General features: G+C 65.3%; 197 protein-coding genes, 9 tRNA genes and 1 pseudogene (1 of these 207 cut by a window edge). 61 read left to right on the top strand and 146 right to left on the bottom strand.

All coding sequences use genetic code 11. The features are described 5' to 3' along the window. The 3 genes from LJF27_RS10940 to LJF27_RS10930 form a co-directional block, all read right to left on the bottom strand. Positions 1–246 carry the 5' end (the start) of a lipoprotein-releasing ABC transporter permease subunit gene (locus LJF27_RS10940; protein ID WP_003113987.1) on the bottom strand. The gene continues 999 nt to the left of window position 1, outside the view, so only the first 246 of its 1245 coding nucleotides appear in the window; its start codon is at positions 244–246; its stop codon lies off the left edge, out of view. Positions 247–315: 69 nt separating this feature from the next. After that, positions 316–999: a lipoprotein-releasing ABC transporter ATP-binding protein LolD gene (gene lolD, locus LJF27_RS10935; RefSeq protein WP_003091168.1), complete on the bottom strand. Its 684-nt coding sequence runs from the start codon at positions 997–999 to the stop codon at positions 316–318. Then, the gene (locus LJF27_RS10930) at positions 992–2242 is read right to left on the bottom strand and encodes a lipoprotein-releasing ABC transporter permease subunit (protein WP_003091170.1); all 1251 of its coding nucleotides are present in this window, start codon (positions 2240–2242) and stop codon (positions 992–994) included. Before LJF27_RS10930 ends, lolD begins: the two co-directional genes overlap by 8 nt. A gap of 102 nt (positions 2243–2344) precedes the next feature. Here LJF27_RS10930 and LJF27_RS10925 point away from each other — a divergent pair, with 102 nt between their 5' ends. From LJF27_RS10925 to LJF27_RS10915, 3 genes are read left to right on the top strand one after another with little or no spacing between them, the layout of a single operon-like run. After that, positions 2345–2944 carry a PilZ domain-containing protein gene (locus LJF27_RS10925; protein WP_003118087.1) on the top strand — a complete coding sequence of 200 codons (600 nt, stop codon included), beginning with the start codon at positions 2345–2347 and terminating at the stop codon, positions 2942–2944. A 26-nt stretch (positions 2945–2970) separates the two neighbouring features. Continuing rightward, entirely contained in the window at positions 2971–3279 is a 309-nt protein-coding gene (locus LJF27_RS10920; RefSeq protein WP_003105194.1) for a hypothetical protein, read from the top strand. Next, positions 3276–3998 carry a glycerophosphodiester phosphodiesterase gene (locus LJF27_RS10915; protein ID WP_003105190.1) on the top strand — a complete coding sequence of 241 codons (723 nt, stop codon included), beginning with the start codon at positions 3276–3278 and terminating at the stop codon, positions 3996–3998. Before LJF27_RS10920 ends, LJF27_RS10915 begins: the two co-directional genes overlap by 4 nt. A gap of 42 nt (positions 3999–4040) precedes the next feature. On the opposite strand, the gene sthA is transcribed toward LJF27_RS10915, so the two are convergent. From sthA to LJF27_RS10860, 11 genes are all read right to left on the bottom strand, one after another. Continuing rightward, positions 4041–5435 carry a Si-specific NAD(P)(+) transhydrogenase gene (sthA, locus tag LJF27_RS10910; protein ID WP_003091177.1) on the bottom strand — a complete coding sequence of 465 codons (1395 nt, stop codon included), beginning with the start codon at positions 5433–5435 and terminating at the stop codon, positions 4041–4043. Positions 5436–5613: 178 nt separating this feature from the next. Next, complete coding sequence (gene nqrM / locus LJF27_RS10905; protein ID WP_003091178.1) at positions 5614–5841, bottom strand: (Na+)-NQR maturation NqrM; 228 nt, start codon at positions 5839–5841, stop codon at positions 5614–5616. Further along, the gene (locus tag LJF27_RS10900; RefSeq protein ID WP_003162488.1) at positions 5838–6866 is read right to left on the bottom strand and encodes an FAD:protein FMN transferase; all 1029 of its coding nucleotides are present in this window, start codon (positions 6864–6866) and stop codon (positions 5838–5840) included. Before LJF27_RS10900 ends, nqrM begins: the two co-directional genes overlap by 4 nt. Beyond that, positions 6859–8082, bottom strand: coding sequence for an NADH:ubiquinone reductase (Na(+)-transporting) subunit F (gene nqrF, locus LJF27_RS10895; RefSeq protein WP_003113984.1), 1224 nt, complete (start codon positions 8080–8082; stop codon positions 6859–6861). The genes LJF27_RS10900 and nqrF overlap by 8 nt, the downstream gene beginning before the upstream one ends. 10 nt (positions 8083–8092) lie before the next feature. After that, positions 8093–8701: an NADH:ubiquinone reductase (Na(+)-transporting) subunit E gene (gene nqrE / locus LJF27_RS10890; RefSeq protein ID WP_003091182.1), complete on the bottom strand. Its 609-nt coding sequence runs from the start codon at positions 8699–8701 to the stop codon at positions 8093–8095. Further along, positions 8701–9375, bottom strand: coding sequence for an NADH:ubiquinone reductase (Na(+)-transporting) subunit D (gene nqrD, locus LJF27_RS10885; protein WP_003119802.1), 675 nt, complete (start codon positions 9373–9375; stop codon positions 8701–8703). The genes nqrE and nqrD overlap by 1 nt, the downstream gene beginning before the upstream one ends. After that, a complete protein-coding gene (locus tag LJF27_RS10880; RefSeq protein ID WP_023116999.1) occupies positions 9372–10157 on the bottom strand; it encodes a Na(+)-translocating NADH-quinone reductase subunit C in 786 nt (261 codons plus the stop codon). The genes nqrD and LJF27_RS10880 overlap by 4 nt, the downstream gene beginning before the upstream one ends. Further along, positions 10150–11361, bottom strand: coding sequence for an NADH:ubiquinone reductase (Na(+)-transporting) subunit B (locus tag LJF27_RS10875; protein ID WP_003109478.1), 1212 nt, complete (start codon positions 11359–11361; stop codon positions 10150–10152). The genes LJF27_RS10880 and LJF27_RS10875 overlap by 8 nt, the downstream gene beginning before the upstream one ends. A gap of 3 nt (positions 11362–11364) precedes the next feature. Next, the gene (locus LJF27_RS10870) at positions 11365–12702 is read right to left on the bottom strand and encodes a Na(+)-translocating NADH-quinone reductase subunit A (RefSeq protein WP_003113983.1); all 1338 of its coding nucleotides are present in this window, start codon (positions 12700–12702) and stop codon (positions 11365–11367) included. A gap of 258 nt (positions 12703–12960) precedes the next feature. Then, entirely contained in the window at positions 12961–14370 is a 1410-nt protein-coding gene (locus LJF27_RS10865; protein ID WP_003113982.1) for an amino acid permease, read from the bottom strand. Between the two features lie 101 nt (positions 14371–14471). After that, positions 14472–15938: a glyceraldehyde-3-phosphate dehydrogenase gene (locus LJF27_RS10860; RefSeq protein ID WP_010793199.1), complete on the bottom strand. Its 1467-nt coding sequence runs from the start codon at positions 15936–15938 to the stop codon at positions 14472–14474. 139 nt (positions 15939–16077) lie between these two features. On the opposite strand from LJF27_RS10860, the gene mfd reads away from it, so the two are divergent. Both mfd and LJF27_RS10850 read left to right on the top strand, forming a co-directional pair. After that, complete coding sequence (mfd, locus tag LJF27_RS10855; protein ID WP_003119797.1) at positions 16078–19524, top strand: transcription-repair coupling factor; 3447 nt, start codon at positions 16078–16080, stop codon at positions 19522–19524. Positions 19525–19534: 10 nt separating this feature from the next. Continuing rightward, positions 19535–20164, top strand: a complete 630-nt coding sequence (locus tag LJF27_RS10850) for a CsiV family protein (RefSeq protein ID WP_003091190.1) — start codon at positions 19535–19537, stop codon at positions 20162–20164. A 45-nt stretch (positions 20165–20209) separates the two neighbouring features. Here LJF27_RS10850 and LJF27_RS10845 read toward each other — a convergent pair whose 3' ends face one another. From LJF27_RS10845 to psrA, 3 genes are all read right to left on the bottom strand, one after another. Then, a complete protein-coding gene (locus LJF27_RS10845) occupies positions 20210–20947 on the bottom strand; it encodes an S-methyl-5'-thioinosine phosphorylase (protein ID WP_023117000.1) in 738 nt (245 codons plus the stop codon). An 11-nt stretch (positions 20948–20958) separates the two neighbouring features. Then, on the bottom strand, positions 20959–21957 hold the full coding sequence (gene nagZ / locus LJF27_RS10840) for a beta-N-acetylhexosaminidase (protein WP_003118092.1): 999 nt from the start codon (positions 21955–21957) through the stop codon (positions 20959–20961). Positions 21958–22158: 201 nt separating this feature from the next. After that, the gene (gene psrA / locus LJF27_RS10835; RefSeq protein ID WP_003118093.1) at positions 22159–22860 is read right to left on the bottom strand and encodes a transcriptional regulator PsrA; all 702 of its coding nucleotides are present in this window, start codon (positions 22858–22860) and stop codon (positions 22159–22161) included. Positions 22861–23091: 231 nt separating this feature from the next. Here psrA and lexA point away from each other — a divergent pair, with 231 nt between their 5' ends. Together lexA and sulA are read left to right on the top strand one after the other, a co-directional pair. Continuing rightward, positions 23092–23706: a transcriptional repressor LexA gene (gene lexA, locus LJF27_RS10830; protein ID WP_003091196.1), complete on the top strand. Its 615-nt coding sequence runs from the start codon at positions 23092–23094 to the stop codon at positions 23704–23706. 11 nt (positions 23707–23717) lie between these two features. Continuing rightward, on the top strand, positions 23718–24203 hold the full coding sequence (gene sulA, locus LJF27_RS10825) for an SOS-induced cell division inhibitor SulA (RefSeq protein WP_003091197.1): 486 nt from the start codon (positions 23718–23720) through the stop codon (positions 24201–24203). Between the two features lie 21 nt (positions 24204–24224). Here sulA and LJF27_RS10820 read toward each other — a convergent pair whose 3' ends face one another. From LJF27_RS10820 to fadB, 6 genes are all read right to left on the bottom strand, one after another. Next, on the bottom strand, positions 24225–24458 hold the full coding sequence (locus LJF27_RS10820; RefSeq protein ID WP_003109483.1) for a hypothetical protein: 234 nt from the start codon (positions 24456–24458) through the stop codon (positions 24225–24227). A 205-nt stretch (positions 24459–24663) separates the two neighbouring features. Continuing rightward, entirely contained in the window at positions 24664–25182 is a 519-nt protein-coding gene (locus LJF27_RS10815; RefSeq protein WP_003113979.1) for a DUF6586 family protein, read from the bottom strand. Positions 25183–25288: 106 nt separating this feature from the next. After that, on the bottom strand, positions 25289–27895 hold the full coding sequence (gene topA, locus LJF27_RS10810; RefSeq protein ID WP_003091201.1) for a type I DNA topoisomerase: 2607 nt from the start codon (positions 27893–27895) through the stop codon (positions 25289–25291). A gap of 90 nt (positions 27896–27985) precedes the next feature. After that, positions 27986–28249 carry a DUF1653 domain-containing protein gene (locus tag LJF27_RS10805; RefSeq protein WP_003109484.1) on the bottom strand — a complete coding sequence of 88 codons (264 nt, stop codon included), beginning with the start codon at positions 28247–28249 and terminating at the stop codon, positions 27986–27988. A gap of 193 nt (positions 28250–28442) precedes the next feature. Further along, positions 28443–29618, bottom strand: a complete 1176-nt coding sequence (gene fadA / locus LJF27_RS10800; protein WP_003091203.1) for an acetyl-CoA C-acyltransferase FadA — start codon at positions 29616–29618, stop codon at positions 28443–28445. Between the two features lie 30 nt (positions 29619–29648). Further along, positions 29649–31796 carry a fatty acid oxidation complex subunit alpha FadB gene (gene fadB, locus LJF27_RS10795; protein WP_003091204.1) on the bottom strand — a complete coding sequence of 716 codons (2148 nt, stop codon included), beginning with the start codon at positions 31794–31796 and terminating at the stop codon, positions 29649–29651. 427 nt (positions 31797–32223) lie between these two features. On the opposite strand from fadB, the gene LJF27_RS10790 reads away from it, so the two are divergent. Continuing rightward, the gene (locus tag LJF27_RS10790) at positions 32224–33042 is read left to right on the top strand and encodes a hypothetical protein (protein ID WP_003119795.1); all 819 of its coding nucleotides are present in this window, start codon (positions 32224–32226) and stop codon (positions 33040–33042) included. A 16-nt stretch (positions 33043–33058) separates the two neighbouring features. On the opposite strand, the gene LJF27_RS10785 is transcribed toward LJF27_RS10790, so the two are convergent. Next, positions 33059–33493, bottom strand: a complete 435-nt coding sequence (locus tag LJF27_RS10785; protein ID WP_003109487.1) for a hypothetical protein — start codon at positions 33491–33493, stop codon at positions 33059–33061. A gap of 207 nt (positions 33494–33700) precedes the next feature. On the opposite strand from LJF27_RS10785, the gene LJF27_RS10780 reads away from it, so the two are divergent. Beyond that, positions 33701–34138, top strand: coding sequence for a universal stress protein (locus LJF27_RS10780; protein WP_003091210.1), 438 nt, complete (start codon positions 33701–33703; stop codon positions 34136–34138). 29 nt (positions 34139–34167) lie between these two features. On the opposite strand, the gene LJF27_RS10775 is transcribed toward LJF27_RS10780, so the two are convergent. Together LJF27_RS10775 and LJF27_RS10770 are read right to left on the bottom strand one after the other, a co-directional pair. Continuing rightward, a complete protein-coding gene (locus tag LJF27_RS10775; RefSeq protein ID WP_003118097.1) occupies positions 34168–34854 on the bottom strand; it encodes a DUF6901 family protein in 687 nt (228 codons plus the stop codon). 149 nt (positions 34855–35003) lie between these two features. Continuing rightward, positions 35004–36926: an ATP-binding cassette domain-containing protein gene (locus LJF27_RS10770; RefSeq protein WP_003091215.1), complete on the bottom strand. Its 1923-nt coding sequence runs from the start codon at positions 36924–36926 to the stop codon at positions 35004–35006. A 225-nt stretch (positions 36927–37151) separates the two neighbouring features. Here LJF27_RS10770 and slt point away from each other — a divergent pair, with 225 nt between their 5' ends. After that, on the top strand, positions 37152–39080 hold the full coding sequence (gene slt, locus LJF27_RS10765) for a lytic transglycosylase Slt (RefSeq protein WP_023087166.1): 1929 nt from the start codon (positions 37152–37154) through the stop codon (positions 39078–39080). 56 nt (positions 39081–39136) lie between these two features. Beyond that, positions 39137–39523, top strand: a complete 387-nt coding sequence (locus LJF27_RS10760) for a lysozyme inhibitor LprI family protein (protein WP_023117001.1) — start codon at positions 39137–39139, stop codon at positions 39521–39523. A 43-nt stretch (positions 39524–39566) separates the two neighbouring features. Here the strand turns inward: LJF27_RS10760 and LJF27_RS10755 are convergent, their stop codons facing one another. From LJF27_RS10755 to LJF27_RS10735, 5 genes are all read right to left on the bottom strand, one after another. Then, complete coding sequence (locus LJF27_RS10755; RefSeq protein WP_023117002.1) at positions 39567–40373, bottom strand: MOSC domain-containing protein; 807 nt, start codon at positions 40371–40373, stop codon at positions 39567–39569. Between the two features lie 102 nt (positions 40374–40475). Continuing rightward, on the bottom strand, positions 40476–41384 hold the full coding sequence (gene yegS / locus LJF27_RS10750) for a lipid kinase YegS (protein ID WP_003091230.1): 909 nt from the start codon (positions 41382–41384) through the stop codon (positions 40476–40478). Positions 41385–41458: 74 nt separating this feature from the next. Next, entirely contained in the window at positions 41459–43018 is a 1560-nt protein-coding gene (locus LJF27_RS10745; protein ID WP_023117003.1) for an FGGY-family carbohydrate kinase, read from the bottom strand. Between the two features lie 20 nt (positions 43019–43038). Then, a complete protein-coding gene (locus LJF27_RS10740; RefSeq protein ID WP_023117004.1) occupies positions 43039–44619 on the bottom strand; it encodes a glycerol-3-phosphate dehydrogenase/oxidase in 1581 nt (526 codons plus the stop codon). Positions 44620–44624: 5 nt separating this feature from the next. Further along, the gene (locus LJF27_RS10735; RefSeq protein ID WP_003143646.1) at positions 44625–46220 is read right to left on the bottom strand and encodes an FAD-binding oxidoreductase; all 1596 of its coding nucleotides are present in this window, start codon (positions 46218–46220) and stop codon (positions 44625–44627) included. 176 nt (positions 46221–46396) lie between these two features. Between LJF27_RS10735 and LJF27_RS10730 the strand changes: the two genes are divergently transcribed. Beyond that, on the top strand, positions 46397–47428 hold the full coding sequence (locus LJF27_RS10730) for an AraC family transcriptional regulator (protein WP_023117005.1): 1032 nt from the start codon (positions 46397–46399) through the stop codon (positions 47426–47428). A gap of 28 nt (positions 47429–47456) precedes the next feature. Here LJF27_RS10730 and glp read toward each other — a convergent pair whose 3' ends face one another. Continuing rightward, a complete protein-coding gene (glp, locus tag LJF27_RS10725; protein ID WP_003122464.1) occupies positions 47457–48674 on the bottom strand; it encodes a gephyrin-like molybdotransferase Glp in 1218 nt (405 codons plus the stop codon). After that, positions 48671–49210 carry a molybdenum cofactor biosynthesis protein B gene (gene moaB, locus LJF27_RS10720; protein ID WP_003091240.1) on the bottom strand — a complete coding sequence of 180 codons (540 nt, stop codon included), beginning with the start codon at positions 49208–49210 and terminating at the stop codon, positions 48671–48673. The genes glp and moaB overlap by 4 nt, the downstream gene beginning before the upstream one ends. A 66-nt stretch (positions 49211–49276) precedes the next feature. Here moaB and mobA point away from each other — a divergent pair, with 66 nt between their 5' ends. The 3 genes from mobA to LJF27_RS10705 all read left to right on the top strand — a co-directional run bounded on the left by mobA (position 49277) and on the right by LJF27_RS10705 (position 50456). After that, on the top strand, positions 49277–49873 hold the full coding sequence (gene mobA / locus LJF27_RS10715; RefSeq protein WP_003113968.1) for a molybdenum cofactor guanylyltransferase MobA: 597 nt from the start codon (positions 49277–49279) through the stop codon (positions 49871–49873). A 131-nt stretch (positions 49874–50004) separates the two neighbouring features. After that, the gene (locus tag LJF27_RS10710; RefSeq protein ID WP_003091247.1) at positions 50005–50226 is read left to right on the top strand and encodes a YgdI/YgdR family lipoprotein; all 222 of its coding nucleotides are present in this window, start codon (positions 50005–50007) and stop codon (positions 50224–50226) included. Positions 50227–50379: 153 nt separating this feature from the next. Further along, positions 50380–50456, top strand: a tRNA-Pro gene (locus LJF27_RS10705). Between the two features lie 57 nt (positions 50457–50513). Here the strand turns inward: LJF27_RS10705 and LJF27_RS10700 are convergent. The 3 genes from LJF27_RS10700 to LJF27_RS10690 form a co-directional block, all read right to left on the bottom strand. Beyond that, complete coding sequence (locus LJF27_RS10700) at positions 50514–51917, bottom strand: cytochrome C Snr1 (RefSeq protein ID WP_003103259.1); 1404 nt, start codon at positions 51915–51917, stop codon at positions 50514–50516. A 367-nt stretch (positions 51918–52284) separates the two neighbouring features. Beyond that, positions 52285–52524: a glutaredoxin family protein gene (locus LJF27_RS10695; protein WP_003113967.1), complete on the bottom strand. Its 240-nt coding sequence runs from the start codon at positions 52522–52524 to the stop codon at positions 52285–52287. 45 nt (positions 52525–52569) lie between these two features. After that, positions 52570–53127 (bottom strand): TetR/AcrR family transcriptional regulator, encoded by a 558-nt coding sequence (locus tag LJF27_RS10690; protein ID WP_003109619.1) that lies wholly within the window; start codon positions 53125–53127, stop codon positions 52570–52572. Between the two features lie 165 nt (positions 53128–53292). Between LJF27_RS10690 and LJF27_RS10685 the strand changes: the two genes are divergently transcribed. From LJF27_RS10685 to opdQ, 4 genes are all read left to right on the top strand, one after another. Beyond that, positions 53293–53889 carry a glutathione S-transferase family protein gene (locus LJF27_RS10685; RefSeq protein WP_023117006.1) on the top strand — a complete coding sequence of 199 codons (597 nt, stop codon included), beginning with the start codon at positions 53293–53295 and terminating at the stop codon, positions 53887–53889. A 16-nt stretch (positions 53890–53905) separates the two neighbouring features. After that, positions 53906–54838: a pyridoxamine 5'-phosphate oxidase family protein gene (locus LJF27_RS10680; protein WP_003119784.1), complete on the top strand. Its 933-nt coding sequence runs from the start codon at positions 53906–53908 to the stop codon at positions 54836–54838. Beyond that, on the top strand, positions 54838–55704 hold the full coding sequence (locus LJF27_RS10675; RefSeq protein ID WP_003116469.1) for an MBL fold metallo-hydrolase: 867 nt from the start codon (positions 54838–54840) through the stop codon (positions 55702–55704). Before LJF27_RS10680 ends, LJF27_RS10675 begins: the two co-directional genes overlap by 1 nt. 168 nt (positions 55705–55872) lie before the next feature. After that, positions 55873–57138: a porin OpdQ gene (opdQ, locus tag LJF27_RS10670; RefSeq protein WP_003091257.1), complete on the top strand. Its 1266-nt coding sequence runs from the start codon at positions 55873–55875 to the stop codon at positions 57136–57138. 184 nt (positions 57139–57322) lie between these two features. On the opposite strand, the gene LJF27_RS10665 is transcribed toward opdQ, so the two are convergent. Further along, positions 57323–58531: an ammonium transporter gene (locus LJF27_RS10665; RefSeq protein ID WP_023117007.1), complete on the bottom strand. Its 1209-nt coding sequence runs from the start codon at positions 58529–58531 to the stop codon at positions 57323–57325. 468 nt (positions 58532–58999) lie between these two features. Here LJF27_RS10665 and LJF27_RS10660 point away from each other — a divergent pair, with 468 nt between their 5' ends. The 4 genes from LJF27_RS10660 (at position 59000) to LJF27_RS10645 (ending at position 61498) form a co-directional block, all read left to right on the top strand. Then, entirely contained in the window at positions 59000–59329 is a 330-nt protein-coding gene (locus LJF27_RS10660) for a DUF883 family protein (RefSeq protein WP_003091262.1), read from the top strand. 3 nt (positions 59330–59332) lie between these two features. Beyond that, positions 59333–59713, top strand: coding sequence for a phage holin family protein (locus LJF27_RS10655; protein ID WP_003091263.1), 381 nt, complete (start codon positions 59333–59335; stop codon positions 59711–59713). A 13-nt stretch (positions 59714–59726) separates the two neighbouring features. Then, positions 59727–60050, top strand: a complete 324-nt coding sequence (locus tag LJF27_RS10650) for a hypothetical protein (RefSeq protein WP_003103249.1) — start codon at positions 59727–59729, stop codon at positions 60048–60050. A gap of 116 nt (positions 60051–60166) precedes the next feature. After that, a complete protein-coding gene (locus LJF27_RS10645; protein WP_003091265.1) occupies positions 60167–61498 on the top strand; it encodes a deoxyguanosinetriphosphate triphosphohydrolase in 1332 nt (443 codons plus the stop codon). Positions 61499–61508: 10 nt separating this feature from the next. Here LJF27_RS10645 and LJF27_RS10640 read toward each other — a convergent pair whose 3' ends face one another. The 3 genes from LJF27_RS10640 to LJF27_RS10630 all read right to left on the bottom strand — a co-directional run bounded on the left by LJF27_RS10640 (position 61509) and on the right by LJF27_RS10630 (position 65141). Further along, positions 61509–63734, bottom strand: a complete 2226-nt coding sequence (locus LJF27_RS10640) for an ATP-binding protein (protein ID WP_023117008.1) — start codon at positions 63732–63734, stop codon at positions 61509–61511. A 13-nt stretch (positions 63735–63747) separates the two neighbouring features. Beyond that, a complete protein-coding gene (locus tag LJF27_RS10635) occupies positions 63748–64371 on the bottom strand; it encodes a response regulator transcription factor (RefSeq protein WP_003091268.1) in 624 nt (207 codons plus the stop codon). Between the two features lie 425 nt (positions 64372–64796). Then, positions 64797–65141, bottom strand: a complete 345-nt coding sequence (locus LJF27_RS10630) for a YggL family protein (RefSeq protein ID WP_003091271.1) — start codon at positions 65139–65141, stop codon at positions 64797–64799. 308 nt (positions 65142–65449) lie between these two features. Here LJF27_RS10630 and dacB point away from each other — a divergent pair, with 308 nt between their 5' ends. Further along, positions 65450–66880 carry a D-alanyl-D-alanine carboxypeptidase/D-alanyl-D-alanine endopeptidase gene (gene dacB, locus LJF27_RS10625; protein ID WP_003160657.1) on the top strand — a complete coding sequence of 477 codons (1431 nt, stop codon included), beginning with the start codon at positions 65450–65452 and terminating at the stop codon, positions 66878–66880. Positions 66881–66949: 69 nt separating this feature from the next. Here dacB and rlmKL read toward each other — a convergent pair whose 3' ends face one another. Then, positions 66950–69127: a bifunctional 23S rRNA (guanine(2069)-N(7))-methyltransferase RlmK/23S rRNA (guanine(2445)-N(2))-methyltransferase RlmL gene (rlmKL, locus tag LJF27_RS10620; RefSeq protein WP_003103239.1), complete on the bottom strand. Its 2178-nt coding sequence runs from the start codon at positions 69125–69127 to the stop codon at positions 66950–66952. Between the two features lie 460 nt (positions 69128–69587). On the opposite strand from rlmKL, the gene rmf reads away from it, so the two are divergent. Continuing rightward, positions 69588–69800 (top strand): ribosome modulation factor, encoded by a 213-nt coding sequence (rmf, locus tag LJF27_RS10615; protein ID WP_003103238.1) that lies wholly within the window; start codon positions 69588–69590, stop codon positions 69798–69800. Between the two features lie 87 nt (positions 69801–69887). Here rmf and LJF27_RS10610 read toward each other — a convergent pair whose 3' ends face one another. Both LJF27_RS10610 and LJF27_RS10605 read right to left on the bottom strand, forming a co-directional pair. After that, entirely contained in the window at positions 69888–70916 is a 1029-nt protein-coding gene (locus LJF27_RS10610; RefSeq protein WP_003103236.1) for a quinone-dependent dihydroorotate dehydrogenase, read from the bottom strand. Between the two features lie 56 nt (positions 70917–70972). Next, positions 70973–71194, bottom strand: coding sequence for a DUF2835 domain-containing protein (locus tag LJF27_RS10605; protein ID WP_003103227.1), 222 nt, complete (start codon positions 71192–71194; stop codon positions 70973–70975). A gap of 152 nt (positions 71195–71346) precedes the next feature. Between LJF27_RS10605 and LJF27_RS10600 the strand changes: the two genes are divergently transcribed. The 3 genes from LJF27_RS10600 (at position 71347) to LJF27_RS10590 (ending at position 75373) form a co-directional block, all read left to right on the top strand. Further along, the gene (locus LJF27_RS10600) at positions 71347–72228 is read left to right on the top strand and encodes a DUF6685 family protein (RefSeq protein WP_003113960.1); all 882 of its coding nucleotides are present in this window, start codon (positions 71347–71349) and stop codon (positions 72226–72228) included. Positions 72229–72299: 71 nt separating this feature from the next. After that, positions 72300–73301 (top strand): alpha/beta fold hydrolase, encoded by a 1002-nt coding sequence (locus LJF27_RS10595; RefSeq protein WP_015649155.1) that lies wholly within the window; start codon positions 72300–72302, stop codon positions 73299–73301. Positions 73302–73468: 167 nt separating this feature from the next. Next, positions 73469–75373: a M14 family metallopeptidase gene (locus LJF27_RS10590; RefSeq protein ID WP_003103223.1), complete on the top strand. Its 1905-nt coding sequence runs from the start codon at positions 73469–73471 to the stop codon at positions 75371–75373. Between the two features lie 116 nt (positions 75374–75489). Here the strand turns inward: LJF27_RS10590 and LJF27_RS10585 are convergent, their stop codons facing one another. Both LJF27_RS10585 and LJF27_RS10580 read right to left on the bottom strand, forming a co-directional pair. Beyond that, positions 75490–75966: a helix-turn-helix domain-containing protein gene (locus tag LJF27_RS10585; RefSeq protein WP_014602705.1), complete on the bottom strand. Its 477-nt coding sequence runs from the start codon at positions 75964–75966 to the stop codon at positions 75490–75492. Positions 75967–76003: 37 nt separating this feature from the next. Continuing rightward, positions 76004–76480 carry a helix-turn-helix domain-containing protein gene (locus LJF27_RS10580; RefSeq protein ID WP_003143634.1) on the bottom strand — a complete coding sequence of 159 codons (477 nt, stop codon included), beginning with the start codon at positions 76478–76480 and terminating at the stop codon, positions 76004–76006. 125 nt (positions 76481–76605) lie between these two features. Here LJF27_RS10580 and LJF27_RS10575 point away from each other — a divergent pair, with 125 nt between their 5' ends. Further along, the gene (locus LJF27_RS10575) at positions 76606–76836 is read left to right on the top strand and encodes a hypothetical protein (protein ID WP_003091282.1); all 231 of its coding nucleotides are present in this window, start codon (positions 76606–76608) and stop codon (positions 76834–76836) included. A gap of 40 nt (positions 76837–76876) precedes the next feature. Here the strand turns inward: LJF27_RS10575 and pelG are convergent, their stop codons facing one another. From pelG to LJF27_RS10515, 12 genes are all read right to left on the bottom strand, one after another. Next, positions 76877–78247 (bottom strand): exopolysaccharide Pel transporter PelG, encoded by a 1371-nt coding sequence (pelG, locus tag LJF27_RS10570; protein ID WP_003091283.1) that lies wholly within the window; start codon positions 78245–78247, stop codon positions 76877–76879. 1 nt (position 78248) lies between these two features. Continuing rightward, positions 78249–79772, bottom strand: coding sequence for a GT4 family glycosyltransferase PelF (gene pelF, locus LJF27_RS10565; RefSeq protein ID WP_023117009.1), 1524 nt, complete (start codon positions 79770–79772; stop codon positions 78249–78251). Next, positions 79769–80758, bottom strand: coding sequence for a tetratricopeptide repeat protein (locus LJF27_RS10560; RefSeq protein ID WP_003103474.1), 990 nt, complete (start codon positions 80756–80758; stop codon positions 79769–79771). The genes pelF and LJF27_RS10560 overlap by 4 nt, the downstream gene beginning before the upstream one ends. After that, positions 80736–82103, bottom strand: coding sequence for a PelD GGDEF domain-containing protein (locus LJF27_RS10555; RefSeq protein ID WP_023117010.1), 1368 nt, complete (start codon positions 82101–82103; stop codon positions 80736–80738). Before LJF27_RS10555 ends, LJF27_RS10560 begins: the two co-directional genes overlap by 23 nt. Positions 82104–82108: 5 nt before the next feature. Continuing rightward, entirely contained in the window at positions 82109–82627 is a 519-nt protein-coding gene (locus LJF27_RS10550) for a pellicle/biofilm biosynthesis outer membrane protein PelC (RefSeq protein ID WP_003091288.1), read from the bottom strand. 39 nt (positions 82628–82666) lie between these two features. Then, positions 82667–86248 carry a tetratricopeptide repeat protein gene (locus LJF27_RS10545; protein ID WP_023117011.1) on the bottom strand — a complete coding sequence of 1194 codons (3582 nt, stop codon included), beginning with the start codon at positions 86246–86248 and terminating at the stop codon, positions 82667–82669. Next, entirely contained in the window at positions 86226–89072 is a 2847-nt protein-coding gene (locus LJF27_RS10540) for a bifunctional glycoside hydrolase 114/ polysaccharide deacetylase family protein (RefSeq protein ID WP_023117012.1), read from the bottom strand. Before LJF27_RS10540 ends, LJF27_RS10545 begins: the two co-directional genes overlap by 23 nt. Positions 89073–89553: 481 nt before the next feature. Next, on the bottom strand, positions 89554–90540 hold the full coding sequence (locus LJF27_RS10535; protein WP_003119773.1) for an FUSC family protein: 987 nt from the start codon (positions 90538–90540) through the stop codon (positions 89554–89556). A gap of 12 nt (positions 90541–90552) precedes the next feature. After that, positions 90553–91125, bottom strand: coding sequence for an isochorismatase family cysteine hydrolase (locus tag LJF27_RS10530; protein ID WP_003103486.1), 573 nt, complete (start codon positions 91123–91125; stop codon positions 90553–90555). Positions 91126–91167: 42 nt separating this feature from the next. Beyond that, positions 91168–91611 (bottom strand): MarR family winged helix-turn-helix transcriptional regulator, encoded by a 444-nt coding sequence (locus LJF27_RS10525; RefSeq protein ID WP_003109601.1) that lies wholly within the window; start codon positions 91609–91611, stop codon positions 91168–91170. A gap of 147 nt (positions 91612–91758) precedes the next feature. Beyond that, positions 91759–96621: an NAD-glutamate dehydrogenase GdhB gene (gene gdhB / locus LJF27_RS10520; protein ID WP_003103491.1), complete on the bottom strand. Its 4863-nt coding sequence runs from the start codon at positions 96619–96621 to the stop codon at positions 91759–91761. Between the two features lie 273 nt (positions 96622–96894). Continuing rightward, on the bottom strand, positions 96895–97665 hold the full coding sequence (locus tag LJF27_RS10515; protein WP_003091293.1) for a hypothetical protein: 771 nt from the start codon (positions 97663–97665) through the stop codon (positions 96895–96897). A gap of 339 nt (positions 97666–98004) precedes the next feature. Here LJF27_RS10515 and LJF27_RS10510 point away from each other — a divergent pair, with 339 nt between their 5' ends. From LJF27_RS10510 to cprS, 9 genes are all read left to right on the top strand, one after another. Next, positions 98005–98985 carry an AAA family ATPase gene (locus tag LJF27_RS10510; protein WP_003091294.1) on the top strand — a complete coding sequence of 327 codons (981 nt, stop codon included), beginning with the start codon at positions 98005–98007 and terminating at the stop codon, positions 98983–98985. A gap of 10 nt (positions 98986–98995) precedes the next feature. After that, positions 98996–99934: a DUF58 domain-containing protein gene (locus LJF27_RS10505; protein WP_003091295.1), complete on the top strand. Its 939-nt coding sequence runs from the start codon at positions 98996–98998 to the stop codon at positions 99932–99934. Then, the gene (locus LJF27_RS10500; RefSeq protein WP_003107434.1) at positions 99931–100425 is read left to right on the top strand and encodes a DUF4381 domain-containing protein; all 495 of its coding nucleotides are present in this window, start codon (positions 99931–99933) and stop codon (positions 100423–100425) included. The genes LJF27_RS10505 and LJF27_RS10500 overlap by 4 nt, the downstream gene beginning before the upstream one ends. Further along, positions 100418–101440, top strand: a complete 1023-nt coding sequence (locus LJF27_RS10495; protein WP_004350938.1) for a vWA domain-containing protein — start codon at positions 100418–100420, stop codon at positions 101438–101440. The genes LJF27_RS10500 and LJF27_RS10495 overlap by 8 nt, the downstream gene beginning before the upstream one ends. After that, positions 101437–103197 (top strand): VWA domain-containing protein, encoded by a 1761-nt coding sequence (locus tag LJF27_RS10490; RefSeq protein ID WP_023117013.1) that lies wholly within the window; start codon positions 101437–101439, stop codon positions 103195–103197. The genes LJF27_RS10495 and LJF27_RS10490 overlap by 4 nt, the downstream gene beginning before the upstream one ends. After that, positions 103194–104825 (top strand): BatD family protein, encoded by a 1632-nt coding sequence (locus LJF27_RS10485; RefSeq protein WP_003113945.1) that lies wholly within the window; start codon positions 103194–103196, stop codon positions 104823–104825. The genes LJF27_RS10490 and LJF27_RS10485 overlap by 4 nt, the downstream gene beginning before the upstream one ends. A gap of 53 nt (positions 104826–104878) precedes the next feature. Continuing rightward, positions 104879–105958 (top strand): chlorophyllase/cutinase-like alpha/beta fold protein, encoded by a 1080-nt coding sequence (locus LJF27_RS10480; RefSeq protein ID WP_003105002.1) that lies wholly within the window; start codon positions 104879–104881, stop codon positions 105956–105958. 61 nt (positions 105959–106019) lie between these two features. After that, positions 106020–106691, top strand: coding sequence for a cationic peptide response regulator transcription factor CprR (gene cprR / locus LJF27_RS10475; protein ID WP_003091311.1), 672 nt, complete (start codon positions 106020–106022; stop codon positions 106689–106691). Beyond that, positions 106688–107983, top strand: coding sequence for a cationic peptide sensor histidine kinase CprS (gene cprS / locus LJF27_RS10470; RefSeq protein ID WP_003105000.1), 1296 nt, complete (start codon positions 106688–106690; stop codon positions 107981–107983). Before cprR ends, cprS begins: the two co-directional genes overlap by 4 nt. Before the next feature lie 70 nt (positions 107984–108053). Here the strand turns inward: cprS and LJF27_RS10465 are convergent, their stop codons facing one another. The 10 genes from LJF27_RS10465 to LJF27_RS10420 form a co-directional block, all read right to left on the bottom strand. Next, complete coding sequence (locus tag LJF27_RS10465) at positions 108054–110435, bottom strand: efflux RND transporter permease subunit (RefSeq protein WP_003104998.1); 2382 nt, start codon at positions 110433–110435, stop codon at positions 108054–108056. A gap of 12 nt (positions 110436–110447) precedes the next feature. After that, positions 110448–111545 carry a WD40/YVTN/BNR-like repeat-containing protein gene (locus LJF27_RS10460; protein ID WP_016253179.1) on the bottom strand — a complete coding sequence of 366 codons (1098 nt, stop codon included), beginning with the start codon at positions 111543–111545 and terminating at the stop codon, positions 110448–110450. Positions 111546–111724: 179 nt separating this feature from the next. Then, positions 111725–113092 (bottom strand): DUF1329 domain-containing protein, encoded by a 1368-nt coding sequence (locus LJF27_RS10455; protein WP_017001933.1) that lies wholly within the window; start codon positions 113090–113092, stop codon positions 111725–111727. A gap of 58 nt (positions 113093–113150) precedes the next feature. Next, positions 113151–115115 (bottom strand): DUF1302 domain-containing protein, encoded by a 1965-nt coding sequence (locus LJF27_RS10450; protein WP_003104994.1) that lies wholly within the window; start codon positions 115113–115115, stop codon positions 113151–113153. Positions 115116–115561: 446 nt separating this feature from the next. Next, positions 115562–118219 carry an aminopeptidase N gene (pepN, locus tag LJF27_RS10445; protein ID WP_003116455.1) on the bottom strand — a complete coding sequence of 886 codons (2658 nt, stop codon included), beginning with the start codon at positions 118217–118219 and terminating at the stop codon, positions 115562–115564. A gap of 18 nt (positions 118220–118237) precedes the next feature. Continuing rightward, positions 118238–119071, bottom strand: coding sequence for a DUF2797 domain-containing protein (locus tag LJF27_RS10440; protein WP_003091329.1), 834 nt, complete (start codon positions 119069–119071; stop codon positions 118238–118240). After that, positions 119071–119334, bottom strand: a complete 264-nt coding sequence (locus LJF27_RS10435) for a YeaC family protein (protein ID WP_003104989.1) — start codon at positions 119332–119334, stop codon at positions 119071–119073. Before LJF27_RS10435 ends, LJF27_RS10440 begins: the two co-directional genes overlap by 1 nt. Before the next feature lie 83 nt (positions 119335–119417). Further along, positions 119418–120278 carry a rhomboid family intramembrane serine protease gene (locus tag LJF27_RS10430; RefSeq protein ID WP_003104987.1) on the bottom strand — a complete coding sequence of 287 codons (861 nt, stop codon included), beginning with the start codon at positions 120276–120278 and terminating at the stop codon, positions 119418–119420. Beyond that, entirely contained in the window at positions 120275–121255 is a 981-nt protein-coding gene (locus tag LJF27_RS10425) for a metallophosphoesterase (RefSeq protein ID WP_003091336.1), read from the bottom strand. The genes LJF27_RS10430 and LJF27_RS10425 overlap by 4 nt, the downstream gene beginning before the upstream one ends. Beyond that, the gene (locus LJF27_RS10420) at positions 121255–122142 is read right to left on the bottom strand and encodes an NAD(+) kinase (protein ID WP_003091343.1); all 888 of its coding nucleotides are present in this window, start codon (positions 122140–122142) and stop codon (positions 121255–121257) included. Before LJF27_RS10420 ends, LJF27_RS10425 begins: the two co-directional genes overlap by 1 nt. Before the next feature lie 124 nt (positions 122143–122266). Between LJF27_RS10420 and LJF27_RS10415 the strand changes: the two genes are divergently transcribed. Next, positions 122267–123232, top strand: coding sequence for a DUF1853 family protein (locus tag LJF27_RS10415; RefSeq protein ID WP_003113939.1), 966 nt, complete (start codon positions 122267–122269; stop codon positions 123230–123232). Here LJF27_RS10415 and LJF27_RS10410 read toward each other — a convergent pair whose 3' ends face one another. From LJF27_RS10410 to LJF27_RS10400, 3 genes are all read right to left on the bottom strand, one after another. Then, a complete protein-coding gene (locus LJF27_RS10410; protein WP_023117015.1) occupies positions 123233–124132 on the bottom strand; it encodes a 1-aminocyclopropane-1-carboxylate deaminase/D-cysteine desulfhydrase in 900 nt (299 codons plus the stop codon). A gap of 37 nt (positions 124133–124169) precedes the next feature. Further along, on the bottom strand, positions 124170–125609 hold the full coding sequence (locus LJF27_RS10405; RefSeq protein ID WP_003119759.1) for a hypothetical protein: 1440 nt from the start codon (positions 125607–125609) through the stop codon (positions 124170–124172). Between the two features lie 336 nt (positions 125610–125945). Beyond that, positions 125946–127985, bottom strand: coding sequence for an NADPH-dependent 2,4-dienoyl-CoA reductase (locus LJF27_RS10400; protein ID WP_023117016.1), 2040 nt, complete (start codon positions 127983–127985; stop codon positions 125946–125948). 214 nt (positions 127986–128199) lie between these two features. Between LJF27_RS10400 and LJF27_RS10395 the strand changes: the two genes are divergently transcribed. Both LJF27_RS10395 and LJF27_RS10390 read left to right on the top strand, forming a co-directional pair. Next, complete coding sequence (locus LJF27_RS10395) at positions 128200–129318, top strand: carbon-nitrogen hydrolase family protein (protein ID WP_023117017.1); 1119 nt, start codon at positions 128200–128202, stop codon at positions 129316–129318. Further along, positions 129315–130352 (top strand): AraC family transcriptional regulator, encoded by a 1038-nt coding sequence (locus tag LJF27_RS10390; RefSeq protein ID WP_003103517.1) that lies wholly within the window; start codon positions 129315–129317, stop codon positions 130350–130352. The genes LJF27_RS10395 and LJF27_RS10390 overlap by 4 nt, the downstream gene beginning before the upstream one ends. Before the next feature lie 287 nt (positions 130353–130639). Here LJF27_RS10390 and LJF27_RS10385 read toward each other — a convergent pair. The 12 genes from LJF27_RS10385 to xcpR form a co-directional block, all read right to left on the bottom strand. After that, positions 130640–130716: transfer RNA gene (locus tag LJF27_RS10385), tRNA-Asp, on the bottom strand. A gap of 114 nt (positions 130717–130830) precedes the next feature. Further along, positions 130831–130907 (bottom strand) — tRNA-Asp (locus tag LJF27_RS10380). A gap of 16 nt (positions 130908–130923) precedes the next feature. Beyond that, positions 130924–130999, bottom strand: a tRNA-Val gene (locus tag LJF27_RS10375). 138 nt (positions 131000–131137) lie between these two features. After that, a complete protein-coding gene (gene xcpZ, locus LJF27_RS10370) occupies positions 131138–131662 on the bottom strand; it encodes a GspM family type II secretion system protein XcpZ (RefSeq protein ID WP_003091369.1) in 525 nt (174 codons plus the stop codon). A gap of 1 nt (position 131663) precedes the next feature. Further along, a complete protein-coding gene (gene xcpY / locus LJF27_RS10365) occupies positions 131664–132812 on the bottom strand; it encodes a GspL family type II secretion system protein XcpY (protein ID WP_003103522.1) in 1149 nt (382 codons plus the stop codon). After that, a complete protein-coding gene (gene xcpX / locus LJF27_RS10360) occupies positions 132809–133810 on the bottom strand; it encodes a GspK family T2SS minor pseudopilin variant XcpX (RefSeq protein ID WP_003103524.1) in 1002 nt (333 codons plus the stop codon). The genes xcpY and xcpX overlap by 4 nt, the downstream gene beginning before the upstream one ends. Further along, positions 133807–134520: a GspJ family T2SS minor pseudopilin variant XcpW gene (gene xcpW / locus LJF27_RS10355; protein ID WP_003103526.1), complete on the bottom strand. Its 714-nt coding sequence runs from the start codon at positions 134518–134520 to the stop codon at positions 133807–133809. Before xcpW ends, xcpX begins: the two co-directional genes overlap by 4 nt. After that, positions 134517–134906 (bottom strand): GspI family T2SS minor pseudopilin variant XcpV, encoded by a 390-nt coding sequence (gene xcpV / locus LJF27_RS10350; protein ID WP_023117018.1) that lies wholly within the window; start codon positions 134904–134906, stop codon positions 134517–134519. The genes xcpW and xcpV overlap by 4 nt, the downstream gene beginning before the upstream one ends. Next, on the bottom strand, positions 134903–135421 hold the full coding sequence (gene xcpU / locus LJF27_RS10345) for a GspH family T2SS minor pseudopilin variant XcpU (protein ID WP_003103530.1): 519 nt from the start codon (positions 135419–135421) through the stop codon (positions 134903–134905). Before xcpU ends, xcpV begins: the two co-directional genes overlap by 4 nt. Positions 135422–135427: 6 nt before the next feature. Next, positions 135428–135874, bottom strand: coding sequence for a GspG family T2SS major pseudopilin variant XcpT (gene xcpT / locus LJF27_RS10340; RefSeq protein WP_003119751.1), 447 nt, complete (start codon positions 135872–135874; stop codon positions 135428–135430). Between the two features lie 4 nt (positions 135875–135878). After that, a complete protein-coding gene (gene xcpS, locus LJF27_RS10335; RefSeq protein ID WP_003091376.1) occupies positions 135879–137096 on the bottom strand; it encodes a GspF family T2SS innner membrane protein variant XcpS in 1218 nt (405 codons plus the stop codon). Further along, a complete protein-coding gene (gene xcpR, locus LJF27_RS10330) occupies positions 137096–138604 on the bottom strand; it encodes a GspE family T2SS ATPase variant XcpR (RefSeq protein ID WP_003091377.1) in 1509 nt (502 codons plus the stop codon). The genes xcpS and xcpR overlap by 1 nt, the downstream gene beginning before the upstream one ends. 219 nt (positions 138605–138823) lie before the next feature. On the opposite strand from xcpR, the gene xcpP reads away from it, so the two are divergent. Beyond that, positions 138824–139531: a type II secretion system protein N gene (gene xcpP, locus LJF27_RS10325; protein ID WP_003119750.1), complete on the top strand. Its 708-nt coding sequence runs from the start codon at positions 138824–138826 to the stop codon at positions 139529–139531. A 4-nt stretch (positions 139532–139535) separates the two neighbouring features. After that, entirely contained in the window at positions 139536–141512 is a 1977-nt protein-coding gene (gene xcpQ, locus LJF27_RS10320; RefSeq protein ID WP_003103536.1) for a GspD family T2SS secretin variant XcpQ, read from the top strand. 85 nt (positions 141513–141597) lie between these two features. Here xcpQ and LJF27_RS10315 read toward each other — a convergent pair whose 3' ends face one another. The 16 genes from LJF27_RS10315 to leuC form a co-directional block, all read right to left on the bottom strand. Continuing rightward, the gene (locus LJF27_RS10315) at positions 141598–142365 is read right to left on the bottom strand and encodes an SDR family oxidoreductase (protein WP_003103539.1); all 768 of its coding nucleotides are present in this window, start codon (positions 142363–142365) and stop codon (positions 141598–141600) included. Continuing rightward, on the bottom strand, positions 142362–143573 hold the full coding sequence (locus tag LJF27_RS10310) for an O-succinylhomoserine sulfhydrylase (protein ID WP_003113933.1): 1212 nt from the start codon (positions 143571–143573) through the stop codon (positions 142362–142364). The genes LJF27_RS10315 and LJF27_RS10310 overlap by 4 nt, the downstream gene beginning before the upstream one ends. A gap of 16 nt (positions 143574–143589) precedes the next feature. Further along, positions 143590–145095, bottom strand: coding sequence for an amidophosphoribosyltransferase (gene purF / locus LJF27_RS10305; RefSeq protein WP_003091383.1), 1506 nt, complete (start codon positions 145093–145095; stop codon positions 143590–143592). Positions 145096–145316: 221 nt separating this feature from the next. Beyond that, a complete protein-coding gene (locus LJF27_RS10300) occupies positions 145317–145859 on the bottom strand; it encodes a CvpA family protein (protein WP_003113932.1) in 543 nt (180 codons plus the stop codon). 73 nt (positions 145860–145932) lie between these two features. Further along, entirely contained in the window at positions 145933–146592 is a 660-nt protein-coding gene (locus LJF27_RS10295; protein WP_003147893.1) for an SPOR domain-containing protein, read from the bottom strand. A 3-nt stretch (positions 146593–146595) separates the two neighbouring features. Continuing rightward, entirely contained in the window at positions 146596–147885 is a 1290-nt protein-coding gene (gene folC / locus LJF27_RS10290; RefSeq protein ID WP_003104198.1) for a bifunctional tetrahydrofolate synthase/dihydrofolate synthase, read from the bottom strand. Next, on the bottom strand, positions 147882–148754 hold the full coding sequence (accD, locus tag LJF27_RS10285; protein ID WP_003104199.1) for an acetyl-CoA carboxylase, carboxyltransferase subunit beta: 873 nt from the start codon (positions 148752–148754) through the stop codon (positions 147882–147884). Before accD ends, folC begins: the two co-directional genes overlap by 4 nt. Positions 148755–149022: 268 nt before the next feature. Beyond that, positions 149023–149658: a phosphoribosylanthranilate isomerase gene (locus LJF27_RS10280; RefSeq protein WP_003091389.1), complete on the bottom strand. Its 636-nt coding sequence runs from the start codon at positions 149656–149658 to the stop codon at positions 149023–149025. A gap of 89 nt (positions 149659–149747) precedes the next feature. Further along, on the bottom strand, positions 149748–150605 hold the full coding sequence (gene truA / locus LJF27_RS10275; RefSeq protein ID WP_023117019.1) for a tRNA pseudouridine(38-40) synthase TruA: 858 nt from the start codon (positions 150603–150605) through the stop codon (positions 149748–149750). A gap of 21 nt (positions 150606–150626) precedes the next feature. Further along, positions 150627–153386 carry a motility hub landmark protein FimV gene (gene fimV / locus LJF27_RS10270; protein ID WP_023117020.1) on the bottom strand — a complete coding sequence of 920 codons (2760 nt, stop codon included), beginning with the start codon at positions 153384–153386 and terminating at the stop codon, positions 150627–150629. Between the two features lie 168 nt (positions 153387–153554). Further along, positions 153555–154565 (bottom strand): aspartate-semialdehyde dehydrogenase, encoded by a 1011-nt coding sequence (locus LJF27_RS10265; protein ID WP_003115016.1) that lies wholly within the window; start codon positions 154563–154565, stop codon positions 153555–153557. A 101-nt stretch (positions 154566–154666) separates the two neighbouring features. Then, complete coding sequence (gene asd / locus LJF27_RS10260; RefSeq protein ID WP_003111187.1) at positions 154667–155779, bottom strand: aspartate-semialdehyde dehydrogenase; 1113 nt, start codon at positions 155777–155779, stop codon at positions 154667–154669. Positions 155780–155848: 69 nt separating this feature from the next. Continuing rightward, complete coding sequence (leuB, locus tag LJF27_RS10255; RefSeq protein WP_003091395.1) at positions 155849–156931, bottom strand: 3-isopropylmalate dehydrogenase; 1083 nt, start codon at positions 156929–156931, stop codon at positions 155849–155851. Between the two features lie 58 nt (positions 156932–156989). Then, positions 156990–157751, bottom strand: a complete 762-nt coding sequence (locus tag LJF27_RS10250; protein ID WP_003115017.1) for a class I SAM-dependent methyltransferase — start codon at positions 157749–157751, stop codon at positions 156990–156992. Between the two features lie 71 nt (positions 157752–157822). Continuing rightward, positions 157823–158461 carry a 3-isopropylmalate dehydratase small subunit gene (gene leuD, locus LJF27_RS10245; RefSeq protein ID WP_003091398.1) on the bottom strand — a complete coding sequence of 213 codons (639 nt, stop codon included), beginning with the start codon at positions 158459–158461 and terminating at the stop codon, positions 157823–157825. A gap of 11 nt (positions 158462–158472) precedes the next feature. Beyond that, complete coding sequence (gene leuC / locus LJF27_RS10240; RefSeq protein ID WP_003091399.1) at positions 158473–159897, bottom strand: 3-isopropylmalate dehydratase large subunit; 1425 nt, start codon at positions 159895–159897, stop codon at positions 158473–158475. Between the two features lie 162 nt (positions 159898–160059). Here leuC and LJF27_RS10235 point away from each other — a divergent pair, with 162 nt between their 5' ends. After that, positions 160060–160953: a LysR family transcriptional regulator gene (locus LJF27_RS10235; protein ID WP_003091401.1), complete on the top strand. Its 894-nt coding sequence runs from the start codon at positions 160060–160062 to the stop codon at positions 160951–160953. Between the two features lie 92 nt (positions 160954–161045). On the opposite strand, the gene LJF27_RS10230 is transcribed toward LJF27_RS10235, so the two are convergent. Both LJF27_RS10230 and LJF27_RS10225 read right to left on the bottom strand, forming a co-directional pair. Continuing rightward, the gene (locus LJF27_RS10230; RefSeq protein WP_003091402.1) at positions 161046–161423 is read right to left on the bottom strand and encodes a RidA family protein; all 378 of its coding nucleotides are present in this window, start codon (positions 161421–161423) and stop codon (positions 161046–161048) included. A 79-nt stretch (positions 161424–161502) separates the two neighbouring features. Then, on the bottom strand, positions 161503–162414 hold the full coding sequence (locus LJF27_RS10225; protein ID WP_010793228.1) for a LysR family transcriptional regulator: 912 nt from the start codon (positions 162412–162414) through the stop codon (positions 161503–161505). A 111-nt stretch (positions 162415–162525) separates the two neighbouring features. Between LJF27_RS10225 and LJF27_RS10220 the strand changes: the two genes are divergently transcribed. Continuing rightward, the gene (locus LJF27_RS10220; RefSeq protein ID WP_023117021.1) at positions 162526–163854 is read left to right on the top strand and encodes an SGNH/GDSL hydrolase family protein; all 1329 of its coding nucleotides are present in this window, start codon (positions 162526–162528) and stop codon (positions 163852–163854) included. 43 nt (positions 163855–163897) lie between these two features. Here the strand turns inward: LJF27_RS10220 and LJF27_RS10215 are convergent, their stop codons facing one another. Continuing rightward, positions 163898–164347, bottom strand: coding sequence for an Hsp20 family protein (locus tag LJF27_RS10215; protein WP_003091405.1), 450 nt, complete (start codon positions 164345–164347; stop codon positions 163898–163900). 157 nt (positions 164348–164504) lie between these two features. On the opposite strand from LJF27_RS10215, the gene LJF27_RS10210 reads away from it, so the two are divergent. Together LJF27_RS10210 and LJF27_RS10205 are read left to right on the top strand one after the other, a co-directional pair. Continuing rightward, positions 164505–165308 (top strand): glyoxalase/bleomycin resistance/extradiol dioxygenase family protein, encoded by an 804-nt coding sequence (locus LJF27_RS10210; RefSeq protein WP_003091406.1) that lies wholly within the window; start codon positions 164505–164507, stop codon positions 165306–165308. 16 nt (positions 165309–165324) lie between these two features. After that, entirely contained in the window at positions 165325–166071 is a 747-nt protein-coding gene (locus LJF27_RS10205) for an SDR family oxidoreductase (protein WP_003104218.1), read from the top strand. A gap of 14 nt (positions 166072–166085) precedes the next feature. On the opposite strand, the gene LJF27_RS10200 is transcribed toward LJF27_RS10205, so the two are convergent. From LJF27_RS10200 to LJF27_RS10150, 11 genes are all read right to left on the bottom strand, one after another. After that, complete coding sequence (locus tag LJF27_RS10200) at positions 166086–167045, bottom strand: tRNA dihydrouridine synthase (RefSeq protein WP_003452687.1); 960 nt, start codon at positions 167043–167045, stop codon at positions 166086–166088. Between the two features lie 92 nt (positions 167046–167137). Further along, positions 167138–167575 (bottom strand): acyl-CoA thioesterase, encoded by a 438-nt coding sequence (locus LJF27_RS10195; RefSeq protein ID WP_003107647.1) that lies wholly within the window; start codon positions 167573–167575, stop codon positions 167138–167140. Then, a complete protein-coding gene (locus tag LJF27_RS10190) occupies positions 167575–168222 on the bottom strand; it encodes a bifunctional 4-hydroxy-2-oxoglutarate aldolase/2-dehydro-3-deoxy-phosphogluconate aldolase (RefSeq protein WP_003115023.1) in 648 nt (215 codons plus the stop codon). The genes LJF27_RS10195 and LJF27_RS10190 overlap by 1 nt, the downstream gene beginning before the upstream one ends. Positions 168223–168334: 112 nt before the next feature. Then, positions 168335–169192 carry an alpha/beta fold hydrolase gene (locus LJF27_RS10185; protein WP_003107646.1) on the bottom strand — a complete coding sequence of 286 codons (858 nt, stop codon included), beginning with the start codon at positions 169190–169192 and terminating at the stop codon, positions 168335–168337. A gap of 11 nt (positions 169193–169203) precedes the next feature. Beyond that, positions 169204–169746, bottom strand: coding sequence for a TetR/AcrR family transcriptional regulator (locus LJF27_RS10180; protein ID WP_003091415.1), 543 nt, complete (start codon positions 169744–169746; stop codon positions 169204–169206). Positions 169747–169904: 158 nt separating this feature from the next. Then, positions 169905–169980: transfer RNA gene (locus LJF27_RS10175), tRNA-Glu, on the bottom strand. Between the two features lie 46 nt (positions 169981–170026). After that, a tRNA-Ala gene (locus LJF27_RS10170) sits at positions 170027–170102 on the bottom strand. A gap of 93 nt (positions 170103–170195) precedes the next feature. Continuing rightward, positions 170196–170271: transfer RNA gene (locus LJF27_RS10165), tRNA-Glu, on the bottom strand. A gap of 48 nt (positions 170272–170319) precedes the next feature. Then, positions 170320–170395 (bottom strand) — tRNA-Ala (locus tag LJF27_RS10160). A 201-nt stretch (positions 170396–170596) separates the two neighbouring features. After that, on the bottom strand, positions 170597–172081 hold the full coding sequence (gltX, locus tag LJF27_RS10155; RefSeq protein WP_003130541.1) for a glutamate--tRNA ligase: 1485 nt from the start codon (positions 172079–172081) through the stop codon (positions 170597–170599). A 37-nt stretch (positions 172082–172118) separates the two neighbouring features. Further along, positions 172119–173039, bottom strand: a complete 921-nt coding sequence (locus LJF27_RS10150) for a LysR family transcriptional regulator (protein WP_003091419.1) — start codon at positions 173037–173039, stop codon at positions 172119–172121. Positions 173040–173141: 102 nt separating this feature from the next. Between LJF27_RS10150 and LJF27_RS10145 the strand changes: the two genes are divergently transcribed. Beyond that, positions 173142–174176, top strand: coding sequence for an HlyD family secretion protein (locus LJF27_RS10145; protein WP_003104593.1), 1035 nt, complete (start codon positions 173142–173144; stop codon positions 174174–174176). A 49-nt stretch (positions 174177–174225) separates the two neighbouring features. Beyond that, the gene (locus tag LJF27_RS10140; RefSeq protein WP_078465418.1) at positions 174226–175725 is read left to right on the top strand and encodes an MDR family MFS transporter; all 1500 of its coding nucleotides are present in this window, start codon (positions 174226–174228) and stop codon (positions 175723–175725) included. Between the two features lie 3 nt (positions 175726–175728). Here the strand turns inward: LJF27_RS10140 and uvrB are convergent, their stop codons facing one another. Beyond that, entirely contained in the window at positions 175729–177741 is a 2013-nt protein-coding gene (uvrB, locus tag LJF27_RS10135) for an excinuclease ABC subunit UvrB (protein WP_003104590.1), read from the bottom strand. A 187-nt stretch (positions 177742–177928) separates the two neighbouring features. On the opposite strand from uvrB, the gene LJF27_RS10130 reads away from it, so the two are divergent. Continuing rightward, on the top strand, positions 177929–179125 hold the full coding sequence (locus LJF27_RS10130) for an amino acid aminotransferase (protein ID WP_003104588.1): 1197 nt from the start codon (positions 177929–177931) through the stop codon (positions 179123–179125). A 68-nt stretch (positions 179126–179193) separates the two neighbouring features. Beyond that, positions 179194–179269 (top strand) — tRNA-Asn (locus LJF27_RS10125). Positions 179270–179341: 72 nt separating this feature from the next. Here LJF27_RS10125 and LJF27_RS10120 read toward each other — a convergent pair. From LJF27_RS10120 to mtnA, 26 genes are all read right to left on the bottom strand, one after another. After that, entirely contained in the window at positions 179342–179671 is a 330-nt protein-coding gene (locus LJF27_RS10120; RefSeq protein WP_003104586.1) for a ComEA family DNA-binding protein, read from the bottom strand. A gap of 190 nt (positions 179672–179861) precedes the next feature. Continuing rightward, the gene (locus LJF27_RS10115; protein WP_003143571.1) at positions 179862–181859 is read right to left on the bottom strand and encodes a polysaccharide biosynthesis protein; all 1998 of its coding nucleotides are present in this window, start codon (positions 181857–181859) and stop codon (positions 179862–179864) included. Positions 181860–181953: 94 nt separating this feature from the next. Continuing rightward, positions 181954–182982, bottom strand: coding sequence for an MraY family glycosyltransferase (locus tag LJF27_RS10110; RefSeq protein ID WP_003116434.1), 1029 nt, complete (start codon positions 182980–182982; stop codon positions 181954–181956). 192 nt (positions 182983–183174) lie between these two features. Further along, entirely contained in the window at positions 183175–184380 is a 1206-nt protein-coding gene (locus tag LJF27_RS10105; RefSeq protein WP_023102972.1) for a DegT/DnrJ/EryC1/StrS family aminotransferase, read from the bottom strand. Positions 184381–184421: 41 nt separating this feature from the next. Then, complete coding sequence (locus LJF27_RS10100; protein ID WP_003116432.1) at positions 184422–185057, bottom strand: acetyltransferase; 636 nt, start codon at positions 185055–185057, stop codon at positions 184422–184424. Beyond that, entirely contained in the window at positions 185054–185653 is a 600-nt protein-coding gene (locus LJF27_RS10095) for a sugar transferase (protein WP_003116431.1), read from the bottom strand. The genes LJF27_RS10100 and LJF27_RS10095 overlap by 4 nt, the downstream gene beginning before the upstream one ends. After that, a complete protein-coding gene (locus LJF27_RS10090; RefSeq protein ID WP_003116430.1) occupies positions 185650–186867 on the bottom strand; it encodes a glycosyltransferase family 4 protein in 1218 nt (405 codons plus the stop codon). The genes LJF27_RS10095 and LJF27_RS10090 overlap by 4 nt, the downstream gene beginning before the upstream one ends. Further along, entirely contained in the window at positions 186864–188696 is a 1833-nt protein-coding gene (locus LJF27_RS10085; protein WP_023102970.1) for a heparinase II/III family protein, read from the bottom strand. Before LJF27_RS10085 ends, LJF27_RS10090 begins: the two co-directional genes overlap by 4 nt. A gap of 8 nt (positions 188697–188704) precedes the next feature. After that, a complete protein-coding gene (locus LJF27_RS10080) occupies positions 188705–190846 on the bottom strand; it encodes a bi-domain-containing oxidoreductase (protein ID WP_003116428.1) in 2142 nt (713 codons plus the stop codon). Beyond that, a complete protein-coding gene (locus LJF27_RS10075; RefSeq protein WP_023102969.1) occupies positions 190843–191856 on the bottom strand; it encodes a glycosyltransferase in 1014 nt (337 codons plus the stop codon). The genes LJF27_RS10080 and LJF27_RS10075 overlap by 4 nt, the downstream gene beginning before the upstream one ends. Continuing rightward, positions 191849–192913: a glycosyltransferase gene (locus tag LJF27_RS10070; RefSeq protein WP_023102968.1), complete on the bottom strand. Its 1065-nt coding sequence runs from the start codon at positions 192911–192913 to the stop codon at positions 191849–191851. The genes LJF27_RS10075 and LJF27_RS10070 overlap by 8 nt, the downstream gene beginning before the upstream one ends. After that, the gene (locus LJF27_RS10065) at positions 192900–194150 is read right to left on the bottom strand and encodes a hypothetical protein (protein WP_023102967.1); all 1251 of its coding nucleotides are present in this window, start codon (positions 194148–194150) and stop codon (positions 192900–192902) included. Before LJF27_RS10065 ends, LJF27_RS10070 begins: the two co-directional genes overlap by 14 nt. 6 nt (positions 194151–194156) lie before the next feature. After that, the gene (locus LJF27_RS10060; protein WP_071534942.1) at positions 194157–195392 is read right to left on the bottom strand and encodes a flippase; all 1236 of its coding nucleotides are present in this window, start codon (positions 195390–195392) and stop codon (positions 194157–194159) included. A 134-nt stretch (positions 195393–195526) separates the two neighbouring features. Then, positions 195527–196789, bottom strand: coding sequence for a UDP-N-acetyl-D-mannosamine dehydrogenase (gene wecC, locus LJF27_RS10055; protein ID WP_023102965.1), 1263 nt, complete (start codon positions 196787–196789; stop codon positions 195527–195529). A gap of 31 nt (positions 196790–196820) precedes the next feature. After that, on the bottom strand, positions 196821–197942 hold the full coding sequence (wecB, locus tag LJF27_RS10050; protein WP_071534941.1) for a non-hydrolyzing UDP-N-acetylglucosamine 2-epimerase: 1122 nt from the start codon (positions 197940–197942) through the stop codon (positions 196821–196823). A 195-nt stretch (positions 197943–198137) separates the two neighbouring features. After that, positions 198138–199166 carry an LPS O-antigen chain length determinant protein WzzB gene (locus LJF27_RS10045; RefSeq protein ID WP_003116422.1) on the bottom strand — a complete coding sequence of 343 codons (1029 nt, stop codon included), beginning with the start codon at positions 199164–199166 and terminating at the stop codon, positions 198138–198140. Between the two features lie 284 nt (positions 199167–199450). Beyond that, complete coding sequence (locus LJF27_RS10040) at positions 199451–199753, bottom strand: lipopolysaccharide assembly protein LapA domain-containing protein (RefSeq protein WP_003116421.1); 303 nt, start codon at positions 199751–199753, stop codon at positions 199451–199453. Positions 199754–199786: 33 nt separating this feature from the next. Further along, positions 199787–200071: an integration host factor subunit beta gene (gene ihfB, locus LJF27_RS10035; protein WP_003091441.1), complete on the bottom strand. Its 285-nt coding sequence runs from the start codon at positions 200069–200071 to the stop codon at positions 199787–199789. 136 nt (positions 200072–200207) lie between these two features. Beyond that, on the bottom strand, positions 200208–201887 hold the full coding sequence (gene rpsA / locus LJF27_RS10030) for a 30S ribosomal protein S1 (RefSeq protein ID WP_003091442.1): 1680 nt from the start codon (positions 201885–201887) through the stop codon (positions 200208–200210). Between the two features lie 267 nt (positions 201888–202154). Next, a complete protein-coding gene (gene cmk, locus LJF27_RS10025; protein WP_003106707.1) occupies positions 202155–202844 on the bottom strand; it encodes a (d)CMP kinase in 690 nt (229 codons plus the stop codon). Next, positions 202844–205084, bottom strand: coding sequence for a bifunctional prephenate dehydrogenase/3-phosphoshikimate 1-carboxyvinyltransferase (locus tag LJF27_RS10020; protein WP_023117023.1), 2241 nt, complete (start codon positions 205082–205084; stop codon positions 202844–202846). Before LJF27_RS10020 ends, cmk begins: the two co-directional genes overlap by 1 nt. Then, positions 205077–206186 carry a histidinol-phosphate transaminase gene (gene hisC, locus LJF27_RS10015; protein WP_023117024.1) on the bottom strand — a complete coding sequence of 370 codons (1110 nt, stop codon included), beginning with the start codon at positions 206184–206186 and terminating at the stop codon, positions 205077–205079. Before hisC ends, LJF27_RS10020 begins: the two co-directional genes overlap by 8 nt. Before the next feature lie 68 nt (positions 206187–206254). Next, on the bottom strand, positions 206255–207352 hold the full coding sequence (gene pheA / locus LJF27_RS10010; RefSeq protein WP_003091446.1) for a prephenate dehydratase: 1098 nt from the start codon (positions 207350–207352) through the stop codon (positions 206255–206257). Next, on the bottom strand, positions 207352–208437 hold the full coding sequence (gene serC, locus LJF27_RS10005) for a 3-phosphoserine/phosphohydroxythreonine transaminase (protein WP_003111764.1): 1086 nt from the start codon (positions 208435–208437) through the stop codon (positions 207352–207354). The genes pheA and serC overlap by 1 nt, the downstream gene beginning before the upstream one ends. 87 nt (positions 208438–208524) lie before the next feature. Further along, on the bottom strand, positions 208525–211296 hold the full coding sequence (gyrA, locus tag LJF27_RS10000) for a DNA gyrase subunit A (RefSeq protein WP_003091448.1): 2772 nt from the start codon (positions 211294–211296) through the stop codon (positions 208525–208527). A 236-nt stretch (positions 211297–211532) separates the two neighbouring features. Then, entirely contained in the window at positions 211533–212609 is a 1077-nt protein-coding gene (gene mtnA, locus LJF27_RS09995) for an S-methyl-5-thioribose-1-phosphate isomerase (protein ID WP_023117025.1), read from the bottom strand. Between the two features lie 109 nt (positions 212610–212718). Here mtnA and LJF27_RS09990 point away from each other — a divergent pair, with 109 nt between their 5' ends. From LJF27_RS09990 to LJF27_RS09955, 8 genes are all read left to right on the top strand, one after another. Continuing rightward, the gene (locus LJF27_RS09990; RefSeq protein ID WP_016253162.1) at positions 212719–214053 is read left to right on the top strand and encodes a TRZ/ATZ family hydrolase; all 1335 of its coding nucleotides are present in this window, start codon (positions 212719–212721) and stop codon (positions 214051–214053) included. Between the two features lie 150 nt (positions 214054–214203). Further along, the gene (gene ubiG, locus LJF27_RS09985; RefSeq protein WP_003122245.1) at positions 214204–214902 is read left to right on the top strand and encodes a bifunctional 2-polyprenyl-6-hydroxyphenol methylase/3-demethylubiquinol 3-O-methyltransferase UbiG; all 699 of its coding nucleotides are present in this window, start codon (positions 214204–214206) and stop codon (positions 214900–214902) included. After that, positions 214899–215579 (top strand): N-acetylmuramic acid 6-phosphate phosphatase MupP, encoded by a 681-nt coding sequence (gene mupP, locus LJF27_RS09980; RefSeq protein ID WP_003119716.1) that lies wholly within the window; start codon positions 214899–214901, stop codon positions 215577–215579. The genes ubiG and mupP overlap by 4 nt, the downstream gene beginning before the upstream one ends. Positions 215580–215643: 64 nt before the next feature. Beyond that, on the top strand, positions 215644–216384 hold the full coding sequence (locus LJF27_RS09975; protein ID WP_003091453.1) for a YciK family oxidoreductase: 741 nt from the start codon (positions 215644–215646) through the stop codon (positions 216382–216384). 158 nt (positions 216385–216542) lie between these two features. Then, entirely contained in the window at positions 216543–217271 is a 729-nt protein-coding gene (locus LJF27_RS09970) for an IclR family transcriptional regulator (protein WP_023117026.1), read from the top strand. A gap of 15 nt (positions 217272–217286) precedes the next feature. After that, positions 217287–218222, top strand: a complete 936-nt coding sequence (gene hutG, locus LJF27_RS09965) for a formimidoylglutamase (RefSeq protein ID WP_023117027.1) — start codon at positions 217287–217289, stop codon at positions 218220–218222. A gap of 38 nt (positions 218223–218260) precedes the next feature. After that, positions 218261–219475 carry a sodium/glutamate symporter gene (gltS, locus tag LJF27_RS09960; protein WP_023109808.1) on the top strand — a complete coding sequence of 405 codons (1215 nt, stop codon included), beginning with the start codon at positions 218261–218263 and terminating at the stop codon, positions 219473–219475. A 228-nt stretch (positions 219476–219703) separates the two neighbouring features. Then, positions 219704–220627 carry a GGDEF domain-containing protein gene (locus LJF27_RS09955; RefSeq protein WP_003105929.1) on the top strand — a complete coding sequence of 308 codons (924 nt, stop codon included), beginning with the start codon at positions 219704–219706 and terminating at the stop codon, positions 220625–220627. Between the two features lie 106 nt (positions 220628–220733). On the opposite strand, the gene LJF27_RS09950 is transcribed toward LJF27_RS09955, so the two are convergent. Then, the gene (locus tag LJF27_RS09950; RefSeq protein ID WP_003116415.1) at positions 220734–221111 is read right to left on the bottom strand and encodes a hypothetical protein; all 378 of its coding nucleotides are present in this window, start codon (positions 221109–221111) and stop codon (positions 220734–220736) included. A 92-nt stretch (positions 221112–221203) separates the two neighbouring features. Further along, on the bottom strand, positions 221204–222364 hold the full coding sequence (rluB, locus tag LJF27_RS09945; RefSeq protein ID WP_003113439.1) for a 23S rRNA pseudouridine(2605) synthase RluB: 1161 nt from the start codon (positions 222362–222364) through the stop codon (positions 221204–221206). Between the two features lie 147 nt (positions 222365–222511). Here rluB and LJF27_RS09940 point away from each other — a divergent pair, with 147 nt between their 5' ends. Further along, entirely contained in the window at positions 222512–222949 is a 438-nt protein-coding gene (locus LJF27_RS09940; protein ID WP_003107683.1) for an NUDIX hydrolase, read from the top strand. A gap of 89 nt (positions 222950–223038) precedes the next feature. Here the strand turns inward: LJF27_RS09940 and LJF27_RS09935 are convergent, their stop codons facing one another. The 3 genes from LJF27_RS09935 to zwf are packed head-to-tail and all read right to left on the bottom strand — an operon-like array spanning position 223039 to position 225891. Next, positions 223039–223701 (bottom strand): bifunctional 4-hydroxy-2-oxoglutarate aldolase/2-dehydro-3-deoxy-phosphogluconate aldolase, encoded by a 663-nt coding sequence (locus LJF27_RS09935; protein WP_003113440.1) that lies wholly within the window; start codon positions 223699–223701, stop codon positions 223039–223041. 17 nt (positions 223702–223718) lie between these two features. Continuing rightward, the gene (pgl, locus tag LJF27_RS09930) at positions 223719–224435 is read right to left on the bottom strand and encodes a 6-phosphogluconolactonase (protein ID WP_023117028.1); all 717 of its coding nucleotides are present in this window, start codon (positions 224433–224435) and stop codon (positions 223719–223721) included. Next, the gene (gene zwf / locus LJF27_RS09925; protein WP_003091465.1) at positions 224422–225891 is read right to left on the bottom strand and encodes a glucose-6-phosphate dehydrogenase; all 1470 of its coding nucleotides are present in this window, start codon (positions 225889–225891) and stop codon (positions 224422–224424) included. The genes pgl and zwf overlap by 14 nt, the downstream gene beginning before the upstream one ends. A 186-nt stretch (positions 225892–226077) precedes the next feature. On the opposite strand from zwf, the gene LJF27_RS09920 reads away from it, so the two are divergent. Next, on the top strand, positions 226078–226935 hold the full coding sequence (locus tag LJF27_RS09920; protein WP_003091466.1) for a MurR/RpiR family transcriptional regulator: 858 nt from the start codon (positions 226078–226080) through the stop codon (positions 226933–226935). An 8-nt stretch (positions 226936–226943) separates the two neighbouring features. On the opposite strand, the gene LJF27_RS09915 is transcribed toward LJF27_RS09920, so the two are convergent. Next, positions 226944–227795, bottom strand: a complete 852-nt coding sequence (locus tag LJF27_RS09915) for a D-hexose-6-phosphate mutarotase (protein WP_003112064.1) — start codon at positions 227793–227795, stop codon at positions 226944–226946. Between the two features lie 214 nt (positions 227796–228009). Continuing rightward, a pseudogene (oprB, locus tag LJF27_RS09910) lies at positions 228010–228448 on the bottom strand (carbohydrate porin OprB); the annotation flags it as partial.

Below are 228448 nucleotides of genomic sequence, written 5' to 3'. Positions count from 1 at the left end.
GTTGGCGACGGTCTGCCAGTCGTCCAGCGGCTGCGCCGCGCTGATGGTGGCATGCGGCACCATGCCGAGGATTCGCGTGCGCATTTCCTTCTGGAAGCCGTTCATCACCGAGAGCACGATGATCATCGCCAGCACGCCCAGCGCCAGGCCGATCATCGAGGTCAGCGAGATGAACGAGATGTAGTGGTTGCGGCGTTTGGCGCGGGTGTAGCGCAGGCCTATGAAGAACGGTAACGGTCTGAACATGTCGCGGATGCACCGAGTCGATGGGGGATTCGCCGGACGGGAGCGGACGGCGGGCACGCCGTCGCCCCGCTACGCGGCGATCAGTCGGCCTTCTTCCAGGCGCAGGATGCGATCCATGTGCCCGGCCAGCTGGAGATCGTGGGTTACCACCAGGAACGAGGTCTGCAACGAACGGCTCAGTTCCAGCATCAGCTCCTGGATACCCTGGGCGGTATGCTGGTCGAGGTTGCCGGTGGGCTCGTCGAGCAGTACCAGCTGCGGACGGTTGACCAGCGCGCGGGCGATCGCCACCCGCTGGCGCTCGCCGCCGGACAGCTCGGCCGGCTTGTGCGACAGGCGATGCCCCAGCCCGACCCGCTCCAGCAGCTCGGCCGCCCGCTGGCGGGCTTCCGCGATCGGCGTGCGGCCGATCAACAGCGGCATGCAGACGTTCTCCAGGGCGGTGAACTCCGGCAACAGGTGGTGGAACTGGTAGACGAAGCCCAGCGCGCGGTTGCGCAGCAGCCCGCGGGCCGTCTCGTTCAGCGCCGAGAGTTCCTCGCCGGCGAGCCAGACGCTGCCGGCGGAGGGCGTGTCCAGGCCGCCGAGCATGTTCAGCAAGGTGCTCTTGCCCGAACCGGAGCTGCCGACGATAGCCACCCGCTCCCCAGGCAGCAGGTTCAACTCGACGCCGGACAGCACCTGCACCGATTGCGGCCCCTCGTCGTAGCTCTTGCTCAGGTTGCGGCAACTCAGCACCGACTTGTCATTCATAACGCAAAGCCTCCGCAGGCTGGGTGCGCGCCGCACGCCAGGCTGGATACAAAGTGGCGAAGAAGCTGAGGACCAGGGCCGCGCCGCAGACCAGCACGACATCGTCGAGCATCAGTTGCGACGGCAGGTAATCGATGAAGTACACGTCGGACGCGAGGAACTGGTGGCCCAGCAGCTTTTCCAGGGCGGAAATCCAGGCGCTGACGTTGAGTGCCGCGACCACCCCGAGGACCCCGCCGACCAGCGTGCCGATCACCCCGATCACCGTACCCTGGACCATGAAGGTAGCCATGATCTGCCCCGGCGTGGCGCCGAGGGTACGAAGGATGGCGATGTCCGACTTCTTGTCGGTGACCACCATCACCAGGGTGGAAATGATGTTGAACGCGGCGACCGCGACGATCAGCAGCAGCAACAGGCCGATCATGGTCTTTTCCATGCGGATGGCCTGGTACAGGTTGCCGTGGCTGCGCGTCCAGTCGCGGGCGTAGAAGTCATTGTCGGTCAGGGTCCGGGCGATCTCCCAGGCCACCCGCGGCGCCTGGAACAGGTCGTCGAGCTTCAGGCGCAGCCCCTGTACCTGGTTGGTCTTCCAGCGCTGCAGGCGCGCGGCGTCTTCCAGGTGGATCAGCGACAGGCCGCCATCCAGTTCGCCGGCGCCGACGCGGAAGGTGCCGACCACGGTGAAACGCTTCATCCGCGGGAACACCCCGGCCGGGGTGACCGCCACCTCGGGGAGGATCAGGGTGACCTTGTCGCCGATGCCGACGCCGAGCTTCTGCGCCGCCAGTTGGCCGATGACGATGCCGAAGCCGCCGGCCTTGAGTTCCGCCAGCGAGCCCTGCTTGAAGAAATCGGGAATGATCGAGACCTTGGCCTCTTCCAGCGGATCGACCGCATCGACCATCACCGTCTGCACCGCGCCATTGGCGCTGAGCATGCCCTGCATCTGGGTGAACGGCGCTACCGCGGTGACATGCTCGTGGGCCTTGACCTTCTCGGCCAGGGCGCGCCAGTCATCGATGGGCTGGTACGACTCGACGGTGGCCTGCGGCACCATGCCGAGGATGCGGGTACGCATTTCGCGATCGAAGCCGTTCATCACCGAGAGCACCACGATCATCACCAGCACGCCCAGTGCCAGGCCGATCATCGAGGTCAGCGAAATGAAGGAGACGAAATGGCTGCGACGTTTGGCCCGCGTATAGCGCGTGCCGATGAAAACGGACAGGGGTCTGAACATGTCGCCCTTAGCTGGCAGAAAATGGATGCGTCGGGATGGCGAAGTGGCGAGGCATCGCCGGCGGCCTTACACTCTGACCATCACTGCCGCCGTGGGTTCGCCATGTCCACTCGTGACGCGGATGACCGCCGCGAATACTACCGTATCGAAGATACCCTCGCACTGGAATTTCGCCCTGCCGGGGCCGTCGAAGACGGCCTGGAGAGCGGGCCGGGGGCCACCCTGTTCAGCCTGCTCAGCGACCTCCACCTGATGGATTACGAGTCGCAGCACCTTCTGCGCCACATCAGCGAACGCGACCGCACGCTGGCCAACTACCTGAAGGTGATGAACAAGCGCATCGACCTGCTTGGCCAGGTCATGGTGCAGAGCCTGCTCAAGGAGATCGGCGAACCGCGCAAGGTCAGCCTGTCCGAGGGGGGAGTCAGCTTCCGCCACGACCGCGCATTGCCGGTCGGCCAGTTGCTCGTCCTGCGCATGGTCCTGTTGCCGCAGGGGTTCGGCCTCGAACTGCGGGCCCGGGTAATCCACGCCCAGCCACACGACGACGAATTCGAGATCGGCACCGAGTTCGAAGCGTTGAGCGACGCACAGCGCCAGTTGCTGGCCCGGCATATCCTCCAGAAGCAGGCCCAGCAGCGCCGCCTGGCACGGGCCGGACAGGGCCCGCTCGGCGAGCCGGGCCAACCTTCTTCGACCTGAAACCTTCTTCGACCTGAGATGTGCCGATGCTCCGTTCGCTACTGCTGTGCTCCCTCCTCCTCGCCCCGCCGCTGTTCGCCGACACCCTGAGCATTCCGCTGGGCGCCCAGGGCGATACCCGGGTCGCCCTGCCCGCGCACGGCGAAAGCCGCGAAGCCGTGCTGCAACGCTTCGGCCTGGCCGACGAGGAACATCCCGCGGTCGGCCAGCCGCCCATCGTGCGCTGGGATTACCGCGACTTCTCGGTATATTTCGAAAGCGGCCGGGTGCTCGACAGCGTTCGCCATCATCGGCCGCGGAATCCCGCGCAACCCTCGAACAAGGAGCCACAGTGACTCTCATCTATGGACATCGCGGCGCCAAGGGCGAAGCGCCGGAAAACACCCTGGCCAGCTTCCAGCGCTGCCTGGAGCATGGCGTCAACCGTTGCGAACTGGACCTGCACCTGTCCCGCGACGGCGAACTGATGGTGATCCACGACCCGACCCTGAAGCGCACCACCGGCCGCCGCGGCAAGGTCGCCGAACACGACGCGGCCACCCTGGTCACCTACGACGCGCGCAAGGGCGGCCCCGGCTGGGTACGGCCGACGCCGATCCCGCGGCTGGAGGAGTTGTTCGAGAAGTGCCCGTTCGAGCACTGGCAACTGGAAGTGAAGAGCGCCTCGCGCGAACGCGCGGCGCGGACGGTAACGCGGATCAGGGAGCTGACCGAGCGCTTCGGCAACCGCGACAAGGTCACCGTCACCAGCGGTTCGCGGACCGTGCTCAAGGCCCTCAACGAACTGACCCCAGAGCTGTCGCGCGGGCTGGTCGCCGAATACGCCTGGCTCGACCCGCTGAAGGTCGCCCAGCACTATGGCTGTGCCCTGCTCGCCCTGAACTGGACCCTATGCACCCCGGAACGCCTGCTCAAGGCCCAGCGCCAGGGGCTTCACGTCTCGGTGTGGACGGTCAACGAACCGGCGCTGATGCGCCGGCTCGCCGACTTCGGCGTGGACAGCCTGATCACAGACTTTCCCGGTTTGGCCAGCGCCACCCTCGGGAATCGCTGAGCACATCCCCTCCGGCCGGCTCAGGCCGCCGGCCGGAGTCCTTCAAAAAAGCCGGTTGAGGCCGTCGAACGCCGCTACCCGATAGGCTTCCGCCATGGTCGGGTAGTTGAAGGTGGTGTTGACGAAGTACTTCAGGGTATTCAGCTCGCCCGGCTGGTTCATGATCGCCTGACCGATGTGGACGATTTCCGAAGCCTGGTCGCCGAAGCAGTGCACGCCGAGAATCTCCAGGGTCTCGCGATGGAACAGGATCTTCAGCATGCCCACCGGCTCGTTGGAAATCTGCGCCCGGGCCATGCCCTTGAAGAACGCCTTGCCCACTTCGTAGGGAATCTTCGCCGCGGTCAGTTCGCTTTCGTTCTTGCCGATCGAGCTGATCTCCGGAATGGTGTAGATGCCGGTCGGCACATCGTTGACGAAGCGCCAGCTGTCGCTCTCGACGATGTTGCCGGCGGCCGAGCGGCCCTGGTCGTAGGCAGCGCTGGCCAGGCTCGGCCAGCCGATCACGTCGCCGGCGGCGAAGATGTTGCTCACCGAAGTGCGGTAGTTCTCGTCCACCTCGATCTGGCCACGGCTGTTGACCTTGATGCCGACGTTCTCCAGGCCGAGCTTGTCGGTGTTGCCGGTCCGGCCGTTGCACCAGAGCAGCGCGTCCGCCTTGATCTTCTTGCCCGACTTCAGGTGCAGGATGACACCGTTGTCCAGCCCCTCGACGCGCTCGTACTCCTCGTTGTGGCGGATCAGCACGTTGTTGTTGCGCAGGTGGTAGCTCAGCGCATCGGAAATCTCGTCATCGAGGAAGCTGAGCAACTGGTCGCGCGTATCGATCAGGTCCACCAGCACGCCCAGGCCGCTGAAGATCGACGCGTATTCGCAGCCGATCACCCCGGCTCCGTAGATGATCAGCCGGCGCGGGGTGTGGCTCAGGGACAGGATGGTGTCGCTGTCGTAGACCCGCGGGTGGTTGAAATTGATGTCCGAAGGACGATACGGGCGCGAGCCGGTGGCGATCACGAACTGGTCGGCGACCAGGCGCTCCACCGCGCCGCTCGGCGTCACCACTTCGACGGTGCGTTCGTCGACGAAGCTGGCGGTGCCGGTGAACATGTCGATGCGATTGCGCGCGTAGTAGCCGGTACGCGAAGCGACCTGCTTGGAGATCACCCGGTCGGCGCTCTTCAGCACGTCGGGGAAGGAGAACCAGCGCGGCTCGCCGATCTGGCGGAACATCGGGTTGGTGTTGAACTCGATGATCTGCTTCACCGAGTGGCGCAGGGCCTTGGAAGGAATGGTGCCGAGGTGCGTGCAGTTGCCTCCGACCACGCGACGGCTGTCGACTACCGCCAGCTTGCGTCCGTACTTGGAGGCGTTCATCGCCGCCCCTTCGCCCGCCGGACCCGTGCCCAAAATCACCACGTCGTAGTTGTAGACAGCCATGCGTACTCCTCAGAACAGGCCGAGGCGCCCACTGGCGCCTCCGGCAAAGCCGCTGCACAACATGTGCGCGGCGGATCGATTCGATCATCGGGTCGGTGCGAACGACGGCATTCGCCGGGCAAGGCTCGGTCCGACCTCGAGGCGGGCATATGTTACGCCCTGTGCGAAATGTCGCACATTAGCGTTTGGTCGCGTCGTAGGCGAGTTTTCCGGGCACTACAGATTCGTCGCGGTTGGCTTCCTCGCATTTCTGCCGGTCGCCGCCGCAGATCGAGCATTCCTTCTCGATCCCCAGGTTGGCGATGCCGCCGCAGGAACCGGCGATCGGCTTGCGGCCCATGATGACGCCGATGGACATGCCGAAGACCACCAGCAGCATGATGACGAAGACCAGTAGCCAGGTCATGGACGTTCTCCTTGGTTGCCGAACAGTTGCTCGTAGCGTGGCGTGGTGCGGCTGTCGAAACCGTTGCCCTGGCGACTGACGAACAGCGCCGCCAGTCGGTGCTTCTCGGCGAAACGGTAGCCCTCCTCCGGACCGAGCGCCATCAGCAGGGTCGACAGGCCGTCGGCGTTGCGCGTCGACGGATCGATCACCGTGACCGAAGCCAGGTGATGGTCGATCGGCGCGCCGGTGCGCGGGTCGAAGGTGTGCGAATAGCGCTGGCCGTTCTCTTCGAAATAGTTGCGGTAATCGCCCGAGGTCGAGACGCCGTAGCCGTCCAGCGCCAGCACCTGCTGGGCGACCCGCTGGCCCTCGCGCGGCGCTTCGATAGCGATGCGCCAGGGCGTGCCGTCCGGCTTGCGCCCTTCGGCTTTCAACTCGCCGGTGATTTCCGCCAGGTAGCTGCGCACGCCGAGCTCCTTCAGGCGTTCGCCTACCGCGTCCACCGTATAGCCAGCGGCGATGCTGTCGAAGTCCAGCTGCACGGCGGCGTCCTTGCACAGGCGCTGGCCGTCGATGCGCAGGTGTCGATGGCCGACGTCACGGCGCACCGCGGCGATCTGCTCGGCGCTGGGAACCTTCTCCACCCGCGCCTGCGGACCGAAGCCCCAGAGGTTCATCAGCGGCTCGACGGTCATGTCGAAGGCGCCCTGGCTCTGCTCCGACAACTCGCCGCCGTAGCGCAGCAACTCCAGCATCGGTGGCGGCAGCTCCATGCAGGACTGCGCCGGCAGCGCATTGAAACGCGAGACCAGGGAGTCGTCGCGGTAGGTGGACATCTGCCGGTCGACCTCGGCGAGGATCGCCTCCACCGCGGCTTTCGCCGTCTGGACGTCGGGCGCCGAGGCGCCGCGCACGTACTTGATCGAATAGGTGCTGCCCATGGTCGGGCCGCCGAAGCTTTCCAGGGTGTCGCCGCAACCGGCCAGGACCAGCGCCAGCGCTGCCAGTCCGGCCATGGCAAGCGGACGGAAACGCTCAGCCACCGAAATCGTCCAGCAGGATATTCTCGCGCTCCACGCCCAGGTCGGTGAGCATCTTGATCACCGCGGCATTCATCATCGGCGGGCCGCACATGTAGAACTCGCAGTCCTCGGGCGCCGGGTGGTCCTTCAGGTAGTTCTCGAACAGCACGTTGTGGATGAAACCGGTCAGGCCGGTCCAGTTGTCCTCCGGCTGCGGGTCGGACAGCGCCAGGTGCCACTGGAAGTTGGGATTCTCCGCCTGCAGCTGGTCGTACTCCTCGGTATAGAAGGCCTCGCGCAGCGAGCGCGCGCCGTACCAGAAGCTGATCTTGCGGTTCGACTTGAGCCGGCGCAACTGGTCGAAGATGTGCGAACGCATTGGCGCCATGCCGGCGCCGCCGCCGATGAAGACCATCTCGGCCTCGGTGTCCTTGGCGAAGAACTCGCCGAACGGCCCGTACACGGTGACCTTGTCGCCCGGCTTGAGGTTGAACACCCAGGACGACATCTGCCCCGGCGGCAGGTCGCTGCCCGGCGGCGGCGAGGCGATGCGGATGTTGAACTTGACCACGCCCTTCTCTTCCGGGTAGTTGGCCATCGAGTAGGCGCGGATCACCGTCTCGTCGACCTTCGACACGTAGCGCCACATGTTGAACTTGTCCCAGTCGCCGCGATATTCCGGCTGGATATCGAAGTCCTTGTACTCGACCACGTGCGGCGGGCATTCCAGCTGCACGTAGCCGCCGGCACGAAAGTCCACGCTCTCGCCGTCCGGCAGGCGCAGGGTGAGTTCCTTGATGAAGGTGGCGACGTTGGGGTTGGACTCCACCGTGCACTCCCATTTCTTCACCCCGAAGACCTCTTCAGGCACGCGGATCTGCATATCCTGCTTGACCGGCGTCTGGCACGACAGGCGCCAGCCTTCCTTCGCCTGGCGCCGGGTGAAGTGCGACTCCTCGGTCGGCAGCATCTCGCCGCCGCCCTCGACCACCACGCATTTGCACTGCGCGCAGGTGCCGCCGCCGCCGCAGGCGGAAGACAGGAACACGTTGTTCGCCGCCAGGGTTTGCAGCAGCTTGCCGCCGGCCGGCACGGTCAGGCTGTGCTCGCCGTTGATCTGGATGGTCACGTCTCCACTCGACACCAGCTTGGCACGGGCGACCAGGATGATCGCCACCAGGCCCAGGACGATGGCGGTGAACATGCCGATGGCCAGGAAAATCTCGAATCCGATCACGGGCCTCTCCTTACAACTGCACGCCGGAGAACGACATGAAGCCCAACGACATCAGGCCGATGGTGATGAAGGTGATCCCCAGGCCCTGCAGGCCCTCGGGGACGTCGCTGTACTTGAGCTTCTCGCGGATACCCGCCAGCGCGGCGATCGCCAGCGCCCAGGAAAAGCCCGAGCCGACGCCGTACACCGTGCTCTCGGCAAGGTTGTAGTCGCGCTCGACCATGAACAGCGAGCCGGCCATGATCGCGCAGTTCACCGTGATCAGCGGCAGGAACACGCCCAGCGCGTTGTAGAGGCTGGGTACGTACTTGTCGAGGAGCATCTCGAGGATCTGCACGATGGCGGCGATCACCCCGATGTAGCTGAGCAGGCCGAGGAAACTCAGGTCCACCTCGGGCAGCCCGGCCCAGGCCAGCGCGCCGTCCTTGAGCAGGTAGGTGTAGATCAGGTTGTTGGCCGGCACGGTGATGGTCTGCACCACGATCACCGCGATACCCAGGCCGATGGCGGTCTCCACCTTCTTCGAGATGGCGATGAAGGTACACATGCCGAGGAAGAACGCCAGCGCCATGTTCTCGACGAACACGGCCTTCACGAACAGGCTGATGTAGTGCTCCATCAGTAAGCCTCCTTGCTGGATACCTGCGGGGCCATCTTGTAGGTCGGGGCCTCGACCTGGTCTTTCTTCCAGGTCCGCAGGGCCCAGATGATCAGGCCGATCAGGAAGAACGCCGAAGGCGGCAGCAGGAGCAGGCCGTTCGGCTGGTACCAGCCGCCATCGTTGACCGTCGGCAACACGCTGATGCCGTAGAGCTTGCCGGCGCCGAACAGCTCGCGGACGAAGCCCAGCACCAGCAGCATGGCGCTGTAGCCGAGACCGTTGCCGATGCCGTCGAAGAACGACACGAGCGGCGGGTTGGCCATGGCGAAGGCTTCGGCGCGACCCATCACGATGCAGTTGGTGATGATCAGCCCGACGAACACCGAGAGCTGCTTGCTCAGGCTATAGGCATAGGCCTTGAGCACCTGGTCGACGACGATCACCAGCGAGGCGATGATCACCATCTGCACGATCATCCGGATCGAGCTGGGAATCTGCCGGCGGATCATCGAGATGAACAGGTTGGAGAAGCCGGTCACCAGGGTCAGGGCAATGGCCATGACGGTGGCGGTCTTCAGGTTCGAGGTTACCGCCAGCGCCGAGCAGATCCCGAGGATCTGCAGGCCGATCGGATTGTTCTGGAAGACCGGATTGAACAGGACTTCGCGGATCGTGGGTTGAGCAGCCATCACGCCTCCCCTTTGCGCAGATTGGCGAGGAAGGCGTCGAAACCGTCCTTGCCGAGCCAGAAATGCAGCAGGTTGTCGACACCCTTGCTGGTCAGGGTGGCGCCGGCCAGGCCGTCGACCTGGTGGTTCGCCTTCGCCGATTGCGGGTCCACCGAGCCCTTGATGATCTGTACGGCAAGATCGCCCTGGGCGTCGTAGAGGGTCTTGCCGACCCACAGCGCCTTCCATTTCGGATTGTCGACCTCGCCGCCGAGACCGGGGGTCTCGCCATGCTGGTAGAAACCGAAGCCGGCGACCGTGTTGAGGTCGCCCTTGAGCGCCAGGAAGCCGTAGAGGGTCGACCACAGACCGTAGCCGCGCACCGGCAGGATCAGGGTGTCGAGCTTGCCGTCGGTCTCCACCAGGTAGACCGTGGTATAGCGCTCGCGGCGCTTGATCGAGGCGATGTCCTCGGCGGCGGGCAGCGCATCCGACAGCGCCGGGTCCTTGGCCGCTTTCAGCGGGTCGTAGCCGAGCGGGTCCTGGGCATCGCTGAAGGTGCCGCTCTGGAGGTCGACCACCTTGGCGGTGATGCGACTGTCGAACAGCGCCTTGACCTCTTTGCCGGACATGCCCGGCTCGCCGAGACCAGCGATGGCGAGGATGCTGCGCTGCTTGTCGAGCAGGCGGTTTTCCGCCTGGGTCGGCTTCAGCGCCACCGCCGCGCCAGCGACGAACACCGAGCTGACCAAGCACACCACCAGGGCTACCAGCAGTGTGCGGGTGGTGGATTCTTGATTAGCCATTGCGCGCCAGCCTCCGCTTGATGTTGGCCTGAACGACGAAATGGTCGATCAGCGGTGCGAACAGGTTGGCGAACAGGATCGCCAGCATCATGCCTTCCGGGAACGCCGGGTTGACCACCCGGATCAGCATGACCATCACTCCGATCAGAGCGCCGAACAGCCACTTGCCGGTATCGGTCATGGACGCCGAGACCGGGTCGGTGGCCATGAAGATCATGCCGAAGGCGAAGCCGCCGGTGACCAGGTGCCAATACCAGGGCATGGCGAACATCGGGTTGCTGGCCGAGCCGATGGCGTTGAACAGGTAGCTCATGGCGACCATCCCCAGCATCACCCCGGCGACGATGCGCCAGGAGGCGATGCGGGTCAGCAGCAGCACGGCGCCGCCGATGAAGATCGCCAGGGTGCTGGTCTCGCCCATCGAACCCTGCATGTGGCCGAGGAAGGCATCCATCCAGGTCAAGCCGTGGCCGAGGATGTTGTCCACGCCGCCGGCGGCGGCCAGGCTCAGCGAGGTGGCGCCGGCGAAGCCGTCCACCGAGGTCCATACCGCGTCGCCGGACATCTGCGCCGGGTAGGCGAAGAACAGGAAGGCCCGGCCGACCAGTGCCGGATTGAGGAAGTTCTTCCCGGTGCCGCCGAACACTTCCTTGCCCAGCACCACGCCGAAGCTGATCCCCAGGGCTACCTGCCACAACGGGACGGACGGCGGCAGGGTCAGGGCGAACAGCACCGAGGTGACGAAGAAGCCTTCGTTGACCTCGTGGCGGCGGATGCTGGCGAACAGCACCTCCCAGAAACCGCCGACGATGAAGGTGGTCAGGTACACCGGCAGGAAGTACGCGGCGCCCTGGACCAGGCAATCCCACAGGCTGTTCGGGTCGAACCCGGCCAGCGCGCCGATCAGGGCGAAGCGCCAGCCATCCTGGGCGCTCAACAGGTCGGGGCTCTGGGCGAAGATCAGGTTGGCCTGGTGGCCGACGTTGTACATGCCGAAGAACATCGCCGGGAAGGTGCATAGCCAGACGATGATCATCATGCGCTTCAGGTCGATGCCGTCGCGCACGTGTGCAGTGGTGCGGGTGACGCTGCCCGGACGATAGAGGAAGGTGTCCACGGCTTCGTACAGCGGGTACCACTTCTCGTAGCGCCCGCCCTTCTCGAAATGATGCTCGACCTTGTCGAGCAGGTTACGCAAACCCATGGCTCAGCCCTCCTGCTCGATGCGTGCCAGATTGTCCCGCAGAATCGGGCCGTATTCGTACTTGCCGGCGCAGACGTAGCTGCACAGCGCCAGGTCCTCTTCGTCGAGTTCCAGGGCGCCGAGCTTCTGGGCCATTTCCGTGTCGCCGACGATCAGGTAGCGCAGCAATTGAGTCGGCAGGATATCCAGCGGCATCACCGCCTCGTAGTTACCTACCGGCACCATCGCCCGTGGGCTGCCGTTGGTGCTGGTGGTGAAGGCGAAGCGCTTGCCGCCGAGCAGCCTGGAGACGAACACGTTGAGCAGCGAATGCTTTTCCACCCCGGCGCGCAGGTAGTGGAGGAACTCGCGCTGGTCGCCCTCCTTGAGACAGGACAACTGCAGGTGGTAGCGCCCCAGGTAGGCGTAGGCGCCATGGGCGGTGCGACCGCCCAGCACGGAGCCGGAGATCAGCCGGTTGTTGCCCGGCTGCAACTGGCCGGCGGCCAGTTCGTCGAGGTTGGCGCCCAAGCGGGTGCGCACCAGACGTGGCTTTTCCACCACCGGACCGGCCAGGGCGATCACCCGCTCGGTCCACAATTGCCCGGTCGTGAACAGCTTGCCGATGGCGATCACGTCCTGGTAGTTCAGGTTCCACACGCTCTTGCCGGCACCCACCGGGTCAAGGAAGTGGATATGGGTGCCGGGCAGGCCCGCCGGATGCGGACCGGAGAATGCTTGCGCGGTCACGCCGGAGAGCGCCTCGCCGGGTAGCGAAACGCCTTCCGCCTTGCACAGGAACACCCGGGCCAGGCGCCCGAGCACCGTCAGCCCGGCCTGGAAGGCCTCGCCCTGCTCCGCGATAACCACCTGCGGATCGGCGGCCAGCGGCTGGGTATCGATGGCAGTGACGAAAATCGAACTGGGGCTGGACTCGGGATCGGGCACCTTGCTGAACGGCCGGGTCCGCAGCGCGGTCCACAGGCCCGACTGCAACAGGTTGTCGCGGACCTGCTCGGCGCTCAGCGTGGCGAGTTTGTCAGCGGGATAACGGGCGAACTCCAGTTGCTCGTCGCCGTCGAGATCGATGACCACCGATTGCAGGACGCGCTTCTCGCCACGATGGATGGCACTGACCACACCGGCGCCGGGTGCGGTATAGCTGACGGAGGGATTCTTCTTGTCGGTGAACAGCACCTGCCCCAGCTTCACCCGGTCGCCTACCTGCACCGCCATGGTCGGCTTCATGCCGTGGTAGTCGAAACCGATCAACGCCACGCTGCGTACCGGGCGTGCTGCCTCGATGCGCTGTTCGGGGGCGCCGCTGATGGGCAGGTCCAGGCCACGTTTTATCTTGATCATGTCTAGTGCCTAGTGGTCGTGGACAGAAAAGACGAGGCCCAAGTCAGAAAATGACCATCATCGCGCGCAACGTACTGAATTGGCACGATTGATGAATGGCCCCGCAAGGTAACCCCGGGATTATAAAGAGCCACCTCCCCGGGAGCCACCCAAGCCGCACACCGGGTCTTGAAACGCGTAACAGAAAACGACAGAAAAACATGCCCGTGCGAAATGAAAAACGGGAGCCGAAGCCCCCGTCCTGCGCCACCCGCAGGCTCAGGCCTGCTGGCCGAGCCCGCGCCTTTCCGCCAGCGACAGCTTGACCCGGTAGCACAACCACATCAGCAGCAGCCAGAATGGAATGGCGTACACCGAGATGTTGATCCCGGGGATCATCAGCATGATGCCAAGGATGAACAACACGAAGGCCAGGCACAGGTAGTTGCTGAACGGCGACCAGAGCGCCTTGAAGAAGGTGTCCACGCCCTGGCGCTTCATCGCCGCGCGGAACTTCAGGTGCGACAGGCTGATCATCGCCCAGTTGATCACCAGCGCCGCCACCACCAGCGACATCAGCAGCTCCAGCGCCTTGTGCGGCAATACGTAGTTGACGATCACGCAGAGGAAGGTGATCAGCGCCGAGACCAGGATCGACAGCACCGGCACGCCCCGGCGGTCCACCGACATCAGCACCTTCGGCGCGTCACCCTGGGCGGCCAGGCCGTAGAGCATCCGGCTGTTGCAGTAGACGCCGCTGTTGTAGACCGACAATGCCGCGGTGAGTACTACGAAGTTGAGGATGTTGGCCGCGGTGCCGCTGCCGATCAACGAGAAGATCTGCACGAACGGGCTGCCGCTGTAGTCGTCGCCGGAAGCGTTGATGGTCTCCACCAACTGGTCCCATGGATACAGCGAGAGCAGCACCGCCAGGGCGCCGATATAGAAGATCAGGATCCGGTAGATCACCTGGTTGATCGCCTTCGGGATCACCTTCCGCGGCTCGGACGCCTCGGCGGCGGTGATACCCACCAACTCCAGCCCCCCGAAGGAGAACATGATGATCGCCAGGGTCATCACCAGGCCGCTGAGACCGTTGGGGAAGAAGCCGCCGCGGTCCCACAGGTTGCTCACCGAGGCTTGCGGTCCGCCACCGCCGCCGACCAGCAGGTAGATACCGAGCAGGATCATGCCGACGATCGCCGCTACCTTGATGATCGCGAACCAGAACTCGGTCTCGCCGAAGGCTTTCACGTTGGCCAGGTTGATCGCGTTGATCAGCACGAAGAACGCCGCCGCCGTCGCCCAGGTCGGCACGTCCGGCCACCAATACTGGATGTACTTGCCCACCGCGGTCAGCTCCGACATGCCCACCAGGATGTACAGCACCCAGTAGTTCCAGCCGGAAAGGAAACCGGCGAATCCGCCCCAGTACTTGTGTGCGAAGTGACTGAAGGAGCCGGCCACCGGCTCCTCGACGATCATCTCGCCGAGCTGGCGCATGATCAGGAAGGCGATGAAGCCGCCAATGGCGTAACCGAGGATCATCGACGGGCCGGCCGTCTTGATGACGCCCGCCGAGCCGAGGAACAGCCCGGTGCCGATCGCCCCGCCCAGCGCGATCAACTGGATGTGGCGATTCTTCAGGCCACGCTTCAGCTCGCCCTGGTGCAGATGTTGACCATCCATTGAAAAACCCTAAATCGAAGTGAGTAGTTTCTTGTTCTGGTTATCCACAGAAATGAAAAACGGGAGCCCGAGAGCTCCCGTTTTCCTCTACGCCTTGCGCATCAACGCGGGAAGGCCGGCGGGTTGACCCCAGCCATGTCTTCCATCACGCGCACTACCTGGCAGCTGTAGCCGAACTCGTTGTCGTACCACACGTACAGGACGACACGGTTGTCGTTGCAGATGGTCGCCTCGGCGTCCACCACGCCGGCATGGCGCGAACCGACGAAGTCGGTGGAAACCACTTCCTGGGAGCTGACGAAGTCGATCTGCTTCTGCAGGTCCGAGTGCATGGCCATCTGGCGCAGGTACTCGTTGATCTCTTCGCGGGTGGTGGCCTTTTCCAGGTTCAGGTTGAGGATCGCCATGGACACGTTCGGCGTCGGCACACGGATCGCATTGCCGGTCAGCTTGCCTTTCAGTACCGGCAGGGCCTTGGCCGCGGCGGTGGCGGCACCGGTCTCGGTGATCACCATGTTCAGCGGCGCGCTGCGGCCACGACGACTGCCCTTGTGGAAGTTGTCGATCAGGTTCTGGTCGTTGGTGTACGAGTGAACGGTCTCGACGTGACCGTTGACGATGCCGTACTGGTCGTTGACGGCCTTCAGCACCGGCACGATGGCGTTGGTGGTGCAGGAGGCGGCCGAGATGATCTTGTCGTCGGCGCCGATGTCGGTGTGGTTGATACCGTGCACGATGTTCTTCAGCGCACCCTTGCCCGGAGCGGTAAGGACCACGCGATCGATCCCCGGGCACTTCAGGTGCTGGCCGAGGCCTTCGGCGTCGCGCCACTTGCCGGTGTTGTCGACCAGCAGGGCGTTCTTGATGCCGTACTGGGTGTAGTCGATCGACGCTGGATCGTTGGAGTAGATCACCTGGATCAGGTTGCCGTTGGCGGTCAGCGTGTTGTTTTCTTCGTCGATGGTGATGGTGCCGTCGAACGGACCGTGCACCGAGTCCCGACGCAGCAGGCTGGCCCGCTTGACCAGGTCGTTCTCGGCACCCTTGCGCACGACGATCGCGCGCAGGCGCAGGCCGTCGCCGCCGCCGGTCTTCTCGATCAGGATGCGCGCCAGCAGGCGGCCGATGCGGCCGAAGCCGTAGAGCACGACGTCGGTGCCTTCGCGGGCATCGCCGTTCTGCTTGCCGACCACCTCGGCCAGCTCGGCCTTGACGAAGTCCTCGATGCTGCGGCCGTTACCTTCTGCCTTGAACTTGGCGACCATCTTGCCCAGATCGACGGAAGCGGCGCCCAGCTTGAGCTCGCTCATCGCCTTGAGGATCGGGAACGTCTCGTGAACCGACAGCTCGGCGTCATCAGCCATGCGATGACGGGCGAAACGATGCGCCTTCATGATCGCGATCACCGAGCGGTTGATCAGACCACGGCCATGGATCGAGGTCACCACATTGTTATTGCGGTAGAGCTGGCCAATCAGCGGGATCATGGCTTCCGCGATGGCTTCACGATCGATCCATTCACCGAGACACTGGTCGGGCTTCTGAGTCACGGGCAATACCTTCCACATGTAGGGGATGAAAAAAGGGGCTACATTATGACCGCGCCGGCCAGGCTCGGCAATCTGCAGCAGTCGGAAGACTGACATCCAGCAGTCGGGAAAGTTACAATCCGGCGGGTCAAATTCCCGACCGGAGCCCAGCTTGCCCGTGTCCGTACTGCGTCTTCCCAGCCTGCCGGCCAGCGCCGGCAAGCAACACTGGGGCAACCTCCCCGGTGCCGCGCTGAGCCTGGCTGTCGCCGAGGCCGCCAGTTCCGCCAAGCGCTTCACCCTGCTGCTGACCGCCGACAGCCAGAATGCCGAACGCCTGGAACAGGAACTGCGGTTCTTCGCCCCCGACCTGCCGGTATTGCATTTCCCCGATTGGGAAACCCTGCCCTACGACGTCTTTTCGCCGCACCAGGACATCATTTCCCAGCGCATCGCCGCCCTCTACCAGTTGCCGCAGCTCAAGCACGGCGTGCTGGTGGTGCCGATCTCCACCGCCTTGCACCGCCTGGCGCCGACCCGCTTCCTGCTCGGCAGCAGCCTGGTCCTCGACGTCGGCCAGAAACTCGACGTCGAGCGGATGCGCCTGCGCCTGGAAGGCGCCGGCTACCGCTGCGTCGACACGGTCTACGAGCACGGCGAGTTCGCCGTCCGCGGCGCGCTGATCGACCTGTTCCCGATGGGCAGCGAGTTGCCCTTCCGTATCGACCTGTTCGACGACGAGATCGAGACCCTGCGCACCTTCGACCCGGAGACCCAGCGCTCCATCGACAAGGTCGAGTCGATCCGCCTGCTGCCGGCACGCGAATTCCCCCTGAACAAGGAAGCGGTCACCGGCTTCCGCGGCCGCTTCCGCGAGCGCTTCGACGTCGACTACCGGCGCTGCCCGATCTACCAGGACCTCGCCAGCGGTTTGACACCCTCGGGAATCGAGTACTACCTGCCGCTGTTCTTCGAGGAAACCGCGACCCTCTTCGACTACCTGCCGCAAGACACCCAGGTGTTCTCCCTGCCCGGCATCGAACAGGCCGCGGAGCAGTTCTGGAATGACGTACGCAGCCGCTACGAGGACCGCCGGGTCGATCCGGAACGGCCATTGCTGCCGCCGGCGGAAGTGTTCCTTCCGGTGGAAGACTGCTTCGCCCGGCTGAAGAACTGGCCACGGGTGGTCGCCAGCCAGGAGGACGTCGAGCCGGGCGTCGGGCGCGAGCGCTTCCCGGCCCTGCCGCTGCCGAACCTGGCGATCGAAGCCAAGACCGCCGAGCCGCTGGCCGCGCTGCGCCGGTTCATCGAGGAGTTCCCCGGCCGCGTACTGTTCTGCGCCGAATCGGCCGGACGCCGGGAAGTCCTGCTGGAGCTGCTGGCCCGACTGAAGCTGCGCCCCGAGGAAGTCGACGGCTGGCCGGCCTTCCTCGCCAGCCAGGCACGCCTGGCGATCAGCATCGCGCCGCTGGACGAGGGCCTGCTGCTGGACCATCCGGCCCTCGCCCTGGTCGCCGAAAGCCCGCTGTTCGGCCAGCGCGTCATGCAGCGCCGGCGCCGGGAAAAGACCCGCGACGGCGGCGACGCGGTGATCAAGAACCTCACCGAGCTGCGCGAAGGCGCGCCGGTGGTGCACATCGACCATGGCGTCGGCCGCTACCTGGGCCTGATCACCCTCGAGGTGGACAACCAGCAGGCGGAATTCCTCATGCTGCAATACGCCGAGGACGCCAAGCTCTACGTGCCGGTCGCCAACCTGCACCTGATCGCCCGCTACACCGGCGCCGACGACGCCCTGGCGCCGTTGCACCGGCTCGGCTCGGAAACCTGGCAGAAGGCCAAGCGCAAGGCCGCCGAGCAGGTCCGCGACGTCGCCGCCGAGCTGCTCGACATCTACGCCCGCCGCGCCGCCCGCGAAGGCTTCGCGTTCAAGGATCCGCAGGCCGACTACGCGACCTTCTCGGCCGGCTTCCCGTTCGAGGAGACGCCGGACCAGCAAAGCGCCATAGAGGCGGTGGTCGCCGATATGCTCGCGCCCAGGCCCATGGACCGCCTGGTCTGCGGCGACGTCGGCTTCGGCAAGACCGAAGTGGCGATGCGCGCGGCGTTCGTCGCCGTGCATAGCGGCAAGCAGGTGGCGGTGCTGGTGCCCACCACCCTGCTCGCCCAGCAGCACTACAACAGCTTCCGCGACCGCTTCGCCGACTGGCCGGTGAGCGTCGAGGTGATGAGCCGCTTCAAGAGCGCCAAGGAAGTCGAGAACGCTGCGCGGCTACTGGCCGAAGGCAAGATCGACATCCTCATCGGGACCCACAAGCTGCTCCAGGAAGACGTGAAGTTCGCCAACCTGGGGTTGGTCGTGATCGACGAGGAACACCGCTTCGGGGTGCGCCAGAAGGAGCAGCTCAAGGCCCTGCGCAGCGAAGTGGACATCCTCACCCTCACCGCCACGCCGATCCCGCGGACCCTGAACATGGCCGTCTCCGGCATGCGCGACCTGTCCATCATCGCCACGCCGCCGGCGCGCCGCCTGTCGGTGCGCACCTTCGTCATGGAGCAGCAGAACGCGGTGATCAAGGAAGCGCTGCTCCGCGAACTGCTGCGCGGCGGCCAGGTGTACTATCTGCACAACGAAGTGAAGACCATCGAGAAGTGCGCCCGCGACCTAGCCGAACTGGTCCCGGAGGCGCGCATCGGCATCGGCCACGGACAGATGCACGAGCGCGAGCTGGAACAGGTGATGAGCGACTTCTACCACAAGCGCTTCAACGTGCTGGTGGCCTCGACCATCATCGAGACCGGCATCGACGTGCCCAGCGCCAACACCATCCTCATCGAGCGCGCCGACAAGTTCGGCCTGGCCCAGTTGCACCAGTTGCGCGGCCGCGTCGGTCGCAGCCACCACCAGGCCTACGCCTACCTGCTGACACCGCCGCGCCGTCAGATGACCCCGGACGCCGAGAAACGCCTGGAAGCCATCGCCAACGCCCAGGACCTGGGCGCCGGCTTCGTCCTCGCCACCCACGACCTGGAGATCCGCGGCGCCGGCGAGTTGCTCGGCGACGGCCAGAGCGGGCAGATCCAGGCGGTCGGCTTCACCCTCTACATGGAAATGCTCGAACGGGCGGTGAAGGCCATCCGCAAGGGCGAGCAACCGAACCTCGAGCAGCCACTGGGCGGCGGGCCGGAGGTCAACCTGCGGGTGCCTGCGCTGATCCCCGAGGATTACCTGCCCGACGTGCATGCCCGGCTGATCCTCTACAAGCGCATCGCCAACGCCCCTGACGAGGAAGGTTTGCGCGAGTTGCAGGTGGAGATGATCGACCGCTTCGGGCTCCTGCCCGATCCGGCGAAGAACCTGATGCGCCTGACCCTTCTGAAACTGCAGGCGGAAAAACTTGGAATACTCAAGGTCGATGCCGGACCGCAGGGCGGTCGTATAGAATTCGCCGCCGATACCCAGGTCGACCCGCTGGTATTGATCAAGCTGATCCAGGGCCAACCGAACCGCTACAAGTTCGAAGGCGCAACCCTGTTCCGCTTCCAGGTGCCCATGGAACGACCGGAAGAACGCTTCAATACCCTGGAGGCGCTGTTCGAGCGCCTGACACCGCAAACCACCTAAGGATTAGCCTATGCGCTTGTTCCGTTGCCTTGCCCTGCTGCTCTCACTGGCCGCCCCCGCGGCATTCGCCGGCGGTCCCTACCAGGTGGAACTGGTGGTGTTCCGCCAGGCCGGCGATGCCGTGCCGTCCAGCCAGCCGGCCCCGGACGACTGGGCCACCGGCGCACAGCCGCTGGCCAGCGACGCCCTGCGCGCCACCGCGCTCGACAACCAGCTCGCCAAGCTCAGCCAGGACAACGGCTACACCGTGCTGCTGCACAAGGCCTGGCGCCAGGACATCGGCGAGACCCCGGTGAAGATCGCCCTCAGCGAAGGCCAGGAACAGGATCATCATTTCCCGGTGGAAGGTACGCTGACCCTCAGCCAGGTGCGCTTCGTCGACATGGAGGCCGATTTCTGGGTCAATCGCTTCGGCGACGACGGTTTCCTCGCCGGCAGCCAGCACATCAGGCAGGGCACGCGGCTGAAGAATGGCGAACTGACCTATCTCGACCATCCGAGCCTGGGCATCCTGATCAAGGTGGTGCCGGTCGGCGCCCGTCCCGCCGCCCCCAATCCCATGGAAATGGAAGAACAGCAGGCACCGGCGGACGCGCCCCCCGTCGAAGGCGGCTTCGACGCCGCACCTCCTGCGCAATAGCGAAAAAGGCCGCAATAGCGGCCTTTTTTTCGTTGCGATGGCCGCCTAGCCGGCCAGGACCCGCGCCAACACCTCGCGCACCTTGCCGATGCCATCGTGCAACGCCTGTTCGATTTCGGCCATGGTGATGATCCCCGCCGACTTGCCCGCCGCGGGATTGACCACCAGCGCCAGGCAGGCGTAGGGCAGGTCCAGCTCGCGGGCCAGTGCCGCCTCGGGCATGCCGGTCATGCCGACGATATCGTTGCCGTCCCGCTCCAACCGGACGATTTCCGCCACCGTTTCCAGGCGCGGCCCTTGGGTGCAGGCGTAGACCCCATGGCTGCTGTGCGCCAGCCCCAACGCACGCAACGCCTCGATCAGGCGCTGGCGCAACGGCTCGTCATAGGGGTGGCTGAAGTCGATATGGGTGACATGCTCGATATCGCCGGCGAAATAGGTGTGCTCGCGTCCCGAGGTGTAGTCGATCAACTGGTGCGGCACGCACAGGTGCCCCGTTCCCATCGCCGCATGGATGCCACCCACCGCGTTGACCGCGATCACCGCCTCGGCACCCGCCTGCTTCAGCGCCCAGAGATTGGCGCGGTAGTTCACCTGGTGCGGCGGGAAGCGGTGCGGATGACCGTGACGTGCCAGGAACAGCACCTCGCGCCCGGCGTAGCGGCCACGCTGGAGCGGCGCGGACGGCGCGCCATACGGCGTTTCGATCGGCAGGGACTCGCTCAGCGTCAGCCCTTCCAGCTGGGTCAGGCCGGTTCCTCCGATAATCGCGTAGACACTCATCGACAGCTCCCTCAATCAATCAGTTGCGCGGCGCGCAACGCGGACAGTGCTTCCAGCCAGCGCGGCTGCTGGCGATAGTCGGTATTCGCGTAGCCCTTGCCACGCATGCGTTGCAGACGCGACGGCGGGGTCACCTTCAGGCGTTGCAGGGCAGCCAGGGCCAGCTCGGCGGAAGCCCGGTCGTTGCACACCAGGCCCATGTCGCAGCCCGCGGCCAGGGCGGCCTCGATGCGGCTGGCGGCGTCGCCGACCACATGGGCGCCGGCCATCGACAGGTCGTCGCTGAATATCACCCCGTCGAACTTCAGCTCGCCGCGCAGGATCTCCTGCAACCAGCGCCGGGAAAAGCCGGCGGGCTGCGGGTCGACCTGCGGATAGATGACATGGGCCGGCATCAGCGCGTCGAGCTGTCCGGCCAGGCGGGCGAACGGAACCAGGTCGCTGCGCCGGATTTCCTCGAGACTGCGCGCGTCTTCGGGAATCGCCACATGGGAATCGGCCTCGGCCCAGCCGTGACCGGGAAAATGCTTGCCGGTGGCGGCCATCCCGGCGGCATGCATGCCGCGAATGAAAGCACCGGCAAGCAGCGCGGCACGCTCCGGGTCGCCCTCGAAGGCGCGGCTACCGACCACGGCGCTGCGCTGGTGATCGAGATCCAGCACCGGCGCGAAACTCAGGTCGAGGCCTACCGCCTGCACCTCGGTCGCCATCAACCAGCCACAGTGCTCGGCCAGCTCTTCGGCATTGGGGTTGTCGGCGATCGCGCGCATCGCCGGCAGGCGCACGAAGCCCTGGCGCAGGCGCTGCACGCGCCCTCCTTCCTGGTCGACGGCCAGCAACAGGTCGGGACGGATGGCGCGAATGGCCGCACACAGTTCGCGAACCTGGGCAGGATGCTCGATGTTGCGAGCGAAGATGATCAGCCCGCCCACCTCGGGGTGGCGCAGGATTTGGCGGTCCTCGGCGGTCAGCCAGGTGCCGCCGATGTCGAGCATCAGAGAGCCTTGCATGAAGAGTCCTATGGCCTGGAAATCAGCGAAGCCCGCCGTCACGGGCCTCAGACAGCGCACACTGTACTGCACCCGGCAGAAAGACTTAAGCCCCGAGGCAGTACCGCGCGCCTGCCAATGGAGCCGGCCCGGCGCATGGAGTTCCGCCCGGAGCACAGAGAAAGGAGAAAGGAAAACGGCACCCTCGGGCGCCGTCTGCGATCAGGCCTTGGCGGGCGTCTTGTTCCGCGGGCGCAGTTGCGCCCCGGCCAGCAGCGGATCGTCGATGCCGCTCTCGGCGCGCATGCCGGCGGCGAAGAACGGCACCATCAGGTGCATCACCTGCTCGGTGGAAGTGTTCACGCCGAAATCGGTTTCCGCCATCGCCCGCAGGGCCTTGATCCCCGACATGCTGAAGGCGGCCGCGCCGAGCATGAAGTGCACGCGCCAGAACAGCTCGATGGGCGGCAGCTTCGGCGCCGCCTCGTTGACCAGCAGCATGTAGCGCCGGAAGACCTTGCCGTAGACCTCTTCCAGGTACTTGCGCAGGTGCCCCTGGCTCTGGCTGAAGGCCAGGCCGAGCAAGCGCATGAAGATCGACAGGTCGTTGCCGCTGCGCGGCTTCACCGCCATCGCCTGGGACACCAGCAGGTGCAGGAGGTCCTCCAGGGTGGCGTGCTGGGCCTCGGGCTTGGCCAGGCGACGATCCAGCTCCTTTTCCAGGCTGGCGCAGAATGGCCCGAGGAAGCGCGAGAACACCGCCTGGATCAGCGCCTTCTTCGAACCGAAGTGATAATTCACCGCCGCCAGGTTGACCCCGGCCTTGCTGGTGATCAGACGCAACGAGGTTTCGGCGAAGCCTTTTTCCGCGAACAGCTGTTCCGCCGCATCGAGAATGCGTTCGACGGTTTCCGACTGGGCCATGGTTTCTCCGCCTGACAAACACTTGTTTGAAACATACGTTTCAGCCACATCCCTTGTCAAGCGGCAGATGACGCACCAGTCAGGAAAATTACAGAGAAGTCCCGAAAAACGGAAGCAAGACACTGGCCAACTTCATCGTGACGCAGGACGAAATGTCATGCGGAAAATCATTGCCACGCCCCGCTCACTGTATATAATCCCAGTCACTGGATAAAAACACAGAGCGACGACATGCAGAAGCTGACGCCCCGCCAAGCCGAGATCCTCTCCTTCATCAAGCGCTGCCTGGAAGACCACGGCTTTCCGCCGACCCGGGCGGAAATCGCCCAGGAACTCGGCTTCAAGTCGCCGAACGCCGCCGAGGAGCACCTCAAGGCGCTGGCACGCAAGGGCGCCATCGAAATGACTCCGGGCGCCTCTCGCGGCATCCGCATTCCCGGCTTCGAACCGCATGCCGCCAACGACGATGAGGGCCTGCCGGTGATCGGACGGGTCGCCGCCGGCGCACCGATCCTCGCCGAACAGAACATCGAGGAATCCTGCCGTATCAATCCCGCCTTCTTCAATCCTCGCGCCGACTACCTGTTGCGCGTGCGCGGCATGAGCATGAAGGACATCGGCATCCTCGACGGCGACCTGCTGGCCGTCCACGTCACCCGCGAAGCGCGCAACGGCCAGGTGGTGGTCGCGCGGATCGGCGAGGAGGTCACGGTGAAACGCTTCAAGCGCGAAGGCAGCAAGGTCTGGCTGCTGGCGGAAAACCCTGAGTTCGCTCCGATCGAAGTCGATCTGAAGGAGCAGGAACTGATCATCGAAGGCTTGAGCGTCGGCGTGATCCGGCGCTGACAGGAGATACCATGCAGACCTCCCACTCGCTGCCCAGCGCCCAGTTGCCACTGTTCCAGGAAGCGTTCTGGGCCAGCAACGGCGCACCCTTGCTCGACGATGTCATCGACAGCCCTTCCAGTGCCTCCATCGAGGAACCCGCTGCCTTTAGCGAACTTTCGCTCAGCGGCCTGCCGGGGCACTGCCTGACCCTGCTCGCACCGATTCTCCGCGAGCTCAGCGAGGAACAGGATGCCCGCTGGCTGACCCTGATCGCTCCGCCGGCGAGCCTGACCCATGAATGGCTGCGCCGCGCCGGCCTGAACCGCGAGCGCATCCTGCTACTGCAGGCGAAGGACAACGCCGCTGCCCTGGCGCTCAGTTGCGAGGCCTTGCGCCTGGGCCGCAGCCACACCGTGGTCAGTTGGCTGGAACCGCTGAGCCGGGCGGCGCGCAAGCAACTGTCCCGCGCCGCCCAACTGGGCCAAGCACAGAGCCTGAATATTCGTCTGGGTTGAAAAAACGGCGGGGGACAGCGTTCAGTGCAGGACGCGGGGGCCTTCGTCGTGTTCCATCTCGCCCTCGGCAAGACGACCGGCCATTTGCACGCCGACATTGAACATGGCCTTGGCCACTTCGACATGCTGGCCTTGCAGGAAATTCTTCGCGTCCCCGGAGAACTCCAGAGTCACCAACGCCTCCTCGTCATCGGCGCGACGCAGCACGATGCGCCCGTCGGGCATTTCTACGATTTCAAGGAAGGATGTTGGCATGACAGACGCTCTCTACGAAGACGCGACATTGTAACAGCCCATCCAGTGCATCCCTAGCCCGCATCCGCCTTCCGGTTCCCCTCTCGCGCCTGTAACGGCGGTTCCAGAGCGCCCGGACGGCATCCGCTAAATTTTTTTGCTGGCAAATCAACCGAGTGGAACGGTAGGAAAATGTCCTACCGCTGATCGGCGAATGACGACGGCGTTACAGCTCCGTCAGGCTCTCGCGAAAACGCAGGACCAATTGCTTCAGCGACTGCCGCCATTCCTCGAGGGTTTCGCGAGAAAGCAAGGGGGCTTCTTCGTCGATACTCACGGCAACGATCAACGGCGTGCTGGGGTCGATCTTCGCTGCCTTGGTCGGTCGCGGCGGCAGGAACAGCTCGGAGTAGGCGCCCAGCAACTGGCCCAGCCAGGTTTCCGGCTGCGACGCCAACTCCACCAGTTCAGCCAGCTCGGGGCTGGGCGCGGCCGCCAGCACTTCGGCATTCAGCAATGCATCCACGCGAGGAGCGGCAGCCTGCGGCAGACGGTAGTAACCGGCGATCTCATGGCATACACCGAGCACTGCGCCATAAAGGTGGAACAGCGCCGACTCGCGCTCCCCCTGGATGATCGCCTGGGCATTCATCGCCCGCTCGGCATCGGCTCGCTTCCAGGCCTCCAGAGCCAACCCGGCGAAATACAGCTTCTGGTTGGTGCGGGTATAAAGCTCTTGGGCCATGCCGGTACTCCCGATTAAAACTGGAAGGAATGCGGAGCGCAGGCCAGGTCAGCGCCCGGCCTTCGCGCAGTATAAGCGCGCCCCATGCAAGCGGGCGCGCCATCCATCAGCGCTTGTCTTCGACCTTCCACTTGCCGCCATCGTAGAAGGCGCGCCAGCCGGTGGGCTTGCCATCGACCTCGGACTGCACGTATTGCTCCTTGGTCTTGCGGCTGAAACGGATCACCGCGGGACGGCCGTCCGGGTCTTTCTGCGGAGCGTCGCAGAGGTAATGGTACTTGGGATCCAGCTCGGCCTTGTGCGGGATGATCTCGCTCACCAACGGCGCGCGGGTCTCGCGGTTCTTCGGGAACTGGCTGGCGGCCAGGAACATGCCCGAAGCGCCGTCGCGCAGCACGTAGATATCGTCCACCTTCTCGCACTTCAATTCAGGCATGCGGATGGCGTCCATCTTCGGCGGCGCCGCCTCGCCATTCTTCAGCAGCTTGCGGGTGTTCTTGCAGGTCGGATTGGTGCAACCGAAGAACTTGCCGAAACGGCCGGTTTTCAACTGCATCTCGCTGCCACACTTGTCGCATTCCAGGCTCGGCCCTTCGTAGCCCTTGATCCGGTACTGGCCTTCCTCGATCTCGTAGCCCGGACAGTCGGGGTTGTTGCCGCAGATATGCAGCTTGTGTTTCTCGTCCAGCAGGTAGGCGTCCATCGCGGTACTGCAGATCGGGCAGCGATGCTTGCCACGCAACACCCGCGACTCGGACTCGCCCTCGTCGTCCGCGGCGATCTCGTCGCCGGGAATCAGGTTGACGGTCGCCTTGCAACGCTCCTTCGGCGGCAGGCTGTAGCCCGAGCAGCCGAGGAACACGCCGGTGGAGGCGGTACGAATCATCATCGGCCGGCCGCACTCGCGGCAGGGAATGTTGGTCAGGGTCGGCTGGTTGGCGCGCATCCCCTTCTCGCTGACTTCGGCCACCTCGAGCTTCTTCTTGAAATCGCCGTAGAACTCGTCGAGCAGGTGCTTCCAGTCGCGCTCGCCCTGGGCCACGTCGTCGAGATGCTCCTCCATCCCGGCGGTGAAACCGTAGTCCATCAGGTTGGCGAAGCTCTCGTTGAGCCGATCGGTGACGATGTCGCCCATCTTCTCCGCATAGAAGCGGCGGTTGTGGGTGGTTACGTAGCCGCGCTCCTGGATGGTGGAGATGATCGCCGCGTAGGTCGAGGGGCGGCCGATACCGCGCTTCTCCAGTTCCTTGACCAGGCTCGCTTCGGAGTAGCGCGCCGGCGGCTTGGTGAAGTGCTGGCTCGGATCGAGCTTGATCAGCTTGAGGTTCTCGCCTTCCTTCATTTCCGGCAGGACGTCGTCCTCGCCCGGCTTGCTCTGCTGCGGCAGTACCCGGGTATAACCGTCGAACTTGAGGATGCGGCCCTTGGCGCGCAGCTCGAAATCGCCGGCGGTGACGCTCACGCTGGTCGAGAGGTATTCGGCCGGGGTCATCTGGCACGCCACGAACTGGCGCCAGATCAGGTCGTACAGGCGCTCGGCGTCACGCTCCATGCCGGACAGCTGGGTCGGCTTGAGGTTGACGTCGGAAGGACGGATCGCCTCGTGCGCTTCCTGGGCGCCCTCCTTGCTCGAGTAGACGTTGGCCTTGCCCGGCAGGTACTTCTGGCCGAACTCGTCCTCGATGAAACCGCGGACCATGCCAATGGCATCGGCCGACAGGTTGGTCGAGTCGGTACGCATGTAGGTGATGTAGCCGGCCTCGTAGAGACGCTGGGCCATCATCATGGTCTTCTTCACCCCGAAGCCCAGGCGGTTGCTCGCCGCCTGCTGCAGGGTGGAAGTGATGAACGGCGCCGAGGGTCGGCTGGAGGTCGGCCGGTCCTCGCGCTTGGCGACGCTATAGGCCGAGGCCTTGAGCTTTTCCAGGGCCGCCATGGCCTGGGCTTCGTTGAGCGGCTTGAAGGCCTCGCCCTTCTCACGGGTAACCTCGAAGCGCACGTTGGCGCCCTTGGCGGTACCGAGGTCGGCATGCACTTCCCAGTACTCTTCCGGGACGAAGGCGCGAATCTCGCGTTCGCGCTCCACCACCAGCTTCACCGCCACCGACTGCACGCGGCCGGCGGACAACCCACGGGCAATCTTCTGCCAGAGCAGCGGCGAGACCATGTAGCCGACCACGCGGTCGAGGAAACGCCGCGCCTGCTGGGCGTTCACCCGGTTGATATCGAGCTCGCCGGGCTGGGAGAAGGCCTCCTGGATGGCCTTCTTGGTGATTTCGTTGAATACCACGCGCTTGTAGCGGCTTTCGTCGCCGCCGATGGCTTCCCGCAGGTGCCAGGCGATGGCCTCCCCTTCGCGGTCCAAGTCGGTCGCGAGATAGACGGTGTCGGCGTCCTTGGCCAGGCGGCGCAGCTCGTCGATGACCTTTTCCTTGCCGGGCAGGATCTCGTACTTGGCCTTCCAGCCATGCTCGGGGTCGACCCCCATGCGCGAGACCAGTTGGCGCCTGGCCTTCTCCTTCGGTGACAGCGCCGGCGCCTCGGAGGCGCTCTTGCGGCCCTTGGCCGCCGGCTCCTTGGAACTCGACGAACCACTGGTGGGCAGGTCACGGATGTGGCCGATGCTCGACTTCACCACGTACTGGCTACCCAGGTACTTGTTGATGGTCTTGGCCTTGGCCGGGGATTCCACGATGACCAGCGATTTACCCATGGATCGGAAGGTTCCTGCGTCGAAAAGATGAATATAAAGAAGGGAGCGACTAGCGCGGCACCGCTATATATAGTGGCGAACGAGCCAAGGTCAAGCGCGGTCTTCCCCGCCGGGAGCTTTCTGCAAGCCCAGGGGATCGGCCTCGGGACTCACCAGGACGAAGCGCGGCACCCACTCGCCATCGACCTCCACGGCCTCGGTGAACATCTCCAGCGGACGCACCCAGAGACCGAATTCGCCGTACAGCGCCTGGTAGATCACCAGCGCCTCTTCCGTCTCCGAATGCCGCGCGACACCCAGGACCCGGTAGTTCTGTCCCTTGTAATGACGATAGAGCCCAGCCTGCAGGTCCATGTTCCTTACCTTGTCTCGAAAATCGGAAAACAACGGCACAATGCCGACATACAACAGCCCGGTATAGGCACGGATCGCACAATAGGCAAACCCGCGCTCCCGGGGCGTCATTCGCTCGATGCAGCCGGAAACGACTGACACTGAAAAACGAAAGCCGGGGCACGAGGCCCCGGCTTTCCCCTTCGACGAACGCTTAGACGCGCTCGAAGACGGTGGTGATACCCTGTCCCAGGCCCACGCACATGGTGGACACGCCAAGGGTACCGCCGTTCTGCTTCATCACGTTCAACAGGGTGCCGGAAATGCGCGCACCGGAGCAACCGAACGGGTGACCCAGGGCAATGGCGCCGCCGTGGAGGTTGACCTTCTCGTCCATCTTGTCGAGCAGCTTGAGGTCCTTCAGCACCGGCAGGGCCTGGGCGGCGAAGGCTTCGTTGAGTTCGACGAAATCGATGTCGGCGATGGTCAGGCCGGCACGCTTGAGCGCCTTGTTGGTCGACGGCACCGGGCCGTAGCCCATGATCGCCGGGTCGACACCCGCCACGGCCATGGAGCGGATCACCGCCATCGGCTGGATGCCCAGGTCCTGGGCGCGCTGGGCCGACATCACGATCATGCAGGAGGCACCGTCGGTGATCTGCGAGGAGGTCCCCGCGGTCACGGTGCCGCCTTTCGGATTGAACGCCGGCTTCAACTCGGCCAGGGTCTCGACGGTGGTTTCCGGACGAATGGTCTCGTCGAAGTCGAAGACTTTCAGGAAACCGTTCTCGTCATACCCTTCCATCGGGATGATCTCGTCCTTGAACTTGCCTTCCTGGGTGGCCTTCCAGGCCAGTTGGTGCGAACGCGCACCGAACTTGTCCTGCGCCTCACGGCTGATACCGTGCATCTTGCCGAGCATTTCCGCAGTCAGGCCCATCATGCCCGAGGCCTTGGCGGCGTACAGGGACAGGTGCGGGTTCGGGTCGACGCCATGCATCATGCCGACGTGGCCCATGTGCTCCACGCCGCCGATGACGAATACATCGCCATTGCCGGTCTGGATCGCCTGGGCGGCGGTGTGCAGCGCGCTCATCGACGAACCGCACAGGCGGCTGACGGTCTGCGCGGCGCTGGTGTGCGGGATCTGGGTCATCAGCGACGCCATGCGCGCGATGTTCCAGCCCTGCTCCAGGGTCTGGTTGACGCAGCCCCAGATCACGTCTTCCACTTCGGCCGGGTCGACCTTCGGGTTACGCTCCAGCAACTTGCTGATCAGGTGCGCCGACATGGTCTCGGCGCGGGTGTTGCGGTGCATGCCACCCTTGGAACGACCCATCGGGGTGCGGCCGAAGTCGACAATGACGACGTCTCTCGGATTCAGGCTCATAAATTCACTCTCGCTCTAGTCGTTCCGCGATTAACCGAAGAATTTCTGACCGTTCTTGGCCATTTCACGCAGCTTCGCGGTCGGGTGGTACAGCGCGCCCAGCTCGGCGTACTTGTCGGCCAGGGCCACGAACTCGGCGACACCGATCGAATCGATGTAGCGCAGAGCACCACCACGGAAGGGCGGGAAGCCGATGCCGTAGATCAGGCCCATATCGGCCTCGGCAGCGGTCTCGACGATGCCGTCTTCCAGGCAACGCACGGTTTCCAGGCACAGCGGGATCATCATGAAGTTGACGATGTCCTCGTCGGTCACTTCGCGCTGCTCGACCACGATCGGCTTGAGCACTTCGTAGGCCTGCGGATCGGTGACCTTCTTCGGCTTGCCGCGCTTGTCGGTCTCGTAGGCGTAGAAGCCCTTGCCGTTCTTCTGGCCCAGGCGGTTGGCCTCGTACATCACGTCGACGGCGGTCTTGCCCTCGACCGCCATGCGGTCCGGGAAGCCCTCGGCCATGACGTCGCGGCCATGGTGGCCGGTGTCGATGCCGACCACGTCGGACAGGTAGGCCGGGCCCATGGGCCAGCCGAACTTCTCCATCACCTTGTCGATGCGCACGAAGTCGACGCCGAAGCTCAGCAGCTTGGCGAAGCCGCCGAAGTACGGGAACAGCACGCGGTTGACCAGGAAGCCGGGGCAATCGTTGACCACGATCGGGCTCTTGCCCATCTTCTTGGCGTAGGCGACGGTGGTGGCGATGGCGGTTTCACCGGTCTTCTCGCCACGGATCACTTCCACCAGCGGCATCATGTGCACCGGGTTGAAGAAATGCATGCCGCAGAAGTTTTCCGGACGCTTCAGCGCCTGGGCCAGCAGGCTGATGGAGATGGTCGAGGTGTTGGAGGCGATGATCGCGTCTTCCTTCACCGCGCCTTCCACTTCGGCGAGCACGGCTTGCTTGACCTTGGGGTTCTCGACGACGGCTTCGACGACGATGTCGACGTTGCCGAAGTCGCCATAGGACATGGTCGGACGGATGCCATTGAGCGCCTCGGCCATCTTCGCCGGGGTCAGGCGACCCTTCTCGACGCGCTTGCCGAGCAGCTTGGCGGCCTCGTTCAGGCCCATCTGGATACCCTCTTCGCGGATATCCTTCATCAGGATCGGGGTGCCCTTGAGCGCCGACTGATAGGCGATGCCGCCGCCCATGATGCCGGCGCCGAGCACGGCGGCCAGTTTCACGTCTTTGGCGACTTCGTCGTATTTCTTGGCTTTCTTCTTCAGTTCCTGGTCATTCAGGAACAGGCCGATCAGGCTCTGCGCGACGGAGGTCTTGGCCAGCTTGACGAAGCCGGCGGCTTCGACTTCCAGCGCCTTGTCGCGGCCGAAGTTGGCGGCCTTCTGGATGCTCTTGATGGCTTCCACCGGCGCCGGGTAGTTCGGACCGGCCTGGCCGGCGACGAAGCCCTTGGCGGTTTCGAAGGCCATCATCTGCTCGATTGCATTCAGCTTCAGCTTTTCCAGCTTCGGCTGGCGCCGTGCCTTGTGGTCCAGCTCACCGGCGACGGCGCGCTTGGCCAGGTCGAGGGCAGCGGCCTGCAGTTGCTCGGGAGCGACCACGGCGTCGACGGCGCCGACCTTCAGGGCGTCCTCGGCCTTGTTTTCCTTGCCCGAGGCGATCCACTCGACGGCGTTATCGCAGCCGATCAGGCGCGGCAGGCGGACGGTGCCGCCGAAGCCCGGGTAGATGCCCAGCTTGACTTCCGGCAGGCCGACCTTGGCGGTCGCGCTCATCACGCGGAAGTCCGCGGCCAGGCACATCTCCAGGCCGCCGCCGAGGGCGATGCCGTTGATCGCGGCAACGGTGGGTACGTCCAGGTCTTCGAAGTCGCTGAAGATCTTGTTGGCTTCGAGGTTGCCCGCCATCAGTTCCTCGTCGGGCAGCTGGAAGTTGTCAACGAACTCGGTGATGTCGGCACCAACGATGAACACGTCCTTGCCGCTGGTCACGATCACGCCCTTGACCGATGCATCGGCCTTGATCGCATCGACTGCCGCACGCAACTCACTGAGGGTGAGACGGTTGAACTTGTTGACGGACTCGCCCTTGAGATCGAAATTCAACTCGACGATGCCGCCCTCAAGAGGCTTAACCGTGATGGCTTTACCTTGGTAAATCATCAACTGATCTCCACGCTATTATGGAAGCTTGAACTTACACATCGGACGCCGTGTCGGGACCCTTTCGGCAACCGCCGAGCATAGTCCCAAACCCTTCGGCACACCCGCCGACGCGATAACCGGGTCTCTATTGTCGAGGCCTGCGCGAGGCAAACGCTCGATTCATACGCCCGTTTGACTTGGGTGCGCACACATTCCGGCAAAAGCCGGGAATTGTCAATCAGCCATCCGGAAAACACCTGCCCTCCTCCAGGCCCTCTGCGCAGGGCCATTCAGCCAGCCTCTGTCGGACCATTCAGATGTTCGATGATCGGCGCCGTGGGCGCTTGTCCCGGTGCGGAAAGGCAGGCTAGAGTCGCCGCAGATCGCCATGCATGATCGGCCACGGGCCGTTACAAAAGAACAACAAGAAGGCCTCCAGGGCCACATGGAGATGGAACCCATGATCTGCCGTCCGTTCACTCTTTGTCTGGCCCTGCTCGGCCTGCTGAGCCTCCCCGTCTTCGCGGCAGGGACCGCCGATGACCTGCTCGCCCTGCACCAGATGCGGCTCGCCACGCAGAAATCCCTGAACGCCTTCTTCATGTACGTCGGCCAGGAAGGCGATCAACGCTACGCCAGCCTGATCGAAAGCTCGGCGCAGACGGCGGAAGCCCGCCTGCAGCGACTCGACGGCGTGAACGGCAGCGAATCCCGGCGCCTGCTGGGCCAGCTTCGCGAGCAATGGCGGGACTATGCGCAAGACCTCGACAAGCTGACCGGCGCGGTGCGCAACAAGGGCTACAGCGACCTGCAACCGGTCGCCGACCTGGCACGACGCAACCAGCAACTGATGGACCTCGGCGGCCAGTTGTATCGCAGCCTGCAACGGGAAAACGCCGCCACGGTGCCGACGCTCACCGAGCAGAGCCGCGAACAGAGCCTGCTGATGCAGGACATTGCTCTGGACTATGCCTCGCGCAACGCGTCGGTGGGCGCCAGCTTCTTCGGCGGCGGCGAGGAGCGTCCACTGGACGACCTGGCCAGCCGCTTTTCGGTCAACCTGTTGAAGCTGCAGCAGGCGCCGCAGAACGACGAGGAGATCGCCAGGGCGCTGCGCAGCGTGGCGATCAAGTGGCACTACATCGAGAAGTCCCTGCGCAACTACAACCAGAACAGCGTGCCGTTCCTGGTCAACAAGAATGCAGACCGGATCATCGATGGCCTGGAGAAGGTCGCCGCGCTGTATGCCGCGCGCAACCAATGAACCTCGGCGCGCCGCCTCAGGCGCGCTGGCGGAGAAACTCGGCGATGCGCCCGAGGTCGGCGCTATCGCCGCGCTCGCCCCAATACAGGGCAAGGAACTGGGCGGTCGCCTCCACCTTGTAGACATCCCCGGGGAGGCTGCGCAGGGCGTCCAGCAACTCATCGTCCGCGCACGGCTCGCGCCACTGGTTCAGCCACTGGCCCGGGGTATTCTGCCAATAGCACCAGGCCTCCCGGCCGCGTCGGCGCGGGCAGTGGAACTGCGCGCAGGACGTCGGCGGAGCGCTCTCCAGCCAATGCGGCCAATCCTGGCGCGCGAGCTGCATGGCCAGGCCGAGACGGCGCGCCTCGAGGCGCAGGGCCATCTTGCCGCGCTGCCTGTTGGACGGCATCAGCCAGGCCAGGGGACTGAGCATGACAGCCAGCAGCAGGATCACCAGCCAAGTGGTCATAAGGAACGGACACTCGAAAAACGGTTAAGGCATTTGCCTCGATCCGCGCGCGCAGGCAGGATCGGTCGCAGTCGCCAAGGGAGGCGCAGTTTACAGGCGAATGCGACCACGGCGGAGCAGCTTTTTGCCCAGCGCAACGGAACAGGTTCCACGCGCGGCGCGAAAGTCCATAATGAAAACACTATCCCCTTCTGGGAGGAGACGTTCATGCCCTATCAACACATTCTGGTCGCCGTCGACCTGACCGACGAATGCGACCCGGTGATGAAGCGTGCGGCGGCCCTGGCCACCAGCAACCAGGCCCGGCTCTCGGTGGTGCATGTGGTCGAGCCCATGGCCATGGCCTTCGGTGGGGACGTGCCGATGGACCTGTCGATGTTGCAGCAGCAGCAGTTCGACCAGGCCCGTGAACGCCTGGATGCCTTCGCCGTACGCTATCCGGACCTCGGCAGCGAGCAGCGCCACCTGGTCTACGGGCAACCGCGCCAGGAAATCCACCGCCTCGCCGCGGAACAGGCCTGCGACCTGATCGTGGTCGGCAGCCACGGTCGCCACGGCCTGGCGCTGCTGCTCGGTTCCACTGCCAACGACGTGCTGCACGGCGCGCCCTGCGACGTGCTCGCGGTGCACCTGAAGAAAGCCTGATCTCTCCCCGCTCGGCCGGGGCCTGCGCCTCAGCCGGGCGTTTCCTCGGCGCTCATCACCAGCGGGCGGATCTTCTGCAACTGGGTTTCCAGCGAATAGCTGATGCTCGACGACAGCGAGAAGAAGGTCAGGAACGCCTTCAGGTTGGAATCGCTGACACAGGTGTCGTGGATTCGCTGCCAGAACGCCTGGTTGACCAGTTGCAACTGCTGGAACAGCCGCACCAGCCCTTTCAGTTCCCAATCGGCATGCCGCCCCTCGCGGAAGTTGAAGTACTGGCGCATCAGGTACAGCGGCACCACCCGCAGCACGAACTCCTGGTTGCTGGCGAACGGCAGGTGCTGCATGGCCATCGGCCTCAGCGGCGCCAGCAGCGGACAGGCGCTGCTGGCCATGATCAAGCCGATCAGCGCGCGCAGTCCTTCCTCCAGGCCCGCCTGCTTGATGTACTCGCGCTCCGGCGTGCGCACGCAGATGCCGGCCTTGCGGAACGCCGGCAGGTTGCGGAAATCCTCGATCACCCCATGCAGGTCGACCGCCGCCGGACAATGGCTGTAGCGTTCGCGATCGAGCGGGCAGTTGCTGCAGCGATTGTGTTCCAGGCGCGTCCAGCGCGGCGCTGCGGCAGCCGCCTGCGGGTCGTAGTGCCGCTCCAGCTCGATGCGATAGTTGAGCTGATGCTGGTCGTCCAGCGTGATGCGGTACTCGATTGCCATGGACTGATCCTTTCTCGGGAGACGGCCGGCCCGTCAATGACGCCAGCCAGAGGGACCGACGGGGGACTGCACCCACCGCCGGCAAGGCCCGCAAGGATCATCGAGATGAGCCGCTATCACATTGATGCAGCTCACTTTTTCGAGATAGATCAGTCTTCCAGTTCGGCCCAGCGCTCGAGCAAGGCATCGAGTTCCTGCTGCAACGCGTCCAGCCGCGCCAGGGTTTCGCGCTGCTCGTCCTGCGGGCGCAGATAGAAATCCTGCTGCGCGATGGTTTCCTGGACACCCGCCAGCTCCGCCTCGACCGCGTCGATCTGCCCGGGCAAAGCCTCCAGCTCGCGCTGCAACTTGTAGCTGAGCTTTTTCTTCGCCGGCGCCTCGCTCGGCGCCGCAGCAGCCGGCGCGGGTTCGGCGGCGGGCGCCAGCGCGGTATTCAGCTCGGCCTTGCCGCTCTTCGACTCGCTCACGCCGAGCAGGCGCGGCGTGCCCCCTTGGCGCAGCCAGTCCTGGTAGCCACCGACGAATTCGCGAACCTTGCCCTCGCCCTCGAAGACCAGGGTGCTGGTCACCACGTTGTCGAGGAAGGCCCGATCGTGGCTGACCATCAGCACGGTGCCCTGGAAGCCGAGCAGGACTTCCTCCAGCAGTTCCAGGGTTTCCACGTCGAGGTCGTTGGTCGGTTCGTCGAGCACCAGCAGGTTGGCCGGCTTGCTGAACAGCTTGGCCAGCAACAGGCGCGCGCGCTCGCCGCCGGACAACGCCTTCACCGGGGTGCGGGCGCGCTGCGGACTGAACAGGAAGTCGCCGAGATAGCTGAGCACATGCCGGTTCTGGCCGTCGATGGTGATGAACTCGCGGCCTTCGGAGATATTGTCGATCACCGTCTGCTCGGGTTCGAGCTGATGGCGCAACTGGTCGAAGTAGGCCACTTCCAGCTTGGTGCCCACCTCGATCTTGCCCGAGGTCGGTTGCAGGTCGCCAAGCAGCAGCTTGAGCAAGGTGGTCTTGCCGGTACCGTTGGCGCCGAGCAGGCCGATACGGTCGCCGCGCTGCAGGACCATGGAGAAGTCGCGTACCAGCGGCTGGCCGCCGGGATGGGCGAAACTGACGTGCTCCACCACGATCACCTGCTTGCCGGACTTGTCCGCGCTTTCCAGCTGGAAGCTGGCCTTGCCCTGGCGCTCGCGGCGCTCGGCGCGTTCGCGACGCATTTCCTTCAGTGCCCGAACCCGCCCTTCGTTGCGCGTGCGGCGGGCCTTGATGCCCTGGCGGATCCACACTTCTTCCTGGGCCAGGCGCTTGTCGAACAATGCGTTGGCAGCTTCTTCGGCGGCCAGTTGCTGTTCCTTGTGCACCAGGAAACTGGCGTAGTCGCCGTTCCAGTCGATCAGGTGGCCACGATCCAGCTCGAGGATGCGGGTCGCCAGGGATTGCAGGAAGGCGCGGTCGTGGGTAATGAACAGCACCGCGCCGTTGAAGCCCAGCAGCGCTTCCTCGAGCCAGGCGATGGCGCCGATGTCCAGGTGGTTGGTCGGTTCGTCGAGCAGCAGCAGGTCCGGCTCGGCGACCAGCGCCTGGGCCAGCAGCACGCGCCGACGCCAGCCGCCGGAGAGTTCGGCGAGGGTCTTGTCGGCCGGCAACTGCAGGCGGCTGAGGGTGCTGTCCACCAGTTGCTGCAGGCGCCAGCCATCGCGCGCCTCGAGTTCCTGCTGGACCCGCGAGAGGCGCGCCAGGTCATCGTCGGTATGGATGTTCAGGCTCAGGTGGTGGTACTCGGCGAGCAGCTTGCCGACTTCCGCCAGACCCTCGGCCACCACGTCGAACACTGTCCGTTCGTCGGCACGCGGCAGTTCCTGGGGCAATTCGCCGATCTTCAGCGCCGGTGCGCGCCAGACTTCGCCGTCGTCGGCCTGCTGTTCGCCCTTGACCACCTTGAACAGGCTGGACTTGCCGGTACCGTTGCGCCCGATCACGCAGACCCGCTCGCCACGGCCGATCTGCCACGACACCTTGTCCAGCAAGGGAGTGGTGCCAAAGGCAAGGGATACATCGGTGAACTTGAGCAGGGTCATGGGCGCCTCCGGAAACAGGGCGCGCATTTTACGCCGGATAGGCATCGGATGGCACGGCGCTTTCACCGCCATGCCGCAACGGCTAAGCTTAGGCGAGCCATCCGCCCGGCTTCGGGCGCGCCCCGCGACAGCGGTCGCGCGCCAGTCCCGCGAGCGGTCGAAACGCCCGTAGGCAGCCGTTGCGGACCTGCCGACGTTACCCGACATCACCTGCCCGGATAAGTCATGCGCGGTCGCCTGTTCACTCTCGTTTCCTGCCTTTTGCTCAGTATTTCCTCCGTCGACGCGGTCCACGCCGCTTCCCTGACCGAACAACGCCGTCTCTACGACCAGGCCAAGGCCGCCCTGGCCAAGGGCAACAGCGCGCCCTACATGGCCTCGCGCAGCGCCCTGCGCGATTACCCGCTGGAACCCTACCTGGCCTACGACGAACTGACCCACCGGCTGAAGTCCGCCAGCAACGAGGAGGTCGAGCGCTTCCTCACCGAACACGGCGACCTGCCGCAGATCGGCTGGCTGAAACTGCGCTGGCTGCGCCTGCTGGCCGACCGCGACGACTGGAAGACCTTCGTCAACTACTACGATCCGAAGCTGAACTTCACCGAACTCGACTGCCTGTATGGCCAGTACCAGCTGGGCCACGGCCAGAAGGCCGAAGGCTACGCCACCAGCGAACGCCTGTGGCTGGTCGGCAAGTCGCAGCCGGCTGCCTGCGACACCCTGTTCGGCCTCTGGCAGGGCGAAGGCCAGCTCACCGAGGAAAAGGTCTGGAAACGCCTCAAGCTGGCCGCCGAAGCGCGCAACTACAGCCTCGCCTCGCACCTCGCGCAGCGCCTGCCGACCCTCGGCAACCAGGGCGCGCTGATGGTCAGCGTGGCGCAGAACCCCGCCCAGCTGAGCCAGACCGGCCGCTTCAGCCAGCGCGACCATGCCACCGCCGACGTGGTCGGTCTCGGCCTGCGCCGCCTGGCGCGGCAGGACCCGGAAAAGGCCCTTAGCCTGCTCGACTACTACAGCTCGGCGCTACCCTTCTCCAGCGACGAGAAGGTCGCCATCGCCCGCGAGATCGGTCTCAGCCTGGCCAAGCGCTTCGATCCGCGCGCACTGCCGCTGATGACCCAGTACGATCCCGGCCTGCGCGACAACACCGTCACCGAATGGCGCACCCGCCTGCTGCTGCGCCTGGGCCGCTGGGACGAAGCCTACGCGCTGACCCGCAAGCTGCCCCAGGATCTTGCCGCCACCAGCCGCTGGCGCTATTGGCAGGCACGCAGCCTGCAACTGGCGCAGCCGAACAGCAAGGAGCCGATCGCGCTGTACCAGAAGCTCGCCGGCGAGCGCGACTTCTACGGCTTCCTCGCCGCCGACCGCCTGAGCGTGCCGTACAAGCTCGGCAACCGTCCTGCGCACATCGACCCGCGCGTCCTGCAACGCGTACGCAACGCCGCCAGTACGCGCCGGGCCATGGAGTTCTTCAACCGTGGCGAAGTGATCAACGCCCGCCGCGAGTGGTACCACGCCGCGCGCCTGTTCGATCGCGACGAGCTGATCGCCCAGGCCAGGCTGGCCTACGACATGCAGTGGTATTTCCCGGCGATCCGCTCGATCAGCCAGGCGCAGTACTGGGACGACCTGGACATCCGCTTCCCGATGGCGCACCGCGCCACCCTGGTGCGCGAAGCGAAGAACCGCGGCCTGCACTCCAGTTGGATCTTCGCCATCACCCGGCAGGAAAGCGCGTTCATGTCCGATGCCCGTTCCGGAGTCGGCGCCACCGGGCTGATGCAGCTGATGCCCGGCACCGCCAAGGAGACCTCGCGCAAGTTCGGCATCCCGCTGGCCTCGACCCAGCAACTGATCGTGCCCGACGTCAACATCCGCCTCGGCGCCGCCTACCTGAGCCAGGTGCATAGCCAGTTCAACGGCAACCGGGTACTCGCCTCGGCCGCCTACAACGCCGGTCCGGGCCGCGTCCGCCAGTGGCTGAAAGATACCCGCCACCTGGCCTTCGACGTGTGGATCGAGACCATTCCGTTCGACGAGACTCGCCAGTACGTGCAGAACGTGCTGTCCTATGCGGTGATCTACGGGCAGAAGCTCAATGCGCCGCAGCCCATCGTCGACTGGCACGAACGCTACTTCGACGATTTCTGACCCCCAACCCGGCCCGGACGCCCGGGCCTTTCCAGTACCTTGAAAAGGACCTCAAGATGAACAAGCCCCTCGCCACCGCCCTGCTCGCCACCTCCAGCCTGCTGCTCGCCGACGGCGCCCTGGCCGCCGACGCCTGCGGTACGCCGCGCAACGCCTTCGACAGCGTGTACTGCCGCAGCGGCGAGTTTTCCCAGGCCGACCGCGAGCTGAACCAGCAGTTCGGCACCCTGCGCAAGCACCTGAACGACGGCCAGAAAACCCTGCTGAAGAAGAGCCAGATCGCCTGGATCAAGGAGCGCGACGCGGCCTGCAGCGAAAGCAAGGACAACGGTTATTTCGTCAACCTCGACTGCGCCACCGAGAAGACCCGCCAGCGCCTCGACTTCCTCCGCGAACGCGAGCGCGAGTGCCTGAGCACCAGTTGCGTCGACGCCAAGCTCTGATCGCCGGCAATGGCCGCCCGCCGCAACGGCGGGCGACCGTTCCTCAGTCGAGGATTTCCACCGGCATCCCCACCTCCAGGCTGCCCTGCCCCAGCGCAATCAGGTTCTGCCCGAACAGCACCGCGCCATCCTTTTCCCGGTAGGTCTTCAGGGTCGTCAGCGGCTCGCGGTCCTCGTTGCGCTCGCCGGTCGCCGGATCCAGGGTGGTGAGGATGCAGCGGGAACAGGGCTTGGCCACGACGAACTCGACCGAGCCGATGCGGATGCGTTTCCAGCCGTCCTCGGCGAACGCGGCGCTGCCTTCCACCACCAGGTTGGGACGGAAGCGCAGCATCTCCAACGGCCGGCCGACCCGCTGGCTGAGGTCGTCGAGCGAAGCCTGGCCGATCAGCAGCAGCGGGAAACCGTCGGCGAAATGCACCTTCTGCCCCGGTTCGGCGTAGCCGGTATCGACCTGCCGCGCGCGCGCCTCGGGAATGTGCACCAGGCGCGTCGGGCGGCCGAGGAAGCGCGTCAGCCAGTCCGCTGCGGCGTCGCCGGCATCCGGCGCCTGCAAGGTATCGCGCCAGACCGTGACGCCACGCAGGTTGGCGTCGGCTGCCGGTACTTCGAGGCTCAGCTCGGACATCCCCGGCGCATTCAGCCGCAGGACCTGCGGCGCCGCCCAGCGCGCCTGGATACGCCCCAGCTGCGGCAGCAGGCGCTGGGTGAAGAAACGTCCGGTTTCGGTGTCCACCGCCATCCAGCGTCGGTCGCCGACCACGCCCAGCGCATCGAGCGCGACGCGCTCCAGGGACTCGGCGGCGGAAGACTTGATCGGATAGCGGTACAGCGCGGAGAGACGGAACATGGAACCAGCATCCTTGGTGGAAAGATGCTGTTATACGGTGTCGCGGGAAAGGCCGACAAGACACAGACGCCACTCCAGGCAGCGGATCAGTCGGCCCCGCCCTCAGTCCTCGCGCGGCGGCTCGCGCAACAACGGCGAACCGGCCGGCAAGTGCACGCGCAGCGCGCCCGGGGAAACCGAGAAACGCAGCTTGCGTCCTTCCAGCGGCTCGCCGTCGAGATTGACGTCGAGACCTTCCGCCGCCTCCACTTCCAGCCATGGCACCCGCGCGCGGACGAACAGGCTTTCCACTCCGTTGCCACCGCCGAGCAGGGTGCCCAGGGTACCGACCATGTCCTGCGGCGTCGGCAGGATGCTCACGTCCAGCAGGCCGTCGTCCACTCGCGCTTGCGGACACAGTACGTGCCCGCCGCCGGCCTGGCGCCCGTTACCGATGCCCAGGGCGAGGAACTCGCCTTCCCACTGGAAGTCCGGGGCGCTGAAACGGCCCTGGGCGGCATGCACTTCGGAAAAACGGGTCAACCCGGTCAACAGGTAGGCGGCACCGCCGAGAACCTTCTTCAGGTCCTCCGAGGTATTCGCGGTGACCTTCGAACCGAAGCCGCCAGTGGCCATGTTGAGGAACAGCTTGCCGTTCACCTCGCCCAGGTCGATCGGCCGCGCCGTCTGGTCGAGCAGCGCCAGCGCCGCGGCCGGTTCCAGGGGAATCCCGGCGGCGCGGGCGAAATCGTTGGCGGTGCCCAGCGGCAGGATCGCCAGGCTCGCCTCGCCTCGCCCGCGCGCCAGCGCTTCGGCCACCTCGCGCAGCGTGCCGTCGCCACCGCCCGCGACCAGCGTCGCATAGCCGGCCGCCAGCGCCTCCTCGACGATGCGCCGGGCGTCGCCGTCCTCCCAGGTTACCCGCACCGCCAGCTCCCGCCCGGCCTCGCGCTGTGCCGCGACCGCGGCACGAACCTCTTCGTTGCCCGCCTGCTTGCCGTGCAGGACCAGCAGAACCTTGTCCTTGTCCATCGAACCGAACCCCTCGTCGTGGCCTTGTCTTTGCCTATTGACCGCGTATCCGGGACGGAAGTGCGGCGCCCGGTTCAGGCAGGGTAGCCGGTAATCTCGCGAATGCTGCGGTAGAGCGGGCGCAACTGGCGATACATGCGCAGGTAGACCTCGCCATAGAGCCGCTGGTAGATCTGCCGGGCTTCCGCCTGGGGCAGGAAAACCCGGCCGACGCGGGTCATCCCGGCCACCGCGCTGGCGACGTCCGGATAGAGGCCGAGCCCCACCGCGCAGTCGATCGCCGCACCCAGGCCGGACGCCTCGTAGACATGCGGGCGCTCGGCCGGCAGGCCGAAGATGTCGGCGGTGAGCTGCATCGCCGCGTCGCTCTGCGAGCCGCCGCCGGCCACGCGCAGGCGCACGATCGGCGTGCCCGAACGCTTCTCGATGCGCTCCTTGCCCTGGCGCAGGGCATAGGCCAGGCCCTCGAGGATGGCCCGGTAGATGTGCGCCCGGGTATGCACGTCGCCGAAACCGATCATCGCCCCCTTGGCCTCCAGTCCCGGTTCGCGGATTCCCGGCGACCAGTAGGGTTGCAGGGTCAGGCCCATCGAGCCGGGCGGCACGCCGTTGACCAGTTCGTCGAACAGTTGCTCCGGCTCGACCCCCTGCTCGCGCGCCTGCTGCATCTCGCGCAAGCCGAACTCGCGCTTGAACCAGCTGACCATCCAGTAGCCGCGATAGATCATCACCTCGGTATTGAAATGATCGGGAATCGCCGCCGGATAGGGTGGAATCAGCGGCACGGTTTCCAGGTAGCGGGCGCGAGTGGTGTTGATGGTCGCCGTGGTGCCGTAGGAGAGGCAGGCGATGGTGGGCTCCAGCGCACCTGCGCCGAGCACCTCGCAGGCCTTGTCGGCCCCCGCGGCGATCAACGGCAGGCCTTGCGGAATGCCGGTGTGCCGGCTGGCCTCGGCGCTGATCTCGCCGAGCCGCTCGCCCGGCTTGAACAGCTCCGGCAACTGCTCGCGGCGTACCGCCAGCGCCTGCCATTTCCAGTCGCGCGGCGCGGCCCAGCGCAGGCGCTTGTAGTCGAACGGCAGGTAGGCTACGCAGCCCCCCACCGAATCGACGAAACGGCCGGTCAGGCGGTGGCTGAGAAAGCCGGAAAGCAGCAACACCTTGTCGGTCTTCGCGGCGATCTCCGGCTGCTCCTGGGCCACCCAGTTGACCTCGGCCTGGGCGCGGAAATGCTCCACCGCGCCCTCGGCGCCGACCAGCTTGAACAGCCAGCCCCAAGGCCCCCTGATGCGCTCGCGGACCTCCGCCCGGCGCTGGTCGAGCCAGAGGATCGCCGGACGCAACGGCCTGCCCTCGGCATCGACGTGGATCACCGTGCCACGCTGGGTGGTCAGCGACACCCCGCGGATGAGCCCGCGATCGATGTCCACCTGGTCCCAGAGCCGCCGACAGGCCTCGCCGAGCATCGCCCAGTAGTACTCGGGGTCCTGTTCGGCCCAGCCCGGATGCTTCGAGTAGTAGGCCTCCAGCTCCACCTTGCCCTTGCCCAGCAGGTTGCCCTGCAGGTCGAACAGCAGGGCGCGCACGCTCTGGGTGCCATTGTCGATCGCCAGCAGATAGTTCTTGTCGTTCATCTCGTTCTCGTCTCGGCTGGTCAGACGGGCAGGCTGTAGTGCCGGCGCCAGAGGTCCAGATAGGCCTGTTGCTCACGTTCCCAGCGCGGGTCGTCCCAGCCCAGGCGCGCTTGGCAGAGCGCGCGGATACGCGGCAGGTATGCCGCGCCGCCTCCGGGCAACAGCAGGCCGAGGCGGGTGCGGCGCAACAGCAGGTCATCGAGATGCAGCACCATTTCCGCCTCGGCGGCGAACGCCAATTCGGCCCAGAGCGTTTCGCTGGCACCCACGCAGTCCGTTCCGAGGGTGTCCACCAGCCGCTTGAGGCGGACCAGGTCACGTCCGTAGCGACCGGCCAGGCGGCGTCGCTGGCCACTGCCGAGCCCGTCGATGAGCGGGCCTTCGCAGGCGCCGAACACCGCCGCGCTATCGTCCGTGACCGTGCGCCCGAGCAGCGGCGCGCAGGCTTGTAGCACCTCCACCGCCAGCGGCCGGAAGGTGGTCAGCTTGCCGCCGGCCAGGGTCACGCAGCCCGGCTCGCGCCAGAGCACATGCTCGCGTTTCTCGTCGGAAGGCTTGCCGCTGTCGTCGCCGCTGCTGACCACCGGTCGCACGCCGGCCCAGGTCGACAGCACGTCGCGCGCCTCGATGGCAGCGGCGGGAAACTGCTGGGCGCAGGCCGCCAGCAGGTAGGCGAGTTCGGCGCGGCTGATCCGCGCGTCCTCCCCAAGGCCGTCGCGATGGTCGAGATCGGTGGTGCCGACCACCGTCGCACCCTCCCAGGGGAACACGAACACCGGTCGCCGGTCCGTGGCGTGCATGAAGCTGAAGGCATGGGCCACCGGCAGGCGCCAGGCCGGCAGCAATAGATGGCTGCCGCGCAGCGGGCGGATGTGCTCGCTTCCGCCGGGCTGGCGCAACTCATCGGCCCAGGCCCCGGTGGCCACCGCCAGGGCGCGGCAGCGAAAGTCGAGAAGCTCGCCGCTCTCGCGGTCCTCGGCGCGCAGGCCGACCACCTGGCCGCCCTCGCGCAGCAATTCGCGCACACGCATGCCGTTGAATGCCTCGCCGCCGTCGTGACGCGCCTCGGCCAGCACCCGCAGCACCAGGCGCGCATCGTCGGTCACCGCATCGAAGAATCGCGTGCCGCCGAGCAGCCGTTGTTCCTTCAGGCCCGGCGCCAGGTAGCGCAACGCGGCGGCGTCGTAGAAACGGTGGTTGCGCCGCCCGGCAAGGGCGTCGTACACGCTCAGCAGGCCGCCGAATAGCCGCGGGCCGGGAAAGCCGCCGCGGTAGTGGGCCATCACGAAGCTCAACGGATCCACCAGCCCAGGCGCCTCGCCGAGCAGGCGCTGGCGCTCGCGCACCGAGTCGCGGGTCAGCCGCCACTGGCCCTTGGCGATGTAGCGCAGGCCGCCATGGACCATCTTCGACGAGCGGCTCGAGGTGCCCCAGGCGAAGTCCCGCTGCTCCAGCAGCAGGCAGCGCCAGCCGCGCCGCGCGGCTTCGCGGAGGATGCCGGCACCGCTGATGCCGCCGCCGACCACGATCAGGTCCCACTCCTGCCCCGCCAGCGCCGGCAGGCGGCGGCGACGCCACTCCTCGTTCCAGGCTGAAGTCATTCCGCTCAGTCCTGCAGCAGGGTGCCGCGGTTGAGCCGCCCGGCCGGGTCGAAGTGACCGGCCATGGCACGCAGCGCGGCGACGCCCAGTTCGCCCTTCTCGCGGGGCAGGTAGGGTGCGTGGTCCTTGCCGACGCCATGCTGGTGGCTGATGGTGCCGCGATTGTCGACGATCGCCTGGCTGGCCGCATGCTTGAGACGCTTCCAGCGCTCCAGCGTCGCCGCATAGCTCGCGGCCGGACGGAACACGTAGGTGGTATAGATGCTCGACCCCTCGCCATAGACATGCGAGAGGTGGGTGAACACATGGACTTTCTCGCCCTCGGCGGCCAGGCCGTCGCGCAGGCTGGCCTCGATCTTCTGCAGCAGGCCGTCGACGTTGCTCCAGTCGGTGGCGGTCTCCAGGGTGTCCACGGCGTAGCCCGCCTGCCACAGGGCCTCGCGCAGGTAGGGGAAGCGGAAGCGGTTCTGCGCCCACTTGCGCCCCAGCAGGGTTCCGGTGAAGACCCCGCCGAAGCGTTTCAGCAAGGCCTTCGCCTGGCTCAGCGACAATCCGTTCTGCCGGCGGTTGCCGGTCACGCCGAAGGTCAGCATGCACTTGCCCTCGCCCGCGCCGCGCAGCGCCAGGTATTTCTCCAGCCAGGCGATCTGTCCGGGATGGCCGGCCAGGGCCAGTTGGGTCATGGTTTCCACGGCGTTGGACAGGCGCAGCATCGACAGCGGCACGCGCGCCTGGGCCAGCTCGCGGGTGGCTTGCAGGGCCTGCTGCCAGTTCGGCAGGAAGACGCTGTAGAAGCGCTCGTCCTCGGCCAGCGGCGAGACCCGCACCTTCACCGAGGAAATGATCCCGAAGCGTCCCTCAGAGCCCAGCACCAGTTCGCGCAGGTCCGGTCCCGCCGCGGATGCCGGGAAGGTAGCGATTTCAAGCGGCCCGGCGAAGGTCTCCAGGGTCCCGCCGGCGAAAAGTTGTTCGATCCGCCCGTAGCGCAGCGACTGCTGGCCACTGGAGCGGCTGGCGACCCAGCCACCGAGGGTCGACAACTCCCAGGACTGCGGGAAATGCCCGAGCGTGTAGCCCAGCGCACGCAACTGGCTCTCCACCTGCGGGCCGGCGGCGCCGGGGCCGAAGGTCGCGACCAGGCTCTCGCGGTCCAGATCGAGCAGGCGGTTCATGCGCTCCAGCGAGACCGTCAGTACCGGCCGCCGCGAGGCTTGCGGATTGATATGGCCGGCCACGGAAGTACCGCCGCCATAGGGAATCAGTTGCAGGTCGCGGGAGTCGGCCAGGGCCAGCAACTCGCGGATCTGTTCGGCGGTTTCCGGATAGGCCACGGCGTCCGGGTAGACGCCGAAGTCGCCCTCGCGCATCGCCAGCCAGTCCGGCAGGCTCTGCCCGCGGGCATGCAGCAGACGCTCACGGGGGTCGATGCTGTAGCGCGGATCGGCCTCCAGGCGCGACGCCGGGACCTTCGCCAGCGCCGCCTCCAGGCTGGCGTCCGGCAAGCGTGCGCCCTGCCCGACCAGTTCCGCCAGGAACCCACGGGCGCTGTCCGGCAATTCGACCACGGTGCTTTCTTCGCCCCAGCCATTCCAACGACGCATGAACCTCTCCCCTCGCTTGTCGCGGCAACCTGTTTATCGGAACCTTTCTGGCTGCCTATACTAGCCAGCCGCCCTCGCCTGTCACTGTCGGATCGAGACACTCCCTGTGACCGATCAAGACAGCCGGCACGCACGCCGGACGGCCTGTTCCACCCGCCACGACAAGAACAACGACCATGCAGACCCTTGGCTCCACCTCGGTTCCGGCCCTGCTGAAGTACCTGCGCCACGCCGAACGGCTCGGCCTGGACATCGCCCCTGCCCTGGCCGCCGCCGGCCTCCAGGCCGACCAGCTCAACGACAATCGCCAGCGCCTGCCGGGCGAAGCCCACGAGCGCCTGCTCGGCTATTTCTGCGAGCATTCCGGCGATCCCCTGTTCGGCCTGCATTCGGCGCGCTTCGTCCAGCCCGGCTCCTGGAGCGTGCTCGGCTACATCGCGATGAACTGCGCCACCCTGGGCGAGGCCATGAGCCGCATCACGCCCTACGAGAAGCTGGTCGGCGACATGGGCACCAGCCGCATCGAAGCGGCCGGCGGGGAGGTCCGGCTGATCTGGAACTGCCGCCACCAGACACCCCTGGTACGGCGCCACATGGTCGAGCACGTCCTGGCTTCCTGGGTCCTCTACGCGCGCTGGATCGCCGACCTGGAAGGTTCGCCGGACGAGGTCTGGCTGGAACACGACCTGCCGGACGGAACCCGCGTGGAAGACTACGAGACCTTCTTCGGCTGTCCGGTGCGCTTCACCCAACCCTGTTCGGCGCTGCTGGTACCACTGGACTACCTGGCGCTGCCGCTGCGCCAGGCCGACGCGACGCTGCTGCGCACCCTGGAAGAACATGCCCTGGCGCTGATGGCCGAGCTGGACGATGACGAGCCGCTGCCGCTGCGGGTGAAGAACGCCCTGCGCCAGCTACTCAAGGACGGCCTGCCGCGCAAGGAACGGGTGGCGGAGAAGTTCGGCATGACCGTACGCACCCTGCAACGCCACCTGCAGCAAGCCGGCAGCAGCTACCAGCAGACCCTCGACGAACTGCGCCGCGAACTGGCCGAGCACTACCTGCTGCATAGCGAGCTGCCGATCCAGGACATCGCCCAGTACCTGGGCTTCACCGAGTCCCGCTCGTTCCATCGCAGTTTCAAGGGCTGGACCGGGCAGACGCCCGGCGAGTACCGGCAACGGCGGAAGGAGCCGGCGGCGCAATGAGAACGGCGGCCATCCGGCCACCGTCGGCTCAGTCGAGCAGTTCGCTCAGCGGAATGAACGCCACGCCCTCGCCTTCCACGAGGGTACGTCCCTCGCGGACCTCCACCAGCCCCTCGGCCCAGGAAGCGCTGCGCAGTACCCCGGAACTCTGGTTCGGATAGAGCACCGCGCGGCCCTGCTCCAGGCGACCACGCAGGTACTCGCGACGCTGCCCCGCCTTGGTCCAGGCGAAGCCGGCCGGTACCTCCACCCGCAGCGGCGCGACCTGCGCCACGCCGAGCCGGCGCAGCAGGTAGGGACGCGCCAGCAGGGCGAAGGTGACCAGGGTCGAAGCCGGATTGCCCGGCAGGCCGATCACCGGGATGCCCTGGAACTGGCCGACGGTCAGCGGCTTGCCGGGTTTTATCGCCAGCTTCCAGAGGGTCAGCTCGCCGGCTTCGCGCAGCGCCATGCCGAGGAAGTCGGCCTCGCCCACCGATACGCCGCCAGTGGACAGGATAAGGTCCACCCCGGCCAACCCGGCCAGGCGCTCGCGGGTACGTGCCAGGTCGTCGGGAAGGATGCCGGCGTCGAGCACGTCGCAGCCCAGGCGTTGCAGCCAATCCTTGAGCAACGGACGGTTGCTGTTGTAGATCTGCCCGGCCTGCAGCGGCTGGCCCGCCTCGACCAGCTCGTCGCCGGTGGACAGCAGCGCCACCCGCGGCTTGCGTCGCACCTCCAGGGCCGCGTAGCCGAGCGAAGCCGCCAACCCCAGTTCGATGGAGCGCAGGCGCGTGCCGGCCGGCAGGACCAGGTCGCCCTGGCGGATTTCCTGGCCACGCGGGCGCACATGCTGGCCCGCGCGCAACGGCTGGGTGAAGCGCACGCGGCCATCGTCGAGCGCTTCGGCGTTTTCCTGCATCTCTACCAGATCGGCGCCTTCGGGCAGCGGCGCACCGGTGAAGATCCGCGCACAGGTACCCGCTTGCAGCGGCTCCGGCGCCTGTCCGGCAAAGATCTTCTGGCTGACCGGCAGTGGCTCGCCGTTCCAGTCGGCGAGGCGCAAGGCATAGCCGTCCATGGCGCTGTTCGGCCACGGCGGCAGGTCCAGGCCGGCCAGCAGGTCGACCGCCAGCACGCGGCCGCCAGCCTGCTCCAGGGGCACCTGCTCACACGTATCGATAGGCGTTTGCGCGGCCAGTTCGAGGAGCCGTTCCAGCGCCGTCTCGACCGGCATCAGCCCCGGATGCTCGCAGCAGCCGCTCACCCGCGGCTCTCGCAGGGCGCCGCCTGTTTCAGGTGCGGGACGAAGTTGCACGGGCGATGACGGGCGTCCAGTTGCTCGACGAGGATGCCTTCCCAGGCAGTGCGGCAGGCGTTGGTGGAGCCCGGCAGGCAGCAGACCAGGGTGCCGTTGGAAAGCCCGGCCAGGGCCCGCGACTGGATGGTGGAGGTACCGATGTCGGCCAGCGAAATCTGCCGGAACAGCTCGCCGAAGCCGTCCACCTGCTTGTCCAGCAGGCAGGCCACCGCTTCCGGGGTGCTGTCGCGGCCGGTGAAACCGGTGCCGCCGGTGATCAGCACGACCTGCACGCTATCCTCGGCGATCCAGGTCGCGACCTGTGCGCGGATCCGGTATAGGTCATCCTTCAGCAGCACGCGAGCGGCCAGGTTGTGCCCGGCCTCGGTCAGGCGGTCGACGAACAACTGGCCTGAAGTATCGGTTTCCAGGGTACGGGTATCGCTGACGGTCAGGACGGCGATGTTCAACGGCACGAATGCCGTTTCGGCCTTGTGGCTCATGGGGTTGGCCCTTGCTTGTGGACGTGATCGCGGTGTTATATCACAGGCCCGACACGGAGACCCCAGATGCCCGATAGCGCCCTGCCCCCCTGCTCCATCCTTCTCCTGGCGGGAGGCCGCGGCCAGCGCATGGGCGGTCGCGACAAGGGCCTGATCGAGTGGCAGGGCCTGCCCCTGATCGCCCACCTGCATCGCCTGGTGCGCCCGCTCACCGATGACCTGATCGTCTCCTGCAACCGCAACCAGGAACGCTATGCGGCCTATGCCGACCGCGTGGTGAGCGACGACAGCCGAGACTTCCCCGGCCCGCTCGCCGGCATCCGCGCCGGCCTGGCGGTGGCCCGGCATCCCTGGCTGCTGGTGCTGCCCTGCGACGCGCCGCGCATCGACCGCGCCTTGCTGGAAACCCTGCTGCAGGCCGCCGGCCGCACACCGGCGCGCCCCTGGATGCTGCGCTGCGGCGGCCAGTGGGAACCGCTGTTCAGCCTGATCCCGACGCACCTGGCCGAAGAGATAGAACACGCCTGGCGCCAGGGCGACCGTAGCCCACGCCACGTCCTGTTGCCGCTTGGCGCGGAGGCCATCGAGCTGGCCGCGGGCGATCCGCGGCTGGCCAACCTGAACACCCCCGAGCTGTTGGCTAATCACCGCGAACTGAAGTAAAACGGAAGGGACGTCGAGTCGAATTTTCTCGAAGGTGGGGGGAACACTCGTTTTTAGGGGGGAACTCTTCCTAGAACTCGTCTGTCAGAAACTCGTAACTTCAAAGTCTGACCGCACAGGAGAACTGCGCAATGATCAAGCGGATGCTACCCGCCCTCCTCCTCGCCGTAGGCCTCGGCGCCCTCGCGGGTTGTTCCAGCCCTACCGTGATCACCCTCAACGACGGACGTGAAATCCAGGCCGTAGACACCCCTTCCTATGACGAGGATTCCGGCTTCTACGAGTTCGAACAGCTCGACGGCAAGCGCGCCCGCGTGAACAAGGACCAGGTCCGCACCGTCAAGGAACTCTGATACCGTCGCGTAACAGGTTTTCCTGGAGACCCCGTCGACTCGAACGAGCGACGGGGTCTTTGCTTTTTCGCCCGGGGAAACCGGGGCTCGAAAAAAAATTCATCTAACCCCTTGTGTACCAAAACTTTTTCTGTAGAATGCGCCCCAACAAAACGGAGCGTAGCGCAGCTTGGTAGCGCGTCTCGTTCGGGACGAGAAGGTCGCTGGTTCGAATCCAGTCGCTCCGACCATATCCCGAAAAACCCGCCTCAACGGCGGGTTTTTTATTGCCTGCGATTCGGCCTTTCTCACAGGGTACGCAGGTAGGCCACCAGGTCGCCCTTCTCTTCCGCGGACAGCTTGCGCTCCAGTACCAGGTTGAAGAACTCCACGGTGTCCTCCAGGGTCAGCAGGCGGTCGTCGTGCAGGTACGGCGGCGAATCCTTGATCCCGCGCAACGGGAAGGTCTTGATCGGCCCGTCGGCGGACGCCATCACGCCATTGACCAGTTTCGGATCGTAGAAGCGCTCCACCTTCAGGTTGTGCATCAGGTTGTCGGTGAAGTAAGGCGGCGCATGGCACCCGGCGCAGGCCGCCTTGCCGTAGAACAGCTTTTCGCCACGCAATTCCTGCTCGCTGGCCTTGCCCGGATCGAGCCGCCCCTCCACATCCAGCTTCGGTGCCGGGGGGAAGTCCAGCAGCGCCTGGAACTCACCCATGAAATGCACTTGACTGCCACGCTCGAGCACGTTCACCCCCTTCTTGGTGGCGATTACCGGATCACCGTCGAAGTAGGCGGCGCGCTGCTCGAACTCGGTGAAGTCCTCGACGGTCTTCAGCGCCCTCTGCGAGCCGAACAACCGCTGGATGTTCACCCCGCGCAGCGTCGGTGTGTCGATGCGGTGGCGGAACGGCTGCGGGCGCACATCGCCGGCCAGGTGGGTAGCGGCATTGGTGTGGCCGTTCGCATGGCAGTCGAAGCAGGCTACGCCGCGGCTCGGATGCTCGCTACGGCGATCGTCGGTGAGGTTGAACTGCTGCTGCGGAAAGGCCGTTAGCAGCAGGCGCAGCCCTTCCAGCTGCTTGGGATTGAGAATCCCGTTGAACAACTCGAAATAGTTGTCGATGGTCACCAGCTTGCCCTTGGACACATCGCCCAGGTCAGGCCGGGTGGTAAGGAACATCGGTGCCGGGAATTCCGGCAGGAAGTGGTCCGGCAGGTCGTAGTCGAGGTCGAAACGGGTCAGGTCGCGGCTTTCCTGGCGCTTGATCTCGTCGATGAGGAACTTGGGAAAGACCATCCCGCCTTCGGCATGGTTGGGGTGCGGCAGCGGCAGGAAGCCACCGGGGAACAGCCCCTGCTTGCGGATTTCCTCGGGGCTCAGCCTGGCCAGTTCCTCCCAGCTGGTGCCGGCCGGCAGCTTCACCCGGATCCCCTCCTGCAGCGGCTTGCCGCGCGTCATGCTGGCGCCCTTGGCCGGCCTGTCGCTGAGATCGTAACGCTGCTCGAGAAGCGTCTTGTGGGCCTGTTCGATCGACGGTTTGTTCGCCGTCATGCGCTTCATGATGGTGGCGAAGTCCTCATTGATCACCACCGGCGAATAGCTGGAAGTCTTGCTTGGCTGCTCATCCCCCGCGACCACGGCGGATTGCAGCCCCAGGGCGAGCGGCATGACCCAGAGGGCATGGCGCGTCCAGGCGGGCGTTTTCATCAGGCGTCCTCTTTCGTTATGAGGAAACGCCGAGCCTCGTCGTCCCGACCCCCACACCCCGGCGGTCCGCGACAGCGGACCGAACGACCTGCGACGCGTCCTGCGCCACGCGGGTTCCCGGCTGTTTCCAGTCAGTCCTGAAGGGAACTCAGGGTTTATCCATCGCCCTTAGGCCTAGCCGAACGCAGCCTGCCGAGCCAATAGACTCAGGCTATGAAAACCATTGAGAAACGCCTATGCATCGCTTCGCCAGCATCGCCGAAGCCAGGCACCGCGCGGCATGGGGGAAGGAAGCGGAACGCAGTCCGGTTTGCGCATAGAGCGCGGGGTTACCAGCGGTGCCGCGCTTAGCGCGAATGAATAGGCATCAGCAGCTGAGGAAGGCTGCGACCTGCTCGGCCTCGAACGGCCAGTTCAGCTCGGCGCCATTGTCGCAGCGGCGCAGCACCGGGATCCGCAGGCCATAGTGCTCGACCCAGGCTTCGTCGTCGGCGATGTCCACCAGTTCGACCAGCAGGCCATGTTCGACGAAGGGCATCAGCACCGCCTCCGCGACTTCGCAGAGGTGGCAACCGAGGGTTCCGAAGAGTTGGCATTCCGGGGGCATCGAAAGGACCTGTGCAGTGTTTCGCGGCGATGGTAGCACCCGCGCTCAGATGCCAGCGACCTGCAACAGACTTTCGGCCGCCTGCCGGGCCTCGCGAGCCTGATCCGCCGGCCCATGGATGTGCGCCATCACCAGGGCGCCCTCCATCAGGTATTGCAACTGCCGCGCAAGCAGTGCCGCCGAACGCACGCCCAGGCGCTCCAGCTGGCGCTGGAAATAGGCTTCGACGAAGGCCTTTTGCTCGGCCGCTTGGCGATGGATCGGATGCGAGCGCTCATGGAACTCGGCGGCGGCATGGATGAAGGCACAGCCACGGAACGCCTCGTCCTGGAGGAACTCCTGCAGACCATCGAACACCGCCAGGATCGCCGCACGCGGCTGCAACCGTGCCTCGGCTTCGAGCATGCGTTCGGCGGTGCGCTGCCGACGCACCTCCAGGGCGGCCATGATCAGTTCGTCCTTCGAGCGAAAGTGTTTGTACAGCGTCATCTTCGCCACGCCGGATTCGGCCAGGATGCGGTCGATGCCGGTGGCGTGGTAACCCTCGCGATAGAACAGGTCGACGGCGGTGCTGAGCAGTTGCTCGCGTTTGCGGGATGTCATGGAAAGCCTCCTGAGCGGCCCATTATGCGCGACCCTGCCGCCCCCTTGAACCGCTCTGCGTCGCTCCCCGGACGAATACCGACGGAAAAAGGCGAACGCGTGCCTTGAAATATACAGACCTGTCTGTCTAATATCCAGGCACCAATACCCACCTGGAACCCTCAGATGAAACTGCATGACCTGGCTCTCTCCGGCAACGCCTACAAGGTCCGCCTGTTCCTCTCCCTCATCGGCCGCGAGGCGACGCTGCGGCCGGTCGATTTCCTCAACCGCGAGCACAAGACCCAGGCCTTCCTCCGCATGAATCCCCGCGGACAGATCCCGGTGCTGGAAGACGGCGAGCTGCAACTGGGCGACTCCCACGCCATTCTCGTCTATCTGGCACGACGCCATGCCGGCCCCGAGTGGTATCCGCTCGACCCCGTCAGCCAGGGCCGCATCGCCTACTGGCTCAGCTATTCGGCCAACGAGGTGCAGAACGGCCCGGCCAGCGCCCGGCTGATCACTCGCTTCAACCTGCCGCTGGATCGCGAGCAAACCCACCAGCGAGGCCTGGAAGTGCTGCGCCTGGTCGACCGGCACCTGGCCGAGCATCGCTGGCTGGCCCAGGGCGAACAGCCGAGCATCGCCGACGTGGCCCTCTACCCCTACCTGGCCCTCGCCCCCGAAGGTGGCCTGGCGCTGGACCACTACCCGGCGCTGAACGCCTGGATCGCCCGCATCCGCGCGCTGCCCGGCTACATCCCGATGCCCGGCCTGTAGCTCGGCAGGAGGCAGCATGAGCCAGGAACAGAGTCCCTTCCACACCGGCGAACTGGCGATCCAGGAACGCGCCGGCGTTCGCGAACAGGTCGCCGGCTTCGGCAGCCGCGCGATCCGCACCTTCATGCCGGACCAGCACCGGGAGTTCTTCTCCCTGCTATCGCTGTTGCTGGTGGGCAGCCTCGACGCCGACGGCTACCCCAGCGCCTCGGTGCTCTGGGGCCCCCCCGGCTTCGCCCGTTCGCCGGAACCGACCCGCCTGCGCATCGACAACCTGCCGCAAGCGGACGATCCGCTGGCGGCCAATCTCGAGGCTGGCACCCGCCTCGGCATCCTCGGCCTGGAATGGCCGACCCGCCGCCGCAACCGCATGAATGGACGGGTCCTGGCGCGGGACGGAAAGGGTTTCACGGTCGGCGTCGAGCAATCCTTCGGAAACTGTCCCAAGTACATCCAGGCGCGCAGCCATCAGCCCGTCTCCAGGATCGCAAGTCCCGCGTTGCAGGGCGAAGGACTCGATCCACGCTGGCTGTCGCTGGTCTCGCGCAGCGATACGCTGTTCATCGCCAGCCAGCATGCCGACCCGCTCAGAGGCGGCGTCGACGTCTCCCATCGGGGCGGGCCGCCGGGCTTTCTCCGGCTCGGCGCGGATGGCCGCCTGTGGTTGCCCGACTATGCCGGCAACCGCCTGTTCAATACCCTCGGCAACCTGCTCCAGGATCCTCGCTGCGGCCTCCTGTTCATCGATTTCGACAATGGCGACCTGCTGCACCTGCACGCCGAGGCCGAGCTGTTCTGGCCGGGTTCGCAGCCATCCATCCCCTGGCCCGCCGGCGCCGAGCGCCTGCTGGCGTTGCGCCCCGCAGGCTGGCGCTGGCGGCGCGGCCGCCTGCCGCTGGCATTCGGCGAGCCCCAGCCATCCCCTTTTCTTCCTGCCGGTGAATCTTGATGCCTTTCCTGTATCGCCTTGCCTCGTTGTTGATCGCCCTCCTCGTCCTGCCGGTGCAGGCGGCGGAAATGCGAGTCGCCCTGTTGCGCACCTCGGGAGTGGAAACCCTCGATGCGCTCACCGTCGACGGCGGCTCCTGGGTGCGCCGGGTGCCGCTCAGCCATACCGCGGTGCTGATCGAGCACCACGCCGCCACCCTGCTCTTCGACACTGGCCTGGGGCGCGACATCGACGCCCAGTTCCGCGCCGACATGCCTTGGTGGGCAGCGCCGCTGTTCGCTTACCAGAAAGTCGTCCCGGCGCGCGACCAACTGGACGCAGCCGGTATCCGCGTCGATCGCATCCTGCTGTCCCACGCACACTGGGATCACGCCTCGGGCCTGGTCGACTTCCCCGAAGTACCGGTCTGGGCACCCTACGAGGAGATCGCCTTCAGCCGCATCGCCACCCCGCCGGCCGCCTTCCCCAGCCAATTCCGCCATGGCGTGCGCTGGCGACCTTACAGCTTCGATCCGCGGCCGTTCATGGGCTTCGACGAAAGCCTCGACCTGTTTGGCGACGGCCGCCTGGTGCTGGTCCCCCTGCCCGGCCATACGCCCGGCTCGGTCGGTCTGTTCGTCACCCTCGACAGCGGGCGCCGGCTGTTCTTCAGCGGCGACACCAGTTGGCGACTCGAAGGCGTCGAAGGCCCACGGCAGAAATTCTTCGCCGGCCGCGCCCTGGTCGATCGCGATCCCGCGCGCACCCTCGCGCAACTGGCGAAGATCCGCCTGCTGCTCCGCAGCGACCCGCGCCTGAGCGTGATTCCGGCGCACGATGCGCGGGTCCAGGCCGCCCTGGGCTACTTCCCGCACTGGCTGGAATAGCGGGAAAGCCCGTCCTAGACAGGGTTCGTGCCAATTCGCGGCCACCCTCGACTAATGTCTAACAGTGGCCGTCTTCCTGTAGTGCTTAAGTAACCGGGCTGTCACAGGCCGACGTGGCGTCACGCCGCCGCCATCGGCCTGCCCCAAGCGCTCGAGGAGACAATAACAATGAGCATGACCCCGATCGCCCGTGCCGTGGCTTTTGCCGCGCTGGGTTCCAGCATTACCGTCCCAACCCTGGCCCATGCCGAGTTCATCAAGGACAGCAAGGCCAGCATCGAACTCCGCAACTTCTACTTCAACCGTGATTTCCGCCAGGAAGGCGCCAGCCAGTCCAAGGCCGAGGAATGGGCCCAGGGCTTCCTCCTGCGCTACGAGTCCGGCTACACCGAGGGCACCATCGGTTTCGGCGTCGACGCCATCGGCCTGCTCGGGGTGAAGCTCGACTCCAGCCCCGACCGCAGCGGCACCGGCCTGCTCAAGCGCGACCGCGAGACCGGCCGCGCCCAGGACGACTATGGCGAGGCAGGGATCACCGCCAAGCTGCGGGCGTCGAAGAGCACCCTGAAGATCGGCACCCTGACCCCCAAGCTGCCGGTGATCATGCCCAACGACAGCCGCCTGCTGCCACAGACCTTCCAGGGCGGCGCGCTGAACTCCATGGAGATCGACGGCCTGACCCTCGACGCCGGGCGCCTGAAGAAGGTCAACCAGCGCGACTCCTCGGACAACGAGGACATGACCATCACCGGTGGCGGCAAGCGCAACATCGTGGTCCGTTCCGGGCTGACTTCGGACAAGTTCGACTTCGCCGGCGGCAGCTACAAGTGGACCGACAACCTCAGCACCAGCTACCACTACGGCAAGCTCGACAACTTCTACAAGCAGCATTACCTCGGCCTGGTGCACACCCTGCCGATCGCCGACAAGCAGTCGCTGAAATCCGACATCCGCTGGGCGCGCTCCACCGACGACGGTTCCAGCAACGTCGACAACAAGGCGCTCAACGCCATGTTCACCTACAGCCTCGGCTACCACGCCTTCGGCGTCGGCTACCAGAAGATGAGCGGCGACACCGGCTTCGCCTACATCAACGGCGCCGACCCCTACCTGGTGAACTTCATCCAGATCGGCGACTTCGCCAACAAGGACGAGAAATCCTGGCAAGCGCGCTACGACTACAACTTCGCCGGCGTCGGCATTCCCGGCCTGACCTTCATGACCCGCTACGTCAAGGGCGACAACATCGACCTGCTGACCACCTCGGGCGAAGGCAAGGAATGGGAACGCGACATGGACATCGCCTACGTGTTCCAGAGCGGCCCGTTGAAGAACCTCGGGGTGAAGTGGCGCAACGCGACCATGCGCACCAACTACACCAACGACTACGACGAAAATCGCCTGATCGTCAGCTACACGCTGCCGCTCTGGTAACGGCAGGCCCCGCGGATAGCCGCGCTACGGCCATCCGCCCCTCCCCAGAGCCCCGCGGCGGAACGAAGAGGCCACCCTTGGGTGGCCTCTTTCATGGCGGGATGCCTCGCTCGCAGCGTGCAGGACGGATAGCGCCTGGGGCGTTATCCGCCGATACCCCACCGGACCAAGGAAGTCCGCCCCCTCATTCGTGGCTGATCGCGCCGATCTTGTGGATCGACAGGTCCGCGCCGTAGTACTCCTCCTCCTGGCTCAAGCGGATGCCCAGCAGCGCCTTCATCAGCCCATAGACCAACAGGCCGCCGGCGAAAGCCACCGTCACCCCCAGCAGGCTGCCGAGCGCCTGGCTGGCCAGGCTCACCCCGCCGAGCCCACCCAATGCCTGCTGGCCAAAGATGCCGCAGGCAATCCCGCCCCAGACCCCGCAAAGACCGTGCAACGGCCAGACACCGAGGACGTCGTCGATCTTCCAGCGCACCTGGGTCGCGGTGAACGCCCAGACGAACAGGGCCCCCGCCACCAGGCCGGTAGCCAGCGCGCCGATCGGATGCATCAGGTCGGAACCGGCGCACACCGCCACCAACCCGGCCAGCGGACCGTTGTGCAGGAAACCCGGGTCGTTGCGGCCGATCAGCAGCGACGCCATGGTGCCGCCAACCATCGCCAGCAAGGAGTTGACCGCCACCAGCCCGCTGACCCCAGCGAGGGTCTGGGCGCTCATCACGTTGAAGCCGAACCAGCCGATGATCAGGATCCACGACCCCAGTGCCAGGAACGGGATGCTCGACGGCGCCATCGCCACCAGCTTGCCGTCGCGATAGCGGCCGTTGCGGCTGCCCAGCAATAGCACCGCCGCCAATGCCAGCCAGCCGCCCAGCGCATGCACCACCACGGAGCCGGCGAAATCGTGGAAGGGCGCGCCGAACTTCAGCTTCAGCCATTCCTGCAAGCCGAAATTGCCGTTCCACACCAAGCCTTCGAAAAACGGGTACACGAAGGCCACGATCAGCGCCGTGGCGCACAACTGCGGACCGAACCTGGCACGCTCGGCGATGCCGCCGGAGATGATCGCCGGGATTGCCGCGGCGAAGGTCAGCAGGAAGAAGAACTTCACCAGCGCATAGCCACTGTCCACGGTCAGCGCCGCCGCCGGATGGAAGAAAGTCACGCCGTAGGCAATCCAGTAGCCGACGAAGAAATAGGCCAGCGCCGAGATGGCGAAGTCGGACAGAATCTTCGACAGGGCGTTGACCTGGTTCTTCAGGCGCACGGTGCCCACCTCGAGGAAGGCGAAGCCGGCGTGCATCGCCAGCACCATCACCGCTCCGAGCAGGATGAACAGGGTATTGGAGCCGTGGATCAGGACTTGCACCGCACTATTCAGGTTATCCATGGATTGAGGCAGCCTTCGCGCGTAGAGAGAAAGCACCAGAAACGCCCACGCCCGCCCTTCAACGCACCATGACGAAGCAGTAGTCGTCGTGCGAACCGCCGCTTTTCTTCGGCAGACGTTTCGCAAGGTGCCTGAGGCAGCATGGAAAGCTCCCGGACTTTCCTTGATTTTCATTGGGTTGGACGTTCATCCCGAAGTACCCTCCGGGAGCGCCTGGCGCCCTCGCAAGGGGCATTCCGGCCGACGTGCGCACCAGGGAATTGCAAGCGCCATACCAGTTCGCGCCCCGTTGCGAGGCAGCCGGATGGGCGTCATCTCGCCGCAGCCGCGCCGACAGGCACGCTGTGGCAGTCTTTAATGAAAGGAACGCCGGGAGCGACCGGCAACGCGCGGAAATTACCCACCGGTTGAACCTTCCGCCCCGCGCTCGGCTCGAAAAAACACACCCCATGACCAGAGGAGCTCGTCATGCCCCGCAAGACCACTGCAAACGCTGCAAAGGATGAACTGTTGGCTGAATTCCAGGCACTGGTCGCCGATACCGAGAAACTCCTGCAAAGCACCGCCGACGTGGCGGGCGACCAGGCCGAAGAAATCCGCGGCAAGATCCACGACAGCCTCAAGCGCGCTCGCGATACCTTGCGCGACACCAAGGACTCGCTGAAGGACAACGTCCGCGAACGCAGCCAGGCCGCGGTGGACGCCACCGAGGTGTACGTCGGCGAACACCCCTGGCAGAGCATCGGCATCGCCGCCGGCGTCGGCTTCCTGCTTGGCCTGTTGGTCAGCCGGCGCTGAGCCATGAGCGAAGGAAAGGACCCGGCGGACGGCCGCCCCTCCCTGCGGCGCTTCGGCGCCGCCTTCCTCGGCCTGTTGCACGGTCACGTCGAGCTGTTCGGCATCGAGCTGCAGGAACAGAAGGCCAACACCCTGCGCCTGCTGCTGTTCGCCGGGCTGGCCCTGGTATTTGCCCTGCTCCTGCTGGTCGGCCTGTCGCTGCTGGTGCTGATCGTATTCTGGGACACCAACCGGCTCGCAGCGGCGCTCGGGTTGTGCCTGTTCTACGTGATCGGCTCGCTGTTCTGCGGCTGGCGCCTGTACCAGTCGATCAACGACGAAAGCTCGCCGTTCAGCGCCACCCTGGAAGAACTGGCCAACGACCGCGAGCGACTGCTGCCATGACAAGGAAACGCGCATGAGCCAACTACCGGTGAACGCGACCGGCCTGTCGCGTCGCGAATTGCGCAAGGCGGTGATCCGCCTGCGCCTGGAAATGCAGCGCCAGCAATTGCGCCGCGAAAGCCAACTGCTGGTGCAACCCTTCCGCCAGGCCCAGGGGCTGGGCCACAACCTCAGCCAGCAACTGTTCGGCGGTGGCAATGCGGCGCTCTGGGGCGCCGGCGGAGCCGCACTGCTGGGCGTACTGCTTGGCAAGGGCGGACGCTGGCAGCGTCTGCTGCGCCTGGGCGTCGCCCTGGCCCCGCTGTTGCTCGGCCTGCGCAAGCAGAAAGGCCGTTGAAGGATGCGCCGACCGGCAACGGTCGGCGCCCTCCGTTTCCCCAACGCGACGATTGAGCTTGCCAAGGCAAACCGTTAGCGTGTCCGCATCGCCTCAGCGCATCCCTGGAATTCCCGATGGACTGGCAGACCCTGCTCACCCGCGAACGGCTCGGAAAGCCGGTACACAGCAACGATGAACTGGGCCGCAGCGCCTTCCACAAGGACCATGACCGGATCATCTTCTCCGGCGCGTTTCGCCGCCTCGGACGCAAGACCCAGGTCCATCCGGTCTCCAGCAACGATCACATCCACACCCGTCTGACCCACTCCCTGGAAGTCGCCTGCGTCGGCCGCTCGCTGGGCATGCGGGTCGGCGAGATCCTCCGCGAGGAACTACCCGAGTGGTGCGACCCCAGCGACCTCGGGGTCATCGTCCAGTCGGCCTGCCTGGCCCACGACATCGGCAACCCACCATTCGGGCACTCCGGCGAAGACGCGATCCGCAACTGGTTCCAGCAAGCCGCCGGACGTGGCTGGCTGGACGAGATGAGCGACGCCGAGCGTTCCGACTTTCTCCACTTCGAAGGCAACGCCCAGGGCTTCCGGGTCCTCACCCAACTGGAATACCACCAGTTCGACGGCGGCACGCGGTTGACCTACGCAACCCTGGGTACCTACCTGAAGTACCCCTGGACCTCGCGCCACGCCGAAGCGCTGGGCTACAAGAAGCACAAGTTCGGCTGCTACCAGAGCGAACTGCCGCTGCTCGAGCAGATCACCCATAAGCTCGGCATGCCGCAACTCGACGACGAGCGCTGGGCTCGCCATCCGCTGGTCTACCTGATGGAAGCGGCGGACGACATCTGCTACGGCCTGATCGACCTCGAAGACGGCCTGGAAATGGAGCTGCTCGAATACAGCGAGGTCGAGGCGCTGCTGCTCGGCCTGGTCGGCGACGACCTGCCCGACACCTATCGCCAACTCGGCCCCAGGGACTCACGCCGGCGTAAACTGGCGATCCTCCGCGGCAAGGCCATCGAGCACCTGACCAATGCCGCCGCCCGTGCCTTCGTCGACCAGCAGCAGGCCCTGCTCGCCGGGCAGCTTGCCGGCGACCTGGTGGAACACATGCATGGCCCGGCCAAGCTCTGCGTGCAACGGGCCAAGGCCATCGCGCGGGAAAAGATCTTCCAGGACAAGCGCAAGACCCTCCACGAGATCGGCGCCTACACCACTCTGGAGATCCTCCTCAACGCCTTCTGTGGCGCCGCGCTGGAGCAATATGGCGGGCATACGCCGTCGTTCAAGAACCGGCGCATCCTCGACCTGCTCGGACGCAACGCGCCCGACCCGCAGTGGCCGCTGTACCGCGCCTTCCTCCAGGTGATCGATTTCATCGCCGGCATGACCGACAGCTACGCCACGGAAATGGCCCGGGAAATGACCGGACGCTCGAGCCCCTCCTGAAAGGAAGGGCTCATACCGCAGCGGCCGCCAACTGCTCCTGGAGTTCCTCCTGCAACGCCTCCAGGGCCAGCCGGAGTCTTTCGCCAGGCGCCTGCAGGCACTCCCCGTCGCCACTTCGCCGGCAGGCGTCCTCCAGGGCCTCGCAGGCCTCCAGCAGGGTACGCGCCCCGATCATCCGTGCGGCGCCCTTGATGCGGTGGGCATGCTCGGCGAGCCGGGTCCTGTCGCCCTCGCGCAGGAGGATGGCAAGGCGCTGGAGGTCCTGACGGTTGCTGCCTAGCAGGGTCTCCAGCAGTTCGCGCAGCCGTTCCGGGCGGTCGCCGCCGAGGCTGCTGAGAGCGGCTGCATCATAGAGCCCCCGGGGCTGCGCGGCGTCGCGTCCGAAAGAGGTCGCGAGGTAGTTGCGCAGGGTCTCCAGGCCGAGCGGCTTGAACAGGCAATCATCCATGCCCGCGTCGCGGCAGCGCTGTACCTCGTCCGGCTCGGCGTCGGCGGTATAGCCGAGGATCAGGATCGGCGCGCGTCGCTCGCACCGTTCCTGGATGCGTATCCTGCGTGCCAGCTGATAGCCGTTCAGGCGCGGCATGTTGCAGTCGCTGATCAGCACCTCGAAGCGCTCGTCGGCCCAGAGCTCCAGCGCCACCTGGCCATCCTCCGCTTCCGCCACCTGGTGGCCGAGAAACTCCAGTTGCTGGCGCAGCAGTACCCGGTTGGGCGGATAGTCGTCGGCGATGAGGATATGCAGGCGGCGAGACGGCTCCATGGATGCTGCCAGCGGGTCCTGGCCGGATTCAGGCATTTTCGGCCCGCACTGGCGCAAGAGCAGGTCGAGCGACACCCGGGTGCCTTTGCCCGGCTCGCTGTGCATCTCGACATCGCCGCCCATGAGGTCCACCAACTTCCGACAGATCGCCAGCCCAAGACCGGTCCCGCCCTGCACCGTGCGTCCCTTGGCCACCTGGATGAAAGGCTGGAACAGGCGCGCCTGGTCCGCCGGAGCGATACCGATACCGGAATCCTCCACGTCCACCCGGACGATCGCCCTCCCCTCGTCCAGGCTCCTTTCCTGGAGACGGATCGTCACCTGTCCCCGCTCGGTGAACTTGATCGCATTGCTCACCAGGTTGGAGAGCACCTGCTTGAAGCGCAGGGGATCGATCAGCACGTCCCGTCCCGGGGCATCGTCCAGCTCCACAACGAGCCTCAGGCCTTTCTGCCGGGCCAGGCCTTCGAACATGCGGCGCACCGACTCCACGACATGGCGCAGGCGAACCCGCTCGGGCGTGAGGGTCAGGTGACCGGACTCGATCTTGGCGACGTCGAGGATGTCGCCGATGAGCAGTTGCAGCGACCCCGCTGCCTCGTAGGCGACCTCCAGCGAGGCGCGTTCGCGCTGCTCCGGCGCCAGGCGCTGCAGGACCAGTTCGAGGATGCCGATGACCGCATTCATCGGCGTACGGATCTCGTGGCTCATGGTCGCCAGGAAGACGCTCTTCGCCCGATTCGCCTCGTCCGCCTGGCGCATCGCCTCGCGCAACTGGCGGGCCAGGCGCTCCCGTTCGGTGATGTCGATCCAGCCGTTCATCAGGCCGAGCACCCGGCCCTGGCGATCCCTGTAGGGCGTGACCCAATGGTGGATCTCCAGCAATTGCCCGCCGATGCGCACCGCCATGTCGGTGAAGCTCGCCGTTCCTCCCCGAGCCACCGCCAGGCACTGCTGGTGCATGAGCCGTGCCTTGCTGCCCTCGACCCAGTCGGAATCGGTCAACAGGGTGCCGCGGGCCTGCTCACGGGTCATCCGCAGGCTTTCCAGGTAATTGCGGTTGCAGGCCAGCAGGCGACCGTCGAGCGTGCGGATGCTCACCGGGTAGGGAATCCCGTCGACCAGCGCCTGCTTCAATGCCAGGCGGCCGCTCAGGTCGGCTTCGGTACGTTGCCAACGCCTGAGCCTGAGCTGCAGGACGGTATTCCAGCCCAGGCATCCGACGCAGACCAGGCAGGCCACCAGCAGGCCGAGCACCAGGCTGGAAGGGGATGGCGAGCGCAGCCCGTCGGCAGCCTGGCGTAGCGGCGCTTCGTCGACCACATCGGCGTCCCCCGGACGATCCGGAGCGGGAATCCGGAGCATGGAAGAATATTCGCCAGCCGTCGCCCTCGCCGGAACGGCATATCCCGCCATGCAGGCGAATATGAGAAGCAGGCCGAGCATGCACGCACTGCGTTTCTGGAACTTCATTCGGTTCCGGCCCTTAGATAAGCGTATTGCGTTTGGCGAACTCGATGAGATCCACCAGCGAGCCGGCGTTCAACTTCAACAACAAGCGCGCCTTGTAAGTGCTGACGGTCTTGTTGCTGATAAACATCTGCTCGGATATCTGCTTGTTCGAATAACCCTGGCTGAGGTATTGCAATACCGATACTTCGCGATCGGACAGGCGTCCGAGCAATTCCACATCGTCGGAATAGGCGCCCTGTTGCACAGGACGCATGGCCGAGCTGGGAAAGTAACTGTATCCCGAGGCGACCGCATTCACCGCCGTCACCAGTTCGGCCAGTCCGCCCTGCTTGCAGACGAACCCGGCTGCGCCCGCCTGCATGCTGCGCAGGGCGAAGAGCGAGGCGCTCTGGCCGGTCAGGACGAGGATCTTCAGGGGCAACGCCAGCACCATCAGGCGGCTGATGACCTCGAGGCCGTCCAGCCTGGGAATGCCGATATCGAGGATGACCAGGTCCGGCTTCAGCTCCCGCCCGAGGCTGATGGCATCCACGCCATTATCGGTATCGCCGACGATCTGGTGCCCTTCGGCTTCCAGCAACATCTTCATGGCCATGCGAATCACGGGATGATCGTCGACTATCAGGATACGGCTCATTGTCTGATTTCCTTGCCAATAAAAATTCAGAAAAAATTCTCCTGAGCAAGATATAGACGGGAGCCATATTGTCGAGATACTCGATGGCAACTCATATACTTTAAGGAATATTCTCACGGAAACTTAATTTATTTCTTACGGCGAATTCAAAACCTCGTATATTGCCAAGCAATTGGCCTGGTTATCTGCATGAAAAACACCCGCATATATACGCGCCTTCCCGGCTCGTTATCTGCCAGAGCGAGTTGAATAGTTCGTCAGGGGTTTCGGAGTATTGCTATCCGCATGTACGGCCACAAGCCGCCGACATGCCTTGGCAGGGCAAAGGGAAGCACGACGGGCGCCGGGCCAGATAGCGCCGGAGCAGGATCGAAAGGGAGGGAAGACGCGACCGCCATCCTCGGGCGGGATGGCGGCGCTATCGCTTAGAGCTTCGGCAGGACAGGCTGTTCCGGGTACCAGGCGTCGACCAACGCGCCGACCTCGACGCTGGCCAGTTCCGGTTGCTGCTTCAACCAGGCCTCGATCAGGGCCCGCTGCTCTTCATTGACCGAGCCACGGCGCGCCAGGCAGACGAAACCGAATTCGTCGCAGCCGCCATAGGTCAGTTCGTTGGCTTCGATCGCCTGATCGATGAAGCGCAACATGAAAGCGTTCACCGCATCGGCATCCACGCCTTCCTTGTAGTGGAAGTTCAATTCGAAACCCAGCTCCTGGAATTCATCGACGCACAATTTCTTGCGCAGGCGGCGGGAACGATTAGTAGCCATGGCGGCATCTCCTGGATTGACGCTCCATTGGCGGAGCCTCGCATTACAGACAGTAGCCGACGCCGCTGGAGCCGCGGGCGAACCCCGGCAAGCCGCGCGACGCGGCCGGATTGCCGGCGCACTCTACCAGTTCCGACCATTCGGCGATATGACGGCGAACTCCGCGAAACTCCAGCGCATCGTTATCCGCCTTGCGGCATAATGAGCAAGACGGCCTCTTCGCGTGATGTCCGTCTCTTTTTTCAGGTTCGCTTCGTTTTTCATCTTCATTTCATTTTCTACCCTCCGTCTTCAAGGGTTCTTCATTAATGTTCAAGTCGCTGCGTACTCTTGCCTTCGCCACGCTCCTGCCTTTCGCCCTTCCCACCCTCGCCCAGGTCAACGCCACCCTGCCGGCCAACGTGCAGAAAGCCCTGCAGACCAACAAGCTGACCGGCAACGATCTGTCGCTGGTGCTGATTCCGCTCGACGGCCCGGGCAACCCCACCTACTACAACGCCGACGTATCGGTGAACCCGGCCTCGACCATGAAGCTGTTCACCACCTATGCCGCCCTGGAAATGCTCGGCCCGACCTACCAGTGGAAGACCGAGTTCTACACCGACGGCCAGCTCAAGAACGGAGTGCTCAACGGCAACCTCTACCTCAAGGGCGGCGGCGATCCGAAACTGAACATGGAGAAGCTCTGGCTGCTGATGCGCGACCTGCGCGCCAATGGCGTGACCAAGGTCACAGGTGACCTGGTACTCGACCGCAGCTACTTCAACATCCCGCAGTTGCCGGTATTCAACGACGACGGCGGCGACGACACCAAGCCGTTCCTGGTCGGTCCGGACTCGCTGCTGGTCAACCTGAAGAGCGTGCGCATGGTGGTGCGCACCGACGGCAACAAGGTCAACGTGCAGATGGACCCGCCGCTGGCCAACGTACGCATCGACAACCAGGTGAAGATGACCGCGCCGGCCACCTGCCCGGCCTGGCCGAAGCTGCGCTTCAGCCCGGTGACCCAGTTCGACGGCACCACCCTGCTGGCCACCGGACAGATTCCCCAGGGCTGTAGCGCGCAGACCTACATGTCGCTGCTCGACCACCCCGGCTACACCGCCGGCGCGGTGCGCGGCATCTGGCAGGAACTGGGCGGCAGCATCCTCGGCAAGGACCGCCAGGGCAGCGTACCGCGCAACGCCACGCTGATCGCCAAGGCCTTCTCGCCAGACCTGGTCGAGATCATCCGCGACATCAACAAATACAGTAACAACACCATGGCCCGGCAGTTGTTCCTCTCCATCGGCGCGCAGTTCCGCAACAGCGCCGACGGCGACGACGCCCAGGCCGCGCAGCGGGTGGTGCGGCAGTGGCTGGCGCGCAAGGGCATCACCGCGCCGCGCCTGGTGATGGAGAACGGCTCGGGACTGTCGCGCCAGGAACGGGTCAGCGCCCGTGAGATGGCGGCGATGCTGCAAGCCGCCTGGCACAGCCCCTATGCACCGGAGTACATCTCCTCGCTGCCGCTGGCCGGCCTCGACGGCACCATGCGCAAACGCCTGCGGCGCACCGCACTGGTCGGCGAGGCGCACGTGAAGACCGGCACCCTCAACACCGTGCGCGCCCTCGCCGGCTTCAGCCGCGACGCCAGCGGCCACAACTGGGTGGTGGTGGCGATCCTCAACAGCCCGCGGCCGTGGGGCGCTTCGGCGATCCTCGACCAGGTACTGCTGAGCCTGCACGCGCGGAAATAAGGCGCAGTACGAAAAAAAAGGCCGCCAGCGGTTGCCCGCCGGCGGCCTTTTGCATGAATGCCGCTCGCCTCAGCGAACGGTGATTCTCCAGGCCCGATGGATCTTCGGATTACGCGCGAAATCCGGATCGAGGGTTTCGCCAGTGATCTCTTCGACCGCATAGCGGGCCTGCACGCTCTCGTCCAGTTCGAACTTGCGGAAGTTGTTGGAGAAATACAGCACCCCGCCCGGCGCCAGCCGCGCCATGGCCAGGTCGAGCAGTTCGACGTGGTCGCGCTGCACGTCGAACACGCCTTCCATGCGCTTGGAATTGGAGAAGGTCGGCGGGTCGATGAAGATCAGTTCGTACTGGCCATCGTCTTCCCGCAACCACTCCATCACGTCGCCGTGCACCAGGCGCTGCTTGTCGGAAAAGCCGTTGAGCGACAGGTTGCGGCGCGCCCAGTCCAGGTAGGTCTTCGACAGGTCGACGCTGGTGGTGCTGCGCGCGCCGCCCCTGGCCGCATGCACGGTGGCCGTGGCGGTATAGCAGAACAGGTTGAGGAAGCGCTTACCGGCCGCCTCCTTCTGGATGCGCAGGCGCATCGGCCGGTGATCGAGGAACAGCCCGGTATCCAGGTAATCGGTCAGGTTCACCAGCAGGCGCACATCGCCCTCACCCACCTCGAGGAACTTGCCCTCGCTGCTCTGCCGTTCGTACTGCTTCTTGCCGGCCTGGCGCTCGCGGCGCTTGACCACCACTCGCTCCTGGGCAACGCCCAGGGTCTGCGGAATCGCCGCCAGGGCGTCGAACAGGCGCGCCTGGGCTTTTGCCGGATCGATCGACTTGGGCGCGGCGTACTCCTGGACGTGAACCCAATCGCCGTAGATATCCACCGCCAGGGCATACTCCGGCATGTCGGCGTCATACAGGCGATAGCACTCGATCTTGTCGCGGCGCGCCCATTTGCCCAGTTGCCGGAGGTTCTTCTGCAGGCGATTGGCGAACATCTGCCCGCCCTCGCTCAGCCGTGCCGGCTCGCTCGGCGCCCGCGCCAGGCCTTCGTCGTTGCGTTCGCCACGCTCGCCGGTGACGAACTGGCGCGGCTCGACCTGGATCATCAGCAGCTTGCAGGCCAGCGCGCCGTTCCAGAACGCGTATTGCTTATGGCTGCGGATGCCCATGCGCTTGCCCAGTTCCGGCGCCCCGGTAAACACCCCGGCGCTCCAGCCGATGCAGCTCTGGCGCAGGCGCTCGCCGAGGTTCTGGTAGAGATACAGCAGGCTGGCTTCGTCGCCGAGACGCTCGCCATAGGGCGGGTTGCAGATCACCAGGCCGGTCTGGCCCTTGTCCGGGCGCGGCTCGAAAGTCGCCAGTTCGCCCTGGTAGATCTTCACCCAGTCGGCCACTCCGGCACGCTCGATATTGTTGCGCGCCGGCTGGATCAGGCGCGGGTCGGCCTCGTAGCCGCGAATCCACAACGGCGGCCTGGCCAGGCCGGTCGCCGCGCGCTGCTGGGCTTCCTCGTGGAGCTTGCGCCACAGCGCCGGCACGTGACCCAGCCAATTGCTGAAGCCCCAGCGCTCGCGCCTGAGGTTCGGCGCGATATCGGCAGCCATCAGCGCCGCCTCGACCAGGAAGGTGCCGACGCCGCACATCGGGTCGGCCAGGGCACCGCCCTCGGCGGCGATCTTCGGCCAGCCGGCACGGATCAACACCGCCGCCGCCAGGTTCTCCTTCAGCGGCGCGGCGCCCTGCTGCAGACGATAGCCGCGCTGGTGCAGGCTATGCCCGGAGAGGTCCAGGGAGAGGGTCGCCTGGCCGCGGTCGAGGTGCAGGTGGACGCGCACGTCCGGATTGACCTTGTCCACCGACGGGCGTCGGCCGGAGCGCTCGCGCAGGTTGTCGACGATCGCATCCTTGACCTTCAGCGCCCCGAAATGGGTGTTGTCGATGCCCGAGCCCTTGCCGCTGAACTCCACCGCCAGCGTGCCGCCGGCGTCCAGGTGGTCTTCCCAGTTCACCGCGTGGACCGCCATGTACATGGACTCGGCGTTCTCCACCGGGAATCGCGCCAGCACCAGCAAGACCCGGTTGGCCAGGCGCGACCACAGGCAGAGGCGATAGGCCACCTCCAGGCTGCCCTGTCCGCGCACCGCCGACACCTGGGCGCGCGCCTCGTCCAGGCCGAGCCCCTGCGCCTCTTCGAGGAGCAGGCTTTCCAGGCCTTTCGGGCAGGTCAGAAACAATTCGTAAACATCAGCCATATCGCCTTCCCGGGCCGTAGCCCTTGTCAGTGGAAGCACCCTCATGGGCACTTCTTTGGCACCAGGTGCCGTGGTTCGATTGCCGGAACGCTCCCGGCGTTGCTCGCTGCGACCCCGAGTCGCAGTCTGGGCGACCCTTCGTCGGAATGCGAGGAAATCTCAATTGGTGGGGGTGCAAAACGTTATAAGGCGCAACCCCGCGACCCTACGGCGTTAGCGCCGGAAACCAGGCGTCATGAGCCTGCAACATATGGCCCTATCGACGAAAGCGTTAAGTCTTTATGACAAATCGGTCATTCACACGCCTGAACGCTTTGGTTAGAACTCCAGTTAATCCGCCACCGCAACGGTGTCGGGCGAGGGTCGTCACGCCGGCAACGACCCCTTTCGGCGAAAGCTTCGCCAGGCCTCCCCTGGGGGCCAACGGGACATAACAGTCAACAAGTGAGGGCAACACCCTATGAGAAGACTTAAGCGTGATCCGTTGGAAAGAGCCTTCTTGCGTGGTTATCAGAACGGCATAACCGGTAAATCTCGTGATCTTTGTCCGTTCACCCATCCTACGACGCGGCAGTCCTGGCTCAACGGCTGGCGCGAGGGCCGTGGCGACAACTGGGACGGCCTCACTGGCACGGCCGGCTTACAACGTCTCAATCAACTCCAGCACGTGTAAGCGACAACACGGATAGCACCGATTTCCCCAAGGCACGCCCCATCCGGGCGGCGGGCGCAAGCCCAAGGGCTCCGCAAGGAGCCCTTTTCAATTCCGCCGCGGCAAAGCGGCGATGGCATCCACCGCTTCGCGGATCAACGCCGGTCCCTTGTAGATGAAACCCGAATAGATCTGCACCAGGCTCGCCCCGGCGGCGATCTTCTCCGCCGCGTGCGCGCCCTCGGTGATACCGCCGGCGGCGATGATCGGCAGCCGTCCGCCCAGCTCGCCGGCCAGCACCTTCACCGTGTGCGTGCTCTTCTCCCGCACCGGCGCGCCGGACAGGCCACCCGCCTCGTCGCCATGCGGCAGGCCTTCCACGCCTTCGCGGCCGAGAGTGGTATTGGTCGCGATCACCGCGTCCATCCCCGCCTCGACCAGCGCCGCGGCGACCAGCGCGGTCTCTTCGTCGGTCATGTCCGGGGCGATCTTGATCGCCAGCGGTACCCGCCGGCCATGCCGCAGCGCCAGCGCTTCCTGGCGCTGGCGCAGTGCCTCCAGCAGTTGCTTGAGCGAATCGCCGAACTGCAGGCTGCGCAGGCCGGGCGTGTTCGGCGAGCTGACGTTGACGGTGACGTAGCTGGCGTCGGCGTAGACCTTGTCCAGGCAGATCAGGTAGTCGTCGACCGCGCGCTCCACCGGGGTATCGAAGTTCTTGCCGATGTTGATCCCCAGTACGCCGCGATACTTCGCCGCGCGCACCCGTGCCAGCAGGTGGTCGACGCCGTGGTTGTTGAAACCCATGCGATTGATGATCGCGTTGGCTTGCGGCAGGCGGAACAGGCGCGGCCTGGGATTGCCCGGCTGCGGTCGCGGAGTGACGGTGCCGATCTCGATGAAGCCGAAACCGAGCTGGCCGAACCCGTCGATGGCGTCGCCGTTCTTGTCCAGGCCCGCGGCCAGCCCCACCGGGTTGGGAAACTCCAGGCCCAGCACAGAGACCGGCAGACTGGCCGGCTTGGGCGTCAGCAGGCGGTTCAGGCCCAGGCGGCCGCCGGCCCCGATCAGGTCGATGGACAGTTCGTGGGAGGTTTCCGGGGACAGTTTGAACAGCAGCTGGCGGGCCAGGGTGTACATGGTCGGGTATCGGTCGGCAGAATGAAGGGTGCCGATTATAGCCGTCGAGCGCCCGCTCAGGCGAGGCGTTGCAGCGCCAGCAGGCGGCCATCCTCGCTGAAATCGAGGCGGAACGTGCCATGCACGCCATCGTGGCCGATGAACGGACGCAGGTGATGGGCCGGCAGGTTCACCCGGCGACCGTCGCGGCTGCGCAGCAGGACCCGATTGGCCCTGCCGCCGTAGATGGCCTGCAGGCGTTCGCCGGACAGGGCGATATCCATGATGAGACTGGGCATGGAGCCCCCCGCTTGAATGAACCACGACAGCTTGCCACAAACCACGCGGTTGAATGTCACGCCCGAACCTGTGCTTCAATGGACGGACCGTCGCCGTCCCCTCCCACCCCTTTCCGCGTCGGTCGCCGAGCCCGAGGAGCCCTCCGTCGATCATGAGTTCCAACTCGCGTAGCAACAGCACCTTCACCGGTCGCCTTTCCGCACTCGCCAACCGCCTGCGCCTGGGTGCCGCGCGAAGCGATGGCCGGGAGCTGCGCGAACGGGCGGCCGCCCTCGAGCTGCCGTTCCAGCCATTGCGACGGCCGGAGCCGAGCGTCTGGTGGCAGGCCGGACCGCCCCTGCACACCCTGGTCGACCTGCCGCGCGGCGCGCTGTCCGGCCCGGTCCAGGAAGACAAGGCGGAAGCCCACGCGGTCCTCAAGCGCCTGGTGCGGGTCAGCCACTCCACCCTGGAGTCGGTCGACCTGAAGACCATCGAAGGCGTATGCAGCCGCGAGATCCTCGTCCAGGCACCTTGCCCACGCCTGGAAGACCTGGCCACGGCCGAGGTCTGCCGGGGCGTACGGATCATCAGCTACAAGGATTTCGTCAAGGCCCTGAGCCTGGCCCTGCCGCGTTTCACCAACGGCGACAGCATCCGCCTGCGCCAGGCCGCCTGGCACGGCGAGCGCCTGTTCTGGGCGGGCGAACGCCAGGCCTGCGCCTTCGCCGCGGCGATCGTCTACGCCCGCCGCCGCGAACTGGAACTGAAGCTGCCGGCACATCTGGAACGCTACGAACTGGAGCCCGGCGCGCTGGACGAACTGGAACAGCGCTACCACATGCTGCGGATTCCGACCGAGGCCTGGTCCGAGCCGACCTTCATGAGCCTGCTGCTGGATACCGGCCTGCCCTATGCGCGACTCGCCCTGTTCACTCCGGAAACCCCGGAGTGCCTGTTGCTGCCCCGCAACGACGAACGCGCCGATGCCCTCGGCGAAGGTCTGCGGGCGGCTGGCGCGGCAGACGTGGTGAAGTATCTGAAGCAACTGTAGGCAACCGGCCAGGACTGGCCAGCTCGCGCCCTGACGTGCATCCTCCAGCAGACCCACACAGGAGCGATCGCATGTCCCTACCCCGCCTCAGCCTCTGTCTCGCCCTCGCCTGCGGGCCGGCGCTGGCCAGCCAGGCGCCGGTCTACGGCGAACGCCTGGAAGGCTTCGACTACGCCTATCCGGTGCATTATCTGGACTTCACCTCCCAGGGCCAGCCGCTGAGCATGGCCTACCTCGACGTCGCGCCGAAGAAAGCCAACGGCCGCACCATCCTGCTCATGCACGGCAAGAATTTCTGCGCCGGGACCTGGGAGCGCACCATCGACGTGCTCGCCGACGCCGGCTACCGGGTGATCGCCGTCGACCAGGTCGGTTTCTGCAAGTCGAGCAAGCCGGCCCATTACCAGTACAGCTTCCAGCAACTGGCAGCCAACACCCACGCCCTGATGGAACAGCTCGGCGTCGCCCGGGCCAGCGTGATCGGCCACTCCATGGGCGGCATGCTCGCTACCCGCTACGCCCTGCTCTATCCGCGGCAGGTCGAACGACTGGTGCTGGTCAACCCCATCGGTCTGGAGGACTGGAAGGCCCTGGGCGTGCCCTGGCGCAGCGTCGACGACTGGTACAGGCGCGACTTGCAGACCAGCGCCGAAGGCATTCGCCAATACCAGCAAGCCACCTACTACGCCGGCGAATGGCGCCCCGAGTTCGATCGCTGGGTACAGATGCAGGCCGGCATGTATCGCGGCAAGGGGCGCGAGTCGGTGGCCTGGAACTCGGCGCTGACCTACGACATGATCTTCACCCAGCCGGTGGTCTACGAACTGGACCGGTTGCAGATGCCGACCCTGCTGCTGATCGGCGAGAAAGACAACACCGCCATCGGCAAGGACGCCGCGCCGGCAGAACTGAAAGCCAGGCTGGGCAACTACGCGCAACTGGGCAAGGACGCCGCCAGACGGATTCCCCAGGCGACCCTGGTGGAATTCCCCGACCTTGGCCATACCCCGCAGATACAGGCTCCGGAACGCTTCCACCAGGCACTGCTGGAGGGTCTGCAAACCCAGCCCTGAACCATCCACCGGCGGCGCTCTCGCCATCGGCTTCGCCGCGCCTTGCCCGGCGTCAACACCGATGCCTGCCGCCGGCGTTTCACTGCACTGGCTGCGCGACGACGCGTGGCTCGCGTCGCGCAGGCCCGCCCACGCCGCGGCCGTTCCCATCCACATGGAGGTTCATCGTGTTCCCTTGCCTACCCCGTTCGCTACTCGCCGGCGTCCTGCTGGCGAGCGCCCTGCCCGCTCACGCGGAGCTGCCCCACGCGCCCGCCTACATCGATGACAGCGCCTACCCGGCCGCGGCCCGCCAGCGCATCCTGCCACCGATGTTCGAGCAGAGGCTGGGCAGCCTGCGCTACCTCGCCAAGCCCGGCGACCCCTTGATCACCCAGGCCGAGAGCAGCGACTTCCAGCGCACCAGCGACTACCGCGAGACCCGCGCCTACCTGGAGAAACTGGTAGCCGCCTCCTCCGGCCGCATCGCCCTGCGCGAGTTGCCCGAGCGCAGCGCCGAGGGTCACCCGATGCTGCTGGTGACCGCCTCCACCGAGGCCGACAAGTCCGCCGCCGGCCTGAAGCGCTCCGCCAAGCCGACCTTGCTGGTGGAAGCCGAGATCCATCCCGGCGAGGCCAACGGCAAGGACGCCATGTTCATGCTGCTGCGCGACATGAGCGCTGCCGACCGCCCGCTCGCCGGGCTGCTGGAGAAGATCAACCTGCTGTTCATCCCGGTGGTCAACGTCGACGGCGACCTGCGCCGCAGCGCCTACGGGCGGATCAACCAGAACGGCCCGCAGGAGACCGGCTGGCGGGTGAACGGCCGCAATCTCAATCTCAACCGCGACTTCACCAAGCTCGACAGCGCGGAGATCCGCAACGTCGCCTGGGTGTTCAACCACTACGAGCTGAGCTTCTTCGCCGACACCCACTCCACCGACGGCGCCATGTATCCCTACGACAGCTCCTACTGCCACAACGGCAACGGCTGGTCACCGGCGAGCAGCGCCTGGATGGACCAGGTCATGCGCAAGCCGGTGTACCAGGCGCTGGAAAGCCTCGGGCACATGGTCCATGAATGCATCAGCCTGAACGACAACCAGGATCCGACCCAGGGCTACTACCCCTACCGCACCGACCTGGCGCGCTTCTCCAACCAGTACGGCGACATCCGCAACGTGCCGTCGATCCTCATCGAGCAACACGCCCTGCATCCGTACAAGACCCAGGTGCTGGGCAACTACGTGATGCTCAAGGCGATGTTCGAGGTGATCGGCGAGCAGGCCGCCAGCCTGCGCCAGGCCATCGCCAGCGACCGCGAGCGCCTGCTGCGGCAGAAGGAGGTGATCCTCACCTGGAAGCCAGGCGAGGCCGCCGAGACGCCGTTCGTGGTGGGCGACTACCGCTACGAGCAATCGCCGGTCACCGGGGCCCGCACCATCGTCTGGAGCAACCGGCCGAAGACGCTGAAGCTACCGGTGACCGACAACGGCGTACCCGACCTGGTGGTGCCGCGTCCCCAGCGTTTCATCGTCCCGGCGCAGTGGCACGAGGTGATCGCCCGGATCAAGGCCCATGGCATCCGCTATAGCACCCTGGAGCGTCCGACCGAAATCGCCGTGACCCTGTACCGCATGGACGACATCAAGCTCGCCGATGGCTTCGAACCGGATCGCGTGCAAGGCAACCGGATTCCGGGCTACGAAGGTCGCCTGCTGGTCAGCGGCACGCCGAAGCCGTTCCAGCGCCTGCAGACCTTCCCGGCCGGCTCGCTGTCGATCGACACCGCCCAGCCGCTGGGCGTCCTGGCCATCGACCTGCTGCAACCGCAGAGTCCGGATTCCTTCTGGTCCTGGGGCTTCTTCAATTCCACCCTGGTGGCCGCCGAGGAGCCGGAGGAATACGTGATGGAGCCGATGGCGCGCAAGATGCTGGCGGAAGACCCGGCGCTGAAGGCCGCCTTCGACAAACGCCTGCGCGAGGACAAGGCCTTCGCCGCCGATCCGCAGGCGCGCCTGCAATGGTTCTACCAGCGCACGCCGTTCTACGACGTGAACGCCTTCGTCTATCCGGTAGGAGTGGTGTTCTGAGGCCCACCTGGGGCTGACGGCGGATAACGCTGCGCGTTATCCGCCCTACCGCTGGGCTTCGGGAGCCCCGTTGCCTCTCCCGCTTGCGGGAGAGGGCTGGGGAGAGGGAGCCGGTCTCAGGTACCGTCGGTGGGTGTGGGCAGGTTGCTTCTCGGCTTGCGCTTGCGCCTGGGTTTCGGTGGTTTTTCGGGTGGCGGCGACAACTCCCGCTTGCGCACCTTCTTGAGGATCTCCCGATGCCTCTCGCGCCAGGCCGGCACGTCGAGACCGTGGAGTTCGAGCAGCTCGGGGTTGCGCTCCACCAGATAGACCGCCGCTTCCTGGGCGGCCTCGGCGATCTTCCAGGCGATCGACTGCGGTTCGATGCTGCCTTCATAGGCGATCCAGTCGCTGAACTCCGGGAAGGTCCCGCAGACCTTCTCGAAATCCTCGTCGTGCATGCGCTGCCGGCCACTCTCGATGTTCTCAAGGCGTTTGGGATCCATGCCGACCACCTCGGAAAACTGCGGTCGGTTCAACCCCGTCAGCCCGCGCAACCCGAACAGGCGCTCGCCGGCGCGAAACAGGCAGCGCTTCCTCACTACATAGACCATGTACAGATACTTCCCTTCGTTTCTGGCGCGATGCGCCTCAGTCGCCCTTGCCGCTCGCGGGCGTTTTCCTCTTCCGCTGGCGCCTGGGTTCCGGCGGCTCTTCCAGGGGCGCCGGCTCCGCCTCCGGCGCCTGTTCCGCCGCCAGCAGCGCCTCGCGTATCTCGCGGTGGCGTTCGCGCCAGGCCTGCATGTCGATGCCGTGCTGCTCAAGCAGCACCGGGTTGCGCTCCACCAGGTAGACCGCGGCCGCCTGCGCCGAGTCGGCGACCTTCCAGGCGATCGACTGCGGCTCGATGCTGCCTTCATAGGCGATCCAGTCGCTGAACTCCGGGAAGGTTCCGCAGACCTTCTCGAAGTCCTCGTCGTGCATGCGCTGCAGCTCGTTCTCGATGTTCTCCAGGCGCTTGGCCGTCATCCCCACCAACTCGGCGAACTGCGGACGGCTCAAGCCCATCAGCTCGCGCAGGGCGCGCAAGCGCTTGCCAGCAGTGAACAAACGTCGATTCTTTACCATGTGTAGTCCGCGTCTGATGGTTCCCTATGCATATTGATTCACTAACTGTTAGTAGATCAATATGAATCCAAGCCCTCTAGACCGAGGGTCCCCCTCCAACATCGGACCATGGTGCAGGACGCCTGATGAAAGTGGAAGAACTCCCCCAAGAGGGTTTCGCCGAGTGCCCCCGCTATATAACCCTGATGCGTTTCGCCTTCCTGACCGGCCTCAGCGACCGGCCGGACCTGCTCTACGCCTGGATAGAGAGCGGCGACCTGCCGATGCGAACCTTCGGTACGCAACGCCTGGTGGATATGCAGAAGCTGCAAAAACGCATCGAGGAAGCAAAAAAAGGGGCCGATTCAACCGGGTGAATCGGCCCTTTCTGAAAGACCCTGCCGCCGGCGAAACCCCTCAGCGATTGAGCATGAAGGTCTCGTACTCCAGGTCGTCCAGCGCGGTGGTCAGGCGGTACAGCCCGACCAGCACGCAGACCAGCAGCGACAGGGTGAAGCCGTAGCCGAAGAAGCTCGGCCCGAGCAGCAGGCTGACGAAGGTCAGGGCGCCGTTGACGATCACGAACAGCACGCAGAGTTCGAGGACGATGCGGCGCTTGTCCAGGTAGAAGAAGACGTTGAGCAAGGCCATGAACACTACCTGGATGCTCACCCCGATCAGGTCGATGTAGAACAGCGGCAGGTAATAGCGGGAAATTCCCAGCCAGCCGAGCAGTTGCGGCGCCAGCAGGAACAGCAGGACCACCGCCAGCCCCTGCACCTTGCAGATTTCCAGCAGGCCCTGGCGGATGGCGAGGATCATCTGCTCCTTGAGCAGGCCGATATGCTGCAGGGTCTCTCCGCCGCGGATCGCCTCGTAGACCCGCTCGTACCACTCGGCGAAGTCGGTCTCGATGCGCACCAGGAACACCGCCATGCCGGGAATGATCGACAGGTAGGCGAGGAAGATCGGCAGGTCGTAGAGGATCGAGGCGCGCAGCGGGCCGATCACCAGGTCCGAGGTGGAGGGGTTGAACCAGAAGATGAACTTGTCGATCCAGATCCCCAGGTTGTAGCAGAGGCCGGTCAGCAGCAGGCTGACGAAGACCTGCCGGCGGTCGAGGAAGTCGAAGGCCACCATGCGCCTGGCCGGGTACTCGCGGAGGATGTCGTAGAGGAAGACGAACAGCAGGCTGGCGTGGCCGATCAGCAATGCCAGCAGCAGGCCGTCCATCTGCATGAAACGCAGCAGGTAGGCACAGGCGACCATCAGCGCGTAGCCGATGAACATCACCAGCAGGATGCGTTTGTAGGCCTTCATTCCCGACAGGAAGATGATCACCAGCCACAGGTTGCAGAGCACCACGAAGTTGGCCATCACCAGCAGGCGGTAGGCGAACGGCTCATCGAACAGGGTCGCCAGCAATATCGCCGAGAGCAGGCCCGCCGCCAACGTCACCAGCAACAGCACGCCCACCAGGTTGGGCAGGATCGCCTCGTGCTTGCGCTCGAACAGGCGATCGGAAATGAAGCGGGTGAAGAACAGTTGCAGTCCCCCGGTGAAGATCAGCGACAGCGCCATCAGGTAGGTCACCGTGATCAGGAACTGCCGGACCAGCACGTCCGGCACCACCACGCCGAGGCTCAGCACGCCGATCAGCATCACGCTGACGATCGACAGCACCCAGGGACCGGAGCTGATCAGCCCGGCGTAGAGGTAGGCGCGCAGGGTCGCCGTATAGGAATCGCGGGAAAGGATCTTCCGCAGTTCGAAGCCGATGCCGGCCATGTCATGCAATCTCCGTGGCTTCGCGGTACAGCCCGCGGTAACGTCCGAGCATCAGCGCCTCGGTGTAGTAGCGTTCGACCCGTTGCAGGCCGACCGTCTGGGCCGCCTGCCAGCGCTGCGGATTGCGCAGCAGGGCGAGGATCGCCCGCGAAGTGGCCTGCGGGTCGGCGATCGCCACCACCTCCCCGGCGCGACCCAGGGCGCGATCTTCGGCGTCGGCGCCTTCGATCAGTTCGCGGCAGGAGCCGACGTCGCTGCTCACCACCGGGGCGCCGGCAGCCCAGGCTTCGAGGATCACCAGCGGCTGCGCTTCGCTGATCGAGGTGAGGACCATCAGGCCGAGTTGCGGCAGGACCTCGCCGATCCGACGGAAACCGAGGAACTTCACCTTGTCCTGCAGGCCGAGGCTGGCCACCAGGCTGCGGCATTCGCTGGCATAGTCCGGATCTTCCTCCTCCGGACCGACGATCCAGCCCTCCGCCTCCGGCATCGCGCTGACCACCCCGCGCATGGCGCGGATGAAGGTCTTCACGTCCTTGATCGGCACTACCCGGCCGACCAGCCCGACCACCGGCGGAATCCCCGGCGGCCGCCGTTCGAGGGCGCCGGCCCAGGCATCGAGGTCGATGCCGTTGGGGATCACCCGGGTGCGCCGTGGCTCGGCGCCATCGAGTACCTGGCGCTGGCGGTTGCCTTCGTAGAGGGCGACGATCGGATTGGCCGCGCGATAGGTGAGCAGGCCGACACGCTCGAAGAAGCGGATCCACAAGCGACGGATGTAGCTGACCTCGGCATCCAGTCCGGTACTCAGCTGCTCGTCGGGGTTCTCCGCGATCCAGTTGGCCTGGGCCAGGTCGATCTTACGCTCCTTGGTGTAGATGCCGTGCTCGCTGAGCAGGTAGCGGCAGCCCCAGCGACGTTGCAGGATGCAGCCCAGCAGGCCGGCGTAGCCGGTGGAGATCGAGTGCAGCATGCGCGCCCGCGGCATCCGCCGGGCCGCCTCGGCGAGCATGAACACCGGCGCCTGCATCGAGCGCAGGGTCCAGAAGTAATTGACGAAGGACGGATCGGTGCAATAGCGCTCGTAGCCTGCGGTGATCGCCTCCCAACTGGCCTTGCTGTGGAGAAAGTCCTCGCGGCCGATGCGGCCCTCGGCGAGCAGGTCGAGCAGCGCGTCGCCCTCCTCCACGTCCGGCGTCTCCGGGTAGTGGAAGAAACGGTGCAGATCGCGCAACGCCTTTTCGGTCTCGCTACTGCCCTGTCGCGTCTGCGGGTTCGGCGAACTCCAGGCGGTTTCCAGGAAGTGTTCCTCGATGTGCAGCACATTGTCCGGGATCGGGTAGTGGCGCTTGCCGTAGGCATCCTTCTGGCCGCCGATGAAGAACACCGAGAAGGTCAGGTCGGGGAGACCGAGGATCAACTGGTTGACCCAGCTGGAGACGCCGCCGCGGACATAGGGCCAGGTGCCCTCCAGCAGCAGGCAGACATCGGCGACGGGCGCCGTCGGAGCGGTGTGTTCGGTCATGTCCAGTATCTCGCCAGGGCCGCGAAGGGCGGCCGTTGCAGCATGTCGTCGGGCATTCCGGCGAGAAGCCGGGGGATGTCCCGGTAGCGCCGCTGGAAGAACGCCACCTCGGCGCGGAACGGCGCCAGCTGGGCGCTATCGATTCCCGCCTCCTCGGCGGCCTGGAGGGCGCGTCCGGCATCCTCCAGGCGGCCTTGTTCGAGGGCGATGCGCCCGGCCAGCAGATGCAGGTCGGCCGAGGGTGCGCCGCGCAGCGCCTGGTCGGTATGCTCGCGCGCCTGCTCGAGGATGTGCTCCAGCACGCTGCCCTGGGCCAACCCCAGGTAGGCCAGTTCCCAGTACCAGCGCGCCAGGGTTCCGTGCAGCGCGCCGCGTCGCGCCGGCGTGGCGCCGGCGAGGCGGCCGAGGGCGGCCTCGATGCGCTGGTTGATCCGGCTTTCCTTCTGGTCGAGCATCGAGTAGGCCAGCAGGCGGACGTCGTCGGCGGGGTCGCGCAGGGCCAGCTTGAGGATCGGGATCGCCTCCTTGCCGGGCATCCGCCGGGTGGCGAAGATCGCCGTGAGCCGCTGGTTCGGGTCCGGCGCATGGCGCAGGACGTCCTGCAGACCGCCGTCGCTGAACATCATGTCGAGGCGCTTTTCCTTCGGCCGGAACGGCAGCCCGGGGACGCCCATCGCCTGCCAGGCCTGCTCGCCACGCTGGCGCGGCAGGTACAGCGCCGGGAATACCGCCGCAGCGACGCCGACCGCTCCGATCAGCGGCACGAAGAAGGCCAGGCTGAAGAGGAACAGCGGGCTCCACGGCAGCGGGAACTTGTAGCGCCGCGGCAGCAGCAGCCATACGCCGACGCACAGCAGCGCGCTGCCCAGGCCGTGGGCGAACAGATAGAGCGCCAGCGCCTGGCCGAACGGCAGGTCGGCGAAGACGCTCGCCCAACTGCTCAGCTCGAACAGGAAGGCGCCGCTAAACAGCCACTTGCTGATCATTCAGGCCGCACTCGTTGAAAAGGAAATGTCCCAGCGCCTGCCGATCGTTGCCGGCGTCCAGTTCGTACTGGCGGATGCGCACGCCCAGCAACTCCAGCTCGCGGGCCTGGCCGAAGCGTTCGGCGAAGAGAATCCTCAGGCGCTGCAGATACCCCTGGGAGCCTTCGGCGGAAGTCAGCGGCAACAACACCAGCAGGACCCGCCGGCCCTCGTCGTTGCGCAGTCGCAACTGCACGTCGAGGCCACGCTGGCTGCCTTCAAGCAGACGCTGGACCTCTTCGCCGTAGCGCGCATCGGTCAACTCGAAGGCATACAGGCAGGCCGGCAATCCATGGTCGCGGGCGTCCAGCAGGGAGCGCTTGAGGTACTGGGAGAAGCGCTGGGCGTCGATGTCGGCCAGTTGCAGTGCGCGACGGTCGCTCTGCAGCAAGTCGGCGATGTGCCCGGCGAGGATCGCCAGTAGGCTGAAGGTACGTTCGTTGAAGACGAAGAACGGCATCTGCTCCACCGCCAGCAGGGCAAGGATCCGCCCATCGGTGTCGACCAGCGGCACGCACACCTGCAGCGCGCTGTGCGCACGCTGCTCGCCACGCTCCAGCAGTTCCTGGCGCACGCTGACCAGTTCGCCGCGCTCCAGGCAGGTGCGCACCAGCAGATCGTCGGCGTCCAGCGCCGGCATCTCGCCGAGCGTCGCCAAGGGTTGCGGCTCCGGGGTGCGGTCGTGGCGCACCCGGTAGAGTCCGGCGATGCGCAGCGAACCGTACTGGGCCAGCAGCGCCAGCACGGTTTCCGCCAGCGCATCGAGCGGTGCCTCATCGCCCGGCAGCTCGCGCAGCAGTTGTCGCAGACCGAGCAGCGAACTGCGCAGGCTCTGGTCGTTGCCGGCGACCCGCTGTTCCAGGCGATCGTGGGAGATGCGCAGGATGTGATGGGCGCGGGTGAATTCGTCGAGGCGCAACTGACGGTACTCGTTCGCCAGCTCCAGGCGCTCCAGGCGGCGTTCCCAGATGTCGCGGAATTCGCCCACCAACATGGCGCAGAGCAGCACGCCGACGATGAAGGCCGCCGGTACCTGGGCATAGGCCTCGACGCCCTGGACGCGAAACGCGAACAGCGCCGCCACCAGCAGCGCCGCGCTGGCCAACCCGCGGACGAAGCCGTAGCGCATGCCCAGCAACAGGGGCGCGAGGATCACCCAGGGAAAGGTGGCGTTGACCTGCAGCGGGTCGTCCGGGCTGAACCACCAGCCCAGGCCCAGCGCGAGCGCGCTGATGACCAGCGTCTCGACCCAGGAGACGCTGCCGCTGGCGCGCGGTGCGAGGGCGAAATCCTTGTGCGCGGACATCGCCGTCACTCGAGCCGCAGGTCGCCGACCAGCTCGCGCAGGACTTTCTGCGCGGCGCCCGCCAGGCTTTCCCGGGACCAGCCGGCGCGCGCCCCGCTGGTGCTCCAGAGCACCCGCCCGGAGGCCGGCTCCAGCACCTGCAGGCTGACGCCCACCGCCGGCTCGCCGTCGAGGCCGTTCTTGTACTGCCACTCCTCGACGCTGCCGGTGACCACGTAGGCCAGCTTCTGCTGGCGTGCCCAGTCCAGCGCGCGCTGCTGGCGCTCGCGGTCGTCGACCAGTTGCAGGTCGCCTTGCGGCTGCGCCGGGTACAGGCGCGGCCGCACGCCCTCCTCGGCCAGCACGCTGAGCAGGATCTGCTCGGCACGCTCGCCGGCCTGCGGCGCCTGGGAGTAATTGAGCAGCGGCACCAGGCCCCACTGCGCGCCGCGCGCCAGCGGCGTAGCGCTTTCGCTGGTGAAGCTGGAGCAGCCCGCCATGAACAGGGCGACGGCCGCGAGAGCCAGGCAGCGGATGGATTGCATGTTGTGTTCCTCCTGTTGAATTCCGTATCCGGGCCGCGTTCAGCGGCCGAAGCGCGTGCTGTAGGTCACCCCGAGCGTGCCGCCGGCATCGCCGCCGCCGCCCTGGGGAGCCGACTGGTAGCCGAAGGTGAACGCCAGTTCGTCGTCGCCCAGCAGCTCCATGCCGATGCCGAGATCGATGCCGTAGTTGAACTCCTTCTCTGTCCACTGCCAGCCGGCCAGGGTGTCGACGATCCAGGTGTATTGCGGACGGCTGCGGTTCAGCGCGCCAGGGAAGCCACGGCGCCAGGTGCTGCCGAGGTAGACCTGGCCATAGCGGTCCTGCAGCAGGTCCTGGCTGCGCGCGCCATCGAGCGCCAGCGCACCACCATGGGCCGCCAGCAGGTCGTCCGGCACGCGGTTCTCCAGGCGATTGCGCTGGTAGTCGATGCCGCCGCGCAGTTGCCAGGCCGGGCCGTCGAAGAACAGTGTGTGGGCCCATTCCAGGGACAGCGCCTCGCCGTTGCCGAGGTCGTCGCCCTGGCGGGTAGAGAAGCGGTTGTGCGCCAGCGACCAGCTCAACTGGTCGCGCCCGCTGAGGGTGTGGCGGCCGCCGAGCCGTAGGCTGTCGCGCATGCCGAGGGCTCGCATCAGGCCGGTCTCGTCGGTCTCGCGGTGCCAGTCGAGGCCCGCTTCCAGTTCGTCGCGCGAGCTCAGCCGCCAATTGCGCAGCACCCCCAGGCCGTGGCGGTCCTCGTCGTCGCGCCAGCTGCCATCGAGCGTCGCCGCGGCGAAGCCATCGGCCAGTTCGCGCCGCAACGTCAGCCTGGCGTTGCGTTCGCTACCGAGGAGCGAGCTATCCAGCGCATCGCCGTGATAGCGGCCACTGCCCAGTTCGAGATCGGCGTACCAGTCGTCGCCGAGGTGGCGCGCCGCGCGCAGCGTCGGCCCCTTGAAGTCGAGACCGCCGAAGTCGCGCTTGTTCCAACCCAGTTGCAGGCCCTGGGGAGTGCGTTCGAGGATTTCCGCCGCCTGCCGCCGCAGCTGCTCGCGGTTGTCGCGCGAGTGGCCGTCGCCCAGTGCGCCCAGGGCCTCGCCCAGCGCTTCGCCGCCATGGCCGAGACGCACCAGCGCCTCGACCCGCTGCGCCGGATCCAGCTCGCCGCGCTCCAGCAGGCGTTGCAGGGCGGCGCGATTCTGGCTGCGCAGGGCGGCCTGGATCTCTTCGTTGCGCCCGATCTTCAGGCCCCGGCCGCGCGCCCAGGCCAGCCAGTCATCCTTCAGCGGCTCCTGGTTGGTGGCGGCGAGCTGGTCGAGGAACTGCTCGAACCACAGCTGCAGCATCGCCGGCTCGCCATTCCAGGCCCGCCGCGCCTCGCCCGGGGCGAGCAGCGGCCCCTGGGCCACGGCGAGCAGGCGCAGGTAGGCGGCGAAGCTGTCCGGGGTGGCCCTGACCGCCTCGCGGTCGAGCCGCCGGAGCAGTAGTCGGCGCAGGCGCAGGGCCTTGTCCTGGTAGCCGCTGGCATCCAGTGCGTCGGCGTAGGCGGCCTGCACCAGCCAGTCGTTGGGATTGGACTTGAGGTACAGGCGGAACCAGGCCAGCGCCTGGTCGTTACGCTCGAGCAGCAGGCTGGCGCTGGCGAACGGCAGCCACAGCGTGCTGTCCCGCAGCGCCAGGCCATGCCACTGCGCCAACAGGGGCGCCAGGCTGTTGCGACGGCCACGGTCGATGTAGAACCAGAGCAGGCGTTCGCGCACCAGGTTCTCGCCGGGGAAACGCACCAGGGCTTCCCGGTACAGACGCTCGGCGACGTCGCCATGGCCTTCCTGTTCCGCCAGCCGCGCCCTGGCCACCCAGTAATAGGGGCTGCCCTGCGCTTCCGGCAGGCCTTCGGCCTCGGCCAGCAGGCTCTTCAGGGCCGGCCAGTCGTGGAGGTTCTCCGCCAGTTGCAGGGCGCTGGCCAGGCGCCGCGGATCGCGGCTGCGCTGCCAACTGCCGATAAGCACCTGCAAGGCCTGCTTCGGATTGCTGTCCCGGTACAGGGCGATCAACTGGTCCTCGTCGCTGCTGTTCAGGCGGATGTCCAGGGCCAGCATGCGCTCGTAGGCGGCGCGGGCATCGTCGTCCTGCTCCAGGGCCCAGGCCAGCGCCGCGCGCAGGCGCCAGAACTCCGGCTCGCGGATCGCGCGGGTATCCACGTCGGCGAGGACCTTCCAGGCCTGGCGCGGATCGAACAGGTTCCAGTGGGTTTCCGCCCACTGCATGCGTTCCTTGACACTCAGCGGGAAATGCCGGGCCATCCGCGCCCAGACCCCGGTCTCTTCCTGCAACTGCTGGGTGTGTTCGAGAATCTGTTGCAAGCGCTGCCAGGCCAGGCGCTGTTTCGGATAACGCTGCACGTAGCCGCGCAGCCATGCCTCGCCCTCTTCCGGCGTGCCGCGGGTTTCATGGCTGTAGACCAGCGCATCGAGTTCCTCGTCGGTCATCTGTCGCTGCGCACCGATGGGCGCCAGCAGCTCGATGGCGCTGTCGAAATCGAACATCTGCAGCGACAGGCGCCAGGCATGCTCGCGCAGGGCCGGGTCATCGGCGCCGGCCAGCAGTTGCTTCCACAGGCCCAGCGCCCGCGGGCCGTTGCCGGTCCATTCGCCAAGGCGCGCGAGATCGGCCAGCAGCGTCCTGTCCTCCGGGCGCAGGGCCAGCAGCTCCTGGCCGACCTCCCAGGCCCGCTCGATCCGCCCGGCGGCCATGTTCAGGCGCAGGTCGGCGGCCAGCGCCTCATGGTCCTCGGGGCGCAATTCGCGCCAGCGCCGGATGAAGCGTTCGGCCAGGTCGTAGCGCTGGCTGCCTTCGGCGGCGCGTACGCCCTCGGCGAGCCAGGCCAGGGTCGATTCATCCTCCGGCAAGGCGTCCAGCCGCTCGTCCAGCAACAACGCCGCCTGTTCGCCGCGCTCGCCAGCGAGCAGGCTGGCGAAGGCCTGGCGCAGATAGGCCAGGCGCTTCGCCGGCTCGGTTTGCGCTTCGGCCAGTTGCCGCTGGATGTCCGCCGCCGGCAGCGGCTCGCCGGAAGCCAGGTACCAGCGCGCCGCCTCGTCCAGCCAGCGCTGCCGGCCCTGCGGGTCGCGGCCGGCCAGTTCGGCAAAGGTCCGCGCCGCCAGGTCCGGCGCGTCCAGGGCCAGGGCATGACGGGCAAGTCGTTCGAGCATGGCGTCGTTCAACGAAACATGCTCGATCTTGCGCAGGCGCTCCAGCAATCGGCGCGTCTGCTCCTCATCCATGCCCTCGGGCCTGGCCAGGGCGCCAAGGATGTCCAGTTCCACCTCGTAGAACGGCGTTGCCAGGCGGTCCTTGCCGCGCAGACGGGCGAGGTGATGACGCGCCTGCTCGAAGTCGCCGAGCTTGACCAGCAGGTCGATCAGGGTCAGGCGCAGCGCGTCGTTCTCCGGGTGCGCCTGCAACAGCAGTTCGGCGTAGTTCACCGAGACCGCGTCGGGCTCGCCATCGCCGCTGGGCATGAATACCTCTTCGCTGTTGAAGGTCAGCCACAGCACCAGCGCCACCCCGAGAGCGACCGGCAGCAGGGCCCAGGGATTCAGCAGGCGCGCCTTGGGATGCTTGTCAGCGGCAGACGAGTTGGCCATCGCGCACCTGCTCCATCGGCAACTCGAACGTCCACAGGCCGTTGCCGGCCTTTCCCGGGAAGGCCTTGCCGGCCGCGCTCAGCCGGCAATCGCCCGCCGCGCGCACCACCAGGCGCAATGGCAGGTGCCCGGCGAAGGCGAACTCGACGCGGCCATCGTCGCGGTAGCGCCAGTGCTTCAGCGGCAGGTTGGCCTCCTCCAGCGCCGGCCGCGGATCGCGGCTGTCGCGCAGGACCAGGCGCGCATTCGCCGCACTCAGGTGTACATAGCGCCCCTGGGGCAGGTCGCGCACGCCCGCGACTCCCGTGGAGCGAGCGAGGTCCGGCCAACCCAGCGCCGGGTCCAGGCGCACCGTGCGCAAGGCGGCGAAGCCGCGCAACTGCCAGCTGCCATCGGCACGCTTGGCCAGGCTGGCGCGATGCAGGCCTTCCAGGCGCGGGATGTAGTCGCTCATCCACAGCGACAACGGATGCTCCGCCTGCATCGCCGCGTAGATCTGGTGCATGGTGCGGATCGAGGCCTGCTTGGTCCCCGAATAGAAGTGGTAGTACAGGTGCAGGCCGCGCAGGCGGCGCGGGCTGTCGGTCAGGGCGAAGGTATCGATGACGCCGCGGAAGCCGTAGTACGGCCCCTGCCAGAGATTGGTGTAGACGTTCTCGTTGATGATCGGCGCGTAGTACTGCACGCCGCCGCGGGTGGGCCGGATCAGCGGGTAGAGTCCGGTCAGCGAGGGAAAGGCCCGGGTCAGCGCGGTATTGCCGCCGTTGACGTTCATCAGCCCGGCGTCGTAGGCGAGCTTGATGGTGGCGGCGTCGGGCAGCGCGTCGCCGGACCAGAAGATCATCTTCACCGGCTTCCGCGGGGTGGTCAGGCGCTGCTCGATGTAGTCGCGGGCGCCGATCACCTCGCGTACGAAGTCGACCTTGTCGTAGCCCGGGATGGCCATCTTGTAGCCATACTGGGCCTCGAAGTTCTCGCCCTGCTCGGCCAGTTGCGGCTGCCAGAAGAACGGATGGCTGAAGGTATGGCTGGCGACCTCGACCTTGTCGTCGGCGAAGATGCGCCGGGCGATCGGCTCCAGCTCCCTGGCCAGGTGCGGGTACATGCCCTTCGGCCCGACCTCGCCTTCGATCACCGAGACCGAGGTGAGGAACGGATAGGGCTTGATGAAGTCCTCCAGCACCTGCTGGCCGGCATAGGGACTGCCGGGCACCTCGGCACGGGAGACGAAGCCGTCGCCATCGATGTGCACGGTGGCGATGCGCCGGCCATTCTCGGTGGTCGCGTCGGGACTCGGCAGCGGCACAAGACGCAAGGCCTTGCGCAGGAAGGCGAACGGATCGAGGATCCAGCGCCGGTGCTCGCTACCCTCCTCCAGCACATAGGGCGCCAGGGCGAAGCCCCCCCAGTCGGCGGTCGCCACCGGCACGTACTCCTTGCCGTCGCCCTTGAGCTTGAGCGCCGGGGTCACCCGCGCCGGATCGAGTACGGTGAGCGCCGGCAGGTCGCGGATCCGGATCACCAGCGGCGCTTCGAAGGAACCAAGCAGCGCCTGGTCGTGGGTCTCGGTGCTCGGCTTGACCTTGAGTTTCTGCGACAGTCGGCGAATACCCAGGCGCTGCAACAGGCCGTCGTTCTCGGTAGGCAGGCCGGCGAGGAACGCCACCGGCACCTTTTCGTCGAGACGTGCAGCGATCCAGTTGTCGAAGGCGTCGCTGGCCAGCGGCGGTCCACTGGTCATCCAGGTGACTACCCCGGCGTAGAGACCGCTCAGCGGACGTTCGGGCAGCGGCTGGTCGGTGGGCAGGTAGTCGACCCGATAACCGAGGTATTCGAGCAGGCCGCCGAGGTAGACGTGGCCGGGGCTCAGGGTCAGGTCGCCCTCGCGGGGATCGTAGAGCAGCGCGATGCGTCGCGGTTGCACCTCGACGTCGCTCACCCCCAGGTAGTCCAGCGCCGGGGTGCTGACGAACGGCACGTAGCCTTCGCTACGCAGGCGCGCAGCGAGCGTGCGCGCCTCGTCACGCCGCTCCGGCGGCAGGTAGTCGATGGCGACGATGGGCATGCCCTGGGCGCGCAGGGCATCCAGGTGGCCCTTCAGCCAATCGCGATCCTCCTGGGGCACCTCGCGGTATTGCCCGGCAGCGGCGTCCCAACCGGCATGGATCGACTCCACGGCCACCGCCGACGCGACGCCGGGCAACTCCGGCAGCACTTCGAAACCGCGATTGAAAAACAGCTTGAGGCCCGGCTCCTGGCGATGCAGCTGGGCGAGGAAACTGGCCAGCGCCCGGCGCTGGCCCTCGCGGCGCTCCTCGGCCTGTAGCTGGAAGCTGTCCAGGGTATCGAGGAACAGGCCGGCGTAGCCCTGTTTGCGCAGCTCCGCGGCGCGCTTGAGCAGGTGCGCCCGCCAGCTCGGCGCGGCGAGGTCCATTACCTGGCTGTTCCAGGCTTGGTTGCGGACCGCGCTCTTGCCCCGGGCCAGGCCGCTGTCGGCGATGGCGGCGGCGTCGCCGTCGAACTCGCCGACCGACAGATAGGCGAAGGGCGTGCTGCCCTGCTCTTTCAGATACCCGACATCGGCCGGCTTGAGGTGCGCCGCTTCGAGCACCACCCAGTCGAACTGGGAAAGCTCGGCCAGCGGCGGCCGCTCGGCGTACCAGAACGCCACGCTGGACGGCCCGCCGGCAGCCCCTGCGGCAGCGCCGGCACAAAGCGCCAGCGCCAGGCCGGCAAGCCAGGCGAGCGGGCACTCGATGGGTCGAAGGGTGTTACGGCGGGACGGCAGACGCAGCACGGCGATTCCTTTCTTGCTGAACCGCATGCCCAGCCTACGCGGCAGGGTCGATACCGACCGAAGCGGCAGGTCGGAAGCATGGATGCGGTTTCCGGTGGCAACGTCGAATCCCTGACAGTGCGGGCACAGCCAAAGCAGCCGCAGGCGATTAACGTCAATCTAATGACTAAATATGCTAATTGCTAAATTTTTAAGCGGAAACTGTCAATTTTTAGGCACACACATGACGCCATGGTGTCCTTTTGCCTGCCCGTGACGCTTTGCAGGTCAACTCCGCGCTTTCCGAGACACCGCTGTGGCAAAGTGGAAAGCCCAGGTTTCACGCACTTCATCAGGAAAGTCGACGGCCCTCCGGAAGCCCCCGGAAGTCACTTCGTCTAGACCCATCGGTTCGGTAGACGCCGTTCGCTAATAACTAAATATTTATTAAATCCGTGAAACAGGTTGTCTTTTCCGGCCAACGAAAGGCGCCGGGCATTTGGCGCACGCGCGTGCGGTCGCACCGCCTTCAGTTGCGTGCGAGGAACCGCACCAGCCACACCGAGGCGACGCCTATCGCCCCACCCGCCAGTACTTCGGCGACCCGCAGCGAGGCGACCAGGGGCGACTGCTGAATCGCCCAGGAGGCGCAGGCGATGCACGCGCAACGCGCGGCAAAACCTGTCGCGTAGTGACGGAATCCGACGAGGGTGAGGACCGAGGCAAGAGTCGCCAAGGTGTGGACCAATAGAACATGTGGTAGAGCGGCCCCTACCACGAGGCCGAGCGGTACGCCGAGCAGCGCGCCAAGCCCGCGATCGCGCAGCTTCAGGTGCGCGCTGGCGGCATTGCCGGTAACCACGCTGGCGGACGACCAGATCGCCCACTGGCCGTATTCGATGTGCCGCCACGCCACCAAGGTCGCGCTGCAGGCTACGGCGAGTGTGACCGCCAACACAGCCTGGAGCAGCTCGTCATGCGCGGCCGCGTGGCCCGTCAAGTGCGCCCCACGCCAGCGCAGCAGGGTGCCGTAACGGCGTGCGAGCGCTGCGTGGCGCAAGGTATCGACACCGGCGAGCGCCACCGATGGTAGCGTCGCGACGACGAGATACGGCACCAGGGACAGCGCAGCGCGGTGCGTCGCGGCAACCTCGCAGGCCAGATAGAGCACAGGAATAAAGACGAAATTGCCCAGCGTGCGCAAGCGCGTATCCAGACCGGATAGCGCGACAGCAGCAGCGGCGAGCGCTGCGCAAGCGATGGCAAACGCCGCTCCCCAGGCGAGCGCGAACGACAGGCCGAGAAAGCCGAGGATGATCGCCACCCCCTGGCCGAGCGCCGCGAGCGGTGCGCTACCGACCCGCTCGACGACGACCGCCACGGAGATCGTCGCGATATTCGCCAGCAGCCAGTTGGCATCGCCGCTGGCGCTGTAGAGCACGAACAGCGGCAGCGACACGGCGAGCGCGCGCCCCATGGCGCGGCCGTCGAACAGGCGTGTCAGCGAGGCGCACACACGACGCGCCGCCTAGAGCGCTGCCAACTGGTCGAGCGTGACGATCCGCGCGATGCCGCCCAGGACCTCGATGGAGCGCCGGTGCTCCTCGTCGCTGGCCGCCGCGCAGGCCTCCTCCAACACCAGCACTTGGTAGTCGCGATCGTGCGCATCGCGCGCGGCGGCCTGCACAGCCCAGGTCGTACTGACACCGGCGAGCACCAGGCGCTCGATCCGCCTCGCCCGCAACACGGCCTCCAGGCGCGTGGCATAGAAGGCGCTGATGCGCGGCTTGAGCACTTCCATCTGCACGGCATCCCGCTTCAGGTCAGGATGAAATGCGCAACCGCGCCCGCAGAGGTCGAGAGCGCCGAGTGCCTGCGCGGCAGCGAAGATCGGCGAATGTTCCGGCAGGTCCGGATAGCCGGGCTCGAAGCCCACCCTCACCGCGATCCGCAGCCAGCCACGCTGCTCGGCGACGGCGAGAGCGCGGTTGAAACGCGCGACCACGCCACGCAAGGCGGCCTGTTCTGCACAGCGGGCAATCCTACCGTCGGGATGCATGATATCGACGATGTAGTCGAGACCGATCAGTGCTGTGTTCATCGGGAACTCCTCTTCCATCTGCCGGAACCCAAAGCCCTGGATTCAGGGCTCCTCGAATTGCGCCAGGCGTGTCAGCAACGGACCGGCCGCCGCCAGCAGGGCGCGCTCGCTCTCGTCGAGACAGGCGTGCATGGCACGCACCAGCCATTCTTCGCGCTTGGCGCGGTTGCCGTAGAGATTTCGCCGGCCCTCCGAGCTCAGCGACACGCGGGTTCTGCGCCCATCTTGCGGATCGGCGTGACGGACGATCAGCCCTCCGCGTTCCAGTTCGCGCAGCAGCGCGGCCAGATTCGACGAGCGCATCCGCTCGGCGGCGGCCAGCTCGGAAGGTGTGACGTCGCCGCCAAGGCGGTCGATCGCGCCAAGCACGACCAGTTGCGAGAATTGCACCGGATCGGCCTGCGCCTCGCGACGCAGGCGGCGGGTCAGGGTGGTGACCTGGCTGCGCAGATGCGCTGCCAGTTGGAGATCCTGGTTGGTGGGCATATTTATCTACATAATCATAGCTATATTTTAATAGCAAAATAACACATCCAACGCCGCCCGCCATGGGACCCGACCGACGGCACGACAGCTGAAATGAAAGAGCCCCGCACTAGGGCGGGGCTCTTGCTTGCCGTCAGTCCGGTCGCATCAGGGGATGCAGACACCGTGCTGGCTGCTCTGCGCCAGGTCCATCAGCTCGCGGTTGGCCACGGCGTACATGGCGTAGTCGGTACCCGACGCGGCACGCAGTTCGACCAGCATCGCCCGCCAGCGCTCGACCAGCGGCAGGTGCTGTTCCAGCCACAGGCCGACGCGAGCCTCGACCTCCTTCGGTCCGTCCTGCATCTGCAACACCGAGACGGTGATCGCCCGCTGCTGCCAGTCGAGGTCGTCGCGGAACGCCTCGCGGGCCAGCGCCTGCCAGTTGTTCTCCACCGGCAGGTTGGTGATCTGTTGCAGGTACCAGGTCAGGTCCAGCGCGCTGCCCACGGCGAAATAGGCCTTGGCCACTTCCGCGGTGTCCTGGCCGGTCACGTCGGACGCCTCGATGATCGGCAGCAGCGTGTACAAGTGGCTGGTACCGGCCACCATGCGTGCCAGCAGTTCCGGCACGCCGGCGTCGACGTAGGTCTGGTAGCGCGCCTGCCACAGCTCGCGGGTCGGCCCTTCGAGCAGCTCGTTGAGCTTCAGGCCGAGGGCGGCGATGCGCGGGCCGAAGTGGGCCACGTCGCGCGCCGCGTCCAGCTCGTTGCGGCGGCTGCGGAGGAACCAGCGGGTGGCGCGGCGGCCGAGGCGCATCAGTTCGTCCATCAGGGTCAGCTGGATATCAGCGGGCACTTGGTAGTCGAGATTCTCGATCTGGCGGAACCAGTGCGGCAGGTGGAATACGTCGCGGACGATCACGTAGGCCCCGGCGACGTTGGCCGCGCTCATGCCGGTGGACTCCTTCAGGCGCTGCACGAAGGTGATGCCCATGTGGTTGACCAGGTCGTTGGCGATCTGCGTGCTGACGATCTCGCGCTTCAGGCGATGGCGGCGCATGGCGTCGCCGAACTTCTCCGCCAGCAATGCCGGGAAGGCGGTCTCCATGTCGCGGGTCAGGTAGTCATCGTCCGGCACCAGCGATTTCAGCAGCGATTCCTTGAGGTCGATCTTGCTGTAGGAGATCAGCACCGACAGCTCGGCGCGGGTCAGCCCCTGGCCGGCACTGATGCGTTCCGCCAGCTCCTCGTCGGAAGGCAGGAACTCCAGGGCGCGATCGAGCTTGCCACGCGCCTCGAGGTCGCCCATCAGCCGCTTGTACTCGGCGATCCGCTCGCGGGCGCGACGTTGCGCCAGGGACAGCGCCTGGGTCTGCTTGTAGTTGTTGCCCAGCACCAGGGCGCCGACCGCGTCGGTCATCTTCACCAGCAGCGCGTTGCGCTGCTTCTCGGTCATGTCGCCGGCCTGCACCACTTCGTTGAGCAGGATCTTGATGTTGACCTCATGGTCGGAGCAGTCCACGCCACCGGCGTTGTCGATGAAGTCGGTGTTGTTGGCACCGCCGTGCAGGCCGAACTCGACCCGCGCCAGTTGGGTCATGCCCAGGTTGCCGCCCTCGCCCACCACCTTCGCGCGCAGCTCGCGGCCGTCGACGCGCAGACCATCGTTGGCCTTGTCGCCGACATCGGCGTGGGTTTCCTTGCTCGACTTCACGTAGGTACCGATCCCGCCGTTCCAGAGCAGGTCGACCGGCGCCTTGAGCAGCGCATGGATCAGCTCGGTGGGCGCCAGCCTGTCGGCCTGGATGTCGAAGCGCGCCTTCATTTCCGGGGTGATGGCGATGCTCTTGGCGCTGCGCAGGAAGATCCCGCCGCCGGCGGAGATCAGCTTGGCGTCGTAGTCGGCCCAGCTCGAACGCGGCAGGTTGAACAGGCGCTGGCGCTCGACGAAGCTGCTGGCGGCGTCCGGGTTCGGGTCGATGAAGATATGCATGTGGTTGAAGGCGGCCACCAGTTGCAGCTTGTCCGACATCAGCAGGCCGTTGCCGAACACGTCGCCGGCCATGTCGCCGATGCCGATGACGCTGATGTTGTCCTTCTGCACGTCGATGCCGCGTTCGCGGAAGTGCCGTTGCACGCTGACCCAGGCGCCCTTGGCGGTAATCCCCATGCCCTTGTGGTCGTAGCCGGCGGAGCCGCCCGAGGCGAAGGCGTCGCCGAGCCAGAAGCCGTACTCGGCGGCGATGCCGTTGGCGATGTCGGAGAAGGTCGCCGTGCCCTTGTCCGCTGCGACCACCAGGTAGGGATCGTCCTCGTCGTGGCGGACCACGTTGGCCGGCGGCACCACTTCGCCTTCCTTGAGGTTGTCGGTGATATCGAGCAGGCCGGAAATGAAGATCCGGTAGCAGGCGATCGCCTCGGCCTGGATCTCGTCGCGGCTACCGCCAAGCGGCAGGCGGCGCGGGACGAAGCCGCCCTTGGCGCCGACCGGCACGATCACCGCGTTCTTCACCTGCTGGGCCTTGACCAGGCCGAGCACCTCGGTGCGGAAGTCTTCCTCGCGGTCCGACCAGCGCAAGCCGCCGCGAGCCACCTTGCCGCCGCGCAGGTGCACGCCCTCGACACGCGGCGAGTAGACGAAGATCTCGTACTTGGGCACCGGCCTGGGCAGCTCCGGGATGGCCTTCGGGTTGAACTTGAAGCTGAAGTAGCTCTTGTTCTGGCCGTTGCCGTCGGGCTGGTAGAAGTTGGTCCGCAGGGTCGCCTTGATCAGGTCGAGGTAGCGCCGCAGGATGCGGTCCTCGTTGAGCACCTGGACTTCGTCGAGGGCACCGAGGATCGCCTGCTCCAGCTTCTGTTGCTTGTCTTCCAGGTCTTCCGCGGTGAGTTTGCGCGCCAGGTAGAAGCGGGTCTTGAACAGCCGCACCAGCTCGCGGGCGATGTCGGTGTGGGCATTCAGCGCACTGGCGATGTAGCCGAGGTCGAAGCCCAGGCGGATCTGCTTCAGGTAACGCGCGTAGGCACGCAGCAGGGCGACGTCGCGCCACGGCAGGTTGGCGGTCAGCACCAGGCGGTTGAAGGCGTCGTTCTCGGCGTCGCCGCTGACGATGTGGACGAAGGCGTCCTGGAGGATCTCGTTGAGCTGCTGGATGTCCACGTCCAGCCCTTCGGCGTAGGTGAAGGCGAAGTCGTGGATCCAGTATTCGCGGCCGTTCTGGTGGCGCAGGCGATAGGGGAATTCGCCGAGCACGCGCAGGCCGAGGTTCTCCAGGATCGGCAGGACGTCGGACAGGGCCAGCGGGGTGTCGGCGTGGTACAGCTTGCAGTGCAGTTGCTGCTCGCCCTGCGCCAGCGGCTGGTAGAAGCTCATCACCAGCGGGCGCTGCTCGGAGAGGCTGAGCAGGTGCTGCAGGTCGACCACCGCGAAGTGCGGGGCGAAGCGCTCGCGGTAGCCGGCCGGGAAGCCTTTCGGGAAGTCGGCCAGGACGTTGGTGCCCTTGGCCTCGCCGAGGTTTTCCACCACCAGGCTGCTGTAGTCGTCCTGCCAGGAACGGCAGGCCTGGATCACTTCTTCCTCCAGGCGCGCCGGGTCGATGTCGATGCGCGACTTCGGGTCGACGCGGAGGATGAACTGCACGCGGGCCAGCACCGACTCGGAGAAGAAGGTCCAGAACTCGCAGTCGCTCGCCTGCAGGCGCTCCATCAGGACCTGCTGGATCTTCAGGCGCGTCTCGGTGGAATACACGTCGCGCGGCACGTAGGCCAGGCAGTAGCAGAAGCGACCGTAGGGGTCCTTGCGCAGGAACACGCGGATCTTGTTGCGCTCCTGGATGCGGACGATCGCCAGGGCGGTGCTGAACAGCTCGTCCACCGGGGTCTGGAACAGGTCGTCGCGCGGCAGTACTTCCAGCACCTGGGCCAGTTCCTTGCCGAGGTGGGCCTTGGTGTCGAAACCGGAGCGCCGCATCACTTCGGCGACCTTGCCGCGGATGAAGGGGATGTCGTTGACGCTCTCGTTGTACACCGAGGAGGTGAACAGGCCCATGAAGCGGCACTCGCGGATCACCCGGCCCTTGCCGTCCAGCTCGCGGATCGACACGTAGTCCGGGTAGGCCGGGCGGTGCACACGGCTCGGATGGGCAGCCTTGGCGAAGGACAGCAGGACCGGTTCGCGCAGGTAGGCGACGGCATAGTCCTCGATGTGCAGGTCATCCTTGCTCAGGCCGGCACGCAGCAGACGGGTCAGGCCGAGGAAGGATTTCTCGTCGTAGACCATGCGCCCGCCGTCGGCCTCGTCGGCGACGCTGAATTCCTCGTAGCCGAGGAAGGTGAAGTGGTTGTCCAGCAGCCATTCGAGATAGCTGCGTACTTCCTTCAGTTCCTCCGCCGGCACCTTCAGCTTGGCCTTGCCAAGCCAGGTCAGCAGTTCGCGGGCCTTGGCCTTCATCGGTTCGAAGTCGGCGACGGTCACGCGTACTTCACCGAGCACTTCCAGGATGGCCTTCTCCAGCGCCCGCAGTTCGCCGGCGTGGGCGCAACGGTCGATCTCCAGGTACATCAGCGATTCCTGGCTGACGTCCTTGCCCTGGCTACCCTTGGGCAGGATTTCCTTCAGCTCGCCCTTGGCCGAGCGGCGCACGCTGAGGACGTTGGTCTGCAGGGTATGGATGCTGTAGCCGCGGCGGTTCAGTTCCATGCGCACCGAGTCGACCAGGAACGGCAGGTCCGGGTGCAGCACTTCCACCGCGGTGTGGGTGGATTGCCAGCCGTGCTTCTCGTAGTCGGGGTTGTATACGCGGACTTCGGGCTGGTCGCGGTCGAAGCGCTCCAGCAGGCGCCAGGCGGAAAGGGTGCAACCGACCAGGTCGGAAAGCCGACGCTGGGTCAGTTCATCGAGGGAGATCAGGCTGAAGAACTGTTCGGCGAACAGCGTGACTTGTGGTAACGCCTTGTCGCCGAGGTGCTGCGCCAGTGCCGTCTGCAGTTGATGCTGGAAATCGGCTTTGCTGGCCGCGGTGAAGAACGCCATGGTTGTACTCCGCTTGGCTTGTTATTTCATGGAGGCGAGCGGTTCGCGGGAAAGGTCGCGAGCAACGCACCTTCGGACCGACCCTCGCTGCGTCCATGAAGTTCAGCAGAAGCTGAGCATTAATCCAGGCAGGCAGGCGCACAGCAAAGGCTGACCGGGAACCGCCCTTTTTCGGCGAGCGACCCGCCGGTCATATCCGACAGAGCTTAACGAGCCGGCAAGGCAAAACACTTACCGTGCTGCGACATATTCGTTCACCCCGGGAGCATCGGCTCACTGCACCGGCAGGAAATGCATGAACAGCAGTCCCTGGGCGTAGTTCACGCTGATCCGCCGGTAGCGTTCGCCGAGCACCTCGGCGAGCAGGTCCAGGCGCGCGACGATCTTGGCGAACTCGCGGGCGTAGCTGAGGTTGCTGGCGTCGTCGGTGAGGGCGTTGGAAAGCAGCAACGGGGCACCCTTGTCGTCCTTGCGGGTAGCCAGCATCCAGGTGGCGACCTCGACGTTGCGCGCGGCGTTGTAGACGTACTGCGCGTCGATCCCCTGGTAGACGTAGAACTCGGTGCGCCCGCCATGGGCGGTGATCAGCATGCTGGCCAGGGAGTATATGAAGGCACCGACGCGGTCGCCCTTGAACGCCGGATCGAGGGAGTAGGACAGTGCGGCGATGTCGCGGCGGCCGCCCAGGTCGCTGAGTTCGCGGTTCTGCTCGATGGCCCGGCGGATCGCCAGCTCGGCGTCGGCCTGGCTCGGCAGGCCGGTCTTCTTCCATTCGGCGGGATTGCGCTTGTACAGCTTCCAGAGCAACTGGTAGAGGCTTTGCAGGTTGTCGCGCATGGCCAGGGTGGCCATGCGATCGGCATCGGTCTGGAGGAATTCGCCAGCGCGCATCGAACCCTGGCTGGTGTCCTCGCCGGCGGCGTTGCGCGGCGCGTTCGAACATCCGCTGGCGAGCGCGCCGAGCAGCAACAGCAGCCCACCGACCCAGCGCCGCCACCCACGCCGGGCGCGGCCCTCCCCCTTGCGCCGGGCAAGCCCCGGCAATGTCGCTCCTGACAAACGCTCTGTCCATTCGCTGTTCGCATCGCGGAAACCGACCCGCCTGCGCCGGCGAAGTTCCCCGGGCGCGTCGATCCGCCGCGCTTCGCGAGGCAGGTCACGGCGAGAGGCGGAGGCTTTTCACCGGCATACCCGCGCGGGTTCACGAATAGGCGCGGCACGAGCGTCGGAGAGTACGCTAGGCAGTCGCCGTGCGCTAACATGTGCGGGATCGGGGGGCGTCATCCGCCGCAGAGCGGAGCCTTCTCCCCGCCCGCGCGCGCCGGCCTCGCCGTGCGCCACCGAGCGACACCCCAGCAGGCCTTGGAACCGGTAGTCCAGACAATGAGCAACGAGCCAGAAAGCACGCAGCACAAGAGCGCCCTGCAGGGACTGAAGGGCTACCTGTCGAGCCAGATCCTCGGCCAGGAAAAACTCGTCGACCGCCTGCTGATCGCGCTGCTAGCCGACGGCCACCTGCTGGTGGAAGGCGCGCCGGGACTGGCCAAGACCAAGGCCATCAAGGACCTCGCCGAAGGACTCGAAGCCGAGTTCCACCGTATCCAGTTCACTCCCGACCTGCTCCCCGCCGACATCACCGGCACCGAGATCTACCGTCCGGAGACCGGCACCTTCGTGTTCCAGCAAGGCCCGATCTTCCATCACCTGGTGCTGGCCGACGAGATCAACCGCGCCCCGGCCAAGGTGCAGTCGGCGCTGCTCGAAGCCATGGCCGAGCGCCAGGTTTCGGTCGGCCGCAGCACCTACGACCTGCCACAGCTGTTCCTGGTGATGGCGACACAGAACCCGATCGAGCAGGAAGGTACCTACCCGTTGCCGGAAGCCCAGCTCGACCGCTTCCTCATGCACGTCAAGATCGGCTACCCGGAGGCCTCGGTGGAACGCCGCATCCTCCAGCAGGCGCGTGGCGAGGCACTGAACGGCGAGGCCCGGCCGGAGCGCCGGGTGACCCAGGAAACCATCTTCGCCGCGCGCCAGGAAATCCTCGGCCTGTACATGGCCGACGCGGTGGAGGAATACCTGGTGCAACTGATCATGGCCACCCGCACCCCGGCCAAGCACGACGCGGAACTCGCCGAATGGATCTCCTACGGCGCCAGCCCGCGCGGCTCCATCGCCCTCGACCGCTGCGCGCGCGCCCACGCCTGGCTGGGCGGACGCGACTTCGTCAGCCCCGAGGACATCCAGGCGGTGCTGTTCGACGTGCTGCGCCATCGCCTGATCCTGACCTTCGAGGCGGAAGCCGCCGGCATCGACCAGGACCGGGTCGTGCAGCGCATCCTCGACGTGGTCGCCGTGGCCTGAGGCCGCCGCCATGCTGAGCGCCGCCCCGGGCGTCGAACTGGGCCTCGACGAGCTTCTGGAAATGCGCCACCGGCTCCACGAAGCGCGCCTGTTCTCCTCGCAGAACCGCCGCAGCCCACTGGTCGGCCTGCATCACTCGCGCCTGCGCGGACGCGGCGTGGACTTCGACCAGGTGCGCATCTACCAGCCCGGCGACGACGTACGGACCATCGACTGGCGCGTCACCGCGCGCACCCGCGAGCCGCACACCAAGCTGTTCCACGAGGAACGCGAGCGACCGGTGTTCGTCCTGGTCGAACAGAGCCAGCGCCTGTTCTTCGGCTCCGGCCTGTGCTTCAAGGCGGTGCTGGCGGCACGCGCGGCGGCCTTCATCGGCTGGTCGGCGCTGGCCCACAACGACCGTATCGGCGGCCTGGTATTCAGCGACCGCGACTGCCACGAAATCAAGCCGCGACGCAGCAAGCACAGCCTGCTGCAACTGTTCAACCAGCTATTGCGGGCCAATCGCGAGCTGCGCGAGACGCCGGCCGAGCGGCCTGGCGAACTGTTCGGCCTGGCCCTGCGCCGCGCCCGCGAAGTGCTGCGCCCGGGCAGCCTGATCCTGGTGCTGTGCGACGAGCGCACCCTCAATGACGTCGCCGAGCAGCAACTCAGCCTGATCGCACGCCATACCGACCTGGTGCTGCTGCCGCTGTCCGACCCGCTCGACCATGCCCTTCCCGCCGCCGGACTGCTGCGCTTCCGCGAAGGCGCCGCCGACCTCGAGCTGGACACCCACGCCGACGAGCTGCGCCAGGCCTATCGCGAACTGGCCGAGGCGCGCCGCGCGCGCTGGCAGCGGCTGGCCCAGCGACTGGGCGTGCCGCTGCTGCCGCTGTCGACCCAGGAAGACCTGGTGGAGCAGTTGCGGGACCTGCTGGAACAACACCAGCCGGGGTATCGCGCATGAACCCGCTCGACCGGCTGGAACCGCTGATCGCCCCCCCGCCCGTCGGCTGGTGGCCGCCGGCGCCCGGCTGGTGGTTGCTGGCCGCCCTGCTGCCGTTGCTCGGCTGGGGGCTCTGGCGACTGCGCCGGCACCTGCCGCGGCGCACCATCGCCACCCGCGGCGAAGCGCCGCTGGATCCGCTGCGCGAAGCGGCCCTGGCCGAACTGGCCGCGCTTGCCAAGCCCTACGGCAGGGCTTCCGCCGGACCCTGGCTGCAAGCCATCAACGGCCTGCTCAAGCGGGTCTGCAGGGCGCGCTGGCCAGATAGCGGCAGCCACGCCCTCAGCGGCCGCGCCTGGCTGGCGTTCCTCGACAACCGTTGCCCGGCCGCCGGCCTGACCCGCTGGATGATCCTGGTGGAAGGCGGCTACCGCGCCGACTGCACCCTCGACGACAAGGCCGTGGACGGCCTCGACGCCGCCGTCGCCACCTGGATTCGCAAGCATGTTTGAGTTCGCCTGGCCCTGGGTCTTCGCCCTCGCCCCGTTGCCCTGGCTGCTGCGCCTGGTGCTGCCGGCCGCCGACAGCGGCGAGGCGGCGCTCAAGGTGAGCTTCCTCGACGAACTCGAAAGCCTCGCCGGGCGTCGTGCCCGCGCACGCCTGCCGGCCTGGCGGCAGCAGGTGCGCTTCGCCCTGCTCTGGTTCCTCCTGCTGCTCGCCGCGGCCCGCCCGCAGTGGGTCGGCGACCCCCTGCCGCTACCCGCCAGCGGCCGCGACCTGCTGCTCGCGGTGGATGTCTCCGGTTCCATGGACTACCGCGACATGCGCTGGCAGGACGACGAGATCAGCCGCCTGGAACTGATCAAGAAACTCTTCGGCGACTTCATCGAAGACCGTCGTGGCGACCGCGTCGGCCTGATCCTGTTCGGCAGCCAGGCCTACCTGCAGGCGCCGCTGACCTTCGACCGGCACACCGTGCGGGTCTGGCTGGACGAGGCGCAGATCGGCATCGCCGGCAAGAACACGGCGATCGGCGACGCCATCGGCCTGGCGGTCAAGCGCCTGCGCCAGCGGCCTGCGGAAAGCCGGGTGCTGGTGCTGATCACCGACGGCGCCAACACCGGCGGACAGATAGCCCCGCAGATCGCCGCGCAACTGGCCGCCGAGCAACAGGTGAAGATCTACACCATCGGCATCGGCGCCGACCCGCAGCAAGGCGGCGTGCCCGGCCTGTTCGGCTTCAACCCGGGGCTCGATCTCGACGAGCCGACCCTGCGCGGTATCGCCGAGAGCACTGGCGGCGAATACTTCCGCGCGCGATCCAGCGCCGAGCTGGAAAGCATTTCCGCGACCCTCGACCGCCTCGAACCGGTCGCCCAGCAGACTACCCGGGCGCGCCCGGCCCTGGCGCTGTACAGTTGGCCGCTGGCCGCCGCCCTCGGCCTGAGTGTGCTGCTGGTGGCGCTGGAACTCTGGCCACGGGAAAACCGGACCTGGCCGCGCCGCCGTTCCGGGAGGCAACCATGAACCTGTTGCTGGATGCCTGGCCGCACTGGCTGCGCCCCTACTGGCTGCTGCTGGCGCCGCTGCTTGGCTGGTTGCTGTGGAAGCTGCTGCATCGCCAGCGTCGTGCCGGACGCTGGCAATTGCTGTTGCCGACGGCCTTCCAGCCCTGGCTGCTGGTCGGCGGCGCCGGGCGGCAGAACCGCATGCCCTGGATCTGCCTCGGCATCGCCTGGCTGCTGGCCCTGCTGGCCTTGCTCGGGCCCAGTTGGCAGCAACTGGAACAGCCCTCGATGAAGCGTAGCGACCCGCTGGTGGCGATCCTCCAGCTGACTCCCGGGATGCTTGCCGGCGACCTGTCGCCGACCCGCCTGGAGCAGGCCCGGCGCAAGCTGCTCGACCTGCTTCGCACGCGCAACGACGCGCAGACCGCGATCGTCGTCTACGCCGGCAGCGCGCATACCCTGGTGCCGCTGTCGGACGACCAGCTCACCGCGCGCAACCTGCTCGACGCCCTGAAACCTTCGATCATGCCCGAGCCCGGCCAGCGCGCCGACCTCGCCGTGCGCCAGGCCCTCGACCTGCTGGAACAGGGCGCCCAGGGCCGCGGCCGCCTGCTGCTGCTGACCAGCGAGCTGAGCGAACCCGAGCGCCAGGGCATCCGCAGCGCCCTCGAGCACCGGGCGGCGCGCCTCGCCGTGCTCGGCGTCGGCACGCCGAAGGGCGCTCCGGTGCAGCAGGAGGATGGCAGCTTCCTCAAGGACGACCAGGGCGGCATCCTCCTGCCCAGGCTCGACGAAAGCGGGCTGCGCCGCTTCGCCGCGGAGATCGGCGCCGGCTACCAGCGCCTGCGGCCGAACGATCGCGACCTCGACAGCCTCGGCCTGCTGGCCCGCGGCGGCACGCTGGAGGAAGATCGCGAGAACGCCCTGCTGCGCCTGCAGCGCTGGGCCGACCAGGGTTACTGGCTGCTCCTGCCGCTGCTCCTGCTGGCCGCCTGTGCCGGACGGCGCGGCTGGCTGTTCTGCCTGCCGCTGTTGATGCTGAGCCTGCCGCAACCGGCCATGGCCTTCCAGTTCGAAGACCTCTGGCTGCGTCCGGACCAGCAAGGCCAGCGCCTGTTGCAACGGGGCCAGGCGGACGAGGCGGCGAAGCGCTTCGAGGACTTCCGCTGGAAAGGCCTGTCGCTCTACCAGGCCCGCGACTACGCCGCCGCGGCCCAGGCCTTCGCCCAAGGCGACCAGGCCGACGATCACTACAACCGTGGCAACGCCCTGGCCCGCCAGGGCGAACTGGAAGCCGCCGTCGACGCCTACGAACAAGCCCTGGAGCGCCAGCCGCAACTGGTCGCCGCGCAACGCAACAAGGCCCTGGTCGAGGAACTGCTGCGCCAACGCCAGGAACAGGCGGCGCAGCAGCAGGCCGGCGAGAACAAGGAACAGCGCCAGGAAGCGAGCCAGCAGAGCCCGCCATCCGGAAGCAGCCAGCGGCCGCCGCGCGACGCGGCGACCGTCGATGCGCAGAAGGCCCAGGCCGCGGCGCCCTCGGCCAGCCTGCCGGAAGACGAAGGCGAGAAGACCGCCGGAGCACCCGGCCAAGCGCAGCCGCAGCCCGACGCCGAGGACGAGCGGACGGGCGACGAGGAAGCCGACGACGGACTCGACGACGAACGTCGCCAGGCCCTCGAGCAATGGCTGCGACAGATTCCCGACGATCCCGCCGAATTGCTGCGGCGCAAGTTCTGGTACCAACAGCAGCAACGCCAGGAAGCCACGCCATGATCCGCCTGTTCTGCAGCCTGCTTCTCGCGCTCCTCTGCGTTTCCGCCCATGCCAGCTTCAGCGCCAGCGTCGACCGCGCCCGCCTGACCGAAGGGGAAAGCGTCGAACTGACGCTGGAATCGGACGACCCGACCCTCTTCGGCAAACCCGACCTGAGCCCGCTGGACGCCCTCTTCGAGGTCCTCGGCACGCGCCAGGTCAACCGTCTCGCCACGCAGAACGGCCGGGCCCAGGCCACCACCCGCTGGATCGTCACCCTCCTGCCGAAGCAGAGCGGCTACGTGGCGATCCCGCCGATCAGCCTCGGCGCCAGCAGCACCCAGCCGATCAGGCTGCACGTACTGGAGGCGCGCGACCGCGCCAAGAGCAGCAAGCTGGCGCCGGTCTTCATCGATGCCAGCGTCGACCAGGAGACAGTCTACGTGCAGGCCCAGGCGATCCTCACCCTGCGCATCTACCACTCGGTGTCGCTATACGACGACAGCAGCCTGACCCCGCTGGCGATGAACGACGCGAAGGTCGAACAGCTCGGCGAGGCGCGCACCTACGAGAAGGAGATCAACGGCATCCGCCACGGCGTGATCGAGGTGCGCTACGCGATCTTCCCGCAGAAGAGCGGCACCCTGGAGATTCCTGCGCAAGCCTTCAGTGCGACCCTGGTCGACCGTGGCAGCGACGACTACAACCCCTTCGGCCCGCGCCCCGGCCGGCAGATGCGGGTGACTTCGCCGAGCATCCCGCTGCAGGTCCGGCCCAAGCCCGCCGACTATCCGGCCGACGCGCCCTGGATGCCGGCCCGCGCGCTGAGCATCAGCGAAAGCTGGAGCCCGCAGCCGGAGCAGGCACAGGTCGGCGAATCGCTGACGCGCAACGTGCTGCTGAAGGTCGAGGGGCTTTCCGGCACCCAGCTTCCGCCGTTGCCGCTGCCCGACGTGCAAGGCCTGCGGCGCTACCCGGACCAACCGCAGCTGGCCGACCAGAGCACCGACCAGGGCCTCATCGGCAGTCGCGAGGAGCGCGAGGCGCTGGTGCCCGAGCAGGCCGGGCGCATCGAGTTGCCGGCGCTCGAAGTGGTCTGGTGGAACACCCGCGAAGACCGCCTGGAGCGCACCAGCCTGCCACCGCGCACCCTGGAAGTGGCCGCCGCGCCGCAGGCCGAGGCGGAGCCGCCGGCGGCGGCGCTGCCGCTCGGCGAACGCCTGGAGCCGACGCTCTGGCCCTGGCAACTGGCTACCGCCGTGCTGGCCCTGACCACCCTGCTCGGCTTCGGCCTCTGGTGGCGCGCCCGCCAGTTGCCGGCGGTGATCCGCGCCGCGGCCAACGGCCCGAGCAGCCGCAGCCTGCTCGACGAGCTGCGCCGCGCCTGCCTGGCCAACGATCCCCAGGCGACCCGCCAGGCCCTGGACGCCTGGGCCCGTCAGCAACCCGATACCCTGGCCGACATGGCGGCCCGCTTCGTACCGCTGTCCGACGCCCTGGATGGCCTCAACGGCGCGCTGTACAGCGAGAGCGGCCATTCCTGGCAGGGCGAGGACCTGTGGCGGGCGATCCGCGCCCTGCCCACCACGGAACAAGCGCCGGCGGGAGCGGTCGACAATGGCGGCCTGCCACCGCTCTATCCGCGCTGAACGGCGCTATGGTTAGGACTGGCACGACATTCCGATTCCGCAAGAGGGCCCGCATGCGCTTCCGTACCCTGTACCTCGTCCTGTGCGGCCTGCTCCTGGGCCACGCCGCGACGGCCGCCGAACCGCCGACCGCGCCCACGCCGCCGACGCAGCCGGCCGAAGGGCCGGGCGGCGCGGACTATCGCCATGCCAGCGTGCATCAGTGGCACTTCGGCGAAGGCGCTCGCGAATACTGGGTGTTCACCCCCGAGCAACCGGTCCCCGGCAACGCTCCGCTGGTGATCTTCCTGCACGGCTGGAGCGTGATGCAGCCGGACCTCTACCGCGCCTGGATCGACCATATCGTCCGCCGCGGCATGGTGGTGGTCTACCCGCGCTACCAGCCGGACCTGAAGACGCCCAACGCAGACTTCCTCGACAATGCCGCCGGCGCCCTCGGCGACGCCCTCAGGCGCCTGCAGGCCGGCGAGCTGGGGGTGCGCCCGCGGCTGAACCAGGTCGCCTACCTCGGCCACTCCGCCGGCGGACTGCTCGCCGCCAACCTGGCGGCCGCCAGCGAACGCCTGAAGCTGCCGGCGGCGAAGGCGCTGATGGTGGTCGAGCCCGGCAAGAGCCAGGGCAAGCGCTGGGACGGCGTGGCCCAGGAACGCCTGTCGGGGCTGGCCAAGGGCACCCTGCTGCTGGCGGTCTGCGGCGACGAGGACAGCCACGTGGCCTGCACCGACGCCAAGCGCATCTACCGCCAGAGCCGGCACATTCCGCCCAGCGACAAGAACCTGCTGCTGCTGCGCAGCGATCGCCACGGCGCTCCGCCGCTGCTGGCCAACCACGCGGCACCCACCGCGCCGGTATTCGGCCCGCAGTATCCGAAGGAAGAAGACAGCGACTGGTTGCTCGACCGCGTCGAGAAGCGCCTCGAAGTCCAGCAGGCCGAAGGCCGCTATACCGGCCACGACCCGCTGGTGATCGACGCCCTCGACTGGTACGGCACCTGGAAGCTGTTCGATGGCCTCACCGACGCGGCGTTCTACAACCGCAACCGCCAGTACGCCCTGGGCGCTACGCCGGAGCAGACCGGCATGGGCCAGTGGAGCGACGGCACCCCGGTGAAGCCGATCAAGGTGCTCAAGTAGGCGCGGGCAACGCCCGCGGCGAACCAGGCACAGCGTCCCATCCGTCATGCGAACAGATACCATGCATATCCACGTACTCGTCGTCGAAGACAACTTCGATCTCGCCGGCACCGTCATCGACTACCTCGAGGCCGCCGGGGTGGTCTGCGATCACGCCCGCGACGGCCAGGCCGGCCTCAACCTGGCGCGCGCCAACCGCTACGACGTGATCCTGCTGGACATCATGCTGCCGCGCATCAACGGCCGGCAGGTCTGTCGCCAGCTACGCGAAGCCGGCCTGCAGACCCCGGTACTCATGCTCACCGCCCTGGATACCCTGCAGGACAAGCTCGACGGCTTCGACGCCGGCGCCGACGACTACCTGCTCAAGCCCTTCGAACTGCCGGAGCTGCTGGTCCGCCTGCAAGCCCTCAGCCGGCGCCGCAGCGGCCAGGCCCAGCGCCTGCAGGTCGACGACCTGGTGATGGACCTCGACAGCCGCCAGGCCAGCCGCGGCGGCACGCCCCTGGCGCTGTCCCCCACCGCCTGGAAGATCCTTGAGTGCCTGATGCGCGCCAGCCCCGCGCTGGTCACCCGCGAGCAGCTGGGGCGCAGCGTCTGGGGCGACGAACCGCCGGAAAGCAACACCCTCAACGTGCACATGCACCACCTGCGCAGCACCGTCGACAAGGGGTTCGCCACCCCTCTGATCCATACCCTGCACAGCGTCGGCTTCCAGCTGGAGCGCAAATGAAACGCGGCCTGAGCCTGATCCCCATCGTCGGCGGCGGCGTCACCCTGATCCTCGCCGGGGTGTTGCTGGTCTACACGCGCATGCTCGGCGACTACGGCGAGACCGGCGCCCTCTACCTGCTCAGCATGATGATGGAAGAGGAAGGGCTGTACTTCGCCCAGCGCTACCAGGAAGACCCGGCTACGCCGGCGCCGGACAGCTACTACTTCAAGGGCAGCGTCGGCACCGCGGGGCTGCCGCCGAAACTCAGGGAGATGCTCGACACCCCGCCCTACAAGAGCATCGGCGCCATGCAACTGCTCGGCAACTGGGACGACGATGACGAAGAGGAGGATGACGACGCGCCCAGCGACGATGCCTACGTGGTGGTCCGCCAGCCACTGGCCGACGGCAAGACGCTCTACCTCTACGACAACGACGCCGCCGGCAGCATCGACACGCCGCTGTCCGACGCCATCATCGACGCCCGCGTCAGGCAGACCTGGATCGTCACCCTATCGGTCACCCTGCCTTCGCTGGCCGCCGTCGGCCTGCTGGTCTGGTTCATCGTCGCGCCGTTGCGCAAGCTGACGCGCTGGTCGATGACCCTCGACGACCTTGCCCCGGACAGCCAGCGGCCGCGCTTCAACTACCGCGAACTCAACGTGCTGGCGGATACCCTGTGGAACAGCGTGACCCGGATCAAGGACTTCAGCCAGCGCGAGGAGCGCTTCCTGCGCTACGCCAGCCATGAGCTGCGCACCCCGCTGGCGGTGATCGGCATGAACCTGGAGCTGCTCGACCAACCCGGCCGCGCGCCCTCCCCGCATGCCTTGCAACGCATCCGCCGCTCGGCGCTGGGCATGCAGCAGATGACCGAGACCCTGCTCTGGCTCAGCCGCGAGAGCGGCGAACTGCGCGACGACGGACACATCGAGGTCGGCCGCCTGCTGGAGGAACTGCTCGAGGAGCAGCAGGCGCTGAGCCAGCGCCGCGGCCTGACCTTCCACCTCGACGTGGAGCCACACAGCCTGCCGCAGACCCGCGCACGGATCATCATCGGCAACCTGCTGCGCAACGCCCTGCAGTACAGCGACGAGGGCGTGGTGGAAATCGTCGTGCGCGACCGCAGCCTGCTGATCAGCAACCCCATCGGTGCGGCCCAGGGCACGGAGGAGTCGATGGCGTTCGGTTATGGCCTGGGCCTCGACCTGGTCCAGCGCCTGTGCCAGAAGAGCGGCTGGCGCCTGCATTACAGCAGCGACGAGCAGCGCTTCCGCTGCGAGCTGCTGTTCCCCGCCACGCCGGACTGAAGCGCGACGGCCTTCCTCCGCACAAAAAAACCGCGGCCTGGGCCGCGGTCTTGGCGGGGCTCGGCGCGACTCAGTGAGCGAACACCGAGGCCTTCCTGGCCTGCAGCTTGGCCGGGTTGATCAGGAAACGCGCCAGGGCCGGCAGCAGCCAGAGGGCGCCGAACATGTTCCAGAGCAGCATGAAGGTCAGCATCAGGCCCATGTCGGCCTGGAACTTGATCGCCGAGAAGATCCAGGTGGCCACGCCGATCGCCAGGCACAGGCCGGTGAACAGCACCGCCTTGCCGGTGGAGCGGAGGGTCTCGTAGTAGGCCTCCTGCAACGGCAGGCCCATGCGCAGGAAAGACTCCAGGCGGGTGTAGATGTAGATCCCGTAGTCCACCCCGATGCCGACGCCGAGGGCGATCACCGGCAGGGTCGCGACCTTCACGCCGATGCCCAGCGCCGCCATCAGCGCGTTGCCCAGCACCGAGGTGAGGATCAGCGGCAGGACGATGCAGAGGGTCGCGGCGAAGGAACGGAAGGTGATCATGCACATGGCCGCCACGCAGATGTACACCAGAACCAGGATGATCAGTTCGGACTGCTTGATCACCTCGTTGGTGGCGGCCTCGATCCCGGCGTTGCCGGCGGCCAGCTGGAACTGCAGGTCGTCCTTGTCGTTCTCCGCGGCGAAGGCCTGCACCGCCGCCACCGCGCGGTCGAGGGTCTCGGCCTTGTGGTCGTTGAGGAAGACCAGCAGCGGCGCCAGCGAGCAGTCGGTGTTGTAGAGACCGTCGGCACGGGCGATGGAGTTGTTCAGCACGTCCTGGTTGCGCGACAGGGTCTCCCATTTCAGGTTGCCTTCGTTCATCCCCTTGATCACCTGCTTGGACACGGTGACCATCGAGATCGCCGACTGCACGCCCTCGGTGTTCTCCAGCTTCCAGGCCAGCTCGTCCATGGCCGCCAGGGCCTGGTGGGTGGAGCAGCCTTCCGGGGAGGTCTTGACCATCACCACCAGCACGTCCGAACTGGTCGAGTAGTTGCGGATGATGAAGTCGTTGTCGAGGTTGTAGCGCGAGTCGGGACGCAGTTCCGGCGCACCCTGGTCGAGGTCGCCGATCTTCAGGTGCTTGCCATACCAGAGGCCGCCGCCGAGCATCAGCAGGGCGATGGCGATGGACACCGGGGCCACCTTCGGGCTGGCGAAGTTCGACAGCAGGCGCCAGAACGGGTGCTCGCGCACCGCGTCATCCTTGCTGCGCTGCACCGCCTTCTTGCTGATGCCGATGTAGGAGATCGCCACGGGCAGCAGGATCAGGTTGGTGAAGACGATCACCGCCACGCCGATCGAGGCGCCGATGGCCAGCTCGCGGATCACCCCGATGTCGATCACCAGCAGGGTGATGAAGCCGACGGCGTCGGCGAGGATCGCGATCATCCCCGGCAGGAACAGTTGGCGGAAGGTCAGCCGCGCCGCCATCAGCGCATTGTCGGCGCCGCTGGACTGCAAGGCGATGCCATTGATCTTCTGCACGCCGTGGGAAATACCGATGGCGAAGATCAGGAACGGCACCAGCATCGAATAGGGATCGAGGCCGAAACCGACCAGGTTGAGCAGGCCGAGCTGCCAGAGCACCGCGACCAGGGTGGTGATCAGCACGGCGATGGTGCTGCGGATGCACTTGGTGAACCAGTACAGCAGGACCAGGGTGATCAGCAGGCAGATACCGAAGAAGCCGACCACCATCACCAGCCCGTCGATCAGGTCGCCGACCTTCTTCGCGAAGCCGACGATGTGCACCTTCACGTTGGGGTTCTGCAACTGGTACTTGTCGCGGATCTTCTCTTCCAGCTCATGGGAGAACTGGCGGTAGTCGAGCTTGATCAGTTCGCTCTGGTTCTTCGGGTTCGGGTACATCTCCAGCAGCGGTACGTCGACGATGCTCGACTTGAAGTTGTTCGCCACCAGGCGGCCGATCTGCCCGGACTTGAGCACGTTGTTGCGCAGTTCCTCCAGCGCCCGCGGCGAACCGTCGTAGGTCTGCGGGATCACCTCGCCGCCGGCGAAGCCTTCCTCGGTCACTTCGGTCCAGCGCACGCTGGGGCTCCACAACGACTTCAGGCCGGAACGGTCGACGCCGGGGATGTAGAACACCTCGTCATGGATCTGCCGGAGCGTCTCCATGTACTCCTTGGTGAAGATGTCGCCGTTCACCGCCTCCACCGAGATGCGCACGGTGTTGCCGAGGTTGGCCAGGTCGTTGCGGTGCTCGAGCATTTTCTGGATGAACGGGTGCTCCAGCGGGATCATCTTCTCGAAGCTGGTGGACGGCCGCACCTGGGTGGCCTGGTAGAACAGGAAGACGCTGACCAGCAGGCAGAGGAAGATCACCACCGGCCGGTTGTTGAAGATCAGGCGTTCGAGCAGGCTCGCCTTGTTTTGCTGATGCTGGTTCATGGCACTCATGCGACCCCCGCCTTATTGTTGTTGTTCGAGCGCGGCACCGTTCGCCGCAGCGAGGTGCACGCCGCCCTGGCCGACCAGGATCAGGTGGCCGTCGCCGGTGGCGCTGACGCCGGCCAGGGACAGCCGGTCGGGACGGTTGAACACGCTGAAGCTGCGCCCGCCGTCGGTGCTTTCGAGGACACTGCCGCCGTGGCCGACCACGACGATACGCCCGTCCGCCAGCAGCGCGCCGTCGGAGAGACCGAATTCCAGGTCGCCGGACGCCGCCTTCAGCGGTATCTCTTCCCAGCTGTCGCCGAAATCGGCGGAGCGGAACAGGTGGCCGCGCAGGCCGTAGACCAGCACGCCGCCCGCATCGGCGGTACCGATGGCGCCGAACAGCGAGCCCTCGTAGGGGCCTTCGAGTTTTTCCCAGGTGGCGCCCCAGTCCTTCGAGCGGAACAGGCTGCCGGCTTCGCCGACCACCAGCAGGCCGTTGTCCTTGACCGCGGCGATGGCGTTGAGGTGGAACTGGTCCTCGTTGTCCAGGCGCTCGCTGACGTCTTCCCAGTGCTGGCCGCCGTCGCGGGTCTCCAGCAGCGCGCCATAGGCACCGACGGCCAGGCCGTGCTGTTCGTCGGCGAACCAGATGTCCAGCAACGGCGCTTCGCGGCCGAGGTCCTCGAACTGCCTGGTCCAGGTGCTGCCGGCGTCGTCGCTGACGAGGATCTGCGCATCGTGCCCGACCGCCCAGCCCTTGCGCTCGTTGACGAAGAACACCGAGGTGAGCAACTGGCGGGTCGGCACCTTGGCCTGGGTCCAGGTCTTGCCGTCGTCGTCGGAGAGCAGGATATGCCCACGGTCGCCGACCGCGACCAGCCGCTTGCCGGCATGGGCGACGCTGAGCAGCAGGCTGCTGGCGGCCTTCGGCGACTCCACGGCGAATTGCGGCGGCGCGGCGGTTGGCGTCGACTCGGCCAGGACCGGGGTGGCGGCGAAGGTCAGAAGAGAAAGCGCCCCGAGAAACGACAGGGCCCTGCTGGCCAGGGGCGATCTGGAAGGAATGGCCGGATGCCGCAAAGCGTCCGCGGATTGGCCGGGCGAAGTGCGCCACGTCATGGGCTCACGCATGGATACCGTCCCCGTTGTTGTTATTAGTGGTTCGTGGTGAGCGTTATATAGCCAGCGTTTGGCGACGGAGACAATTGAAGCCACGTTATCTTTTGTTAAGCGTGTAAGCCGTCTGTAACGGGGGATCGGCGCCGCCCTCCTCCCCGGAGGGAAGCGGTCGGCGCCGGCGAGCGGAGCGATCAGCGGGTGCCGCGGCGGCGCAGGGCCGAGGGCTTGAAGTAGGAGTCGTCCGGTATCGCCTGGGTGAAGTCGATGGTACCCGGCTCCTCGTTGTCCAGGTTCTGCACGTGGTAGCGACGCGCCTGCAGGTCGTGGAACACATCCAGCGCGCTCCAGGTGTACGGCAGGTCGTAGAAGTTCTTCAGGTAGGCCATCGACACCCGCCACAGTTCGCCGCGACCGTCGTACTGGTCGACCACCGCCGCGCTCCAGCTGTCCTCGTCGAGGTACAGGGTGCGCTTGGAGTAGATATGCCGCGCGCCCGGCTTCAGGGTACCTTCCACCACCCACACGCGGTGCAGCTCGTAGCGGGTGTATTGCGGATCGAGGTGGCCCGGCTTGAGCAGTTCCTCGTACTTCACCTCGGGGCTGCTGACCTTGTAGTTGTTGTAGGGAATGTAGATTTCCTTCTTGCCCAGCAGCTTCCAGTCATAGCGGTCCGGCGCGCCGTTGAACATGTCGGTGTCGTCGGCGGTGCGCAGGCCGTCGGCGGCGGCGATCGGCGTGTCGTAGGCAAGGTTCGGCGCACGCCGCACACGGCGCTGGCCGGCGTTGTAGCCCCAGGCCTGGCGCGGCTCCTTGACCTGGTCGAGGGTCTCGTGCACCAGCACCGCGCCGCCGGCCAGGCGCGCCGGGCTCTTGGTGAACGACAGGTAGTAGAACATCAGGTTGTTCAGGTCGGCGAAGCTGCCGCCCTTGAGGTAGTACTTGAACAGCGCTTCCTGCTGCGAGGTCACCAGCGAGTAGCTACCGTTGCGCTGTACCGCGACTTCCGAAGCGCGGCGCACGACATAGGTGCCGCGGTAGCGGGCGACGTGGTTCCACAGCGCCTCCACGCCGCTCTTCGGAATCGGGAACGGCACCCCGCCATAGGCGTCGGCGAACCCGTTGCCGCCGTCCAGCAGCCTGGCGCTGGTGGCATTGGCGAAGGTGTTGTCGTACAGCCACTGCGGCGCCGAACCGGAACGGCGACTGGGGTAGACCGGCATCCGGAAGCTGTCCGGGTAGGTCTTGAACAGCGCCAGCTGGCCCGGGGTCAGGTGTTTCCTGTACTGCTCCAGGTTGGCCTTGTCGATGGTGAACAGCGGCTTGTCCGCGGCGAACGGGTCCGGGTGGTGCTGGCCCGGCTTGTAGCCGGCCGGCGCCTGGGTGATGCCGCCGGTCCAGGCGGGAATGCTGCCGGCGGCGTTGCCGGCCTTCTCCGCGCCCAGCGGGGTGAGGCTCGACTTCAGTTGCGCCGCCTCGCCGGCGGAAACGCCGGCCAGCGCGCCGCCGCTGCCCAGTGCCAGCGCCAGGGAAGCGCCGATCAGCAGGTGCTTGTTCAACATGAGGGTTCTCCGTGTGAGGTGCCGGGCGCTCGCGGCGCCCGTGTCGTTATCGGTTCGGTCAGAAGGAGTACTTCACGGTCAGGCCGATGTTGTCGCGGTCGCGGATGTTGTTGTTCTGCCCGCCGCCGTAGAACTCGGTGTACTGCAGTTCGCCTTCCAGGCTGTTCAGGTAGGTGGCCTTGATCCCCAGGGTGTAGGCCTTGCGACCTTCGATGAAGTTGCCGGTCTGGTAGGAGTTGCCTTCGAAGTCGTCCTTGTAGACCACGTAGGGCGACACGTTGACCCCGGCGAACACGTCGTTCCAGGTGCCGCTGAGCAGCAGGGTGTAGCCGTAGGCGTTGCGGTTCACCTGGTCGCCACGGTCGCCGCCGGAAACGTACGAGCTGTTGCCGCGCCCGGCATAGTAGCGGGTGCTGCCGTCGTAGGCGGTGTACTTCAGGCTGCTGCCGCGCAGGTGTTCCGAAGCCAGCTCGGCGACGCCGGTCAACGAGTCGAAGCTCAGCGACGGACCGAAGTTGTAGATGGTCCCGAGGGAGGTGTTGAACGCCTCGACCCGCTCGTAGTTGTGGATCTGCCCGCCGAGGCCGACCATCTGCCCGCCGACGTTGATCTGCCCGCCGTTGGCGGCTTCCGCCGCACCGTGGGCGAGGTCGCCGATCAGGTCGTTGGTGGCGGCGATGCCGATCGGCAGGTTCGGCCGGTAGGCCAGCTCGCCGAACACCGAGGCGTCGCCCACCGTGGTGTTGAAGCTGAAGCCGTACATGCGGATGTCTTCGGCGAACTCGCGGCGGGCATTGATGTTGCCCATCACGTCGGCGGTCACCAGGCCGTTGGCCAGGGCTTCGGCGAGGTTGCCGGCGATCGGCCGCAGGGTGTTGGCCAGCGCCGCCAGGTCGGCCCCGGCATAGTCGCCGATGTCGGCGTACAGGGTCGGTTCCTTGGAGTGGTAATTGACGAAGTAGAAGCCGAACTCGGTGCTGTTCAGTTCCTCGGCGATGTAGCGGAAGGCCACGCCGAACTGGCCGTCGTTGCGCGCGTTGATGTCCTTGCCGATGGACGACACCTTCATCACGTTGCCGTAGGCCGGGGTCACGCCGTTGGCATAGAGGCCGGTGTTCTTCAGCGCGCCGCTGAGCAGCGGATTGTTGCCCAGCGCCTGGTACAGGCCGATGACGTTGCCGAAGCCGGGCACCGGGGTGTCCAGCGCGGTACCGGTGAAGTCGCTGTAGCCGGTGTTGCCGCCGTCGGCGAACAGGTCGGTCTCGGAGAAGAAGGTACCGACCGGGTCGAGGCGGGTTTCCTTCCAGTTCCACTGGTAGAAGGTTTCCATCGACAGGTTGTCGGTCAGGCCGATGTTGAAGCTCAGCGCTTCCACCGGCATCAGCACTTCCTTGAGCTCGGAACCGGGCAGGCGGTACTTGGCGGCGTCCACCGGGTTGGTGGTGTTGACCCCGCCACGGTAGAAGATGCCCTCGCCCCAGTTGAACACCTGGCGGCCGAAGCGCGCGCTCAGCGGCATGTTGCCGATGTCCCAGCTGCCGTAGACGTAGGCGTCGAGGATTTCCGCCTTGTGCCCGGCGATGTCGCGGGTCTGGCTGGTGAAACGGTCGTCGTGGGGATAGCTCTGGCTCGGCTGCGATGGATCGTTGTGGCTGTAGTAGTCGTTGCGCTTGTCCATGATCTGGGTGTCATAGAACGCCGTGCCGCGGATGAACACGCCATAATTGCGCCAGGTCGCCTCCAGGTCCGAGGTGATCTTGTAGACCTCGGAAACCAGGCCGGTATCGAAGTTGCGGTTGCCGTCGTTGGTGTTGATGTCATTGTTGCTCTTGTCCTGCCCCTGCACCCGCCACAGGGTGCCGTAGGACAGGGTGGTGTCGAGCGAACCGGACACCTCGTTGTCGAGGAAGCTGAATTCGACGGCCTGGGCCTGGCCGCCCAGCAGCGGCAGCAGCCCGGCGAAGGCGAAGCCGGCCCGGGCCGGCGCGGAGCGCAGCCGGGGCTGGCGGTTGGGGATGTACATCGGGAACTCACTCCATGTGGTCATGCGTTGGGCGCCGCCACTGCGGGCGGTTCGCCGTTCGGCCGTTTCTCTGCGGCCTTGTTATGGGTGGTCGCGGCGTCACCGGCCTAGCATCGACGAAAGGGAACCGCGCGACGAGGCAGTGCAACCGGGATGCCAATTCAACGGAATCCTCCAGGCAATTCAATGGATTGCGAAAAAAACAGGACTTCCTGCGGGATGACTGTTCATTCACTGACCAGAAAACAGGAAGTGTCCGACAAAACGCGCCAGGCGAATTTCGCCGGTGGCGCGAAAAGTCCCTTCGCAGAGCCTGCGCAGGGAGGTTCGCGAAACACGATTAAGCGGACTCCATCAATGGAAAACAGTGAAGCGATTCCCAGAAGTAACAAAGGGCGTTACCAGCCAGTGGCCAGTAACACCCTCTTCCGGGTGAAGCTGGCGGATCAGGCCAGGCTCTTGCTCACCACTTCGTAGACGTCGCTGGACAATTCGCCGGAGGCCAGGATGCGTTCCAGCTCGCCGCGCATCAGCGCCTGCCGCGCCTCGTCGTACTTGCGCCAGCGGGTCAGCGGCACCAGCAGGCGCGAGGCGATCTGCGGGTTGAGTGCGTTGAGCACGATCACCTGGTCGGCGAGGAAGCGATAGCCGGCGCCGTCAGGACGATGGAAGTTGACCAGGTTCTGGTTGGCGAACGCGCCGATCAGCGCGCGCACCTTGTTCGGGTTCTTCAGGGTGAAGGCCGGGTGCTGCATCAGCGCCTGGACCCGCTCCAGCCCGCCCGGCAGCGGCGAGCCGGCCTGCACGCTGAACCACTGGTCCATCACCAGCGGGTCATCCTTGAAGTAATCGGCGAACATGGCCAGGGCCTTGCCCTTCTCCGCCTCGAAGCCGGAATTGACCAGCACCGCCAGGGCGGTCAGGCGCTCGGTCATGTTGTCGCAGCCTTCGTACTGCTCCAGGCAGGCGGCGAGGATTTCCTCCCGGCCCGACAGCGACAGGTAGGACAGCGCGATGTTCTGCAGGCTGCGCCGGGCTATGTGCGAGGCCTCGGCGAGGTAGGCGGTGTCGCGGGAAATCTTGCGGTTGGCCTGGTAACGCTGCCACAGCGGCTCGAACAGCGCTTCGCCGATACGCTGGCGGGCGAATTCGCGGGCGGCATGGATCGCGTCGACATCGGCGACTTCGCTGATCTCGGTGAGATAGGCCTCGCTGGGCAGCGAGAGCATCTCGGCGACCATCGCCTGGTCCAGCGCCTCGTCCGCCAGGAGGGTGCGGTAGGCCTCGATCAGGCGCGGGTCGAGTACCAGTTGCTCGCCGCGCTGGTGCTGGCCGATCAGCTCCTGCAGGACCTGCACCGAAAGCTGTTGGCCGGCCTCCCAGCGGTTGAAGCCGTCGCTGTCGTGCTGCATGAGGAACAGCAACTGGTCGCGGCTGTAGGGGAAGCTCAGTTTCACCGGCGCGGAGAAGCCGCGCAGCAGCGATGGCAGCGGCTGCTCCGGCACCTCGACGAAGACGAAGCGCTGCTCGGCCTCGGTCACCGCCAGCACGCGGTTGCCGCCCTGGGCCACGGCCTCGCCTTCCAGGCGCAGCGGAAGTTCGTGGCCCTGGCCGTCGAGCAGACCCAGCTCCAGCGGGATGACGAAGGGTTCCTTGCTCGGCTGGCCGGGAGTCGGCGGGCAGCTCTGGCGCACCGTCAGGGTGTAGCGGCGGGCGGCGGCGTCGTACTCGCCTTCCACCGCCAGGCGCGGAGTGCCGGACTGGCTGTACCAGCGCTTGAACTGGGTCAGGTCGACGCCATTGGCGTCTTCCATGGCCTTGACGAAATCGTCGCAGGTCACCGCCTGGCCGTCGTGGCGCTGGAAGTACAGGTCCGAGCCCTTGCGGAAGCCTTCGGCGCCGAGCAGGGTGTGGATCATCCGCACCACTTCCGAGCCCTTCTCGTAGACGGTCAGGGTGTAGAAGTTGGAAATCTCGATGAACGAGTCGGGGCGCACCGGATGCGCCATCGGCCCGGCGTCCTCGGCGAACTGGTTGGTGCGCAGGAAGGCGACGTCCTCGACGCGCTTGACCGTGCGCGAGTTCATGTCGGCGGAGAACTCCGAGTCGCGGAATACGGTGAAGCCCTCCTTGAGCGACAGCTGGAACCAGTCGCGGCAGGTGACCCGGTTACCCGACCAGTTGTGGAAATACTCATGCGCCACCACGCCCTCGACCCGCTGGTGGGCGGCGTCGGTGGCGGTTTCGGCGCGGGCCAGGACGCAACTGGAGTTGAAGATGTTGAGGCCCTTGTTCTCCATCGCGCCCATGTTGAAGTCGTTGACCGCGACGATCATGAAGATGTCCAGGTCGTACTCGCGGCCGTAGACCTCCTCGTCCCAGCGCATCGACTTCTTCAGGCTGTCCATGGCGTGCTGGACCTTGTCGATGTTCTCCGGCTCGACGTAGATGCGCAACGCCACGTCGCGCTGGCTCATGGTGCGGAAGCTGTCCTCGACGCACCAGAGGTCGCCGGCGACCAGGGCGAACAGGTAGGCCGGCTTCTTGAACGGGTCTTCCCAGGTCGCCCAGTGCCGGCCGTTGCCTTCGGAACCGCTGGCCACCGGGTTGCCGTTGGAGAGCAGCACCGGGTAGCGCTGCTGTTCGGCGCTGACGGTGGTGGTGAAGCGACTCATCACGTCGGGACGGTCGAGGTAATAGGTGATCTTGCGGAAACCCTCGGCCTCGCACTGGGTGCAGAACATCTTGCCGGACTTGTACAGGCCTTCCAGCGCGGTGTTGCTCTCCGGATGGATACGCACCGTGCTCCTGAGGACGAATTCGGCCTGCCGCGGTTGCACCCCGAGCTGCTCGTCGTCCAGTTGGTAGTCGTCCGCGCCGAGCGCCTGGCCGTCCAGTTCGAGCGCCAGCAGCTCCAGTTGCTGGCCATGCAGCAACAGCGGCGGCAGGCCGGCGCCGCGCTCGGGGTTGCGCCGCAGCTTCAACTCGGCGTGTACCAGGCTGTGGTCTTCGAACAGTTCGAACTTCAGGTGGGTCTCGTCGATCAGGTAGTCCGGCGCCTGATAGTCCTTGAGGTGGATGACTTTCGGTTGCTCGGTGCGCATGGCTTGTGGCCCTTCTGCTCAGTGATGCACGGCGATCTGGTAGGCCGTGTATTTGCGAATGTTGATCACCCCGGTGTCGAGGATCAGGTACTGGCCCTTGATACCGCGAAGCGTGCCTTCGACGATAGGCGTTTTTTCCAGGTCGAGGCTGGCGACCTTGCTCGGGTAGGCCTCGACCGGGTAGGCGATCTCGAGCGGATCGAGGTCGATAACCGGTTGGATCGCCTGCAGGCCGAAACGTTGCTGCAATTCGCGCAGGCCGTCGGCGCACTGGTCGAACAACTGCTCGCGGACTGCCGCCAGATCGACCGGCTCGGCTTCGCCCTTGAGCATGGCCCGCCAATTGGTGCGGTCGGCGACCTGGCTGCGCAGCAGGTCTTCCACCAGGCCGGACTGCTGGCGGGTGGCCACGCGCAGGATCGGCAGCGCCTGGCGCGCGCCCTGGTCGATCCAGCGGGTGGGAATCTGGCTGGCGCGGGTGATGCCGACCTTCACCCCGGAGGAGTTGGCCAGGTACACCACGTGATCGGTCATGCAGAACCGCTCGCCCCACTCCGGTTCGCGGCAGGTGCCCTGCTCGTAGTGGCACTTCTCCGGGCTGACGATGCAACTGTCGCACTGCGCCAGCCGGGTGAAGCAGGGATAGCAATAGCCCTGGCTGAAACTCTTCTTCGTCTTGCGGCCGCAATGGGTGCAGAAGATGCTGCCGAGGTACTCCAGGCGCAGCGGCCGGCCGATCAGCGGGTTCACCGCGACTTCGCGGTCGTCGAGGCGGAAGGCGTATTGCACGGGAGCATTGCTTTCCAGGCGCGCCGTCATCTTGCTCAGCGCGCCGCGGGCGATTTCTTCCATCAGTGCACGGAGTCCGACTTAAACAGGATGTTCGGGATCGGCTCGTCGGAATGCGAGGAGCAGTGCTGCGGGCCCATGTAGCCGGTGCGCTCCTCCTCGGGGAGGTTCTGCAGCTCCCAGGCGATCACCGCCTGCAGGCAGAGTTCCTTCTGCTCCTGGGTCAGCTTGCGGCCGTCCGGCCACTTGCCGATCTCGATGGCCAGCTTGAGGTTCTGGTAGATCTCAGGAGTGATGTTCTCGATCGCTTGATTGAAGGACGACATGGCCGGCTCCGGTGAAAAGGCGTACCGGCCATTCTACCGGGCCGGGGCCGGCGGCGCACATCGAAGCTGCCGCAGCCCCTCGCTCAACGGCGACGCCGCGCCAGCAGGCCGCCCAGCAAACCGCTGAGGCAACCGACCAGCAGCCCGCCAACGTGCGCGCCGTTGGCGATGGAGCCGAAGCCGAGCAGGTCGATCACCCCGGACAGGCACACCAGCAGCCAGATCAGCATCATCGCCACGACGCCCCTGGGCAGGCGATAGGCCTGGTTCGGCGCCAGGTACTGGAAGATCCAGCAGTGCCCGAGCAGGCCATAGAGCACCCCGGACAACCCGCCGAACAGGCTGGCGCCGCTCACCGCGTACTGCACCACGTTGGACACCAGGCCGAACAGCAGGGTCAGGCCGAGCAGCATCGGACGGCCCTGGCGGAATTCGATGCGCCGGCCCAGCTCCCAGAACCACATGGCGTTCATCGCCAGGTGTAGCCAGCCGAAGTGGATCAGCATCGGCGTGAACAGCCGCCACCATTGACCCGCCGCCAGGCTCTCGGCCAACGGCGTGAACAGCGCGTACTGGCCCTGGATACGGAAGTCCTGGAAGGTCAGCCAGCGCATCGTCGCGAAGTTGTCGCCAAGGTAGGTGACAGCGGCGACGACGAAGGTCAGCAGCAACACCGCGGCGGTCATCGGGCTCATCCGCAGTTGCCGGACGAAACCCTGCCCCGCCGGTCGCGGCGCGGCCTCCAGGGTCGCCTGCGGATCGCCTTCGGGATAACGCCGGTACAACTCGCGGACCTGCTCGGCGAGCCGCTCGTCGGGCACCCAGAGGACCTGCTGGCCGGATTCCTCGCTGACCCGGTGCGGCACGTTCAGACGCCGCAGCAGGCCGACGAAGCCGGCCAGGTCGACCGAGAGGGGAAACTTCAGGACCTGCACCGCGCTCACTCGTCAGCCTCCGGCCGCTTCACTTCGACCCAGACGAACTTGTGCCGGTCCAGGCGGGTTTCCTCATCCAGGCGGTAGGCCGCCAGCTTGCCGTACATCACCGCGCTGTAGTCCAGGCAGGCCAGGTTCGGCCGGATCGGCGCCGGCGTGCCGCGTCGCCAGTAGTGGCCGACGAACAACAGCGGTTCGTCGGCGCCGTAGGTCAGCAGGCTGGACTTCTGCTCCTCGCTGAGCGGCTCGCGGGCGATCGCTTCGGGCAACGCGTCGGGCTGGAAGACGATATCGCCGTAGGTGCGCGGCGCCTCGTCCTCGACCCAGAACTTGGTGCGGAAGAAGGCGCGCGTATAGCCATCGCTGCTGGTCAGGGTGGCACCGTGCGGCAGGCGCATGTCGGTGCCGCGCAGCAGACGGTTGCAGGCCAGGTCGGCGAAGCTGCCGGGCTCCGCCGACTCCTGCAGGAAGGCTTCGCTGATCCGCCCGTCGGGGAACTGCCGGCGCAGGGTCGCGATCAGCTCGCCGTCCCAGCAGGCATGGACCATGCGGAAGCGCCCGGCATCGAGGAACAGCGGCAGTTGCTGGAACCAGCCGAGGAAGTCGCGCCAGTCGGCGTCGTGGCCCTCGAACTGCTCGAGGGTCTCCTTGATCAGCCGGGCATGCCGCGGCGTATGCTCGCGGACGTACTGGCGGCCGCTACCAGGCGCCGCCGGGGTGCTCCAGCCGAGCGCGTTGAATTCGTGGTTGCCCATGATGCACAGCGCCTCGCCGGCGTCGACCATCGCGTGCACCCGGTGCAGGGCCTCGCGGATGCGCGGGCCGCGGTCGACGATGTCGCCGAGGAACAGCGCCTGGCGCCGCGGATGGCGCCAGACGCCGCCCTGCAGGCGGTAGCCGAGCAGGTCGAGGAGGCGGTCCAGGGTATGCGCGCAGCCGTGGACATCGCCGATCAGGTCGTAGCCACGTCCGGGGTCGAGTTGCATCAGTCGCCTCCGCCCAGGCGGCTGCCCCAGCCGAGCTTGGTCCGGCAGATCTCGTAGTAGTTGTGGTCGATGGGGTGGATCAGGCGCAGCTTCTGCGGCTTCTTGCTGATCGTCACGGTATCGCCGGGGGCGCAGGTGAAATGGTTCTGCCCGTCGCAGGAGACCTGCGGGTAGATCTGCATGTTCGGCGACACGACGATCTTCAGCTCGCTGTTGCCGTCCACCACGATCGGGCGGCTGGAAAGCATGTGCGGGTACATCGGCACGATGACGATGGCATCCAGCTTCGGATGCATGATCGGACCGCCGGCGGACAGCGCGTAGGCGGTGGAACCGGTGGGCGTGGCGACGATCAGGCCGTCGGCCTTCTGGCTGCAGACGAACTGGCCGTCGATATACAGCTCGAACTCGATCATCCGGGTCGACTTGCCCGGGTGCAGGACCACGTCGTTGAGCGCATCGCCCTGCCCCATCGAGTCGATACCGCGACGCACCTGGGCATCGAGGAGGAAGCGGCTCTCGACGATGTACTGGCCGTCCAGCACCTCGCCGACCTTGGCCTCCAGTTCATCCGGGCGGATGTCGGTGAGGAAGCCCAGGCTGCCGCGGTTGATCCCCAGCACCGGCACCTTGTGCCGGGCCAGCGCGCGGGCCGCGCCGAGCATGCTGCCATCGCCGCCGACCACCACCACCAGGTCGCAGATCTCGCCCATGATCTTCCGCGAGCAGGTCTGCAGGCCGTGTCCGGGCAGGACTTCGGCGATGGTGTCCTCGAGGATCACATGCAGGTGGCGATCGATCAGGAATTTCTTCAGCCGGCGAATGGTGTCCAGCACCTGGGTGCTGCCGAGGCGGCCGATGATGCCGATATTGCGAAAGGGTTCCATGCGGTTCCTGCGAAAAGCTGGCGGGCGGGATAGAGCGGATTATGGGCGAAAGCCGCGGACAGCGGCAAACCCGCGCATGTACGGGAAATCGCCGCGAGTGGCGCAACCCGGCTAACCTCTGGGTATGACGCTGCTGACCGAATTGCTCGACGAATTGCGCCACCCGGCCGTCCGCGACCTGGCCTGGACCCTGCTCGCCCCGCCGTTGCTGCGCCGGACCCCGGAGCCGCAGCGCCATCCGCTCGCCGCCAGCCGCTGGCGCCAGGAACCGGAGCGCCTGGCCGCCTGGTTGCGCGAACAGGAGCGACAGCCGCAGCACCTCGCCGCCTGGCTCGCGCAATGGCCACGGCAGCGTCTCGGCCTGTACTACGAACATCTCTGGCAATTCGCCCTGGAACAGGCCCCGGACGTGCGCCTGATCGCCGCCAACCTGCCGGTGCGCGACGGCGGGCATACCCTTGGCGAACTCGACCTGCTGCTGCGGGACGACGACGGCATCCACCACCTGGAACTGGCGATCAAACTTTACCTGGGGCCCCAGTCCGGCCCCGGCGACTGGCTCGGGCCCGGCGGCCAGGACCGCCTGTCACGCAAGCTGGAACACCTCTGCCGACACCAGTTGCCGCTGGCGGCGACCCGCGAGGGTCGCCAGGTGCTGGCCGCCCATGGCGCCGAATCGGCCGTTTCCGCATTATGGCTGAGCGGCTACCTGTTCCATCCCTGGCCCGGGCCGGGCAGCCTGCCCGCCGACATCGAGCCACGGCATCTGCGTGGCCGCTGGCTCCGCCAGCGCGACTGGCCGGCGTACCTGGCCAGCCTGGCCGGACCGCAGACCGGGCAGCATTGGCTGCATCTGTCGCGCGAGCACTGGCTGGCGCCGGCCATGCGGCGGCAGGACCCGCTCGACCCACCGCGCGACGGCGCCTGCTGGAACATCGCCTTCGCCGACGAGGCACGTCCGCAAATGCTGGTAAGGGTGGTGCCGCGCGACGGCTACTGGGTAGAGGCCGAGCGCCTGTTCCTGGCCAGCGACGACTGGCCACCGGGGCTCAGCCTGTGGGGTAGCGCGCGCCAGGCCGCGGATGCCTGATCAGAGCAACGCCAGCAAACGCTCCTGCAATGCCCGGCGGCCCTGCAGGCCTCCGCTGTGCAGCGCCACCAGCCGGCTGCCGCGAGCCACCGCGCCACTCTCCACGGCCTCGCGCAGAGCGAGCAGTAGCTTGCCGGTGTACAGCGGTTCGAGGGCGACGCCGCTGGCCGTCTCGAACTCGACGATGAACCGCGCCAATCGCCCATCGAGGCGGGCGAAACCGCCACGGCTGGCGTCCAGCAGACGATAGCCGGTATCGCCCCAGCCCGCCTCGGCAAGGGTCGCCGCGACCTGGGCGGCGACGCCGTGGTCCTCCGGCACCGCCAGCGCGCCCACCACGGGATGCCGCCCGGCCTCGCCGAGCACCAGGCCGGCCAGTGTCGTACCGGTACCGGCGGCCACCCAGATCGCGTCGTAATCGTCCCAGCCGAGCGTCGGCAACTGGGTCGCTATGCGCTCCACCAGCCCGATGCAACCGCGCGCGCCCAGCAGCCCGCCACCGCCCTCGGCGACCGGCAGCAAGCCTGGGTAACGTTCCCGCCAGGGAAGCCAGAAGCCGGCGGCATGCCGCTGGCGATAGCCGCCGTAGCCGAGCCAGTGCAGTTCCATGCCGAGACTGCGCAGGTCGCGCACCGTCGGCGTATCGACTTCGTGTCCGCGCAACAGGCCGACGCAACGGAAACCGAAACGCGCGCCAGCGCCGGCCAGCGCGTGCAGGTGGTTGGAGTGGGCGCCGCCGAGGCTGATCAGGCCGTCCAGCCCCTGCTCGCGGGCCAGCGCCAGGTGTGGCGCGAGCTTGAACCCCTTGTTGCCGGAGATCAGCGGATCGGCCTGGTCCAGGCGCAGCAGCGCCAGTTCGACCCCGGCCCGTTGCAGCCAGTCGAGTTCGAGACGCTGCAAGGGTGTATGCGGTGACCAGTGGGGAAACGGCAAGGAGTCAGCTCACGGTGCGCAGGCGCCCCGTGGTCTTGTGCCGGGCGCAGCAGTTGGTGTCGCCGGCGACGAAGCGCGCCGGGTTGTCGACCCGGTCGAGCGGCAGGTTGCAGCGTTCGCCGCCGGGCAGCAGCGCCTCGCAGCGCGGCTGCTGGAAGTGGTCCAGCCACTGGCGGTACTGGCTCTCGGAGACGAAGCACTTGGCCGCCGCGTAGGCCAGCGGATTGTCCTGGTAACGCGGGATGTCCTGCAAGGGGATGGTCAGGTGCCCGGCGCCGGGATGGTAGGCGACGAATACCACGCCCTGGCCGGATAGACGCTCCAGCAGTTGCTCCGGCCCCTGGGCGGCCAGACGGTCGCGCTCGGCGCGCAGCTCGGCCAGTTCCTGCTCCAGTTGCTGGTCCAGCTCGTTGCGGTAGGCCAGTTCGACGTCGCGGATCGAGACCTGCTCCTTGTAGCCGGCCACCGCCGCCGCCACTCGAGCCTCCAGTTCGTCGGCGAACTCCGAGCGCAGCAGGTCGGTCTCGTTGCGCCCCTGGTTCTCGATGAAACGCAGTTGCCGGGTCAGTTCCTCGCGGTTGCGCTGGAACTGCTCGCCCTGCTCCAGCAGACGCTGCTGCAATTCGGCGTTCTCCCGCGCCTGCCGTTCCAGGGCCTGTTGCAGGCTGAGCACTTCGCTGCGCAGGATGTCCAGTTGCCCGCGGGCGTCCTGTTCGCGCCTGGCCAGTTCCTCTTCGTGCTGCCGGGCGAGCCCGGCCAGGCGCTGCTCCTGCTGCCGGGCCAGGGCGGCGAGCTGTTGTCGCTGCTGCTTGACCAGTTGCGCCAGGCGCGCCGTCTGCTCGTCCTCCTGCTTGCGCGGAGGCTCCGCGGGCGGTGCCTTCGGGGCGGCGGGACCGGCGGCGTACCATTGCTCTTCGGCGGCCATCTGCAGCCGCTGCGGCTCCACCGCGGCAGGCTCTTCGTCCACCAGCAGGCCCAGCTGGTTGCGCCTGAGCGCGTCGCGGATGAGCACGAAATGGTTGCGTCCGGCGCTGCTCTCCGGGTCCCAGAGGTGCATCTGGTGCCAGGACACCGGGCACTGGCTGCGACAGGCCAGGCGGATCGGCCCGCCGCCCATGTCGGGGCCGCGTCCGGCGCGTTCGGCGAGGTTGCGCAGAGGCAGGTTCCAGCCGGTGTCGGCGCCGCCCTGCTCGTCGAAATCGAGATAGAAGAACACCGCCGCCCGCGCCTGCAGGCGCGGATTGATCAACACATAGGCCAGGTGCATCTGCCGGTCGGCGTATTCCGGCATGCGCACCAGGCCATCGAGCAGCGCCTCGAATTCGGGATACAGCATTTCCTTGCAGACGCCGCTGTCGTTGAAGAACAGCACGGCCTCCGCCATCTGTGGCTTTTTCTGCATGCTCATCGCTAACCCTCGAACGCCTGGCGAGGCGGCCCGCATCCGGCAGTACCCATCTGGCATGTCACCTGAAAAACAGGCGCTATCTCGTTGTTCGGGCAAGTCTAGGGGAAAAAATGTCGCGGGCAATGTGACTGGGTTGGCAGACACCCGGGCGATGCCGGACGGCCCGCCGAGCGGTAGGGGAAATTGTGAAGCGGTCGGGTTTTGAGCGGACGGAGATCACCGTGGCAGAGCGCCACCGTTCACCGAACCGGTGCGCAGCGCCCCGCCGCGCCGACGAGGGCGGACAGGGGCGATACGCAGAACCTGTGCGAGCTGGAGAAAAGCCGTTTTCAACGCAGTTTCTCCGCTACGCAACAGATCGCGGAAAGGCTCTCAGAGTTCGGCGGCCAGGCGCGAACCCTGGTTGATGGCGCGCTTGGCATCCAGCTCGGCGGCGACGTCGGCGCCACCGATCAGGTGCACGCTCTGGCCGGCCGCCAGCAGGCCGTCCTGCAACTCGCGCAGCGGGTCCTGGCCGGCGCAGACGATCACGGTATCCACCGGCAGCACCTGCGGCTCGCCCTCGGCAACGCGGATATGCAGGCCGGCGTCGTCGATCCCGAGATACTCCACGGCATTCACCATCTGCACCTGCTTGTTCTTCAGGCCGGCGCGATGGATCCAGCCGGTGGTCTTGCCGAGGCCGTCGCCGACCTTGCTCTTCTTGCGTTGCAGGAGGAACACCTGGCGCGCCGCCGGATGCACCTCGGCCTTGACCCCGGCGATGCCGCCGCGGGCTTCCAGGCGAGTATCGATCCCCCACTCCTTCCAGAACGCCTCGCGCTCCAGGCTGGTGGACGGACCGGTATGGGTGATGAATTCGGAGACGTCGAAGCCGATGCCGCCGGCGCCGATCACCGCCACCTTGCCACCCACCGGCTTGCGCTCGAGGATCGCATCCAGGTAGCTGATCACCTTCGGATGCTCGATGCCGGGGATCGCCGGTGTGCGCGGAACGATGCCGGTGGCGAGGACGATCTCGTCGTAGCCGCCCGCGACCAGGTCGTCCACGCCGACCCGGCGGTTCAGGTGCAGTTCGACACCGGTGCTCTCCAGCTTGTTGCGGAAGTAGCGCAGGGTCTCGTGGAACTCTTCCTTGCCGGGAACCCGCTTGGCCACGTTGAACTGCCCGCCGATCTCGCCGGCGGCGTCGAACAGGCTGACCCGGTGCCCACGCTCGGCGGCCACGGTGGCGGCGGCCAGGCCGGCCGGGCCGGCACCGACCACGGCGATCTTCTTCGGCCTGGTGGTGGGGATGTAGTTCAGCTCGGTTTCGTGGCAGGCGCGCGGGTTGACCAGGCAACTGGTCAGCTTGCCGCCGAAGGTGTGGTCGAGGCAGGCCTGGTTGCAGCCGATACAGGTGTTGATCCGTTCGGCGTGGCCGGCGGCGGCCTTGTTGACGAAATCCGGGTCGGCGAGGAACGGCCGGGCCATGGAGACCATGTCGGCATCGCCCTCGGCCAGGACCTTCTCCGCCACCTCGGGAGTGTTGATGCGGTTGGTGGTGATCAGCGGGATGCCGACCTCGCCGCGCAGCTTGGCGGTGACCTTGGTGAAGGCCGCGCGCGGTACCTTGGTGGCGATGGTCGGGATACGCGCCTCGTGCCAGCCGATGCCGGTGTTGATCAGGGTCGCGCCGGCCTTCTCGACGGCCTTCGCCAGCAGCACGATCTCGTCCCAGCTGCTGCCGCCCTCGACCAGGTCGAGCATCGACAGGCGATAGATGATGATGAAGTTCGGCCCCACCGCCTCGCGCACCCGGCGGACGATCTCCACCGGCAGGCGCATGCGGTTCTCGTAGCTGCCGCCCCAGCGGTCGGTGCGCTGGTTGGTGTGCTGCACGAGGAACTGGTTGATGAAGTAGCCTTCCGATCCCATGATCTCGACGCCGTCGTAGCCGGCGACCTGGGCCAGGCTGGCGCAGTTGACGAAGTCGGCGATCTGCTTCTCGATGCCTTCCTCGTCGAGTTCCTTGGGCTTGAACGGATTGATCGGCGCCTGGATCGCGCTCGGCGCCACCTGCTTCGGGCTGTAGGCGTAGCGGCCGGCATGCAGGATCTGCATGCAGATCTTGCCACCCGCCTCATGCACCGCCTGGGTCACGATCCTGTGCTTCTCCGCCTCTTCCGGCGTGCTCAGCTTGGCCGCGCCGGAATACACGCCGCCCTCCTCGTTCGGGCCGATGCCGCCGGTGACCATCAGGCCGACGCCACCACGGGCGCGTTCGGCGAAGTACGCCGCCATGCGCTCGAAGCCCTGCGGCTTCTCTTCCAGGCCAGTGTGCATGGACCCCATCAGGGTGCGGTTGCGCAGGGTGGTGAAGCCGAGGTCCAACGGGGCGAGCAGGTGCGGATAGGGAACGGCGGCGGTCATCGGGGGTCTCCACATCGGGCGAAACGCGTTCACGGATATGCCGCGGCCTCGGGCGCAATGCGCGGGACGGGCAGCGGTCGGTATGGCGACGACTCTAAGGAGCGCCACCGGAGCGCTCAATGATCCTAAATGACAAGTTACTGATCGGAATGCACAGGGATGCTTGGCAAGCCGACGCCACTCCCCTACCCTGTGGGCTGCCTTGGAGACCCGCATGCGCAAGCTGATCTTCCTGATCCTCATCACCCTCTTCGCCGCCTACGCCGGCTGGGCCGAACGCCGCCCGGTAGGCCACTACCTGTCCGACCTGCGCAGCCAGGTCAGCGTGGTCCAGGGCCAGCCCGGCGAGCGCGGCAACCTGCTGGCGGTCCAGCCGGAACTGTTCACGCCGGACTACCAGAGCGCCGAACGGTTGCAACTGAAATTCCACGCCTACCTGGAAAATGCCCGCCGCCAGGGCCTGCTCAACGAGCGCACGGTGGTGGTGTTCCCCGAGCACGTCGGCACCTGGCTGGTGGCCAGCGGCGAGAAGCCCGAGGTCTACGCCGCTGCCGACTGGCCCACGGCGATGAACTGGATGGCCGCGAGCAACCCACTGAAGGTGGCGCGCGGCTGGATCACCGCGCGCGGCGATCAGCGTCTCACCGACACCCTGTTCCGGATGAAGGCGGTGGACATGGCCCACGACTACCAGACCCTGTTCGGCGGGCTCGCCCATGATTTCAAGGTGACGGTGGTCGCCGGCTCCATCGTCCTGCCCGACCCCGAGGTCGAGGACGGCGAGCTGCGTCCCGGCACCGGCCAGCTGTACAACGTCAGCCTGACCTTCGGTCCCGATGGCCGGCCGCTCGGCCAGCCGCAACGCAAGGTGTTCCCGACCCGCCACGAACTGAGCTACCTCAACAACGGTCGCGGCGAGCGCCTGCAGGTGCTGGATACGCCGGCAGGACGCCTGGGCGTGCTGATCGGCACCGACAGCTGGTACCCGGACACCTACGCCACCCTGGTCGAACAGGGCGTCGAACTGCTGGCGATCCCCGCCGCCCTGAACCAGAGCGGTCGCTGGCAGCAGCCCTGGCCCGGCTTCGATGCGGAGCTGGTTCCAGGCGACGTGCGCCTGGCGCCGAACAGCCTGAGCAACGCCGAGGCCTGGCAGCGCCTGGCGGTCGGCGAGCGCCTGCTGGCCAGCGGTGCGCGCGGCGCCGCCGTGGCCTTCGCCCATAGCCGCCTGTGGAACGCCACCGAAGACGGTCAGAGCCTGCTCGGTTCGTCGCAGGGCATGCGCCAGGCCAATCCCGGCGGCGGTGCGCAACTGGTCAATCTCTGGCTATGAGCGCGCCCCGGGTTCGCCTCGGCGACCTCTCGGTCGGCTTCGTCCAGGCGCTGGCCGACGCCCTGCTCGCCGCCGGCGTCGAGCCCGCAGCACTGCTCGAGCAGTACGGCCTCGACCAGCGGCGCCTGGCCGAACCCGGGGCGCGCCTGTCGATCCCTCGCTACATGCGCCTCGGCCATGCCGCCATACAGCTCAGCGGCGACCCCGCCCTTGGCCTGCAGATGGGCCGCCTGAGCCGTCTCGGACAGATGGGCCTGGCCGGCGTCAGCGTCGCCCAGGCGCCCAACCTGCGCGCCGCCGCGCGGGCAATGATCCACCTGGAACCGCTTTACGCGCAGAACTACCGGGGCCAGTCGAGCCTGGTGGAAGACGCCGGCGGCGCCTGGCTGCGCTTCTATTCGATCAGCCCTTATAACGCCTATAACCGCTTCGTCGTCGATTCGGTGCTGGCAGGCTGGATCAGCCATCTCGGCGCCCTGGCAAGGCAGCCGTTGAAAGCGGAGCGGGTGGAGATCGAATATCCAGCGCCGCCTTGGGCCGAGCGCTACGAGGCATTCTTCGGCTGCCCGGTGGAATTCGGCGCGCCGACCAACCAGTTGCGCCTGAGCCAGGCCAGCCTGGCCCTGGCGAATGCCGAGCACTGTCCGAGCACCTGGAGCCAGATGCTGGAACTCTGCAACCGCGAACTGGAGCAGTTGACCCGCACCCGCAGTTGGCGCGAGCGCGTCAGCCGCCTGCTGGGGCCGATGCTCAATGGTCGCGAACCGGACCTCGAGGAAATCGCCGCGCGCCTCAAGTTGCCGACCTGGACCCTGCGGCGCAAGCTGGCCGAGGAAGGCACCCAGTTCCGCAGCATCCTCAACGACACCCGCCGCGACCTGGCGATGGTCTACATCCGCGAGACCGACCTGGCTTTCGGCGAAATCGCCTACCTGCTCGGCTTCGCCTCGGCGGAAGCCTTCCAGCGCGCCTTCAAGCGCTGGAGCGGGCAGACGCCCGGCGAATTCCGCCGCGCCCAGCGACAGAGCGCCTGATCACATCTCGGTGGCGTCGTCCGCCGGCTCTGGCAGATCGCATTCGGCGGCATGCTGCTCCAGCAGTTCTTCCTGGTAGTCGTCCATCGCGGATCACCTTTCGTTCGTCTGTGTCTTTCAGCTGTAGACGAGGAAGATGACAGCGGGATTACCGCGCGCGGACCGACGGAGCAGGAAATCCGGCAAACAAGGAGAAAACGGAAGGCGCAGGGGACGACGGAAACGAAAAAAGCGGCCATTGGCCGCTTTCTTCGTGGCTCACCCCGCCTCGGCGTGGTGAAGATGTATGGCGCAGCGGACGGGACTCGAACCCGCGACCCCCGGCGTGACAGGCCGGTATTCTAACCGACTGAACTACCGCTGCGCGTCGGCTGGGCAAGATGCCCGGTAAAGCGACTTCCTCTTGTTGCAGCCAGGCTGCCCGCCTTCTAGTGGAAGACGGCGAGTTCGGGGTGGTGAACTCGGGAGGGGAAGTGAATGGCGCAGCGGACGGGACTCGAACCCGCGACCCCCGGCGTGACAGGCCGGTATTCTAACCGACTGAACTACCGCTGCGCGTAACTTGCGAGATTGGTGGGTGATGACGGGATCGAACCGCCGACCCTCTGCTTGTAAGGCAGATGCTCTCCCAGCTGAGCTAATCACCCTTCACTCTCGAAGTGGGGCGCATTCTACCGACCGAAAAACCTAAGTCAATGCCCTGATTGAATTTTTTTTGAAATTTCGGCGATCGCCTGTCGCCACGGTCGGCGCCGGGGCCCAGGCCGGGCCCAGCCACGGGCCGCTCACTCGACCCGCAGGCTCAGGCGCGCCGAGACCCGGCCGTCGACCTGGCGGTCCAGGCCGGCCTCCGCCACCTGCACGCCCTGCCCGTTCAACTGCTCCAGCCAGGGCAGCAGCTTGGCGAATGGCGCCGGCTGCAGGGCCACCTGCACGGCGCCCTCGCCTTCGTTGTCGAGGCGCTCGACACTCAGTCCGGCCTGGGCCGCCGAAGCCGTGACCATGCCCTGCAGCGCCGCCGGGTCGATCTGCGCCTGCGGCGCCGCGGCATCAGCCTGGCGCACGTTGGGCGCCTGCTGCTGGATGTAGGCATGCAGCGCGCGCTGTTCGGTGAAGTACTGCCGCGCCGACTGCAAATGGCGCTCGGCCGGGCGCCACAGCGCCAGGTAAAGCACCACCAGCAGGAGGAACGCGCCGAGCCAGAGCAGCGCCAGGCGGTCCCGCGCCGGCAGCCCGCGCCAGCGGATCGCCAGCTGCGAGGTTTCCGCCTGGGCCCTGAGGCGCTCGTGGAATTGCGTCATCACCTTCATCTCAACCTCCTATCACCAGGCGCGCGCTGACCGTCGAGCCATCGCGGCTGGCCGAACCCAGCTGCACCGCCAGCCCGGACTCGCTGAGACGCGAACGCAGCCGTTCCAGCACGTCGAAACCGGGAGCCCGCACCTGGAGGGCGACGTCGCCGCGAGCGGCGCTGAAGTCCAGTTGCTCGACGCTCACCGTCGGCTCGCCGCCGATCACCGTGGCGGCCTGGCCAAGCAGGCCGAGCAACTGGCCCTCGCCGCCGCTGCTGGCGCTGTCGGCCAGGTGCTGGTCGAACTGCGCGCGCAGGTTGATCAGCTTGCGGTCCTCGGGAAACAACTGGCGGTAGAGCTCTGCGCTCTGCGCCGCGTAGCGGTCGCCTTCGCGCTGCAACTGCCAGGCCTGGACCAGGGTGAAGCCCCATTGCAATACCAGCCACAGCCCGACCAACCCCAGCAGCGGCCGCCAGCGGCGCCACTGGCTGCTCTGCTGGCGCGCGGCGAACTCGGCCTGGGCCAGGTCGGTGCCCAGCGGCTGCTCGCTCAGCCAGACGTGCGGATTGCCCGCCAGGGCCTGGACTTCCACCCCCTCCAGGGGCGCCACCTCCTGCGCGGCGAAGGCCCGCTGCGGCGGCGGGCAACTGTCGCGCAGTACCGGCCAATCCTCGCTGCCGCAGGCCAGGCGTACGGCGCCGCTGCCGCCGAGCAACCAGCGCTCTTCCAGCCAGAACAGGCAACTGCCCTCGCCCGGCAGGCAATCGGCATCGACATGCAGCGAAGCCGGCGCCTTGCCCGCGCCCTCGGCCAGCGCCAGCCAGGCGGCGAGCCAGGTGCGCTGCACGGCGAATACCCGGTGGCGGCCGTCGGCCAGCGCCGGACCAAGGGCAAGGTGCATCTGCTCGACATCGTCGGCCAGTTGTTCCTCCACCGCGAACGGCAGCGACTGGCGCAACCAGCGCGCCTTCTGTGTAGGCAGGTTCACCGCGCAGGCGGTCACCGCCTCCACCGGCAGGTACAGCCGCCAGGGCGCGCGGATCTCCGCCAGCGCCTGGGCGAACGGCGCGCGCCGGCACTCGCCATCCTGCACCCACCACACCGCCAGTTCCCCATCGGCCCCCGCCGTGCTGGCGGGCGGCAGGAACAGCGCACTCACTCCACTCATCGCTCGTCCTTCTTCCAATCGTCGCCGCCCGTCGACGGGATGGGCAGGCCGCCCTGCCCCATGTCGCGGGCCATCACGCGTATCTTGCCGTCCTTGCCCCGCTGCAAGGTACTCACCAGCACCTGCCGGCGGTCGCCCAGGCTGACCTCGCTGATCACCTGGAAGTAGCGGGTGCCGACGGCATAACTGACGTTTCCGGTCTTCGAACCCAACTGGGTCAGATGCTTGGTGAAATCGTCCTTGCTCTGGAAACCTTCCCGACCGCGGGCGTCCACGATGTTTTCCGCCTGTCCCGGATCGATCTCGAACATGGCGGCCAGCACCGGCACGCTGGCAGTGTTCACGTTCAGCGGCGCATCTTCGGGCAAGGCGCTGACGAACGGCAGCAGGCGTCGATAGTCGGCTTCCGACAATTTCAGCAGGCGCAGCTCGGACACGTCCTTGAAACTGCGGTTGGCGGCGCGGTAGGCCGGCGCCTCCAGCAGGTACTGGTTGTCCTCGGCGCCTTGCTCGCCCTGCGGATTCTGGTCGGCGTCGAGCCAGTCGGCCAGCCGGTCCGGCAAGCCCTGGACGATCTCTTCCTTCATCCCCAGGGTGGCCAGCAGGCGACGGAACTGCTTCACCGAATCCGGCTTGACCTTGCGCTTGCGCACCAGTCCGTTGAGATTGAAACGCCCGCTGGGGTCCTCGATCCGCACCCGCAGCTCGCCGCCGTCGTCCAGCTTGAACGGCGTCATCGGTCGAGCCCAGGCCTCGCCCAGGTGGTCCACCGGCTCGCGGGTATTCTCGCCGCCCTGGCGCAGGTCGCGGCGCAGCACCGCTTCCGCCAGGCGTTCGCCGCCCAGCGCATAGTGCCAGGCCTGGCGCACGTGCAACTGGTTGGCGCTGCTGCGTATCGCCAACTGCTGGCGGATGATCAGCCCGGCGCAGACGATGGTCACCACCGCCACCACCAGCAGCACGGTGATCAGCGCGACGCCGTTCTGCCCGCGCCTCATTCCGGCGCCCCCGGCATGCCTTCCGGCGGCTGCGGCACTCCGCCCTCGCCGTTCTCGCCATTCTCGCCGCCCGGCTGGCCCTGCGGCTGGTCCTGCTTGAGCGGCGGATCGAGCAGACGCCAGACGCGCACCAGCTTGCCGTAGTGGCGGTGCTCCAGGGTCATCTCCACCGCCAGCGGCAGGCTTTCCAGGCGCTCCTCCTCGCTGCCTTCGTCGGTCGGCCAGTGGCCCTGCCAGTTGTGCTCCTTGTCGAGGAAGCGCCAGCTCAGCGCGGTAACCCCGTCCAGCACCTGCTGCACCCGTGGCTTGCTGTCCTGGGCGCGGTCCAGAACCAGCCAGTAGCGGCGTTCGAGGGTCTCCCCGGACAGCGACCAGCGCACCCGCTGCAGGCGCGAGCGCGCCTGGCCGAGCGGGTTGCGCCAGCCACCACGGGTGAGTTCGACGATCTGGTCGTTCTCGCCCTCGCTGAGGAAGGCGCCACGGTTATCGCCCAGCTCGTCGCGTACCGGACGTTCGACCGCCTGGGTCAGGTCGCGCTCCAGGGCGCCCATCGCCCGCACCAGCTCGCGCATGCGCTGCTCCTGCACGCGAGTCGCCTGGTCGGTCTGCATCACGCTGTCGAACATGCGGTAGGTGGCCAGGGCCAGCAGGGCGAAGATGGCGATGGCGATCAGCAGCTCGAGCAGGGTGAAGCCCCGCTGTAGCCTCATGGCTGGCTCCCGAGGAAACCGACGAGGCGCGCCGCGGCGCGTTCCTCGATGCTGCCACGCTCGCGGCCGAGGGGCTTCGCCGCGACCCAGACGATCACCCGCCGCATATCCTGCTCGGCGGTGCTGTCGACCTGGGTGCGCCACTCCCAGCGGCGCCCGGCGAACTCCAGCTCGCCCTGGTTGCGGCCGCTGGAGGGCGGCGTCTGTTCCAGTTGCAATTCGTTGAGACGGTTGTCGGCGATCCACATCGCCAGGGTCTTGTCTTCCAGCCGCGAGGCGTTCTGCAGGCTGCGCGCGCTGGCACTGAACACGCTGGCCGCGACCATGGCGAAGATCGCCAGGGCCACCAGCACTTCCAGCAGGGTGAAACCACGCGCGCGCTTCATCGCCGCGCCACCTCGACCCGTGGCAGGCGGAAACCGTCGCTGCTCAGCGACAACGCCCGCCCCTCGGGTCCGCGCTCGGCCAGGCGCAGGCGGAACGGACTGAGTTCGCCACTGGAGAGGATCAGCAATTGCGGCTGGTCGGTGCCTTTCTTCTGCTCCTTCTCGCCCTTGCTGCCGGCCAGCACCAGCGGCTGGCCGTCCAGCTCGAAGGTCAGCTCCGCCCACTCCGGCAGGCGGTGGCTGTCGCGCGCCACCGGCAACCAGCGCGCCTTCGCTTCGTCGTAGCGCAGTACCTGGTAGGCATCGCGCTCCAGGCGCAGGCCGTACTCGCGGTTGTCCAGCACGGCCTCGTCGGTCAGCACGCCGATCAGCCCGGCGAGCCGCTCGGCCTCGCTGTCCAGCTCCCGCGAGGTGCTGGCGAAGCCGGTGCTGAGCACCGCCAGGCCGATCAGCACGCTGATGATGACCATCACCACCATCAGCTCGATGAGGGTGAAGCCGCGCGAAGCCCGCATGTCCGGTCAGTTGTCCCAGTTGCCGATGTCGGCGTCGTTGTCGCTGCCGCCTTCCTTGCCGTCGGCGCCCAGCGAATACAGGTCGAACGGGCCCTTGGTGCCCGGCGCCAGGTATTGGTAGGGATTGCCCCACGGATCGACCGGCAGCTTCTTCAGGTAGCCGTCCTTGTTCCAGTTCTTCGGCTGCGGATTGCCGGTGGGCTTCTTCACCAGCGCCTCGAGGCCCTGCTGGGTGCTCGGATAGGCGAAGTTGTCCAGCTTGTACATGTCCAGCGCGGCAGCGATGGCCTTGATGTCGCCCTTGGCCACGGTGACCTTGGCCTGGTCGGGACGGCTCATCACCTGCGGCACCACCAGGGCGGCGAGGATGCCGAGGATGACCACCACGACCATGATTTCGATCAGGGTGAAGCCCGACTGTTGGCGACGCTGCAATGGGCGGCTCTGATTCACGCGATTACCCCACGAGTTGGTTGAGAGAAAGGATCGGAAGAAGAATGGCCAGGACGATGACCAGCACCACCGCGCCCATGAATATCAGCATGAACGGTTCGAACAGGCCGACCATCAGGCCGATCTGCGCCGCCAGGTCGTTCTCCTGGTTGCGCGCGGTGCGCGCCAGCATCTGGTCCAGCTCGCCGGAGCGCTCGCCGCTGGCGATCATGTGCAGCATCATCGGCGGAAACTGCCCGGTGGCTTCCAGCGAGCGGGTCAGGCTGGCGCCCTCGCGGACCTTCTGCGCGGCCTTGACCACTTCGTTGCGGATGATCCGGTTGGCGATCACCTCGGCGGCGATCGCCAGCGCCTCCACCAGCGGCACGCCGCTGCGGGTGAGGATCGCCAGGGTCGAGGCGAAGCGCGCGGTGTCGGTGGAACGCACCAGCCGACCGACCAGCGGCACGCGCAGCAGGAAGCCATGCCAGCGCTCGCGAAAGGCATCCTTGCGCAGCGCGTAGCGGAAGCCGATCACCCCGCCGATCGCCGCGACGAAGGCCAGCGCGCCCCAGGCCTTGACCCAGTCGCTGACGCCGATCAGCACGCGGGTCAACAGCGGCAGGGTCTGCCCGCTGTCGATGAACACCCGGACCACGTCGGGCACCACGTAGCCCAGCAGGAAGCCGACGATGGCCAGCGAAGCGACCATCAGGATCACCGGATAGAGCAGCGCCAGCTGGATCTTCTGCCGCGACTGCTGGCGCTGCTCGGTGTAGTCGGCAAGTTGCTCCAGCACCGGGCCGAGGTGCCCGGCATGCTCGCCGGCAGCCACAGTCGCCCGGTACAGCTCGGGAAAGGCGGTGGGAAACTCGCGCAGGCTGCCGGCCAGGCTATGGCCTTCGAGGACCTTGGCGCGCACCGCGAGAAGCATCGACTGGATGCGCTGCGAGGTGGACTGCGCCGCGGCGGCGCGCAGCGCCTCCTCGATCGGCAACGCGGCCTGGACCAGGGTCGCCAGTTGCCGGGTCACCAATGCCAGGTCGCGCGCGGACAGTCCGCGGGCGAACGTCAGGCGCCCGCCCTGCCCGCTCTGCTCGCGGGTACGGGTGGGCTTCACGTCGAGCGGCGCCAATTGGCGCTCGCGCAGCAACTGGCGGACCTGGCGCGCGCTGTCCGCCTCCAGCACGCCCTTCTGCTGGCGACCGCTGGGGTCGAGGGCGAGGTATTCGAAGGCGGCCATTATTCTTCCCGGGTCACGCGCAGGACTTCCTCGACCGTAGTGACGCCTTCCAGCACCTTGCGCCGACCGTCGTCGCGGATGCTTGGTCCGCTGGTGCGGGCATGCCGGGTCATTTCCTGCTCGGAGGATTCGTTGTGGATCAGCGAGCGCATGTGGTCGTCGAACACCACCAGTTCATAGATACCGGTACGCCCGCGATAGCCATGCTGGTGGCACTCGCCGCAGCCGCGGGCGCGATGCAGGGTCGGCGGCGCGGCGGGATCGACGCCGAGCAGCGCGCACTCGGCCTCGTCGGCGCGGTAGGGCTCCTTGCACGCCGGGCAGAGCACCCGCACCAGGCGCTGGGCCAGCACGCCAAGCATGGAGGAGGACAGCAGGAACGGCTCGATGCCCATGTCCACCAGGCGGGTGATCGCGCCGATGGCGCTGTTGGTGTGCAGGGTCGAGAGCACCAGGTGGCCGGTCAGCGAAGCCTGCACCGCGATCTCGGCGGTCTCCCGGTCGCGGATCTCGCCGACCATCACCACGTCCGGGTCCTGCCGGAGGATCGCCCGCAGGCCGCGGGCGAAGGTCATGTCGACCTTGGCGTTGACCTGGGTCTGGCCGATGCCCTCCAGGTGGTATTCGATCGGATCCTCGACGGTGAGAATGTTCCGCGTGCGGTCGTTGAGCGTGGTCAGGCTGGCGTACAGGGTGGTGGTCTTGCCCGAGCCGGTGGGCCCGGTGACCAGCAGGATGCCGTGCGGCTTGCGCACCGTTTCGTCCATCAGCTTGCGGTCGCGCTCGCTCATGCCCAGGTGTTGCAGGTTCAGGCGCCCGGCCTGCTTGTCGAGCAGACGCAGCACCACCCGTTCGCCGTTGGCCGAGGGCAGGGTCGAGACGCGGATGTCCACCTCGCGCCCGCCGACCCGCAGGGAAATCCGCCCATCCTGGGGAATACGCTTCTCGGCGATGTCCAGCCGTGCCATGACCTTGATCCGCGATACCAGCAGGGCCGCCAGCTCGCGCTTGGGCTCCAGCACCTCGCGCAGCACGCCGTCGACGCGGAAGCGCACCACCAGGCGTTTCTCGAAGGTTTCCAGGTGGATGTCCGAGGCGTTCTCGCGGATCGCCTCGCCGAGGATCGCGTTGATCAGGCGAATGATCGGCGCGTCGTCCTCCTGCTCCATCAGGTCCTCGGTTTCCGGGACCTGGTCGGCCAGCGCGGCGAGGTCCAGGCTGCCGCCGAGGTCCTCGGCGAGCTGCATGGCCGCCGAGGAGTCGTGCTGGTAGGAGGCCGCCAGGGCCTGGTTGAAGGCGTCCTCGCCGAGCGCCTTGAGCGGCAGGCGGCGGCCGGCGAAGCGCTGCGCCTCGGCGATCGCCGCCAGCTCCACCTGCGGCCGGCAGGCCAGCCAGTACTGCTCCTCCAGGCACAGGAACAGCAGGCCCTGGCGCTTGGCGAAGCTGAACGGCAGACGCCGTGGCGGTGCGGCCGGCGCGGCGATGTCGGGTAATGGGGCTGTCATCATGGATGCCTTATAGCGGTAACCTTACAGAAGTATCTTGGTCGTATATGACCACTGAACGGTTACCGTCAGTATTGTTAGTTGTTAGTCGTTTTGTGCGGCCGATCCCGAGTTCCTCTTGCAGAAGTATCCTGGCGAGCCGTTATCTTAAGCACAAGCGTGCCTGGCCCGGCCAGTCACACCTATTGATAGAAGTAGGTAGCCTACTGGCAACGAACTGCTATGATCCCTCGGCGATCTTCAGACATAACGATAAAGACCAGGAGTGATGTATTGCCTTTCTCCGGCGCCTCTTCCCGCTGGCTGCAGCGGTACGCCCCGGCCCTTCTGGCTGTTGCCCTGATCATCGCCATGAGCATCAGCCTCGCCTGGCAGGCGGCCGGCTGGTTGCGCCTGCAACGCAGCCCGGTAGCCGTCGCCGCCTCGCCGGTCAGCCACGAGTCGATCCGCAGCGATCCGACCCGCCTGGCGCGCCTCTTCGGCACCAGCGCCCAGGACCCCAACGCCCCGCCACCGGCCACCAACCTCGACCTGGTGCTCAAGGGCAGCTTCGTCCAGAGCGATCCCAAGCTGTCCAGCGCGATCATCCAGCGCCAGGGCGACAAGCCGCACCGCTACGCGGTCGGCGGCGAGATCAGCGACGGCGTGAAGCTGCACGCGGTCTACCGCGACCGCGTCGAACTGCAGCGCGGCGGGCGCCTGGAAAGCCTGCCCTTCCCGCACCGTTCCGGGGGACTGCTGGCCAGCGCGGACGACATTACAAGCGAGAACGACTCGATCGAACAACTGCAAAGCCTGCAGGATGAGAACGCTGCAGCATTGCGCGAGCGCCTGGACGCCTTGCGCCAGCAGATGGAAGCCACGCCCATCGCAGAACCCGCCGAAGAAGACTCGAGCGAGCCCACGACCACGCCTACGGAAAGCGACTGACCCGATGTCCCAGCCTTTGCTCCGCGCCCTGTTTGCCCCTTCCAGTCGTTCGTACGTTCCCGCCGTCCTTCTCAGCCTGGCCCTCGGCATCCAGGCGGCGCACGCCGAAAACAGCGGCGGGAACGCCTTCGTCCCGGCCGGCAACCAGCAGGAGGCGCACTGGACGATCAACCTCAAGGATGCCGACATCCGCGAATTCATCGACCAGATTTCCGAAATCACCGGCGAGACCTTCGTCGTCGACCCGCGGGTCAAGGGCCAGGTCAGCGTGGTCTCCAAGGCCCAGCTCTCGTTGAGCGAGGTCTACCAGTTGTTCCTCTCGGTGATGAGCACCCACGGCTTCACCGTGGTTGCCCAGGGCGACCAGGCGCGCATCGTGCCCAACGCCGAGGCCAAGACCGAGGCCGGCGGCGGCCAGAGCGCGCCGGATCGCCTGGAGACGCGGGTGATCCAGGTGCAGCAGAGCCCGGTATCGGAACTCATCCCGCTGATCCGTCCGCTGGTCCCACAATATGGCCACCTCGCCGCGGTGCCCTCGGCCAACGCGCTGATCATCAGCGACCGCAGCGCCAATATCGCGCGAATCGAAGACGTGATCCGCCAGCTCGACCAGAAGGGCAGCCACGACTACAGCGTGATCAACCTGCGCTACGGCTGGGTGATGGACGCCGCCGAGGTGCTCAACAACGCCATGAGCCGCGGCCAGGCCAAGGGCGCGGCGGGCGCCCAGGTGATCGCCGACGCGCGCACCAACCGCCTGATCATCCTCGGCCCGCCGCAGGCGCGCGCCAAGCTGGTGCAACTGGCGCAATCGCTGGACACCCCGACCGCGCGCTCGGCCAATACCCGGGTGATCCGCCTGCGCCACAACGACGCCAAGACCCTCGCGGAAACCCTCGGCCAGATTTCCGAAGGCATGAAGAACAACGGCGGCCAGGGCGGCGAACAGACCGGCGGCGGCCGACCGAGCAACATCCTCATCCGTGCCGACGAAAGCACCAACGCCCTGGTCCTGCTGGCCGACCCGGACACGGTCAACGCCCTCGAGGACATCGTTCGCCAGCTCGACGTGCCGCGTGCCCAGGTATTGGTGGAGGCGGCCATCGTCGAGATCTCCGGCGACATCCAGGATGCCGTCGGCGTGCAATGGGCGATCAACAAGGGCGGCATGGGCGGAACCAAGACCAACTTCGCCAATACCGGACTGTCCATCGGCACCCTGCTGCAATCGCTCGAGAGCAACAAGGCACCGGAATCCATCCCCGACGGCGCCATCGTCGGCATCGGCAGCAGCAGCTTCGGCGCGCTGGTCACCGCGCTCTCGGCCAACACCAAGAGCAACCTGCTGTCGACCCCGAGCCTGTTGACCCTGGACAACCAGAAAGCGGAGATTCTGGTCGGCCAGAACGTACCGTTCCAGACCGGCTCCTACACCACCAACAGCGAAGGTTCGAGCAACCCGTTCACCACCGTGGAGCGCAAGGATATCGGCGTCAGCCTCAAGGTCACTCCGCACATCAACGACGGCGCGGCCCTGCGCCTGGAGATCGAGCAGGAGATCTCGGCCCTGCTGCCCAACGCCCAGCAGCGCAACAATACCGACCTGATCACCAGCAAGCGCTCGATCAAGAGCACCATCCTCGCCGAGAACGGCCAGGTGATCGTGATCGGCGGCCTGATCCAGGACGACGTTTCCCAAGCCGAGTCGAAGGTTCCCCTGCTCGGGGACATCCCATTGCTCGGTCGCCTGTTCCGTTCCACCAAGGACACCCACACCAAGCGCAACCTGATGGTCTTCCTGCGTCCTACGGTGGTCCGCGACAGCGCCGGTCTCGCCGCGCTCTCGGGCAAGAAATACAGCGACATCCGGGTCATCGACGGCACTCGCGGCCCGGAGGGACGACCCAGCATCCTGCCGACCAACGCCAACCAGTTGTTCGATGGACAGGCCGTCGATCTGCGCGAACTGAAGACGGAATAACGGCGCCATACCGGCAAGGCGGCCTCATACGAAAAAAAGCGCTGCTCCTTTCGGAACAGCGCCTTTTCCGCATCTCCCCACCAACTCAGTCGAGGTAGATCATTTTCCGGGTCATGCCGCCATCGACCAGGAATTCCTGGCCGGTGACGAAACCGGCGTCCTCGGAGAGCAGCCAAGCCACCAGCGACGCGACATCCTCCACCGTTCCGACCCGGCCGACCAGGTGCTGGTCGTGGTCCAGCTCGGTCAGCGGCGCAGCCTCGCGCTCGGCGGCCTCGCGGGTATCGATCCAGCCGGGGCTGAGCGCATTGACACGGATATCCGGGCCCAGGCTGGCGGCCAGGGCATGGGTCAGCGCCAGCAACCCGCCCTTGCTCGCGGCGTAGGCCTCGGAGTCAGGCTCCGACTGGTGGGCACGAGTCGAGGCGATGTTGACGATGGCGCCATTGTGCGCGCGCAGATAAGGCGTGCAGTACTTGGCCAGCAGCATCGGACCGGTCAGGTTGACCGCCAGGGTCCGGGTCCACTCGCCGAGACTCAGCGCCTCCAGCGGCGTATTGCGCGGATTGGCGATGGCGGCGTTGCAGACCAGGCCGTCGAGGCGGCCGAACTGACCGAGCACCTCGGCCACGCTCATCGCCACCTGGCCCTCCTGGGCCACGTCCATGGCCACGAACCAGGCGTGCTCGCCCAGCGCCTCGGCCACCCTGGCCCCGCGTTCACGGTCGTTGTCGGCAAGCACTACCTGCCAGCCCTCGGCGATCAGCCAGGCACTGATGCCCAGGCCAATGCCCCGGGCCGCCCCGGTGACCAGGGCGACCTTGCCGTTGCCTCGCAGGTTGGGTTCGATCACAGCGCAGCCAGCCCCCGAGCCATGTCGGCCTTGAGGTCGTCGAGGTCTTCCAGGCCGACCGCGACCCGGATCAGGCTGTCGCCGATCCCGGCGCGCGCGCGGTCCTCGGGGGACAGTCGACCGTGGGAGGTGGTCGCCGGGTGGGCGATGGTGGTCTTGGTGTCGCCCAGGTTGGTGGTGATCGAGACCATCCGGGTAGCGTCGATGAAGCGCCAGGCGGCATCGCGCCCGCCCTTCACGTCGAAGCTGACGACCGCGCCGAAGCCGCTCTGCTGGCGCCGGGCCAACTCATGCTGAGGATGGCTCGGCAGGCCCGCGTAGTAGACCCGCTCGATGCCCGGCTGGCGCTCCAGCCATTCGGCCAGGGCCAGGGCACTGGCGCTGTGCGCCTGCATGCGGATACGCAGGGTTTCCAGGCCCTTGAGGAACAGCCAGGCGTTGAACGGGCTGAGGGTCGGTCCGGCGGTGCGGAGGAAGCCGACCACTTCCTTCATCTGCTCGCCGCGACCGGCGACCACCCCGCCCATGCCCCGGCCCTGGCCGTCGATGTACTTGGTCGCGGAGTGGATCACCACGTCCGCACCGAGCTTCAGCGGCTGTTGCAGGGCCGGCGTGCAGAAGCAGTTGTCCACCGCCAGCAGCGCACCCTTGGCGTGGGCGATCTCGGCCAGCGCGGCGATATCCACCAGCTCGGCCAGCGGGTTGGATGGCGACTCGACGAAGAACAGCTTGGTATTCGGCTTGCACGCCGCCTCCCAGGCCGCGAGATCGCTCAACGGCGGATAGTCGACCTGGATACCGAAGCGCTTGAAGTACTTGTCGAACAGGCTGATGGTCGAGCCGAACACGCTGCGCGAGACCAGCACGTGGTCGCCGGAGCTGCACAGGCTCATCACCAGGGCGAGGATCGCCGACATGCCCGACGCCGTGGCCACCGCCTGCTCGGCTCCTTCGAGGGCGGCGATGCGCTCCTCGAAGGTGCGTACCGTGGGGTTGGTGTAGCGCGAATAGACGTTGCCCGGCACTTCGCCGGCGAACCGCGCGGCCGCGTCGGCGGCGGTGCGGAAGACGTAGCTGGAAGTGGTGAACAGCGCCTCGCCGTGCTCGCCCTCCGGCGTCCGCCGTTGCCCGGCGCGAACCGCCAGGGTGTCGAAGGCCGCGCCTTCCAGGTCGCTGTCGAGACGCCCGGCATCCCAGTCCTGAGTCATGCCGCTCTCCCCTTTGTCAGTCGTTGTACAGATCGATGATCGCGCTGACCGCCTGGCTCTTGGCCTTGGTCGCATCGTTGCGCGCCTGTTCGATCCGGTTCAGGTAGGCCTCGTTGACGTCGCCGGTCACGTACTCGCCGTCGAACACGGCGCAGTCGAAGTGATCGATCTTGATCTTGCCGCCGCCGACCGCGTCGATCAGGTCGGGCAGGTCCTGGTAGACCAGCCAGTCGGCGCCGATCAGCTTGCTGACGTCCTCGGTGCTGCGATTGTGCGCGATCAGCTCGTGCGCACTCGGCATGTCGATGCCGTAGACGTTGGGGTAGCGCACGGCCGGCGCGGCGGAGCAGAAGTAGACGTTCTTCGCCCCGGCCTCGCGGGCCATCTGGATGATCTGCTTGCAGGTGGTGCCGCGGACGATGGAGTCATCCACCAGCATCACGTTCTTGCCGCGGAACTCCAGCTCGATGGCGTTGAGCTTCTGCCGCACGGATTTCTTCCGCGCCGCCTGGCCGGGCATGATGAAGGTGCGGCCGATGTAGCGGTTCTTGACGAAGCCCTCGCGGAACTTCACGCCGAGCCGGTTGGCCAGTTCCAGCGCCGCGGTGCGGCTGGTGTCCGGGATCGGGATGACCACGTCGATGTCGTGGTCGGGACGCTCGCGGAGGATCTTGTCGGCAAGCTTCTCGCCCATGCGCAGGCGCGCCTTGTACACCGAGATGCCGTCCATGATCGAATCCGGACGCGCCAGGTAGACGTGCTCGAAGATGCACGGCGCGTACTTCGGTGCCTTGGCGCACTGGCGGGTATAGAGCTTGCCTTCCTCGGTGATGTACACCGCCTCGCCCGGCGCCAGGTCGCGGATCAGGGTGAAGCCGAGTACGTCCAGGGCCACGCTCTCGGAGGCGATCATGTATTCGACGCCGTTCTCGGTATGCCGCTGGCCGAAGACGATCGGACGGATCGCATTGGGGTCGCGGAAACCGACGATGCCATGGCCGGTGATCATCGCCACCACCGCGTAGCCGCCGACGCAACGGTCGTGCACGCAGGAAACCGCGGCGAAGATGTCCTCCTCGGTGGGCTGCAGCTTGTTGCGCACCGCCAGCTCGTGGGCGAACACGTTGAGCAGCACTTCCGAATCGGAGTTGGTGTTCACGTGGCGCAGGTCGGATTCGTAGATTTCCTTGGCCAACTGCTCGACATTGGTCAGGTTGCCGTTGTGCGCCAGGGTGATGCCGTAGGGCGAGTTGACGTAGAACGGCTGCGCTTCCGCCGAGCTGGAGCTGCCGGCGGTCGGGTAACGCACATGGCCGATGCCGACGCTGCCGATCAGGCGCTGCATGTGGCGCTGCTGGAAGACGTCGCGGACCAGGCCGTTGTCCTTGCGCAGGTACAGCTTATCGTCATGGCAGGTGACGATACCGGCAGCGTCCTGGCCGCGATGTTGGAGGACGGTGAGCGCGTCATACAGCGCCTGATTGACGTTCGACTTGCCCACGATACCGACGATGCCACACATGTGACGCAACCCCTACTTGGCTCAAGCTGGAAAGATGGGAAGCGCGATCGGTCCGTCCCGGACCATCGAGCTGACCAGGGCCTGTGGGCCGCTGGCTCCCGCGAATCGGCGACCTTCGCCGCCGACTGGCTCGCGGCACGTCCTGTGCCGCCGGCGCCGCGCCATCGACGCGCCGCCCTGGAAAACCGCGGGACCCGGCCTCGGCCAGTGTCCCGCCAAAATCACTGGCTGGGAAGCAGCCCGCCGATGCCGCTCGGCGGCGTTATCGGCGCGGCCGGCAACCACTGGCCGGCGAAACCGAGAATGAAGTTCTTCGACCAGTCGGCAACCATCAGGAAATGCGGCATCAGCACCGACTGCTGCCACCAAGGGTCCTGCTGTACCGGGGCCAGGCTGAGCAGGCCGACCAGCAGCACGACCAGCAGTACGCCGCGCGCACCGCCGAAGACCATGCCGAGGAAGCGGTCGGTGCCGGAGAGGCCGGTGACCCGGATCAGTTCGCCGATGAGGTAGTTGACCAGCGCCCCGAGCAGCAGGGTCGCGATGAACAGCAGCGCGCAGGCTGCGATGATGCGGGCCGAGGGGGTCTGGATGTATTCGCCCAGGTGCTGCGCCAGCGCCCCGCCGAACATCCAGGCCACCGCGCCGGCGACTATCCAGGTAAGCAGGGACAAGGCTTCCTTGACGAAGCCGCGACTCAGACTGATCAGGCTGGAAACGACGATGATGGCGACCATCGTCCAATCGACCCAGGTAAATGCCACTATGCAGCCCACAAGCAGAAAAGGCGCTGCATTTTAGCAGAGCGCGCCCGCGACGGTAAGCCGCGGGTCGCGGTCAACCGCGTTCCGGCTGGAAGCGCACGACGAAGCCGTTGAGCTTCTGCTGCTTGCTCAACTGGTCGCGCAGGCGATCCGCCTCGGCGCGCTGGATCACCGGCCCGACGAAGACCCGGTTCATCCCGTCGAAGCTGCGGATGTAGGCGTTGTAGCCCTGGGAGCGCAGGGTCTTCTGCAATTCCTCGGCGCGCGCCCGGTTGGACAGGCTGGCAAGCTGTACCGACCAGCTCTGCGGCAGGTTGTTGGCGTCCAGGCGCTTCTCCGCGGGCGGCGGGCTCGGCGGCGCAGCGGGCGGTTGCGGCTGGCTTGGCGGCAGGCTGGCGGCCGGCGCCTGGGCCTGGGCGGGCGGCTGGGTGGCCGGCGGGGTCGCCGGCAGGCCGCCGATCGGCTGGCTGGGCTGGCCGGCGGCGGCCGGGGAGCCTTCCTCGACGATCTCGGGAGCGATGCCTTCCTCGCCGGGCTGCAGTTCCGGCACCTCGGTCGGCTGCACCTCGACACTGGGCATGGCCGGCGATTGCGGGCGCGGCGGCGCTTCCACCACGACCTGGCGCGACTCGTCTTCGCGGGTGAACAGCATCGGCAGGAAGATCACCGCCAGGGCGATCAGCACCAACGCCCCGACGATGCGCTGCTTCAGCCCTCTTTCCAGCAAGGCCATGATTTACTCCCCCTTATCCGTTCTACGGGCCAGCCATTCCAGGCCTTCGGCCACGCTATAGAACGATCCGAACAGCAGAATGACATCATCCGCGGTAGCCTTGGCGCACTGCGCGTCCAGGGCGGCGGCGATATCCGCATGACTGCTCGCCGGAACCTGGCGCAGGATCAGCGCCGCCTCCAGCTCCGCGGCCGGCCGCGAACGCGGGGTCGGCAACGGTGCAACGGCCCAATCCTGCACCAAGCCGGTCAAGGGTTCCAGTACGCCATCCAGGTCTTTGTCCGCCAGCAGGCCGAAGACCGCCAGGTAGCGTCCTCGTGGCGCTGCGGCACGCAGGCGTTGCGCCAGGTACTGGGCGGCCTGGGGATTGTGCCCGACGTCCAGCAGGAGCTGGCGTGGCTGGCCGTTCCAGGACAGGTCGCGGCGATCGAGGCGACCGGTCACCCGGGTCCGCCGCAGCGCCTCGGCCAGGCGCTCCGCCTGCCAGGGCAACTCGAGCAACGCGTAGGCCTGCAGGGCCAGCGCGGCGTTTTCCATGGGCAACCCGAGCAACGGCAGATCGTGCAGCGCCAGCGCCTGGCCGTCCGCGGCCAGCCCGCGCCAGTGCCAGCCATGATCGGCGAGCGCCAGGTCGTAGTCGCGACCGCGCAGGTAAAGCGGTGCCCCCAGCGCAGCCACCTGCTCCAGCAATGGCTGCGGGGGATCGAGATCGCCGCACAGGGCCGGTTTGCCGGCGCGCAGGATACCGGCTTTCTCGAAAGCCACGCTTTCGCGGGTATCGCCCAGCCAGTCCGCATGGTCCAGGCCGATGCTGGTGATCAGCGCCAGGTCGGCGTCGATCAGGTTGACCGCATCCAGGCGCCCGCCAAGGCCGACTTCCAGCACCGCGAAGTCCAGCCCGGCGCGCTCGAACAGCCAGAAGGCGGCCAGAGTGCCCATTTCGAAATAGGTCAGGGAAATCTCGCCACGTGCGGCCTCCACCGCGGAGAAGGCGTCGCACAGTTGCGCATCGCCGGCCTCGACGCCATCGATCCGCACCCGCTCGTTGTAGCGCAGCAGGTGCGGCGAGCTGTAGACCCCGACCGACAACCCCTGCTCACGCAGCAGTTCGGCGAGCAGGGCGCAGGTGGAGCCCTTGCCGTTGGTCCCGGTAACGGTGACCACGCGTTTCGCCGGCCTTCCCAGGCCGAGCCGGCGCGCTACCTCGCGGGAACGCTCCAGGCCCATGTCGATGGCCGTCGGATGGAGTTGTTCGAGATAGCTCAGCCAATCGGCCAGGGAACGCTGGGTCATGCGGATACGGGGCTCGGCGAATGAGTGAAGGCCGACAGCAGATTGGCCAGGCGCGGCCGCAACTCGGCACGATGCACGATCATGTCGATGGCGCCATGCTCAAGGAGGAACTCGCTACGCTGGAAGCCTTCCGGCAGCTTCTCGCGGACGGTCTGCTCGATCACGCGGGGACCGGCGAAGCCGATCAGCGCCTTGGGTTCGCCGACGATCACGTCGCCGAGCATCGCCAGGCTGGCGGAAACGCCGCCGTAGACCGGGTCGGTCAATACCGAGACGAACGGGATGCCTTCTTCGCGCAGGCGCGCCAGGACCGCCGAGGTCTTGGCCATCTGCATCAGCGAGATCAGCGCTTCCTGCATGCGCGCGCCGCCGGAGGCGGAGAAGCAGATCAGCGGGCAGCGCTTCTCCAGGGCGACGTTGGCTGCGCGAACGAAGCGCTCGCCGACGATGGCGCCCATCGAACCGCCCATGAAGGAGAACTCGAAGGCGCAGGCGACCACCGGCATACCCTGCAGCTTGCCGCTCATGGCGATCAGCGCGTCCTTCTCGCCGGTGTCCTTCTGTGCCGCGGCGAGGCGATCCTTGTACTTCTTGCTGTCGCGGAATTTCAGACGGTCCACCGGCTCGAGGTCGGCACCCAACTCCTCGCGACCGTCCTCATCGAGGAAGATGTCCAGGCGGGTACGCGCGTTGATGCGCATGTGGTGATCGCACTTCGGGCAGACATCCAGGGTCTTTTCCAGCTCCGGACGGTACAGCACGGCTTCGCAGGACGGGCATTTGTGCCACAGGCCTTCCGGTACCGAACTCTTCTGGGACTCGGAACGCATGATGGAAGGGATCAGCTTGTCTACCAGCCAGTTGCTCATGCTCTTTGTTCTCCAGTGCAAGGTCGGGATGGCCGCACCGATCCGGTGACGGCGTCCCTGAGCAAATTCATCTTCGTGACCGCCGGCAGCGGTGGGCCCCACGGCTGCGAAACGTTTCGCGGCCTGTCCCATCCCCCGCCTGCGCGGTCACCTGGGCGATACCCGGCGAGCGGCTATCGCGAAATATCTGGCCTCCCTATCGGCGGCCGGGCGTTGTCGCGGAAACGGCGACACGCTAGTGGACGGCGGCGGGCCGCCCGTCGTCACATCATGTCTCGTCGCGGCGCCGCGAACGCACCGCGTCCACGAACGCGCGGACCCTCGCCGCATCCTTGATTCCCTTGCTCGCCTCGACGCCACCGCTGACGTCCACCGCGTAGGGCTTGACCTGCTCGACTGCCCTGCCGACGTTATCCGGCGTCAGACCGCCGGCCAGCACCAGGGGTTTGCCCAGGTCGGCCGGCACCAGCGACCAGTCGAACGCCGCCCCCGTGCCGCCGGGCACGCCTTCCACATAGGTATCCAGGAGAATCCCGGCAGCTCCCGGATATGCCGCCGCGCGCCCGACGATGTCGTCGCCGGGCTTCATCCGCAGGGCTTTCAGGTAGGGTCGCCGATGTCCCTCGCAGTCCTCGGCGCGTTCGTCGCCATGGAATTGCAGCAGGTCCAGCGGCACCGCATCGAGAATCTCGCCCAGTTCGCAGCGGCTGGCGTTGACGAACAGGCCGACGCTGGTCACGAACGGCGGCAGGGCACGAACGATCTCCCGCGCCCGATGGATATCCACCGCCCGCGGGCTCTTCGCATAGAACACCAGGCCGATGGCATCGGCGCCCGCCGCGGCGGCGGCCAGGGCGTCCTCGACTCGGGTGATACCGCAGATCTTGATGCGAACGGCTGGCAACGACGGAGAATCCTCGGCGAGTGAGCGACGAACCGCCGGACGGCCGGTCCGGCGGGAATTCTCGATGGTAGCAAAAGCCCGATTCGACGTCAGCCGACGATATCGGGCAATCCGGAAAGGAAATGCGGCCCCAGGTAGCGCTCGGGCAACTCGAACTCCCCGGGGTACTCCACCCGCACCAGATAGAGTCCGTAGGGGTGAGCGGTGACCCCACCGGCGCGCCGGTCGCGCGCCTCGAGCACCTCCTTCGCCCATTCGATCGGCCGCTCGCCGGCACCGATGGTCATCAGGACGCCAGCGATGTTGCGCACCATATGGTGAAGGAAAGCGTTACCGCGGATGTCCAGCACGATCAACCGACCATGCTCCAGCAAGCGCACGTGATGCATGGTCTTGACCGGCGACTTGGCCTGGCACTGCACCGCCCGGAACGAGGTGAAGTCATGGGTGCCGACCAGTACCTGGGCCGCCTCGCGCATCCGCCCGATATCCAGCGGCCGATGGTTCCAGGTGACCTCCTCGGCCAGGTGCGCCGGGCGGATCGGATCGTTGTAGATGGCGTAGCGATAGCGCCGGGCCATGGCCGAGAAGCGCGCGTGGAAATGCGCCGGCATCACCCTCGCCCAGGTCACACTGATATCCGCGGGCAGGTTGGCGTTGGTGCCCATCACCCATGCTTTCAACGGGCGCTCCACCGCGGTGTCGAAATGCACCACCTGGCCGCTGGCATGAACGGCAGCGTCGGTACGGCCGGCGCAGATCACCCCGACCGGCTCGGCGGCAACCTTCGACAAGGCGCACTCCAGCGCTTCCTGCACGGAAGGCACGCCGGCTTCCTGGCGCTGCCAGCCACGATAGCGGGAGCCCTTGTACTCGATGCCGAGGGCGATTCTGGAAACGCCAGCGGCAGCCGATTCGGCTGCCGCTGGCGGAACAACATCGTTCATGAGGGTCGCTTCATTTCCGGATCAGGCCAGGCGCTCCAGCAACTCGCGGGCTTCCGCCTGCTGGCTGTCGTTACCTTCGGCCAGGACTTCGTCGAGGATATCGCGCGCGCCTTCGCTATCGCCCATGTCGATGTAGGCGCGAGCCAGATCCAGCTTGGTCGCCGCTTCGTCGGCACCGGAGAGGAAGTCGAAGTCATCGTCGGCGTCTCCGTCCAGGGCGGAGGCGACCGCTGCATCCTCGGCGGAGAAACTCGGCGTCGCGCTCTTCGGCTCGTCAAGGTTGCTGGCCAACTCGTCCAACTGCGCACTCACCTCGTCCAACTGGGCGGCGAAACTGTCCTCGCCCTTCTCCGGAGCGGCCGGCTCCGTCGGCTCGTCGGCCAGCGACAGGTCGAAGTCGTCCGGCAGGGACAACGCCGGCTCTTCGGCAGCCTCGGTATCGAGGGTGAATTCGTTGTCGGCAGGCGCCGCGGCGGGCACTTCGTCGTTCAGCGAAAGCAGGAAGTCGTCGTCCGAAAGCTTGTCTTCCGGCGCGTCGAGATCCAGGGAGAAATCGCCCAGGTCGTCATGCTTGGGTTGGCTCGGAGTCTCTGCCAACTCCGCGAAATCCAGGCCGAAGTCGAGATCGTCGACAGGCTTGTCCGCCGCGGTCGAGGCCGCCAGGTCCAGATCGCTGTCCAGGGTCAGGTCGTCCAGCGCCCCGCTGTCGGACTTGAGGTCGGCCTGCACGTCGTCGCCGCCCAGGTCGTCCAGGCTCAGGTCGAAGGCGTCGTCGAGATCCTGTCCTGCCGCATCCGGCTTGGCCGCGTGACCGCTGTCGTCGAGCGACAGGTCGTCGAGGCTGAAGCTATCCAGCTCGTCCTGCGCCAGCTTGGCGCCGGCCAGGCCGGCAACCGCGGCGACCGCGACCATTGCCGGGTAGCGCGACTTGAGCTGCTCGACCTGCGGCTGTGCGCCGCCGATTTCGCGCAGCTCGTTTTCCTGGCGAGCGAAACCTTCGCGATCGCCCATCTCGGCATAGACTTCCATCAGCTTGAGGCGCAGGTCGGTGCGCTGCGGCTCGTCGTAGATGGCGTTCTGCAACAGTTCAGCGGCCTGGTTGAAACGCCCGTAGGCGATATAGATGTCGGCCTCGCCCAGCGCATCGGAAGTCTGCGCAGTGGTCTTCTCGACCTGCGGCGCAGCGGCTGCGACCTGCGGTTCAGGCTCGTCGAGGGTCAGGTCGTCGAAGCCGTCCTTTCCCAGGTCCAGCGCATCCTCCTGTTCCTCGCCGGCATCCGCGGCGAAAGCCTGGGCTTCTTCCTTCTCTTTCTGCGCATTGCGCCGCGACAGGATCATCAGCAGCACCAGCAACGCCAGCAGTGCGCTACCGCCGATCACCGCCAACCACAGCGGGTTGGCCAGCAGTTCGTCGAGGAAGCTCGGTGCCGGCTGTTCTGCCGCCTGTACCGGAGCGGGCGCCGGAACGGCAGGTGCCGGAGGCTTCTCGGCAGCTGGCGCGGGCGGCGGCGCCACCGGAGGCTGCGCCGGAGCGGCGGGTGCTTCTCCGGCCGGAGCAGGAGTCGGCGCTGCCGCAGCGGGAGTCCCGGGCTGAGCCGGCGCCTGCGCTGCTGCATTGGGCTGGGACGCATCCGGCAGGGCTGCGTTCGGCTGGGCTGCGCCCTGGCCTTCGGCGCCCAACTGCCCTTGCAGCTTGGCCAACTGGGCGTCCTTCAACTGGATCAACTTCTGCAGCTTGTCCAGCTGGCTCTGCAGATCCTGCATGCGGCTCTGCAGTTCTTCGTTCTCGCGGCGAGTGCTATCGAGGCTTTCCTTGGTCACCGCCAGGGTATCGGCGAGCGCCTTGCTGTCGCCCTTCCCGCCCTTGTCGGCACCCTTGCTGGCCTTGCCCTCGCCAGACACCAGGCGCAGGTTGTCCGTGGCGTCGACCTTGGATGGCGCCGACCCGGCGGCATTGCGCTGGGTCGCATCCAACTGCCTGGCGCCAGCGCTGCCCGCGGCCGGATTGCGGCTGCCGCGCCAGCTCTGGTTCTGCGCCTGCACCTGGGACAGCGCCTCGCGCGGCGAGCGCTCCAGCATCTGCTGTTCGGTGGGAATGCGCAGGACCTGGCCGCTCTTCAGCCGGTTGATGTTGCCATCGACGAAGGCGCCCGGATTCAGTTCCTGGAACGCGAGCATCGCCTGGGGTACGGAAACGCGATCGGTACGGTTGCGCTGGGCGATCTCCCAGAGCGTGTCGTTGGAAACGGTGCGATAGGTGTCGCTGCCTGCCGGCGCGGTGGTACGCACCGGAGCCGGAGCCTGCGGGGCTCGCGGGGCGCCGGTCGCGCGCGGCGCGCTGACCGGCGCTTGCGGAGCGCTTGCCGCGGCCTGCGGGGAGTACAGCGGCGGATCCAGCAGGACGGTGTACTCGCGCAGCAGGCGGCCGTTCGGCCAGAGCACCTGGACCAGGAAGTTCAGGTAGGGCTCCTGCACCGGCTTCGACGAGGTCACGCGAATGACGCTCTTGCCGTTGGGCTTCACCACCGGCGTGAACTTCAGGTCGGTGAGGTAGTACAGGCGATCGACGCCCGCCTTGCTGAACTCTTCCGGCGACGCCAGGCTCGGGATCACCTCGCCCGAACCCAGGTCACGAACTTCGAGCAGCTCGATCTCGGCATCCAACGGTTGGTTCAACGCCGACTTCAGGGTGATTTCCCCCAGTCCCAATCCATGCGCCATGCCGGAAGTCAGGACCGAGGCCGCCGCGATTGCCCGAACCAGTGTACGAAGCCGAACCATAGTGTAATCCCTTGGTTTTAATATCTTTTCTCGTTTCACGAGAGGGAGTGCGTCGGTGCTTGCTGTCCGCTCGCCCAGCCATGCATGGACGGACGCTCCCCGGCAGCAGCGGATCGAACCAGTATTAACAAGCTCGAATAATTCTACAAATCTGTGGGTAAGTATCTTTTACAGATAGTGTTTTATCAACAACTCACCCAGGAGCACGGCATTCAGCGCGGCACCTTTTCGCACATTATCAGACACAATCCACAAATTGACCTGACAGGGATCAGCCTGCCCCGCCCTCACCCGGCCGACATAGGTCTCGTCCTGGCCGAGGGCATCGCCGACCACCGTCGGATAATCGCCCTCGCCGACCCATTCGATACCTTTCGTCGCATCGAGGACCCGCGTCACCGCGGCCAGGTCCACCGGCTCCGCGCACTGCAGGGTCACGCTGAGGCTATCGCCGAAGAATACCGGCGCCTGGATGCAGGTAACGTTCAACGGTCCGATACGCTCGCCAAGCAAGGCCTGCACCTCCGCGAAGATGCGCCGCTCGATCGCGCTGTGTCCCTCGGCATCCACCGCGCCGACCTGCGCGAGCAGGTTGAAGGCGATCTGGCGGTCGAAGAGACGCGGCTCCAGGGGGCGCGCATTGAGCAGTTCGGCGGTCTGCCGGGCGAGTTCCTTGACCCCTTCGCGCCCCAGGCTGGAGACGGAGAGGCAGGCTGTCAGGTTCAGTTGCCGGCAATCCAGCGTGGCCAGGAGTGGCGCCAGCACTTCGCACAGTTCGGCGGCTACGGCGCAAGGACTGGACAAAAGGAACGGCGCTGCTTGCGAGGCCAGGCGTTCGGCATTCACCGAAACCATGACCGGCGGTGCGACGCTCGGTTCCAGGGCGCCGCTCAGGTCGATCACCGAACAACCCGCCGCGCGGGCGCGCTCGGCATGGGCACGCGACACCTCGGCTGCCGCGGCGAAGAAGGCCAGGCCGACACTGGAAAAATCGAAGCTATCGACATCGCCGACGCGCAGGCTGCTTTCGGCGAAACCCATGCGCTGCCCGGCCGACTCGGCGCTGGCCAGCAGGTGCAGACGATGAAGCGGGAAGTCGCGTTCGTCGAGGAGACCGACCAGAGCCTCGCCAACCGATCCGGTGGCGCCTACGACTGCGACATTGAGGGGCTGGGACATGGGAAAAGCCTCGGCGGTCTGCGAAATAGGCGTGGCACTTTACTTGCCCACCTTCGCCCAGGCAATCGAGGCGCCACCCATTGCGGGCGGCGCCGGATCGATCAGCGCTCCAGCAGGATGCGCAGCATGCGCCGCAGCGGCTCGGCAGCGCCCCACAGCAACTGGTCGCCAACGGTGAAGGCGCCGAGATACTGGGAGCCCATGTTCAGCTTGCGCAGGCGCCCGACCGGAACGCTCAGGGTGCCGGTGACGGCGGCCGGGGTCAGCTCGCGCACGCTTACCTCGCGGTGGTTCGGCACCAGCTTGACCCAGGGATTGTGCTGGCTGATCAGGCCCTCGATGTCGGTCAGCGGCACATCCTTGTTCAACTTGATGGTCAGCGCCTGGCTGTGGCAACGCATGGCGCCGACGCGCACGCAGATACCGTCGACCGGGATCGGGTTCTTGAAGCGGGCGAGGATCTTGTTGGTCTCCGCCTGGGCTTTCCACTCCTCGCGGCTCTGCCCGTTGGGCAGTTCCTTGTCGATCCAGGGGATCAGGCTGCCGCCCAGCGGCGCGCCGAAATGCTCGGTGGGGAAGGCTTCGCTGCGCAGGGTCTCCGCCACCTTGCGGTCGATGTCGAGGATCGCGCTGGCCGGGTTGGCCAGGTCATCCGCCACCGATGCATGGGCGGCGCCCATCTGCTTGAGCAGTTCACGCATGTTCTGCGCGCCGGCGCCGGAGGCGGCCTGGTAGGTCATGGCACTCATCCACTCGACCAGGCCGGCGTCGAACAGCCCGCCCAGGGCCATCAGCATCAGGCTGACGGTGCAGTTGCCGCCGATGTAGTTGCGGGTGCCGGCGTCCAGAGCCTGGTCGATGACCTTGCGGTTGACCGGGTCGAGGACGATCACCGCGTCGTCTTCCATGCGCAGGCTGGAGGCGGCATCGATCCAGTAGCCCTGCCAGCCGGCCTCGCGCAGCTTGGGGAATACTTCGCTGGTGTAGTCGCCGCCCTGGCAGGTCAGGATCACGTCGAGGGTCTTCAGCTCGTCGATGCTGTAGGCGTCCTTCAGCGGAGCGATGTCCTTGCCCACTTCCGGGCCCTGGCCACCGACGTTCGACGTGGTGAAGAACACCGGCTCGATCAGGTCGAAGTCCCGCTCTTCCAGCATCCGCTGCATGAGTACGGAACCCACCATCCCGCGCCAACCGATCAGACCTACACGCTTCATCGCAACTACACCTATATGAGAGAAGTGAGCTGGCCGGCAGCCATCATGGCGCCGGCCAAGCCCGTCAGATTACAGATTCTTGAGTGCCGCGACTACGGCATCGCCCATTTCCCGGGTGCCGACCTTGCGGCAGCCTTCGGACCAGATGTCGCCGGTGCGCAGCCCCTGGTCGAGGACCTTGCTCACCGCCTGCTCGATGGCGTCGGCGGCGGTCGCCTGGCTGAAGCTGTAGCGCAACATCATCGAGACCGAAAGGATGGTCGCCAACGGGTTGGCGATGCCCTGACCGGCGATGTCCGGGGCGGAACCGTGGCAGGGTTCGTACATGCCCTTGTTGTTCGCGTCGAGCGAGGCAGAAGGCAGCATGCCGATGGAACCGGTCAGCATGGAAGCCTCATCCGACAGGATGTCGCCGAACATGTTGTCGGTGACCATCACGTCGAACTGCTTGGGCGCGCGCACCAGTTGCATGGCGGCGTTATCCACGTACATATGGGAAAGCTCGACGTCCGGGTAGTCCTTCGCCACCTCTTCCACCACTTCCCGCCACAGTTGGCTGGAGGCGAGGACGTTGGCCTTGTCCACCGAGCAGAGCCTGTTGTTGCGTACGCGGGCCATGTCGAAACCGACGCGGGCGATACGACGGATTTCGCTCTCGCTGTACGGCAGGGTGTCGTAGGCCTGGCGCTCGCCGTTCTCCAGCACGCGCTGCTCGCGGGGCTGGCCGAAGTAGATGCCGCCGGTCAGTTCGCGGACGATGAGGATGTCCAGCCCGGCGACCACTTCCGGCTTCAGGCTGGAGGCCGCGGCCAGTTGCGGATAGAGGATGGCCGGACGCAGGTTGGCGAACAGGCCCAGTTGCGAGCGAATCTTCAGCAGACCGCGCTCGGGACGGATATCGCGTTCGATCCTGTCCCACTTCGGCCCCCCTACCGCGCCCAGCAGCACCGCATCGGCCTGGCGCGCGCGCTGCAGGGTCTGGTCGGCCAGCGGCACGCCGTGCTTGTCGATGGCCGCGCCACCGATGACGTCCTCGGCCAGTTCGAAGCCGAGCTGGAACCTGTCGTTGGCCAGTTCCAGCACCTTGACCGCTTCCGCCATGATTTCCGGGCCGATACCGTCACCGGGGAGAACCAGGATCTGCTTGCTCATAACACCCTCTTGTCCTTCATTCATTGAACGGCGGGCATGCGCCGCCGCGATCGAACCGTCACTCCCGACGCAGCCACAGCACCAGCACGTCGGTGCTGAACGAGCCGTCGTCGGCAATCTCGAAATACTCCCTGACTTCCTCGCCCACCGCCAGCTGCAGGCTGCGGATCGCCTGGCGGAACACCTCCGGCGTACGCATCCGCTCGACCCACGACTGGAACTCCAGGCGCAGGCGCTGGCGCCGGCTTCCGGTTACCAGCAAGCCCGCCTCGCCGCTCAGGCGCGCCCACTCGGCCGGCGAGTAGTTGCGCACATGGCTGGTGTCGCGGAGCAGCTCGACGGTCTGCAGGAAGGTGTCCGGCAAGGCCTGCCCGGGCGCCGCCACGTCGACGAAGATCGCCACCCCGCCGGGCTTGAGCACCCGCCGCACCTCGCGCAGGGCCAGGCCGACATCGCGCCAGTGATGGGTGGAATAGCGACTGAAGACGAAATCGAACTCGCCGTCGGCGAAGGGCAGGCTCTCCGCCTTGCCCTGTTCGGTACGGATGTTCGCCATGCCCCGTTCCGCGGCGCTCTGCGCCACCACGGCGAGCATCTCGGCGGAAAGATCGTAGGCCACCACCTCCCCTGCCAGGGCGGCGACCTGGAAGCTCACGTGGCCGGCGCCGCAGCCCAAGTCGAGGACCCGCGCTTCCGGGCGCCCGGCCAGGGCGTCGCGCAGCAAGGCGAATTCCTCGCCCTGGGCATGCACGGCGCTGCTCAGGTAGGCCGAAGCCTGGGCGCCGAACTGGCGCTGGACAACGTCATCGTGGTCGCTCATGAACCTACTCCGGGAGAAAAACCGGGCGCACCCTACCCAGGATGCGCCCGGCAAGGGGACTCGCGTGGCGCTCAGCGGAACAGCCAGGGCTGCTGCTGGCGGTAGCCGTCCTCGAAGGCACGGATCGCATCGGCGTCCTGCAGCGTCAGGCCGATGTCGTCGAGGCCGTTGAGCAGGCAATGCTTGCGGAACGGGTCGACCTCGAAACCCAGCACCTTGCCATCAGGACGGGTAACGGTCTGCGCCGCCAGGTCGATGGACAACTGGTAGCCTTCGTTCGCCTCGACCTGGCGGAACAGTTCGTCCACCTCGGCCTCGGGCAGGATGATCGGCAGCAAGCCGTTCTTGAAACTGTTGTTGAAGAAGATGTCGGCATAGCTCGGTGCGATCACCGTGCGGAAACCGTACTCGTCCAGCGCCCAGGGCGCGTGCTCGCGGGACGAGCCGCAGCCGAAGTTCTCCCGCGCCAGCAGTACGCTGGCACCCTGGTAGCGCGGCTGGTTGAGGACGAAGTCCGGGTTCAGCGGACGCTTCGAGTTGTCCTGTCCCGGCTGCCCGACATCCAGGTAGCGCCATTCGTCGAACAGGTTGGGGCCGAAGCCGGTGCGCTTGATCGACTTGAGGAATTGCTTGGGAATGATCTGATCGGTATCGACGTTGGCGCGATCCAGCGGAGCGACGAGACCGGTCGTCTGGGTATAGGGTTTCATCTCGGTTCTCCTCAGGCGAGCAATTCGCGGACATCGATGAAGCGGCCGTTGACGGCCGCGGCGGCGGCCATCGCCGGGCTGACCAGGTGGGTACGGCCACCGGCGCCCTGACGGCCCTCGAAGTTGCGGTTGGAGGTCGAGGCGCAGTGTTCGCCGCTCTCTAGCCGGTCCGGGTTCATCGCCAGGCACATGGAACAGCCCGGCTCGCGCCATTCGAAGCCGGCCTCGATGAAGATCCGGTCCAGGCCTTCCTTCTCGGCCTGCTCCTTGACCAACCCGGAGCCCGGCACCACCAGCGCCTGCTTGATGGTCGCGGCGACCTTGCGGCCCCTGGCCACTTCGGCGGCAGCGCGCAGGTCCTCGATCCGCGAGTTGGTGCAGGAACCGATGAATACCCGGTCCAGCTGGATGTCGGTGATCGCCTGGTTCGGCCGCAGGCCCATGTACTTCAAGGCGCGCTCGATCGAACCGCGCTTGATCGGGTCGCTCTCGCGGGCCGGGTCCGGCACGTTCTGGTCCACGGCCAGGACCATTTCCGGCGACGTGCCCCAGCTGACCTGCGGCTTGATCTGCGCGGCGTCCAGCTCGACCACGGTATCGAAGCGGGCATCGGCGTCCGACACCAGCCCCTGCCAGCAGGCGACGGCCTGGTCCCATTGCTCGGCGCTCGGCGCGAAGGGCCGGCCCTTCACGTAGTCGATGGTCTTCTGGTCGACGGCGACCAGGCCGACGCGGGCGCCCGCCTCGATCGACATGTTGCAGATGGTCATCCGCCCTTCGATGGACAGGTCGCGGATGGCGCTGCCGGCGAACTCGATGGCGTGGCCGTTGCCGCCGGCGGTGCCGATCCTGCCGATCACCGCGAGGACGATATCCTTCGCCGTGACGCCGGCCGGCAACCTGCCTTCGACCTTGACCAGCATGTTCTTCATCTTCTTCGCCACCAGGCACTGGGTCGCCAGCACATGCTCGACCTCGGAAGTGCCGATGCCGTGGGCCAGCGCGCCGAAGGCGCCATGGGTGGAAGTGTGCGAGTCGCCGCAGACCACGGTCATCCCCGGGAGGGTCGCGCCCTGCTCCGGACCGACCACATGGACGATGCCCTGGCGCACGTCGTTCATCTTGAATTCGGTGATGCCGAAGTCGTCGCAGTTCTCGTCGAGGGTCTGCACCTGCAGGCGCGAGACCTCGTCGGCGATGGCGGCGATGCCGCCCTTGCGCTCGGTGCGGGTGGTCGGCACGTTGTGGTCCGGGGTGGCGATGTTGGCGTCGATCCGCCACGGCTTGCGCCCGGCCAGGCGAAGACCCTCGAAGGCCTGCGGCGAGGTCACTTCGTGCAGGATATGGCGGTCGATGTAGATCAGCGCCGAACCGTCGTCGCGCTGCTTGACCAGGTGCATGTCCCAGAGTTTGTCGTAGAGGGTCTTGCCGGCCATCGGGATTTCCTCATCAGCTTATTTCTATGCCCACAGGGCTTGTGAGGATGATCCTATGGCTTGTCTACGAATAACTCAAATTCATATTTTTCATCCAAAGCATTCCCAACAGGAATCCATTGGCGCTAAGCTCCGGGCAGCCGAAACCAGCGGAGGCCCGCAATGGACCTGAACAGCCTCAACACCTTCATCGCCATTGCCGAGACCGGCAGCTTCTCCGAAGCCGGCGAGCGCCTGCACCTGACCCAACCGGCGGTGAGCAAGCGCATCGCCGCCCTCGAACAGCAGCTCAATGCCCGGCTGTTCGACCGGGTCGGCCGCGAGGTCAACCTCACCGAGGCCGGCCGCGCCCTGCTGCCGCGCGCCTACCAGTTGCTCAACGTGCTCGACGACACCCGCCGGGCGCTGAACAACCTCACCGGCGAGGTCAGCGGCCGGCTGGTCCTGGCCACCAGCCACCACATCGGCCTGCATCGCCTGCCGCCGCTGCTGCGCGCCTTCACCCGGGCGCATCCGCAGGTGGCGCTGGATATCCAGTTCCTGGATTCGGAAGTGGCCTACGAGGAGATCCTTCATGGTCGTGCGGAACTGGCGGTGATCACCCTGGCCCCGGAAACCGCCGAACCGGTGCGCGCAGTCCCGGTGTGGGACGACCCGCTGGACTTCGTCGCCGCCCCGGAGCACCCGCTGGCCCGACAGGGCACGGTGTTCCTCGCCGACGTCGCCAAGCACCCCGCGGTATTCCCCGGCGGCAACACCTTCACCCACCACATCGTGCGGCGCATGTTCGAAGCCGAAGGGCTGACGCCGAACATCGCCATGAGCACCAACTACCTGGAGACCATCAAGATGATGGTCTCCATCGGCCTGGCCTGGAGCGTGCTGCCGCGGACCATGCTCGACGACCAGGTGGTGCGCCTGCCGCTGCAGGACATCCAGCTCAGCCGCCAGCTCGGCTATATCCTGCACACCGAGCGGACCCTGTCGAACGCCGCGCGCGCCTTCATGCGCCTGCTCGACGAACAGGCATTCGGCAACGGCACTCCAGCGGCCTGAAGCGATTCAGGTCGGACGCCACGGGTAGGCCCTCCCCTCTTCGCCGTCCGCGGCCAGCGCTCACCCGACCTGCATGCCAATGCCCTCGCGACTCAGCCCTCGCCGACCCACGCCTGCACCTCGACCTCCACGTCGACCCCCAGCGCCAGCCCGGCGGTCACCGTCGAGCGTACCGGCAAGGCCCCCTGCACATGACGCTGGTAGACCTCGTTGAAACCGGCGAAGTGGGCCATGTCCGACAGCCAGACGGTGACCTTCACCAGTTGGTCGAAACGCGCACCACAGCTCTCCAGGGTCTCGCCGATGCGTGCCATCACCGCTTCGGTCTGGGTCTGGATATCGCCACGTACCACCTCGCCGGTCGGACTCATCGGCACCTGTCCGGAAAGAAACAGGAAGCCGCCGGCCCGCACCGCGCGGGAAAAGGGAAACGGCAGGCTGCTGGGGTAACGCTGGATGTCATCGCTCATCTGGATTGCCTCCTGCGGATGAAGCGCTAGGAAGAAAAGGTTTCGGCCGCGGAATCGGCGTATTCATGTAGCACTGCGATCAACCCTGGCTCATATCGACGCGCTCCGCCAGAAAGTCCAGGAACGCCCGCACGCGCAGCGGCAGATAGCCGCCCTGGCCGACGTAGACGGCGTGGACTTCCTCCAGGTCGCCTGGGTTGTATGCCTCGAGCACGGGAATCAGGCGCCCGGCGGCTATGTCCTCGCGCACCTGGAACGCGGCCAGCCGCGCCAGGCCCAGGCCGGCCACGGCCAGACGGCGCAGCGCCTCGCCATCGCTGGCCTGGGCGTTGCCCGACAACGGCACCACGAGTTCCTCGCCGGCGTCCCGCAGCGGCCAGCCGGAGCGCGTTCGCACATAGTTGGCGCCGAGGCGGTTGTGCCCCAGCAGCGCCTGCGGCGTGGCCGGCATGCCATGCCGGGCCAGATAGGCCGGCGCACCGACGATCAGCATGCGCGTGCTCCCCAGCTTGCGCGCCACCAGGCTCGAGCTTTTCAGCGGCCCCGCGCGCACGGCCACGTCGGTGCGCTGCTCGAGGATGTCGACGACCTCATCGGTCAGCACGATATCCAGCGTCACCTCGGGATGCTGCGCGAGGAACTCGGGCAGCAGCGGCAGCAGGAAGTGATGCCCGAAAGGCACGTTGGCGTTGACTCGCAAGCGCCCACGCGGCGCCGCGTTTTCGCTCGCACACCGCTCGGCCTCCTCCAGGTCGGCCAGGATACGCACCCCGCGCTCGTAGAACGCGCATCCCTCGGGTGTCAGTTGCAATTTTCGGGTGGAGCGGTTCAGCAAGCGGGTTCCCAGGCGCTGTTCGAGCCGGGTGATCAGCTTGCTGACTGCCGAGGGCGTCATGCCGCAACGTCGAGCGGCGGCGGAAAAGCCCCCCGACTCGACGACCCGGGCAAACACCTCCAGTTCGCCGGAACGGTTGACTTCAAGCCGGGCCATGGCGCCCTGCCTGATGATTTCGCTTCATAAATGATATTCCCCGCTACGGTCTATTTCCCTTAAATCTTTGAATTCATCATCAGCTACAGGATAACCACTGAATTCAACGACATGAAACGACCCATCGAAAGACTTCCCGCCGCGACCTCCAGCGCAACCCGGGCCTTCGCGCTCGCGACGAGCCTGTTGTACGCCTGCGCCGCGCCGGCCGCTTCCTGGACCGCCAGCTGGCAGGCCAGCCCGCAGCCGGTCTGGGCTGAGGACTTCCTGTTTCCCAGCAACGTGCCGGCCGAACTGCACGACCAGACGGTGCGGCAATTGGCGCGAATCAGCCTGGGAGGAACGCGCGTGCGCATCGTCCTGGCAAATACCTATGGAAGGCGCCCGATCCGGATCGGCCGGGCCACCCTGGCCAAACCGGGTTCCGAGCGCGCCGCGGTCGCCACCGGCAGCCTGCATGACGTGACCTTTGGCGGACGCCGGACGGCGACCATCGCGCCCGGCGCCACGCTACTCAGCGATCCGGTGGCGATGCCGGTGGCCGCGCTCTCGCAGGTGCTGGTGAGTCTCTACCTGCCGGCCGCCACGCCCATGGAAACCTTCCACTGGGACGGCCGCCAGACGGGCTGGATCGTCGCCGGCGAGCAGACCCAAAGCCACGCATTGCAGCTGGACGCGGCGGACAGCCAGAGCACCACCGCGCGCCTGCTGTTGACAGGTATCCTGGTTGAAACCGAAGCGGCAACGCGGACGCTGGTGACGCTCGGCGACTCGATCACCGACGGAGCCAGCGCCAGCCTCGACCGGAACAGCCGTTGGCCGGACTTCCTCGCCGAACGCCTGGCCCCGCATGGCGTCGCCGTGGTCAATGCGGGGATTTCCGGCGCCCGTCTCCTGAGCGACGGCATGGGCGCGAGCGCGCTGGCACGTCTGGACCGCGACGTACTGGCCCAGCCAGGCGCAAGCAGCATGGTGGTGATGCTCGGCATCAACGACATTGCCTGGCCCGGTACCGCTTTCGCCCGGAATGCCGCACCGCCCACCCTGGAAGCGCTGATCGCCGGCTACCGGCAATTGATCGAACGGGCGCACAACCGGGGTATCCGGGTCGTCGGCGCGACCCTCACGCCGTTCGAGGGCGCACTGCCCGGCACGCCGTTGAGCGATTATTACCATCCCGCCAAGGAAGCCCTGCGCAGGCAGGTTAACGAGTGGATCCGTCATGCCGGCGCCTTCGATGCGGTGATCGACTTCGACGCGGCATTGCGCGATCCGGAGCAGCCGTCGCGGCTCGCCGCGCGCTACGACTCCGGCGACCATCTGCACCCCAGCGACGAAGGCAACCGGGCGATGGCGGCCGCCGTCGACCTCGACGTCCTGCTGGACGAGGTGCCTGACGGCACACCGGCAGAGCCCCGGGCCGATAGCGCAACGAAATGAAAAAAGGCGCCCGAAGGCGCCTTTTTTCGATCACCGCTGACGGTTACTGGTTGTCCAGTGCCGGGCGCTGGCCATTGATGGCGATACGCTTCGGCTTGGCTTCTTCCGGAACCAGCCGGACCAGGTCGATGTTCAGCAGGCCGTTGGCCAGCGAAGCCGCCTTGACCTCGATATGGTCGGCGAGGCGGAACGACAGCTTGAAGGCGCGCTGGGCGATGCCCTGGTGCAGGTAGGTCACGTTGTCCGTGGACTTCTCGCGCTTGCCGCCACTGACGGTCAGCACGCCGCGCTCGACCTGCAGGTCCAGGTCTTCTTCCTGGAAGCCGGCGGCGGCGATGACGATGCGATACTCGTCGTCACCGTGCTTTTCGACGTTGTAGGGCGGGTAGGTACTCCCGGCCTCATTGCGCAGGGCCGACTCGAACAGATCGTTGAAGCGATCGAAGCCTACGGAATGACGGAACAGCGGGGCGAGGGAAAAAGCGTTGCTCATTGCGAATCTCCTGAATTATCAGCAAGTACTCTGGTGCGGAACCCGTCTTCGGCATCCCGCACGAACTAGATAGGGATCATCGGAAGTATTTCAAGAGCCTTGAGAACGACCGTTCGTCGTGCTCAGATCGAAACTCATCCTTTCGAGAACCGTCGCTATGGAACGCGCAATCCCGACCTTCCCCTGCCGCGATCTGGACAGCGCCAGCGCCTTCTACCAGTCCCTCGGCTTCCACCTTGGCGCTCGCTATCCGACCTACGCCATCCTCCAGCGCGGCGCCCTGGAGCTGCACCTGTCGCTGTTCGAAGCGCTCGAACCGAAGACCAATTGCAGCGCTGCCTACCTGCGCCTGGAGGACGCCCAGGCGCTGCATCGCCAGGCCGCGGCCCTCGGCCTGGGCGGCCAGGGGATTCCACGCATCACGGCCCTGGAAGACCAGCCCTGGGGTATGCGCGAATTCGCCCTGGTCGATCCCGATGGCAACCTGCTGCGGGTCGGCCAGGAGCTCGATGCGACGCCAGAGCAGCACCGGGTTCGCCTGGCCAGCGCCGACGACGTCCCCGCGGTGGCCGCGCTCTGGCAAGCCAATGTCCGCGAAGCCGGGGAAACCCTGGATGCCGGCGACCAGCAGGCGATCCAGGCACTGCTCCTGGCCGCCTCGCGCAACCGCTTGCTCTGGCTGGCGGAGGCCCAGCAGCATCCCCGCGGTTTCGTCCTCGCCCACCTGTGGCAGATCGAGGACGGTCAGGCACGGGTCGGAGAGATCGCAGAGCTCTACGTACTGCCGCAGGCCCGCCGCCAGGGCCTGGCCCGGGAACTGGTGGGCAGTGCCGAGGAGGCCCTGCGCTCGCGCGGCGCCGGCCTGATCCGCGCGCAATCGGCCCTTGACGCGCCGCTGTCCAACCTGTTCTGGCAGGGCCTGGGCTGGGACGCCGACTACCTGACCTTCACTCGCTACTGACCTGGGGAGCATCATCATGCGCAACGTCATGCTGATCACCGGAGCCAGCCGCGGCATCGGCGCCGCCACCGCTCTGCTCGCCGCCGAGCGCGGCTATGCGGTCGTCCTCAACTATCTGCGCAACCGCGAGGCCGCCGAAGCGCTGCGCCAGCGCATCGAGCGCCAGGGCGGCGAAGCCCTGGCGGTGGCGGCCGACGTAGCCGAGGAAGGCGATGTCGAGCGGCTGTTCGCCGCCATCGACGAACGTTTCGGCCGCCTCGACGTGCTGGTCAACAACGCCGGCATGCTGGAAGCGCAGACGCGCCTGGAAAACATCGACGCGGCGCGCCTGCACAGGGTATTCGCGACCAACGTGACCGGCAGCTTCCTCTGCGCCCGCGAGGCAGTGAAGCGCCTGTCAACCCGCCACGGCGGGCGCGGCGGCAGCATCGTCAACGTATCCTCGATGGCCTCGCGGCTGGGATCGCCCAACGAATACATCGACTATGCCGCCGCCAAGGGCGCCATCGACAGCATGACCATCGGGCTGGCCAGGGAAGTGGCGGCGGAGGGTATCCGGGTCAACGCGGTGCGGCCCGGACTGATCGATACCGAGATCCACGCCAGCGGCGGCGAGCCCGGCCGTATCGAACGCCTGAAGGGCGGCATACCGCTAGGACGCGGCGGCACGGCGGAGGAAGTCGCGCGGGCGATTCTCTGGCTGGCGTCGGACGAAGCCAGCTACAGCACCGGCACCTTCATCGATGTCAGCGGCGGCCGCTAGGCCTGCTACGCAAGCTAGGCCGCCTGGCTGAACGACACCTGCAACAGCCGGTCGATGGTTTCGCAATCGCTTTCCCGGCGAATCCGCGCGAACAGCTCGACGGCTTCGGGATAGGTGCGCGTGAGCATGCCCAGCCACTGCTTGAGACGCCCCGGGGCATAGCGCGGGGCGAGCTTGCGCCGGGCCTGTAGCCAGAAGTCGCGCAGCAGCGGCAACAGCTCGCTCCAGGGCATCTCGCGGATTTCGCCGCCATCGCGCCAGGCGGCGATCTGCCGAGCCAGGCCAGGACGCGAGACCAGGCCGCGACCGAGCATGATGTCCTCCACCCCGCTGACCTCGCGACAACGCAGGTAGTCGTCGAGCGTCCACACTTCGCCATTGGCGAACACCGGCACGCGCACCGCCTCGGCCACCCGCGCCACCCATTCCCAGTGCGCCGGCGGCCTGTAGCCATCGACCTTGGTCCGGGCATGCACCACTACATGGGCCGAGCCGCCGTCGGCCAGGGCCCGCGCACAATCCAGGGCGCCGTCGGGACTGTCGTAGCCCAGGCGCATCTTCGAGGTCACCGCAATCTCGCTCGGCACCGCGCGACGCACGGCGGCGACGATGTCGTGCATCAGCTTCGGCTCCTTGAGCAATACCGCGCCGCCGCGCGAGCGGTTCACGGTCTTGGCCGGACAACCGAAGTTCAGGTCGATCACCGGGGCACCCAGCTCACAGGCGAACGCGGCGTTATCCGCCAGGCACGCAGGATCGGAGCCGAGCAACTGCACACGCATCGGCGTCCCGGCGCGGGTCCGGCTGCCGTCGTGCAGCTCCGGCGCCAGCTTGTGGAAAGCCGTGGCCGGCAGCAGGCGATCGGTGATGCGGATGAATTCGGTGACGCACCAATCGATGCCGCCGACGCGGGTCAGCACGTCGCGGAGGATTTCATCCACCAGACCTTCCATCGGCGCCAGGGCGATTTGCACGAACCACTACCTCGAAAATGACAGGCGGCGGATTCTAGAGAATCCGCCGCCCGGAACAAAGTGCGAATGCCTGCCGGCCGACGCGCGACGGGTCAGGCCCCGGCGAGCAGAGCCTGGCCATAGCCGTCGATGAACTCCGCCGGCATCCGCTTCGGCTTGCCGCTGGACAGTTCGATGCAGACGAAGGTGGTCTGCGCCCGCAGCAGCGTGGCGCCATCCGCCGGGCGTACCAACTGGAAGCGCCGGTTCATCCGCAGGCGCTGGTCGGACTCGACGATCCAGGTCGCCAATTGCAGTTCGTCGCCCTCGTAGGCTGCGGCCAGGTAGTCGATCTCGTGGCGCAGCACCGCCATCGCCCGGTCCAGCCGGCGGTACTCGGCCAGGTCCAGGCCCAGCCGCTGCGAGTGGCGCCAGGCGCAGCGCTCCAGCCAACTGACGTAGACGGCGTTGTTCGCGTGGCCGAGCCCGTCGATGTCCTCGGCGAGGACCCTGAGGTCGATCACGAACGGATCGGCGTAGTCCCAATTCATCAATGCTGCTCCAGGCTGCCGGCCAGTTCGCGCGCTTCCCTGGCCAGTTGTGTGATCTGATCCCAGGCCCGCGCCCGGATCAGGCTCGGCGGCGCCAACCAGGTGCCGCCGACACAGGCGACATTGGGCAGGCGAAGGAAATTCAGCAGGTTGTCCAGGTTCACCCCGCCGGTCGGGCAGAAGCGGATGCCGGTGAACGGCCCCTTCAGGCTTTTCAGCATTTTCACGCTGGCAGTGCCATCGGCCGGGAACAGCTTCAGCGAGCGATAACCGTACTCCAGCGCCAGCAACACTTCCGAAGGCGTCATCACCCCGGGTAGGTATGGCAGGCCGGCATCCTCCGCGGCGGCGGCAAGGCGCGGCGTGCATCCGGGGCTGACGGCGAACTGTGCGCCTGCGTCGCGCGCCTCGAGAAACTGCTCGGTGTGGATCAGGGTACCCGCCCCCAGCAGGACCTCGGGCACCTCGCGATGGATGGCGGCGATCGCGTCCAGCGCCTGCGGCGTGCGCAGCGTCACTTCCAGCACCGTGACGCCGCCCGCATACAACGCGCGCGCCAGGTCGGGCGCCAGCGCCACGTCCTCGATCACCAGCACCGGCAATACCGGGCTGGCCTGCTGCAGGACCCGATCCAGCGGCAATGTCATGGGCACTCCTCGATTCGAAACGGTTCGCCCCGCCGGATCGCTCCGCGCGGGCCACAGCGCTTTTTACCGAAGAACCGAGGTCAGGACAACGACAACCCCTCTGCTACGCGCCTCAGGAAGCGCTCGCCGTCTTTTCCACGCGCCGGCAAGCGCGCATCGCCGGGCGCTCCTCGAGCAGCGCCAGCAGCGACTCGCTCAGCCTGCGCTCGCCGAGCAGTCGGTGGTGGCCGCCGCCCGGCAGGCGCAGCAAGCGACTGGCCGGCCAGGCGGCATGGATGCGCTCGGCATTTTCCACCGCTACGCGCGGGTCGTCGTCGGCATGCACCACCAGTCCGGGCATTTCCAGACGGTAGCGCGCCACATCCAGGCACGCCGCGGATATGCCCGCCTGACGCTCGACCAGGCGGATGAAATGCGAGCGAGCCAGGGCCGGCAAACCGACGAAACGAGCGAACAGGCGCAACTGTTCGAGAATCCGCGACGGCGCCGAGACCGTCACCAGCGCTTCGCTGCGCAGCCCCATCTGGGCCGCCAGCAACGCCGCCGCGCCACCCAGGGAATGACCGACCACCGCACGCAGCGGCGGCAACTCGCCAGCGGCCTCCAGCAAGGCATGGGCGAACAGCACCACGTTCGCCTCCCTGCCCGGCGAGCGGCCATGGGCCGGCGCATCGAGGGCATACACCGAATAACCCGCGCCGACCAGTTGCTCGATCAGATGGGCGAACTGTGTCGGCCTGCCGGCCCAGCCATGCAGCAGCAGGACTGCCGGCCCCTCGCCCCAGCGCAACACCGACAGCCCGAAGCGCAGAGTGACGCGCTCCGAGCTGGCCAGCAGCGGCAGCTCCCAATCCTTCGGCGGCCACTCGCCAGGCATCATGAACGCCCGACGCATACGCTCGGCCGTCCAACGCGGCGCGATGCGGCCGATCGTCCCGTTGAAACCGCGAATCCAGGTCAGGCTGCTCATCTCGCACCTCCTCAGTTCACCGCCTGCTTGGCGGCACGCAGAACCCGGTCGGACAGCTCGCCCGGCCCCAATGCCCGGGCCAGCGCCAAACCGCCAATCATCAACACCAGGTCGGCCAGGGCGACGTCGGTTTCCTCGGGACTTTCCGCCAGGCTGGCGACCATGATCTCGACATGTCTGCTCAAGACCTCGCGAAACCCCTCCGGCAGGCGCGCCACCTCGGCTAGGGTCGCCGGCAGCGGACAACCGGCGTCGACCTGTGCGTCCCGATGCTTGCGCGACAGGTAGAAGGCGGCCGCCAAGGCACGACGCTCCTTTCCCGACAATCCGGGATCGAGTTCGCCGAGCAGTTCGCGGCGCTTGCCGAGCAATTGCTCGAACGCCTCGAGCATCAGCGCATCCTTGCTCTGGAAGTGGGCATAGAAGCCGCCGACGGTGAGCCCCGCCGCGCCCATCACTTCCCCGACGCTAGGTTCGACGGCGCCCCGCTCGAGCAGGGCCTGGGTGGCGGCACCGAGGATGCGGGCACGGGTCTGGGTTTTCTTGTCGCTCATGACGATCTCCGAAAATATTATGGATGAAATATTATATGCATAATAAAAATCGGCAAGCGTACGGCCGGGCCGTCTGTCAGGAAATTCGAAAAGGGAAAAAACAAAAGGGCCATTCCAATTCGGAATGGCCCTATAGAGCCCCGCAGAGCGGGAAAAAGTGGCGTCCCCTAGGGGACTCGAACCCCTGTTACCGCCGTGAAAGGGCGGTGTCCTAGGCCACTAGACGAAGGGGACAATGAAACCTTCGAAAAGTAAGGCCAGCGATGCTGGCCTTGGAATGTGGTGGAGCTAGACGGGATCGAACCGTCGACCTCTTGCATGCCATGCAAGCGCTCTCCCAGCTGAGCTATAGCCCCGAATTCGCCATCAGGCGGGCGATCTTCCGATCGCTTCGACAACCTTCCGGTCGTCGACACGTTCATCCATTGCTGGGACGGATGAACATGAAGTGGCGTCCCCTAGGGGACTCGAACCCCTGTTACCGCCGTGAAAGGGCGGTGTCCTAGGCCACTAGACGAAGGGGACGAAACCTTCGTAGGAATCCGCAAAACCAACCGCGTATTCCCGGCAATTTGGTGGAGCTAGACGGGATCGAACCGTCGACCTCTTGCATGCCATGCAAGCGCTCTCCCAGCTGAGCTATAGCCCCAAAGTACCGCTGGATCGCTTCACTTCGTTGAGTTCGTCGTGAAGACGGGGCGCATACTAAGGGCGAGGCTTGAGGCTGTCAACATTATTTTTCATCGAAACCTAAAAAATTTTACCGGAAGAACAATCACTTACCTCCCCTCCCCCAAAAACGAGGCCCGCAACTGGGCAGGCCTCGTCATCGACTGTGGGAGAAAGCCGGTCAGCCGGGAATGGCGTCGCGGATCTTCTCCCACTCCTTGGTTTCCTTTTTCGACGCCCCGCCCAGCAGCTCCAGGGCCTGGCGCAAGCGATAACGCGACAGGTCGGCGCCAAGGATCTCCATGGCGTCCAGCACCGAAACCGAGCTGGCATGCCCGGTGATGGCCGGGAACATCAGCGGCATCACGTCGCGCAGCTTGAGCTGGAGGTGCTCGGCGACAGCCTGGATGCAGCCGGTGATGCGTTCCTTCTCCCACTGGCGCAGGGATTCGAGTTTCCACAGCACCAGTTGCAGGACCTGGCGGACCTGGGTCGGATCGAGCTTCTTGTGTTCGAACAGCGAAGCGTCCAGCGGCACCCCGCCGCTGAAGAAGAATCCGGCCAGCGGCGCGATCTGGCTGAAGTTCTCCACCCGTCCCTGCACGTGCGGAGCGATCTTCATCAGGTATTCGGGATTCAACGCCCACTTCTGCACCTCACGGGCGAACTCCTCCACGGACTGCTCGCGGATCCACTGCCCGTTCAGCCAGGAGAGCTTCTCCAGGTCGAAGATCGGTCCGCCCAGGGAGACGCGCGACAGGTCGAAATGCTCGATCATCTCGGCGAGGGTGAATTTCTCGCGCTCGTCCGGCATCGACCAGCCCATCCGCCCGAGGTAGTTGAGCAGCGCCTGCGGCAGGTAGCCCATGCGCTCGTAGAAGGTGATAGAGGTCGGATTCTTGCGCTTGGACAGCTTGCTCTTGTCCGGGTTGCGCAGCAGTGGCATGTAGCACAGCTGCGGCTGCTCCCAGCCGAAATACTCGTAGAGCTTGATCAGCTTGGGCGCCGACGGCAGCCACTCTTCGCCGCGCAGGACGTGGGTGATGCCCATCAGGTGGTCGTCGACCACGTTGGCGAGGAAGTAGGTGGGCAGGCCGTCGGCCTTCATCAGCACCTGCATGTCCATGCGATCCCACGGAATCTCGACATCGCCGCGGAGCATGTCCGGCACCACGCAGACGCCCTCGGTCGGCACCTTCATGCGGGTGACGTGGGACTCGCCGGCGGCGAGGCGGCGCTGCACCTCATCCTTCGGCAGGTGCATGCAGTGGCCGTCGTAGCGCGGGGTTTCCTTGCGCGCCATCTGCTCGGCGCGAACCGCATCGAGGCGCTCGGGCGTGCAGAAGCAGGTGAAGGCATGGCCCTTCTCGACCAGTTCGTCCGAATACCTCTTGTAGATATGCCCGCGCTCGCTCTGCCGGTACGGGCCATGCGGGCCGCCGACGTCCGGGCCCTCGTCCCATTCGATGCCGAGCCAGCGCAGGGCGTCGTAGATCTGCTGCTCGGACTCCCGCGTCGAACGCAGCTGGTCGGTGTCCTCGATGCGCAGGATGAACTGACCGCCGTGCTGACGCGCGAAGCACAGGTTGAACAGCGCGATGTATGCGGTACCGACGTGCGGGTCGCCCGTCGGCGACGGGGCGATGCGAGTACGAACAGTGGTCATGGAGACTCTCTTGCCAAGCGGAAGTTAAAACGGAAATTCAGGGGCGCGATGTTATCAGGCGGGCCGCCTCCGGCTCCAGTAAACGACCGGTGTCGGCCGGCAGGCGGCTGATCAGGAAATCGAGGAAGGCCTTGACCTTCATCGCCTGGAAACGCCGCGAAGGATAGACCGCATACAGTTCGCCGACCGGCAACGGCACGTCCGCCAGCAAACGCACCAGACGCCCGCTGTGCACGCTCTCCGCACAGATCAGCGCCGGTAGCGCGGCAATGCCGGCACCGGCGACCACCGCCTCGCGGGCGAAGGTGATGTTGTTGCAGGACAGCACCCGCTGGCAGGGCAGGCTGTCTCCGGAAAGCGGCCAGTAGCGCTGGGAGTCGGTGGACAGAAGGACCGCGCGATGCCCGGCAAGCTCGGCCACCGATGTCGGCGTGCCGTGCGCCGCCAGGTAGTCGGGGCTGGCGCAGAGCCAGCGGCTGGTAGAGAGCAGGCGACGGGCCACCAGGGTGGAATCCTCCGGCTGGCCGACCATGATCACGATGTCGACGCCCTCCTGCAGCGGATCGACGCTGCGCGAGGCCAGCTCGACCTCGGCGGTGATCTGCGGGTACTGGCGCATGAAGTCGCCCAGCAGGCTGGCGAGGAACATCTGGCCGAACTCTATCGGCGAGGTGATCCGCAGCAATCCCGACGGCGCCTGTTGCAACTGCATGACCGCCTGCTCGGCCTCGGCGAAATCGTGCATGATCTGCCGGCAGCGCTCGTAGTAGGCCTGCCCTACTTCGGTCAGGCGCAACTTGCGGGTAGTGCGATTGAGCAGGCGCACGCCCAGGCGCTCCTCCAGCAGGGCGATGCGCCGGCTCACCGTGGACTTCTGCATGCCCAGGCTCTGTGCGGCCTGGGTGAAGCTGTGGTACTCCACCACGCGGGTGAAGATCAGCGCATCATCAAGCCCCATTATTGTTCCCTATAAGCAACAAAGAGTCCGAAGTGTAGCGCCTATAACGTCCGGCGGAACACTGCTAGATTGGCCGAATTTTGCCGACGGAACACTCCACCCATGCCCGCCCAACTCAAACGTCGCCTGACCGTCTTCCTGGTGGCCGTCGGCCTGATCGCCCTGGCCTTCTTCCTGCACTGGTGGTTCATCGGCCGCCACGTGGAAAGCACCGACAACGCCTACGTCCAGGGCGAGATCACGCGGGTGGCCAGCCAGTTGGGCGCGCGGGTCGAGGAAGTCCTGGTGCGCGACAACCAGCACGTGGACAAGGGGCAGCTACTGGTACGCCTGGAAGACGCCGACTTCAAGCTCGCCGTCGAGCGCGCCCAGGCCGCGCTGGCCACCCGCGAGGCGGAACTGGCCCAGGCGCGCAGCAAGCTGGTGCAGCAGGGCAGCCTGATCGCCGCCAGCGCCGCCGACGTCAACGCCAGCCAGGCAACCCTCGGTCGCGCACAGATCGACCTGAACCGCGCCGAAGCCCTGCGCAAGCCCGGCTACGTTTCCGAGGAACGGGTCACCACCCTCACCGCCGACAACCATGTGGCTCGCTCGCAACTGGCCAAGGCCCGCGCCGACCTCGAGGCACAACGCGTCCAGCGCGACACCCTGGGCGCCGAGATCAAGCGCCTGGAAGCGCAGATCGCCAGCGCCCGCACCGAACTGGCGCAAGCCGAAATCAACCTGTCACGCACCCTGATCCATTCGCCGATCAGCGGCCTGGTCGGCCAGCGCAGCGCACGCAACGGCCAGTACGTGCAGGTCGGCACCCATTTGCTGTCGCTGGTGCCGGACGAAGACATCTGGGTCCAGGCCAACTTCAAGGAGACCCAGGTAGGCCGCATGCGCGACGGGCAGAAGGCGCGCCTGACCTTCGACGCCTTCCCCGACACGCCTATCGACGGCCGCATCGATAGCCTGTTCGCCGCTTCCGGCGCGCAGTTCAGCCTGCTGCCACCGGACAACGCCACCGGAAACTTCACCAAGGTGGTGCAACGCATCCCGGTGAAGATCGTGTTCGAGGCCGACAACCCGCTGCATGGCCGCATCCGCCCCGGCATGTCCGTCGAAGCCGAGGTCGAGCTCCGTGACCGCTGAGGCGCTGGCCCGGCCGCTTGGCGAACCGACCCGGCGCGACTGGATCGCGGTGCTCAGCGCCATGCTCGGCGCATTCATGGCGGTGCTCGACATCCAGATCACCAACTCCTCGCTGAAGGACATCCAGGGCGCGCTGGCGGCGACCCTCGAGGAAGGCTCGTGGATCTCCACCTCCTACCTGGTGGCGGAGATCATCATGATCCCGATGACCGCCTGGCTGGTGCAGCTGCTCTCGGCACGCCGCCTGGCGGTGATGATCTCGGTGGGCTTCCTGGTGTCCTCGCTGCTCTGCTCGTTCGCCTGGAACCTGGAAAGCATGATCGTGTTCCGCGCCATGCAGGGTTTCACCGGCGGCGCTCTGATTCCGCTGGCGTTCACCCTGGCCCTGGTCAAGTTGCCGGAACACCACCGTCCGAAGGGCATGGCGCTGTTCGCCATCACCGCCACCTTCGCGCCCTCCATCGGACCGACCCTGGGAGGCTGGCTGACGGAAAACTTCGGCTGGGAATACATCTTCTATATCAACGTGCCGCCGGGCCTGTTGATGATCGCCGGGCTGCTCTACGGCCTGGAGAAAAAGGCGCCGCATTGGGAACTGCTGAAGAGTACCGACTACGCCGGCATCGTCACCCTCGGCATCGGCCTGGGCTGCCTGCAGGTTTTCCTCGAGGAAGGTCACCGCAAGGACTGGCTGGAGTCGCAACTGATCGTCAGCCTCGGCAGCGTCGCCCTGTTCAGCCTGGTCCTGTTCGTCATCCTGCAACTGTCGCGGCCAAACCCGCTGATCGACCTGGGCATCCTGCGCAACCGCAACTTCGGCCTCGCGAGCATTTCCAGCATCGGTCTGGGCATGGGCCTGTACGGCTCGATCTACGTACTGCCGCTGTACCTGGCACAAATCCAGGGCTACAACGCCATGCAGATCGGCGAGGTGATCATGTGGATGGGCATTCCCCAGCTGTTCCTGATCCCGCTGGTCCCGAAGTTGATGAGGCTGGTCTCGCCGCGCCTGCTCTGCGCCGCCGGCTTCGGCCTGTTCGGCCTTGCCAGCTTCTTCTCCGGGGTGCTCAACCCGGACTTCGCCGGACCGCAGTTCAACCAGATCCAGCTACTGCGCGCCCTCGGCCAGCCGATGATCATGGTGACCATTTCGCTGATCGCCACCGCCTACCTGCAGCCACAGGATGCCGGCTCGGCCTCGAGCCTGTTCAACATCCTGCGCAACCTCGGCGGCGCCATCGGCATCGCCCTGCTCGCGACCCTGCTCGAAAGTCGCGCCAAGGTGTACTTCGACTATCTGCGCGAAGCCCTGGTGCCGACCAACCCGCAGGTCGACGAACGCCTCGCGCAACTCGCCGCGCAACTGGGCAGCCAGCAGGCGGCGCTGGGCAAACTCAGCGAGATCACCCACCAGCAGGCGATGATCATGGCCTACAACGATGCTTTCCATGTCATCGGCATGGTGCTCGCAGTGAGCATGCTCGCGGTGCTGCTGACCCGCTCGCTGCCGGCCGGCATCGGCACCCGCGCCGACGCCGGGGCTCACTGAGGATCAGACGTTGACCAGGCGCTCGCGCAGCGTCTGGATCTCGTCGCGCAGTTGCGCCGCCGCCTCGAACTCCAGGTCGCGGGCCAACTGGTACATCTTTTCCTCCAGTTGGCGGATGCGCTTGCTGATCTCGCTCGGCGAGCGCAGTTCGTTCTCGTAGCGCCCGCTCTCCTCCGCCACCTTGGCCACGCCCTTGCGCTTGCCGCGCGCGCCGGGCACCACGGCGCCTTCGAGAATGTCCTTGATGTCCTTGCGCACCCCCTTGGGCACGATGCCATGGGCTTCGTTGAAGGCGATCTGCTTGGCCCGACGCCGCTCGGTCTCGTCGATCGCACGCTGCATCGAGCCGGTGACGTTGTCGGCGTAGAGGATCGCCTTGCCGTGCAGGTTGCGCGCGGCACGACCGATGGTCTGGATCAGCGAGCGCTCCGAGCGCAGGAAGCCTTCCTTGTCCGCGTCGAGGATCGCCACCAGCGACACCTCGGGCATGTCCAGGCCTTCGCGCAGCAGGTTGATCCCCACCAGCACGTCGAACGCACCGGCGCGCAGGTCGCGGATGATCTCCACTCGCTCGACGGTATCGATGTCCGAGTGCAAGTAGCGCACCCGCACGTCGTGATCGCCGAGATAATCGGTGAGGTCCTCGGCCATGCGCTTGGTCAGGGTAGTCACCAGCACCCGCTCGTCCTTGGCCACACGCTGGCGGATCTGCGAGAGCAGGTCGTCCACCTGGGTCATCGCCGGACGTACCTCGATCTCCGGATCGACCAGCCCGGTGGGACGCACCACCTGCTCGATGACCCGCCCGGCATGCTCCGCCTCGTAGGGGCCCGGGGTGGCGGAGACGAAGATGGTCTGCGGACTCACCGCCTCCCACTCTTCGAAGCGCAGCGGCCGGTTGTCCAGCGCCGAAGGCAGGCGGAAACCGTATTCCACCAGGGTCTCCTTGCGCGAGCGGTCGCCCTTGAACATCGCACCGACCTGCGGAACGCTGACGTGCGATTCGTCGATAACCAGCAGCGAGTTGGCCGGCAGGTAGTCGTAGAGCGTCGGCGGCGGCTCGCCGGGGGCCCGCCCGGAAAGATAGCGCGAGTAGTTCTCGATGCCGTTGCAGTAGCCCAGCTCGAGGATCATCTCCAGGTCGAAACGGGTGCGCTGCTCCAGGCGCTGCGCTTCCACCAGCTTGTTGTTGTTGCGCAGGTAGTCCAGGCGTTCCTTGAGTTCGGCCTTGATCTGGTCGACCGCCTCCAGCAGCGTCTCGCGCGGGGTCACGTAGTGGCTCTTGGGGTAGAAGGTGAAGCGCGGCAGCTTGCGGATCACCTCGCCGGTGAGCGGATCGAAGGCCGAGAGGCTTTCCACCTCGTCGTCGAACAACTCGACACGAATCGCCTCGAGATCGGATTCGGCCGGGAAGATGTCGATCACATCGCCACGCACACGGAAAGTCGCACGGGCGAAATCCATGTCGTTGCGGGTGTACTGCAGGCTGGTCAGTCGCCGCAGCAGTTCGCGCTGGTCGATGCGGTCGCCGCGGTCCAGGTGCAGGACCATCTTCAGGTAGGACGCGGGATCACCGAGGCCGTAGATGGACGACACGGTGGCGACGATGATCGCATCCGGACGCTCGAGCAGCGCCTTGGTCGCCGACAGGCGCATCTGCTCGATATGGTCGTTGATCGAGGAGTCCTTCTCGATATAGGTATCGGAAGACGGGACGTAGGCCTCCGGCTGGTAGTAGTCGTAGTAGGAAACGAAGTACTCCACGGAATTGTGCGGGAAGAACGTCTTGAACTCCCCGTAGAGCTGGGCCGCCAGGGTCTTGTTCGGCGCCAGGACCAGGGTCGGGCGCTGCACCTGGGCAATCACGTTGGCGATGCTGAAAGTCTTGCCAGAGCCCGTCACCCCCAGCAGGGTCTGGTGCGAAAGCCCCGCCTCCAGCCCCTCGACCATCTGCCGGATGGCTTCCGGCTGGTCGCCGGCGGGCTTGAAGCGCGAGTCGAGTTGGAACGTATCCATGAAAAACCTCGCAGGGAGCTGTGACGCCAAGGAAAATCCGGCGTCAGAAATAGCTGAAAGCATGCACCTAAATGTCGCCGCATGCATCAAGGGGTGTCTATAATAACCCCCCGTTTGCGCAACCCTTTGCGCCCCCGCATAACGGGTTGCGTTGCCCTCCTCTCTTCACACTCCGAGCAGCCGCAAAATGAGTCTGTTTTCTGCCGTCGAAATGGCACCGCGTGATCCCATCCTTGGCCTGAACGAAGCCTTCAACGCCGATACCCGTCCGGGCAAGATCAACCTGGGCGTGGGCGTGTACTACAACGAGGAGGGGCGCATTCCGCTGTTGCGTGCCGTGCAGGCTGCCGAGAAGGCCCGCATCGAGGCCCACGCGCCGCGCGGCTACCTGCCGATCGAAGGGATCGCCGCCTACGACCAGGGCGTACAGAAACTGCTGTTCGGTAACGAGTCCGAGCTGCTGGCCGCCGGCCGTGTGGTCACGACCCAGGCCGTCGGCGGCACCGGCGCGCTCAAGCTCGGCGCCGACTTCCTCAAGCGCCTGCTGCCCGACGCCACCGTGGCCATCAGCGACCCGAGCTGGGAAAACCACCGCGCACTGTTCGAAGCCGCCGGCTTCCCGGTGCAGAACTACCGCTATTACGACGCCGCCAGCAATGGCGTGAACCGCGCCGGCCTGCTGGAAGACCTGAATGCCCTGCCGGCCCGCTCGATCGTGGTTCTGCACGCCTGCTGCCATAATCCGACCGGCGTCGATCTCGAGCTGGACGACTGGAAACAGGTGCTGGACGTGCTCAAGGCCAAGGGCCACGTGCCGTTCCTCGACATCGCCTACCAGGGCTTCGGCAACGGCATCGAGGAAGACGCCGCCGCGGTGCGCCTGTTCGCCCAGTCGGGCCTGAGCTTCTTCGTTTCCAGCTCGTTCTCCAAATCCTTCTCGCTCTATGGCGAACGCGTCGGCGCCCTCTCGATCGTGACCGAAAGCCGCGATGAATCGGCCCGCGTGCTGTCCCAGGTGAAGCGGGTGATCCGCACCAACTATTCGAACCCACCGACCCACGGCGCCAGCGTCGTCTCCTCCGTGCTCAACAGCCCGGAACTGCGGGCCCTCTGGGAGCAGGAACTGGGCGAGATGCGCGACCGCATCCGCGACATGCGCCTGGCGATGGTCGAGCAACTGGCAGCCCACGGCGCCAAGCGCGACTTCAGCTTCGTCGGTCGCCAACGTGGCATGTTCTCCTATTCCGGCCTGACCGCCGACCAGGTCGAGCGCCTGAAGACCGAGTTCGGTATCTACGCCGTCAGCACCGGCCGTATCTGCGTCGCCGCGCTGAACAAATCGAACCTGGAGACCATCACCAAGGCCATCGTCCAGGTCCTGTAGGGAAAATGGGGAAGTCATCGGGAGAGGCTTGACTTCCCCTTTTTAATCAGTAACATACGCCTCGCTGTTCCGCGATAGCTCAGTCGGTAGAGCAAATGACTGTTAATCATTGGGTCCCTGGTTCGAGTCCAGGTCGCGGAGCCAAATTCAAAGCCCTCGGCACATGCCGGGGGCTTTTTCGTTATCGGGACGAAAGTTCGCCCCTTCAGTCGCACCTCACTCGATGACGATCCGCGCCCGGTTCTTCTCCAGCAACGCCGGGCCTACCCCTTTCACTTCCAGCAGTTGATCCACCGAGACGAACGGACCATGGGCCGCACGATACTCGAGGATCGCCCTGGCCTTGGCCTCGCCGACACCGTTGAGCCCCCGTATCAGGGCGGCCTCGTCGACCGTATTGATATTGACCTGCTCCCCCGGCGACACGGTCGTCGCAGGTGTCGTTGCGGCCAGCGGATTCTTGGCGACGGCGACCGGTGCGGCGGAAGCCGAAAACGGAAGACAGGCGAACAGGATGAGAAGCAGAGCGGATTTGATTAGGTGCATGGGTGCACTCCTTCAGAGATGAATGACCACGTAGAGGGCTTCATGCCCATCCACGAAACCACCTTATCGCCGTGGAACGCGCCTGGATCGACAGCCCCAGCAAAGCAGTCGCTTCCTGGTCCGGCACCGGAAACATCGTACGGAGAAAACAAAAAAGGCCGCTAGGCGGCCTTTTCCGGAGAACGATGACTCAGGGTTCTCGCCGCCTCTGGCGATAGATCCAGTCGACGATTTCACCGTCAGGCGCATAGCCGCTGACGGTTTCCCGCAGCAACTGGCGAACCCGCGAGTAGTCGTCCTTCTCCACGGCGGCCAGCAACTGCTCCAGCACGACCTTGAAGGCCTCCCAGCTCAGGTGTTCCTCGTTGGCCCGCATGATCATCGGATGGTCGGTGGGATTCACGTTGTCACCGATCAGCAGCTCTTCGTAGAGCTTCTCGCCAGGACGCAGGCCACTGAACTCGATGGCGATGTCACCATGGGGCGAACGCTCGGAACGCACGCTCAGGCCGGACAGGTGGATCATCTTCTCGGCGAGCTCCAGGATCTTCACCGGCGGCCCCATGTCCAGCACGAATACATCTCCGCCCTGCCCCATCGAACCGGCCTGGATGACCAACTGCGCTGCCTCGGGAATGGTCATGAAGTAACGGGTGATGCTCGGGTGGGTGACCGTCACCGGGCCGCCGCGCTTGATCTGCTCGCGGAACAGCGGAATGACCGAACCGGACGAACCGAGGACGTTGCCGAAGCGGACCATGGTGAAACGGGTCTTGTTGACGTGATGCACGTCCTTCCGATCGCCGAACAGCACCGGTGCCGATTCGTTGCTGAGCGCCTGAAGGACCATCTCCGCCAGGCGCTTGGTGCTGCCCATCACATTGGTCGGTCGCACCGCCTTGTCGGTGGAAATCAGCACGAAGTTCTGCACGCCGACCTGCACCGCGGCCTGCACCGCATGCAAGGTGCCTATCACGTTGTTGAGAACGCCCTCGGCGATGTTGTGCTCGACGATCGGCACATGCTTGTAGGCCGCCGCATGGTAGACGGTATTGACCTTCCAGGTACGCATCACGTCCACCAGGCGCTCGGGATTGCGCACCGAACCGAGGATCGGCAACAGGTTCACCGAAAGCGACTCGCGCTTGATCCGACGCTCCAGTTCCTGATGGATGCTGTAGAGGTTGTATTCGCTGTGCTCGAACAGGATCAGCACGCTAGGCGAACAACTCATGATCTGCCGACAGAGTTCCGAACCGATAGAACCGCCCGCCCCAGTCACCATCACCACCTGACCGCGGATGCACCGTTCCAGCAGCTCCTTGCGCGGTGCGACGCTGTCGCGCCCCAGCAGGTCAGCGATGTCCACCTCCTGCAGGTCGTCCACCTTGACCCGGCCGCTGGCCAGGTCCATGAAGCCGGGCATGCTGCGCACGTGCAGCGGGAACGGCTCCAGGGACTCGAGAATCTCTCGGCGCCGGGCCCGAGTGGCGGAAGGAATCGCCAGGAGAACCTCCTGCGCGCCCGTCTCGTCGATCATCTGGCGGATATGCTTGGCGGTATAGACCCGCAGACCGGCGATGACCCGGTTGGCGATCTGCTTGTCGTCATCGATGAACGCCACCGGACGCATCGCCCGACCGAGACGCAATGCCGCAACCAACTGGTTGCCGGCCGCCCCCGCGCCATAGATGGCCACCCTGGGCAGGCCATCCTGGCGATTGAGAAATGGTACCGACTGCACAGCAGAGTACCAGTCGCCCATGAAATACTGGCGCATGGCCAGACGCAAGCCGCCGATCAGCAGCATGCTCAACCACCAGTAGTTGAACACCAGGGAACGCGGCACCACCGCCGGCGGGGAGCGGTACCAGTAGACCAGCAACGACAGGACCAGCGCGGAAATGGTGACGGCCTTGGCGATCGCGATAAGGGCGTCGTTGCCCAGGTAGCGCATCACCGCCCGGTACATGCCGAAGCGGATGAACAGGGGAATGGCCACCAACGGGGCGGCGATGAACAGCCAGGCATGGCCGCCGAAGGGGCTGATCATGTCTTCCGTGCCCAGCCTGACTAGGAAGGCTAGCCAGAGCGATAGCCAAACAAGGCTCACATCGGCGGCGACTTGCAGCATTCGCTTGTAGCGACGCGGCAATCCCAGGAGCTTCATCCTCAAATTATCCAACATCCTATTTATCAGCCCCGTTCAATACATCCATACCGATCCGTCGTATCGGTAGACAAACCATAGCAGCAACATTGCAAGGGCAGCAGCCCAATGCTCAGGGCTTCCCAGCCCCGAGCCTGACTACCAACCAAATCAGGGGAGCATACGCGATAAGCATTCCCAAGACCCCATCGATAATGCCCAGCACTACCAGTAATGCCAGGGGCAATAACCAGAAGAGATTGATCGCAACCACTCCAAGGGTAACCGGCAAATGCCGCGACAGCATGCGGGCTGCGTGCTGGTAGGCATGGCTGCGATGACTCTGGTGAATTTTATCGCCTCGTAGCAGACGACGCAGCAACGTAAAGGTTGCGTCGACCACGAATACCCCGAGCAGGATCAGCCAACACCAGAACAGAGAGGGGGAAAACCAGGCCATCTGCAAAGAAATCGTCCCGAGGACGATGCCCAGGAAACCGCTGCCGGAATCCCCCATGAAAATGCGGGCGGGTGGGAAATTCCAGATGAGAAAACCCAATACGGTGCAGGCAAGCAAGGCCAGTAGCCATACGCCCTCGCCATAATGAGGCCCCAGGCCACTGGCCGCTAGCGTCCACAGCAGCAGTATTCCCCCCAGGCATACACAGATCGCCTCGACACTGGCGAGGCCATCAATACCGTCCATGAAGTTATACAGGTTCAACAACCAGGCCAGATAAAGCAAAGCCGGCAGGTTGCCGAATACCCCCAGATCGACGGTGTGGCCGAATACGGGGACTGGCGGCATGCCTCCGAGCCAGAAAAGCACCCATAAAGCCGCGGAGAAATGTCCCAACAGCCTAAGCCCGACGGTGATGCTGTAACCATGGTCGTCAAGCCAGCCCAGCAACGCCACGCCAGCGCCGCCACCGAACAGCGCGTAGAAAGTTTCCGTACCGATCAAGCCGGTGAATGTCAGGTAGAGCAAGCTCGACAGGAAACTAACGACGAAAGCCATTCCCCCGCCCCGCGGGGTCGGGCAGCTATGCGAACTACGAAAGTTGGGAACATCCAGAAGCTTCTCGGCCAGGGCATAGCGCCGGAGTGCGGCTGTTACGACAAAAGAGAAGACCAGCGAAGAGAGGAGAAGCAGAGTGCCCATTTATTATTATCTCAAGACGACTCCCGAAGAGTGAACGACGGAAGCAATTTTTCAACCCATGTAGAGTTTCCTTTCTACGCCTTCCCGTCGAGGCATTCGTTTTTGAACCGGAATGCCTCAGGAGAAGATATCCTCCGCAGCAAGACAGGCGGAGCAAGGCTGAATGTGCCCCACTCCCGGCTGCATCGGTGATTACCCGATACTCGCCCCCGCGACCTGAGAATCCCGGCAGGCCTCCAGCATGACTGCCTCCAGCACATCGAGTGTTCTCTGAATCTCGCTCTCGCTCAAGGTTGGATGGACCAAGAACATGAGGCTGTCCTCACCCAGCGTCACCGCGTTGGGCAAGCGTACTTCCGGCCGCCACCCCGTCGAATCGAACGCCTTTTCAAGATAAATCTCGGAGCATGAGCCAGAAAAGCACGGCACACCGCGGGCGACGATTTCGGACAGTATACGATCACGCGTCCACCCCTCAGCCAAACGCGGCGGATCCACGAATACGTAGCACTTATAAGCAGCGTGTTCGATACCTTCAGGAATGATCGGTACTCGTAACCCAGGTAGATTCCGGGCTTTCTCCCAGATGCGCTGCGCATTCGCAAGCCGGCGGACATGCCAGTCGCCCATCCGGCGTAGCTGGATACGACCGATGACAGCCTGGACCTCCATCATCCGGAAATTCGTACCGAAACTTTCATGCAGCCAACGGAAACCCGGCGCGTGCTCCCGCTCGTAGACCGCCTCCCAACTCTTTCCGTGATCCTTGTACGACCACATGCGGGACCAGAGTTCGCGGTCGTCGGTAGTGACCATACCGCCCTCTCCTCCCGTGGTCATTATCTTGTCCTGGCAGAACGACCAAGCACTAATGTGTCCAATGGAGCCAACCGAACGCCCTTTATAACGAGCTCCATGCGCCTGGGCACAATCCTCGACCACCTTCAGCCCATGCTCCTCGGCCAACGCCATGATCGGGTCCATGTCGCACGGCCATCCTGCCAGGTGAACACAGATGATCGCCTTGGTGCGCTCGGTCAGGACAGCACGGATGGAGTCAACGGTCACGTTCTGGGTATCCAGGTCGACATCGGCGAATACTGGAACGGCCCCGATATTGACGATGGAAGAAGCAGAGGCCAGGAATGTCCGCGAGGTCACCACCACCTCATCGCCAACTCCGATCCCAAGGGCCTTCAGTGCTACATCCAAGGCAACGGTTCCATTAGCGAGAGCGACAGCGAACCTGGAGTCGGCCCAGGTCGCAAATTCTTTTTCAAACTCGCGGCACTCCTGGCCGGTCCAGTAATTGACCCTGTTGGACAGGACAACATCTCGAACGGCATTGGCCTCCTCTTCGGAAAATGATGGCCACGGAGAAAAAGGTGTATTCAGCACAGCACTCACTCATCAGAATTGTTTGAAAGGGCAGCAAACGCTCAGAGGTGCTGTCCCATATGCAGAATCTTTGCGGGAACGCCGACAACGGTAACCGACTCGGGGACTTCCTCCAGCACCACTGCGCCGGCCCCCACTATTGACCCAGCCCCGATACGTGTCAATTGACGGATACAGGCCCCCATACCAATCCAGGCCTTCTCCGCTATCTCCACACCACCCGCGATTCGGGCCCCCGGGCTGACGTGCACGGCAGCTCCGAGCACGCAATCATGATCGATACTGCAACCGGTATTGAGAATGACACCCTCTCCGATACGGGCATCGACATTCACCACCACACCAGCGAACACCACTGTGCCCAGCCCCAGCGACGCATAGCGGCTAATACTTGCCTGAGGGTGGCAAAGCACGATGAGTCCAGCTCCGGCCACCTTCAACGCCTCGAGCTTTGCATGGCGAGTGACGTTGTTGCCGATAGCCACGACAACGCCACCGAACTCGGGAAGACGGGCCATCAAATCATCGAAACCACCGACAATCTCCCATCTGCCATTGGCACTCTTTCCCGGCCAGGCATCGTCGAAGAAAAACACTTCTTCCCAGCCACAGCATTCCGCCGTATCGGCAACGACCTTCCCATGCCCGCCAGCGCCGAGAATAGCCAGCTTTCTCATGACTTCTCGCTCCCGGTGAATTTGGACATCGTCGCCTCTCCATCCGCACTGATTCCTTCGCGGACAAACACCTTCTTCAAGGTCATGAGAATGATTTTAAGATCCAGCCAGAACGAACGATTATCGACATACCAGACATCCAGCTCGAACTTCTCCTCCCAGCTCAGCGCATTCCGTCCATTTACCTGAGCCCAGCCGGTAACACCGGGCCTTAGTTCATGCCTTCGGTACTGTTCGACGGAATACAACGGAAGATACTCCATCAAGAGGGGACGAGGCCCAACCAGACTCATGTCTCCCTTCAGAACATTCCATAACTCCGGCAACTCATCGAGGCTGGTGGAACGTAAAAAGTTGCCAAAGGGGGTCATACGCTCGACATCGGGCAATGCGTTTCCGTTCGCATCCACGGCATCGCGCATCGTGCGGAACTTGATCATTTCGAAAGGATGTCCGCCGACGCCGGGTCGTACCTGGCGGAAAAGCACAGGCTTGCCGAGTTTCCGGCGTATCTGCCAGGCGACGAACAGAATGACCGGAGATAGCAGTAACAACCCCAGTAAAGAAGCAACGATATCGAAGAGGCGCTTGATCAAGACTTCGCCCCTTCCAACCAATCGACGAACCGGTCCGCAAGCTTGTGTCTCTCGAACTCTCGGACCGCCAAGGCTCTACCCCGCTCCCCCATTGCTCTCAGCGACTCACGATCGTCCGCAGCGCGCTCCAGTGCATCGGCGAAAGCGGTCGGACTGTCCGGCTCGACGGCAAAGCCGCATTGATTGTCAGCAATCATCCCTGCCAACCAACCAGGATAATTGTTCAGCACCGGCAATCCTGCAGCTATATAGTCGAAGAACTTGTTCGGCGAAGTGCCATAGTAAAAAGCCGGCACATTGGCCAACACCTGCAATCCCAGGTCCGCCGAGGCCATGAGCCCTGCCAGTCGGGCCTTGTTCACGGGCTCGTGAAAAACCACATTATCCAGCCCTTTACGGAAGGCACGCTGCTGCAGAACCGGCTTGAGCTTCCCCTGCCCAACCAAAAGCAACTTGATATCATCCCGGCCTCTCTTCTTCAGCTCCGCAGCTGCGTTCAACACCGCATCCAGACCGTTCGCCACGCCGTGGGTTCCAGCGAATACCGCGAGCAAGTCGTCTGCCTTGACCCGCTCTGGACGCCACGGCTCGGAGTCGGAGGCAAAAATATCCAGATCGCAGCCGTTGGGCACCATTTCCACTAGGTGCGCCGGCACACCTAAACGCTCGATACCTTCGACGATCCCAGGCGACAAACCGATCAGCCGGTGCGCGGAACGATAGCTCAGCCACTCTAGGACAGACATCATTCCCAGCACCACCGGGTTGGTGATCACACCCATGGCTTTCGGCAATTCCGGCCAGAGATCGCGGACTTCGAACACGAATGCCTTGCCACGCAGCCAACGAGCAAAGATCCCCGGAATGCCGGCAGTCAGAGGAGTAGTCGTAGCGAAAACGAGATCGTACTCCTCCGTCATCGCCAGTCTTATGCTACGAAGGGCAAAACTGAAAAAAGTAGTAGTGCGCTTGATGAAACCATCAGTGTTGGAATACGCCAGATCGAACTCGATGATGTCTATTCCATCCACCGTGCCCTGTCTTCTCCCTTTACTAAAGGGCACATCCAAACCAGTCTGCCCTCCGCCATAGCTGCCGCACACCATTGTGACCTGGTGTCCTCGGGCAACCAGGCGGCGAGCCATCTCGTAGGAGCGGATGCCTACCATCCCTTTCGGAGTCGAAAAGTGTTGATGAAAATAGATGACTCTCATCGGGCCCACCTGTAATCCGTCTTCAATGTTCCCGCCTGCCCAACCTCTATCTCGATGACAGGAACCTCCTCTTTCGCAAGGTAGTAGCGCGACTCCCACCCGATTGTCAGCTCGATACGCAGAAGAGGCATCGAGCTTTCGAAAATCAGCACGTCTCCCCTCTCTCCCTTGAGCGTGTTTCCATCCAACACCCAGCTTCCAGGCTCCAGCCTCCAGCGCAGCACGGCACTCGCGGAAAAGCCGGAAATCTCATCGATAACCTTGAGTCCATCCGGAAACAAGGCAACCTCCCGCTTATGCCTGGCGCCATACCCATCGGTATAGGCCGCCGAAAATGCATTCATTTCCTCCGACGCTCGCTCCGAAGTCAGCGGCACAGCCTGCGTCGCCTTCAACCAGTCGCCAAAAAGAAAACGGCTGAGACGGGGCATCTGATCGCGACCATCGAACTGGATCGTGTTGTGACTGGCCGTTCCGGGGAAGTAACTCAGCCAAGCGGATTCGGTGTTGTAGCTGTAGGTGCCGGCATCGCGCAGCAGATTTCGCCCTTCGAGCCAAAGATCAAGATGAAGAGCATCCGCCTGGCTGGGGCGAAAACGGAACCTGGGGTAACGCAGCATTGCCATTGCCTGCCCGCTCCGCAGAATGGCGTAGCCACCCTCGTCGAACACTCGGCTCCGGGGTACAGGAGACTCGGCAGAAGGCAGATCGAGCCCCAGCCACAGCAGCGGTCGGCTGCACTCTTGATTGCCGGGATAGGCGTTGGTATCGGTGAACAATGCCATGGCCAACTGCACCGCAGGTCGATAGTCACGATAATCGGTCTGGGTCAGAGGTAGCAGTCGTGCACCATCGTTAGCCCCAAGGTTCGGACCGTCACCAGTGGCAGGGTCAATGAATGCGTGCAGCCAGTGAGTCGCTGCACTTGCCCGCGAATACCAGCGAGCAGAGAATTCCACAAGGGAAAGCTGACGCCTCCACAGCTCGGCAAGTGAGAACGTATCGAGCATGACCCGGTGGTAATTCAGCGAATACTGGCTGAAGCTACCGTCCTCGCCAATCAGATGTTTCGCCCGGTTTTCCAGCCATTTTCTCCCTAACCGCATCCAGGTAACGGCGTCAGGCTCGCCGTGAGCCCGAAGCCAACTGCCACCAATGAACAACGCTGCGGCCTCGGAGGTACCGTGATTGTTGTCCTGAGCTATCGCATAGCGAATGGTTGGCACGATCCTTCGAAGATGGATGCGCAGCAAGTCGAGCAGTGCGGCAGGCGGAGCTGTCACCTGCTGCAGCAGAATGGCCGCCAGGGCCAGGTGCATGACTCTGATCGAAGCCTCCTGGCCGCATTTCCAATTCGGCCCTTTGTAAGGAGGATTATTCATGCACCAGTCGTTCAACCAGGCATTCAGTTTGTCCAGCGCACCACTCTCACCAGCCAGAGCTTTTTGCGCCAAAGCAGGCACCCAGTCGAAACGCGACGCCTCCCAGACAGCCTTGATGTCTCCCACTGCCAGATCGAAATCGGGGATCTCCCACCAATTCCGATCAGAATTGGTCATTCCCATTCCAGTCAGCAGATTACTGTGCCAATCGGGAACGGAATCAGCGGCATAAGGCACGTAGCCGAAGTAACGACCCAGCCAGGGCGTCTTGTCGAGCCAGGAAACTACCGAGGGACGGGGCGGCGTCGGCAGGAAGAAATCACCGGACGGCGCTCTCTCCTGCAAACGCCGGACGGGATTGAGCCCTGTCATCACCCCCATGCGATAAGCCAACACCCGCAGCAGATTGGGGGCACCGAGCGCCCACGCCGTCCTGGCCTTTACCATGAACGAACTCATTGGTTACGCAGCAACTCTGCGACCTGGATGGTAACGTCCGCCACCTCGAAGATCTCCTCGGCGGGTATCGCCTGCTGTCCGCTCTGGAGTCCGTCGAGAAATGCCTTGGCACAGGCATTCTGCCCTTTGTCCTGTTTCCACAAATTGAGCTTGGAAAAGCCTGGCCAGCCATATCCCTTGAACTTGCGGAAGTTATCCAACTGCAGCACTCGTCCAGCCGTGAATACTTCGACCCGCTCCTTAGGGAAACTGGCCGCGCCATTGGCCAAGTACAGAATAGTGCCAAAGGAGCCATCCTCGAACCCCAGGGTTATGGATGCCTTGTCCTCCGTCACCTCGACGCCTGCGCCATCGCCCATGCTGCGAGCCTGCACGGAAACGATCCGGCTGCCGGCCAGGAAGCGCATCAGATCGATGAAGTGGCACGCTTCGCCGATGATGCGACCACCGCCAACCGCTTTGTCCTGGGTCCAATGATTGGCCGGAATGGCCCCGGCATTCATCGTCATGATAAAGGACTTGGGTTCTTTAACAGCAGCCAGCAACGACTTCATCTTCTGCACCTGCGGCGAGAACCGGCGGTTGAACCCAACCATGAGCTGTGCAGAAGCGCCATTGGAGTTGGCTGCCTGATAGGCGTCTCTGACCTCTTGCAACTCGCCTGCATGGATTGCTAGCGGCTTTTCCACGAAGACACTCTTGCCGGCCCGAAGAACCTGGGAAACGAAACGAGCATGACTGTCGTGACGGGTAACGACAGCGACAGTATTGATCGTCGGGTTGGCCAGCATCGCATCGACGTCGGTCGATGCTTCGGCAAAACCGGCCTTCTGCCCATGAATGACGCCATTGATCCCGCCGGCGGTAGCAATGGTATGAAACTGCGCCCCAGCTGCCTTGAAGGCGGGAATCAGCATGCGTGACGCATAGTTCCCAGCTCCGATGAAACCGAGCACCGGACGAACCGGATCGAAGGTAACCCCCTGTCTAAGTTCGAGTTGCCTGATCGCACGGCTGGCCGCATCCGCCGTGTACTGCAACAGGATTCCAAGACCGGCCTTCTCCTTGTCGTCAACCAGAGCCTGGTACGCTTGCGGAGCGTCTTCGAAAGCGAAGCGATGGGTAATCAGGGCCTGAACATCCAGTTGCCCGCAGGCGAGCATATCCAATATGGCTTCGAAATTACGCTGTTCCGTCCAGCGCACGAATCCGAGCGGATAATCCTGCCCTTTCTCCTCGTAGTTAGGATCGTAACGACCAGGGCCATAAGAACAGGAAACCTGGAACGTAAGTTCCTTTTCATAGAAATCCGCCCTGTTCAGCTCTAGCCCGGTGACACCGACCAAGACTATACGGCCACGCTTGCGACTCATTCGTGCGGCATGGGTTACAGGATCCGATGATTGCGTGGAAGCGGTGATGATCACACCGTCGACCCCTTGCCCACGACTGAACGCCATGGCGGCCGTAACAGGGTCTTCTCCCCGACCGGGGTTGCAGGTCGCGGCTCCATATCCCCGGGCCAAGGAAAGCTTGTTCTCGTCATAATCGATGGCAAGGACACGGCAACCATGAGCACGCAGCAACTGCACCGTGAGCAAACCGATCAGGCCGACACCCGTAACTACAAACGCCTCGCCCAGTGTCGGCTGAGCAAGGCGAATGCCTTGCAGGCCTATGCTGGCGACGACGACGAATGCCGCCGACTCATCATCGACTTCGTCGGGAATGCGCGCGCAAAGATTCTTCGACACCTTTACGACATCGGCATGAGGTCCGTTGGATACGACCCGGTCTCCGACCTTGAAACCTTCCACTCCGGAACCGACCTCGGAAACGACGCCTACATTGCAGTAACCCAGGGGCAGGGGCTGCCCAAGCTTCGAACGAACAGCCTCGATAGTAGTCATCAGGCCATCGGTCTGGACCTTCTCCAGAACCATCTTGACTTTCTCGGGTTGCTGGCGGGCCTTTTCCAGATAGGAGGCCTTGCCAAATCCGACGAGCATCCGCTCGGTGCCAGCCGAAATAAGAGAGACCCTGCTGTTGATGACGATATGTTCCTTGGACGCTTGAGGCGCAGGCGCCTCAGTTACCAGCGTCCCACCCTTGGCCATATCCTGGAGAACCTGCTTCATACGTCCCTCAAATCCAAATCAGAATAAGAAAAAGCACGGAACCCCTCACTATCTTCCGTGCGAATGTCCGTCCCATTCAATATGCAGTCAACCGTTTCACAGAAGGCTGAAAAGTCGTCAACCGGGAAAAGCCCAGCCCCCGGATAACGTTTACATACGTCCGAAGCGACGACGGGGACACCCAATTCCACTGCGTCCGCTACTGCCACACCGAAACTGTCTTTCGAGGTAGGACGCAGATAGACGGAAGCACGCGAAAGCGCATGATTGAAAGTAGCCTGACTGCAGTTCCAGAATATTTTTACACGTTCGGAATTGGCGCGTTCCTCAATATTACGAAGTGCATCTCCTGAACCATAAAGGAAAATAGCCAGTTTCAAGCCCTCCCGGGCAGAAACGTAATCGATACACCATTCATGATTGTACAGCGAAGAGGGGTATCCCGAGGCCACCAGAACGCGGCTACCATCGAAGAACTGCTCGATATCCTTCCTGGGTTCAACGATCGAAGAAAGAGGAGGTATCTTTATATAGGAACTGACCAGCCGCATTTTCTCTTCGGGAACCCCCAGACCTCGATAGAACTGGCGATGCCCCTCATTCATACAAAACACATAGTCAAGTCTGGAAAGAGCTGCCCGATACAGCCACTTCCTGCTACTTTTCACCTGTAGGCTTCCATGATGAAGCATTAAAGAGAATTCAGAAGCGAACTTTGGAAGGACGAGAAAGAAAACTATAGCCCTGGACGTGGAAAAATTGAAGTGCAACAGCCTGCCGGCCCACTGACGATGATTGGCAAGATAATAAGACAGGAATCCCGTAAATCCTTTACGAAAAACCACTCTACCCTTGAATTCGGAAGGTACGCTTTTGCTGGGCGAGGGGTATATGTCGATAACCTCTGAAACCATATTGTTCTCAGCCAAGCGACTGACAAATGCAGTCACACCGCCTACCGGATCGGGAAAACCACCGATGACAATGATATATCTTCCTGCTTTAACCATCGTTGTAATCCAACCCCTTGCTCAATACGCTCTTGAATAGAGCCTTGTCGACCCCCGGCAAACGTGAAGACTGGCGCATAAGGAGACGTATGAAAGCGAGAATTTCACCTGAGGACTTGCCGAAATTCTTTCTCAGAGTGATAGCTACCTTGAAAACGATCAGGAACCGCCAAGCGTTCCAGACGGCGACAGGCAACTGAGTGCGCATATTGATAAAGCGATTCAAGTAGTGAATGAACGTCTTGCGAAAAATAAGCTCGTCTTTTCCTCGGATGCTGGCACCTACCTTATGATAAATGATAGCACGTGCTGCGCAAACGACATGAGTTCCTCTTCGACGAAGCCTGAAACTCAACTCTACATCTTCCTCGCCAAAGAAAAACTGCTCGGTAAACCCACCGATAGACCTGAAGAAGTCAACCTTGAAGAGCATGCAACAGCCGGTAGCAAAGCCGACCGGAAAGGCTTCTTTTATTTCCAAGTAAGTGCCATTTTTTCCGGAAAAGTAATAACGAACACGCCCCCAGCGACTAACCTCTCCTCCACAATTCCATATAATTTCAGGCCTATCGAAATAACGAATTTGCGGAATGACGATATCTGCCGAGACATCCGAGAAAACCTCATGCATTATCCGTAAGGAATCTGACTCCAACACGGTATCGTTGTTCAGCAAGAGAGCATACACATAGCTCATACTCTCAGCGTACTTGACAGCCAAATTGCATCCAGCCGAAAAACCTAGATTCTCCCCAAGAGAGCACAGCCTATAAACAATACCAGAGACATCATAGTGGACGATGTGCAGAACATGCCCATCTAACTCGAAAGCCTCCTCGTGTTGCGCAATCGAGATAGTGCGCAAGTACTCCTCAAGTTGGTAGACTGAATCATTCTCGGAGCCATTATCGAATACCAAGATATCCTGCGGCTGCTCCAGATGCCGTAAAGACTCAAGGCACTCTATTGTATCCTGCCACCCGTTCCAGTTCAGCAGTACCACCAGTATGGGATCAACCCTGTTGGATTTTAGCATTGAAGCTTCACGAATGCGCATACACCTTCCCCACGCTAGCAATGAGCGGGATGAAACCTAAAAGAAACAGAGAGTCAAATCCCGAAAAATAAGGATTGGTAGCACTTCCCACGCAAAAAACCAATACGCCAACAAGAGTGGATATGGCCTCTGCCCTGTAAAGGGAAAAATTCTTTATCACAAATAATGCTTTCAGATAGAAGAAGCCAATGCATCCAGTAATCAGAGAAAACCCCAGTAAACCACCATTGAAAAGTAATTGCATATAGGAAAGCTCATACATCCAAGGCCGCTCTTCGCTTCGAATGACATCGACAGATCCACCGAAGCCAGACCCGAGAAGAGGAGAATCGGTGAATCCCTTCCAGAGGGAAATGAATTGATCCACCCTGACGCTATCACCTGCAAAGGCACTCTCGATACGCTCTGCGGCCTGATTTACGTTCAGGCCAGCCAAAAGAATGACCCCTCCCACACAAACAGCAAAAAAGGTAAATACGAAGATAATCTTCCCAACCCCTCTCCCACCCTCGATGGAGGAAACACCGCTAATCCGCCGAAAGAATACGGCAAGAAACGGAACCATCAATAGAATCAACATAAGGGCTCTTCTACCAGCTAGGAGAACGGCGATCACTCCAAGAACCAAGGAGACAAAGAAAAGAAACCTATATCTCTTGGAAAGCTCGCTAGAGCACACAAGCGCAGACAAAAGAAAAGGAACAGTAAAGAATAGCGAATTTACACTATTATTTCCGAGCTGAAAATGCCCCTCATGCACACCAGCCATGACATTTAATTCAACGCGAAGAAAGTCGGGGAAGAGACTGACCGAATACAGCGCCTCGAAAATAGACAAGAAACAGAAAGCAAATATGATTATCGTGGAAACCATGATCGAAGAAAAAATCAAGGGTAGATAATCGAAATTCTCCAACCAGAGATAAAGAACCAAAAATATCAACGAAAAGACCACATACAACCTGAAAGCATCACCTAATGCGATCGCATAGCCATCATTCAGAAGCCCGACGATCAACCAAATTACAGCCAGCAAAATGAACACCAGATAGAAAAAAATAATATCCAGAGAAAATCTTCTAACCCCTCCAAGAACGATATGTAAAAAAACCATTGAAAACATAAAAGCAAGAATTACTATCTTTATAACTGCAAATGACTTGGGAAAAGAAAGCATCAAGGTCAACAGGACAAAAAACAAGAATTTCAAAGATTTTTCTATATAATAGCTAGCCATGATTCGTCACTTCGAGTCCAGATAAGCCATCAAAATGCAGTCCACAGCCATCCTTAAGGACCAGATGGATGCCGCTCCGACAACCCCCCATTGCTGAACCGAAAAGTACATCAGCATCAAATAAGGAAGCACCTCCAAGAGATGCACCATTGCTGTTGTCCGAGAATATCCCTTCGCCTGGAGATTATTATATGGAACTAGTGCAATCGAATTGAACAAATAACCTACAAGCATGATCTGGAAAACCTGAGCAGCCGTCCCCGAGTACTCTGGACCCAACCATATGCCCATACCCCAAGGCGCTACAAAAAATAGAACAATAATTATAGGTAGAACCAATCCTCCAGAATAAAGGAGAGCCTGTCTCTTCACAGAGGCAGATCCCTGCCCCCCCAAAGCAGATAAACGAGGAAATACTGCACGCGTAATAGCTACAGGCAGAATAGACATACGATTTATCAACTCGGATGGTGCAGCATAATATGCAAGTTCTCCTGCACCCGTAATTCTTGCTATCAGGAATTTATCCATATAGACCATGACAGGACTAATTATATTTGTAATAGTCAGCCAACTACCAAAGCTTATAAGCGTTTTAAAGACCTTAACATCCCACCGCCACGTCCAAACTGAACAACGACGCGAAACAATTAATGCAATCAGAAAGCAAGAACCAGCCCGCGCAAAAAGCAGCCCATAGATCAATGAAGAAAAGGTCTTCTCAAATAGTAAAAAGGCTACCGGAAGAAGATAAGTAAGAGTTCCTGATAGAGCCCTATACTTATTAAAAGAATAAAAATCCTCCACCCCCTCGAGATAACCCTGTAATACCAAGGATGCTAAAAAGAAGGGAATACACAGGGCCGCCACTCGAGTTCCCGTCAAGGCATCCTCATAGGAGGAACGATCAACCTTGAATATATCTACAACCAAATATTCCGCAAAAAAGTGGACCAATGCAGCCGCCAGCCCCCCCGAGAGAAGAACAAACAGCAGGGAAGAGCCTAGGATCGGTCCTCGTTTTTCAGGCTCCGCTGAAGAGATGGCAATTTGCCTTACCACTGACTTACCGAGCCCAGCATCGAAAATACTTGCGTACCCAACCAAAGCCCATATCAGCATTGCAGCTCCGAAAAGGGCTGTCTCCAGCTCCCGCGCCATATACCCCAGCGCCGGCAATGCGACCACAGCGGGAAGAGCTGAGCCAATCAGGTTGGAGAAGGAATTCTTTAAAAGGCTCAAACCCACCTCTTCAATTTGGAAAGCCTGCGATACGCTTTCGACAACACAACAGAAGACCCCAATAGAGGGGGGGTTCCTTATTCGCCCCCTCGTCTAGCAAAGCCTATCTGCTCGAATATTTTCTCAAGAGAAACTCAAGCCTCCCACAAACCTCGCGTATCCACTACGAGTTGGCGAGGATGTGGAGCGATCTCTCGAAATTCTTTGTGATCCACAAGAAGAACCACGACATCCGCCTCCTGCATAGCCGAGTCAGTAGAAGCAAGAGTCAAGTTTCCCGAGAATTTTCCCGGGAGCTCCTCGATATTGGGCTCCACTACAAGTACTCGGCCCGGATGAGACGCAACGACCTGCTGCGCGATTGCAATTGCCGGGCTCTCACGAAGGTCGTCGATATTTGCCTTGAATGCCAAGCCGAAACATGCAACGGACACATCCCTAGCAGTCTTCTCAGGCTGTTTTTGAAGAACATCTGCGACAGCTAGCTTTATTTTCTCCAAGACCCAGAAAGGCTTATGATCATTGACTTCACGAGCGCTCCGGATCAGTCTAGCTTCATCAGGTGTCTTGCTTACAATGAACCAGGGATCGACGGCTATGCAGTGCCCTCCGACTCCCGGACCCGGCTGCAGGATATTCACCCTGGGATGACGATTGGCCAGACGAATGAGCTCCCAGACATTGATATCCAACTTGTCGCAGATAATCGACAGCTCATTCGCGAACGCAATATTGACATCACGGAAGCTATTTTCCGTCAACTTGCACATTTCAGCGGTGCGAGCATTGGTGATAATGCATTCGCCTTTCACGAAGATTTTGTAAAGCCGTGATGCCGCCTCTGAGCACTTTTCCGACATCCCACCAATCACCCGATCATTCTCTACCAGTTCGCGCAATACATGCCCCGGAAGAACACGCTCCGGGCAATGAGCGACCCGAATATCCGAAGCCTCTCCATGTGTCTGCGGGAAAGTGAGATCCGGACGAAACTCAGCCAACCAACCGGCCATTTGCTCAGTAGCGCCTACCGGAGAGGTAGACTCTAGAATGACAAGATCACCCTTCTTCAGTACAGGTGCGATAGATTTGCTGGCAGCCTCAATGAAAGTGAGATCAGGCTCGTGCTCATGCTTGAATGGGGTGGGAACGGCAATAAGGAATGCGTCGGCCGGCTCAGGATTGGTGGTCGCACGCAGATAACCCTCTGTCACGGCAGCATGCACCACCATGTCTAGATCAGGTTCGACGATATGAATCTCTCCTCGATTGATGGTATCAACCGCCGCTTGATTGACGTCAACACCAATCACTTTTTTCTGTCGAGAAGCGAAAACAGCTGCGGTGGGAAGACCTATGTAACCAAGTCCAATTACGGAAATAGTCTGGAAACTCATCAACCTATCCTTTCCAAAATAATACTTAGACTTAAACCAACAAAGCCTGAACAATACGCTGGCATGCCTCTCCATCACCGTATGGATTATGGGCAAAACTCATTTGCAGATAAGCGGACTCGTCCGTCAGTAGACGTTCTAGTTCATTCACAATATTCTTGACTTCCGTTCCGACTAGCTTGACGGTCCCTGCGGCAACCGCCTCGGGTCGCTCAGTCGTCTCACGCATAACCAGAACGGGCTTACCCAACGAGGGAGCTTCTTCCTGAATTCCACCGGAATCGGTGAGGATGATATGGGCACGGCTCATCAAGTGGATGAAAGGCAGATAGTCCAAAGGCTCTATTAGATGAATATTCTCGACACCGGAGAGAAGCCGATTTACTGGTTCCCGTACGTTCGGATTCAGGTGAACCGGATAGACGATATCGATCTCCGGGTGATTTCTGGCGACCTCGGCCAAGGCCCGGCAGATTCTCTCGAAACCTCCTCCGAAGCTTTCGCGGCGATGACCGGTGACGAGGACGAACTTGCGGGAGGAATCGAGAAACTCGGTCGGAGCCGCCGCTTGGCGAGCAAGCACCACATCGTGTCTTAATCGCTGGACAACACTCAGCAATGCATCGATAACGGTATTTCCTGTCACAACGATCTGTTCGGCCGCTATCCCTTCCCTGAGCAGATTGTCTTTGGAGGTCTCGGTGGGAGCGAAATGGAGACAGGCCAGGGCTCCGGTTAATTTGCGATTACCTTCCTCTGGCCAGGGCGAATACATGTTCCCTGTCCGTAAACCTGCTTCGACATGGGCAACAGGAATTTGATGGTAATAGGCCGCAAGGCTAGCAGCCAATGTGGTGGCTGTATCGCCGTGGACAAGGATAATATCGGGTTTGAACTGGGCGAAAACCTCTTTCATTCCTTGCAGAATGGCGACAGTGATATCAGTCAGATCCTGACCTGTACGCATAATATTGAGATCGAAGTCAGGGACGATCTTGAAGAGATTTAGGACCTGATCAAGCATCTCGCGATGTTGCCCGGTAACGCACACCCGCGCCTCGAAACGGTCATCGCCAGCCAATGCCAGAGTGACTGGGGCCATCTTAATAGCTTCCGGCCGAGTGCCAAACACACAAAGAGTCTTCTTCCGCATTACCGCCCCACTCGAAAATATCTATAACGCCATTCGCGAACAGCGCCCCTCCTGAAACAGCTATAAGCCGGGGATCTGATTGATATCCGCGAAAAGAAAGAACAACGCACGGTCTTCTTCAACGAGAAGACCGTGCCTGGAAACCCACTCACTTCTGCATATCAAGTCCTTTTGTTTACCCTACCGGGAATACCCTTAGCCCGTTATATCGAGTCGCTTCTCACGAAACAGGAGACGGAGCAAGGCGGCCAATACACCCAGTACACCACCAGCCAGAATACCTAAGGCCAGAATGAGAACCTTTCTCGGTTTTATGGGGTCATCGGGGGTTTCTACGCTTCCGTCCTGCCGGAAGACCGCAACTCTATCAAAACTCAGTTGTTTGCTTTCATACAGAGCGAGTTGCTCCTGCAGACCACGCAGCGCAGGAATGAATGGATCGTCCGATGTACGAGCCTCCAAAGCTTCTATCTCGGCCCTAAGAGCTCTCGACCCCCTCATATACATGAGGCTGCCTTCCATGATGGCCGACAATTGCTGATCGATCTGCGAACCAATGAGTGGCGGCTTTTCTACACCAACAGCTTCGGCAACCTGCAAAGCTTCTTTCAGACGAACGATGCGGTCAGTGCGTCGCTCCTTGACCACCTGCCGTAGAGTGTCGATCTGCTGCTGGATGTTGCGACTCTTCACCTCGAGCTCGCGCTGGGCATTGCCGCGCATTTCATCCATCGAACGCTGGGCGGCCAGTTCGATGTATTGTTTCGCCCATTTTGCAGCTTGTTCAGGATCGTGTCGGTCAAACACAACGGTGTACCGCTCCGGTAGCTCCTTGGTCGGCTGATTCACGCTCACATCGTCGGAAAACGCCCTGTACAGCCCATCCACCGAGCCCACTCGCTCTTCAAGGGAGGGCAGATATACCTCGCGAAAAAACTGCCGTCGCGTTCCCTCGGACTGTAGATTTCGGGTGAACACCGAGTAAACCTGGCTAACGGTAAAAGGTGGAAGACCGCTGTCTCGACTGCGCGCGATGTTGAACCCCGCAACATCGCTAAGGGATGGCGGCAAAACGGCAACCCGAGCCTCGTATACAGGCTTGCTTAGAAATGCATAGCTCCCCGCCAGAACCGCACCTAGAAAGGTCAGGGAAAGGACGAGCCATTTCTGTGCCCAAAGCCCTTGAATGAGCTCGATAAAGTCGATTTCGTTACGCTTGGACATCTGTCGCGAGTCAATGCCGTCTGTCACAGTTCAACCTATACTCTTCACTGTTTTGTGGTAAGCCACTAAAAGCCCTGAAACCCGCCTGGCAAATGGATCGCATTCTGACAGCATGCTCGGAGATTACAAGCTGGGGTCGCGCTCCATGGCCATCGGGTGCTGGCATGCAGGTCCTTCATCATAGAATGAAGAATCTGAGTAGACAGGACGCCCCACAATTAGTTGCCTTCTCTCCGGCGCCTACCGCTGAAATGCGCGTTTCAAGCCAAGCAGAAATATCAGTTTCAGGAAACTTTCGAAGGTTCCGCGCGCAAGGTGTCGACCTCTTTACGAGCTTGTACAAGCTCGGCGCGCAAGCTACTGGCTCGCACACGCGATATGGTCAGGAACGGTAGCTGGGCAGCCAGTCCCAGCAACCCACCAAGGATGAAGGCAATGATGATATAGACGGCCAGAGGCCATTGAGGAAACTGGACTCCAAGGAAGGCCAACTGGACCACTCCTTGGTTTTCCAGCACGAAAACCACGACTGCGATAGATACCACCAGTAGAACCGCTACAGCGGCAGATCGCCTGAACCATTGCATGGAAATCCCTCTATAACGCTGATCGAACCGATATCACTCCGGCTCGTTGACCCGATCCCGCAACTCCTTGCCCGGCTTGAAGTGCGGCACGAACTTGCCGTCGAGGCGTACCGACTCCCCGGTCTTGGGGTTGCGACCGACGCGCGGGGCGCGGTAGTGCAAGGAAAAGCTGCCGAAGCCACGGATCTCGATCCGGTCCCCGGTCGCCAGGGCCTGGGACATTTGCTCCAGCATGGTCTTGATTGCCAACTCGACATCCTTCGCGGACAGTTGCCCCTGATGGGTAACGATCCGTTCGATCAACTCCGACTTGGTCATGGTTTTCCCTTCTTTTTCAAGCGGCTAGATCAGCTCAGGTCTCTTTTAGCATGCTGATCAGTCTTTGAACAGGTCCAAGAAGGGGAAAACGAAAAAGGGCGGCCTAGGCCGCCCTTTTTCATGATGGATCAGAGACTTAGCCCTGATTCTCCATCTGAGCACGGATCAGATCACCGATGGTGGTCGGACCAGCGCTTTCTACTTCCTGCTTACGCAGTTCTTTCATTGCGTCCTTCTCGTCGTCGACGTCCTTGGACTTGACGGAGAGGCTGATGACGCGGCTCTTGCGGTCGATGCTGATGATCTTGGCTTCGACTTCCTCGCCTTCCTTCAGGACGTTGCGCGCGTCTTCGACGCGGTCACGGCTGATTTCGGAAGCCTTCAGGATACCTTCGATGTCGTCGCCCAGGCTGATGACAGCGCCCTTGGCGTCGACTTCCTTCACGGTACCGCGGACGATGCTGCCTTTCTCGTGCAGGGACGCGTAGTTGGAGAACGGATCGTCTTCCAGCTGCTTGATACCCAGGGAGATGCGCTCGCGCTCCGGGTCGACCGACAGGATGACGGTTTCCAGCTCGTCGCCCTTCTTGAAGCGACGTACGGCTTCTTCGCCGACTTCGTTCCAGGAGATGTCGGACAGGTGGACCAGGCCGTCGATGCCGCCGTCCAGACCGATGAAGATACCGAAGTCGGTGATCGACTTGATGGTACCGGAGATACGGTCACCCTTGTTGAACTGGCTGGAGAAGTCTTCCCACGGGTTGGATTTGCACTGCTTGATACCCAGGGAGATACGACGACGCTCTTCGTCGATGTCCAGAACCTGAACTTCCACTTCATCGCCAACCTGGACGACTTTCGACGGATGGATGTTCTTGTTGGTCCAGTCCATTTCGGAGACGTGTACCAGGCCTTCCACGCCCTCTTCCAGCTCGGCGAAGCAGCCGTAGTCGGTGAGGTTGGTGACGCGGGCCATGACGCGGGTACCTTCCGGGTAACGCGCCTTGATGGCAACCCACGGGTCTTCGCCCAGTTGCTTCAGGCCCAGGGATACACGGTTGCGCTCGCGGTCGAACTTCAGGACCTTGACGTCGATCTCGTCGCCAACGTTGACGATCTCGGACGGATGCTTGATGCGCTTCCAGGCCATGTCGGTGATGTGCAGCAGGCCGTCTACGCCGCCCAGGTCCACGAATGCGCCGTAGTCGGTGAGGTTCTTGACGATACCTTTGACCTGCTGGCCTTCCTGCAGCGATTCCAGCAGAGCTTCACGCTCGGCGCTGTTCTCGGCTTCCAGGACGCTGCGGCGGGAAACGACAACGTTGTTGCGCTTCTGGTCGAGCTTGATGACCTTGAACTCGAGCTCTTTGCCTTCCAGGTGGGTGGTGTCGCGAACCGGACGAACGTCGACCAGCGAACCCGGCAGGAACGCGCGGATGCCGTTGACGTCGACGGTGAAACCGCCCTTGACCTTGCCGTTGATGACGCCCTTGACCACTTCGTCGGCAGCGAAAGCCGCTTCCAGAACAATCCAGCTCTCGGCGCGCTTGGCTTTCTCGCGGGACAGCTTGGTCTCGCCAAAGCCGTCTTCTACCGCGTCCAGTGCGACGTGGACTTCGTCACCCACCTTGATGGTCAGCTCGCCCTGTTCGTTGTAGAACTGCTCGACCGGGATGACGCCCTCGGATTTCAGACCGGCATGGACGGTGACCCAGTCACCATCGATGTCGACCACGATGCCGGTGATGATGGCACCCGGCTGCATGTCGAGGGATTTCAGACTTTCTTCAAAGAGTTCTGCGAAGCTTTCGCTCATGTTCATACCTGTAGTCAAAGGCCCGGAAGGGCCCGATTCCGCATCACCAGCCAATGCGGTCAAGTCATTAAATGAAGCCGCAGGACAATTTGCTGGTTTCCTGCTAGCTTCTGATTGCACTCCCGAATGGGAATGCCCAGTTGGGTTGTTCTGCGATGGCGCCAGGCAAGTCGGGAGGCAACCCTCGCCACACCTGCAAAACGCCACAACATAAGGTCTGGAATATTAGCAACCAGGCCCTATATCGTCAATTCCCGCGCCGAAACCTCAGACGTCCCAGCCCTGCCGCTCGCAGTGCCGGATGATCGTCTCGACCACCGCCTCGATGCTCATTTCGGTGGAGTCCAGCAGGATCGCGTCATCGGCCGGTTTCAGCGGCGCGACCGCGCGCTGGCTGTCGCGCTCGTCGCGCTCGCGGATTTCTTCCAGCAAGGCAGACTGGTCGACATCCGCGCCCTTCGCCTTCAACTGCAGGTAGCGTCGACGCGCACGCTCCTCCGCCGAGGCGGTGAGGAAGATCTTCAGAGGCGCATCGGGAAATACCACGGTGCCCATGTCGCGGCCGTCGGCCACCAGTCCCGGAGCCTCGCGAAACGCCCGCTGGCGCTGCAGCAGCGCATCGCGCACGGCCGGCAGCGCCGCGACCTGGGAAGCGCCGGCACCGACCTGCTCGGTACGGATCACATCGGTCACTTCCTCGCCTTCGAGAATGATGCGCTGCCCATGGCTGCCATCGGCGGCGACGAACTGCACATCGAGGTGCGCAGCCAGGACCTTCAGCGCCTCTTCATTGGTCAGGTCGACACCATGGTTGACCGCGGCGAACGCCAACAGCCGATAAAGCGCCCCGGAATCCAGCAGGTTCCAGCCCAGGCGCCGGGCGAGCAGCCCGGCGACCGTGCCCTTGCCGGCGCCACTGGGGCCATCGATGGCGAGCATCGGTACAGCGCCGTTCATCAATTGTTCTCCACGGCGACCCGGATACCGGTCTGGGCACACAGGGCGAGGAAGTTGGGGAAGGAGGTGGCGACGTTGGCGCAGTCGTGGATGCGGATCGGCCCGCTGGCACGCAGCGAAGCGACGCTGAAGGACATGGCGATACGGTGGTCGCCGTGCGCCCAGACTTCGCCGCCACCGAACGCACCACCCTCGATGACGATGCCATCCGGGGTCGGCTCGGCCTTCACGCCCAGGGCCTTCAGGCCGTCGGCCATGACCTGGATACGGTCCGACTCCTTGACCCGCAGCTCTTCGGCGCCACGCAGGACGGTGCGCCCCTCGGCGCAGGCGGCAGCCACGAAGAGTACCGGGAACTCGTCGATGGCCAGTGGCACCAGGTCCTCGGGAATGTCGATGCCCTTGAGCCGCGCGGAGCGCACGCGGATGTCGGCGACCGGCTCGCCGCCGACCTCGCGCTGGTTTTCCAGGCTCAGGTCACCACCCATCAGGCGCAGGATCTCGATGACGCCGACGCGCGTCGGGTTGATGCCGACGTGCTGCAGGACCAGTTCCGAACCCTCGGCGATACTGGCGGCAACCAGGAAGAAGGCTGCCGAGGATATGTCGGCCGGGACCTCGATATGGGTGGCGCTCAACTTGTGCCCGGATTCGACCTTGGCGGTGCTGCCCTCGACCACCACCGGATAGCCGAAGCCGCGCAGCATGCGCTCGGTGTGGTCGCGGGTCGGCGCCGGCTCGGTGACCGAGGTCTCACCCGCGGCGTAGAGCCCGGCGAGCAACAGGCAGGACTTCACCTGGGCGCTGGCCATCGGCATGTCGTAATGCATACCGGTGAGGCGCTGGCCGCCGCGAATGGTCATCGGCGGACGGCCTTCCGGCCCCGTCTCGATTACCGCGCCCATCTCGCGCAGCGGCTTGGCTACGCGATTCATCGGCCGCTTGGAAAGGGAAGCGTCGCCGGTCAGGGTGCTGTCGAACGGCTGGGCCGCCAGCAGACCGCTGAGCAGACGCATGGAAGTACCGGAGTTACCCAGGTAGATCGGCCCAGGCGGCGCCTTGAGGCCGTGCAGGCCAACGCCATGGACGGTGACGCGGCCGTTCTGCGGCCCCTCGATCACCACTCCCATGTCGCGGAACGCCTGGATGGTTGCCAGTGCGTCCTCGCCCTCGAGGAAGCCCTCCACTTCGGTGGTGCCTTCGGCCAGGGAGCCGAGCATGATCGAGCGATGGGAAATCGACTTGTCGCCCGGTACCCGGATGGTTCCGGACAGGCTGCCGCCCGGCTGGGCCAGATAAATCAGGTCGTTGTTGTGCATGGCGTCCACATAGGCCCGACGGGCCAGGATTTTGCTGAAATGCTCACGGGCTACCCGGGCGCGCGTGAAAACGCCCAACAACTGGTGCCCGTCCCCAGTGTCGACGGCCTCGCGCAGCGCGTCGAGGTCGTCACGAAAAACATCCAGTGTACGCAGCACCGCCTCGCGATTGGCGAGAAAGATGTCGTGCCACATCACCGGGTCGCTGCCGGCGATTCGCGTGAAATCACGGAAACCGCCGGCGGCATAGCGGAAGATCTCCAGGTTCTCGCTGCGCTTGGCCAGGGAGTCGACCAGGGTGAAGGCCAGCAGGTGAGGCAAGTGGCTGGTGGCCGCCAGAACCTCGTCGTGATGCTCGACCTCCATGTGCTCGACGTCCGCGCCCAGCGCGCGCCACAGGCTGTCGACCAGCGCCAGCGCGTCGGCATCGGTCTCCGCGGAGGGCGTGAGAATCACCTTGTGCCGGCGGAACAGGGTCGCCTTCGCCGCGGTCACTCCGCTCTGCTCGGAACCTGCGATCGGATGCCCCGGTACCAGGTACCGCAGCATCCCGCCGAACGCGACACGCGCGGCACGCACGATATTGCCCTTGGCGCTGCCAACGTCGGTCAATACAGCCTTGCCCAGGTCGAGCTTCGCCAGGTCGGCCAGCACCCGCTCCATCGCCAGGATCGGCACCGCCAGCTGGATCACGTCGGCGCCGACGCAGGCGCGGCCAAGATCCTCCTCGCAACGGTCGACCACGCCGAGCTCCACCGCCAGGCGGCAAGACTCGGCATCCCGATCCACGCCGACCACTTCCCGGAACAACCCTTTGCTCCGCAACCCCTTGGCGAAAGAGCCGCCGATCAGGCCCAGCCCCACCACCACCAGGCGGCCCAGCTTAGGGGTCGACTGTTGCAGCGGCGTGACCTCAGTCATGCGCCAGCACCTTGCCCAGCGCCTGGAGGAAACGATCGTTCTCTTCCGGTAGCCCGATGGAGACGCGCAGGAAGGTCGGCATCCCGTAGCCAGCCACCGGACGCACGATCACACCTTCGCGCAGCAGCGCCTGGTAGACCGGACCGGCATCGCGAGCCAGATCCACGGCGATGAAGTTGCCCTTCGAGGGAATCCAGGACAGGCCCAACGCGTGGAAGCCATCCTCCAGCTGCGCCATGCCGGAATCGTTTAGGCGGCGACTCTGCGCCAGGTAGTCATGGTCGTCCAGCGCCGCGCAGGCAGCCGCCAGGGCCAGGCTATTGACATTGAACGGCTGGCGCACGCGGTTGAGCACATCGGCCACCGCCTTGCTCGAAAGCGCGTAGCCGACCCGCAGCGAAGCCAGGCCATAGGCCTTGGAGAAGGTCCGCGAGACCAGCAGGTTGGGGTGCCGCGCCAGGTAGTCCAGGCCATCGGGCAGCTCATCGCCCTCGGCGTATTCGATATAGGCCTCGTCCAGCACCACCAGCACCTCCGCCGGCACCTGGGCGAGGAACCGCTCCAGGGCGTCCGCACCGAACCAGGTCCCGGTCGGGTTGTTCGGGTTGGCGACGAACACCACGCGAGTTTGCCCATCGATGGCGGCGAGCATCGCTTCCAGGTCATGCCCCCAGGCGCGCGCCTTGACCGCCCACCCCTCGGCGCCCACGGCCTGGGTGGCGATCGGGTAGACGGCGAAGGCATGTTCGCTGAACACGGCGTTCAGACCAGGCGCGAGGTAGGCACGGGCGACCAGGTCGAGAATGTCGTTGGAGCCGTTGCCCAGGGTCACCTGCGCCGCATCCACCGCGCAACGCTCGGCCAGCTTGCGCTTGAGTTCGAAACCGTTGCCGTCAGGATAACGGGTCAGTTCCGCCAGTTCGGCGCGGATAGCCTCCAGCGCCTTTGGGCTCGCACCCAGCGGGTTCTCGTTGCTGGCGAGCTTGACGATCGCCGCAGGGTCGATGCCCAGCTCGCGGGCCAGTTCGTCCACCGGCTTGCCAGGGACGTAGGGCGACAGCTTTTGCACCCCCGGCTGGGCCAGGGCAAGGAAATCGGACATGGATAGTTCAGCCTCGACGCGGGACGGGGCATTCATCGATGACCCGTCTCTTCGGAATGACAGCGCGCTCAGAGCACCGCTTTCGGATAGGAGCCCAGGACCTTCAGGGCGACGGCTTCCTGGCCGATCTTCTCCAGGACGTCCTTGATCAGCGGTTCTTTATGGTGGCCGACGAAATCGATGAAGAACACGTAGGTCCATTTGCCGCTGCGCGACGGGCGGGTTTCGATGCGGGTCAGGTCGATACCATTGTTGTGGAACGGTACCAGCAGCTCGTGCAGGGCCCCCGGCTTGTTGCGCATGGAAACGATGATCGAGGTCTTGTCGTCGCCGGTCGGCGGCACTTCCTGGTTGCCGATGATCAGGAAGCGCGTGGAGTTGTCCGGGCGGTCCTCGATCTTCTCGTGCAGCTTGCTCAGGTCGTACAGGCTGGCCGCCATGTCGCCGGCGATCGCCGCCGAATTCCACTCGCTCTTCACCCGCTTGGCCGCGTCGGCGTTGCTCGACACCGCCACCCGCTCGACGCTCGGGTAGTGCGAGTCCAGCCACTTGCGACATTGCGCGAGGGATTGGGCATGGGAATAGATCCGGGTGATGTTGTCGGTCTTGGTGGTTTCGCCGACCAGCAGGTGATGGTGGATACGCAACTCGACTTCGCCGCAGATCACCATGTCGTGCTCGAGGAAGCTGTCGAGGGTATGGTTGACCGCCCCCTCGGTGGAGTTTTCCACAGGCACCACGCCGAAGTTCACCGCGCCGGCGGCGACCTCGCGGAACACCTCGTCGATCGCCGCCATCGGCGTGCTGATCACCGCGTTGCCGAAATGCTTTAGTGCCGCGGCCTGGGTAAAGGTGCCCTCGGGTCCGAGATAGGCCACTTTCAGCGGCTGCTCAAGCGCCAGGCAGGACGACATGATCTCGCGGAACAGCCGCGCGACCTCTTCGTTGTCCAGCGGCCCCTTGTTCAATTGCATGATGTGCTTGAGCACCCAGGCTTCGCGCTCGGGACGGTAGAACACCGGCGCCTCGCCCTCGCCCAGGGTCTGGGTCTTGACTCGCGCCACGTCCTGGGCGCAACGGGCACGCTCGCTGATCAGCTCGAGCAACTTCTCGTCGAGGCTGTCGATGCGCAGGCGCAAGGCCTTGAGCTGGTCCTGGTCCGCCATCAGCCGTGCTCCTTCTCGAACTCCGCCATGTATGCGACCAGCGCCTCGACCGCGTCCAGGCCAAGGGCGTTGTAGATGGAAGCGCGCATGCCGCCGACCGAGCGGTGGCCTTTCAGGTTGAGCAGCCCGCGCGCCTCGGCGCCTTCCAGGAACGGCTTGTCGAGACGCTCGTCGGCCAGGCGGAACGGCACGTTCATCCAGGAGCGGGCGCTCGGCTGGATCGGGTTGGTGTAGAAGTCGCTGGCATCGATGGTCTTGTACAGCAGGTCCTTCTTGGCGCGGTTGCGCTGCTCCATCGCGGTCACCCCGCCCTGCTCCTTCAGCCATTCGAAGACCAGGCCGGACAGGTACCAGGAGTAAGTCGCCGGGGTGTTGTACATGGAACCGTTGTCCGCGGCGATCTTGTAGTTGAGCATGGTCGGACAGACGCTGCGGGCGCGGCCGAGCAGGTCTTCGCGAACGATCACCACCACCAGGCCGGACGGGCCGATGTTCTTCTGCGCCCCGGCATAGATCAGGCCGAAGCGGGACACGTCGAGCGGGCGCGAGAGGATGTCGGAGGACATGTCGGTGACCAGCGGCACGTCGCCGGTCTCGGGAATCCAGTCGAACTCGAGGCCGCCGATGGTCTCGTTGGAGGCGTAGTGCACATAGGCCGCGTCCTTGGTCAGCGTCCACTCGTTCTGACCCGGAATGGCGAAGTAGTCGTACTCCTTGGCGCTGGCCGCGACATTCACGGTGCCATAGCGACGAGCCTCCTCGATGGCCTTCTTCGACCAGATACCGGTATCGATATAGTCGGCGACGCCATCTTCGGGCAGCAGGTTCAGCGGGATCTCGGCGAACTGCTGGCTGGCGCCGCCCTGCAGGAACAGCACCTTGTAGTCCGAGGGAATGTCGAGCAGGTCGCGCAGGTCCTGCTCGGCCTTGCTGGCGATGGCCACGTAGTCATCACTACGGTGGCTCATTTCCATGACCGAAAGGCCCTTGCCCCGCCAGTCGAGAAGCTCGGCCTGGGCACGTTGCAGAACTGCGTCGGGAAGCGCCGCGGGACCGGCGCAGAAATTGAAGGCTCGCTTGCTCACATCCACTCTCGCTATAGGTAGGGCGGATAGCCGTGAGTTATCCGCCGAGGTCATCGGCCGGGCGGGCGCAGGCGCCCGCCCCGAGCCTTACTCTTCGTTGCCTTCCGCTTCCGCCGCGGGCTCGGACTCGGACTCGGCCGACTCGCCCAGAGATTCGGCAGCTTCCTCGCCCTCGGGCAGGTCCTCGTCATCTCCGCCCGACGGCTCCTGGACACGCTCCAGACCGACCAGTACCTCGTCGCTGGCGAGCTTGATCAGGGTTACGCCCTGGGTATTGCGGCCGGACAGGGAGACTTCGTCGACACGCGTCCGCACCAGGGTGCCCTGGTCGGAAATCAGCATGATCTCCTCGCCTTCCTGGACCTGTACCGCGGCGATCAGCGCGCCGTTGCGCTCGTTGGTGACCATGGCGATCACCCCCTGGCCGCCGCGGCCGCGACGCGGGAACTTGCTCAGCGGGGTACGCTTGCCGAAGCCGCGCTCGGAGGCGGTGAGGATCTGCGCCCCGGACTCCGGAATCAGCATGGAGATCAGCTGCTGCCCCTTGCCCAGGCGCATGCCACGTACGCCGCGGGCGTTGCGGCCCATGATGCGCACCACGCTCTCGGCGAAGCGGATCACCTTGCCGGCGCTGGAGAACAGCATGACTTCCTTGGCGCCATCGGTGATCGCGGCGGCGATCAGGGTGTCGCCCTCTTCCAGCTTGAGCGCGATCAGGCCGCTGCTGCGCGGACGGCTGAACTGCACCAGCGGGGTCTTCTTCACGGTACCGAAGGCGGTGGCCATGAAGATGTAGGCGCCGGTCGGCTCGGCCACCAGCTCGGCGGTCTCGCCCTCGACTTCCTCGACCTCGGCGGCCTCGACCACCTCGCCCTCGAGCACCGCGCCTTCGGCTTCGTCGAGGTCGTCATCGGCGCCGCCGTTCTGCTGCAGCGCCTCCAGGTCGATCTGCAACATCGCGGTGATCCGCTCGCCCTCGTCCAGCGGCAGCAGGTTCACCAGCGGCCGGCCACGCGCGGTACGCGAGGCTTCCGGAATCTCGAAGGTACGCAGCCAGTAGACCTTGCCCTTGCTGGAGAACAGCAGGAGGGTCGCATGGCTGTTGGCCACCAGCAGGTGTTCGATGTAGTCCTCGTCCTTCATCCCGGTGGCGGACTTGCCTTTGCCGCCGCGACGCTGCGCCTGGTAGGCGGCCAGCGGCTGGGACTTGGCGTAGCCGCCGTGGGAGATGGTCACCACGCGGTCTTCCTCGGTGATCAGGTCGGCGATGGTCAGGTCGACCTGGGAAGCCACGATCTCGGTGCGGCGAGCATCGCCGAATTCGGCCTTGACCGCTTCCAGCTCCTCACGGATCACCTCCATCAGGCGCGCCGGGTTGGTCAGGATGCGGATCAGCTCGCCGATCAGGTTGAGGATTTCCTGGTATTCGGAGAGCAGCTTCTCGTGCTCCAGGCCGGTCAGGCGATGCAGGCGCAGCTCGAGGATCGCCTGGGCCTGCTCCGGCGACAGGTAGTACTTGCCGTCGCGCAGGCCGTACTGCGGATCCAGGTCTTCCGGACGACAGGCGTCGGCGCCGGCACGCTCGACCATCGCTTCCACCGCGCTGGACTCCCAGGCAGTGGCGATCAGGCGTTCCTTGGCCTCGGCCGGGGTCGGCGAACTCTTGATCAGCTCGATCACCGGGTCGATGTTCGACAGGGCGACCGCCTGGCCTTCCAGGATGTGCCCGCGCTCGCGGGCCTTGCGCAGCTCGTAGACGGTACGCCGGGTCACCACTTCGCGGCGGTGGCGGACGAACACCTCGAGCATGTCCTTCAGGTTCAGCGTGCGCGGCTGGCCGTCGACCAGGGCCACCACGTTGATGCCGAACACGCTCTGCAGCTGGGTCTGGGCATAGAGGTTGTTGAGGACCACCTCGCCCACCTCGCCGCGACGCAGCTCGATGACCACGCGCATGCCGTCCTTGTCGGACTCGTCGCGCAGCTCGGAAATACCCTCGATCTTCTTCTCTTTCACCAGCTCGGCGATCTTCTCGATCAACCGCGCCTTGTTCAACTGGTACGGCAGCTCGGTGATGATGATCTGCTCGCGACCGCCGCCCTTCTCCATCTCCTCGACGACGGCGCGGGCACGGATGTAGATGCGCCCGCGACCGGTGCGGTAGGCCTCGATGATCCCGGCGCGGCCGTTGATGATGCCGGCGGTGGGGAAGTCCGGACCGGGGATGTACTGCATCAGCTCATCGACGGTCAGGTCGGGGTTGTCCATCAGCGCCAGGCAGCCGTCGATCACTTCGCCGAGGTTGTGCGGCGGGATGTTGGTCGCCATGCCCACGGCGATACCGCTGGAACCGTTGACCAGCAGGTTGGGAATCTTGGTCGGCATGACCGCCGGGATCTGCTCGGTGCCATCGTAGTTGGGCACCCAGTCGACGGTTTCCTTTTCCAGGTCCGCCAGCAGTTCATGGGCCAGCTTGGCCATGCGCACTTCGGTGTATCGCATGGCTGCGGCGTTGTCGCCGTCCACCGAACCGAAGTTGCCCTGGCCGTCTACCAGCATGTAGCGCAGCGAGAACGGCTGCGCCATGCGCACGATGGTGTCGTAGACCGCGGTGTCGCCGTGCGGGTGGTACTTACCGATCACGTCGCCGACCACACGGGCGGATTTCTTGTAGGGCTTGTTCCAGTCGTTGCCCAGCTCGCTCATGGCATAAAGCACACGGCGGTGCACCGGCTTCAGGCCGTCACGTGCATCCGGCAGGGCCCGCCCGACGATCACGCTCATCGCGTAGTCGAGATAGGACTGTTTCAGCTCGTCTTCGATATTGACCGGGAGAATTTCTTTGGCCAGTTCGCCCATGAGAAGCCTGGTTCCTTTTTCTGGTGGAACTTCGCCGCCTCGATCCTGAGGCAAACGAAGTAGGTCGGCGCATGCCCGAGCAGCGCCAACTCACTACAAATCAACGACTTGAGTCAAGGATTCGCGCACTCTCGAGGCCCCTCCGCGGGGCGCTCGAATAACCGTCGGAGCTTACCACAGCCCACGCCCCAGCCCAAGGCAAAGGCCCTGGCGGGGACGACCTCCAGTCGCCTCGTTCAATGCAGGCGCTTGCGGCTCATCAGGGCGGCCATGCGCTCGGCGTCGGGACGCTCGACGACGCCACGCTCGGTCACGATGGCATCGATAAGGTCCGCCGGGGTCACGTCGAATACCGGATTGTAGGCATCGACCTCGGCCGTCACCCGTCGCCCGCCGATTTCCAGCAGTTCGCGACCGTCGCGCTCTTCGATCGGGATGTCCTCGCCGCTCTCCAGGTTCATGTCGATGGTCGAACTCGGCGCCACCACCATGAAGCGCACGCCGTGGTGCATGGCGTTGACTGCCAACTGGTAGGTGCCGATCTTGTTGGCGACATCGCCATTGGCGGTGATGCGGTCGGCGCCGACGATGACCCAGGTGATGTTTTCGGTCTTCATCAGGTGCGCGGCGGCCGAATCCACGTTCAGGCTGACCGGGATGCCTTCGTTGGCCAGCTCCCAGGCGGTCAGTCGCGAGCCCTGGAGCCAGGGCCGGGTTTCGTCGGCGTAGATGCGATTGACCAGGCCTTCCAGGTGCGCGGCGCGGATCACCCCCAGCGCGGTGCCGAACCCGCCGGTCGCCAGGGCGCCGGTATTGCAGTGGGTGAGGATGTTCTGCGGGCTGCCTTGCTGCTTGCGGATCAGCTCCATGCCCAACTGGGCCATGGTCAGGTTGGCCTCGCGGTCGCTTTCATGGATGGAGATCGCCTCGGCTTCCAGCACCGCCAGCGGCTGGTCGCCCTCTTTCATTCGCTCCAGACGGTCGCGCATGCGGTTCAGCGCCCAGAACAGGTTGACCGCCGTGGGTCGCGAGTCGGCCAGCAGGCGGAAGTCCTCCTCCAGCGCGGCGCGCCAGTCGCCGCCCTGCGCCAGGCGCGCGCGGGCGCCAAGGACGATGCCGTAGGCGGCGCTGATGCCGATGGCCGGCGCGCCGCGCACAACCATATCGCGAATGGCCTTGGCCACCTCGGCCGCCGACTCATGTTCGAGCCAGACCTCCTCCTGGGGCAGCAGGCGCTGATCCAGCAACCGCAGCGTACCGTCCCGCCACTCGATCGCCTTGACCCGCTCGGCCGCCAGCAGTCGCTCTCGCATGCACACACCTCTCGCTGAATCACGGAAAAGCTGCGGATTATAACGAGCCCCAGCCGCGGACGCTCGGGTATACTTCCGGCTTCCCGCTCTGCGCCCAGGATGCGCCGCCATGCCCAACGTCCGTAACCCCTTCGACCTCCTCCTGCTGCCGACCTGGATCGTCCCCGTGGAGCCCGCCGGGGTGGTGCTGCGCGACCACGCGCTGGGCATCCGCGACGGCCAGATCGCCCTGGTCGCGCCGCGCGAGCAGGCCATGCGCCATGGCGCCACGGAAATCCGCGAATTGCCCGGCATGCTGCTCGCCCCCGGCCTGGTCAACGCCCACGGCCATTCGGCGATGAGTCTGTTCCGCGGTCTCGCCGACGACCTGCCGCTGATGACCTGGCTGCAGGACCACATCTGGCCGGCCGAAGGCCAATGGGTCAGCGAGGATTTCATCCGCGACGGCACGGAGCTGGCCATCGCCGAACAGGTAAAGGGCGGCATCACCTGTTTCTCCGACATGTACTTCTATCCACAGGCCATCTGCGGCGTGGTCCATGACAGCGGGGTACGCGCCCAGGTGGCGATCCCGGTACTGGACTTCCCGATCCCCGGCGCCCGCGACAGCGCCGAGGCGATCCGCCAGGGCATGGCGCTGTTCGACGACCTCAAGCACCACCCGCGCATCCGCATCGCCTTCGGCCCGCACGCCCCTTATACGGTGAGCGACGACAAGCTGGAGCAGATCCTGGTGCTCACCGAGGAACTCGACGCCAGCATCCAGATGCACGTCCACGAGACCGCCTTCGAGGTGGAGCAGGCCACGGAGCGCAACGGCGAGCGCCCGCTGGCCCGCCTGCACCGCCTCGGCCTGCTCGGCCCACGCTTCCAGGCGGTGCACATGACCCAGGTGGACGACGACGACCTGGCGATGCTGGTGGAAACCAACAGTTCGGTGATCCACTGCCCGGAATCCAACCTCAAGCTGGCCAGCGGCTTCTGCCCGGTGGAAAAGCTCTGGCAGGCCGGGGTCAACGTAGCCATCGGCACCGACGGCGCGGCGAGCAACAACGACCTCGACCTGCTCGGCGAGACCCGCACCGCGGCGCTGCTGGCCAAGGCCGTGTACGGCCAGGCCACCGCCCTCGACGCCCACCGCGCGCTGCGCATGGCCACCCTGAACGGCGCCCGCGCGCTTGGCCTGGAGCGCCTGATCGGCTCCCTGGAAACCGGCAAGGCCGCCGACCTGGTGGCCTTCGATCTGTCCGGCCTGGCCCAGCAACCGGTCTACGACCCGGTTTCGCAACTTATCTATGCCAGCGGCCGCGACTGCGTGCGGCACGTCTGGGTCGGCGGCAGGCAACTCCTCGACGACGGCCGCCTGCTCCGTCACGACGAACAGCGTCTGATCGCCAGGGCCCGCGAATGGGGGGCGAAGATCGCCGCCAGCGACAGGTCCTGAACCGCGGCGGGCCGGCCCGCTGCGACAAACTGACATAGGAAGGCGAACCGCCGCCGGCCCCATCCCTCCGCCAAAGCTGGCAACATGAAGGATTGGATTCCGCCGCCGCGGCCCTTCCCCCAAAGGCTTCACTCTTCAACGGGAACGATTATGAGCAACGTCGACCACGCCGAGATCGCCAAATTCGAGGCACTGGCCCATCGCTGGTGGGACCGCGAGAGCGAGTTCAAGCCACTCCACGACATCAACCCGCTGCGCGTCAACTGGATCGACGAGCGCGCCGGCCTGGCCGGCAAGAAGGTGCTCGACATCGGTTGCGGCGGCGGCATCCTCAGCGAAGCCATGGCCCAGCGCGGCGCCAGCGTCACCGGCATCGACATGGGCGAAGCGCCGCTCGCGGTGGCGCGCCTGCACCAGCTGGAATCCGGCGTCGCCGTCGACTACCGGCAGATCACCGCCGAGCAGATGGCCGAGGAAATGCCCGGGCAATTCGACGTGGTCACCTGCCTGGAGATGCTCGAACACGTGCCGGACCCGGCCTCGGTGATCCGCGCCTGCCACCGCCTGGTCAAGCCGGGCGGACAGGTATTCCTCTCGACCATCAACCGCAATCCCAAGGCCTACCTGTTCGCGGTGATCGGCGCGGAATACATCCTCCAGTTGCTGCCGCGCGGGACCCACGATTTCCGCAAGTTCATCCGTCCGTCGGAACTCGGCGCCTGGTCGCGCGAGGCCGGTCTCGAGGTCAAGGACATCATCGGCCTGACCTACAACCCGCTGACCAAGCACTACAAGCTGGCCAACGACGTCGACGTCAACTACATGGTCCAGACCCAGCGGGAGGCGTGAAGCGCATGCGGCTCAAAGCGGTACTGTTCGACATGGATGGCACCCTGCTCGACACGGCGCCGGACTTCATCGCCATCACCCAGGCCATGCGTGCCGCCCACGGCCTGCCGCCGGTGGACGAGCAACGGGTGCGCGACGTGGTCTCCGGCGGCGCGCGCGCGATGGTTGCCGCGGCCTTCGGCCTGTCGCTGGACAGCCCGGAACTGGAACCCCTGCGCCAGGAGTTCCTCGACCGCTACCAGGAGCATTGCGCGGTTCTCAGCCGGCCCTACGACGGCATCCCCGAACTGCTCGCGGCGATCGAGAAAGCCGGGTTGATCTGGGGCGTGGTGACCAACAAGCCGGTGCGCTTCGCCGAACCGATCATGCAGCGCCTGGGCTACGCCGAGCGTTCCAGGGTGCTGGTCTGTCCGGACCACGTGACCCGCAGCAAGCCCGATCCCGAGCCGCTGCTACTGGCCTGTAGCCAGCTCGGCATCGATCCGTCGAGGGTGCTGTTCATCGGCGACGACCTGCGCGACATCGAATCCGGCCGCGACGCCGGGACCAAGACCGCGGCGGTGCGCTACGGCTACATCCACCCCGAAGACAACCCCGCGCACTGGGGCGCCGACGTGATCGTCGACCACCCGCGCGAACTCATCGACGTTCTCGACCGCGCGCTCTGCGACTGCTGATCCGCAGCGCCGCCGACAGACAACGACCCGCCGCCAGGCGGGTCATGCATTCAAAGGATTCGACATGTTCCAGTACTCCGCCCGCCCCGACCTGCTGAAAGACCGCGTGATCCTGGTCACCGGCGCCGGCCGCGGCATCGGCGCCGCCGCCGCCAAGACCTTCGCCGCCCACGGCGCCACCGTGCTGCTGCTGGGCAAGACCGAGGAGTACCTGAACGAGGTCTACGACGCCATCGAGGCCGCCGGCCATCCGCAGGCCGCCGTGATCCCGTTCAACCTGGAGACCGCCCAGCCGCACCAGTTCGAGGAACTGGCGGCAACCCTGGAGAACGAGTTCGGCCGCATCGACGGCCTGCTGCACAACGCTTCGATCCTCGGTCCGCGCTCGCCGATGCAGCAGATTTCCGGGGAGAACTTCATGCGCGTGATGCAGGTGAACGTCAATGCCATGTTCATGCTGACCACCGCCATGCTGCCGCTGATGAAGCTCTCCAGCGACGCCTCGATCATCTTTACCTCGAGCAGCGTGGGCCGGAAGGGCCGCGCCTACTGGGGCGCCTATTCGGTATCGAAGTTCGCCACCGAGGGCCTGATGCAGACCCTTGCCGACGAACTCGACGGTACCAGCGCGATCCGCGCCAACAGCGTCAACCCCGGCGCCACCCGCACCAGCATGCGCGCCCTCGCCTACCCTGGGGAAAACCCGCTGAACAACCCCACCGGCGAGGAGATCATGCCGGTCTATCTGTACCTCATGGGGCCGGACAGCGCCGGCGTCAACGGCCAGGCCTTCGACGCCCAGTGATTCCCCGGCAGCCTCGCCGCCCGGCGAGGCTGCCCTGTCCTTCCCTTCCCTCTTCCCGTCCGGAACTTCCCATTCTTTTTGCATATTTTTCCCACTGAGTGGGAAAGTGGTTTCATTTTCCGGGAAATCGCCTTCACCCTGTGGGTCAAGGAGTTCCCATGTCGAAGCATTCCCCCACCGATCGCCTGCTGCAGATCCTCATTGCCCTCGGCCAGGCTCCCGAAGCCCTGTCTGCCAAGGAGCTGTCGCTGACCCTGGAGCAGCCGCTGAGCAGCACCTACCGGCACCTGAAGACCCTGTTGCGCTGGGGCCTGGCCGAAGAACAGGCCGGCCAGGGCCGCTACCTGCCCGGCCCGGCCTGCCTGCAACTGGCGAAGAAATTCGATCGCGAGGCCTCGCTGATCGGTCTCGCCAAACCGGAACTCAAGCGCCTGGCCGACCTGAGCCAGGAGAGCGTGGCGCTGATGGTGGCCAGCAACCAGCAGGCGATCTGCCTGGAACTGTTCGACAGTCCGCAGCCGCTGCGCTGCTGCTACCAGAAAGGGCTGGCGCAGCCGCTGTTGCATGGCGCCTCGGCCAAAGCCCTGCTGGCGCACCTGGAGGACGAACGGCGCGAGGAGCTGTACCTCGCCCAGGAACTCTCCGCCGAGCGTATCGACAAGCTGGAGCAGGAACTCCGGCTGATCCGCGAACAGGGCTACGCCGTCAGCCAGGGCGAGATCGACGAAGGCGTCTGGGGCATCAGCGTACCGCTGCTGGACAGCCGCCAGCGCCTGCACGGCGCCCTCAGCCTGATGGCCCCCACCTTGCGCGCCCAGTCGCGCAGCGAACGCTTGCGGCAATGGACCCTCGACGCCGCCGCGCGACTTTCCGCGCGGCTGGACTGACCGACAGGAGTTTCGATGTACCCCGCCCCCGACATGAGCCTCTGGCAAGGCCGGATCGATAGCCAGGAAGGCGCCGACGCGCGGCGCTGGCACCAATGGATGCGTCCCTACGCAGACGACGCCGAAGCGGCCAGCGTGCTGCTCGGGTTCGCCAGCGACGAAGGCGTGCGCCGCAACCAGGGTCGCCAGGGCGCGCGCCACGGACCGCCAGCCTTGCGTCACGCGCTGGCCAACCTGGCCTGGCACGGCGAGCAAGCGATCTACGATGCCGGCGACATCGTCGCCGGCGACGATCTGGAAGCCGCCCAGGAATGCTACGCGCAACGCGTCGCCGACCTGCTCGCGCGCGGCCACCGGGTGGTCGGACTGGGCGGCGGCCACGAAATCGCCTACGCCAGCTTCGCCGGCCTCGCCCGCCACTTGAGTCGGCATGAGCGCCTGCCGCGCATCGGTATCCTCAATTTCGACGCGCATTTCGACCTGCGCCACGCCGAACGGGCCAGCTCCGGCACGCCGTTCCGCCAGATCGCCGAACTCTGCCAGGCCAGCGACTGGCCGTTCGCCTACTGCTGCCTGGGCATCAGCCGCCTGAGCAACACCGCGGCGCTGTTCGACCAGGCCCAGCGCCTGGGTGTGCGCTACCTGCTGGACCGCCAGTTGCAGCCATGGAACCTGGAACGCAGCGAAGCCTTCCTCGACAGCTTCCTGCAATCCGTCGACCACCTCTACCTGACCGTTTGCCTCGACGTGCTCCCGGCCGCCCAGGCGCCCGGCGTCAGCGCGCCCTCGGCGCACGGCGTGGAAATGCCGGTGGTGGAGCACCTGGTCCGCCGCGCCAAGGCCAGCGGCAAGCTGCGCCTGGCCGACATCGCCGAACTCAACCCGCAACTCGATAGCGACCAGCGCACCGCCCGGATCGCCGCGCGCCTGGTCGACAGCCTGGTCAACTGATCGCCCTTTCGCCCACACAACAACAATAGAGCCACGCCATGCCGACATTGCACCTGGACGCCCTGTCCACCACCGCCCTCGCCCTGCTCCTGCTCGCCCTCGGCAGCCAATTGAAGAAGCGCAGCCGCTGGCTGACACGTCTGTGCGTACCGTCGCCGGTGATCGCCGGCTTCGGCTTCGCCTTCCTGGTCTGGCTGCTCAGGGATCGCGGCTGGCTCGACATCGGCCTCGACACCAGCCTGCAGACACCCCTGATGGTGGCGTTCTTCACCACCGTCGGCCTCGGTGGCAGCCTCGGCCTGCTGCGCAAGGGCGGCAAGACCCTGCTGGTCTACCTGTCGGCCTGCTGGGCGCTGGCGATACTGCAGAACCTGATCGGCGTCGGCAGCGCCGGACTGCTCGGCCTCGACCCGTTGCTCGGGATCATGGCCGGCGCGGTCTCGCTGGAAGGCGGCTTCGGCGCGGCGGCGGCCTTCGGCCCGGTTGCGGAAGGGCTCGGCGCCCAGGGCGCGACCACCGTGGCGCTGGCCTCGGCCACCTTCGGCATGGTCGCTGGCGGGCTGCTCGGCAGCCCGGTGGCGCACTGGCTGATCGAACGCAACCGCCTGCCGGTGCAGGCGGAAAGCGACAATCGGCTGGAAGCCCTCGGCCAGCAGGAGCGACGCCAGCATGCGGCGGCCACGCTGGACGGCAATCTCCTGCTGCGCCTGCTGACCTGCGTGCTGCTGGTGATGGTGCTCGGCTTCTGGCTCGGCGACGCGCTCGAGGAACGCCTGGGCCTGGTGCTGCCCAGTTATGTCGGGGCGATGTTCATCGCCATCGTCCTGCGCAACCTCGACGACCGGCTCGGCTGGCTGCGCATTCCGGACCACGCCGTCGGCACCCTGGGCGACGTCTGCCTGGGCATCTTCCTGACCATGGCGATGATGAGCCTGAAGTTCTGGGAGCTGGAGAACCTCGGCCTGCCGCTGCTCGGCGTACTGTTCATCCAGGTCGCGGTGCTGTTGCTGCTGACGATCTTCGTGCTGTTCCGCCTGCTCGGCCGCAACTACGACGCCGCGGTGCTCTGCGCCGGCTTCCTCGGCCACGGCCTGGGCGCCACGCCCAACGCGGTGGCCAACATGGGCGCGGTCTGCGAGCACTATCGGGTGTTCTCGCACAAGGCCTTCATCATCGTGCCCCTGTGCGGCGCGGTACTGATCGATCTCGTCGCCATCCCGGCGATCACCTGGTTCATCAACGCCTTCAGTTGAACCATGGCGGCGCTCCGCTAGCGGAGCGCCAGCTTTCCGACGAGCGCCTCGGCCACTCGCCAGCAAAACGCCATTATTCCGTCGAAATCTCTCCGAAATTCCTACAGAATGTGGAAACCATTCCTAGGAAAACCTGTCTGTGCCTCTGATTTCTCCGTTCTTCAGTTGGCTGGCACGAAACTCGCCTTAGCCCTACTGTCGCCGTCTTTCGCGCCAGAGGTTCCGCGCATGGCTCCTCCCAAGCAGTCCAATACCATCGATTTCGACGCCGCCAAGCAGAAGCGCGGCCCCCAGCCCGGTGGCAACGCCAGCGGGCCGCGCGCCAGCAACCTGACGGAGTTGCGCCAGCAACTGACCCTACAGTTGCAGAGCAGCCTGGAGGCGGAGCGGATTCTCGGCCTGTTCTTCGAGGAAGTCCGCCAACTGATCCCGCTGGATGCCCTTGGCTACCGCCATCCGGGCTCCGACCTGCGCCTGGAGTTCGGCAGCAGCGCCAAGCATTCGGTGAGCTATCGCCTGAGCCATGACAGCGACTACCTCGGCGAACTGATCTTCCGTCGCCGCCAGCGCCTCGGCGAAGACGAACAACGGCAACTGGAGAGCCTGCTCGGCACCCTGCTGTTCCCGCTGCGCAACGCCCTGCTCTATCGCGCCGCGATCCAGACCGCCCTGCGCGACGCCCTGACCGGCACCGGCAACCGCATAGCCATGGACCAGGCGCTCGGCCGCGAACTGGAACTGGCCCGGCGCAACCTGCAACCGCTCTCGGTGCTGATGCTCGATATCGACCACTTCAAGCGGGTCAACGACCACTACGGTCACGCCGTCGGCGACGAAGCCCTCAAGGCCGTGGCGGAAACCATCAAGGACCACCTGCGCAATGTCGACATGGTGTTCCGCTTCGGCGGCGAGGAATTCCTCGTCCTGCTGTCCAGCACGCCGCTGCAGGCTGCCTGCATGGTCGGCGAACGCCTGCGCCAGGCTGTGGAGGAACTGGACTACCGGCACGCCGGCGAACCGCTGAAGCTGTCGATCAGCCTCGGTTGCGCCGACCTGCGGCCCGGCGAAGGCAGCGACGACCTGCTGCGACGGGTCGACGAGGCGCTCTACGAAGCCAAGCGCGACGGCCGCAACCGCCTGCGCTGCGCCTGAGGCTTGCCGACTCGCACACCCCGAAGCGCGGAGCGGGCGCATTGGGCGACGGCAGTAGCAACGGCTCTCACCGGCGCAGTCACGGTTTCCGCCAAGGTCCTGCCTCTTATGGCTGCGCCGGCTCGTCCGGGCCGCCATAGGCCTGGCGCAAGCGGACGCGCTTCTCCAGCAGCCAGCCGCTGGTTTCCTTGCCGTCTCGAGCCACGTACATGACGTTCAGCCACTCGCCGCTCGGCTTGTAGACAGTGATGAAGTCGCCGGGAATCACGAAGACCCCGGTGACACAGTCGGCACGCGGCGCGCTGTGGAAATAGGCGCGCCCCTTGTCGATCACCTCGCCCTCCAGCGGCGGACGGAAGTTGTCCTCGGGGCCGGCCGTCGCCTCGCCAAGGCTTGCGCAGCTCTGCGCCGGCATCGCCGCATCCGCGGCCAGCCCGGCGACGCTCCATAGCATGCAGAGCGCGATAGCCAGGATCCTGTGCATTTCACCACCTCCTTGTGTGCGGGCGACCATTAGACACCGATTCCCAGGCATGAAAAAGGCCCCCGAAGGGGCCTTTCCAGGGCGCTTTCCGCTCAGCGGCGGAAGCCCGGACGCATACCGTCGCCGGCCGGTTTCGGCCGCCGCTTGACCTGCGGCTTGCGGGCCGCCGGCTTGTCGCCCGGCGCGCTGGCCGGACGCTCGTCGCGCGGCTTGCTCGGGCGCGGCTTGCGGTTGCTCTCGCGGGGCCGCTCGGCAACCGGAGTGCCCTGCTCGCGCCCCTTGCGCTCGGCGCTCGGCTGCGGACCGCGCGCGGGACGCGAAGCCGGCGCGCGACGAGCGGCATTTTCGCCGTCCTCGCGCCGCGGCGCACGCTTGCGCCCGGCTTCCGGACGCTCGCTGCGCGCCAGCGGACGGGCCTGCTTGCGCTGCTGGCGTTCGGCCTTCTCGCGCGCCTTGGTGGTCATGCCCGGCAGGGCCACCGGCTTGAGGCCGACTTCCTCGCTGAGGATATCGATCTCGCGCTGGTCCATTTCGCGGTAGCGGCCCATGGTCAGCTCGGAGGTCAGGAACACCGGGCCGAAACGCACCCGCTTGAGGCGGCTGACCACCAACCCCTGGGATTCCCACAACCGGCGCACCTCGCGGTTGCGGCCCTCCATCACTACGCAGTGGTACCAGTGGTTGAAGCCTTCGCCGCCCGGCGCCTGCTGGATATCGCTGAACTTGGCCGGGCCGTCCTCGAGCATCACGCCGTTGAGCAGGCGCTCGATCATCTCTTCGGTGACCTCGCCGCGCACCCGTACCGCGTATTCACGGTCCATCTCATAGGAAGGATGCATCAGGCGGTTGGCCAGTTCGCCATCGGTGGTGAACAGCAGCAGGCCGGTGGTATTGATGTCCAGGCGACCGACATTGATCCAGCGACCGGTGCGCAGGCGCGGCAGGCGGTCGAAGATGGTCGGGCGGCCTTCCGGATCGTCGCGGGTGCAGACCTCGCCTTCCGGCTTGTTGTAGATCAGCACGCGACGGACACTCTCGGCGGCCTCTTCGCGACGGATCAGGTGGCCATCGACGGTGATCGCATCGTGGCTGTCGACCCGCTGGCCGAGGCTGGCCACGCTGCCATTGACGTTGACCCGGCCTTCGGCGATCCACACTTCTACGTCGCGCCGGGAACCGACGCCGAGACGGGCGAGGACTTTCTGCAATTTTTCCCCGACCGGTACGTGGGGATTCTCTGGGGTATCGTTCATCTGGGCACCTCCCGGTGTGGCTGGCAACGAATCGAAGGGCGCGCATCATACGCGCTTCGTCAGGACAAAGCACCGTCCCCGGGCGGAAACCCGGACAATCCCGCTAGACTAGGCCGGGTTCACCCACCCCGCCACCCGGAGGCCCCGGTGCACGATGTCCCTCCCTTCAGCGGCGCCAAGCTGGCGCTGTTCTATGGCGACCACCTGGTCGTCTACAAACGCGACGAAAAACCCGGCATTCCCTTCCCCGGCTACTGGGACTTTCCCGGCGGCGGCCGTGAGGGCCTGGAGACGCCTGCCGAATGCGCCCTGCGCGAACTCGAGGAAGAGTTCTCCATCCGCCTGGAAGAACCTCGTATCGAATGGCAGCGACAGTATCCGAGCACCAGCGGCAGCGCGCCCTTCGCCTACTTCCTGGTGGCGCGCCTGGAGGACCGCGAGTTCGAGGCCATCCGCTTCGGCGACGAAGGACAATACTGGCGATTGATGGAGGTGGACGCCTACCTCGCGCATGCCATGGCCGTACCCTACCTGCAGAGCCGGCTCGGCGACTATCTGCGGGAACGCCGGCGCATCGGCGAATAACGCCGATGACGTTAGCCGTTCCATGCCCCGGATAATCCGGACGGCATAAAAAAACCCGGCCGAAGCCGGGCATGCCCAGGCGGGCAGTCTCAGTGTCTGCGGTGCTCGGCGAAGCGCTCCAGGGCTTCGCGGCTGAGGCGCTCGACCTGGGCCCAGTCGCCGCGGTCGACCACGGCCTTGGGCAGCATCCAGGTGCCGCCGACGCACATCACGTTGGGTACCGCCAGGTAGTCGGCGAGATTGTTCAGGCTGACGCCTCCGGTGGGGCAGAAGCGGATATCGGGGAATGGTCCCGAGAACGCCTTCAGCGCCGCCGGGCCGCCGCTGACTTCGGCGGGAAACAGCTTGAAGCGGCGGTAGCCATGGCGGTAGGCGAGCATGATCTCGGAAGCGCTGGCCACGCCGGGCAACAGCGGGACTTCGCTGTCCAGGGCGAAGCGCAGCAACTCGTCGGTGCAACCCGGGGTGACCACGAAGCTCGCCCCGGCCTTTTCCGCAGCGGCGAAGGTCCGCGGGTCGAGCACGGTGCCGGCGCCGATGCGCAGGTGCGGGCGCTCCTCGCTGAGGCGCCGGATGGCAGTCAGCCCGTGCGCCGTGCGCAGGGTGATCTCCAGGGCGGTCAGGCCGCCGGCGGCGAGGGCATCGGCCATCGGCAGGATGTCCGCCTCGCGGTCGATGGTGATCACCGGGAGGATGCGCGCCTCCCGGCACAGCGTGTCGATGCGGGCGGTCTTCTGTTCAAGGTTGTGCATGGCTACAGCTCCGCCACTCAGGGGTACCAATGGATCGTCAGCGGCGCGCGGAGGAAGGCGCGAACCGGCATCCGCCGTTCGTCCTCGACCGCCAGCGCGGCGTTCAGGGTGGCCAGCTTGGACTGGCCCTGGATCGCCAGCAGCCGCACCTTCGCCGCCGCCAGCACGGCGCGCGGCAGGGTCAGACGCTGGTGCGGCACGCTCGGCGCCCACATCGGCAGGCAACGGCGCGTCCCCTGGGGATCCATCGCCAGGTCCAGGCCAGGGCTGTTCGGGAACAGCGAGGCGGTATGGCCGTCGTCGCCCATGCCGAGGACCAGCACGTCGATCGGCAATGGCAGCTCGTGCAGGTGATGGTCGGCCAGCTCGGCCGCTTCCTCCAGGCTCGCCGCCGGCTGGTAGAGGCCGATGAAGCGCGCCTTCGCCGCCTCGCCACGGAGCAGGTGGCGGCGAACCAGGCCGGCGTTGCTATCGGCATGCGACTCCGGCACCCAGCGCTCGTCGGCCAGGCTGACGGTGATCCGCGACCAGTCCAGCGGCTCCTCGCTCAAGGCTTCGAGGAAGGCCACCGGACTGCGCCCACCGGACACCACCAGCAGCGCCTGGCCCTGCTCGGCCAGCGCCAAGCGCAACCGGCCGGCGACCTCGGCGGCCAGGCCGCGGGCCTGCTCGGCGGCGCTGCCCCAGACCTGCAGGCCGACGCCGGCCGGCAGCTTCAACTCAGAAATCGCCATACCAACTCCTCCCATCGCGGGCCACCAGGGCCACCGAGGCCACCGGCCCCCAACTCCCCGCCGGATACGGCTTGGGCGCTTCGCTCAGGCGTTCCCAGCCGGCGATCAGCTGGTCGCACCACTTCCAGGCGAACTCCACCTCGTCCTTGCGTACGAACAGGTACTGGTTGCCCTGGGTGACCTCCAGCAGCAGACGCTCGTAGGCATCGGGAATCCGCGCCGCGTGGTAGGTCTCGGAAAAACTCAGTTGCAGCGGGCCGGTACGCAATTGCATGCCCTTGCCCAGGCCCTGGTCCTTGGTCATCACTTGCAGGGAGATCCCTTCGTCCGGCTGCAGGCGGATGATCAGCCGGTTGCTGATCAGCGAACGCTGCTCGGGAGCGAAGATGTAGTGCGGCGGCTCCTTGAAGTGGATGACGATCTGCGACAGCTTCTGCGGCATGCGCTTGCCGGTGCGCAGGTAGAACGGCACGCCCGACCAGCGCCAGTTGCGGATATCCACGCGCAGGGCGACGAAGGTTTCCGCGTCGCTGTCGCGATTCGCATGTTCCTCCTCCAGGTAGCCCGGCACTGCCTTGCCGTCGCTGAAACCGGCGGTGTACTGCCCACGCACCACGCGCGAAGCCAGTTGTTCGGCGGGAATCGGCTCGAGGGCGCGGAGGACCTTGACCTTCTCGTCGCGAATGCTGTCCGCCGAAAGGTCGCTGGGCGGATCCATGGCGATCAGGCAGAGCAGTTGCAGCAGGTGGTTCTGCACCATGTCGCGCAGTTGCCCGGCCTGGTCGAAGTAGCCCCAGCGGCCTTCGATGCCGACCTTCTCGGCCACGGTGATCTCCACGTGGGAGATGTGGTTCTGGTTCCACTGGGTCTCGAAGAGGCTGTTGGCGAAGCGCAGGGCGATCAGGTTCTGCACCGTCTCCTTGCCCAGGTAATGGTCAATCCGGTAGATGCGGCTTTCCGGGAAGAACCGGGCGACTGCCTCGTTGACCTCGCGGGACGACTCCAGGTCATGACCGATAGGCTTCTCCAGCACCACCCGGGTGCGCTCGGCGAGACCGGCGGCGGCGAGGTTCTCGCAGATGCCGCCGAACACCGAGGCCGGCGTGGCGAAGTAGGCGACCAGCGGCAGTTCGTCATCCACCGCCTCGCGCAAGCCGACATAGGCCTGCGGGTCGAGGAAGTCCATGCTCAGGTAGTCGAGGCGTTCGCGGAAACGCTGCCAGACCGCGTCGTCCCACTCCTTCGCCGGCACTGCCAGGCGCAGGCGCTGCTCCAGCGTCGCCAGGTGTTCGGCGGGAGCGCCTTCGTCACGGGCCAGGGCCAGGACGCGGGTATCGCGGTGCAGCAGGTTCTCACGATCGAGTTGGTAGAGCGCCGGGAACAGCTTGCGCAAGGCGAGATCGCCCAGCGCACCGAACAGCGCTAACGTGCAAGGCAGAACGCGGACATCAGGCATTTGTTGTTACCAACCAAATATTGAGTGATATTGAGCCATCCACTGCGCAATTAAGACAAATATGTAGTAATTAAACAACATATTTTTCCCAGCCCGCCACGCTGTTGGTCGCATGCCGGCCTGACGTTAGGATAGGCGCCGCCGCCGGCCCTTCCCCGCCGGGCCGACAGAACACGAGGAACCCGGATGAAAAACCTGCTGGAGCAGATCCAGAGCCGCCTGGACGAACTGAACAAGGCGGAGCGCAAAGTCGCCGAGGTCATCCTGCAGAACCCGCAGCAGGCCACCCGTTTCAGCATCGCCGCCCTGGCCCAGGCGGCAGCGGTCAGCGAACCGACGGTGAACCGCTTCTGTCGCTCCTTCGGCATGAGCGGCTATCCGGAACTGAAGATCCAGCTGGCCCAGAGCCTGGCCAGCGGCGCTGCCTTCGTAACCCAGGCGGTAGCCGAGGACGACGGGCCGGAAGCCTATACGCGGAAGATCTTCAGCAACACCATCGCCTCCCTCGACAGCGCCCACAAGTTGCTCGACCCACGCGTCATCGACCGCGCCGTGGACCTGTTGATCCAGGCCCGGCAGATCCACTTCTTCGGTCTTGGCGCCTCGGCCTCGGTAGCGCTCGACGCGCAGCACAAGTTCTTCCGCTTCAACCTGGCGGTGAGCGCCCAGGCCGACGTGCTGATGCAACGGATGATCGCCTCGGTGGCGCATACCGGCGACCTGTTCGTGGTGATTTCCTATACCGGACGCACCCGCGAGCTGGTGGAGGTGGCGCACCTGGCGCGGGAGAACGGCGCCTCGGTGCTCGGCCTGACCGCCGCCGGCTCGCCGCTGGCCAGGGCCAGCACCCTGTGCCTGGACATCCCGTTGCCGGAAGACACCGACATCTACATGCCGATGACTTCGCGGATCGTCCAGCTCACCGTGCTCGACGTACTGGCCACCGGAGTGACCCTGCGCCGCGGCGTGGACTTCCAGCCGCACCTGCGGCGGATCAAGGAAAGCCTGGTGCCAACCCGCTATCCCCTCGACGAGGACAACTGACCGCCCGCCTATTGCAAGCCGGCGGCGAGACTCAGGCGCATGCGTTCGCCGGGCGCCAGGATCAGCCCGCCCGGGCGGTAGCCAGCGGCGCCGATACAGAGGAAGCGTTCCGCTTCGCCCGGCTCGACCTGCTCCACCGGGCGGCTGCCGGGGTGCCAGATCACGCTGCCGGCGCTGACGTTCTTGTCGATCCGCAAGCGGCGGTTCCAGCCGCCGTCCTCCAGCACCAGCGATCCGGGATGGTAGAGCACCTGCTTGACCGCGCCGCGCGGTATCCAGGTTCCCGGAATCCGCGAAGCGCCGCGCTGGCCGCGAGCCGACTCCAGCTCCATGCCGTGCACCACCACCCGGCTCAGCGCGCCGACCCGCCAGTAGGGCTGCAGGGCGAAGCTGAACAGGCAATCGTCGTCTTCCTCATGGTAGCTGCACAGCTCCAGCTCCAGGCGCTGGCCAAGGCGCGCATCGAGGCGCACGTGCCAGTCCTCCAGGTCCAGTTGCCAGCTCACCACCACCTTGCTTTCGTCGGCGTAGGCATCCAGCAGGCGCCATTCGCGTTGCCGCGCCCAGCCCTGCTGCGGCCATTCGCTGCCGTTCGGATGGCTGCCGAACCACGGCCAGCAGACCGGGATGCCGCCGCGCACCGGCGCGCTGCTGAGGGCCGGCCATTCGCTGGCGCACCACAGCAACGGGCGTTCGCCCTGTGGCTGGAAATGCAGGAGCTGCGCCCCTTGCCGACTGAATACGGCCTGGCACAGCGGATGGTCGATCAACAGCAGATCGCGACGTTGGAAGCGTACCCAGTCGAACGGTCGCTTGGCCCGCATGGAATGAAAGAAACGCTGCAGCGGATGCTCAAGCATGTCCGATTGTCCTACCCTCTCCCCTTCCCGGAAAGCCCGGGCGTGCATCCGTGTAGTTTTACTACATTTCGCACGCAAGCCCCAAATGATCGGCACAGGAAAAGCGTAGTCGGTTTGTAACAGGCAGCCGGGAAGAGCGGTCGCCGGAAAAAAACGGCCCGCCCGAAACGCTCGGGCGGGTCCAGGCACAACACCGGAGCAGGCAACGCGACGATCAGAACACCGTCTGGATCTTGATCCCCGCCACCAGCGCGTTGTCGACCTCGTCGACCCCGCCCGGCTGCTTGATGTACTGCAGGTTCGGCCGCACCGTCAGCCAGTCGGTCACATGCACCCCGTAGTACAGCTCGGCGTTGTACTCGGTGTCCTGCAGCGGCTGGTACAGCGGGTTGTCGTAGTCGTCGATGCCGTTCACCTGGTTCACCAGGCGCTGGCGCTTCTTCACATCGTCGTTGACATGGATGCGCGCGATGCCCAGGCCGATGTCGTCCTTCGGCCGCGCGTCGAACGGCCCCTTGTAGACCATCCCGAGCTGCTGGTAGTTGTCCACCACGTTGGTCGCCTTGTCGTGGACCGTCAGGTTGGCGAACAGGCTCAACCCGCGCGAGGCATCGCCGTTGTGCGAAGTGACCTGCTGCTGCGCCACCACCCAC

Source organism: Pseudomonas sp. 203-8 (assembly GCF_020708595.1).
In the GTDB taxonomy this organism is placed as follows: Bacteria; Pseudomonadota; Gammaproteobacteria; order Pseudomonadales; family Pseudomonadaceae; genus Pseudomonas; species Pseudomonas aeruginosa.
The sequence above is the reverse complement of the archived record's forward strand: the minus strand, read 5'-3'. Positions and strand labels throughout refer to the sequence as shown.

What these genes read in the sequence shown, in the direction of transcription:
- slt (WP_023087166.1), top strand. Translation starts at nt 37,152, where the DNA reads ATGCGCGGTCGCCTGTTCACTCTCGTTTCCTGCCTTTTGCTCAGTATT.
- truA (WP_023117019.1), bottom strand. Translation starts at nt 150,605, where the DNA reads ATGAACGATGTTGTTCCGCCAGCGGCAGCCGAATCGGCTGCCGCTGGC.
- LJF27_RS10710 (WP_003091247.1), top strand. Translation starts at nt 50,005, where the DNA reads ATGATCAAGCGGATGCTACCCGCCCTCCTCCTCGCCGTAGGCCTCGGC.
- LJF27_RS10440 (WP_003091329.1), bottom strand. Translation starts at nt 119,071, where the DNA reads ATGGAAGAAATCGCCCGCGGCGCGCTGAGCAAGATGACGGCGCGCCTG.
- LJF27_RS10630 (WP_003091271.1), bottom strand. Translation starts at nt 65,141, where the DNA reads ATGGCTACTAATCGTTCCCGCCGCCTGCGCAAGAAATTGTGCGTCGAT.
- pelG (WP_003091283.1), bottom strand. Translation starts at nt 78,247, where the DNA reads ATGGCCGGCATCGGCTTCGAACTGCGGAAGATCCTTTCCCGCGATTCC.
- LJF27_RS10605 (WP_003103227.1), bottom strand. Translation starts at nt 71,194, where the DNA reads ATGCCCAGTCTCATCATGGATATCGCCCTGTCCGGCGAACGCCTGCAG.
- xcpV (WP_023117018.1), bottom strand. Translation starts at nt 134,906, where the DNA reads ATGAAGCGCGCGCGTGGTTTCACCCTGCTGGAAGTGCTGGTGGCCCTG.
- wecC (WP_023102965.1), bottom strand. Translation starts at nt 196,789, where the DNA reads ATGAGTTTCCAGACTATTTCCGTAATTGGACTTGGTTACATAGGTCTT.
- leuB (WP_003091395.1), bottom strand. Translation starts at nt 156,931, where the DNA reads ATGAGCAAGCAGATCCTGGTTCTCCCCGGTGACGGTATCGGCCCGGAA.
- LJF27_RS10785 (WP_003109487.1), bottom strand. Translation starts at nt 33,493, where the DNA reads ATGACCACTTGGCTGGTGATCCTGCTGCTGGCTGTCATGCTCAGTCCC.
- LJF27_RS10310 (WP_003113933.1), bottom strand. Translation starts at nt 143,573, where the DNA reads ATGACTCAGGACTGGGATGCCGGGCGTCTCGACAGCGACCTGGAAGGC.
- lexA (WP_003091196.1), top strand. Translation starts at nt 23,092, where the DNA reads ATGCAGAAGCTGACGCCCCGCCAAGCCGAGATCCTCTCCTTCATCAAG.
- LJF27_RS10500 (WP_003107434.1), top strand. Translation starts at nt 99,931, where the DNA reads ATGAACCCGCTCGACCGGCTGGAACCGCTGATCGCCCCCCCGCCCGTC.
- fimV (WP_023117020.1), bottom strand. Translation starts at nt 153,386, where the DNA reads ATGGTTCGGCTTCGTACACTGGTTCGGGCAATCGCGGCGGCCTCGGTC.
- LJF27_RS10210 (WP_003091406.1), top strand. Translation starts at nt 164,505, where the DNA reads ATGGAACGCGCAATCCCGACCTTCCCCTGCCGCGATCTGGACAGCGCC.
- LJF27_RS10640 (WP_023117008.1), bottom strand. Translation starts at nt 63,734, where the DNA reads ATGAAGTTCCAGAAACGCAGTGCGTGCATGCTCGGCCTGCTTCTCATA.
- hisC (WP_023117024.1), bottom strand. Translation starts at nt 206,186, where the DNA reads ATGTCCGATTTCCTTGCCCTGGCCCAGCCGGGGGTGCAAAAGCTGTCG.
- LJF27_RS10145 (WP_003104593.1), top strand. Translation starts at nt 173,142, where the DNA reads ATGCCCGCCCAACTCAAACGTCGCCTGACCGTCTTCCTGGTGGCCGTC.
- LJF27_RS10700 (WP_003103259.1), bottom strand. Translation starts at nt 51,917, where the DNA reads ATGAAAACGCCCGCCTGGACGCGCCATGCCCTCTGGGTCATGCCGCTC.
- LJF27_RS10735 (WP_003143646.1), bottom strand. Translation starts at nt 46,220, where the DNA reads ATGCGTCGTTGGAATGGCTGGGGCGAAGAAAGCACCGTGGTCGAATTG.
- LJF27_RS10860 (WP_010793199.1), bottom strand. Translation starts at nt 15,938, where the DNA reads ATGTGGAAGGTATTGCCCGTGACTCAGAAGCCCGACCAGTGTCTCGGT.
- cprS (WP_003105000.1), top strand. Translation starts at nt 106,688, where the DNA reads ATGAAACGCGGCCTGAGCCTGATCCCCATCGTCGGCGGCGGCGTCACC.
- LJF27_RS10850 (WP_003091190.1), top strand. Translation starts at nt 19,535, where the DNA reads ATGCGCTTGTTCCGTTGCCTTGCCCTGCTGCTCTCACTGGCCGCCCCC.
- LJF27_RS10115 (WP_003143571.1), bottom strand. Translation starts at nt 181,859, where the DNA reads ATGTTGGATAATTTGAGGATGAAGCTCCTGGGATTGCCGCGTCGCTAC.
- LJF27_RS10020 (WP_023117023.1), bottom strand. Translation starts at nt 205,084, where the DNA reads ATGACTGAGGTCACGCCGCTGCAACAGTCGACCCCTAAGCTGGGCCGC.
- uvrB (WP_003104590.1), bottom strand. Translation starts at nt 177,741, where the DNA reads ATGGATACGTTCCAACTCGACTCGCGCTTCAAGCCCGCCGGCGACCAG.
- folC (WP_003104198.1), bottom strand. Translation starts at nt 147,885, where the DNA reads ATGACCCAGCGTTCCCTGGCCGATTGGCTGAGCTATCTCGAACAACTC.
- ubiG (WP_003122245.1), top strand. Translation starts at nt 214,204, where the DNA reads ATGAGCAACGTCGACCACGCCGAGATCGCCAAATTCGAGGCACTGGCC.
- LJF27_RS10600 (WP_003113960.1), top strand. Translation starts at nt 71,347, where the DNA reads ATGAGTTCCAACTCGCGTAGCAACAGCACCTTCACCGGTCGCCTTTCC.
- sulA (WP_003091197.1), top strand. Translation starts at nt 23,718, where the DNA reads ATGCAGACCTCCCACTCGCTGCCCAGCGCCCAGTTGCCACTGTTCCAG.
- LJF27_RS10880 (WP_023116999.1), bottom strand. Translation starts at nt 10,157, where the DNA reads ATGGCTAATCAAGAATCCACCACCCGCACACTGCTGGTAGCCCTGGTG.
- LJF27_RS10635 (WP_003091268.1), bottom strand. Translation starts at nt 64,371, where the DNA reads ATGAGCCGTATCCTGATAGTCGACGATCATCCCGTGATTCGCATGGCC.
- nqrE (WP_003091182.1), bottom strand. Translation starts at nt 8,701, where the DNA reads ATGGAGCACTACATCAGCCTGTTCGTGAAGGCCGTGTTCGTCGAGAAC.
- LJF27_RS10870 (WP_003113983.1), bottom strand. Translation starts at nt 12,702, where the DNA reads ATGATCAAGATAAAACGTGGCCTGGACCTGCCCATCAGCGGCGCCCCC.
- xcpY (WP_003103522.1), bottom strand. Translation starts at nt 132,812, where the DNA reads ATGAGTGGAGTGAGTGCGCTGTTCCTGCCGCCCGCCAGCACGGCGGGG.
- LJF27_RS10865 (WP_003113982.1), bottom strand. Translation starts at nt 14,370, where the DNA reads ATGGATGGTCAACATCTGCACCAGGGCGAGCTGAAGCGTGGCCTGAAG.
- LJF27_RS10745 (WP_023117003.1), bottom strand. Translation starts at nt 43,018, where the DNA reads ATGAACGACAAGAACTATCTGCTGGCGATCGACAATGGCACCCAGAGC.
- LJF27_RS10805 (WP_003109484.1), bottom strand. Translation starts at nt 28,249, where the DNA reads ATGGACCTGCAGGCTGGGCTCTATCGTCATTACAAGGGACAGAACTAC.
- LJF27_RS10530 (WP_003103486.1), bottom strand. Translation starts at nt 91,125, where the DNA reads ATGAACACAGCACTGATCGGTCTCGACTACATCGTCGATATCATGCAT.
- ihfB (WP_003091441.1), bottom strand. Translation starts at nt 200,071, where the DNA reads ATGACCAAGTCGGAGTTGATCGAACGGATCGTTACCCATCAGGGGCAA.
- LJF27_RS09970 (WP_023117026.1), top strand. Translation starts at nt 216,543, where the DNA reads ATGTCGAAGCATTCCCCCACCGATCGCCTGCTGCAGATCCTCATTGCC.
- LJF27_RS10080 (WP_003116428.1), bottom strand. Translation starts at nt 190,846, where the DNA reads ATGAAGCAGGTTCTCCAGGATATGGCCAAGGGTGGGACGCTGGTAACT.
- hutG (WP_023117027.1), top strand. Translation starts at nt 217,287, where the DNA reads ATGTACCCCGCCCCCGACATGAGCCTCTGGCAAGGCCGGATCGATAGC.
- LJF27_RS10545 (WP_023117011.1), bottom strand. Translation starts at nt 86,248, where the DNA reads ATGGCCAACTCGTCTGCCGCTGACAAGCATCCCAAGGCGCGCCTGCTG.
- gyrA (WP_003091448.1), bottom strand. Translation starts at nt 211,296, where the DNA reads ATGGGCGAACTGGCCAAAGAAATTCTCCCGGTCAATATCGAAGACGAG.
- LJF27_RS10110 (WP_003116434.1), bottom strand. Translation starts at nt 182,982, where the DNA reads ATGGGCACTCTGCTTCTCCTCTCTTCGCTGGTCTTCTCTTTTGTCGTA.
- LJF27_RS10295 (WP_003147893.1), bottom strand. Translation starts at nt 146,592, where the DNA reads ATGGCCTTGCTGGAAAGAGGGCTGAAGCAGCGCATCGTCGGGGCGTTG.
- leuD (WP_003091398.1), bottom strand. Translation starts at nt 158,461, where the DNA reads ATGAAACCCTATACCCAGACGACCGGTCTCGTCGCTCCGCTGGATCGC.
- wecB (WP_071534941.1), bottom strand. Translation starts at nt 197,942, where the DNA reads ATGCGGAAGAAGACTCTTTGTGTGTTTGGCACTCGGCCGGAAGCTATT.
- fadB (WP_003091204.1), bottom strand. Translation starts at nt 31,796, where the DNA reads ATGATTTACCAAGGTAAAGCCATCACGGTTAAGCCTCTTGAGGGCGGC.
- xcpS (WP_003091376.1), bottom strand. Translation starts at nt 137,096, where the DNA reads ATGGCCGCCTTCGAATACCTCGCCCTCGACCCCAGCGGTCGCCAGCAG.
- LJF27_RS10120 (WP_003104586.1), bottom strand. Translation starts at nt 179,671, where the DNA reads ATGCACCTAATCAAATCCGCTCTGCTTCTCATCCTGTTCGCCTGTCTT.
- xcpU (WP_003103530.1), bottom strand. Translation starts at nt 135,421, where the DNA reads ATGCGGGCTTCGCGCGGCTTCACCCTCATCGAGCTGATGGTGGTGATG.
- topA (WP_003091201.1), bottom strand. Translation starts at nt 27,895, where the DNA reads ATGGGTAAATCGCTGGTCATCGTGGAATCCCCGGCCAAGGCCAAGACC.
- LJF27_RS10555 (WP_023117010.1), bottom strand. Translation starts at nt 82,103, where the DNA reads ATGTCCGCGCACAAGGATTTCGCCCTCGCACCGCGCGCCAGCGGCAGC.
- pelF (WP_023117009.1), bottom strand. Translation starts at nt 79,772, where the DNA reads ATGACCGAACACACCGCTCCGACGGCGCCCGTCGCCGATGTCTGCCTG.
- psrA (WP_003118093.1), bottom strand. Translation starts at nt 22,860, where the DNA reads ATGGCCCAGTCGGAAACCGTCGAACGCATTCTCGATGCGGCGGAACAG.
- LJF27_RS10495 (WP_004350938.1), top strand. Translation starts at nt 100,418, where the DNA reads ATGTTTGAGTTCGCCTGGCCCTGGGTCTTCGCCCTCGCCCCGTTGCCC.
- dacB (WP_003160657.1), top strand. Translation starts at nt 65,450, where the DNA reads ATGTTCAAGTCGCTGCGTACTCTTGCCTTCGCCACGCTCCTGCCTTTC.
- LJF27_RS10220 (WP_023117021.1), top strand. Translation starts at nt 162,526, where the DNA reads ATGAAACGACCCATCGAAAGACTTCCCGCCGCGACCTCCAGCGCAACC.
- LJF27_RS09935 (WP_003113440.1), bottom strand. Translation starts at nt 223,701, where the DNA reads ATGCACAACCTTGAACAGAAGACCGCCCGCATCGACACGCTGTGCCGG.
- mobA (WP_003113968.1), top strand. Translation starts at nt 49,277, where the DNA reads ATGCCCGATAGCGCCCTGCCCCCCTGCTCCATCCTTCTCCTGGCGGGA.
- LJF27_RS10525 (WP_003109601.1), bottom strand. Translation starts at nt 91,611, where the DNA reads ATGCCCACCAACCAGGATCTCCAACTGGCAGCGCATCTGCGCAGCCAG.
- accD (WP_003104199.1), bottom strand. Translation starts at nt 148,754, where the DNA reads ATGAGCAACTGGCTGGTAGACAAGCTGATCCCTTCCATCATGCGTTCC.
- gdhB (WP_003103491.1), bottom strand. Translation starts at nt 96,621, where the DNA reads ATGGCGTTCTTCACCGCGGCCAGCAAAGCCGATTTCCAGCATCAACTG.
- LJF27_RS10085 (WP_023102970.1), bottom strand. Translation starts at nt 188,696, where the DNA reads ATGGTAAAGGCCAGGACGGCGTGGGCGCTCGGTGCCCCCAATCTGCTG.
- LJF27_RS10480 (WP_003105002.1), top strand. Translation starts at nt 104,879, where the DNA reads ATGCGCTTCCGTACCCTGTACCTCGTCCTGTGCGGCCTGCTCCTGGGC.
- LJF27_RS10665 (WP_023117007.1), bottom strand. Translation starts at nt 58,531, where the DNA reads ATGGATAACCTGAATAGTGCGGTGCAAGTCCTGATCCACGGCTCCAAT.
- LJF27_RS10740 (WP_023117004.1), bottom strand. Translation starts at nt 44,619, where the DNA reads ATGACTTCAGCCTGGAACGAGGAGTGGCGTCGCCGCCGCCTGCCGGCG.
- LJF27_RS10040 (WP_003116421.1), bottom strand. Translation starts at nt 199,753, where the DNA reads ATGCAATGGTTCAGGCGATCTGCCGCTGTAGCGGTTCTACTGGTGGTA.
- LJF27_RS10205 (WP_003104218.1), top strand. Translation starts at nt 165,325, where the DNA reads ATGCGCAACGTCATGCTGATCACCGGAGCCAGCCGCGGCATCGGCGCC.
- LJF27_RS10265 (WP_003115016.1), bottom strand. Translation starts at nt 154,565, where the DNA reads ATGTCCCAGCCCCTCAATGTCGCAGTCGTAGGCGCCACCGGATCGGTT.
- zwf (WP_003091465.1), bottom strand. Translation starts at nt 225,891, where the DNA reads ATGCCTGATGTCCGCGTTCTGCCTTGCACGTTAGCGCTGTTCGGTGCG.
- LJF27_RS10130 (WP_003104588.1), top strand. Translation starts at nt 177,929, where the DNA reads ATGAGTCTGTTTTCTGCCGTCGAAATGGCACCGCGTGATCCCATCCTT.
- LJF27_RS10755 (WP_023117002.1), bottom strand. Translation starts at nt 40,373, where the DNA reads ATGTTCCGTCTCTCCGCGCTGTACCGCTATCCGATCAAGTCTTCCGCC.
- LJF27_RS10395 (WP_023117017.1), top strand. Translation starts at nt 128,200, where the DNA reads ATGCGCAAGCTGATCTTCCTGATCCTCATCACCCTCTTCGCCGCCTAC.
- nagZ (WP_003118092.1), bottom strand. Translation starts at nt 21,957, where the DNA reads ATGCAAGGCTCTCTGATGCTCGACATCGGCGGCACCTGGCTGACCGCC.
- LJF27_RS10585 (WP_014602705.1), bottom strand. Translation starts at nt 75,966, where the DNA reads ATGGTCTATGTAGTGAGGAAGCGCTGCCTGTTTCGCGCCGGCGAGCGC.
- xcpR (WP_003091377.1), bottom strand. Translation starts at nt 138,604, where the DNA reads ATGATGACAGCCCCATTACCCGACATCGCCGCGCCGGCCGCACCGCCA.
- pheA (WP_003091446.1), bottom strand. Translation starts at nt 207,352, where the DNA reads ATGGCGGACCAGGACCAGCTCAAGGCCTTGCGCCTGCGCATCGACAGC.
- LJF27_RS10845 (WP_023117000.1), bottom strand. Translation starts at nt 20,947, where the DNA reads ATGAGTGTCTACGCGATTATCGGAGGAACCGGCCTGACCCAGCTGGAA.
- LJF27_RS10490 (WP_023117013.1), top strand. Translation starts at nt 101,437, where the DNA reads ATGAACCTGTTGCTGGATGCCTGGCCGCACTGGCTGCGCCCCTACTGG.
- purF (WP_003091383.1), bottom strand. Translation starts at nt 145,095, where the DNA reads ATGTGTGGCATCGTCGGTATCGTGGGCAAGTCGAACGTCAATCAGGCG.
- LJF27_RS10435 (WP_003104989.1), bottom strand. Translation starts at nt 119,334, where the DNA reads ATGTCGTCCTTCAATCAAGCGATCGAGAACATCACTCCTGAGATCTAC.
- LJF27_RS10485 (WP_003113945.1), top strand. Translation starts at nt 103,194, where the DNA reads ATGATCCGCCTGTTCTGCAGCCTGCTTCTCGCGCTCCTCTGCGTTTCC.
- xcpX (WP_003103524.1), bottom strand. Translation starts at nt 133,810, where the DNA reads ATGAGGCGCGGGCAGAACGGCGTCGCGCTGATCACCGTGCTGCTGGTG.
- LJF27_RS10815 (WP_003113979.1), bottom strand. Translation starts at nt 25,182, where the DNA reads ATGGCCCAAGAGCTTTATACCCGCACCAACCAGAAGCTGTATTTCGCC.
- xcpW (WP_003103526.1), bottom strand. Translation starts at nt 134,520, where the DNA reads ATGAGGCTACAGCGGGGCTTCACCCTGCTCGAGCTGCTGATCGCCATC.
- LJF27_RS10820 (WP_003109483.1), bottom strand. Translation starts at nt 24,458, where the DNA reads ATGCCAACATCCTTCCTTGAAATCGTAGAAATGCCCGACGGGCGCATC.
- LJF27_RS10465 (WP_003104998.1), bottom strand. Translation starts at nt 110,435, where the DNA reads ATGAGTGCCATGAACCAGCATCAGCAAAACAAGGCGAGCCTGCTCGAA.
- LJF27_RS10780 (WP_003091210.1), top strand. Translation starts at nt 33,701, where the DNA reads ATGCCCTATCAACACATTCTGGTCGCCGTCGACCTGACCGACGAATGC.
- LJF27_RS10560 (WP_003103474.1), bottom strand. Translation starts at nt 80,758, where the DNA reads ATGATCAGCAAGTGGCTGTTTAGCGGCGCCTTCCTGTTCGAGCTGAGC.
- LJF27_RS10930 (WP_003091170.1), bottom strand. Translation starts at nt 2,242, where the DNA reads ATGTTCAGACCCCTGTCCGTTTTCATCGGCACGCGCTATACGCGGGCC.
- LJF27_RS10695 (WP_003113967.1), bottom strand. Translation starts at nt 52,524, where the DNA reads ATGCCCCCGGAATGCCAACTCTTCGGAACCCTCGGTTGCCACCTCTGC.
- mtnA (WP_023117025.1), bottom strand. Translation starts at nt 212,609, where the DNA reads ATGCGAGAGCGACTGCTGGCGGCCGAGCGGGTCAAGGCGATCGAGTGG.
- LJF27_RS09915 (WP_003112064.1), bottom strand. Translation starts at nt 227,795, where the DNA reads ATGCTTGAGCATCCGCTGCAGCGTTTCTTTCATTCCATGCGGGCCAAG.
- gltS (WP_023109808.1), top strand. Translation starts at nt 218,261, where the DNA reads ATGCCGACATTGCACCTGGACGCCCTGTCCACCACCGCCCTCGCCCTG.
- rlmKL (WP_003103239.1), bottom strand. Translation starts at nt 69,127, where the DNA reads ATGGCTGATGTTTACGAATTGTTTCTGACCTGCCCGAAAGGCCTGGAA.
- LJF27_RS10250 (WP_003115017.1), bottom strand. Translation starts at nt 157,751, where the DNA reads ATGAGCGACCACGATGACGTTGTCCAGCGCCAGTTCGGCGCCCAGGCT.
- LJF27_RS10575 (WP_003091282.1), top strand. Translation starts at nt 76,606, where the DNA reads ATGAAAGTGGAAGAACTCCCCCAAGAGGGTTTCGCCGAGTGCCCCCGC.
- LJF27_RS10150 (WP_003091419.1), bottom strand. Translation starts at nt 173,039, where the DNA reads ATGGGGCTTGATGATGCGCTGATCTTCACCCGCGTGGTGGAGTACCAC.
- LJF27_RS10070 (WP_023102968.1), bottom strand. Translation starts at nt 192,913, where the DNA reads ATGCGCATTCGTGAAGCTTCAATGCTAAAATCCAACAGGGTTGATCCC.
- LJF27_RS10650 (WP_003103249.1), top strand. Translation starts at nt 59,727, where the DNA reads ATGAGCCAACTACCGGTGAACGCGACCGGCCTGTCGCGTCGCGAATTG.
- LJF27_RS10675 (WP_003116469.1), top strand. Translation starts at nt 54,838, where the DNA reads ATGCCTTTCCTGTATCGCCTTGCCTCGTTGTTGATCGCCCTCCTCGTC.
- LJF27_RS10225 (WP_010793228.1), bottom strand. Translation starts at nt 162,414, where the DNA reads ATGGCCCGGCTTGAAGTCAACCGTTCCGGCGAACTGGAGGTGTTTGCC.
- LJF27_RS10455 (WP_017001933.1), bottom strand. Translation starts at nt 113,092, where the DNA reads ATGTTGAACAAGCACCTGCTGATCGGCGCTTCCCTGGCGCTGGCACTG.
- LJF27_RS09920 (WP_003091466.1), top strand. Translation starts at nt 226,078, where the DNA reads ATGAAAAACCTGCTGGAGCAGATCCAGAGCCGCCTGGACGAACTGAAC.
- LJF27_RS10045 (WP_003116422.1), bottom strand. Translation starts at nt 199,166, where the DNA reads ATGTCCAAGCGTAACGAAATCGACTTTATCGAGCTCATTCAAGGGCTT.
- lolD (WP_003091168.1), bottom strand. Translation starts at nt 999, where the DNA reads ATGAATGACAAGTCGGTGCTGAGTTGCCGCAACCTGAGCAAGAGCTAC.
- LJF27_RS10190 (WP_003115023.1), bottom strand. Translation starts at nt 168,222, where the DNA reads ATGACATTGCCGCTGGATCGGGTCCTGCAGCAGGCCAGCCCGGTATTG.
- LJF27_RS10770 (WP_003091215.1), bottom strand. Translation starts at nt 36,926, where the DNA reads ATGACCCTGCTCAAGTTCACCGATGTATCCCTTGCCTTTGGCACCACT.
- LJF27_RS10775 (WP_003118097.1), bottom strand. Translation starts at nt 34,854, where the DNA reads ATGGCAATCGAGTACCGCATCACGCTGGACGACCAGCATCAGCTCAAC.
- LJF27_RS10235 (WP_003091401.1), top strand. Translation starts at nt 160,060, where the DNA reads ATGGACCTGAACAGCCTCAACACCTTCATCGCCATTGCCGAGACCGGC.
- LJF27_RS10550 (WP_003091288.1), bottom strand. Translation starts at nt 82,627, where the DNA reads ATGCAATCCATCCGCTGCCTGGCTCTCGCGGCCGTCGCCCTGTTCATG.
- nqrM (WP_003091178.1), bottom strand. Translation starts at nt 5,841, where the DNA reads ATGACCTGGCTACTGGTCTTCGTCATCATGCTGCTGGTGGTCTTCGGC.
- LJF27_RS10065 (WP_023102967.1), bottom strand. Translation starts at nt 194,150, where the DNA reads ATGGCTAGCTATTATATAGAAAAATCTTTGAAATTCTTGTTTTTTGTC.
- asd (WP_003111187.1), bottom strand. Translation starts at nt 155,779, where the DNA reads ATGAAGCGTGTAGGTCTGATCGGTTGGCGCGGGATGGTGGGTTCCGTA.
- LJF27_RS10610 (WP_003103236.1), bottom strand. Translation starts at nt 70,916, where the DNA reads ATGTACACCCTGGCCCGCCAGCTGCTGTTCAAACTGTCCCCGGAAACC.
- LJF27_RS10875 (WP_003109478.1), bottom strand. Translation starts at nt 11,361, where the DNA reads ATGGGTTTGCGTAACCTGCTCGACAAGGTCGAGCATCATTTCGAGAAG.
- LJF27_RS10760 (WP_023117001.1), top strand. Translation starts at nt 39,137, where the DNA reads ATGAACAAGCCCCTCGCCACCGCCCTGCTCGCCACCTCCAGCCTGCTG.
- LJF27_RS10090 (WP_003116430.1), bottom strand. Translation starts at nt 186,867, where the DNA reads ATGAGAGTCATCTATTTTCATCAACACTTTTCGACTCCGAAAGGGATG.
- LJF27_RS10100 (WP_003116432.1), bottom strand. Translation starts at nt 185,057, where the DNA reads ATGAGAAAGCTGGCTATTCTCGGCGCTGGCGGGCATGGGAAGGTCGTT.
- LJF27_RS10390 (WP_003103517.1), top strand. Translation starts at nt 129,315, where the DNA reads ATGAGCGCGCCCCGGGTTCGCCTCGGCGACCTCTCGGTCGGCTTCGTC.
- rpsA (WP_003091442.1), bottom strand. Translation starts at nt 201,887, where the DNA reads ATGAGCGAAAGCTTCGCAGAACTCTTTGAAGAAAGTCTGAAATCCCTC.
- xcpZ (WP_003091369.1), bottom strand. Translation starts at nt 131,662, where the DNA reads ATGAAGGTGATGACGCAATTCCACGAGCGCCTCAGGGCCCAGGCGGAA.
- leuC (WP_003091399.1), bottom strand. Translation starts at nt 159,897, where the DNA reads ATGGCCGGCAAGACCCTCTACGACAAACTCTGGGACATGCACCTGGTC.
- LJF27_RS09975 (WP_003091453.1), top strand. Translation starts at nt 215,644, where the DNA reads ATGTTCCAGTACTCCGCCCGCCCCGACCTGCTGAAAGACCGCGTGATC.
- rmf (WP_003103238.1), top strand. Translation starts at nt 69,588, where the DNA reads ATGAGAAGACTTAAGCGTGATCCGTTGGAAAGAGCCTTCTTGCGTGGT.
- LJF27_RS10690 (WP_003109619.1), bottom strand. Translation starts at nt 53,127, where the DNA reads ATGACATCCCGCAAACGCGAGCAACTGCTCAGCACCGCCGTCGACCTG.
- cmk (WP_003106707.1), bottom strand. Translation starts at nt 202,844, where the DNA reads ATGAACGGCGCTGTACCGATGCTCGCCATCGATGGCCCCAGTGGCGCC.
- LJF27_RS10660 (WP_003091262.1), top strand. Translation starts at nt 59,000, where the DNA reads ATGCCCCGCAAGACCACTGCAAACGCTGCAAAGGATGAACTGTTGGCT.
- fadA (WP_003091203.1), bottom strand. Translation starts at nt 29,618, where the DNA reads ATGAGCCTGAATCCGAGAGACGTCGTCATTGTCGACTTCGGCCGCACC.
- xcpQ (WP_003103536.1), top strand. Translation starts at nt 139,536, where the DNA reads ATGTCCCAGCCTTTGCTCCGCGCCCTGTTTGCCCCTTCCAGTCGTTCG.
- LJF27_RS09950 (WP_003116415.1), bottom strand. Translation starts at nt 221,111, where the DNA reads ATGCACAGGATCCTGGCTATCGCGCTCTGCATGCTATGGAGCGTCGCC.
- LJF27_RS10790 (WP_003119795.1), top strand. Translation starts at nt 32,224, where the DNA reads ATGGAGATGGAACCCATGATCTGCCGTCCGTTCACTCTTTGTCTGGCC.
- LJF27_RS10730 (WP_023117005.1), top strand. Translation starts at nt 46,397, where the DNA reads ATGCAGACCCTTGGCTCCACCTCGGTTCCGGCCCTGCTGAAGTACCTG.
- LJF27_RS10680 (WP_003119784.1), top strand. Translation starts at nt 53,906, where the DNA reads ATGAGCCAGGAACAGAGTCCCTTCCACACCGGCGAACTGGCGATCCAG.
- LJF27_RS10925 (WP_003118087.1), top strand. Translation starts at nt 2,345, where the DNA reads ATGTCCACTCGTGACGCGGATGACCGCCGCGAATACTACCGTATCGAA.
- LJF27_RS10180 (WP_003091415.1), bottom strand. Translation starts at nt 169,746, where the DNA reads ATGAGCGACAAGAAAACCCAGACCCGTGCCCGCATCCTCGGTGCCGCC.
- LJF27_RS09990 (WP_016253162.1), top strand. Translation starts at nt 212,719, where the DNA reads ATGCCCAACGTCCGTAACCCCTTCGACCTCCTCCTGCTGCCGACCTGG.
- moaB (WP_003091240.1), bottom strand. Translation starts at nt 49,210, where the DNA reads ATGAGCCACAAGGCCGAAACGGCATTCGTGCCGTTGAACATCGCCGTC.
- LJF27_RS10185 (WP_003107646.1), bottom strand. Translation starts at nt 169,192, where the DNA reads ATGAGCAGCCTGACCTGGATTCGCGGTTTCAACGGGACGATCGGCCGC.
- LJF27_RS10415 (WP_003113939.1), top strand. Translation starts at nt 122,267, where the DNA reads ATGACGCTGCTGACCGAATTGCTCGACGAATTGCGCCACCCGGCCGTC.
- LJF27_RS10420 (WP_003091343.1), bottom strand. Translation starts at nt 122,142, where the DNA reads ATGGAACCCTTTCGCAATATCGGCATCATCGGCCGCCTCGGCAGCACC.
- LJF27_RS09955 (WP_003105929.1), top strand. Translation starts at nt 219,704, where the DNA reads ATGGCTCCTCCCAAGCAGTCCAATACCATCGATTTCGACGCCGCCAAG.
- xcpP (WP_003119750.1), top strand. Translation starts at nt 138,824, where the DNA reads ATGATCCCTCGGCGATCTTCAGACATAACGATAAAGACCAGGAGTGAT.
- LJF27_RS10400 (WP_023117016.1), bottom strand. Translation starts at nt 127,985, where the DNA reads ATGACCGCCGCCGTTCCCTATCCGCACCTGCTCGCCCCGTTGGACCTC.
- LJF27_RS10075 (WP_023102969.1), bottom strand. Translation starts at nt 191,856, where the DNA reads ATGGTTAAAGCAGGAAGATATATCATTGTCATCGGTGGTTTTCCCGAT.
- LJF27_RS10450 (WP_003104994.1), bottom strand. Translation starts at nt 115,115, where the DNA reads ATGTACATCCCCAACCGCCAGCCCCGGCTGCGCTCCGCGCCGGCCCGG.
- LJF27_RS10685 (WP_023117006.1), top strand. Translation starts at nt 53,293, where the DNA reads ATGAAACTGCATGACCTGGCTCTCTCCGGCAACGCCTACAAGGTCCGC.
- pgl (WP_023117028.1), bottom strand. Translation starts at nt 224,435, where the DNA reads ATGGCGATTTCTGAGTTGAAGCTGCCGGCCGGCGTCGGCCTGCAGGTC.
- gltX (WP_003130541.1), bottom strand. Translation starts at nt 172,081, where the DNA reads ATGACCACTGTTCGTACTCGCATCGCCCCGTCGCCGACGGGCGACCCG.
- opdQ (WP_003091257.1), top strand. Translation starts at nt 55,873, where the DNA reads ATGAGCATGACCCCGATCGCCCGTGCCGTGGCTTTTGCCGCGCTGGGT.
- LJF27_RS10505 (WP_003091295.1), top strand. Translation starts at nt 98,996, where the DNA reads ATGCTGAGCGCCGCCCCGGGCGTCGAACTGGGCCTCGACGAGCTTCTG.
- pepN (WP_003116455.1), bottom strand. Translation starts at nt 118,219, where the DNA reads ATGCGCACCGAGCAACCGAAAGTCATCCACCTCAAGGACTATCAGGCG.
- sthA (WP_003091177.1), bottom strand. Translation starts at nt 5,435, where the DNA reads ATGGCTGTCTACAACTACGACGTGGTGATTTTGGGCACGGGTCCGGCG.
- LJF27_RS10460 (WP_016253179.1), bottom strand. Translation starts at nt 111,545, where the DNA reads ATGCGTGAGCCCATGACGTGGCGCACTTCGCCCGGCCAATCCGCGGAC.
- LJF27_RS10540 (WP_023117012.1), bottom strand. Translation starts at nt 89,072, where the DNA reads ATGCGGTTCAGCAAGAAAGGAATCGCCGTGCTGCGTCTGCCGTCCCGC.
- LJF27_RS10405 (WP_003119759.1), bottom strand. Translation starts at nt 125,609, where the DNA reads ATGCGGGCCGCCTCGCCAGGCGTTCGAGGGTTAGCGATGAGCATGCAG.
- LJF27_RS10425 (WP_003091336.1), bottom strand. Translation starts at nt 121,255, where the DNA reads ATGCAACTCGACCCCGGACGTGGCTACGACCTGATCGGCGATGTCCAC.
- LJF27_RS10655 (WP_003091263.1), top strand. Translation starts at nt 59,333, where the DNA reads ATGAGCGAAGGAAAGGACCCGGCGGACGGCCGCCCCTCCCTGCGGCGC.
- LJF27_RS10920 (WP_003105194.1), top strand. Translation starts at nt 2,971, where the DNA reads ATGCTCCGTTCGCTACTGCTGTGCTCCCTCCTCCTCGCCCCGCCGCTG.
- rluB (WP_003113439.1), bottom strand. Translation starts at nt 222,364, where the DNA reads ATGAACGATACCCCAGAGAATCCCCACGTACCGGTCGGGGAAAAATTG.
- LJF27_RS10230 (WP_003091402.1), bottom strand. Translation starts at nt 161,423, where the DNA reads ATGAGCGATGACATCCAGCGTTACCCCAGCAGCCTGCCGTTTCCCTTT.
- LJF27_RS10595 (WP_015649155.1), top strand. Translation starts at nt 72,300, where the DNA reads ATGTCCCTACCCCGCCTCAGCCTCTGTCTCGCCCTCGCCTGCGGGCCG.
- LJF27_RS10580 (WP_003143634.1), bottom strand. Translation starts at nt 76,480, where the DNA reads ATGGTAAAGAATCGACGTTTGTTCACTGCTGGCAAGCGCTTGCGCGCC.
- LJF27_RS10510 (WP_003091294.1), top strand. Translation starts at nt 98,005, where the DNA reads ATGAGCAACGAGCCAGAAAGCACGCAGCACAAGAGCGCCCTGCAGGGA.
- LJF27_RS10215 (WP_003091405.1), bottom strand. Translation starts at nt 164,347, where the DNA reads ATGAGCAACGCTTTTTCCCTCGCCCCGCTGTTCCGTCATTCCGTAGGC.
- LJF27_RS10195 (WP_003107647.1), bottom strand. Translation starts at nt 167,575, where the DNA reads ATGAATTGGGACTACGCCGATCCGTTCGTGATCGACCTCAGGGTCCTC.
- LJF27_RS10645 (WP_003091265.1), top strand. Translation starts at nt 60,167, where the DNA reads ATGGACTGGCAGACCCTGCTCACCCGCGAACGGCTCGGAAAGCCGGTA.
- yegS (WP_003091230.1), bottom strand. Translation starts at nt 41,384, where the DNA reads ATGGACAAGGACAAGGTTCTGCTGGTCCTGCACGGCAAGCAGGCGGGC.
- cprR (WP_003091311.1), top strand. Translation starts at nt 106,020, where the DNA reads ATGCATATCCACGTACTCGTCGTCGAAGACAACTTCGATCTCGCCGGC.